Annotated in this window: 215 protein-coding genes and 4 pseudogenes (2 of these 219 cut by a window edge); 112 read left to right on the forward strand and 107 right to left on the reverse strand. The window is 67.2% G+C overall.

All coding sequences use genetic code 11. The features are described from left to right. Positions 1–380: the 5' end (the start) of a hypothetical protein gene (locus ACIA8C_RS18520; protein ID WP_396998645.1), read on the reverse strand. It extends 568 nt beyond the left edge of the window; 380 of the gene's 948 nt are visible here — the first part of the coding sequence; it begins with the start codon at positions 378–380; its stop codon lies off the left edge, out of view. 597 nt (positions 381–977) lie between these two features. Here ACIA8C_RS18520 and ACIA8C_RS18525 point away from each other — a divergent pair. Further along, complete coding sequence (locus ACIA8C_RS18525) at positions 978–2087, forward strand: hypothetical protein (RefSeq protein ID WP_397136091.1); 1110 nt, start codon at positions 978–980, stop codon at positions 2085–2087. On the opposite strand, the gene ACIA8C_RS18530 is transcribed toward ACIA8C_RS18525, so the two are convergent. The 3 genes from ACIA8C_RS18530 to ACIA8C_RS18540 form a co-directional block, all read right to left on the reverse strand. Continuing rightward, entirely contained in the window at positions 2080–3024 is a 945-nt protein-coding gene (locus tag ACIA8C_RS18530) for a LysR family transcriptional regulator (RefSeq protein ID WP_397136093.1), read from the reverse strand. The two genes, ACIA8C_RS18525 and ACIA8C_RS18530, sit on opposite strands and share 8 nt — an antisense overlap. Before the next feature lie 282 nt (positions 3025–3306). Next, positions 3307–5064 carry a flavin-containing monooxygenase gene (locus ACIA8C_RS18535; protein WP_397136095.1) on the reverse strand — a complete coding sequence of 586 codons (1758 nt, stop codon included), beginning with the start codon at positions 5062–5064 and terminating at the stop codon, positions 3307–3309. A 58-nt stretch (positions 5065–5122) separates the two neighbouring features. After that, on the reverse strand, positions 5123–5491 hold the full coding sequence (locus ACIA8C_RS18540) for a cytochrome P450 (protein ID WP_397136566.1): 369 nt from the start codon (positions 5489–5491) through the stop codon (positions 5123–5125). A gap of 44 nt (positions 5492–5535) precedes the next feature. Here ACIA8C_RS18540 and ACIA8C_RS18545 point away from each other — a divergent pair, with 44 nt between their 5' ends. Then, entirely contained in the window at positions 5536–6750 is a 1215-nt protein-coding gene (locus tag ACIA8C_RS18545) for an MFS transporter (protein ID WP_397136097.1), read from the forward strand. Continuing rightward, entirely contained in the window at positions 6747–7286 is a 540-nt protein-coding gene (locus ACIA8C_RS18550) for a GNAT family N-acetyltransferase (protein WP_397136098.1), read from the forward strand. The genes ACIA8C_RS18545 and ACIA8C_RS18550 overlap by 4 nt, the downstream gene beginning before the upstream one ends. 38 nt (positions 7287–7324) lie before the next feature. Here ACIA8C_RS18550 and ACIA8C_RS18555 read toward each other — a convergent pair whose 3' ends face one another. The 3 genes from ACIA8C_RS18555 to zapE all read right to left on the reverse strand — a co-directional run bounded on the left by ACIA8C_RS18555 (position 7325) and on the right by zapE (position 10060). Then, positions 7325–8077, reverse strand: a complete 753-nt coding sequence (locus tag ACIA8C_RS18555) for an alpha/beta fold hydrolase (protein ID WP_397136100.1) — start codon at positions 8075–8077, stop codon at positions 7325–7327. Between the two features lie 101 nt (positions 8078–8178). Next, positions 8179–8967: a tyrosine-protein phosphatase gene (locus ACIA8C_RS18560; protein WP_397136102.1), complete on the reverse strand. Its 789-nt coding sequence runs from the start codon at positions 8965–8967 to the stop codon at positions 8179–8181. 76 nt (positions 8968–9043) lie between these two features. Further along, a complete protein-coding gene (gene zapE / locus ACIA8C_RS18565) occupies positions 9044–10060 on the reverse strand; it encodes a cell division protein ZapE (protein WP_397136104.1) in 1017 nt (338 codons plus the stop codon). Positions 10061–10094: 34 nt separating this feature from the next. On the opposite strand from zapE, the gene ACIA8C_RS18570 reads away from it, so the two are divergent. The 11 genes from ACIA8C_RS18570 (at position 10095) to ACIA8C_RS18620 (ending at position 28700) form a co-directional block, all read left to right on the forward strand. Further along, entirely contained in the window at positions 10095–10856 is a 762-nt protein-coding gene (locus ACIA8C_RS18570; protein WP_397136106.1) for a pyrimidine reductase family protein, read from the forward strand. A gap of 32 nt (positions 10857–10888) precedes the next feature. Then, positions 10889–12445 carry an alpha/beta hydrolase gene (locus ACIA8C_RS18575; protein WP_397136108.1) on the forward strand — a complete coding sequence of 519 codons (1557 nt, stop codon included), beginning with the start codon at positions 10889–10891 and terminating at the stop codon, positions 12443–12445. Between the two features lie 82 nt (positions 12446–12527). Continuing rightward, entirely contained in the window at positions 12528–13826 is a 1299-nt protein-coding gene (locus ACIA8C_RS18580; protein WP_397136110.1) for a glycosyltransferase family 87 protein, read from the forward strand. Further along, entirely contained in the window at positions 13826–14269 is a 444-nt protein-coding gene (gene msrB / locus ACIA8C_RS18585) for a peptide-methionine (R)-S-oxide reductase MsrB (protein WP_397136112.1), read from the forward strand. The genes ACIA8C_RS18580 and msrB overlap by 1 nt, the downstream gene beginning before the upstream one ends. Before the next feature lie 1130 nt (positions 14270–15399). Further along, on the forward strand, positions 15400–18648 hold the full coding sequence (locus tag ACIA8C_RS18590) for an amino acid adenylation domain-containing protein (RefSeq protein WP_397136114.1): 3249 nt from the start codon (positions 15400–15402) through the stop codon (positions 18646–18648). Positions 18649–18690: 42 nt separating this feature from the next. Continuing rightward, entirely contained in the window at positions 18691–21702 is a 3012-nt protein-coding gene (locus ACIA8C_RS18595; RefSeq protein WP_397136116.1) for an amino acid adenylation domain-containing protein, read from the forward strand. A 104-nt stretch (positions 21703–21806) separates the two neighbouring features. Then, positions 21807–23009 carry an MFS transporter gene (locus tag ACIA8C_RS18600; protein WP_397136117.1) on the forward strand — a complete coding sequence of 401 codons (1203 nt, stop codon included), beginning with the start codon at positions 21807–21809 and terminating at the stop codon, positions 23007–23009. 55 nt (positions 23010–23064) lie between these two features. Further along, entirely contained in the window at positions 23065–23565 is a 501-nt protein-coding gene (locus ACIA8C_RS18605; RefSeq protein ID WP_397136118.1) for a YbaK/EbsC family protein, read from the forward strand. Between the two features lie 76 nt (positions 23566–23641). Further along, on the forward strand, positions 23642–23857 hold the full coding sequence (locus tag ACIA8C_RS18610) for an MbtH family protein (RefSeq protein WP_397136120.1): 216 nt from the start codon (positions 23642–23644) through the stop codon (positions 23855–23857). Between the two features lie 136 nt (positions 23858–23993). Continuing rightward, positions 23994–27293: an AfsR/SARP family transcriptional regulator gene (locus tag ACIA8C_RS18615; protein ID WP_397136568.1), complete on the forward strand. Its 3300-nt coding sequence runs from the start codon at positions 23994–23996 to the stop codon at positions 27291–27293. Positions 27294–27506: 213 nt separating this feature from the next. Next, positions 27507–28700 (forward strand): hypothetical protein, encoded by a 1194-nt coding sequence (locus ACIA8C_RS18620; RefSeq protein ID WP_397136121.1) that lies wholly within the window; start codon positions 27507–27509, stop codon positions 28698–28700. 43 nt (positions 28701–28743) lie between these two features. Here the strand turns inward: ACIA8C_RS18620 and ACIA8C_RS18625 are convergent, their stop codons facing one another. Together ACIA8C_RS18625 and ACIA8C_RS18630 are read right to left on the reverse strand one after the other, a co-directional pair. Further along, entirely contained in the window at positions 28744–29124 is a 381-nt protein-coding gene (locus tag ACIA8C_RS18625; RefSeq protein ID WP_397136123.1) for a low affinity iron permease family protein, read from the reverse strand. Positions 29125–29348: 224 nt separating this feature from the next. Further along, complete coding sequence (locus ACIA8C_RS18630) at positions 29349–30179, reverse strand: alpha/beta fold hydrolase (protein WP_397136125.1); 831 nt, start codon at positions 30177–30179, stop codon at positions 29349–29351. Positions 30180–30256: 77 nt separating this feature from the next. Here ACIA8C_RS18630 and ACIA8C_RS18635 point away from each other — a divergent pair, with 77 nt between their 5' ends. Continuing rightward, positions 30257–31171, forward strand: a complete 915-nt coding sequence (locus tag ACIA8C_RS18635; RefSeq protein ID WP_397136127.1) for a helix-turn-helix domain-containing protein — start codon at positions 30257–30259, stop codon at positions 31169–31171. A gap of 34 nt (positions 31172–31205) precedes the next feature. Here the strand turns inward: ACIA8C_RS18635 and ACIA8C_RS18640 are convergent, their stop codons facing one another. Beyond that, positions 31206–31775, reverse strand: coding sequence for a TetR/AcrR family transcriptional regulator (locus ACIA8C_RS18640; RefSeq protein ID WP_397136129.1), 570 nt, complete (start codon positions 31773–31775; stop codon positions 31206–31208). A 59-nt stretch (positions 31776–31834) separates the two neighbouring features. Here ACIA8C_RS18640 and ACIA8C_RS18645 point away from each other — a divergent pair, with 59 nt between their 5' ends. The 4 genes from ACIA8C_RS18645 to ACIA8C_RS18660 all read left to right on the forward strand — a co-directional run bounded on the left by ACIA8C_RS18645 (position 31835) and on the right by ACIA8C_RS18660 (position 34893). Then, positions 31835–32575: an SDR family oxidoreductase gene (locus ACIA8C_RS18645; protein WP_397136131.1), complete on the forward strand. Its 741-nt coding sequence runs from the start codon at positions 31835–31837 to the stop codon at positions 32573–32575. A gap of 124 nt (positions 32576–32699) precedes the next feature. Beyond that, the gene (locus tag ACIA8C_RS18650) at positions 32700–33299 is read left to right on the forward strand and encodes a dihydrofolate reductase family protein (RefSeq protein ID WP_397136133.1); all 600 of its coding nucleotides are present in this window, start codon (positions 32700–32702) and stop codon (positions 33297–33299) included. A gap of 38 nt (positions 33300–33337) precedes the next feature. Beyond that, complete coding sequence (locus ACIA8C_RS18655) at positions 33338–33661, forward strand: YciI family protein (RefSeq protein ID WP_397136135.1); 324 nt, start codon at positions 33338–33340, stop codon at positions 33659–33661. Next, the gene (locus ACIA8C_RS18660) at positions 33658–34893 is read left to right on the forward strand and encodes an RNA polymerase sigma factor (protein ID WP_397136137.1); all 1236 of its coding nucleotides are present in this window, start codon (positions 33658–33660) and stop codon (positions 34891–34893) included. The genes ACIA8C_RS18655 and ACIA8C_RS18660 overlap by 4 nt, the downstream gene beginning before the upstream one ends. Positions 34894–35056: 163 nt before the next feature. On the opposite strand, the gene ACIA8C_RS18665 is transcribed toward ACIA8C_RS18660, so the two are convergent. The 4 genes from ACIA8C_RS18665 to hemE form a co-directional block, all read right to left on the reverse strand. Next, complete coding sequence (locus ACIA8C_RS18665) at positions 35057–35362, reverse strand: putative quinol monooxygenase (protein ID WP_397136139.1); 306 nt, start codon at positions 35360–35362, stop codon at positions 35057–35059. An 11-nt stretch (positions 35363–35373) separates the two neighbouring features. Beyond that, complete coding sequence (hemQ, locus tag ACIA8C_RS18670; RefSeq protein ID WP_397136141.1) at positions 35374–36069, reverse strand: hydrogen peroxide-dependent heme synthase; 696 nt, start codon at positions 36067–36069, stop codon at positions 35374–35376. Between the two features lie 819 nt (positions 36070–36888). Beyond that, positions 36889–38235 carry a protoporphyrinogen oxidase gene (locus tag ACIA8C_RS18675; protein ID WP_397136143.1) on the reverse strand — a complete coding sequence of 449 codons (1347 nt, stop codon included), beginning with the start codon at positions 38233–38235 and terminating at the stop codon, positions 36889–36891. A gap of 278 nt (positions 38236–38513) precedes the next feature. Continuing rightward, positions 38514–39569 carry a uroporphyrinogen decarboxylase gene (gene hemE / locus ACIA8C_RS18680; RefSeq protein ID WP_397136145.1) on the reverse strand — a complete coding sequence of 352 codons (1056 nt, stop codon included), beginning with the start codon at positions 39567–39569 and terminating at the stop codon, positions 38514–38516. A 559-nt stretch (positions 39570–40128) separates the two neighbouring features. Here hemE and ACIA8C_RS18685 point away from each other — a divergent pair. The 3 genes from ACIA8C_RS18685 (at position 40129) to ACIA8C_RS18695 (ending at position 42472) form a co-directional block, all read left to right on the forward strand. Continuing rightward, positions 40129–40767: a DUF3000 domain-containing protein gene (locus ACIA8C_RS18685; RefSeq protein WP_397136147.1), complete on the forward strand. Its 639-nt coding sequence runs from the start codon at positions 40129–40131 to the stop codon at positions 40765–40767. Positions 40768–40871: 104 nt separating this feature from the next. After that, the gene (locus tag ACIA8C_RS18690; protein WP_397136149.1) at positions 40872–42134 is read left to right on the forward strand and encodes an HRDC domain-containing protein; all 1263 of its coding nucleotides are present in this window, start codon (positions 40872–40874) and stop codon (positions 42132–42134) included. Between the two features lie 62 nt (positions 42135–42196). Beyond that, positions 42197–42472 carry a CGNR zinc finger domain-containing protein gene (locus tag ACIA8C_RS18695; RefSeq protein WP_397136151.1) on the forward strand — a complete coding sequence of 92 codons (276 nt, stop codon included), beginning with the start codon at positions 42197–42199 and terminating at the stop codon, positions 42470–42472. A 79-nt stretch (positions 42473–42551) separates the two neighbouring features. Here ACIA8C_RS18695 and ACIA8C_RS18700 read toward each other — a convergent pair whose 3' ends face one another. Then, the gene (locus tag ACIA8C_RS18700) at positions 42552–42932 is read right to left on the reverse strand and encodes a DUF5655 domain-containing protein (protein ID WP_397136153.1); all 381 of its coding nucleotides are present in this window, start codon (positions 42930–42932) and stop codon (positions 42552–42554) included. An 8-nt stretch (positions 42933–42940) separates the two neighbouring features. Next, positions 42941–43174, reverse strand: coding sequence for a MerR family DNA-binding protein (locus ACIA8C_RS18705; RefSeq protein ID WP_397136155.1), 234 nt, complete (start codon positions 43172–43174; stop codon positions 42941–42943). 233 nt (positions 43175–43407) lie between these two features. Here ACIA8C_RS18705 and ACIA8C_RS18710 point away from each other — a divergent pair, with 233 nt between their 5' ends. Beyond that, the gene (locus ACIA8C_RS18710) at positions 43408–44064 is read left to right on the forward strand and encodes a PhzF family phenazine biosynthesis protein (RefSeq protein WP_397136157.1); all 657 of its coding nucleotides are present in this window, start codon (positions 43408–43410) and stop codon (positions 44062–44064) included. Positions 44065–44270: 206 nt separating this feature from the next. On the opposite strand, the gene dxs is transcribed toward ACIA8C_RS18710, so the two are convergent. Next, on the reverse strand, positions 44271–46187 hold the full coding sequence (gene dxs / locus ACIA8C_RS18715; RefSeq protein WP_397136159.1) for a 1-deoxy-D-xylulose-5-phosphate synthase: 1917 nt from the start codon (positions 46185–46187) through the stop codon (positions 44271–44273). Positions 46188–46355: 168 nt separating this feature from the next. On the opposite strand from dxs, the gene glsA reads away from it, so the two are divergent. Both glsA and ACIA8C_RS18725 read left to right on the forward strand, forming a co-directional pair. Continuing rightward, positions 46356–48221, forward strand: a complete 1866-nt coding sequence (gene glsA / locus ACIA8C_RS18720; RefSeq protein ID WP_397136161.1) for a glutaminase A — start codon at positions 46356–46358, stop codon at positions 48219–48221. A gap of 82 nt (positions 48222–48303) precedes the next feature. After that, a complete protein-coding gene (locus tag ACIA8C_RS18725; protein ID WP_397136163.1) occupies positions 48304–48984 on the forward strand; it encodes an SIMPL domain-containing protein in 681 nt (226 codons plus the stop codon). On the opposite strand, the gene ACIA8C_RS18730 is transcribed toward ACIA8C_RS18725, so the two are convergent. Further along, positions 48965–50371 (reverse strand): MFS transporter, encoded by a 1407-nt coding sequence (locus ACIA8C_RS18730; protein WP_397136165.1) that lies wholly within the window; start codon positions 50369–50371, stop codon positions 48965–48967. The genes ACIA8C_RS18725 and ACIA8C_RS18730 overlap by 20 nt on opposite strands. 127 nt (positions 50372–50498) lie before the next feature. Between ACIA8C_RS18730 and ACIA8C_RS18735 the strand changes: the two genes are divergently transcribed. Next, positions 50499–51383, forward strand: a complete 885-nt coding sequence (locus ACIA8C_RS18735) for a lysostaphin resistance A-like protein (protein ID WP_397136167.1) — start codon at positions 50499–50501, stop codon at positions 51381–51383. Between the two features lie 101 nt (positions 51384–51484). Next, positions 51485–52288, forward strand: coding sequence for an enoyl-CoA hydratase (locus tag ACIA8C_RS18740; protein WP_397136169.1), 804 nt, complete (start codon positions 51485–51487; stop codon positions 52286–52288). Positions 52289–52460: 172 nt separating this feature from the next. On the opposite strand, the gene ACIA8C_RS18745 is transcribed toward ACIA8C_RS18740, so the two are convergent. After that, positions 52461–54521, reverse strand: a complete 2061-nt coding sequence (locus ACIA8C_RS18745; protein WP_397136170.1) for a TRAM domain-containing protein — start codon at positions 54519–54521, stop codon at positions 52461–52463. Next, positions 54518–56506: an APC family permease gene (locus tag ACIA8C_RS18750; RefSeq protein WP_397136172.1), complete on the reverse strand. Its 1989-nt coding sequence runs from the start codon at positions 56504–56506 to the stop codon at positions 54518–54520. The genes ACIA8C_RS18745 and ACIA8C_RS18750 overlap by 4 nt, the downstream gene beginning before the upstream one ends. A gap of 257 nt (positions 56507–56763) precedes the next feature. Between ACIA8C_RS18750 and ACIA8C_RS18755 the strand changes: the two genes are divergently transcribed. Continuing rightward, positions 56764–57429, forward strand: coding sequence for a potassium channel family protein (locus ACIA8C_RS18755; protein WP_397136174.1), 666 nt, complete (start codon positions 56764–56766; stop codon positions 57427–57429). A 2-nt stretch (positions 57430–57431) separates the two neighbouring features. After that, on the forward strand, positions 57432–58103 hold the full coding sequence (locus tag ACIA8C_RS18760) for a potassium channel family protein (RefSeq protein ID WP_397136176.1): 672 nt from the start codon (positions 57432–57434) through the stop codon (positions 58101–58103). 39 nt (positions 58104–58142) lie between these two features. Here ACIA8C_RS18760 and ACIA8C_RS18765 read toward each other — a convergent pair whose 3' ends face one another. The 3 genes from ACIA8C_RS18765 to ACIA8C_RS18775 form a co-directional block, all read right to left on the reverse strand. Further along, positions 58143–58766: a sigma-70 family RNA polymerase sigma factor gene (locus ACIA8C_RS18765; protein ID WP_397136178.1), complete on the reverse strand. Its 624-nt coding sequence runs from the start codon at positions 58764–58766 to the stop codon at positions 58143–58145. 164 nt (positions 58767–58930) lie between these two features. Beyond that, positions 58931–59647 carry a DUF3159 domain-containing protein gene (locus tag ACIA8C_RS18770; RefSeq protein ID WP_397136180.1) on the reverse strand — a complete coding sequence of 239 codons (717 nt, stop codon included), beginning with the start codon at positions 59645–59647 and terminating at the stop codon, positions 58931–58933. Positions 59648–59650: 3 nt separating this feature from the next. Then, positions 59651–60028 carry an OB-fold nucleic acid binding domain-containing protein gene (locus tag ACIA8C_RS18775; protein ID WP_040736821.1) on the reverse strand — a complete coding sequence of 126 codons (378 nt, stop codon included), beginning with the start codon at positions 60026–60028 and terminating at the stop codon, positions 59651–59653. 128 nt (positions 60029–60156) lie between these two features. On the opposite strand from ACIA8C_RS18775, the gene ACIA8C_RS18780 reads away from it, so the two are divergent. Beyond that, entirely contained in the window at positions 60157–60870 is a 714-nt protein-coding gene (locus tag ACIA8C_RS18780; protein ID WP_397136182.1) for an alpha/beta fold hydrolase, read from the forward strand. A gap of 219 nt (positions 60871–61089) precedes the next feature. Here the strand turns inward: ACIA8C_RS18780 and ACIA8C_RS18785 are convergent, their stop codons facing one another. After that, complete coding sequence (locus tag ACIA8C_RS18785) at positions 61090–61932, reverse strand: DUF3710 domain-containing protein (protein WP_397136570.1); 843 nt, start codon at positions 61930–61932, stop codon at positions 61090–61092. A 5-nt stretch (positions 61933–61937) separates the two neighbouring features. Beyond that, positions 61938–62426: a dUTP diphosphatase gene (gene dut / locus ACIA8C_RS18790; protein ID WP_396998469.1), complete on the reverse strand. Its 489-nt coding sequence runs from the start codon at positions 62424–62426 to the stop codon at positions 61938–61940. A gap of 156 nt (positions 62427–62582) precedes the next feature. Between dut and ACIA8C_RS18795 the strand changes: the two genes are divergently transcribed. After that, on the forward strand, positions 62583–63068 hold the full coding sequence (locus tag ACIA8C_RS18795; protein ID WP_397136572.1) for a DUF3093 domain-containing protein: 486 nt from the start codon (positions 62583–62585) through the stop codon (positions 63066–63068). Between the two features lie 15 nt (positions 63069–63083). Here ACIA8C_RS18795 and ACIA8C_RS18800 read toward each other — a convergent pair whose 3' ends face one another. After that, on the reverse strand, positions 63084–63386 hold the full coding sequence (locus ACIA8C_RS18800; protein ID WP_364721347.1) for a DUF4193 domain-containing protein: 303 nt from the start codon (positions 63384–63386) through the stop codon (positions 63084–63086). Between the two features lie 418 nt (positions 63387–63804). Here ACIA8C_RS18800 and cei point away from each other — a divergent pair, with 418 nt between their 5' ends. Further along, positions 63805–64482 carry an envelope integrity protein Cei gene (gene cei, locus ACIA8C_RS18805; RefSeq protein WP_397136184.1) on the forward strand — a complete coding sequence of 226 codons (678 nt, stop codon included), beginning with the start codon at positions 63805–63807 and terminating at the stop codon, positions 64480–64482. Between the two features lie 154 nt (positions 64483–64636). Here cei and ACIA8C_RS18810 read toward each other — a convergent pair whose 3' ends face one another. Beyond that, positions 64637–65560 (reverse strand): inositol monophosphatase family protein, encoded by a 924-nt coding sequence (locus ACIA8C_RS18810; RefSeq protein ID WP_397136185.1) that lies wholly within the window; start codon positions 65558–65560, stop codon positions 64637–64639. Between the two features lie 170 nt (positions 65561–65730). On the opposite strand from ACIA8C_RS18810, the gene ppgK reads away from it, so the two are divergent. The 3 genes from ppgK to ACIA8C_RS18825 all read left to right on the forward strand — a co-directional run bounded on the left by ppgK (position 65731) and on the right by ACIA8C_RS18825 (position 68520). Beyond that, positions 65731–66489, forward strand: coding sequence for a polyphosphate--glucose phosphotransferase (ppgK, locus tag ACIA8C_RS18815; protein WP_397136187.1), 759 nt, complete (start codon positions 65731–65733; stop codon positions 66487–66489). Between the two features lie 261 nt (positions 66490–66750). Then, on the forward strand, positions 66751–68115 hold the full coding sequence (locus ACIA8C_RS18820) for an RNA polymerase sigma factor (protein ID WP_397136189.1): 1365 nt from the start codon (positions 66751–66753) through the stop codon (positions 68113–68115). Positions 68116–68307: 192 nt separating this feature from the next. Then, complete coding sequence (locus ACIA8C_RS18825; RefSeq protein WP_397136191.1) at positions 68308–68520, forward strand: hypothetical protein; 213 nt, start codon at positions 68308–68310, stop codon at positions 68518–68520. 14 nt (positions 68521–68534) lie between these two features. Here the strand turns inward: ACIA8C_RS18825 and eutC are convergent, their stop codons facing one another. The 3 genes from eutC to eat form a co-directional block, all read right to left on the reverse strand. Continuing rightward, entirely contained in the window at positions 68535–69353 is an 819-nt protein-coding gene (gene eutC, locus ACIA8C_RS18830) for an ethanolamine ammonia-lyase subunit EutC (RefSeq protein ID WP_397136574.1), read from the reverse strand. A gap of 71 nt (positions 69354–69424) precedes the next feature. Next, positions 69425–70834 carry an ethanolamine ammonia-lyase subunit EutB gene (locus tag ACIA8C_RS18835; RefSeq protein WP_397136193.1) on the reverse strand — a complete coding sequence of 470 codons (1410 nt, stop codon included), beginning with the start codon at positions 70832–70834 and terminating at the stop codon, positions 69425–69427. Further along, positions 70831–72252: an ethanolamine permease gene (eat, locus tag ACIA8C_RS18840; RefSeq protein ID WP_397136195.1), complete on the reverse strand. Its 1422-nt coding sequence runs from the start codon at positions 72250–72252 to the stop codon at positions 70831–70833. Before eat ends, ACIA8C_RS18835 begins: the two co-directional genes overlap by 4 nt. A 265-nt stretch (positions 72253–72517) precedes the next feature. On the opposite strand from eat, the gene ACIA8C_RS18845 reads away from it, so the two are divergent. After that, entirely contained in the window at positions 72518–73354 is an 837-nt protein-coding gene (locus ACIA8C_RS18845) for a rhomboid-like protein (RefSeq protein ID WP_397136197.1), read from the forward strand. Between the two features lie 13 nt (positions 73355–73367). Here the strand turns inward: ACIA8C_RS18845 and ACIA8C_RS18850 are convergent, their stop codons facing one another. Both ACIA8C_RS18850 and ACIA8C_RS18855 read right to left on the reverse strand, forming a co-directional pair. Next, positions 73368–74552, reverse strand: a complete 1185-nt coding sequence (locus ACIA8C_RS18850; RefSeq protein WP_397136199.1) for a cation:proton antiporter — start codon at positions 74550–74552, stop codon at positions 73368–73370. Positions 74553–74557: 5 nt separating this feature from the next. Beyond that, positions 74558–75040 carry a cation:proton antiporter regulatory subunit gene (locus ACIA8C_RS18855; protein WP_397136201.1) on the reverse strand — a complete coding sequence of 161 codons (483 nt, stop codon included), beginning with the start codon at positions 75038–75040 and terminating at the stop codon, positions 74558–74560. A gap of 92 nt (positions 75041–75132) precedes the next feature. Here ACIA8C_RS18855 and ACIA8C_RS18860 point away from each other — a divergent pair, with 92 nt between their 5' ends. Continuing rightward, positions 75133–76326, forward strand: a complete 1194-nt coding sequence (locus ACIA8C_RS18860; RefSeq protein WP_397136203.1) for a sensor histidine kinase — start codon at positions 75133–75135, stop codon at positions 76324–76326. After that, a complete protein-coding gene (locus tag ACIA8C_RS18865; protein ID WP_397136205.1) occupies positions 76323–76970 on the forward strand; it encodes a response regulator in 648 nt (215 codons plus the stop codon). The genes ACIA8C_RS18860 and ACIA8C_RS18865 overlap by 4 nt, the downstream gene beginning before the upstream one ends. Position 76971: 1 nt before the next feature. Here ACIA8C_RS18865 and ACIA8C_RS18870 read toward each other — a convergent pair whose 3' ends face one another. Continuing rightward, positions 76972–77292, reverse strand: a complete 321-nt coding sequence (locus ACIA8C_RS18870; protein WP_397136207.1) for a DUF952 domain-containing protein — start codon at positions 77290–77292, stop codon at positions 76972–76974. Positions 77293–77604: 312 nt separating this feature from the next. Between ACIA8C_RS18870 and ACIA8C_RS18875 the strand changes: the two genes are divergently transcribed. Beyond that, positions 77605–77799 carry a hypothetical protein gene (locus tag ACIA8C_RS18875; RefSeq protein ID WP_150405918.1) on the forward strand — a complete coding sequence of 65 codons (195 nt, stop codon included), beginning with the start codon at positions 77605–77607 and terminating at the stop codon, positions 77797–77799. Positions 77800–77847: 48 nt separating this feature from the next. On the opposite strand, the gene ACIA8C_RS18880 is transcribed toward ACIA8C_RS18875, so the two are convergent. Further along, positions 77848–78642, reverse strand: a complete 795-nt coding sequence (locus ACIA8C_RS18880) for a TetR/AcrR family transcriptional regulator (RefSeq protein ID WP_397136209.1) — start codon at positions 78640–78642, stop codon at positions 77848–77850. A 118-nt stretch (positions 78643–78760) separates the two neighbouring features. Between ACIA8C_RS18880 and ACIA8C_RS18885 the strand changes: the two genes are divergently transcribed. After that, positions 78761–80569 carry a DEAD/DEAH box helicase gene (locus ACIA8C_RS18885; protein WP_397136576.1) on the forward strand — a complete coding sequence of 603 codons (1809 nt, stop codon included), beginning with the start codon at positions 78761–78763 and terminating at the stop codon, positions 80567–80569. Beyond that, the gene (locus tag ACIA8C_RS18890; protein ID WP_397136211.1) at positions 80569–81126 is read left to right on the forward strand and encodes a hypothetical protein; all 558 of its coding nucleotides are present in this window, start codon (positions 80569–80571) and stop codon (positions 81124–81126) included. Before ACIA8C_RS18885 ends, ACIA8C_RS18890 begins: the two co-directional genes overlap by 1 nt. Positions 81127–81201: 75 nt before the next feature. On the opposite strand, the gene ACIA8C_RS18895 is transcribed toward ACIA8C_RS18890, so the two are convergent. Further along, positions 81202–81942, reverse strand: a complete 741-nt coding sequence (locus tag ACIA8C_RS18895) for an SDR family NAD(P)-dependent oxidoreductase (RefSeq protein WP_397136213.1) — start codon at positions 81940–81942, stop codon at positions 81202–81204. 104 nt (positions 81943–82046) lie between these two features. Between ACIA8C_RS18895 and ACIA8C_RS18900 the strand changes: the two genes are divergently transcribed. Next, on the forward strand, positions 82047–82655 hold the full coding sequence (locus ACIA8C_RS18900) for a TetR/AcrR family transcriptional regulator (protein ID WP_397136215.1): 609 nt from the start codon (positions 82047–82049) through the stop codon (positions 82653–82655). A 34-nt stretch (positions 82656–82689) separates the two neighbouring features. Here ACIA8C_RS18900 and ACIA8C_RS18905 read toward each other — a convergent pair whose 3' ends face one another. Beyond that, positions 82690–84543 carry a DEAD/DEAH box helicase gene (locus ACIA8C_RS18905; protein ID WP_397136217.1) on the reverse strand — a complete coding sequence of 618 codons (1854 nt, stop codon included), beginning with the start codon at positions 84541–84543 and terminating at the stop codon, positions 82690–82692. Between the two features lie 171 nt (positions 84544–84714). On the opposite strand from ACIA8C_RS18905, the gene ACIA8C_RS18910 reads away from it, so the two are divergent. Further along, positions 84715–85908 (forward strand): YihY/virulence factor BrkB family protein, encoded by a 1194-nt coding sequence (locus ACIA8C_RS18910; protein ID WP_397136219.1) that lies wholly within the window; start codon positions 84715–84717, stop codon positions 85906–85908. Here ACIA8C_RS18910 and ACIA8C_RS18915 read toward each other — a convergent pair. Further along, complete coding sequence (locus tag ACIA8C_RS18915) at positions 85881–86126, reverse strand: DUF3039 domain-containing protein (RefSeq protein ID WP_397136221.1); 246 nt, start codon at positions 86124–86126, stop codon at positions 85881–85883. The genes ACIA8C_RS18910 and ACIA8C_RS18915 overlap by 28 nt on opposite strands. 96 nt (positions 86127–86222) lie before the next feature. On the opposite strand from ACIA8C_RS18915, the gene ACIA8C_RS18920 reads away from it, so the two are divergent. Beyond that, positions 86223–86642, forward strand: a complete 420-nt coding sequence (locus tag ACIA8C_RS18920; protein WP_397136223.1) for a DUF3099 domain-containing protein — start codon at positions 86223–86225, stop codon at positions 86640–86642. Between the two features lie 35 nt (positions 86643–86677). Here ACIA8C_RS18920 and ACIA8C_RS18925 read toward each other — a convergent pair whose 3' ends face one another. After that, positions 86678–87964, reverse strand: coding sequence for an MFS transporter (locus ACIA8C_RS18925; RefSeq protein ID WP_397136225.1), 1287 nt, complete (start codon positions 87962–87964; stop codon positions 86678–86680). 150 nt (positions 87965–88114) lie between these two features. Between ACIA8C_RS18925 and ACIA8C_RS18930 the strand changes: the two genes are divergently transcribed. From ACIA8C_RS18930 to ACIA8C_RS18940, 3 genes are all read left to right on the forward strand, one after another. Beyond that, positions 88115–88855 (forward strand): VOC family protein, encoded by a 741-nt coding sequence (locus tag ACIA8C_RS18930; RefSeq protein ID WP_397136227.1) that lies wholly within the window; start codon positions 88115–88117, stop codon positions 88853–88855. Between the two features lie 351 nt (positions 88856–89206). Then, positions 89207–90727 carry a methyltransferase gene (locus ACIA8C_RS18935; RefSeq protein WP_397136229.1) on the forward strand — a complete coding sequence of 507 codons (1521 nt, stop codon included), beginning with the start codon at positions 89207–89209 and terminating at the stop codon, positions 90725–90727. A gap of 194 nt (positions 90728–90921) precedes the next feature. Then, the gene (locus ACIA8C_RS18940; RefSeq protein ID WP_357378948.1) at positions 90922–91890 is read left to right on the forward strand and encodes a sigma-70 family RNA polymerase sigma factor; all 969 of its coding nucleotides are present in this window, start codon (positions 90922–90924) and stop codon (positions 91888–91890) included. A 699-nt stretch (positions 91891–92589) separates the two neighbouring features. Here ACIA8C_RS18940 and ACIA8C_RS18945 read toward each other — a convergent pair. Both ACIA8C_RS18945 and ACIA8C_RS18950 read right to left on the reverse strand, forming a co-directional pair. Next, on the reverse strand, positions 92590–95262 hold the full coding sequence (locus tag ACIA8C_RS18945) for a GNAT family N-acetyltransferase (RefSeq protein ID WP_397136231.1): 2673 nt from the start codon (positions 95260–95262) through the stop codon (positions 92590–92592). Continuing rightward, entirely contained in the window at positions 95255–96523 is a 1269-nt protein-coding gene (locus ACIA8C_RS18950) for an acetoin utilization protein AcuC (protein ID WP_397136233.1), read from the reverse strand. The genes ACIA8C_RS18945 and ACIA8C_RS18950 overlap by 8 nt, the downstream gene beginning before the upstream one ends. Positions 96524–96721: 198 nt before the next feature. On the opposite strand from ACIA8C_RS18950, the gene ACIA8C_RS18955 reads away from it, so the two are divergent. Together ACIA8C_RS18955 and galE are read left to right on the forward strand one after the other, a co-directional pair. Then, complete coding sequence (locus tag ACIA8C_RS18955; protein WP_396998514.1) at positions 96722–97408, forward strand: iron dependent repressor, metal binding and dimerization domain protein; 687 nt, start codon at positions 96722–96724, stop codon at positions 97406–97408. Positions 97409–97411: 3 nt separating this feature from the next. Continuing rightward, positions 97412–98392 carry a UDP-glucose 4-epimerase GalE gene (gene galE, locus ACIA8C_RS18960; RefSeq protein WP_397136235.1) on the forward strand — a complete coding sequence of 327 codons (981 nt, stop codon included), beginning with the start codon at positions 97412–97414 and terminating at the stop codon, positions 98390–98392. A gap of 970 nt (positions 98393–99362) precedes the next feature. Here galE and ACIA8C_RS18965 read toward each other — a convergent pair. Both ACIA8C_RS18965 and ACIA8C_RS18970 read right to left on the reverse strand, forming a co-directional pair. Then, a complete protein-coding gene (locus ACIA8C_RS18965) occupies positions 99363–101153 on the reverse strand; it encodes a DUF4192 domain-containing protein (RefSeq protein ID WP_397136237.1) in 1791 nt (596 codons plus the stop codon). Between the two features lie 440 nt (positions 101154–101593). Continuing rightward, positions 101594–102289, reverse strand: a complete 696-nt coding sequence (locus tag ACIA8C_RS18970) for a sensor domain-containing protein (protein ID WP_397136239.1) — start codon at positions 102287–102289, stop codon at positions 101594–101596. A gap of 245 nt (positions 102290–102534) precedes the next feature. Between ACIA8C_RS18970 and ACIA8C_RS18975 the strand changes: the two genes are divergently transcribed. The 4 genes from ACIA8C_RS18975 to speD all read left to right on the forward strand — a co-directional run bounded on the left by ACIA8C_RS18975 (position 102535) and on the right by speD (position 108590). Then, a complete protein-coding gene (locus ACIA8C_RS18975) occupies positions 102535–103488 on the forward strand; it encodes a proteasome assembly chaperone family protein (protein ID WP_397136241.1) in 954 nt (317 codons plus the stop codon). Between the two features lie 35 nt (positions 103489–103523). Continuing rightward, a complete protein-coding gene (locus ACIA8C_RS18980; RefSeq protein ID WP_397136243.1) occupies positions 103524–106022 on the forward strand; it encodes a DEAD/DEAH box helicase in 2499 nt (832 codons plus the stop codon). Positions 106023–106195: 173 nt separating this feature from the next. Next, entirely contained in the window at positions 106196–107338 is a 1143-nt protein-coding gene (locus ACIA8C_RS18985) for a type III PLP-dependent enzyme (RefSeq protein WP_397136245.1), read from the forward strand. 7 nt (positions 107339–107345) lie between these two features. After that, on the forward strand, positions 107346–108590 hold the full coding sequence (speD, locus tag ACIA8C_RS18990; protein ID WP_397136247.1) for an adenosylmethionine decarboxylase: 1245 nt from the start codon (positions 107346–107348) through the stop codon (positions 108588–108590). Positions 108591–108757: 167 nt separating this feature from the next. Here speD and ACIA8C_RS18995 read toward each other — a convergent pair whose 3' ends face one another. From ACIA8C_RS18995 to ACIA8C_RS19005, 3 genes are all read right to left on the reverse strand, one after another. Next, positions 108758–108958 (reverse strand): 4-oxalocrotonate tautomerase family protein, encoded by a 201-nt coding sequence (locus ACIA8C_RS18995; RefSeq protein ID WP_397136249.1) that lies wholly within the window; start codon positions 108956–108958, stop codon positions 108758–108760. Next, positions 108958–109692 (reverse strand): SDR family NAD(P)-dependent oxidoreductase, encoded by a 735-nt coding sequence (locus ACIA8C_RS19000; protein ID WP_397136251.1) that lies wholly within the window; start codon positions 109690–109692, stop codon positions 108958–108960. The genes ACIA8C_RS18995 and ACIA8C_RS19000 overlap by 1 nt, the downstream gene beginning before the upstream one ends. Positions 109693–109770: 78 nt before the next feature. Next, a complete protein-coding gene (locus ACIA8C_RS19005; protein WP_397136253.1) occupies positions 109771–110457 on the reverse strand; it encodes a TetR family transcriptional regulator C-terminal domain-containing protein in 687 nt (228 codons plus the stop codon). 12 nt (positions 110458–110469) lie between these two features. On the opposite strand from ACIA8C_RS19005, the gene ACIA8C_RS19010 reads away from it, so the two are divergent. Both ACIA8C_RS19010 and ACIA8C_RS19015 read left to right on the forward strand, forming a co-directional pair. Continuing rightward, a complete protein-coding gene (locus tag ACIA8C_RS19010; protein WP_397136255.1) occupies positions 110470–110778 on the forward strand; it encodes a hypothetical protein in 309 nt (102 codons plus the stop codon). Between the two features lie 3 nt (positions 110779–110781). Continuing rightward, positions 110782–111099, forward strand: coding sequence for a hypothetical protein (locus ACIA8C_RS19015; protein WP_397136257.1), 318 nt, complete (start codon positions 110782–110784; stop codon positions 111097–111099). Here the strand turns inward: ACIA8C_RS19015 and ACIA8C_RS19020 are convergent. Both ACIA8C_RS19020 and ACIA8C_RS19025 read right to left on the reverse strand, forming a co-directional pair. Next, on the reverse strand, positions 111061–111516 hold the full coding sequence (locus ACIA8C_RS19020; protein WP_397136259.1) for a gamma-glutamylcyclotransferase family protein: 456 nt from the start codon (positions 111514–111516) through the stop codon (positions 111061–111063). The two genes, ACIA8C_RS19015 and ACIA8C_RS19020, sit on opposite strands and share 39 nt — an antisense overlap. Positions 111517–111667: 151 nt before the next feature. Then, positions 111668–112576 (reverse strand): hydrogen peroxide-inducible genes activator, encoded by a 909-nt coding sequence (locus tag ACIA8C_RS19025; protein WP_397136261.1) that lies wholly within the window; start codon positions 112574–112576, stop codon positions 111668–111670. Positions 112577–112699: 123 nt separating this feature from the next. Between ACIA8C_RS19025 and ACIA8C_RS19030 the strand changes: the two genes are divergently transcribed. The 3 genes from ACIA8C_RS19030 (at position 112700) to ACIA8C_RS19040 (ending at position 114723) form a co-directional block, all read left to right on the forward strand. After that, positions 112700–113287: a peroxiredoxin gene (locus ACIA8C_RS19030; protein WP_107658151.1), complete on the forward strand. Its 588-nt coding sequence runs from the start codon at positions 112700–112702 to the stop codon at positions 113285–113287. 84 nt (positions 113288–113371) lie between these two features. After that, positions 113372–113911, forward strand: a complete 540-nt coding sequence (locus tag ACIA8C_RS19035) for a carboxymuconolactone decarboxylase family protein (RefSeq protein ID WP_397136263.1) — start codon at positions 113372–113374, stop codon at positions 113909–113911. 137 nt (positions 113912–114048) lie between these two features. Continuing rightward, complete coding sequence (locus tag ACIA8C_RS19040; RefSeq protein WP_397136265.1) at positions 114049–114723, forward strand: PhzF family phenazine biosynthesis protein; 675 nt, start codon at positions 114049–114051, stop codon at positions 114721–114723. A gap of 111 nt (positions 114724–114834) precedes the next feature. Here ACIA8C_RS19040 and ACIA8C_RS19045 read toward each other — a convergent pair whose 3' ends face one another. The 4 genes from ACIA8C_RS19045 to ACIA8C_RS19060 form a co-directional block, all read right to left on the reverse strand. Beyond that, positions 114835–115563 carry an anti-sigma factor domain-containing protein gene (locus ACIA8C_RS19045; RefSeq protein WP_397136267.1) on the reverse strand — a complete coding sequence of 243 codons (729 nt, stop codon included), beginning with the start codon at positions 115561–115563 and terminating at the stop codon, positions 114835–114837. Next, positions 115556–116215, reverse strand: coding sequence for a sigma-70 family RNA polymerase sigma factor (locus ACIA8C_RS19050; RefSeq protein WP_397136269.1), 660 nt, complete (start codon positions 116213–116215; stop codon positions 115556–115558). The genes ACIA8C_RS19045 and ACIA8C_RS19050 overlap by 8 nt, the downstream gene beginning before the upstream one ends. A gap of 69 nt (positions 116216–116284) precedes the next feature. Further along, positions 116285–116986, reverse strand: coding sequence for a DUF5134 domain-containing protein (locus ACIA8C_RS19055; RefSeq protein ID WP_397136271.1), 702 nt, complete (start codon positions 116984–116986; stop codon positions 116285–116287). A gap of 96 nt (positions 116987–117082) precedes the next feature. Next, a complete protein-coding gene (locus ACIA8C_RS19060) occupies positions 117083–118120 on the reverse strand; it encodes an AraC family transcriptional regulator ligand-binding domain-containing protein (protein ID WP_397136273.1) in 1038 nt (345 codons plus the stop codon). 271 nt (positions 118121–118391) lie between these two features. Here ACIA8C_RS19060 and ACIA8C_RS19065 point away from each other — a divergent pair, with 271 nt between their 5' ends. Next, positions 118392–119120, forward strand: a complete 729-nt coding sequence (locus ACIA8C_RS19065; RefSeq protein ID WP_397136275.1) for an SDR family NAD(P)-dependent oxidoreductase — start codon at positions 118392–118394, stop codon at positions 119118–119120. Here the strand turns inward: ACIA8C_RS19065 and ACIA8C_RS19070 are convergent, their stop codons facing one another. Continuing rightward, positions 119121–120752, reverse strand: coding sequence for an acyl-CoA synthetase (locus ACIA8C_RS19070; RefSeq protein ID WP_397136277.1), 1632 nt, complete (start codon positions 120750–120752; stop codon positions 119121–119123). It abuts the gene before it with no gap. Between the two features lie 128 nt (positions 120753–120880). On the opposite strand from ACIA8C_RS19070, the gene ACIA8C_RS19075 reads away from it, so the two are divergent. Continuing rightward, complete coding sequence (locus tag ACIA8C_RS19075) at positions 120881–121390, forward strand: GNAT family N-acetyltransferase (RefSeq protein WP_397136279.1); 510 nt, start codon at positions 120881–120883, stop codon at positions 121388–121390. Between the two features lie 40 nt (positions 121391–121430). Here ACIA8C_RS19075 and ACIA8C_RS19080 read toward each other — a convergent pair whose 3' ends face one another. Together ACIA8C_RS19080 and ACIA8C_RS19085 are read right to left on the reverse strand one after the other, a co-directional pair. After that, complete coding sequence (locus ACIA8C_RS19080) at positions 121431–122654, reverse strand: aspartate aminotransferase family protein (protein WP_397136281.1); 1224 nt, start codon at positions 122652–122654, stop codon at positions 121431–121433. 199 nt (positions 122655–122853) lie between these two features. Next, complete coding sequence (locus tag ACIA8C_RS19085; RefSeq protein WP_397136283.1) at positions 122854–123480, reverse strand: Pr6Pr family membrane protein; 627 nt, start codon at positions 123478–123480, stop codon at positions 122854–122856. A 127-nt stretch (positions 123481–123607) separates the two neighbouring features. Between ACIA8C_RS19085 and hrpA the strand changes: the two genes are divergently transcribed. Further along, positions 123608–128002 (forward strand): ATP-dependent RNA helicase HrpA, encoded by a 4395-nt coding sequence (gene hrpA / locus ACIA8C_RS19090; RefSeq protein WP_397136285.1) that lies wholly within the window; start codon positions 123608–123610, stop codon positions 128000–128002. A 209-nt stretch (positions 128003–128211) separates the two neighbouring features. Here the strand turns inward: hrpA and nrdR are convergent, their stop codons facing one another. The 3 genes from nrdR to ACIA8C_RS19105 form a co-directional block, all read right to left on the reverse strand. After that, the gene (gene nrdR, locus ACIA8C_RS19095) at positions 128212–128682 is read right to left on the reverse strand and encodes a transcriptional regulator NrdR (RefSeq protein ID WP_135232248.1); all 471 of its coding nucleotides are present in this window, start codon (positions 128680–128682) and stop codon (positions 128212–128214) included. 220 nt (positions 128683–128902) lie between these two features. Beyond that, positions 128903–130159: a hypothetical protein gene (locus ACIA8C_RS19100; RefSeq protein ID WP_397136287.1), complete on the reverse strand. Its 1257-nt coding sequence runs from the start codon at positions 130157–130159 to the stop codon at positions 128903–128905. A gap of 199 nt (positions 130160–130358) precedes the next feature. Beyond that, positions 130359–130898, reverse strand: coding sequence for a hypothetical protein (locus tag ACIA8C_RS19105; RefSeq protein WP_397136289.1), 540 nt, complete (start codon positions 130896–130898; stop codon positions 130359–130361). Between the two features lie 393 nt (positions 130899–131291). On the opposite strand from ACIA8C_RS19105, the gene lexA reads away from it, so the two are divergent. Beyond that, positions 131292–131948 (forward strand): transcriptional repressor LexA, encoded by a 657-nt coding sequence (gene lexA / locus ACIA8C_RS19110; protein WP_397136578.1) that lies wholly within the window; start codon positions 131292–131294, stop codon positions 131946–131948. A 143-nt stretch (positions 131949–132091) separates the two neighbouring features. Continuing rightward, positions 132092–134116, forward strand: coding sequence for an ArnT family glycosyltransferase (locus ACIA8C_RS19115; RefSeq protein WP_397136291.1), 2025 nt, complete (start codon positions 132092–132094; stop codon positions 134114–134116). 111 nt (positions 134117–134227) lie between these two features. On the opposite strand, the gene ACIA8C_RS19120 is transcribed toward ACIA8C_RS19115, so the two are convergent. The 17 genes and pseudogenes from ACIA8C_RS19120 to hypA all read right to left on the reverse strand — a co-directional run bounded on the left by ACIA8C_RS19120 (position 134228) and on the right by hypA (position 148965). Continuing rightward, a complete protein-coding gene (locus tag ACIA8C_RS19120) occupies positions 134228–134971 on the reverse strand; it encodes a DUF6390 family protein (RefSeq protein ID WP_397136580.1) in 744 nt (247 codons plus the stop codon). 30 nt (positions 134972–135001) lie between these two features. After that, positions 135002–136081, reverse strand: coding sequence for a hydrogenase expression/formation protein HypE (hypE, locus tag ACIA8C_RS19125; RefSeq protein WP_397136293.1), 1080 nt, complete (start codon positions 136079–136081; stop codon positions 135002–135004). After that, the gene (hypD, locus tag ACIA8C_RS19130; RefSeq protein ID WP_397136295.1) at positions 136074–137186 is read right to left on the reverse strand and encodes a hydrogenase formation protein HypD; all 1113 of its coding nucleotides are present in this window, start codon (positions 137184–137186) and stop codon (positions 136074–136076) included. The genes hypE and hypD overlap by 8 nt, the downstream gene beginning before the upstream one ends. Continuing rightward, positions 137183–137515 carry a HypC/HybG/HupF family hydrogenase formation chaperone gene (locus tag ACIA8C_RS19135; RefSeq protein ID WP_397136297.1) on the reverse strand — a complete coding sequence of 111 codons (333 nt, stop codon included), beginning with the start codon at positions 137513–137515 and terminating at the stop codon, positions 137183–137185. Before ACIA8C_RS19135 ends, hypD begins: the two co-directional genes overlap by 4 nt. A 16-nt stretch (positions 137516–137531) precedes the next feature. Next, on the reverse strand, positions 137532–139811 hold the full coding sequence (gene hypF / locus ACIA8C_RS19140) for a carbamoyltransferase HypF (protein WP_397136299.1): 2280 nt from the start codon (positions 139809–139811) through the stop codon (positions 137532–137534). Beyond that, the gene (locus ACIA8C_RS19145; protein ID WP_397136301.1) at positions 139808–140050 is read right to left on the reverse strand and encodes a HypC/HybG/HupF family hydrogenase formation chaperone; all 243 of its coding nucleotides are present in this window, start codon (positions 140048–140050) and stop codon (positions 139808–139810) included. The genes hypF and ACIA8C_RS19145 overlap by 4 nt, the downstream gene beginning before the upstream one ends. 234 nt (positions 140051–140284) lie before the next feature. Further along, positions 140285–140773: pseudogene (locus ACIA8C_RS19150) on the reverse strand (hydrogenase maturation protease); the annotation flags it as partial. Between the two features lies 1 nt (position 140774). Continuing rightward, on the reverse strand, positions 140775–141098 hold the full coding sequence (locus ACIA8C_RS19155; RefSeq protein WP_397136303.1) for a hypothetical protein: 324 nt from the start codon (positions 141096–141098) through the stop codon (positions 140775–140777). Between the two features lie 15 nt (positions 141099–141113). Next, on the reverse strand, positions 141114–141233 hold the full coding sequence (locus tag ACIA8C_RS19160) for a DUF6893 family small protein (RefSeq protein ID WP_397136305.1): 120 nt from the start codon (positions 141231–141233) through the stop codon (positions 141114–141116). A 13-nt stretch (positions 141234–141246) separates the two neighbouring features. Next, positions 141247–142572 carry a hypothetical protein gene (locus ACIA8C_RS19165; protein ID WP_397136307.1) on the reverse strand — a complete coding sequence of 442 codons (1326 nt, stop codon included), beginning with the start codon at positions 142570–142572 and terminating at the stop codon, positions 141247–141249. After that, positions 142569–143240, reverse strand: coding sequence for a DUF6084 family protein (locus tag ACIA8C_RS19170; protein ID WP_397136309.1), 672 nt, complete (start codon positions 143238–143240; stop codon positions 142569–142571). Before ACIA8C_RS19170 ends, ACIA8C_RS19165 begins: the two co-directional genes overlap by 4 nt. After that, positions 143240–143881, reverse strand: coding sequence for a DUF5947 family protein (locus tag ACIA8C_RS19175; protein WP_397136311.1), 642 nt, complete (start codon positions 143879–143881; stop codon positions 143240–143242). Before ACIA8C_RS19175 ends, ACIA8C_RS19170 begins: the two co-directional genes overlap by 1 nt. Continuing rightward, positions 143878–144690: a NifU family protein gene (locus ACIA8C_RS19180; RefSeq protein WP_397136582.1), complete on the reverse strand. Its 813-nt coding sequence runs from the start codon at positions 144688–144690 to the stop codon at positions 143878–143880. The genes ACIA8C_RS19175 and ACIA8C_RS19180 overlap by 4 nt, the downstream gene beginning before the upstream one ends. 162 nt (positions 144691–144852) lie before the next feature. Continuing rightward, entirely contained in the window at positions 144853–146649 is a 1797-nt protein-coding gene (locus ACIA8C_RS19185; protein WP_397136313.1) for a nickel-dependent hydrogenase large subunit, read from the reverse strand. A gap of 11 nt (positions 146650–146660) precedes the next feature. Beyond that, a complete protein-coding gene (locus ACIA8C_RS19190; protein ID WP_397136315.1) occupies positions 146661–147716 on the reverse strand; it encodes a hydrogenase expression protein HypE in 1056 nt (351 codons plus the stop codon). A gap of 86 nt (positions 147717–147802) precedes the next feature. Beyond that, complete coding sequence (hypB, locus tag ACIA8C_RS19195) at positions 147803–148633, reverse strand: hydrogenase nickel incorporation protein HypB (protein WP_397136317.1); 831 nt, start codon at positions 148631–148633, stop codon at positions 147803–147805. Beyond that, positions 148591–148965 carry a hydrogenase maturation nickel metallochaperone HypA gene (gene hypA, locus ACIA8C_RS19200; RefSeq protein WP_397136319.1) on the reverse strand — a complete coding sequence of 125 codons (375 nt, stop codon included), beginning with the start codon at positions 148963–148965 and terminating at the stop codon, positions 148591–148593. Before hypA ends, hypB begins: the two co-directional genes overlap by 43 nt. 269 nt (positions 148966–149234) lie before the next feature. On the opposite strand from hypA, the gene ACIA8C_RS19205 reads away from it, so the two are divergent. Then, on the forward strand, positions 149235–149801 hold the full coding sequence (locus tag ACIA8C_RS19205; protein ID WP_397136321.1) for a hypothetical protein: 567 nt from the start codon (positions 149235–149237) through the stop codon (positions 149799–149801). 92 nt (positions 149802–149893) lie between these two features. Here ACIA8C_RS19205 and ACIA8C_RS19210 read toward each other — a convergent pair whose 3' ends face one another. Further along, the gene (locus ACIA8C_RS19210; RefSeq protein ID WP_397136323.1) at positions 149894–150265 is read right to left on the reverse strand and encodes an ArsR/SmtB family transcription factor; all 372 of its coding nucleotides are present in this window, start codon (positions 150263–150265) and stop codon (positions 149894–149896) included. Positions 150266–150386: 121 nt separating this feature from the next. Between ACIA8C_RS19210 and ACIA8C_RS19215 the strand changes: the two are divergent. From ACIA8C_RS19215 to ACIA8C_RS19240, 6 genes and pseudogenes are all read left to right on the forward strand, one after another. Continuing rightward, positions 150387–151049: pseudogene (locus ACIA8C_RS19215) on the forward strand (energy-coupling factor ABC transporter permease); the annotation flags it as partial. Between the two features lie 33 nt (positions 151050–151082). Then, positions 151083–151436 (forward strand): PDGLE domain-containing protein, encoded by a 354-nt coding sequence (locus tag ACIA8C_RS19220; RefSeq protein ID WP_397136584.1) that lies wholly within the window; start codon positions 151083–151085, stop codon positions 151434–151436. Then, positions 151437–152198 (forward strand): cobalt ECF transporter T component CbiQ, encoded by a 762-nt coding sequence (gene cbiQ / locus ACIA8C_RS19225; RefSeq protein ID WP_397136325.1) that lies wholly within the window; start codon positions 151437–151439, stop codon positions 152196–152198. Then, a complete protein-coding gene (locus ACIA8C_RS19230) occupies positions 152195–152914 on the forward strand; it encodes an energy-coupling factor ABC transporter ATP-binding protein (protein ID WP_397136327.1) in 720 nt (239 codons plus the stop codon). The genes cbiQ and ACIA8C_RS19230 overlap by 4 nt, the downstream gene beginning before the upstream one ends. 15 nt (positions 152915–152929) lie before the next feature. Beyond that, positions 152930–153100, forward strand: a pseudogene (locus ACIA8C_RS19235) (GNAT family N-acetyltransferase); the annotation flags it as partial. 258 nt (positions 153101–153358) lie between these two features. Continuing rightward, the gene (locus ACIA8C_RS19240) at positions 153359–154762 is read left to right on the forward strand and encodes a cytochrome P450 (protein ID WP_397136329.1); all 1404 of its coding nucleotides are present in this window, start codon (positions 153359–153361) and stop codon (positions 154760–154762) included. Here the strand turns inward: ACIA8C_RS19240 and ACIA8C_RS19245 are convergent. Beyond that, entirely contained in the window at positions 154711–155088 is a 378-nt protein-coding gene (locus tag ACIA8C_RS19245; protein ID WP_397136331.1) for a hypothetical protein, read from the reverse strand. The two genes, ACIA8C_RS19240 and ACIA8C_RS19245, sit on opposite strands and share 52 nt — an antisense overlap. A 337-nt stretch (positions 155089–155425) precedes the next feature. Here ACIA8C_RS19245 and ACIA8C_RS19250 point away from each other — a divergent pair, with 337 nt between their 5' ends. Genes ACIA8C_RS19250 through ACIA8C_RS19260 form a run of 3 tightly spaced genes read left to right on the forward strand, consistent with a single transcriptional unit; the run spans position 155426 to position 158324 of the window. Further along, positions 155426–156175 (forward strand): GAF and ANTAR domain-containing protein, encoded by a 750-nt coding sequence (locus ACIA8C_RS19250; RefSeq protein WP_397136333.1) that lies wholly within the window; start codon positions 155426–155428, stop codon positions 156173–156175. Positions 156176–156222: 47 nt separating this feature from the next. After that, on the forward strand, positions 156223–157842 hold the full coding sequence (locus ACIA8C_RS19255; protein WP_397136335.1) for a PP2C family protein-serine/threonine phosphatase: 1620 nt from the start codon (positions 156223–156225) through the stop codon (positions 157840–157842). Positions 157843–157889: 47 nt separating this feature from the next. Next, on the forward strand, positions 157890–158324 hold the full coding sequence (locus ACIA8C_RS19260) for a DUF6098 family protein (RefSeq protein WP_397136337.1): 435 nt from the start codon (positions 157890–157892) through the stop codon (positions 158322–158324). 70 nt (positions 158325–158394) lie between these two features. Here the strand turns inward: ACIA8C_RS19260 and ACIA8C_RS19265 are convergent, their stop codons facing one another. Further along, positions 158395–159192 (reverse strand): SDR family NAD(P)-dependent oxidoreductase, encoded by a 798-nt coding sequence (locus tag ACIA8C_RS19265; RefSeq protein ID WP_397136339.1) that lies wholly within the window; start codon positions 159190–159192, stop codon positions 158395–158397. Positions 159193–159969: 777 nt separating this feature from the next. On the opposite strand from ACIA8C_RS19265, the gene ACIA8C_RS19270 reads away from it, so the two are divergent. Continuing rightward, positions 159970–160200 carry a DUF6480 family protein gene (locus tag ACIA8C_RS19270; RefSeq protein WP_397136341.1) on the forward strand — a complete coding sequence of 77 codons (231 nt, stop codon included), beginning with the start codon at positions 159970–159972 and terminating at the stop codon, positions 160198–160200. Between the two features lie 14 nt (positions 160201–160214). Here ACIA8C_RS19270 and ACIA8C_RS19275 read toward each other — a convergent pair whose 3' ends face one another. Beyond that, the gene (locus tag ACIA8C_RS19275) at positions 160215–160586 is read right to left on the reverse strand and encodes a MerR family transcriptional regulator (protein WP_397136343.1); all 372 of its coding nucleotides are present in this window, start codon (positions 160584–160586) and stop codon (positions 160215–160217) included. Positions 160587–161320: 734 nt separating this feature from the next. Here ACIA8C_RS19275 and ACIA8C_RS19280 point away from each other — a divergent pair. Continuing rightward, positions 161321–161713, forward strand: coding sequence for an STAS domain-containing protein (locus ACIA8C_RS19280; protein ID WP_397136345.1), 393 nt, complete (start codon positions 161321–161323; stop codon positions 161711–161713). 145 nt (positions 161714–161858) lie between these two features. Here ACIA8C_RS19280 and ACIA8C_RS19285 read toward each other — a convergent pair whose 3' ends face one another. Continuing rightward, entirely contained in the window at positions 161859–163313 is a 1455-nt protein-coding gene (locus ACIA8C_RS19285) for an aminotransferase class I/II-fold pyridoxal phosphate-dependent enzyme (RefSeq protein ID WP_397136347.1), read from the reverse strand. 271 nt (positions 163314–163584) lie between these two features. On the opposite strand from ACIA8C_RS19285, the gene ACIA8C_RS19290 reads away from it, so the two are divergent. From ACIA8C_RS19290 to ACIA8C_RS19310, 5 genes are all read left to right on the forward strand, one after another. After that, positions 163585–168114, forward strand: coding sequence for an HAD-IC family P-type ATPase (locus tag ACIA8C_RS19290; RefSeq protein ID WP_397136349.1), 4530 nt, complete (start codon positions 163585–163587; stop codon positions 168112–168114). Between the two features lie 28 nt (positions 168115–168142). Further along, positions 168143–168706 carry a nucleotidyltransferase family protein gene (locus tag ACIA8C_RS19295; RefSeq protein ID WP_397136351.1) on the forward strand — a complete coding sequence of 188 codons (564 nt, stop codon included), beginning with the start codon at positions 168143–168145 and terminating at the stop codon, positions 168704–168706. Further along, on the forward strand, positions 168707–168976 hold the full coding sequence (locus ACIA8C_RS19300; protein WP_397136353.1) for a BON domain-containing protein: 270 nt from the start codon (positions 168707–168709) through the stop codon (positions 168974–168976). A gap of 5 nt (positions 168977–168981) precedes the next feature. After that, positions 168982–169701: a metallophosphoesterase gene (locus ACIA8C_RS19305; protein ID WP_397136355.1), complete on the forward strand. Its 720-nt coding sequence runs from the start codon at positions 168982–168984 to the stop codon at positions 169699–169701. 130 nt (positions 169702–169831) lie between these two features. Then, positions 169832–170095 (forward strand): hypothetical protein, encoded by a 264-nt coding sequence (locus ACIA8C_RS19310; protein WP_397136357.1) that lies wholly within the window; start codon positions 169832–169834, stop codon positions 170093–170095. A gap of 99 nt (positions 170096–170194) precedes the next feature. On the opposite strand, the gene ACIA8C_RS19315 is transcribed toward ACIA8C_RS19310, so the two are convergent. Both ACIA8C_RS19315 and ACIA8C_RS19320 read right to left on the reverse strand, forming a co-directional pair. Beyond that, on the reverse strand, positions 170195–171256 hold the full coding sequence (locus ACIA8C_RS19315; protein WP_397136359.1) for an NAD-dependent epimerase/dehydratase family protein: 1062 nt from the start codon (positions 171254–171256) through the stop codon (positions 170195–170197). 144 nt (positions 171257–171400) lie between these two features. After that, positions 171401–171694, reverse strand: coding sequence for a hypothetical protein (locus ACIA8C_RS19320; RefSeq protein ID WP_397136361.1), 294 nt, complete (start codon positions 171692–171694; stop codon positions 171401–171403). A 155-nt stretch (positions 171695–171849) separates the two neighbouring features. On the opposite strand from ACIA8C_RS19320, the gene ACIA8C_RS19325 reads away from it, so the two are divergent. Next, the gene (locus tag ACIA8C_RS19325) at positions 171850–172620 is read left to right on the forward strand and encodes a GAF and ANTAR domain-containing protein (RefSeq protein ID WP_397136363.1); all 771 of its coding nucleotides are present in this window, start codon (positions 171850–171852) and stop codon (positions 172618–172620) included. Between the two features lie 95 nt (positions 172621–172715). Here ACIA8C_RS19325 and ACIA8C_RS19330 read toward each other — a convergent pair whose 3' ends face one another. Beyond that, complete coding sequence (locus tag ACIA8C_RS19330; RefSeq protein ID WP_397136365.1) at positions 172716–173543, reverse strand: SDR family oxidoreductase; 828 nt, start codon at positions 173541–173543, stop codon at positions 172716–172718. 143 nt (positions 173544–173686) lie between these two features. On the opposite strand from ACIA8C_RS19330, the gene ACIA8C_RS19335 reads away from it, so the two are divergent. The 3 genes from ACIA8C_RS19335 (at position 173687) to ACIA8C_RS19345 (ending at position 176901) form a co-directional block, all read left to right on the forward strand. After that, on the forward strand, positions 173687–174877 hold the full coding sequence (locus ACIA8C_RS19335; protein ID WP_397136367.1) for a hypothetical protein: 1191 nt from the start codon (positions 173687–173689) through the stop codon (positions 174875–174877). Between the two features lie 214 nt (positions 174878–175091). Next, positions 175092–175544 (forward strand): CBS domain-containing protein, encoded by a 453-nt coding sequence (locus tag ACIA8C_RS19340; RefSeq protein WP_397136369.1) that lies wholly within the window; start codon positions 175092–175094, stop codon positions 175542–175544. A gap of 67 nt (positions 175545–175611) precedes the next feature. Beyond that, a complete protein-coding gene (locus ACIA8C_RS19345; RefSeq protein ID WP_397136371.1) occupies positions 175612–176901 on the forward strand; it encodes an SLC13 family permease in 1290 nt (429 codons plus the stop codon). A gap of 198 nt (positions 176902–177099) precedes the next feature. Here the strand turns inward: ACIA8C_RS19345 and ACIA8C_RS19350 are convergent, their stop codons facing one another. After that, on the reverse strand, positions 177100–178020 hold the full coding sequence (locus ACIA8C_RS19350; RefSeq protein WP_397136373.1) for a hydroxymethylglutaryl-CoA lyase: 921 nt from the start codon (positions 178018–178020) through the stop codon (positions 177100–177102). 141 nt (positions 178021–178161) lie between these two features. Between ACIA8C_RS19350 and ACIA8C_RS19355 the strand changes: the two genes are divergently transcribed. Both ACIA8C_RS19355 and ACIA8C_RS19360 read left to right on the forward strand, forming a co-directional pair. Next, positions 178162–179376 carry a CaiB/BaiF CoA transferase family protein gene (locus ACIA8C_RS19355; RefSeq protein ID WP_397136375.1) on the forward strand — a complete coding sequence of 405 codons (1215 nt, stop codon included), beginning with the start codon at positions 178162–178164 and terminating at the stop codon, positions 179374–179376. Positions 179377–179385: 9 nt separating this feature from the next. Continuing rightward, positions 179386–180018, forward strand: a complete 633-nt coding sequence (locus ACIA8C_RS19360) for an isochorismatase family protein (RefSeq protein ID WP_397136377.1) — start codon at positions 179386–179388, stop codon at positions 180016–180018. Between the two features lie 46 nt (positions 180019–180064). Here ACIA8C_RS19360 and ACIA8C_RS19365 read toward each other — a convergent pair whose 3' ends face one another. Next, positions 180065–181525 (reverse strand): dihydroorotase family protein, encoded by a 1461-nt coding sequence (locus ACIA8C_RS19365; RefSeq protein WP_397136379.1) that lies wholly within the window; start codon positions 181523–181525, stop codon positions 180065–180067. A 136-nt stretch (positions 181526–181661) separates the two neighbouring features. Between ACIA8C_RS19365 and ACIA8C_RS19370 the strand changes: the two genes are divergently transcribed. From ACIA8C_RS19370 to ACIA8C_RS19380, 3 genes are read left to right on the forward strand one after another with little or no spacing between them, the layout of a single operon-like run. Then, positions 181662–182849, forward strand: a complete 1188-nt coding sequence (locus tag ACIA8C_RS19370; RefSeq protein ID WP_397136381.1) for a CaiB/BaiF CoA transferase family protein — start codon at positions 181662–181664, stop codon at positions 182847–182849. Further along, positions 182846–183667 carry a cyclase family protein gene (locus ACIA8C_RS19375; RefSeq protein ID WP_397136383.1) on the forward strand — a complete coding sequence of 274 codons (822 nt, stop codon included), beginning with the start codon at positions 182846–182848 and terminating at the stop codon, positions 183665–183667. The genes ACIA8C_RS19370 and ACIA8C_RS19375 overlap by 4 nt, the downstream gene beginning before the upstream one ends. After that, the gene (locus ACIA8C_RS19380) at positions 183664–185076 is read left to right on the forward strand and encodes an MmgE/PrpD family protein (RefSeq protein WP_397136385.1); all 1413 of its coding nucleotides are present in this window, start codon (positions 183664–183666) and stop codon (positions 185074–185076) included. The genes ACIA8C_RS19375 and ACIA8C_RS19380 overlap by 4 nt, the downstream gene beginning before the upstream one ends. Positions 185077–185087: 11 nt before the next feature. Here ACIA8C_RS19380 and ACIA8C_RS19385 read toward each other — a convergent pair whose 3' ends face one another. Then, the gene (locus tag ACIA8C_RS19385) at positions 185088–185981 is read right to left on the reverse strand and encodes an alpha/beta hydrolase family protein (protein ID WP_397136387.1); all 894 of its coding nucleotides are present in this window, start codon (positions 185979–185981) and stop codon (positions 185088–185090) included. Positions 185982–186080: 99 nt separating this feature from the next. Here ACIA8C_RS19385 and ACIA8C_RS19390 point away from each other — a divergent pair, with 99 nt between their 5' ends. After that, the gene (locus ACIA8C_RS19390; protein WP_397136389.1) at positions 186081–186788 is read left to right on the forward strand and encodes a hypothetical protein; all 708 of its coding nucleotides are present in this window, start codon (positions 186081–186083) and stop codon (positions 186786–186788) included. 16 nt (positions 186789–186804) lie between these two features. Here ACIA8C_RS19390 and ACIA8C_RS19395 read toward each other — a convergent pair whose 3' ends face one another. After that, complete coding sequence (locus ACIA8C_RS19395; RefSeq protein ID WP_397136391.1) at positions 186805–187590, reverse strand: IclR family transcriptional regulator; 786 nt, start codon at positions 187588–187590, stop codon at positions 186805–186807. A gap of 126 nt (positions 187591–187716) precedes the next feature. On the opposite strand from ACIA8C_RS19395, the gene ACIA8C_RS19400 reads away from it, so the two are divergent. Genes ACIA8C_RS19400 through ACIA8C_RS19420 form a run of 5 tightly spaced genes read left to right on the forward strand, consistent with a single transcriptional unit; the run spans position 187717 to position 193427 of the window. Continuing rightward, complete coding sequence (locus ACIA8C_RS19400; protein WP_397136393.1) at positions 187717–188205, forward strand: flavin reductase family protein; 489 nt, start codon at positions 187717–187719, stop codon at positions 188203–188205. After that, a complete protein-coding gene (locus ACIA8C_RS19405) occupies positions 188202–189476 on the forward strand; it encodes an acyl-CoA dehydrogenase family protein (RefSeq protein ID WP_397136395.1) in 1275 nt (424 codons plus the stop codon). Before ACIA8C_RS19400 ends, ACIA8C_RS19405 begins: the two co-directional genes overlap by 4 nt. Continuing rightward, positions 189473–190861, forward strand: a complete 1389-nt coding sequence (locus ACIA8C_RS19410) for an aldehyde dehydrogenase family protein (RefSeq protein ID WP_397136397.1) — start codon at positions 189473–189475, stop codon at positions 190859–190861. Before ACIA8C_RS19405 ends, ACIA8C_RS19410 begins: the two co-directional genes overlap by 4 nt. Continuing rightward, the gene (locus ACIA8C_RS19415) at positions 190858–192012 is read left to right on the forward strand and encodes an FAD-dependent oxidoreductase (RefSeq protein WP_397136399.1); all 1155 of its coding nucleotides are present in this window, start codon (positions 190858–190860) and stop codon (positions 192010–192012) included. Before ACIA8C_RS19410 ends, ACIA8C_RS19415 begins: the two co-directional genes overlap by 4 nt. Then, complete coding sequence (locus ACIA8C_RS19420) at positions 192009–193427, forward strand: aldehyde dehydrogenase family protein (protein ID WP_397136401.1); 1419 nt, start codon at positions 192009–192011, stop codon at positions 193425–193427. The genes ACIA8C_RS19415 and ACIA8C_RS19420 overlap by 4 nt, the downstream gene beginning before the upstream one ends. Positions 193428–193449: 22 nt before the next feature. Here the strand turns inward: ACIA8C_RS19420 and ACIA8C_RS19425 are convergent, their stop codons facing one another. From ACIA8C_RS19425 to ACIA8C_RS19440, 4 genes are read right to left on the reverse strand one after another with little or no spacing between them, the layout of a single operon-like run. Next, a complete protein-coding gene (locus tag ACIA8C_RS19425) occupies positions 193450–193752 on the reverse strand; it encodes a Dabb family protein (RefSeq protein ID WP_397136402.1) in 303 nt (100 codons plus the stop codon). Continuing rightward, entirely contained in the window at positions 193749–194330 is a 582-nt protein-coding gene (locus ACIA8C_RS19430) for a neocarzinostatin apoprotein domain-containing protein (RefSeq protein WP_397136404.1), read from the reverse strand. Before ACIA8C_RS19430 ends, ACIA8C_RS19425 begins: the two co-directional genes overlap by 4 nt. A 19-nt stretch (positions 194331–194349) precedes the next feature. Continuing rightward, on the reverse strand, positions 194350–194934 hold the full coding sequence (locus tag ACIA8C_RS19435) for a neocarzinostatin apoprotein domain-containing protein (protein ID WP_397136406.1): 585 nt from the start codon (positions 194932–194934) through the stop codon (positions 194350–194352). Continuing rightward, complete coding sequence (locus tag ACIA8C_RS19440; protein ID WP_397136408.1) at positions 194931–196064, reverse strand: hypothetical protein; 1134 nt, start codon at positions 196062–196064, stop codon at positions 194931–194933. Before ACIA8C_RS19440 ends, ACIA8C_RS19435 begins: the two co-directional genes overlap by 4 nt. Positions 196065–196279: 215 nt before the next feature. On the opposite strand from ACIA8C_RS19440, the gene ACIA8C_RS19445 reads away from it, so the two are divergent. Genes ACIA8C_RS19445 through ACIA8C_RS19485 form a run of 9 tightly spaced genes read left to right on the forward strand, consistent with a single transcriptional unit; the run spans position 196280 to position 204588 of the window. Further along, positions 196280–197950 (forward strand): nitrilase-related carbon-nitrogen hydrolase, encoded by a 1671-nt coding sequence (locus ACIA8C_RS19445; protein WP_397136410.1) that lies wholly within the window; start codon positions 196280–196282, stop codon positions 197948–197950. Beyond that, entirely contained in the window at positions 197947–198756 is an 810-nt protein-coding gene (locus ACIA8C_RS19450) for an oxidoreductase (protein ID WP_397136412.1), read from the forward strand. Before ACIA8C_RS19445 ends, ACIA8C_RS19450 begins: the two co-directional genes overlap by 4 nt. Further along, positions 198753–199694 (forward strand): alpha/beta hydrolase family protein, encoded by a 942-nt coding sequence (locus tag ACIA8C_RS19455; RefSeq protein ID WP_397136414.1) that lies wholly within the window; start codon positions 198753–198755, stop codon positions 199692–199694. The genes ACIA8C_RS19450 and ACIA8C_RS19455 overlap by 4 nt, the downstream gene beginning before the upstream one ends. A 9-nt stretch (positions 199695–199703) precedes the next feature. Further along, positions 199704–200828, forward strand: a complete 1125-nt coding sequence (locus ACIA8C_RS19460; protein ID WP_397136416.1) for a Rieske 2Fe-2S domain-containing protein — start codon at positions 199704–199706, stop codon at positions 200826–200828. After that, positions 200825–201514 carry a hypothetical protein gene (locus ACIA8C_RS19465; RefSeq protein ID WP_397136418.1) on the forward strand — a complete coding sequence of 230 codons (690 nt, stop codon included), beginning with the start codon at positions 200825–200827 and terminating at the stop codon, positions 201512–201514. The genes ACIA8C_RS19460 and ACIA8C_RS19465 overlap by 4 nt, the downstream gene beginning before the upstream one ends. Continuing rightward, the gene (locus ACIA8C_RS19470; RefSeq protein WP_397136420.1) at positions 201511–202443 is read left to right on the forward strand and encodes a hypothetical protein; all 933 of its coding nucleotides are present in this window, start codon (positions 201511–201513) and stop codon (positions 202441–202443) included. The genes ACIA8C_RS19465 and ACIA8C_RS19470 overlap by 4 nt, the downstream gene beginning before the upstream one ends. Continuing rightward, on the forward strand, positions 202440–203207 hold the full coding sequence (locus tag ACIA8C_RS19475; protein ID WP_397136422.1) for an SDR family oxidoreductase: 768 nt from the start codon (positions 202440–202442) through the stop codon (positions 203205–203207). The genes ACIA8C_RS19470 and ACIA8C_RS19475 overlap by 4 nt, the downstream gene beginning before the upstream one ends. Then, positions 203204–203848 carry a hypothetical protein gene (locus ACIA8C_RS19480; protein WP_397136424.1) on the forward strand — a complete coding sequence of 215 codons (645 nt, stop codon included), beginning with the start codon at positions 203204–203206 and terminating at the stop codon, positions 203846–203848. Before ACIA8C_RS19475 ends, ACIA8C_RS19480 begins: the two co-directional genes overlap by 4 nt. Continuing rightward, positions 203845–204588 carry an arylmalonate decarboxylase gene (locus ACIA8C_RS19485; protein ID WP_397136426.1) on the forward strand — a complete coding sequence of 248 codons (744 nt, stop codon included), beginning with the start codon at positions 203845–203847 and terminating at the stop codon, positions 204586–204588. Before ACIA8C_RS19480 ends, ACIA8C_RS19485 begins: the two co-directional genes overlap by 4 nt. 17 nt (positions 204589–204605) lie before the next feature. On the opposite strand, the gene ACIA8C_RS19490 is transcribed toward ACIA8C_RS19485, so the two are convergent. Then, entirely contained in the window at positions 204606–205424 is an 819-nt protein-coding gene (locus ACIA8C_RS19490) for an HpcH/HpaI aldolase/citrate lyase family protein (protein ID WP_397136428.1), read from the reverse strand. Positions 205425–205465: 41 nt separating this feature from the next. Next, positions 205466–206359: a DUF4437 domain-containing protein gene (locus tag ACIA8C_RS19495; protein WP_397136430.1), complete on the reverse strand. Its 894-nt coding sequence runs from the start codon at positions 206357–206359 to the stop codon at positions 205466–205468. 79 nt (positions 206360–206438) lie between these two features. Here ACIA8C_RS19495 and ACIA8C_RS19500 point away from each other — a divergent pair, with 79 nt between their 5' ends. From ACIA8C_RS19500 to ACIA8C_RS19510, 3 genes are all read left to right on the forward strand, one after another. After that, positions 206439–207005, forward strand: coding sequence for a TetR family transcriptional regulator (locus ACIA8C_RS19500; RefSeq protein ID WP_397136432.1), 567 nt, complete (start codon positions 206439–206441; stop codon positions 207003–207005). Between the two features lie 24 nt (positions 207006–207029). Further along, positions 207030–207773, forward strand: coding sequence for an arylmalonate decarboxylase (locus tag ACIA8C_RS19505; protein ID WP_397136434.1), 744 nt, complete (start codon positions 207030–207032; stop codon positions 207771–207773). A gap of 114 nt (positions 207774–207887) precedes the next feature. After that, positions 207888–208880, forward strand: coding sequence for an alpha/beta hydrolase (locus tag ACIA8C_RS19510; RefSeq protein WP_397136436.1), 993 nt, complete (start codon positions 207888–207890; stop codon positions 208878–208880). 84 nt (positions 208881–208964) lie between these two features. Here the strand turns inward: ACIA8C_RS19510 and ACIA8C_RS19515 are convergent, their stop codons facing one another. The 5 genes from ACIA8C_RS19515 to ACIA8C_RS19535 all read right to left on the reverse strand — a co-directional run bounded on the left by ACIA8C_RS19515 (position 208965) and on the right by ACIA8C_RS19535 (position 213087). Further along, positions 208965–209624 (reverse strand): TetR/AcrR family transcriptional regulator, encoded by a 660-nt coding sequence (locus ACIA8C_RS19515; RefSeq protein WP_397136438.1) that lies wholly within the window; start codon positions 209622–209624, stop codon positions 208965–208967. A 141-nt stretch (positions 209625–209765) separates the two neighbouring features. Then, positions 209766–210278 carry a cupin domain-containing protein gene (locus ACIA8C_RS19520; RefSeq protein WP_397136440.1) on the reverse strand — a complete coding sequence of 171 codons (513 nt, stop codon included), beginning with the start codon at positions 210276–210278 and terminating at the stop codon, positions 209766–209768. Between the two features lie 138 nt (positions 210279–210416). Next, positions 210417–211214: an alpha/beta fold hydrolase gene (locus ACIA8C_RS19525; RefSeq protein ID WP_397136442.1), complete on the reverse strand. Its 798-nt coding sequence runs from the start codon at positions 211212–211214 to the stop codon at positions 210417–210419. Positions 211215–211390: 176 nt separating this feature from the next. Further along, entirely contained in the window at positions 211391–212638 is a 1248-nt protein-coding gene (locus tag ACIA8C_RS19530; RefSeq protein WP_397136444.1) for a hypothetical protein, read from the reverse strand. Between the two features lie 20 nt (positions 212639–212658). Then, positions 212659–213087: an acyl-CoA thioesterase gene (locus ACIA8C_RS19535; RefSeq protein ID WP_397136446.1), complete on the reverse strand. Its 429-nt coding sequence runs from the start codon at positions 213085–213087 to the stop codon at positions 212659–212661. Positions 213088–213211: 124 nt separating this feature from the next. Between ACIA8C_RS19535 and ACIA8C_RS19540 the strand changes: the two are divergent. Continuing rightward, a pseudogene (locus tag ACIA8C_RS19540) lies at positions 213212–213376 on the forward strand (transcriptional regulator); the annotation flags it as partial. A gap of 448 nt (positions 213377–213824) precedes the next feature. After that, on the forward strand, positions 213825–214007 hold the full coding sequence (locus ACIA8C_RS19545; protein ID WP_397136448.1) for a hypothetical protein: 183 nt from the start codon (positions 213825–213827) through the stop codon (positions 214005–214007). Between the two features lie 350 nt (positions 214008–214357). On the opposite strand, the gene ACIA8C_RS19550 is transcribed toward ACIA8C_RS19545, so the two are convergent. From ACIA8C_RS19550 to ACIA8C_RS19575, 6 genes are all read right to left on the reverse strand, one after another. Continuing rightward, entirely contained in the window at positions 214358–215650 is a 1293-nt protein-coding gene (locus ACIA8C_RS19550; RefSeq protein WP_397136450.1) for a hypothetical protein, read from the reverse strand. Between the two features lie 75 nt (positions 215651–215725). Further along, a complete protein-coding gene (locus ACIA8C_RS19555) occupies positions 215726–216241 on the reverse strand; it encodes a hypothetical protein (RefSeq protein WP_397136452.1) in 516 nt (171 codons plus the stop codon). Positions 216242–216243: 2 nt separating this feature from the next. Continuing rightward, positions 216244–216558, reverse strand: a complete 315-nt coding sequence (locus ACIA8C_RS19560) for a hypothetical protein (protein WP_397136454.1) — start codon at positions 216556–216558, stop codon at positions 216244–216246. After that, positions 216555–216971, reverse strand: a complete 417-nt coding sequence (locus tag ACIA8C_RS19565; protein ID WP_397136456.1) for a hypothetical protein — start codon at positions 216969–216971, stop codon at positions 216555–216557. Before ACIA8C_RS19565 ends, ACIA8C_RS19560 begins: the two co-directional genes overlap by 4 nt. Then, positions 216968–217219 (reverse strand): hypothetical protein, encoded by a 252-nt coding sequence (locus ACIA8C_RS19570; protein WP_397136458.1) that lies wholly within the window; start codon positions 217217–217219, stop codon positions 216968–216970. The genes ACIA8C_RS19565 and ACIA8C_RS19570 overlap by 4 nt, the downstream gene beginning before the upstream one ends. Positions 217220–217264: 45 nt before the next feature. Continuing rightward, entirely contained in the window at positions 217265–217480 is a 216-nt protein-coding gene (locus tag ACIA8C_RS19575) for a hypothetical protein (protein WP_397136460.1), read from the reverse strand. Between the two features lie 448 nt (positions 217481–217928). Between ACIA8C_RS19575 and ACIA8C_RS19580 the strand changes: the two genes are divergently transcribed. Next, complete coding sequence (locus tag ACIA8C_RS19580) at positions 217929–218873, forward strand: helix-turn-helix domain-containing protein (RefSeq protein ID WP_397136462.1); 945 nt, start codon at positions 217929–217931, stop codon at positions 218871–218873. A gap of 176 nt (positions 218874–219049) precedes the next feature. On the opposite strand, the gene mobF is transcribed toward ACIA8C_RS19580, so the two are convergent. Continuing rightward, positions 219050–223189 (reverse strand): MobF family relaxase, encoded by a 4140-nt coding sequence (gene mobF, locus ACIA8C_RS19585; RefSeq protein ID WP_397136464.1) that lies wholly within the window; start codon positions 223187–223189, stop codon positions 219050–219052. A 670-nt stretch (positions 223190–223859) separates the two neighbouring features. Between mobF and ACIA8C_RS19590 the strand changes: the two genes are divergently transcribed. Next, complete coding sequence (locus tag ACIA8C_RS19590) at positions 223860–223994, forward strand: hypothetical protein (RefSeq protein WP_397136466.1); 135 nt, start codon at positions 223860–223862, stop codon at positions 223992–223994. An 8-nt stretch (positions 223995–224002) separates the two neighbouring features. Here ACIA8C_RS19590 and ACIA8C_RS19595 read toward each other — a convergent pair whose 3' ends face one another. Then, a complete protein-coding gene (locus tag ACIA8C_RS19595) occupies positions 224003–225733 on the reverse strand; it encodes a recombinase family protein (RefSeq protein ID WP_397136468.1) in 1731 nt (576 codons plus the stop codon). A 20-nt stretch (positions 225734–225753) separates the two neighbouring features. On the opposite strand from ACIA8C_RS19595, the gene ACIA8C_RS19600 reads away from it, so the two are divergent. Continuing rightward, positions 225754–226482: a helix-turn-helix transcriptional regulator gene (locus ACIA8C_RS19600; RefSeq protein WP_397136470.1), complete on the forward strand. Its 729-nt coding sequence runs from the start codon at positions 225754–225756 to the stop codon at positions 226480–226482. 236 nt (positions 226483–226718) lie between these two features. Here the strand turns inward: ACIA8C_RS19600 and ACIA8C_RS19605 are convergent, their stop codons facing one another. Together ACIA8C_RS19605 and ACIA8C_RS19610 are read right to left on the reverse strand one after the other, a co-directional pair. Continuing rightward, positions 226719–227615 carry a glycosyltransferase family 2 protein gene (locus tag ACIA8C_RS19605; protein ID WP_397136472.1) on the reverse strand — a complete coding sequence of 299 codons (897 nt, stop codon included), beginning with the start codon at positions 227613–227615 and terminating at the stop codon, positions 226719–226721. 4 nt (positions 227616–227619) lie between these two features. Beyond that, positions 227620–228105, reverse strand: partial view of a glycosyltransferase family 2 protein gene (locus tag ACIA8C_RS19610; protein WP_397136474.1) — the 3' portion only. It continues 396 nt past the right edge of the window; the window shows 486 of its 882 coding nt (coding positions 397–882); the start codon falls outside the window, past its right edge — the gene reads right to left on this strand; the stop codon is at positions 227620–227622.

Genomic DNA, 228105 nt, shown 5'->3' on the forward strand with positions numbered 1-228105 from the left:
CCCGGCGGGCACAGCCACAGCACGTCCTCGATGCCCGCCGCGCGCAACCGATCCGTATGTTCCTGCGCGAGAGAGCGTTCCAGCGCACCGCTGCGCACCTCGATGACGAACTCGCGGTCGCCCTTGCGCCAGTAAATGTCGACCGGCAGCCCATCCACCCGTCGATCCACCTCGGCCACGTCGGCGCCATATGCCAGCAACCGGCCGCACACCCAATATTTCAACCGCCGCATATCCCATTGCGCGGCGTCACATTCCGGACACTGACAGCCGTATCCGCCGGACAGCTTGCGGGCTCTGCCCGGACCGCCCGCTATACCCAACTCGGCGAGCATCGCCTGGCGACCGCAGGCGATCTCCGCCCGCTGCTTCGTTCTCACGCGACCACTCCCCTGCCCAAACCACCGCAGGTCTGGCGACCTACGCCATAGATCAAGAGTGCGTCAGACTCGCCGACCTCGCCAGTCCCCTTTACCCCGCGCCCGGGTGCGCCACATTGTCAGATTTCCGGTCGAACGCCTGGTGTAGGCTGCGGCACAAGGAATTTCGCCGTAGCAGGTGGCTCCAACGACACGCATATGTCGGTGGATTGACAGTAACCGCCATCCTGCGACGTCGCCGCGCCACGCGCCCATGCGCGCTGTCGCACGCACTTCGGACTGCCGTCGGAGCGAGAAAGCGCTTAGGCTACGTCGGGGTGCGCCTCGGCTGGTTGCCGATGGGAAGCAGATCTGTTCCGGACAAACCGGATCGCGTCGACCTCCGCCTGCACCGGCGCGGGACGGCCCGCCTACGCTGCTTCGATCAGATCCATGGGGCCGGTGTCAGAGCCGGTCCGCGAACCGACAACAGCGTCGGTACACGACCGAGCCGCGCGCGTGCGCGAGGCACGGTCGCGCACCGCGTATTTCCAACTGGACGGATAGAATCGTCCGGCCGAGTGCGAGCTGGGCCGATACGGGGAAGTGGGTTACTGGATGGAGCACGGCCAAGAGACCGGCGAGTCGATCGGCGCGATGCTGTCGAGCATCGCGGCGGTTCTGCGTGAGGTCAGCGACAAACTGGACGCCGTCGCGGCCCGGGTCGACGGTGTCGATGGGGTCAGCGTTGCCACCGTGGTTCCCGCTGATCGCAGCGTCGAGGCGCGCCTGGCCAAGCTCGAGGCGTGGGCTTTCCGTGCCGGGCAGGACATTTCAGGCATCGACGGGCGACTGGAGAAGGTCGAATCCGGCGGTGGCCCGTCGCATGCCGCGCCGGATGCCGAGCGCGCCGAGCGTCCCCTACCGCGCGCCGCGTCCCGCAGGAACTCCGCGACGGTCGAGCAGAGTGTTGCGCCGCAACGCGAATCCGTCTCCGCCGCGACCACTCCCACCGCGCGGGAAAGCATCGGCAACTCGCACGAGATCGCCAAGACCGTCCGCGACAACACCACGGCGGCCCGCGAGAACGCCGCGGCGACCAGGGAGAGCGTGTCCCGCCGCTACGAGGGCTCCCCCAGCCCACGCGACACGCCACCGGGACGCGACTCCGCGGCGCACGAGGCGAACTCGGTGCCGCAACGCAGTTTCAGCGCACCCGCGGCGCCCGAGCCGAGGCCGGCGCCGTCGCAGAACTTCACCGCACCCACGCCACGCGAACCCAGCCCGGCGCCATCGACGAACTTCACCGCACCCACGCCACGCGAACCGCTGCCCGTCCGTCAGTCCAGCTTCACCGCACCGCGCGAACCGGTCGCCTCGTCGTATCAGAACTTCACCAGCCCGCACGAGAATTCGTACGAGAGCATGATTCCCTCGGCGCCGGACAGCGGCGACTACAGCCGCGGTACGAACGGCACCGCCATCGAGACGAACGGCACCGCGCTGACCGGTGCGCACCGCGCCGACGAAGACCTGATCCCGGTCGACAACTCCCACGTCGACAAGCTGCAGGCGATGCTGGACGAGCTGAAGAAGACCGCGGCCGCCCCGCTCGGCCGCTCCGACGTCTTCGGACCGCCTGCGACAGACCTGAACTCGAACAGCTACCAGCCCGAGCGCAGCACCGAAACGCCGCGCGACTACCGATTGTCGAGTCCGCCTAAGTAGGGTCCACCGACCTGGTCAGGGTCTTCTCGATCAGCTCGCGCAGCCAGCGATGACCGCTGTCGGCGGTGTTGCGCGGATGCCAGGCCATGCCGATCGCGACCTCGGGCAGCGGTAGCGGAATCTCGAACGCGCACAACCCGAGCGGGGGCAGGGCCGAGCGGCTCAGCAACGCCGGTGCCGAGCAGATCAGGTCGCTGCCGGGCACCGCGAACAGCGCGGTGGTCAGATTCGGCACCGTGGCGACTACGCGGCGGGTGCGACCGTGCAATGCCAACCGGTCGTCGATCGGCCCACGCGCGTGGCCGTTGCGCGAAATGCTCAGGTGCGCGGCCGCCGCGAACCGCGCGACCGTCACCCGCTCGGTGACCAGCGGATGATCGGCGGCGGCGATCCCGATGACCCGGTCGCCGTACACTCGGCGCACCGTCGTCTCCGGATCGGCATGGTCGATCACCCCGACCTCGATATCGACCCGGCCGTCGCGCAGTGCCGCGGTGCCTTCGAGGTCCGGCAGGAAGCGCAGCGTCACGCCCGGCGCCTGCGCGCGCACGGCGGCCAGCAGCGGCGCGGCCAACTCGGTGAGCACCGCGTCCCCCGCCTGCACAGCGAAGTTCCGCTTCAGCACACCAGGATCGATCGCGCCCCGCGGCGTCAGCAAGGCCCGCCCCTGCTCGACCAGAGTGCCGACCTCGTAACGCAATTCCAGCGCCCGCGGCGTCGGCACCAGGTGGCGACCGGCCCGCACCAGCAGCGGATCACCGAGCACCCGACGCAGCTTGGCCAGCGTCCGGCTCATCGCCGGAGCCGAGGTACGCAGCCGTTCGGCCGCCCGGGTGACGCTGTTCGTTTCCAACAGCGCATCCAGCGCCACCAGCAGATTCATGTCCAGCGCCTCCACCCCAGGATTATCACCAGCGAAATGCAGCTTTACCAACATTGCGCTATTGATAACCCCCGGCGAGTCTCGATGCCACGCGCCAACCCCGCCGCCCGCACCCCAAACAACCCCATAGCCCGTGCCGATCCAACACGGGCACTCAGCAGGGCACAGACCTCACGACATCGAAATCCGCACCCTGCCTCGGGATCCGCACCCGGAGTAGGGCCCTAAAGCGAGTGCCGATCCCAAGAAAGAATGCGGCTGTTGCCGATAGCGTCCCAGCCGCGCGATCAACGGCACCAGGTGCAGGCGTTACCGATAGCGGTCCGCGCGCGAGGGTTACTTGCCTTGGGAGCCGTGTAGGAGGTCGGTGGGGGCGCCGATGCTCAGATCGTGTGTTCTTGGTACGTCATGTGCGCTCGGGTTGTGCGGCACACCATGTGGTGTGGGTGCGCCGGCGTTCAGGTTGTGGCCCGTTGGCGCACCGTATGACTCGGGCACTTGCGCGTTGAGATCGATTGGCTGCGGCATTCCCAGGTCGGGGGTTCGGGGTGCGCCGAGGCTGGGGCCTGGGGCCGCGACATCGGCGTGCTCGATCGGATGTTCGGGGGGTGCGGAGGGCACGGGCTCGTGCTTGGTGGTCAGGCCGCGGTAGGACTCCGGGCGGACCGTGCGGAACCATTGGGACGCACGGGTTCGCAAGGGGAGACGGAACTTCAGGTCGGCCAGCATTTCGTCGACGTTGCGGATGGAGAAGGGGGTGATCGCGGTGCCGCGCGCGTGGTGGCCGTGGGTGCGTTCCTCCATCCAGCGCAGCCTGGCGTCGATCTGCTCGCTCACTTCGTCGCGCGGCGGCAGGTCGAGCTGGTTGGTGAGCAGTGCGGCCGTCCAGTGCGCGCCGACCTCGGCGTTGAGGGTGCTGATCACCGACGAGTTGTAGCCGGCGAAGGTCAGGTTCGGCACGTCGAGCGGCAGGATCTGGCGGTGCAGGCGGAAGTTGCCGTGCTCGTCGGTGAGCCTGCGCTGGACATACGGCGTGAGGAACGGCACGCACTGCTGGAATCCGGTGGCGCAGACGACGATATCGGCAGGGACGAGGTGCCCGTTGGACAGCTGCACCGCGGGCGTTTCGCCGCCGCCACCGCGCATTTCGGTGATAGTGGTGTCGCGCTGCACCACGATGCGGCCGTTCGCGACCTGCTCGTAGAAGTTCTCGGTGGCGAGGCTGACGGTGCTCTCGGCGATCTGCTCGAACCGGCCCTCCGGCAGCAGACCGAGCTCGCGCAGGTTCATGTGCTTGGTGGCGAGTTCCTGGATCAGGTCGAGATTGGCGGTCCGGAACGAAACGCCGGGGCCGTCCAGGTAGCGGTCCATCCGGCCGGGTTCCAGGTGATGGAAGTGTGCCTCGCCGAAGCGGGTCAGCATCAGTCGCTCGTAGTCGAGCACCCGAGCCAGCTTGCGCGGCATCTTCCACAGCAGTCGCCGCGCCACCACGGTGGTCGAAGCGGCGACGTCGCTCACCGCCTCGGCGATGTCGCAGGCCGACTTGCCGTAGCCGACGACAACGACGGACTTGCCGCGCACCGCCTCGACATCCAGGAATTCCGACACGTGACCCATCTGGCCGCCCGCGGCACGGAACAGCTCGATACCGCGGAAGTCCGGGACGGCGGGCTCGCTGAACACCCCGTTGGCGATTACCAGATGATCGCAGGAGGTCCGATGTATACCGCCCTGGTCACGAATCTCCAGCAGCCAGCCGCTGTCCACCGGATCAGCGGCGACGACCTCGGTGTTGAGCCGCAGGTGCTCACGCAGACCGAAGTGGTCGGCATAGGCGGCCAGATACGCCTGCATCTGCTCGCCGTCGAGCACCTTCGGGTAATCCGAGGGCATCGGGAAGTCGGAGAAGTGATAGGTGTTCTTGGAATTCTGGGTTCGCAGCCCCGGGTACCTGCGGGTCGCACTCCACACGCCACCGACATCGGGTGCCCGGTCGAAAATCTCGACCGGAAAACCCTTCTGGATCAGCACTTTCGCGCAGGCAAGACCTGCGATACCCGCACCAACGATCGCGATGCGGTTTCCGCTCGTCATGCGCAGGAGATTACGTCGCTTACGGCGCGCAGCAAAGTCGGTTGCCCTAATCGGCGATTCAAGGCAGCGCCGGGGCACCGGCCAGATCCACCGGCAAATCCTGGACGCCGCGGATCAGAATGCTCTCACGCCAGCGCAGTTCGTCGTCATCGACGGCCAGGTGCAGCTCGGGGAAGCGGGTGACCAGGTGGGTGACGGCGATGCGAGCCTCCATGCGGGCCAGGCCGGCGCCGAGGCAGTAGTGGATGCCGTAACCGAAGGCGATGTGATTGCTGGCGCGGTCCGGATCGAAGGCCGTCGGGTCCGCGAGATGACGTTCGTCACGATTGGCCGAACCAACCGCGACCAAGACGAGTTCGCCTGCGCGGATTTCGGTCTCGCCGAGGGTGATCGGGGCGGTGGTGTAGCGCAGCCTCGCGCGCCCGATTCATTCCGCGCGCGCGACCCCGGTTGCCCCGCTACCCTGCGCAGATGAGTTCGATCGCGCCCATCCTGCGGGGCGCCCGGATCGCGAACTCGTTCGCGTTCGGGCTGCAGGGTTTCTTCTTTGCCGTGGTGCTGACGCAGTTGCCGCAGCAGAAGGACAAGTTCGGGCTGTCCGATGGGTTGATTGTCGGCTCGGTGGTGTTGGTGTCGCTGCTCGCGGGTGGCGGGAGTGTGGCGGCGGAGCGGTTGGCGCTGCGGTGGTCGAGCCGGGCGACGGTGCGGATCGGGCTGCTGCTCATCACGATCACCGGGGTCGGGGTGGCGTTCGCGCCGAACACGGCGGTGCTGCTGAGCACGCTGAGCTGCTACGGGATCGCGGTCGGCATCGTCGACGCGAGCACCAATATGCAGGCGGTGTTCATCCAGCACGGGTATGGGAAGTTCGTGTTGTCGTCGTTTTACGCGGCGTGGAGTGCGGGGTCGATTACCGGCGCGTTGTTCGTGTCCGGGTGTGAGGCGCTGGCGGTGACGCTGCGCGAGTCACTGCTCGGCGCGGCGGGCATCGTGCTCGTCATCGGGCTGGTGCTCGGACCGCGGCTGCTCGGAACGCAGGAGGCGGAGGCGGGCCCGGCCGAGGAGGTGGTGGAACCCGCGCCGGTCGCTTTCCGTGCGTATCTGGTGTTCGGTATCGCGATGGCGTTGGTGTTTGCCATCGATTTGGCCGTTGGTAACTGGTCGGCGCTGTATCTGACCGACGACCTGCTCGCCAGTTCGGCGACCGCGGCCTTGGGGCTGGCCGCGTACCAAGGCACGTCGCTGGTCGCGCGGCTCACCGGTGACCTGTTCGTGCGCCGATTCGGACCGCGCCGCGTGGTGCGGACGGCGGCCGCCATCGGCGTGGTCGGCTTGGCGATCGTGATCGCCGCGCCCGGGCCGATCGTCGCGATCGCAGGATTCCTGATCGCGGGCGTCGGCATGCCGGTGATCGCGCCGCTGTGCTTCAGCGAGGCCGGGCAGTTGACCAGTGGTCGTGGCCTGGACGCGCTCATCGCGCGGCTGAATCTGTTCAATTACGCAGGCACTTTGGTGGGTGGCGGGGTGGTCGGCGCGGTCGCGGCGGGCTTCGGGCATCGGATCGGATTCGTGATCCCGCTGGTCTTCGCGGCGGCGCTGATCGGGCTGGCGCGGGTGTTCCACTCGCGACCTGAAGCAGACAAACATCCCACCTCTTCGGGTGGTCATGCTCTACTGGAGTCATGAGCAACATCCCAGTCACTGTCGACCGGGCTGGTCTGTGGGACGCCGAAGAACTCAGTGACGTTGCGGCCGCGACCTTTCCCCTCGCCTGCCCACCCGAGGCGAGCACCGACGATATCGACATCTTCATCACCGAGGCGCTGTCCGGCGAACGGTTCGGCGAGTACCTGAGCGATCCGGACCGGACCGTGCTCAAGGCCGTCGCGGGCGACGAGATCGTCGGCTACGCGATGCTCATCGCGGGCGACCCGACGGATCCGGCGGTGGCCGAGGCGGTGGATCTGCGGCCGGTGGTGGAGATCAACAAGATGTATGTGGTGCCCGGTCATCACGGCAGCGGGGTGTCGACGGCGCTGATGCACGCGTGTCTGGAGCGGGCGCGCGAGGGTCAGTTTGCCGGGGTGTGGCTCGGTGTCAGCCAGGAGAATGCGCGGGCTCGGCGGTTCTACGAGAAGCACGGATTCCAGTCGGTCGGCACCAAGACCAACACCGTCGGCAATCAACGGCACGATGACTTCGTGATGCGGTTGGCCTTCTAAGTCAATTCATCTCACGCTGAAGTCATTTCACGCTGTGGTTATTTCACGAAATCGACCAAAGCACTGTGGAACCCCGGCGCCACCACGGCCATCAGGTGATCGCCGGGCACCACGTGCAACGTCCCGTTGGGCAGCGCGTCGGCGAGGCGTTCGGGCTCGGCGGCGAACGGATCGTTGTCGCCCGCGAGCACCAGCGTCGGCACGGTGATGTCGGACAGTCCGTTGATCGGCCGGGAATCGAGGCCGGTCGCGACCGCCTGGATGGCGTGCCGGTCGGCATGCACCGCGTCCGCGAGAATCCGGAACATCATCGCGGTCGGCGGCGCTCCCGCGTTGTCGTCACCCATCGCGACCTGGAGATCGGTCAGCTCGACAACCCGGCGATCGACGCCACCACAATCGAGCACCCCCGAACCGACACCGCCGATGGCCAGCCGCTCGACCCGCTCATCGGCGGCGGTGACCAGCAGCGAGATGATCGCGCCCATCGAATATCCCACCTGCACAACACGATCGAAGCCGAGTTCGTCGTACAGCGCGCGCACATCCTTGGCCATGAACTCCCACGAGTACTGCGCCGGATCGTGCGGTTTGTCCGAGCGCCCATGCCCACGCGCGTCCAGCGAAACCACCGTGCGCCCAGCCGCCTGCAGCGCCCCGACCACCCCGGTGCTCATCCAGTTCGCGTTGGTATCCGCGACCACGCCGTGCTGCAAAACGACGGGAACACCCTCGCCCTCCCACACCCGATAGTTGAGTTCCAGGCCGTCCCACGTCTTGAACTTCGTCATGCCCGGATCGTAGCGGCGGGCCATTCGATACCGTTCGGTCCTTTTTCCGCCGTCCACAAGATCCCCGACCGAAGGCGCCGGGTGTGGGCGGACATCGAAAGTCAGGCGAGCAGCTTGGTCTTCAGTGCGGCGATGTCGGCGTCGGAGAGCTTCAGACCCGCGCGGACGTAGTTGTCGAAGCTGCCGTAGGTCTGGTTCGCCTGGTCGAAAGCGGCGTCGAGCCAGGGCTGTTGGACGCCGTTGATCGGGTCGTTCGGGTTGGCGTTGCGGTACTGGTTGGACAGCAGGTAGTCCTGGTTGACGGTGTCGCGGTCGACGCCGAGGACGGTGAGCAGGACGGCGGCGGTCCAGCCGGTGCGGTCTTTGCCCGCGGTGCAGTGGAACAGCACCGAGCCGTCGGTGTCGATGATGTCGCGCAGCACCGAGGCGAAGGCCTCATTGGCACCGGGCGCGGTGATGAACGCGCGGTAGAGGCTGTCGCCGCCGGTGAGGGTGCTGGCCATGACCTCGGGCGGGGCCTGGCCGATAACGTCGTCCCAGTTTGCGGTCGCGCCCGCGGGCACCTTGTCGGGGCCGATCGCGCGTTCGTAGACGGTGCGCAGATCGTCGACGACGCGGACCTGACGACTGGACAGCTCGGTGAGGTCGGCCGGGGTGGCGTTGTTCAGTTGACCGGTGCGGTAGACGAGGCCGGTGCGGACGGTCTTGCCGGTGGCGGTCCGGTATCCGCCGATGTCCCGAGCGTTCTGCACACCCTGCAGGTTCAGCGAACGGTCGAACGCGACCGCCGACGCGACGGGCGGCTCGGCGAGTGCGGCACCGGTCACCGGCCCGAAGGCGACGGCCAGTCCGGCCGCCAGCGCGATCGGGGTACGAAGCGAACGGGTCATGCGGGTGCTCCAATCATCGGTTCCCCCGAGACGCCAGCAAACCAAATGAAACATTGGTTGTTCAAATCAGGGGGGTTTACGCCGGAACCTCGAACCGCGACAGCGCGAGCAACCGCGACACCGCGCGCAGATACTTCTTGCGGTACCCGCCGTCGAGCATCTCCTGCGAGAAGATCTGGTCCAGCTTGGCACCGGAAACGGTGACCGGAATGCTCGCGTCGTAGAGCCGGTCGGCCAGCACCACGATGCGCAACGCCACGGCCTGGTCGGTGACCGGGTGCACGTTCGCGATGAACACCGACGACACCCCGGCGATCAGCGCGCCGAACTTCGACGGATGCAACGTGCTCAGATGCCGCAGCAGCTCGTCGAAGTCGTCGAGCGTGGAACCCGTTGTGGCAGCGGCCCGTTCGGTGAGCAACGCCGACGAGGTCGGCTCCGGCGCCGGCGGCAGATCGCGATGCCGGTAGTCCGGGCCGTCGACCCGGACAGGCTGGAAGATCGAGCCGAGCTTCTTGATCTCCCGCAGGAAATCCTGTGCGGCGAAACGACCTTCGCCCAGCTGGCCCGGCAGCGTGTTGGAGGTGGCCGCGATCGAAACACCCTTCGCGGACAGCTCGGTCAGCAGCCGCGAGACCAGCATGGTGTCGCCGGGATCGTCGAGCTCGAATTCGTCGATGCACAGCACACTGTTCGCCGACAACCGCTCCACCGCATTGGTGAAGCCAAGGGCACCAACGAGATTGGTGAGCTCACCGAAGGTGCCGAACGATTTCGGCGCAGGCGCGCTGTGGAAGATGGAGGCGAGCAGGTGGGTCTTGCCGACACCGAAGCCACCGTCCAGATACAGCCCGGCCCCGGACACCTGCTTCTTCTTGCCGAACAGGCTCTTCTTGTTCACCGCCTGATGGATCTTGGCGACCTCGCCGGCAAACTCCTCGGCCTTGCGCACCGCCGCCGCCTGGCTCGGCTCCTTGGGGTCGGGAATGTAGGAGCCGAAGCTGACCTCGTCGAACATCGGCGGGGGCACCATCTGGGCGACGAGCTGGTCGGCCGGAACCTCTGGGTGGCGGTCGACGAGGCGTTCTTGCATGTGTAGAGCGTAATGACGTGGTGAGATCACCTTCATGCAGCGTATCCACAATGCGATCCAGCTCACAGACCTGACACCGGACGATCTCGCGCAGTTGTACGCGTACCCCGCCGACCTTCGCGAGCCGTTCGTCCGCGCGAATTTCGTGGCAAGCATCGACGGCGGCGCGACCAGCGACGGTCAATCCGCGGGCCTCGGCACGCCCGCCGACAAAGCGGTGTTCCTGATGCTGCGAGAACTGGCCGACGTGGTGCTCGTCGGCGCGGGCACCGTCCGCTCGGAGAATTACGGTGGCGCCAGGACCGATCCGCGGCGCCGGCGCGCGCTGCACGAGCGCGGTATGGGCGGTCATCCGGACGGTGCGGCGCCGCCGATCGCGGTGGTCACCGCGAGCGCGGCGATCGACCTCGGCGCCCGGTTGCTCACCGACACGACCGTCGCGCCGTTGATCATCACCACGACCACCGCCCCCGCCGACCGCAAACAGCAACTGACCGACGCGGGCGCGGACGTCATCGAGGCGGGCGACCTCGCGGTGACCCCGAAGGCGCTGCTGCGGGTGCTCGCCGAGCGCCGACTACATCGCGTGCTGTGTGAGGGCGGACCCCACCTGTTCGGCGAGCTGCTGGCCGCCGACGCGGTCGACGAGCTCTGCCTGACCACCGCACCCGTGCTGGTCGGCGGCACGGCCCGGCGAATTTCGCTGTCCGCGCACGAGTTCCACCGCCCCATGGCGCGCGCGCATATCTTGCTCGACAACGACGGCACGATGCTGACCCGATGGGCCCGTGCATGAAACAACTGCCCGAACCTGGCAGGCTGTAGCGCATGCGCTGGACTCGGGCCGTCGTGCTGGCCGCGACACTCTCGATCATGATCGCCGGATGCGGGGCGGGACCCTCTGACCGTCCCGGCGTCGCCGTCGAGCGCCAACGGGTCGGCGGCGTCGCCCCGACCTCGGTCGCCCCGGCCCCGCCGCCGAACGCTGAGCTGCCGAAGACCGACCTGGCGTGGAAGGACTGCACCGCGCCGACGCTCGATCTGCTCGGCCTCGGTCCCGCGCCCGCCGGGCTGGTGCTCGACTGCGCGGAGTACACGACGCCCATCGACGGGGGCGGCGCCGTGCTCGGCAACTTCCGCACCGCGGCGATCCGGGCCCGGCTGCACCAAACCCCGGCCGACGCCGCCCCGCTGCTGCTCACCTCCGGCGCGGACCGCTCCTCCACCGCCACCCTCGCGGGCCTGGCCGTCGGTCCGGCGAGCGCGCTGCTGGCCGCGCGCCCGATCGTCGCGGTGGACCGGCGCGGCATCGGCAGCTCGCAGCCGATCGACTGCCTGCCGCCCGAGGTTCGCAAGGGACTGCTCGACAACGCCCAATTCGGGCCTGACGCAAACGATCCCGTCGAGGCGATGACCACGTTCAGCCAGGACGGCACCATCGCCTGCCGCGACTTCCTGCAGCCCTACGAGGGCGCCTTCGACGCACAGCACGCCGCCGACGACATCGAGCAGCTGCGCAAGCAGTGGCAGGTCGACCACATCGCGCTGCTCGGCTCGGGCAACGGCGCGAAGGTCGCGCTCAGCTACGCCCGCAAGTACGGCGATCACCTGGCCAGGCTCGTCGTCGACTCCCCAGAGGCGGTCGGTGCGGACGCGATCACCCGGGCCGAGCAGCAACTGGAAGGCGCAGAGGCGGCGTTGACCGCCTTCGCTCAGCGCTGCACCGGGCTCAGCTGTTCACTGGGCGCGGATCCGCGGGCCGCGATCACCGATCTGGTGCACCGCGCCGGTTCCGGTGGCCTCGGCGACATCTCGGCCAACGCGCTGCTCACCGCGGTCTCCGGTTTCCTCGGCAGCCCGCGCGCCGACCAGGCCACCCGGGTCCGCGAACTCGCCGACGCGCTGTCGGCGGCGGGGCGCGGCGACCGCGGCGCGCTCGGCAATCTGATCCAGCGCGAGTCCGCGGCCATCAGCGGCGACGGCCAATTCGTGAACCGCTGCACCGACACTCAGCAGCCGCCGACGCCGACCAAGGCCAAGGAACTGATGGGTACGTGGGGCGCCAAGTACCCGGTGTTCGGCAAGAACATGGCGATCGGGCTGATGGAATGCGCGGCGTGGCCGGTGTCCACCGCGCCCGCGATGCCGGACAAGCTCAACATCCCGGTGCTGGTGCTCGGCGGCGTCGCCGACCCGGTAGTCGGCAATGCGGGGCAGGCGTCGGTCGCGGGAGCCCTCGGTGCGGCCGGTGCGCGGAAGGCGGGCGTCACCTGGCAGGGCTGGGGTCACCCGGTGTCCACGCATTCGAGTTGCGCGCAGCGCATCATGGTCGACTATTTGAAGGACACGAAACTGCCCTCCGACGGAACCGCCTGCCCGGCCTGACCGGCTGCCGAATAGCGCTTCTAGCGGCGCGTCGAAGAGGTCCGGACAACCGCCGGAAGCTGATCCGGTGTACCGTGCCCCAGTGTTACTTCGACAGCTCGAGCCCCGCAGTGCTCGCACCACCGCCGAGGTGATCAAGTTCGCGCTCTGGCCGTTCGCGGTCATGACTGTGCTGAACCGGGTTTTCATCAAGGCTGTCAACGGTTTCATCACCGACGACTTCCGGCCGGTTTACCAGGCGTCGCTAGATTTTCTCAACGGGCGACCGGTGTACACGGCCAACTTCGACTCGGTCGATCCGCATTACCTGTACTACCCGAGCGGCACGCTGCTCATCGCGCCGGTGGCCTGGGTGCACGACTACGAAAAGGCGCGCTGGCTGTTCATCCTGCTGAACGCGGCCGCGATCATTCTCGCCTGGTATCTGATGCTTCGGCTGTTCCGTTTTACGGTGAATTCCGTTGTCGCGCCGGTGCTGCTGCTCGCGATGTTCATGTCGGAGACGGTCACCAATACGCTGGTCTTCACCAACGTCAACGGCTGTATTCTGCTGGCCGAGCTGCTCTTCCTGCATCTGCTGCTCAAGCGACGAGACCTGTGGGCCGGTGTCGCGCTCGGCCTCAGTATCGCGGTGAAACCGACGCTGGCACCGCTGCTTTTGATCGCGCTGGTCCGCGGGCAGTGGAAGGTATTCATCACCGCGCTCGGCGTGCCGATTGTGCTCACCGCGATCGCCTGGCCGATGTCGAAGGACCCGGAGAAGTTCTTCAGCCACACCGCGCCGTACCTCTTCGAGACCCGTGACTACTTCAACAGCTCGATCCCTGGCAACGGTGAGTATTACGGGCTGTCGCCGTGGCTGATCTGGTTCATCCGGCTCGGGATGGGTGTGCTCGTCGCCATCTCGCTGTGGTTGCTGTGGCGCTACTACCGCCAGGACGAGCTGTTCTTCGTGTGCACCTCGTCCGGCGTGCTGCTCACCGCGTATTTCCTGCTGCCGTCGCTTGGGCAGATGTATTACTCGATGATGCTGTTCCCGTTCCTGTTGACAGTGGTGCTGCGCAATTCGGTGCTGCGCAATTGGCCCGCGTGGCTGGCGATCTTCGGGTTCATGAGTTACGACAAGTGGCTGTCGGACCGACCCGGCTGGCAGCATTTCGGCCGCGATCTCGATTATCTGCGGGTCACCTTCGGCTGGGGGTTACTGCTGGTCGTGGTGTTCTGTGTACTCGGTGATCGGTATCTGGCCGCGAAACGCGAGGGCCGGCTGCAGTTCGGCATCGACCCCACCTGGCTCGAGCCGCTGCCTGCCGCGCCCGATTCGCCCAGGCCGGCCGATGGTTCCGCGACGGCGGTGGCGAAACCTATTAGCGTGGAGTGATGAGTTCCGAAGCCGATACCTCCCTGCCCGCGCCGCGGATCCAGCTGACGCCCCAGGAATGGCGCGCCAAGCTGAACCCCGAGGAGTACGCGGTGCTGCGCGAGGCCGCCACCGAACGTCCCTTCGTCGGTGAATACACCGACACCAAGACCGACGGCGTCTACGAATGCCGGGCCTGCGGCGCCGAATTGTTCCGCAGCACCGAAAAATTCGACTCACACTGCGGCTGGCCGTCGTTCTTCGACCCGACCAAGTCCGACGCGGTAATCCTCAAAACCGACGACACCCTCGGCATGCACCGGGTCGAAGTACTGTGCGCGAATTGCCACAGCCACCTCGGCCACGTGTTCGAGGGCGAGGGATACAACACGCCCACCGACAAGCGCTACTGCATCAACTCCATCTCGCTGAAGTTGCAGCCCGCGGAGGGTTCTAGCAGCTAGAACACCGGGGGTCGGTCGCTCGCAGGGGCCGAGTGAACGTTTTTCGAACGTTTTCACCGGGCGTCCGCGAAGTCGACCACCGGCCGTTCCAGGTTCACGTACGCCTGCGTGGTGACAGCGGAGTTCTCCTCGTGGCTCAGGATCAGCCGTGCGGCCCCGATCCCGTGGACCTCCGCGACACGGGTCGCGCGGGCGCTGCCCCACAGGCGACATCTTGTTCGTGCGCAGAATCCCGCCGACCCGGCTCGGAGAGACCAACGCTTGGCCCGGCGCCGCTGCCAGCTTCCGCCTTCGCAACATCGCGAGACAATCCGCATCGACCTTGATCGTCCGCATCGAGCGACGCGTCTTGGCTGATGGTTGGCGAAAGGCCATCGTCACCACGGCCTCATCGTCAGGCTCAGGCCAGCCGCCACGCACAATGGATCTCGTGTTTTGCGAGCTCGTAGTCGTCGATGACCTTACGAACCTGACAGACCCGCAGCGAGCAATCAACGATCGTTCCGGATGGGTGGGGTAAGTCGGGACGGGAACATCCGTGTGCTGCAGTTGTGCAATTTTTGAAGCTCGCCCATGACACCTGGCCGTCAGGTGCGGCTTGCTGCGTCCGCGACTGCGAAACCCGCCCCGACCACCACAAAGCCATGGTCTACATCGCCACCATCATGACCATGTCACGGCGACTGGCACGCCCGACAACCCGATAGCCGAGATTTCAGACGCTCACTGAAACGGTAGTCAGCTTTCGTCGCTGTGGGCGGTGTCAGCAGCCCGTGTAGGGCTGCCAGCGGTGAATCACCGTGCGTCGCAGCCTCGTCGGCCTCCGTACCACATCGCCGGCGGTGCATGTGGCGGACGCGGCGTTCGACGAGTTCCGTCAACACGTGCACGCGCCACGAAACACGATGCGCCGCTTCGGGCACGGAAGGGGACCGCTTTGGGAACGGATAGGGATTGGTAGCGCGCAGTCTGGGTCTGTGGCCGGGGCGCGGAAGCAATACTACCTGATTTACGCTCTACCGAGGTGAATCTGCCACCCGCCATTTCTCCGAGAAATGCCAAGAAGCCAACGCCAAAAACGATCAGCCTTCTGTCGCATTTCGATATCGCACACAAAGAGATAGAGAACAATGAGCGAATCGCAAGAATGTCGAAACTCGATGCCGCATGAAGTGTCCGCGACGCATGCGACAACCCGCCCTCATTGCGCACATATGAGCTTTGAGCAACAAGTACTCCGATCGCCCAATTCTATTGCCATCAGGACCTACGACGCTGACGTCACGTATGCCGAACTGGATGCATACGCCAATCAATTTGCGCACTACTTCAAATCTGTTGGAGTCGGACCCGAGACTGTGGTCGCAGTCCTTTTGGACCGAAGCATCACCATGATCGCCGCCTTCCTCGGCGTCTGGAAATCCGGCGGCGCCTACTTGCCTATCGATCCGACGAGCCCCCCTGCCAGGGTAGCCAACCTCGTCGACAACGCAAGAGCTCAGTTGATTCTTACTGAAAAGAACTATCTGAATGCCATGCCCGCCGGGGTCAGCACAGTAGTCATGGGTCAGGACGATGAATCGATTTCTTCTCAACCGGTAGAACCTCTCGTTTCGGAAGTAAATCTGAATGGGCTCGCGTACATCATCTTCACGTCAGGATCTACGGGAGTTCCCAAGGGCGTGCAGATCACCCATGCTGGGTTGGCGAACTATCTATCGATGGCTACCGCCAGCTATCCTTCTGAAGGTTTGGGGGCACCGCTGTTCTCATCGGTAGCCTTCGATATGGTCGTGCCGACGCTCTATGTCCCCCTGCTGATGGGGCATCCCGTGCACGTGGCTCCGTCCGGCCTCCAGCCCGACAAACTTGGGCAATGGCTATTGGATCATGGGCCTTTCGACTTCATCAAACTGACGCCAAGTCATCTCGAAATGCTCACTTCCCAGATAAGCCGAACCGCGATCAGCGGTTTGGCGTCGACACTGGTGGTCGGCGGAGAGGCACTGCGAACAGAAATCGCCGAGCGCTGGAGCAAGGTGGCCAGGGTATTCAATGAGTACGGCCCAACGGAGGTCACCGTAGGAAACGCCGTTTTTCAGGTCGCAGACCACCACGGAGCGAGCGCGGGCACCACGGTCCCGATTGGCCGCCCGATCGCCGGCACCAGCGCGTACATCTTGGACTCTGATTTGCGATCCGTACCCGAAGGAGCGTTTGGTGAGCTCTACATCGGAGGAGTAGGGCTGGCGCGAGGATATGCGCACCGCTCGGCATTGACGGCCGAACGATTTGTCGCTGACCCCTACGCTCAGCCAGGTGCCCGCATGTACCGAACGGGTGATGTGGCTCGAGCACTACCGAGTGGTGACCTAGAGTTCTGCGGACGCGCTGATAACCAGGTCAAGATTCGCGGCTATCGGGTGGAGCCTGGCGATATTCAGGCCGCGCTACTCGCTCATCCCGAGGTGCGAGGCGCCGCAGTGGCTGTCCGAGGCGACGCCATGATGTCACAGGTCCTGATTGCCTGGGTCGGCCTCGCGCCGCAATCGCAATGCACTGCAGCGGAATTGCGTGAGCACCTGTTCAGCACGATACCTCCGTACATGGTCCCTGGCCGCATTGTTGTGGTAGATCAGATTCCATTGACTACAAATGGCAAGATCGACTATGCGGCATTGCCTGAGCCCGGGAGGGGAAATCGGGACCTGGATAGTGCGTTTGCGGCTCCTATTACTGCCCTTCAGGGGACGCTCGCTGCGCTGTGCTCAGAAATTCTCAACGTCGATCCGATAGGGCTATACGACAATATTTTCGAGCTCGGGGGTCATTCTCTTTTGGCGACAAGAATAATAGCAAATATAAACAGCATGCTGGATATCGACGTGCCGGTGGCGGCGATATTCGAACAACCCACTATCGCGGGCCTCACGACCTGGATCGAAAATTACAACCACCATGAGCATTCACCAGACGACCGAGGCCCGGTGTGCGAGAAACGAAATCGGCACGAGCGAATTCCACTGTCTACCGCACAGGAGCAGACGTGGATACTCAGCAAGATCCAGCCATCGAGTATCGCTTATCAGACTCAGGCATATCTCGAGGTGAACGGGCAGCTGTCACCCGCGGTACTCGAAGACTCGCTCACGGAGATCGTGCGGCGTCACGAGCACCTGCGGACGGCATTCTTGGAGATCGATGGCAAACCGAGTCATGTCGTTCGACCGCCTTTTCAAGTCACTGTCCCGGTGGTGGATCTCGCAGGCGAGCCCGAGCTCATCCGCGAGTCGCTCGCATTGAGTCTCATGGAGGATTACATCACCCAGAGCATCGACGTGACGTCGCCGCCGCTGTTTCGCTGGGTGTTGTTCACGCTGGCACCCGCTCGCCACTTGCTCCTGCTCATCGAGCATCATTTCATTCACGACGGGTGGTCCTTTGGCAGGCTGCTCGGTGAGCTCCAAGACATCTATAGCGCCTTCGCCAAAGGTGAGCGCCACGCACTACCGGAGCTCCCTATTCAGTTCGCCGACTATGCGCTCTGGCAGCGCCGCTGGTTGCAGGGCGACGAGCAGCGCAGACAACTGGCGTACTGGCAAGATACTCTGCGTGGTGCGCCGGAACTGCTTCCGTTGCCCACCGATCAGCCCCGTCCTGGTCGGCAAACATCTCATGGCGACACTGTCCGCATACACATTGCTGGCGATACGTACAGAAGACTCCGTAAGATCGGCGCCGAGGAGCAGTCGACCGGATTCATGACAATGCTCGCAGTCTTCTTCGCGCTCATGCATACCTGGTCAGGCAGTGAAGATATCTGTGTGGCGTCGTCGATCGCCAACCGTCGGTACCGCACCACCGAACCACTCCTCGGTATGTTGATAAATAATGTAGTGATGCGGGTCAAGATTGAGGACGGATATACCTTCAGGGACTTACTGCAACAGACAGCTAAAACAGCCATTGGTGCGTATCGCAATCAGGATCTGCCATTTCCGAAACTGGTTGAGCAGCTGAACCCCAAACGGGATCTTTCGTATAATCCGCTATACCAAGTGGCCTTCTCCTATCACGATGCGCGCGTGCCGCAGATGTCGCTCGGCGATGCCACAGCCGAAGTTCACTACCTGACGAACGGTACGGCGAAGCATGATCTGGACGTCATCGTTATCCCACGCAGCGAACAGCTTTCTGTGGAGTCGGGAGGTGACCAGAATGCAGACGTCCTCATGCTGTGGACGTACTCGACCGACCTTTTCGAGCGCGCAAGCATTGTCCGCATGGCCTCGGACTTCACCGCGATTGTGGAACAGGCCATCCTCAACCCTGACCTGTCCATTCCTGCCCTGGTGCGGGAAATAGCCCGGTCCCAGTAGTCGACATGCGTAGCACGGATCCGAACGTAAATGAGGAAAGTAATGATGATGTCCTTTGATTTCGATAAAACCCAGGGAATCGTTCCCCTCTTCGCCGCACAGGCAGATGTCGCCCCGGACCGCATCGCTGTCAGCTTCGGCGAGCGGCACCTGACGTATGGGGAACTGGCTCGACGGTCCGATTCTCTAGCACGGCAACTGCGTCGACTGGGGGTGTTGCCGGGATCGGCCGTTGCCATCCTGGCTCGACCAGGTCTGGAGATTATCGTCGGAATCCTTGGCATCATGAAGTGTGGCGCTGCCTATGTCCCCTTGGATCATACGTATCCGCAGGATCGGCTCGACTATCTCGTGAACGACTCGGCGGCGACTTTGGTCTTGGCGGAAAAAGAGTCAGTGCACCGTTTCGTGGGCTGTACAGCGCCCGCGGTAACCCTGAGAGCTATCGGTGAAGATTCTCCAGCGGTAGAGCCGGAGTGGCAATTCATGCCAGAACTCGACACTCTCGCCTACGTCATTTACACGTCCGGCACCACCGGCAGGCCAAAAGGCGTCGAGGTTACTCACAAAAATATCGCGTCGACTCTGCGGGTGATCCATGCAAGCAGTGACTGGCAGGCGAACGATGTCGGCCTGTTGAAATATTCGCTCGGCTTCGATTCTTCCGTTGTCGAGATGTTTGCCCCGCTCACAGTGGGCGCTCGACTGATCGTCGCTGCAGAAAATCAACGACGGGACCCTGCTGAGCTTGCCCGGCTGGTCCGAACTCACCGTGTCACGCAACTGGACATCGTGCCTGCCCTTTTGGCCGAATTGCTGAGACAGCCGAATACTGCGCGGGAACTCCTGTCGTTGCGGCTGGTCATTTCAGGTGGTGATGTTCTGTCAACCGAACTCGCCAACTTGTTCTACGACGTACTGCCGAACGCGGTTTTGGAGAACCACTACGGGCCGACCGAGACCACGAATGATAATACTATCTGGCGGTGCGTGCCCGGTTGGGCTGAGGCCATCGTGCCGATCGGGCACCCGGTCCAGGGCACTGAAATACACATCTTGGGTCCCGATGGAAAGACGATCCTGGACGGCACGGTGGGTGAGATATACATAACTGGTGCGGCGGTGTCACGTGGCTATCGAGGTCAACCTGACACGACCCGGCAACGTTTCCTTCAGGATCCGAATTCCGATAACCCAGCAGACCGAATGTATCGCACCGGCGACCTGGGCCGCCGCCGATCAGATGGCGCGATCGAGTTCCATGGGCGCGCTGACCGCCAGCTCAGTATCGGAGGTTTCCGGGTCGAGCCCGAGGAGATCGAAGCCGCACTCACGAAGCACCCGACTGTTCGATCATCTGCGGTCCGCATGGCGGCTGCCGGGGAAGGCCCGCAATTACTGGTCGCCTACCTTACGGGCTTCGCCGACCAGCCGATCGACGTCCCAAGTCTGCGTGATCATCTCACCGTCCGGCTCCCCGGCCACATGATGCCAGGGCGCTTTATCACCTTGGACGAGCTGCCGCTCAATGGGAACGGCAAGGTCGACTACCGGCTGCTGCCGTCGCCTGACGCGGCTCGGCCAGACCTCGCCGTCTCATATCGACCGCCGCAGACAGCGGTACAGCACGAAATCGTCCGCCTGTGGAGTGAGATTCTCGGGATCGGATCGATGGGAATCGACGATGATTTCTTCCACCTTGGTGGCACTTCACTACTCGCAATCCAAGTCGTCGGTCGTATCAATGCACAGTTCGCGGTAGAGCTTGCTCTCCCCGTCGTCTTCGAGCACCCGACCATTGCCACCCTATCGTCGGTCATCGAGCGCTCCGAGACCGACAGGGGCAACGATGAATTGGAGCGCGGTCTCCATGATCTACTGCTCGCGGAGGCGGTGGCTGAACCTGTACAGGAAGGCGTGGCGCACACCTCGGAACTGCGCCTGTGTCGACCAGAGCACATCCTGATCACGGGGGCCACCGATTTCATCGGCATCAACCTGTTGCAGCGGCTGTCGAACTGCGCGATATCCCGCATAACTTGCTTGGTGCATGCCGAGAATCAAGCAATCGCTTGGACCAAGCTGCATCAAGCGTTGCATACCTATGAGATAAAGCTCGCTGAGGGTGTCGATGTACGAGTGGTGCCAGGAGATCTACGACTCCCTCATCTGGGACTAAGTGCTGACGCCTATAATGCGCTGGCAAGCTCGGTTGATGTCGTGTTTCATAATGGAGCACAAAATAATCTCGCCCGACCTTACTCGGCGTTGCGCGCTACCAACGTAACCGGAACTCGGGAGGTGCTTCGCTTCGCCACGCAGGGACGCGTAAAGTCGGTCCATTTCAGCTCTACTATCTCCGTTATGCCGTGGAAAACGCAGACAGGTGACGATGTTTGGCGAGAGAAGGATGTGGCTTCGCCACAAGGCCTGACCTACGGCTATGCGCAGAGCAAATGGGTCGGCGAGTCGCTCGTCAGAGCAGCCCGTCATTACGGCATTCCTGCCACTGTACTTCGATTCGGGCGAATTGTCGGCAATAAAGAAACTGGCATGTGGCCGCGCGAAGATTTCATCAGCCGACTGATTCGAGGCGGGATTGCAGTCGGTAAACTGCCGGAACGCAATATCGCCGAGCCCTGGGTTCCTGTCGACCAGGCGGTGGCGAACGTGCTCGAAATAGCGTCGAAGCCCGATGCCTTCGGTCAAATATTCCACCTGACCGATGGCCCGATGGTAGATTTCAACCACGTCACGACCTGGCTGCGCCACTACGGGTACGCGATGGAGATCGAGCCGGTCGCCACGTGGACTTCCCGCATAGCGAACCAGGTAGCCAACCCTGCGTATCCGGTTATCAGTGTGCTGTCCTCATCGTCCGGGGACGGGAAGTCCCCGTATCGCAGCCAGCATAATCCATTTGATCACCGAAATGTGACTGCCCTTCTCGGTCCCCGACTCGATAGCGATTCTGCCGCAATGGGTTCGTTGCTGCATCGGTTTCTCGACCGATGTGTGCTCGACGGCCAGGTCCCGCCGCCGACCTGTGTTTGAGAAGACTTCCTTAAGGAGTTCAGATGACCAATGGCGGGCACCGGGGGACGGACTCATCGGTCCAGAACAATACGATTGGGAGCGCGCGGCCCGACCGCAGCAGGATGAATCCGATCGTCCGATATGCGGAGTTGTTCGGCAACCCCGGCGCCCGACGCTTTGTTACGGCAGGGTTCATCGCGAGGCTAACCGTTTCCATGGCTAGTCTAGGATTGGTGTTGGCCCTGTCCTCGGAGACAGGGGGATATGCGGCGGCAGGCGCCGTTGCCGGCGCCTTCTCGCTTACCGCAGCGATCGTTGCTCCTCGAATAGGTCGGCTACACGATCGATACGGGCAGGCGCGAGTGCTGCCGCCACTTGCCTTGACCTTCGGCGGCACCATGTTTCTCATTGCCATTGCGATTCGTGAGGTCTGGTCTGTATGGATACTCGTACCCATGGCGATGCTGGGAGGCGCGACATTGCCGTTGGCTGGGCCGCTTATCCGTGCGCGATGGACAAATTTGTATCGGGGTACGCCACAATTGCGTACTTGCTATGCTTTCGAAGGGGCGACGGATGAGATGGTTTATATCATCGGTCCGCTGCTGGTGACGGTGCTTGCCACCGGAATAGGACCAATTGCCGGACTGATCGCCGTCATCAGCTGTGCAGTCGTCGGCGCCCTTTCTCTCGCCCTGCAGAAGAGTACACAGCCGCCCAGCGGCCTCGCCGCTGGGCGGCGCACCACGAATGCGATACAGCTCCCTGCCATGCGCGTGCTATTCGTCATTGCATTGGGCATCGGAGGCGTCTTCGGCTCAATGGATATCGTGACCATCGGGTTCGTGACCGCTGCGGGCAACCGTACCGCGGGCGGAGTTCTACTTGGCATCTGGAGCGCAGCCAGCCTTATCGCAGGATTGATGTATGGAGCACGGGCAGTTCAATGGACCCTACATCGCAGGTACGCGTGGTCGGTGGCAGCCTTTGCGATAGGACTCTTGCCTCTGATGCTTGCGCACAGCCTACTGAGTTTGGCATTCCTGCTCATTATCGCGGGCCTGGCGATGTCGCTTGTGCTTGTCATCGGCGTCGAGATCATTGAGCGTGTGATTCCCGCTGCTTCTATCACCGAAGGATTGGCGTTGAACTCAGGGGGTATCGGACTCGGCATCACCCTCGGTAGTGTGGTGGGCGGCTGGACCCTGGACAATATTGGCACAAGGTTCGGTTACACCGTCCCGAGTGCGTTCGGACTCCTTTCTCTCATTGCGCTTACCGTCGGTTATCGCGTGGTACGAGGCGGCTGCGAATCTCGTCAATGACAGGCGCGATGCGGAAACGTTTCCTTGCCAAATTCACCTCAAAGTGGAGAAGAAGATGGAAGAATTGACTGAATGTATCGGTGCACATCAAAAACTCATGGATCTGCTGAACCAGCAGAACGCGCGATATAGGATCATCAATCACCGGCCCGAGGGTGTGACCGCGGTTGCCAGCGAATACCGCGGTCACACGCTGAGTGAAGCTGCCAAGAGTATCGTGCTCGTGGTCAAGCGCAGAGGGCAAACGCCAGCACACGTGCTGGCTGTTGTCTCGGGCGAGCACAGGGTGAATCTCGACATCATCCGACGTCTATATGATGGAATTCGAACGTACTTCGCCCCGGTAACCGTTGCGGAAAACCTGGCAGGCAGCGTGAGCGGCACCGTTGTACCGTTTGCCTTTGCGGATGAACTCGACCTGATTGTCGATCGAAATCTCCTCTCACACAAAGAGATCTACTTCAATGCCGCGCGATTGGACCAATCGGTGGCGCTCAACAGTACTGACTATCGGAGGATCGCCAACCCCCGGGTCGAGTCGATCGCACAAGTCTGAGCCGCGGTCGCTCGTGGCAGGCCGAAGTCGTGAGCGACGTGCTTCACATCATTTGAGATCAGCTGGGAGAAATGAAATGAATATCAACCCGTTCGATGACGAAATGGGAACGTTTTGCGTCCTGGTCAACGCGGAAGGGCAGCATTCTCTCTGGCCTTCGTTCGCGGGTGTTCCGGAGGGATGGCGAGCTATCGTCGATAAGGCGTCGCGACATGATTGCTTAACGTTCATCGAAGCAGCCTGGGCAGATATGCGGCCGCGGAGCCTCCGCGAGGCTATGTGCACGGATTGAGCCTGCGCCACCGGGCCGGTTGGCACGGTGGGCAGTGTGTCGGGTGGAGTCGCCGCAGTCGTGGCGATCGGTGTGATCCGCCATCGATATCCGCCTACTCCTATCCGACAGACCCGGAGGTGGGCGCGGCACAGTGATGATGACCGACGGCAGGCCCGTTCACGCGGACCTGCCGTTCGGTGCGGTGGCGGCACATCCGCGCCGGCGTTTATGTGGTTGTAGATCTAAATCTGTTGCATTGCAAGCTATCTGGGATGTATCCGACGGGCGTCGGCGAACATCCAGAGGTCTCGATCATGGTTCCAAAACCATCCGTTCTTTGCGCGGTGCTGGTTACGATCATGTGAAGGCTGTATGGCCTGGCTTTGAGCAAGGGGGGAAAGTGACGGCACGAGAGGCTGATCGACAGCTACGCTTCAACATTCTTGGTTCGCTGGAAGGGTGGAGCGCTGGGGCCAGACTTCGGCTCGGCGGCGCGATCCGCGAGCGGGTCCTGGTCATGTTGCTGTTGGAGACCGGCAAGGTGCTACCGGTTAACCGACTGGTCACCGCAGCGTGGGGTGAGGAGCCGCCGTCGAGCGCATCTCACCAGGTGCGCAAAGCGATTGCTGATCTCCGTCAGCGTATTCCGAACGGCAACGAGGTAATCGTTACCGACGGCCATGGGTATCGGGCCCAGATCGCCGACACGGAATTGGACCTGTCTGAGTTCGAGGCGCTCATTCAACAGGCCAAGCTCCGTACCGAGGCAGGAAATCTAGCAGGAGCCGCCCAGTCGCTACGCACGGCGCTGATGCTCTGGCGCGGCCCGATCCTCAGCGGCGAAGGCGGAGCGGTGATCGAGGCGGCGGTGACCGCACTCGATGAGCGCTATTTGATGGCGGCCGAGCAGTTATTCGAACTGCGAATGAGTTTCGGCGAAGCGACCGAGGTTGTCGGTGAACTGCGAAAGCTGGTCGATCAGCATCCGTTACGGGAAACCCTGCGGTGCCAGTTGATGCTGGCGCTATACCACTCTGGGCGTCAGGCAGAGGCGCTGGAAGAATATATTCGAGCCCGTGACCTCCTGGTCGATGAACTCGGCATCAATCCGACCCTCCAACTCACCCAGGTATACGAGGGAATCCTCAGAGAAAGTCCTGAACTCGCCTCGTTTGGAATGCGTTCGTCGCCCGGCCTCCTGGTGAGCGTTGTCCCACCGTCTCCCGATCATCGGCTGGTGACCACAAATCCGCCCTGCACTTTGCCTTACGATCTCGCGGACTTCACCGGCCGCGACAAAGAACTCCGAGAACTGCTTGTCCACAGTCAGGGGTCAGGCGAAGGTCACACCCGGACAGTCGTGATCGACGGCATGGGTGGCTGTGGCAAGACTGCGTTAGCTGTGCGGGCGGCACACCTGTTATCCGATGACTATCCGGACGGACAGCTCTATATCAATCTGCACGGCTTCACAGTCGGCGAGCAGCCGATCACCGTCGGGACCGCGCTCGATAGTTTGCTGAGGGCGCTCGGTCTGCCTGGCGATGCAATACCCGAAGACATGGCCGGCCGTATCGCTATGTGGAGAGCCGCCGTAACCGGCAAACGACTGCTGCTCGTTTTGGACAACACTGTGGACGCTGTCGGCGTCAGTGCGCTCCTGCCGACCACACCTGGCTGCCTGGTGTTGATCACTAGCCGGGCGCGGCTGGTCGATCTCGATGGCGCAGAGTGGATCTCGATGGATGTGATGTCACCAGAAGAGAGTTCGTGCCTGTTGGCGGAAACTCTGGGCGCGGCGCGCATCGCGGCCGAGCCCGAGGCAGCTGTCGAGCTTGCGAGCCTATGTGGTCAGCTCCCCCTCGCGATACGAATCGCTACCGCACGACTGCGCAACCGCCCGCGGTGGACTCTGCAATATCTGGTCGGCCGGCTTCGCGATGAGACACGAAGATTAGGCGAACTCGAGATCGGCGAGCGAAGCGTCGCCATGACCCTACGCCTCACTTACCAAACACTGGATGAAGACTGCCGCCTCGGGTTCCGGCTCCTCGCCTTGCACCCCGGTCGGACAATCGACGTACATTCGACCGCCGCCCTGTTGGGTATTGGCACCCGAGAGGCGGAGAAAGTCCTTGAACTGCTACTGGATGTCCACTTTGTCCAGCAGCCGGAGGTAGGTCTTTACGTCTTCCATGATCTGGTTCTCAGTTTCGCGCAGAGTTTGCACAATCGATCGACCCGACAAACCGACGAAGCGGCAGTGGTGCGCCTGCTGGACTACTATCTCAGCGCAACCGAAACGGCCTGCGAGATACTTTTTCCCGGTCGGCGTCAGCCCACCCCGAGCATCCTGAAATCGAAAGCTGAGCTGCCGGATCTACAGGACGTGAATCGAGTACGAGAGTGGTTTACCTGTGAGCATACTGCGCTGCTGTCGGCCGTCACTATCGCGGAGCGGTCCGGATACCAACGTCATGCGGTGTGCTTGGGACGCAACGTCGTATTCCATCTCTATACACACGGATACCTAGAGGAATTCGCCGGCATCGGCCGTGTCATGGTTACCGCCGCCCGGCAACTCGGCGAGCCCTACCTGCTTGGGATAAGTTTGTCGAATCTGGGCGTGGCGTGCTGGTCACTCGGTCTCTTTGCCGAAGGCATCGAGGTTGTCACGGAGGGGCGCACGGTGGCAGTGCGGATCGGCGACCGCTACACCGAGGCTCACTGCGAAAGCACTCTAGGGCTTTTCAACAGCGTTCTCGGCCGTTTTCCGGAGGCGTTGGCGTACCTCGAACGTGCGATCACCCACGAACGAGAAATCGGTGCGGTCCGCGCCGAGGCGGAAAGTCTCACTGTCCTGAGCACATTGTACGAGCAGTGGGGGCACTATCAAGAAGCAAAGCAGGCGGCGCTCAGGGCGCTGGCGCTTGGGCGTCAGCTCGGTCAGCACGACAACGAGTTGGTTGCACTCACCGATTTGTTATTCGCGTACCTGGGATTGGGCGAACATGCGGTCGCTGCCGAGCATCTGGTCCAGGTGCGAGAGTTGTGTGCGGAGAGCAAGGAACCCGGCCAAGCGGCGATTGCGATGGCCGCCGCCGCTGACGTCGCATACTGCGTGGGGTGCCACGAACAAGCATCGGCGTTCCTCGAACGCTCGCTGTCGCTCATTCACTCGACGTCGTCACCACTTCGTAGAGCAAAGGTTGAGAACATCGCCGGACGCGTCCTCCGAAAGACTGGGCAACACACCTCGGCTCTGAAAATGCATACGAGTGCCTACCAGCTTGCCAAGGCGGTCAACTACCGGCCGGAGGAAGCGTATGCCCTGGCCGGGATGGCCGAGACCATGGAGGCTCTCGGCGACGACAACACTGCCTCCCGGTATAGAGCCGACGCAGAGACCTTGTTCGCAAGCATGGGAGTAGACCGAGAGCATCGCCGAAGTTGACTCCTGACTGGTGTCGGGTGCGCCGCTTCCAACCCGGCATCGATCTGGACAAGGATGGCGGGTGGGGCGTGTAGCCAAAAGACGTCCGCGACTCCAACTGGGTGAGCCGATATTGATTGCTGGGATGATCTCGGACGTGGCGGGACGTGTCCATTGCCGTACACGCGCAAACCCCCCTGGGTCCATTCCGCCACACGCCGAAGGAGAGTGACCTTGCTTCGGCCGTCCGTACCCGCCCTCGCGGCGTTGACGGCGATCGTGCTCGCCGCGTCGGCCTGCGGGCAAGATCCTGTTCCGATCACTGCGGCCGAGATGGCGACTGTGCCGAGCCAGGCGATCGCTGTGGTCACGGTCGGTCCGTCGCAACCTCCGATCATGACCAAGGCCGATCACACCTCAGCCTTCGCCATCGACGCAGATGGCAACGTCGTCGGCAAGCTCCAGGGCGGCGCGATCGACTCGGCGAGCATTGTGGGCTGGAATCGCGGATTCACCCTAGCCACAGCTGATTCCGTGACAACCGTCAGCCAATCCGGCCGCAACGTGCTCGCGAACGACGAGGACGGGGTCGAAGGCATCGCACAAGATTTCACGTCTGGCCGAAGCCTGGTCTGGTTCAACACCGGCACCGGCGGCGGACCAGCGGCACAGTACCGGCATGACTACGTCCTGACCTCCCCGGACACAGCACCACTGCGGGGTTCGGTCCCCGGGCTCATGCTCTCGGCAGCGCACTGCGGCAAGCGCGCGTTCGGGGTCGTCGTCACGTTCGACGACCTCACCGCACCCCAACCGATGATCAAACACCGACTGTTCGAACTCCCCATCGACGGTGGCGAACCCGTCCTGCGCGGTGAATGGGAGTGGCCCAACGGGTTCCGCAGCGAGTCACGGGCCTCGGCATGCTCGGCGGACGGCTCGGCACTGTTCAACCTCTACGGCTCGGTCGAGGCGCGCCGCAACGAGACCAGCGCGCTCGGACTCGAGTTGGTACAACTCGATACCGCTACCGGTGCGCGCACCCCGTCGCACGTGGGTATGGCCGGGCATACCGCATGGGCCCGGCCGAACACACTGACCCGGATCGGGGATCGGCTGTACTGGATCAACGGCGACGACGGGGCAGTACTTTCCATACCGCTGAATCAGCCATCCGAAGTCCGCAAAGAGTGGGACCTCGCCGCGACAGGATTCGGGCATCAAGCCACGGTGACCGGCACCACGGTCGCACACATCGACACCCACAACACACCGACATACGACGAGTACGACCTCATCACCGGCCAAAAGATTCGCGGCACGATCGAACTGCCATGGCTGAAATCGATCGTCCACTCGCAGACCGAAAGCGGCAAAACTACCTACGCGGTGGCCGGCGTTGCCTGCCTTCCTGCGTCATCAACGTAAGGTCCTACCCAAGCCAGGTGACGCGCGAGCTATGCGGTCACAATTAAGCTGACTCGCGTCGTTCAAGGCCGACCGCGTCGGCTAGTTCCTGGCGGTGGCGCAGGAGTTCTGGGTGATCGACGCTGAGTTCGCCCATGAAGTCGGCCAGTGCGTCGGCGATGGCGTTGAGTTTCTGCTGGACCGCCTCGTCGGAGCGGGACTGCGTGTTCTGCAGCAACGCCACCAGCAAGAAGGTGATGATCGTGGTCGCGGTGTTGATCACCAGCTGCCAGGTGTCGACGCTGGGTAAGACCAGGAACGTCGGCGCCCACACCACGACCAGGAGCACGCAGAATACGAAAAACCCGGCTTTGGCGGTGAGTGCGGCCGCACCGGTGGCAAAGCGGTCGAAGATCGTCAGCTTGCCGCTCACCTGCGAAGGCATCGTGTTTGCTCCAGTGCCGGAGCGTGGCGCGTTGTCGTGCATGAACCGTCCCTTTCTGGAACCGGCAGCCGAGGTATCGGTGGCGGTCGGAGTTGGGTTAGCCAAGCGACGGACGCGCAAACGGCCCGGACGGTTGCGGTATCGGGGTCGCTCCGATTCGGAGCTGCGGCCGCCCCCGTCCAGGGCTATCGCACCGGAGCTCGAACGGAGGATGATCGCTCGCTTCAGTTGCGCTCTGCGGCAGCGCATTTCGCGGCGAATGCCAGCAGCGATTCGGCGGTCCTCGGCGGATCCTCGAGGTTGGGCGAGTGCCCGACCCCGGGCAACAGCACCACTGTCGCGCCGGGCACGGCGCGGTACTCCGCCGCGGCCGAGGGACGCCACCTGCTGTCGTTCGCACCGAAGATGACCAGCAGCGGTTTACCAAGGGGCGCAAGCCGTTCCGGAAGCGACCGCTCGTCAAGGTAGCCGCAATTCGCCTGCGAGGCAGCGACGAAGACGGCGGGGTCGATGGCGCGGAACTGGTCCACATACTCCTGGGGAATCGTATAGTCCGCGCTGAACCCGGAGCGCATCATCTCGCGGAACTGCTCATCGGTCAGATCCGCCCACTTCACCGGCGGCCGGGCGGAGCTCTCCTGCGCTATATAGGCGCCCATATGGGGTCCGAAATCGATGATGACGACCGCGGTCACGAGGTCAGGGCGTTGCTCGGCGAGCGCGGTGGCGACCGCCCCGCCGCTGGAATGGCCGACCGCGATGACGCGTTCGACGCCGAGCGGATCCAGCGCGGCACCGACTCGGCGCGCTTGGTCGGAAACCGTGTAGTTCGCGTCCCCCAGTCCGGCCGACTGGCCGCACCCGAGCAGGTCGACCCGGATGACGCGATGGGATCCGGTCAGCAGCGGGACCATCGGATCCCACGACCGCCCCGACGCGGCGGTGCCGTGGATGAGCAGCAGTGCCGGGGCGTCGCGCGGGCCGTCTTGCCTCACGTAGATCTCACTACCGATCGACTTGTCGACGCCGCGTAACTCGTTGTTGGAAATAGTCATACCTGCACTATCGCTGCCGCTGGTTGCCGGTGGATTGGATAAATGTTCCGGCTCGTCGGCGTGCGTAGCATGACGGCATGAGGTCCGATGTTGCCGGGCGCGGCGTGCTGTGGGACATCGCCTGCCCGAGGCAGTCGAGTCGCGTGCCCGGCGTCACCATGGCCGGGTTCGGCGACCGCGGTATCACCCCGCCCGATCTCCGGCTGATCCCGCACCCGGCCGTGACGCTGGTGCTCGTGTTCGGCGGCACCATCGCCCTGCAAGATCCGGCCGGACGGCAGCGCCGGGGCAGCTTGGCCATCGCGCCTGGTTTCGGCGAGGTGTTGCACGCGCTGCGGGTGGAGGCCTTCGACTGCCTGCAGGTGCGCCTGTCGCCGGTGGTCGCGCACGCGGTGCTGGGTCCAGCGGCGGCTGAACTGGGCAATTCGGTGGTGGCCCTCGACGATCTGCTGGGCCGTGCGGCGACCCGACTCTGCGAGCAATTGGACGAGCTCCCGTCCTGGAGCGATCGTTTCGCGTGGACCGACGCGTGGCTCGCCCGGCAATACGCGACGGCGGCGCCCGTGTACCCCGAGGTGGCGTGGGCCTGGCATCGAATGGTCGCCGGTCGCGGAATGGATCGGATCGAGGAGTTGGCGGCCGAGCTCGGCTGGAGCCGCAAACGCCTGTGGTCCCGATTCCAGTCCCAGCTGGGCCTGCCACCCAAGCGCGCGGCGAAGCTGATCCGCTTCGACCATGCCGTGCACAGTTTGGTCGCGGGTCGGCTCCCGGCCGCGGTTGCCGCCGAGGGCGGCTACACCGACCAGTCCCACCTCCATCGTGATGTCATGGCGTACACGGGATTGACTCCGGCGACCGTGGTCAACGAGCCCTTCCTCGCCGTCGACGACATCGCCTGGGGCTGGCCCAGATCATCCCATCGTCCCGATCGATCACCGAGAGTTGTTCAGAGAAGAGCGTTTTCGGGTACATCGCCGAAGATTGTCGGCTGATCGGGTCGCACACACCTCGGCGCGTGCATCCGCCTCAGCGACGGCATGCGCGCAGGCCGTCGACGAGGATCGACAGCAACCGCGGCCCTCGTACGTCGAGTTCGGTGTCGTCCAGCCGCGACAACCAGCTGATGAGCACGATGATGTCGCGGGCTTCTGCGTCGGCGCGGATGCTGCCGTCCGAGCGGCCGGCCGCCAGCAATAATTCCACCACCCCGCCGATCGGGCCGAGGCTGTGCGCGGTGAGGTCACGCCACGTCGCCGCCTCGACGGCGGCGAACACGTCACGCTTGACCCGGGCGTAGGCGGCGACACGGTCGAACCACGCGGCCAGCGCGTCCAGCGGCCGGTGCGTCGCCAGCAGGCGCGGAGCAGCGGCAACCAGCTCTTCCACCTCATGGCGATACACCTCGGCGAGCAGGTCCTCGCGGGTCGGAAAGTGCCGGTAGAGCGTGCCCTGCCCGATACCGCAGGCCTTCGCGACCGCGTTGAGTTTCAGCTCTCCCGGCTCGCGCACGAGATCGCGGGCCGCTCGCAGGATCAGTTCGCGGTTGCGTTGCGCGTCCGCACGCCGCGTGCCACGACTCTTGACAGAAGCGGACACCTGTCCGCTAAGGTCTTCTGGGTAACCGGACATATGTCCACTCTAGACGGAGGATCCTTGTGACCATTCACGGCAAGGTCGTCGCCATCACCGGCGCCAGCAGCGGAATCGGCGAAGCGACCGCCCGCCACCTCGCCGCACTCGGCGCGGCCGTCGTACTCGGCGCCCGCCGCACCGACCGGCTCGACCAGCTGGTCGCCGAAATCGAAGCCGCCGGTGGGCGAGCGGCCGCCACGCGCGTCGACGTCACCGATCCCGAAGACCTCCGGTCGCTCGTTACCGTCGCCGTCGACCGTTTCGGACGTCTGGACGTCCTGGTTGGCAACGCCGGGATCAGCAAAATCAGCCCCGTCGCCGACTTGGACGTCGAGGGCTGGTCGGCGATGGTCGACGTGAACGTCAAGGGCATCCTGCACGGGATCGCCGCTGCCCTGCCGGTATTCCGTCGCCAGGGCAGCGGACACCTCGTCACCGTCGTCTCGACCGCCGGCCTGAAGATCGTCCCCACCCAAGCGGTGTACGCGGGCACGAAAAACGCGGTGCGCACCCTCCTCGAGGGCCTGCGACAGGAAAGCACCGACGGGGTGCTGCGCACGACCTCGATCTCGCCGGGTTATGTCCGCACCGAACTCGTCGACAACGCCATCGACGACCCGGCCGTGCGCGAGCAGGTCAAGCAGAACATGGCCGATCTCGGTATCGATCCCACGGCGGTGGCTCGGGCGATCGCCTTCGCCATCGACCAACCCGACGACGTGGAAATCGGCGACCTGACGATTCGGCCGACTCGCCAGGGCTGAGCCGCCCGCTCCTCGGCAGGAAAAGTCTTCGAAGAAATCTGCGAGGGGGTGTCGGATCGGGGTGATGGTGTTCGTAGCAATGGTGAGGCCGCCCAATGGGGCGGCGCGAGCAAGGGATAACACCATGAGCACCACCTTCACCGTCGACTTCTTCTGCAGCCTCGACGGTTACGGCATGGCCAATGGCTGGCCCGGATACTGGGGTAAGGAAGGCCCCGAGATCATCGCGGACCGGGTGCGCACCTTCGCGCAGGACCAGGTGCTCGTCTTCGGCGCGACGACGTTCCGGCAGTTCCGGCACTTCGTAACCGCGTTCGACGAGCCCTACTACGAAAGCCTGAACAAGCTGCCGAAGCTCGTGTTCTCCAGCACGCTCGAAGAGGCGCTCGGGTGGCAGAACTCGACGGTTCTCAACGAGGACGCGGTGACGGCGATCGAGCGCCTGAAGCGCACGACGGACGTGCCGATGCGTTCGCACGGCAGCATCTCGCTGAACCGGGCGCTGCTCGCCGCCGGCCTCGTCGACCGGCTCGAGGTCATCATGTTCCCCGCGATCTCCGGCCGCGCAGGCGATTCGGCTCTTTTGCACGGCGGGGCGGAGTTCGACCTGGAACTCGTCGAGTCGACCGTGCTCGACGGTCAGACGCACAAGCTCGTGTACATCCCGCACCTGCACGGCGACATTCCCGAGGGCGCCGGGCCGCGGCGCCGGAACGCGGACTAGGGCCATTGCACTTCGACACCACAGGAGATGATCTTCAAATGCAGTATCTGGTTTCCGTAATCGATGACAAGAGCACTCCCGGCAGCACCGACAGGCAGCCTGCCATCAGCGCGTTCAACGAACGACTGATCGCCGACGGCTACTGGGTTTTCGCGGGCGGACTCGCCGACACCGACACGGCCACGGTCATCGACAACCGGGGCGAGCAGGCGGTATTCACCGACGGGCCGTTCATCGAGTCGAAGGAGTACCTGGCCGGTGTCTGGGTGTGGGAGGCGCCCGATCTGGACGTGGCGCTCGCGCTTGCCGCTGAGGCGTCCAAGGTCTGCGATCGCAAGATCGAGGTGCGGCCGTTCCGGTGAGCGACGTCGACGCATCGATCACCCGGGCCCACCACGACGAGTGGGCCCGGATAGTCGCCAGCCTGACCAGGCGTTTCGGCGACCTAGACATCGCAGAGGAGGCGGCGGCCGAGGCGTTCGCGACCGCCGTCGAGCGGTGGCCTGCCGACGGCGTGCCGCCCAACCCCGGCGCCTGGCTGACCACCACCGCCAACCGCAAGGCCATCGACCGGATCCGGCGCGAGAACAAGCGCGACGACAAACACAAGGAGGCTCAGATGGTGTACGACGACGACCCGCCCGAGCCTCTCGGCGTCATCGACGACGACCGGCTGCGGCTGATCTTCACCTGCTGTCACCCGGCGCTGGCGATGGAAACTCGCCTGGCGCTGACGCTGCGCATGGTCGCCGGTTTGACCGTGCCCGAGATCGCTCGCGCCTTCCTGGCGACCGAAAGTGCCATGGGGCAACGGATTACGCGTGCAAAAGCCAAGATCAAAGCGGCAGGCATCCCCTATCGAATGCCGTCCGCCGCGGATCTGCCTGCCCGTGTCGCAGGCGTGCTCGTCGTGCTCTATCTCGTCTTCAACGAGGGCTATCTGGCGACCGGCTCCGACACCGACCCCGTACGGCACGACCTGACCGCCGAGGCGATCCGGCTCACCCGCCTGATCCGTGCCCTCCTACCGGAGGACGGCGAGGTGGCCGGGCTGCTCGCACTGATGCTCCTGATCGAGGCCCGCCGCCCCGCCCGGGTCTCGGCCAGCGGCGAACTCGTCGCCCTCGACGAGCAGGACCGCGGGGCCTGGGATCAGGCACTGATCGCGGAGGGCCACCGGCTGGTGCGCGAGCGCCTGGCCGCTGCCGCCACCGGAGTGCCGCCGGGTCGCTACCAGATCCTCGCCGCGATCAACGCCGTGCACACCTCCGCCCGCGACATGCGCGACACCGACTGGTCCCAGGTCCTCGCCCTCTACGACCAGCTCGTCCGGCTCGACCCGTCGCCGATCATCGCCCTCAACCGGGCTATCGCCCTCGCCGAACTCGACGGCCCCGAGGTGGCACTCGCGACCGTCGACCGCCTCGAAAACAAACTGGCCGACTATCACGCCTACCACGCCACCCGCGCCGACCTGCTGCGCAGGCTCGGCCGCAGTCAGCAGTCGCGGGCGGCGTACGACAAAGCGATCGAGCTGGCGGGCAACACCGCCGAGACCGCGTACCTGACCCGCCGCCGCGGCCAACTGGGGTGACGCCCGCGGGATTCCGATCACAGCGTTGAACGACGCCGCACTGTCCAGCTGTTACTGCACCCCTCGGACAGTCCAGCGGAGTGATCCGCGTTCAGCACTGGACCGGAGGGTACGTTTCCCGCAATCGGCTGGCAAGTCCCGAAACCCCGGGGCGTGCCAATTGCTAGCTGGTGATGCGGGCGTCGGCGGGATACACCTGAATGTCGCGGCTTGCCAGCATCGGGACCACCTGGGCGACACCGATGCTCTGAAAGTGTTCGGCCGCGCGGTGGGCGGCGAAAGCGTCTGCGTCGGCATACTTTTCGATGCTGACGAATTGCTCGGGGCGCTCCGATGAACGGAACACCTCGTATTCGAGACAGCCCGGTTCGGTTTTGCTGGCGTCGGAGAGCAGGCGCAAGCGGCGCTCCAGTTCGTCGGCGTCCTCGGGGGCCGCCGATACGCGCGCGACAATGATGAGTTCAGTCATGGTGTGCTCGCTCAGGGCAGGGCGTTGATGAGCTTGTCGAGCTTTACACGGGGGCCGGTGAAGAAGGGGACCTCTTCGCGGACGTGCAGGCGGGCCTCGGTGGCGCGCAGGTCGCGCATCAAGTCGACGATGCGGTGCAGTTCGGGAGCCTCGAAGGCCAGGATCCATTCGTAGTCGCCGAGAGCGAAGGAGCTGACCGTGTTGGCGCGCACGTCCGGATAGCCGCGGGCCTCCTTGCCGTGATCGGCGAGCATCTTGCGGCGCTCCTCGTCGGGCAGCAGGTACCACTCGTAGGACCGAACGAACGGGTACACGCAGATGTAATTGCCCGGCTCCTCACCGGTCAAGAACGCAGGCAGATGGCTCTTGTTGAATTCCGCGGGCCGATGCAGCGCGGCGTTGCTCCACACCGGAGCGCTCGCGCGACCCAACTCCGTGGTGCGACGGAAATCCGCGTAGGCGGCCTGCAGGTCCTCGATGCGTTCAGCGTGCGTCCAGATCATGAAATCGGCGTCCGCGCGCATCCCCGCGACGTCGTACACACCACGAACCACCACGTCACGATCCGCCAGCCCCTCGAAGAACGCCCGCGCCTCCTTGATCGCCGCCGCCCGATCCTCACCGAGCACCCCCGGCTGCACCTGAAACACGGAGAACATCAGGTAGCGAATAGTCGAGTTGAGTTCCTGATAATCGAGTCGCGCCATACCGCCTATCGTGCCACTCGCCGGGTGAGCGACGTTTCTCGGTCCGGGTCGAGCACACGCGGGGCGGAGGGCTCGCGAATCATCGGCCCACCGGCAATGCGACAGCGACTGATCCGGCACAGCGCCACCTGCCTGCCAACAACCTCAACGGCGGTTCGACTTATCACTAACGTGCTTGCGGTGGCCGGGGCGCGGCGCCGACGAAACGGTGTCGCGACACCTCCCGACGCCAGACGTCGACGAGCCTTCCTGCGCAACGTGGTAACGGCCGATAGGCGGCGATGAGTCCGAATCAGCTTGCGGCAGTGGCGATGCGGCGAGCGGAGGTGACTCAGGCGGGGACGCCGACACCGCGGAGGTCGGCGTCGCGGGGGAGCTACTGCAGATTCGATTGCGGCGACGCGGCCGGTGTGACCGGGGAGGCGTACTGGGCGCGCCCGCCACACCAGCGTTGGACCATGACCGAATCAGCTTGCAGCCAGCGGCGAAACGATGTGCCGACGCCGCCCAGGCAACACATCGACAGCCAGATAGCCGCCAGAAAGGCCGAATCAGTTTGCGACAGAGGCGATGCGGTGAGCGAAGGCGACGCAGGCGCGGACGCGACGTCGTGGAGGTAGGAAGCCCGCGAGGGCGAGGCCAGCGAGAGGGCGACTGCCGAATCGCCGGCGGCGATGCGGTCATATGGCCGGGCGCGAGCGGGGGCGGACACCGCGCCAGCGTTGGACCGCGACCGAATCAGCTTGCAGCCGTGACGGAACGATATGGTGCCCACCCGATGTGACACCGTGACGACCAGATCGGCCTGGACAGTCCCAATTAGCTTGCGGCAGTGGCGATGCGGTGGGCGGCGGTGTTGCCGGAGGCGACGCAGGCGGGGACGCCGACGCCATGCAGGTAGGCGCCCGCGAGGGCGAGGCCGTCCACGGGGGCGACTGCTGATTCGATGGCGGCGATGCGGTCGGTGTGGCCGGGGGCGTATTGGGCGAGGCCGCCGCGCCAGCGTTGGACCACGGCGGAGAGGGGGTTGATGGGGACGCCGGTGACGGTGGACAAGTCCTCGGTGGCGGCGGTGATCAGGTCGGCGTCGGACCAGGACAGGGTGGAGTCGTCGCCGAATTTGCCGAATGAGACTCGGACCAAAGCCGTTTCGCGCTCGGCGAGGTGGGTCCATTTGCGGCTGGACAGGGTGAATGCCTTGGCGCGCAACGGTTCGCCGGTGGCTACCAGGATGCCGGAGTTCTGGGGAAGTGCGGTGTCGCGTGGAAGGGCAAGGGCGACAACGATCGACGAGGAAAGCTCGATACCAGCCAGCGGTGCGGCGACGTCGGGCGCGACCGTGCCGAGCAGGCGGGCGGTCACCGGGGCAGGCGTGGCGAGCACCACCGCGTCGACGGCGCCGATCGGGTCGACGACCCAGCCGCGCAACCCACGAGCAAGTCGGGTGGCCGGTGTCGCGGTGACGAACTTCGCACCGGAGCGCGCCGCCAACGCTTCCAACAGCACTCGATATCCGTCACGGAGGCCTCCGAACACCGGGGCATTCGACGGCGGCGGCAGCGCGACGGACACCGCATGGGTGAGGCTGGGCGCACCGTCGTCCAACGCGGCGGCCAGGGTCGGCAGCGACGCACGCACCCCGATCGAGCGGGAACTTCCCGCATACACCCCACCGAGCAACGGATCCACACTCCGCTCAGCCACTTGCGTACCGAACCGGTCGGCGACCAACGAGTACACGTCGATATCCGAGCCGGGCTCCCAGGCCAGCGGCTGCCGTGATTCCCCCGCGATCCGCTGCACCGTCTCCGCGTCGACCAACCCGCGCATCGACTCGGCATCCGTCGGAATCCCCATCAACGTCCGCTCCGGCAATGCGTGCGCAACCCCACCCGACCACACCAGCGGCCGCAACCCAGCAGGCGTCACCAACTGCGTCTCGAGCCCCACCTCCCGCAGCAATTCCGGCACCTCGGGCCGCCGCCCGACAAACGCCTCCGCCCCGAGATCCAAAGGCCCCCCGGCCACTTCACCGGTATAAAGAATCCCCCCCACCCGCTCAGCCCGATCCAACACCAGAATCTCCGCCTTGCCCCCGAGCAACACTCGCAACCGATAAGCAGCAACCAACCCGCTGATCCCACCACCGACCACCGCGATCCTCATGCCATCGACGGTATCCCCCGCCCCCTCCCCACCCTCCACCGGTCCAACCCCCAGGTTCCGCGACCAACGGGACATGATGGCGGCGAAACGCGAGAAACCCCGCCACCGTGTCCCGTTGATCATGAACGAGGGACCCTGTGGGGTGCGGGATCAAGATCAAGGGGAGCTGGTGCAGGTATCGGCAAGTGGGTCCGCGAGGTGCACAGTCGGCGGGCGGGGGTCAGGCTGTTCCGTTGTCGAACCGAGCCGCGGTTCGCTCGCGACTATCTCCGCGAGCACTACAGTGCGTGCACCAATTCGACCAATGCCGTGAGTACGCCGGGGTCGGTGTCGGGCAGCACGCCGTGGCCGAGGTTGAAGATGTGTCCCTTGGCGCCCAACGTGATCGCCTCGTCCGCTTCGGCCGCGATGCGGCGCGCTTCGGTGTCGACCGCGGCCGAGCCCGCGAAGAGCACGGCGGGATCGAGGTTGCCCTGCAACGCTTTTCCGGGTCCGACGCGGCGCACGGCGTCGGTGAGCGGCACCCGCCAGTCGACGCCGACCACATCGGCGCCCGCCTCACCCATCGCACCGAGCAGCTCGCCGGTGCCGACACCGAAATGGATGCGCGGCACACCCGCGTCGGCAACCTCGGCGAAGACACGTTCGGAGTGCGGCAGCACGAAGCGCCGGTAGTCGGCGAGGGAAAGCGCGCCGGCCCAAGAGTCGAACAACTGGACGGCGTCGACGCCGGCGTCGAGTTGGGCCCGCAAAAAGGCGATGGTGATGTCGGTGAGCGCACCGAGCAACGCGTGCCAGGTCTGCGGGTCGGCGTACATCATCGCCTTGGTGCGCTCGTGGTTCTTGCTCGGGCCGCCCTCGACCAGGTACGACGCGAGCGTGAACGGCGCGCCCGCGAATCCGATCAGCGGCGTCTCGCCGAGCGCGTCGACCAGCAGCCGCACGCCGTCGGCGACCGCGCCAACTTCCTCCGGCCGCAGCCGCGGCAACGCGCGCACATCGTCGACGGTGCGCACCGGCGACGCGATGACCGGCCCGACGCCGGGCACGATATCGAGATCGATCCCGGCGGCCTTCAGCGGAACGACGATGTCGGAGAACAGGATCGCCGCGTCCACACCGTGCCTGCGAACCGGCTGCAGCGTGATCTCGCACACCAGCTCCGGATCGAAGCAGGACTCGAGCATGCCGACGCCCTTGCGCAGCTCGCGGTACTCGGGCAACGACCGTCCGGCTTGCCGCATGAACCACACCGGACGCCTGCTCGGCGTCGCCCCGGTAGCGGCGGCAAGGAACGGGGCATCGGTCAGGCGGCGGCGAGTATGAGTGCTCATCAATGTTCATCGTAAAGGGCCGCGCCCCCGCCCCTGCCGTGCCATGCGTGGACGTGAAATGGACTACGTCGAGCCACCCCACACCGCCGCCTGACTCAGCCGAACTCCCCCACCAGTTCCCGGCTCAGCCGAGCTCCCAGATCGGGCGGCCCGCACCCAGCCGACCAACGACGCGACCGAACCGCTTAATCGTGACCGCTGCATCCACCTGCCTCGACGGCTCTCCAGTCGGCAGATCGACGGAAGTGACGCTCGCCGCTGAGACCGTTATACGGCGTGACACGAACTGACCGCACCTGTTCATCGACCCGCACCCGACTCCGCCGAGCCACCTCCCCGGAAGACCACTTTCCGCAGTACCCGATGCACAATCGCCGCATCCCATCCATCAAGCGAAAGCCCGCAGGTGCACCGCCACCGCCCGCGTCCGCCCGCACCGACCGAACGCGACACGCCGAAGGGCGCAACGCGCGGAAGCACGGAATGGCCCGCGGACGCGGCGTCGATACAGCGGCGCGCCTCCGACTGTGCCGGGTGCACAAGGTCTACCGTCCCCTTCGTGACACCGCTCGACTTCCGCGACGGCGCCGCAGCGACCGAGGGACCCCATGGCGAGCCAGCTCAATTTCGCGCCGCGGTCGATGCGATGGGCACCGCTACCGTGCACCCTCGGATCGAGCTGGCGCCGATCCGCCCGCCGCAACGTCTGGCGCCCTATTCTTACGCACTCGGTGCTGAGGTAAAACACCCCGAAACCGGTGTGGTGCCGGTCGATTCGGAAGGCGACGCGTTCGGCAGGTTGATCCTGTTGCACGATCCGGACGGTGACGACGCCTGGCATGGCACGCTGCGGCTGGTCGCCTATATCCAGGCCGACATCGATGCCGCGCTCGCCAACGATCCACTGTTACCGGAGGTGGCGTGGAGCTGGCTGGTCGACGCGCTGGAGTCGCGCTCGGAACCGTTCACCGCACTGGGCGGGACTGTGACCTCGACCAGTTCGGTGCGCTACGGCGATATCGCAGGTCCGCCGCGGGCCCACCAGCTCGAGTTGCGCGCCTCCTGGACCGCGATCAGCAACGACATGCGCCCGCACGTGGAAGGTTTCTGCGAGGTACTCGCCTACGCGGCCGGCCTACCGCCGGCCGGTATCACCGAGTTGCAGATGCGACCGGACCTCTCGAACGATCACCGGTAGCCGGGAAGACCAGCGGCCGACGCGGCGTTGAAGTAAACGCTCCCGACACACGGAAGCCCGATAGGACGACGACCGCTGCGGCACTGCACGTAAAGTTCAACAACATGTCCGTACCCGACGAATCCGAACCCACCGGCGCGCCACCCCTGCTTGCGCCGGTGGATGGCGTGCCTCCGGTACTGGACACCGCCGCTCAAATCACCGCGGCCGCCGCTCGTCTCGCCGCGGGCACCGGCCCGCTCGCCGTCGACGCCGAACGTGCTTCTGGTTTCCGATATTCGGCACGCGCCTACCTGATTCAGCTCCGCCGCAACGGCGCGGGCACCTTCCTGATCGATCCGATCCCGGTCGCCGACGCGCTCGCGCCGCTGGCCGACGCGATCAACGATCTCGAATGGGTATTGCATTCGGCGGACCAGGATCTGCCGGGTCTCGCCGAGCTCGGCCTGCGTCCCAAGCGCCTCTTCGATACCGAATTGGGCGGGCGGCTGGCCGGTTTCGAACGCGTCGGCCTGGCCGCGATGGTCGAGAACCTGCTCGGCCACGCGCTACGCAAGGGGCACGGCGCGGCCGACTGGTCGACCCGACCGCTGCCCGACGAATGGCTCAATTACGCGGCGCTCGACGTCGAACTACTCCTCGAGTTGCGCGACGCGGTCGCCGCCGACCTCGAGGCGCAAGGCAAAACCGACTGGGCGGCACAGGAATTCGAGCACGTCAGGACCGCGGAGCCTGCCCCGCCGAAGGCCGACCGGTGGCGGCGCACCTCAGGCATCCACAACCTGCGCCGGACCAGGCAACTGGCCGTTGTCCGCGAACTGTGGACCACCCGGGACAGCCTGGCTCGCGCCCGCGACGTCGCGCCCGCGCGCATCCTGCCGGACGCCGCGATCGTCGCGGCGGTGACCGCCGACCCGAAGACCATCGCGCAACTGCGCGCGCTGCCGATATTCGGCGGACCGCGCCAGCGCCGGTACTCCCGGGAGTGGCTGGCCGCCGTCGATCGCGGCAGGACCCTGGCGGACAGCGACCTACCCCCGCTGACCCAACCGTTCGACGGCCCGCCCCCGGTGAACCGCTGGGAGCGCCGCGACCCGGCCGCTGCGGCCCGGTTGACCCGCGCGCGCACCGCGATGGGTGAGCTGTCCACCGAGCATTCGATCCCCGTCGAGAACCTGCTCTCGCCCGACCTGGTCCGCCGCCTGTGCTGGGACGGACTGCCCGATTACGACCGCGTCCCCGACTCACCCGACGACCTGGCCGCCGCCATCGACGGCTTCCTGAAGTCGGGCGGCGCGAGGCCTTGGCAGCGCGAGCTGGCCGTGCCGCACCTGACGGCGGCGCTGACCCCGAAACCGGCCGAGTAGCTCAGGACGGGCTCGTCACCGCGTCTTCCTGTACCTGCTCGAAGATGCGCAGCCGCTCGTCCATGCCGCCGCTGAAGGCGTCCGCGACAGCACGTCGTGAATCCAGACGAAGCGACTGTGCCCGTCGCCGTGCGGGAAGACCTGCATGGTCGCGTTGTCGTGCCGTCGCCGCAGGCACTTGGCCGCGCCTCAAAGCCTGCCGAGAGCCGAGCTGCCGCTGGGCTTTCTACGATCACTCCCGCAATCACGGTCGCACCTGGTGCTCGATGAACGTGTGTGGCAATCGCGTGAAAGTCCGTGCCTCGCAACGGCGGCGGGCCTCATCGCCGCACCGTTGAACCACAATCGGCAGCAGCCACTTCCGCCGACGTCAAGTCGCACGCGCCGAAACACGCTTGGCGGCAGCGACTCCCGACTCTATCCCGGGTCCTTGATACCGAAGTCGTGGGCGGCCTCGAGCCAACCCTGGTTTACTACGTGCTCGATGACCGCATCGTCGAGGATCCGAATCTGATGGGTCCACTTGCCCGGATAGGTCTCCTGCACACCGAGGATCAGTGGATCCGATACCGGCTTATGCAGGTCGAGGGTGAGCATGAGGACATCCTCGGGCACCTGTTCGGCGCGCGGAGTCGGCCACAGCCACGCGAACTTTCGGTCCGCGCCGAAGGAGACCTGGCTCTTGGTGACCGCCGTGGTGACCGCACCGAGCGCTTCGATCCGCGGCGCCAGACTGCGGAACAGGCGCAGCGCGTCGGGGCGTTCGGCGAACAGATTCTCGACCGTATGCTCGTCCATCCTTGGCATTATTGCCGAAGCAGGCGCCCGGACATGGCCGCTTGGAAGTGTGGGCAGATGGTGAAGTCGGCGTGCTCGCAGGCCGTAGCGTGCTCGATCATGTCCAGCGAAGCTTGTGCGGTGGCGATGCCTGCCCGCAATTCGTCCCGCTGCCTGCTGAGCACCGTCGAGCGGTTGAGCGTGGTGAACATCGTGCGGATGTCATCGAGGGCGAAACCGGCTTCCTTGGCGCGCAGGATCACCGCGACACGGAAAACATCGTCCTCGCCGTAACGTAGCCGACCGGCCGAATCCCGTTACGGCGTTATCAGATCTGAATCCACATTCAGTGGCACACCACGGCAGACCCTTCTCGGGCGTTTGCCGCCACTATGTGCCACTGAATGTGGATTCGCCAGGTTTGGCGTAACGAGGGATGCCTCCTCGTCAGGGGAGGCTCGAGCTTGGTGGGTGATGGAAATGGTTGACTACGGGGGTGACTGAGTACGACGTGTTGTGTGTCTTCTGCGGGGCTGACGGCCGGTACGGCAATGAGCTCGGGGTCGTGCGTGATGGTGTTGCCGTCGCTACGGAAGGCGAGCGGCAAGCCTTTGCCGGGCAGCTGGGGTTCAGCGAGACCGTGTTCGTCGATGATGTTGAGCGTGGCGTTATCGATATCTACACGCCGACACTTCGGCTTCCTTTCGCCGGGCACCCGTGCGTCGGCACGGCCTGGCTGCTCGGCGTCCCCGCTCTGGTCACGCCAGCAGGCGTGGTGAGCACTCGGGTCGATGGCGAGTTCACTTGGATTGCGGCGCAAGCCGACTGGGCACCGCCGCGCACCCTGCGCCAGTACGACTCCGCGGCAGCGGTGGACGCACTGGTGGTGCCGGAGCCTGGCGAGTGGATCTACGCCTGGGCCTGGCAGGACGAGCAGGCCGGTCGGATCAGAGCCCGCGCCTTCCCCGGCCGGGGCGACGGCATCGATGAGGACGAGGCGACGGGCGCCGCTGCGCTGCTCCTCACCGCCAGTCTCGGTCGCCCCCTGCACATTTCGCAGGGCCGCGGCTCGCAGATCGAGACTTCCCCGCGATCGGACGGCCTGATCGAAGTAGGGGGACGTGTAAGGAAAAAGGCGAAGGCCGAGTACTAACTCGCGCCAACGAACGCGATGGCGGCGCGGCGGATCCGCTTGACGACAGCCGCGAAGGCTCACGATGATCGAACGATAGCCGAGCCTGCCGCGCATGAATTGTGCAGCCGCGCATCGAATTGCTAGCGATTCCGTGCGCGGCAGGCGCCACGGACGCAACCGTGCGCGACGGACGAGTGATTCGATCTACCGCGACCGAGCCTGACTCACCGTGAGGCGAGCCACCCACCGATCCGTCGGGCGATGTCCGGCGCGGTCAATCCGAGCTCCGCGTGCACCGCACCGCGCGACGCGTGATCCAGGAACTGCTGTGGCACACCGAGATCGCGGGTCGGGATGTCCAGTCCGGAGTTCCGCAACCGCGCCGACAGGGTCGAGCCGATGCCGCCGTGTAGCCCGCCGTCTTCCACGGTCACGACGAGCCGGTAGTTCTCGGCAAGTTTGACCAGGGTGTCGGAGACCGGAAGTACCCAGCGCGGATCGATCACGGTGACCGAAACACCTTCGGCCTCCAGCAGATCCGCGGCTTGCAGGGCGGTCTCGGCGAAGGAGCCGACGGCCACCAGCAGCACATCACCACGGACCGCCTGGACCGATCCGCCGCCGTCCAGCGCGGTGCGGTCGCCGGCGGCAAGCCGGAGCACATCGACCCCGTCGAGCCGCTCGACCGCCGAAATATCGTCAGCGACACTGCCTTTGGGGAAGCGGATCGCGGTAGGTCCGTCGTTGACGGCGAGCGCCTCCGCCAATTCCTCGCGCAGGGTCGCCGCATCGCGCGGCGCCGCCACCCGGATCCCCGGGACGATGCCGAGCACGGACAGATCCCACATGCCGTTGTGGCTGGCACCGTCGGGTCCGGTGATGCCGGAGCGATCCAGCACCACGGTGACCGGCTGCTTCAACAGCGCGACGTCCATCAGCAACTGATCGAACGCACGGTTGAGGAAGGTCGAATAGATCGCCACCACCGGATGCATGCCGCCGAGCGCGAGCCCGGCCGCCGACGCCATCGCGTGCTGTTCGGCGATGCCGACATCGAACATCCGCTCCGGAAACCGCTCACCGAACGCCGCGAGGCCGGTCGGACCTGGCATGGCCGCGGTGATCGCGACGATGTCGTCGCGCCGCTCGGCGTGCGCGACGAGCTCCTCGGAGAACACCGACGTCCAGCCGAGCGCCTTCGGGCCGCCCACCGGCACGCCGGTGAGCGGATCGATCGGATCGCAGGCGTGCATCTGGTCGGCGATGTGGTTCTCGGCGGGCGCGTACCCGTGCCCCTTCTGCGTCACCGCGTGCACCACGACCGGGCCGCCGAAGTCCTTGGCCCGGCGCAGCGCCGATTCCAGCGCGACGATGTCGTGCCCGTCGACCGGGCCGACGTACTTCATCCCGAGGTCGCTGAACAGCTCCTGCGGGCTCACCGCGTCTTTTATCCCGGCCTTCACCGCGTGCATCATCGAGTACGCGGACTCGCCGACCCGCGGGATGCTCTTCAGGATCCGCTTCCCGGCGTCGAGGGCGTGCTCGTAGGCGGGCTGGGTGCGCAGCGCGGTGAGCCGGTCGGCCAGGCCGCCGATGGTTGGCGCGTAGGAGCGGCCGTTGTCGTTGACCACGATCACCACCGGCCGGTCCGGCGCGCCCGCGATGTTGTTGAGCGCCTCCCAGCACATGCCGCCGGTGAGCGCGCCGTCGCCGACCACGGCGACCACGTGCCGGTCCTGCCCGGTCAGCGCGAACGCCTTGGCCAGGCCGTCGGCGTAGGACAGCGACGCGGAGGCGTGCGAGGACTCCACCCAGTCGTGCGCGCTCTCGGCGCGGCTCGGGTAGCCGGACAGGCCGCCCTGCTTGCGCAGCGTGTCGAAATCGCCCTTGCGGCCGGTCAGGATCTTGTGCACGTAGGCCTGGTGCCCGGTGTCGAAGATCAACGGGTCGGCCGGCGAGTCGAAGATCCGGTGTAGCGCGATGGTCAGCTCGACCACGCCTAGGTTCGGGCCGAGATGCCCACCGGTCGCGGCAACCTTCTGCACGAGGAAATCGCGGATCTCGTCCGCCAGCTCACGCAATTGCGGTGCGGTGAGCGGACGAAGATCTTCGGGCGTGTCGACCCGGGAAAGCACTCCCACCTGAACTCGCTCCCTCCGGATAGCGCTTCTGATCCGATCAGTCTACGGAGCGGCGGGCAGTGCTTCCGAACGAGAACCCAACTGCCACACCTGGCAACGACCCCCACCTGCCGACATCAGGGGTGAAATGTGAGCCTCGGCATACCGTACTCGGCATACAGTGTTCGTGTGGCCCAGCCCGAAGAGGCGATCCAGCGGACAATCGAACCGGGCGTGGTGTCCAGGATCGTCACCGACGTCTTTCACCTCTGCCGCCCCGACGATTCCGGTACACTGGCCGACTACATTCCGGAACTCGCTGCGGCGCAGCCGGATTCGTTCGCGTTGTGCCTGGCCACCGCCGACGGACGGGTCTACGGCACCGGCGACCTGGACACCTCGTTCACCATCCAGTCCATCTCCAAGCCGTTCACCTACGCGCTCGCGCTTGCCGATCGCGGCACCGAGTTCGTGGACGAGCGCATCGACGTCGAGCCCTCCGGGGAGGCGTTCAACGAGATCAGCTTGGATCCGGTGACCGAGCGACCGCGCAATCCGATGATCAACGCGGGCGCGATCACCGCCGCGTCGCTGATCACCGGCTCGGATCCGGTCGAGCGATTCGAGCGCATCCGGCGCTGCTATTCGCGCTTCGCCGGGCGCGAACTGAGCATGAACGAGGCGGTGTACGCGTCCGAAGCGCGCACCGGTTTCCGTAATCGCGCGATCGGCTACATGCTGCGCTCGTTCGGCATCATCGACTCCGATCCGGACGAGGCGGTTGACCGCTACTTCCGGCAGTGCTCGCTCGACGTGACCTGCCGCGACCTCGCGCAGATGGCGGCGACGCTGGCCAACAACGGGCGCAACCCGGTGACCGGCGAACGCGCACTGTCGACGGCGCTGAGCGAGCGGGTGCTCAGCGTGATGACCACCTGCGGCATGTACAACGCGGCGGGCGACTGGGTGACCAGCGTCGGGCTGCCCGCGAAGAGCGGGGTCGGCGGTGGCATCGTCGCGGTGCTGCCGGGGCAGATCGGCATCGCGGTCTACTCCCCCCGGCTGGACAAGCACGGCAACAGCGTGCGCGGTGTCGCGGCCTGCCGTGAGCTGTCGCAGCGGCTGGAGCTGCACTTTCTGCACGTCACGCGGGCGGCGCGGACGGCGATCCGGGCCGGATACTCGGTGGCCGAGGTGCCGTCGCGGCTGCGCAGGACGACCGAGGAGATCGCGGTGCTCGCCGAACACGGGCATCGGGCGCGGGTGTACGAGTTGCACGGCGATCTGTTGTTCGCGGGCGCGGAGAGTGCGGTGCGGACCATCGAGACGCAGGCGGGTGAGCTCGAAGCGCTGGTGGTCGATCTGCGCCGGGTCGGTGAGGTGAGCGAGATCGCGGTGCGGATGATCGATGATCTGCAGACCGAGCTCGCGGCGATCGGCGTGCGGGTGGCGCTGGTCGATCCCGACGCCAAGCTCGGGCACCTGGTGTCCAGCCTGGATCCAAACGATCCGCGCGGCCGGGTGTTCATCGATCGCGACACGGCGACCGAATGGTGTGAGGACATCGTGCTCGAGCGGCATCGGCCCGGCGACGAGCCGGTGTGCACGTCGATCTCGATCGAGGATCATCAGGCGCTCGCGGCGCTCGAGTCCGATGATCGGGTGCAGCTGGCCAAGGAGTTCGAGGTGCGCACTTTCGCGCGCGGCGAGGTGATCGCGCGGCGCGGGAGTGCGCGGTCCGGGCTGTATCTGATCCTCGAGGGCCGGGTGCGCATCACCTTCGAAGGCAGCGACAATCGGACACACCGGCTGGTGAGTTTGTCGGCCGGGATGTCGTTCGGGGAGATTCCGATGCTGGTGGGGACGCCGTTCGTGAACGAGGCGCGGGCCGAGACCGGAGTGCGGGTTGCGGTGTTGAGTCCTGCGCGATTCGATCAACTCGCCTCGCGCGCGCCGCAGTTGAAGCTGGCATTGCTCGAGCGATTGGCGGCGGGGGCGTATGCGCAAATGGACGCGGCGGTGCGCGCGATCGCGGTGCGCGGCGGCGATTATTGAGCACCTCCGCGAACGATTGTGTTGTCTCCGCCGTTGACCACATGAAGTGAGACTGATCCGCCGACCGATCGAGGAGTATGCCGTGAGCGAGAAGTCCGATTCCGCCGGTGCGGGCACCGTCACGATTTTCGGTAGCGGCACCGCGCGTGCCACACCGGATTTGATGCGCGTCACGATTTCCGTCGAATGCCGGGCGGGCAAGGTAGCGCTCGCCTACAGCAAGGCCGGCGAGCGGGTCGCCGGGGTCACCCGGTCGCTGCGGTCCGATGGTGTCGAGGGCAAGGACATCGCGACCAGTGGCTTGTCGGTGCACACCGAGACGGTGTGGACCGAGGGCCAGGGCAATCGGATCACCGGCTATCTCGCGAGCACATCGCTGACCATCGCGTTGCGCAACCTCGGCGACGACGCCGATCCGGGTCCCGCGACGATCATCGCCAACGCCGTCGACGCGGGCGGCGATGACGTTCGGCTCGGTGGGCTGACCCTCACCTTCGCCGACCAGGAGTCGCTGCTCGTCCAAGCACGGGACGCGGCGTGGGAGAACGCGGTCGCCAAGGCTGAACAGTTCGCGGCGCGGGCGGGCCGGGCGCTCGGCGCGGTGCTCGAGATCACCGAGAACACTTCCGCCGCACCGCCTTCCATCCCGCGGGTGAAGGCGATGTCGATCGCGATGGACGCTTACGGTGCCGCGCCGGTTCCGGTCGAGCTCGGCGAGAGCGAGATCTCGGCGGGGATCCGGGTCACCTGGCAGCTGGACTAGGTCGGTGTGTCGCGACGACCACTGCGCTGACGGCCAGCGGCGGTAGCGCCCACAGCGCCGCGGTGAGGTACCCGTTTTGGGTGGGCAGCAGCGCGCCGTTCGGGGTGCTGGCGGCGAGCAGGAACCCCGCGAACGCACTGCCGATGCTCATGCCAATGCTGCGGGCGATCTGGTTGATCGAGAGCACGCTGGCTGTCTCCGCTTGGGGCACGCCGACGAGCACCAGCTTGGGCATCACCGCGAAGACGCCGCCGACGGCGAAGCCGAGCAGCGCGATCGCGGCGAGGACCGCGAGCAGTGACTGGACCGCGGCGGCGAACAGCAGTGCGCTGGCAACGGCGATCCCGGCCGAGAGCGCGTACGTCCACCGTTCGGTGATGCGCGCGACGAGACGCGGCACCGCCTTTCCGGCGACGAACCCGAGCAGCGAGAACGGGATCAGTGCCGCACCCGCGGCGACGCCGGGCAGCGCGAATCCGTAGCGGGCGGCGGTGGGCGTCTGCACATAGCGGGTGAATAGGCTGAACAGCAGGTACAGACCTGTCCCGGCCACGAGTACCGCCAGGTTCGCGCGCAGGACGGGCCGGTGACCGAGTAGCCGCAGGTCCACCAACGGTGTGTCGGTGCGCAGTTCGAGCAACGCCCACCCGGCCAAGACCGCGACAGCACCGGCGAGGATGCCACCTGCCAGCCACGCGGTCGCCCATGTCGCGGGTTCGGCGACGACGAGCAGCAGCCCGAGCGTGCCGAGCGCGAGCAGCAGCGCGCCGGTGACGTCGATCCGGGGCAACTCCCCCGGCGCCTCGACGGGCAGTGTCCGCCAGGCGATGACCAGCGCGGCTACCGAGAGGACGAGCCCGAGTCCGTACGCGGCGCGCAGGCCCGCGAGTTGGTCGAGCAGGCTGATCGCCGGATAGCCGACCCCGATACCCACCGTCGAGGCGACCGACAACGCGGCGATCGTCGACGCGGCGCGCTCCGGCGGCAGGTGTGCGCGGGCGACACTCATCAACAACGCCCCGACCGCGACCGCGAGCCCCTGAAATCCGCGACCGATCAGCAACGCCGCGAACGGAAGTGGCAGCACCGTCAGCAACCCACCCACGGTGACCAGGGCGAGGGTGGCCAGGATCGTGCCGCGGCGGTACGGGCCGCTGCCGAGCCTGCCGAGCACCGGGCCCGCGATCGCGCCGCTGAACAGGGTCACCGTCAAGGTCCACTGCGCGGCGGCCATGGACACGTGCATTCCCGTGGCGACCGGCGTGATGAGGGGCGCGCCGACGCTGCCGACCACCGCCCCCGCCAACGCCGTGCAGACGAGTGCGCCGCTCAGCCGTCCGCTCTGCTGGGCGGCGACGGCGGTGCGGCTGTTCGTCCGGATGTTCATCGGTTCGTCTCGGTGGTGATGTGCGCGAACAGATCCGGCTGGATGCGAACTTTCGACATCGATGGAACCGAATGTGTTCGCGCTGCGTCAGAGTAGGTAAGGCAGCACGCCGTCCTAAGGATGTCGGATGATCGCTCGTCGCAAGGATTTCGCTCTGTTCCTGCTCGTCGCGTTCGGTGCGGCCTGGGTGCTCGCCTGCGGACCATGGCTCGACGGTCAGGGCCTGCAATCCGGTTTGTGGCTGCACACGGGTGCCGCGATGATGATGTTCGCACCCGCGCTCGGCGTGCTCGCGGTGTGGCGCTACCGGCGGCTGCCCTGGTCCGCGCTGTTCTCGCAGAACGGGTTACGGCTCGGCGCGCGACCACGGCGGACAGCCTGGCTGACGGTGATCGCCTGGCTCGGCGCGCCACTGTTCCTCTGGGCGGCGTTCGGACTGAGCGTGCTGTTCGGCGTGTACGTCTTCGACTTCCCGAGCCCCGCGATCGTGGCGGCCGTCGTCGTCGACGCGGTCACCGTGTCGACCCTCGGCACCGTGCCGTTCGCGCTCGGCGAGGAACTCGGCTGGCGCGGCTGGCTGATGCCGCAGCTCACCGGCCGCCTCGGCAGCACCGGCGGAATCATTGCCACCGGGGTGATCTGGGCGCTGTGGCACGCGCCGCTCACGCTGCTCGGCTACAACTATCCGAACCTCGGCGCCTGGGCCGTCGTCGCGTTCATCGGATTCTGCGTGCCGCTCGGCGCCATCCTCGGCTGGCTCCGGATGTACACCGGCAGCATCTGGCCGTGCGTCGTCGCGCACGCCGCGATCAACGGCAGCGCAATGCTGTTCGGCCTGTTCAACTCCTCCGCACACCAGGCGAATCCGCTGTACGCCGGGTGCGGGTTCGTCGGCTGGGGCGTGCTCACCGTCATCGCGGCGGTGCTGTTCACCTGGTTCCCGGTGCACCGGGTCGCCGTCCGATCGGAAACCTTTGTGGCACCGGCAAACTCCTGGCCGTCATTCGGCTGACACCAAGTGCGTCGCCGTCTTGATCACGATCGGACGAGTGTGGTTCGCGGACCACCTATATTGAGAAGTCGGTGACAGGCCGTCGCTGGTTAGGGGTTCGTATGTCGTTCGTGCTCATCGACACACCGCGACCGCACGTCGCCCTGGTCACGCTCAACCGCCCCGATCGGATGAACGCCATGGCGTTCGACGTGATGATCCCGCTGCGCGAGGCGCTGGAAGAAGTCAGCGCCGACAACGACATTCGGGTCGTCGTGCTCACCGGCGCGGGGCAGGGCTTCTGCTCCGGCGCCGACCTGCAGAGCGCGGGCAAGGTGCCCAATGTCGAAGGACTCACCCTCACCAGCGTCGCGCGCCGGTCGATGGACCTGCTCAACGATGTGATGATCACGCTGCGGCGGATGAACCAGCCGGTGATCGGCGCGATCAACGGTGCCGCCATCGGCGGCGGATTCTGCCTCAGCGTCGCCACCGACATCCGAATCGCGGCCGAGGAAGCCTACTTTCGCGCCGCAGGCATCAACAACGGCCTCACGTCCACCGAACTCGGCATCAGCTACCTGCTGCCGCGCGCCATCGGCGCCTCCCGCGCCTTCGAGATCATGCTGTCCGGCCGCGACGTCGACGCCACCGAGGCCGAACGCATCGGCCTCGTCTCGCGCACCGTGCCCGCCGCCAAACTCCTCGAAACCTGCTACGACCTGGCCGACCGCATCATCAGCTTCAGCCGGGTCGGCACCGAACTCACCAAACGCATGCTGTGGAGCGGCATGGAAGCGGGCGGCTTCGAATCCCACATGCAACACGAGGGCATGGCCCAACTCTACGTCCGCCTCACCACCGACAACTTCGACGAAGCCATCCGCGCCCGCCGCGACCGCCGCCCCCCGGTCTACGACGACTGACCGCGACCCGAGTGTGAGTGCGGATTCTGTAGTCCGCGTGGCAGGTTGGAGAATGCTCACCGTTTGTGCGAACCGCACACCACGTGTACTTAGTGTGCGGCTGACACAACCAGTGAGCGGCTGACACAACCGGTGTGCGGCCGAGGTCTGGCGTGGCGCTGGGCGTGCGTTGCTAGGTCTCCGAGGGTGCGGGTTCGAGCAGGGCGATGCATTCGACGTGGTGGGTGCCGGGGAAGGCGTCGAAGGCGCGCAGGTTGGTCAGGCGGTAACCGGCGGCTTGGTAGAGGCCTAGGTCGCGGGCGAAAGCGGCTGGGTCGCAGCCGATGTGGATGATGCGGAGGGGGCCGGTGGTGGTGATCGCGGCGATCACGTCCTTGCCCGCGCCCGCGCGGGGCGGGTCGAGGACGATGACGTCGGGGGATGCACCGCCTACGCGTTCGGTGACCCAGCGCTCTACTCGCTGGGCGTGCAGATCGAGCCATGGCAGGTCGCGCAGGGCCGCGGTGCCGTCGGCGACCGCCGGGCGGGCGGACTCTATCGCGAGTACCGCGCCGGTCTGGCCGACCTGGTCGGCCAGGCGGGCGGCGAAAACGCCTGCGCCGCTGTACAAATCCCAGGCCAGGGCGCCGGGGTGCAGCCCAGACCATTCCGCTACCAGGTCCGAATAGCATTGCGCGGCACCCTGATGCGCCTGCCAGAAGCCGGTCGCGGAAACCTCCCAGCGACGACCAGCGACATACTCGACCGCACGCCCGGTCCCAGCGATCACCCACTCATCGCGCGCCGCATGCGTAGCCGCCCGCCGAGCAGAAGCATTGCGCCGTTCCCCAGCCTGCGGTGCCTCCAGCCGACCGTCATCGTCGTACCGCGCCTCGGCGCGATCGTCGGTACCACGCGGCCCGTCCCGACCATTCCTGTCGGCACCGTCATCGCGCGGGGCGCGACTTCCGTGCCGACCGCGGCGCTCATCAGTACCGCGCGACTCATCGCGACCGCGCGAGCTGCCCTGCGTATCATCCACGCCACCAGACTCATCGAGGTCGCGACGATCGTCCCGACCGGTGCGCCCATCAGCGTCCAGGCCGTCACGACCAGGCGACTTGCTGCGATCATCGTCACCGCGCCGACCAGCGTCCTCACCGCGGCGTCCATCGACCCCGCGCAACTCGTCGCGGCCGTCGACGGCTCGGTCATCGCCGGCCGGGCGATCGAGCCCGCCGTGTCGGTTGCGGTTGTGTTTGGCGGAGCCGCGGCGACCGGCGGCGTGCTCATCGTTCTCGATATCGGGTCGAATGGTGCCCCCGCTCCAGACGCCGCCGATCTCACCAGGTCGGCGACGATGTCCGCGCCCGGTGCCGCCCGGCGCATCGTCGCCGCGCAGTTCGCTGCCCGGTTTACCGGTCGGACGGCGACGGTTGTCGCGCTCGGTTCCGCCGCCGCGCCCCGCACCGGCACGGTCGTCGCGCCCACGCCCGCCCTGGTCGTCGGCCCGCTCGGCACCGGAACGACGGCGATCAGTGCGCTCGGCGCGCCCACGGCGGTCACGGCCGCGCTGATCCGCCCGACGCTCACCGGGCTCGGCTCGCTGCCACTCGCCGCCGCGTGATTTCCGTCGATCCCCGTCGGCGGCCGGGGCGAGCTCGATGAGGTGGCGCACGCCGTCACCGTCGACGGCGATCACCAAATCCGCTCCCGGCGTCCACAATCGATCCGCGATCCCGTCCAGCGCACCCGGAACCGGTTGGGGACAGCGCAGATCCGTGATCACCTCGGTGCTGCGGTAGCCGTGCACGCCCGCTCGCCCTTCGGCGTCGACGGCCAGCCGTATGCGGGTGCGCCAGCCGCCGGTGCTGTCGCCGGAGCCGGTGATCGGTTCGACGACGATCTCACGATCGATGCCGGCGAGCCGGCGCAACTGTTCGGCGACCACCGAAGCCTTCAGCGCCCGTTGGGCTTTCGGCGTGGCGTAGGAGAAATCGCAGCAACCCGCGCCACCGGGGCCGGAGACCGGGCAGGTGGCGGGGACGCGGTCCGGGGATGCCTCGAGGATCTGCACCGCGTCCGCGCGGCAAAAGGACCCGCCGCGATCCTCGGTGACCCGCACCCGCACCAGTTCACCTGGCAGCCCGTGCCGCACGAACACCACGCGGCCCTCGTGCCTGCCGACGCAGAACCCACCGTGTCCCGGCGGGCCGAGGCGCACCTCGAAAGTCGTGTCGCGCCAATCGGTCATGAGCGATCGTCGTAACCGCGGCGCACCGCTCCCGGCGCGTTCACCATGCCGGGCGTGCGGGCCCGGGTGGACGAACTCAACTGCCACGGCACGCTGGTGACCATCACACCCGGCTCGAAGAGCAGTCGCCCCTTGAGCCGCAACGCACTCTGGTTGTGCAGCACCTGTTCCCACCAGTGCCCGACCACGTACTCGGGGATGAACACGGTCACCACATCGCGCGGCGAATCCTTGCGCACCCGCTTCACGTAATCGAGGACGGGCTTGGTGATTTCGCGGTAGGGCGATTCGATCACCTTGAGCGGCACGGTGACATCGCTCTGCTCCCACTCGCGCACCAGCGCCCTGGTGTCGGCCTCGTCGACGTTCACGGTGATCGCCTCCAGGGTGTCCGGCCGGGTGGCGCGGGCATAGGCCAGCGCGCGCCGGGTGGGCAGATGCAGCTTGGACACCAGCACGATCGAGTGTGAGCGGCTGGGCAGCACGCCGTCCCACTCCTGCTCTTCCAGCTCGCGCGACACCGAATCGTAGTGCCTGCGAATCATTTTCATCACGATGAAGATCGCAACCATGGTGCAGATGGCGATGTAGGCGCCCGCGAAGAACTTGGTGATGAGCACGATGATCAGCACCGCGCCGGTCGCGGTGAGGCCGACCGCGTTGATCACCCTGGACCGCATCATCCGCGACCGCTGCGCCGGATCGGTTTCGGTGCGCAGCAATCGGGTCCAGTGCCGCAGCATGCCGGTCTGGCTGAGCACGAAGGATACGAACACGCCGACGATGTAGAGCTGGATGAGCTTGGTGACCTCGGCGCCGAACAGCACAACGAACGCGATCGCCGCACCGGACAGGAACAGAATGCCGTTGCTGAACGCCAGCCGGTCGCCGCGGGTGTGCAGCTGCCGGGGCAGGTAACGGTCCTGCGCCAGAATCGAACCGAGCACCGGGAATCCGTTGAACGCGGTGTTCGCGGCGAGCACGAGGATCAGCGCGGTCACCGTCGTGATGAAGAAGAACCCGACCGGGAACCCGTGGAACACCGTCTCGGCGAGCTGCGCGATCAGCGTCTTCTGGTGGTATCCGGGCGGCGCGCCGATCAGATCGGCGTCGTTGTGCGCGTACACGATCCCGATCTTCTGGGCCAGGATGATGATGCCGAGCAGCAGCACGATCGCGATGGTGCCGAGCATCAGCAGGGTGGTCGCGGCATTGCGCGACTTCGGTTTCCGGAACGCGGGCACCCCGTTGCTGATCGCCTCGACACCGGTCAGCGCGGCGCAACCGGAGGAGAACGAGCGGGCGATCAAAAAGGCGAAGGCGACCCCGTATAGGTGCTCGTCCTCCGCCTTCAAGCCGAAACCGGCCGATTCCGCCTGCAGGTTGTCGCCGAGAATGAAGATCCGGAACAGTCCCCAGCCGAGCATGATGAACATGCCGACGATGAACGCGTAGGTGGGGATGGCGAAGGTGGTGCCCGACTCGCGGATGCCGCGCAGGTTGATCGCGGTCAGGATGGCGATCGCGACCACCGCGAACAACACCTTGTGCGTGGCGACGAACGGAATCGCCGAGCCGATGTTGGAGGCGGCCGAGGAAATCGAGACGGCCACCGTGAGCACATAGTCGACCAGCAGCGCGCTGCCGACGGTCAGACCGGCGTTCGGCCCGAGGTTCGTCGTCGCGACCTCGTAGTCGCCGCCGCCGGACGGGTAGGCGTGCACGTTTTGCCGATAGCTTGCTACGACCACCGCCATCACCAAGGCGACGGCAAGACCGACCCAGGGGGCATAGACATAGGCCGAGATCCCGGCGGCGGATAACACCAGAAAAATTTCTTCCGGCGCGTAGGCGACCGAGGACATGGCATCGGAGGCGAACACCGGGAGGGCGATGCGCTTCGGCAGCAGGGTATGGCCAAGCGAATCACTACGGAAAGGCCTGCCCAGCAGCATTCGTTTCGCTGCCGTCGTCAACTTGGACACTGGAGGGAGCATAGCGGCACGAGCGTCAGGCCAGGAGGCGGCGGCGCCGCGCAAGCACGCGGGGCCCGCGAATGCCGCAGGTCGGACCCAGCGCATGCGAGGGTGGTCGCGCGCGTGGCACGCGGGTTCGGCCACGCGGCGGACAGGTTTGGCCACGCGGCGGAGGGGGAACGTGGCCGATGGAATGATTCGACAGGTACCGTTCGACCACATAATTAGCAGACCGAACGCTTGGTTCCAGGAACGAGGGTGCACGGGTGTACGTAGTGATCATGGGTTGCGGGCGCGTCGGATCGGCGCTGGCCCGTGCCCTGGTCCGGGTCGGCCACGAGGTCACCGTGATCGATCGGGACCCGGCCGCCTTCCTTCGCCTGGGCCAGGACTTCACCGGTGAGCGGGTGACCGGCGTCGGTTTCGATCGAGATGTGCTGGTACGGGCCGGAATCGAGCGGGCCGACGCGTTCGCCGCGGTCTCCTCGGGCGACAATTCCAACATCATCTCCGCGCGGGTGGCCCGCGAGATGTTCGGCGTCGAGCGCGTGGTCGCGCGCATCTATGACGCCAAGCGCGCCGCGGTCTACGAGCGGCTCGGCATCCCGACTATCGCCACCGTGCCGTGGACCACCGACCGGTTCCTGCGCGCCCTCATCGGCGACAGCAGCACCACCACCTGGCGCGACCCGACCGGAACGGTAGCTGTGACGCAGCTGACGTTGCACGAGAATTGGTATGGCCGGACGGTGCGCGACCTGGAACGCGATGTGAACGTGCGCGTCGCGTTCATCATCCGATTCGGTCAGGGCCTGCTGCCCGACAGCAAGACCATCGTGCAGGCCGATGATGTCGTCTATGTCGCCGCCACCTCCGGTTCTGTGGGTGAGGCCATCGCGTTGGCAGGCAAGCCCCCCGTGAGCGAGGACTGAACATGAAAGTGGCCATCGCCGGGGCAGGCGCCGTCGGCCGATCCATCGCCAGGGAATTGCTGCGCGGCGGGCACAACGTCATGTTGCTCGAGCGGCAACTCGACCACATCGAGCCGGAGGCGATCCCGGACGCGGTCTGGGTGCACGCCGACGCCTGCGAGCTCGCGCTGCTCGAGGACGCGGGACTGGAAACCTATGAGGTGGTCATCGCGGCCACCGGCGACGACAAAGCCAACCTGGTACACAGCCTGCTCGCCAAGACCGAGTTCGGCGTGCGCCGGGTGGTGGCGCGGGTGAACGATCCGCGCAACGAGTGGCTGTTCGATTCGTCATGGGGTGTGGACGTCGCGGTGTCGACGCCGCGCCTGCTCGCCTCGCTCGTCGAAGAGGCGGTCACGGTCGGCGATCTGGTGCGCCTGATGACGCTGCGGCAGGGTCAGGCCAACCTGGTCGAGATCACGCTGCCCGCCGACACCGGGCTGGCGGGCAAGCCGGTGCGCACGCTCACCCTGCCGCGTGACGCCGCCCTGGTGACGATTCTGCGCGGCGGCCGGGTGATCGTGCCGCAACCCGATGATCCGTTCGAGGGCGACGACGAACTGCTGTTCGTGACCTCGGTGGAGGCCGAAGAGGACCTCAGGGTCGAACTCGCCAACCATGGCATCAAGCCTTGACTCCCCGACAGGGCTGATGCGCGGCGGTCGCGACTTCGATCAGGCGACCTTCAGTTCCGCGCGCAGCTTGTTCAGCGCGCGGTGCTGCATCACCCGGACCACGCCGGGGCTGGTGCCGATGGCCTCGGCGGTCTGCGCCGCCGACCAGCCGAGCACGATGCGCATCACCAGCACCTCGCGATGCGCGGGCGCCAGGATCTTCATGAGTTCCTTGGTGGCCGCGCGCCGTTCGAGCGCGAGCGCCCACTCCTCGGGCCCGGCCTCGGTGGACGCGGTGTCCGGCATCTCGGCCATCGGGTAGGTGGGGTGCTGCTGGGACCGGCGGAACGCGTCGGCGACCTTGTTCGCGGCGATGCCGTAGACGAAGGCGAGGAAGGACTTGCCCTGATCGCGGTAGCGCGGGATCGCCTTGACGGTGGCGATCAGGATCTCCTGCACCACGTCGTCGGCGGTGACCTGCAGGTGCGCCGTATTACCAAGGCGGGCACCGCAATACCGGCGGACCAGCGGATGCACGATGCGGACGATCTCGGTGACGGCGTTGCGGTCGCCCGCTGCCGCGGGGCCGATCAACTTGTCAAGTTCGGCCGCCACCCGGCGACTCTCCGACAGGGCCGGATTGTGGTTCTTCGACAATGCCGCGGTGTTGTGCTCGGTAGCCACGTCCGAGTCCTTCCTTCGATCGTGCGTTGTTTTCTGTACGCAACGATCGTCTGATGAACTCGGGCTTGCCTCCAGGCACCCCAGGGTGGGTAACCCCCCACCTCTGCGGTGGGACTACACCACCCCGGAGGGTTTTCGCGGCGAAGGGCCGTCGAGTTAACGTCCTACGCGGGCTCGGCTACCGCCGTCTTGGTGGGCATATGCCCCGCGCGGCGCACCGCCCAGACCGTGACCGCCAGCGCGACCGCGGTGAGCGGCCAGCCCATGGCGATGCGGGTGAACGCGAGCCAGCCGGTGCGGTCGGTGTCGTAGAGCTGTGACTGCACCAGATAGCGGGCGCCGAAGACCAGCACCCAGGTGGTGGTCGCGAGGTAGTAGAGCCGCTGCACCCGCTGATCGCCGCGCCACTCGGTGCCGTGGCCGTTCAGCACGCCCCAGATCACGCCGACCAGTGGCCAGCGCACCAGCATCGAGATCAGGAAGACGCCCGCGTAGACCAGGCTCGTGTAGATGCCGAAAAGGAAGAAGCCCTTGGCCTCACCCATCCGGTAGGCGATGAACGCGCAGATGCCGACGCCGAGGAAGCCGGAGATGGCGGGCTGGATGGGGCTGCGCCGGATCAGGCGCCAGACCAGGATGAGCGCGGCAACGCCGAGTGCGGCCCAGATCGCCCAGGTCAGTCCGGCGAAGCTGTTCACAGGAACGAACACGACTACGGGGACGGTCGAATAGATCAGGCCGCTGAAGCCGCCCAACTGCTCGAGCAACGTCTGTTCGGCCGCTTCCTCTTCCTCGTCAAGGTCGAGAGCCGGGTTCGGCTCGAGCTGTTCGGTCGAGGGGGTCTGTTCGCCCGAGGGGGCGTTGTCGTTGCTCGATGGCATACGTCAGCTGTTCCCGCGCAGTTCGTAGTAGGGGTTGTAGATCACCTTGCGGCCGTCTCGATCACCGACGCGGCCGCGAACCAAGATACGCCGCCCCGGCTCGATACCGGGAATGCGCCGACGGCCGATCCAGACCAGGGTGATGGCATCGGTTCCGTCGAAGAATTCCGCCTGCACAGTAGCGCCCGCGGACTTCGAACACGCTTCGACACTGCGCAGCTTACCGAGCATCGTGGCCTCGTCGCCGCGGCGACACTCCGACGCACGGCACGCTCCAGAAGCCTCCGATTTCTCGGCAAGCTCCTCGGCGTCCAACTGGTCGAGATCCTCGGTCAGTCTGCGGCCCAGACGTCGAAAATACCCTGAGGCAGCGGATGACATTTCGCACGCTCTCCTGCATAGAGCAGACAGTGTGGATCGCACACCATCGTGGATTCTCAGCACGACCGGCGGTGGACGTACACCCGCCACTGTAGATGCACCAGCACACCCCCGCTACGCTCGGACCGGTGTTCGACTCCCCACACTCCGCGTCGGCCGCCCACGTCGTCGTGGCGCTGCCAGGAACCGGATCCGACGCGGATTTCGCGCGTCGCGCGTTCGAACCCGCCTGCACAGCGCGCCGTCTCGACGTGGTCGCGGTGGAGCCGGATCCGAGGGCGGTGGTCGCGAGTTACCGGGCCGCGCTCGACGCGGCGGCCGCGGCGGGACCGATTGTTGTGGCGGGAATCTCGTTGGGCGCCGCGGTGGCGATCGAGTGGGCGGCCGAGCATCCGGAACGGACGGTCGGGGTGGTCGCGGCGCTGCCGGGCTGGACCGGACCGGACACCGCCGCCTGCCCCGCCGCGTTGAGCGCGTCGGCGACGGCGGCACAGTTGCGGGCCGACGGATTGGACGCGGTGGTGGAGCGGATGCAGGCAAGCAGCCCGCAGTGGCTCGCCGACGCGCTGACGCGATCGTGGCGGTCACAGTGGCCGAATCTGCCTGCGGCACTTGAGGAAGCGGCCGATTACAAGTGGCCGGGGACCGAACGGCTCGGCACCATCGAGGTGCCGGTCGCGGTGGTGACGGCCGTGGACGATCCGGTGCATCCGTTCGCGATCGCCGAGGAGTGGGCGGCGCTCATCCCTCGGTCGACGATTCACCGGATCACGCTCGCCGAGCTCGGCGCGGATCCAGCGATCCTGGGGCACAAGGGATTTGCCGCGCTGGCACTCGACTGAGTCGGCCGCTGCGCCCGGATGGGCTGCCGGGGATCGCACAGGTGAGTGGATCATTGTCGCAACTGAGCCAACTGTCGATGCATGGCCGAGCTGATCGCCGACGAGCGGCTGGCCAGCTGCTGCCCCTGGCTGGGCTGACTACGATCGCGCCAGCTGAGCCGACGCGCGGCCGAGCTGATCGCTGACATACAGCCGACTCAGCTCAGGCCGAGCGACTCGTTAATTCAGGCCCAGCTGCTGCATGGCCGAACCGTCCGCACCACGGCGCGGCCCCTCCGGCATCCGTGGCGGCACCACGCCCTGCGGGCCCGCCTGCGCGGCCGCGGCCTGCGCCGCCGCCTGCTGTTGCTGGGCGTCGGCCTGTGCTTGGTGCGCCGCGGCCAGTTGTTCGGCCAGTTCCTGCGGCAGCACCACGGGTAGTGGCTCGCGCACCGGCAGCGGATCGTCGCCGCGCCGAATCACGGTCTCGCGCAAGATCGCCCGGGCCGCCGCGACCAGCGGACTGCCGTCGTTGGACGCACCCGACGGTCCCGCCGCGACCAGCCGAACCATCCAGCGTGGCCCGTCGACACCGATGAATCGCAGGTCCGCGCCCTCGGTGATGGCGAGCAGCTCGCGACCCCACGGGCCGGTCTCCACCGCGACCCGCGCGCCGTCGTTGCGCAGCGAATCGGCGAGATCGGCGGCCACCGTGCGCCATTGGCCCGCCGACTTCGGCGCGGCGTACGCGGCGACGGTGAGCCTGCCGTGCTCGGTGGCCAGGTGCACGGCCTGCGGCGTGCCGTCGGGAGTCATCTCGACCTGCAGTTGGCCGCCCTGCGGCACCGGCAGGATCACCGAGCCGAGGTCGAGCCGCTGATCGGTGACCTTCTCCAGCAGGTCGGAAACCTCGGTGAAGTCGTACGGACCCGAACCCGCAGCCCCAGCGGCGCCGTAGTTTCCGGCGACCACCGGGTGTTCGTCGGTGTCGTACTGGTCTTCGTCGTCGAACTCGTCGATCTCGTCGTAGTCGTCGGCCGGATACCGGTCGTCGTCCGAGGATCTCTTCTTCTTGCCGAACATGCCCATCACGCCTCCTTGACGGTGGCCTGGCCCGCACCGGTCAGACTCGCGTGACCGCCGCTCGAGCCGTAACCGCCCGCACCGCGCGCAGTTTCGTCGAGCGTGTCGACCTCAACGAAGTCGACCAATTCCACCCGCTGCACCAGCAGCTGCGCGATCCGGTCGCCCCGGCGCAATTCGATGGGCGTGCGCAGATCGTGGTTGATCAGGCACACCTTGATCTCGCCGCGATATCCGGCATCGACCGTGCCGGGGGTGTTCACCACCGACAGACCGGTCTTGGCGGCCAGCCCCGATCGGGGATGGATCAGGCCGACCGTGCCGACGGGTAGCGCGACCGCGACGCCGGTGCCGACCAGCACTCGCTCCCCCGGTTCCAGGATGACGTCTTCCGTGGTGCACAGGTCCACGCCTGCGTCGCCCTGATGGGCGCGCGCGGGCATGGGGATGCCGGGATCCAGCCGCAGCAAGGGTATGGGTGAAAGTGCGCTCACGACTCCACCTCGCTAGCGCTCGGCTCCGTCATGAGCGTGGCTGCTGTGTCCATGGTTCGCTCGCTTCGCTCCCTCACGTTGGTCGAGCCTACGCGTTGACCAGCCGCAGTCGTGAATTAGTGTTGACTCGTGTCGGACCAGCCAACCCCAGTGACGATGGACCAGAAACAGCAAACCCCCAAGCCCTACCGCGAGCGCCTCTGGGTGCCGCTGTGGTGGTGGCCGGTGGCGTTCGCCATCACGGGGCTGCTGGCGGCCGAAATCCACATGGGCGCACCGGGATTGCGGGCGTGGCTGCCCTACGTGCTGCTGTTCCCGATTCCGGTGTGGGTGCTGGTGTGGCTGAGCAGGCACCGGGTGGAGGTCTCGCCGGACGCGTCGGGCACGTCGGAGCTGCGCGCCGACCGCGCCCACCTGCCGGTGAATTTCGTCGCCCGCGCGGCCGTCGTCGCCCGCACGGCGAAGAGCGCGGCGCTGGGTCGACAGCTCGACCCCGCCGCCTATGTGCAGCATCGGCCGTGGATCGGGCCGATGGTGCTTCTCGTACTCGACGACCCGGACGATCCGACACCGTACTGGTTGGTCAGCACGCGTCATCCCGATCGGGTCCTAGCCGCGCTGGGGCTGCCCAGCGCGGGCTGATCACCTCGAGCTAACTCAAGCGCCGCAGTCCATGCAGATCAGCTGTCCACCCTTCTCGCTGGCCAGCCTGCTCCGGTGGTGCACCAGAAAGCAGCTGGAACAGGTGAACTCGTCGGCCTGCTTCGGGATCACCCGAACGCTCAGCACCTCGTCGGACAGGTCCGCGCCGGGAAGCTCGAACGACTCCGCGGTATCGGATTCGTCGATATCCACGACGGCGGACTGTGCCTCGTTACGACGAGCCTTCAGCTCCTCCAGCGAATCTTCCGACACATCGTCGGTTTCGGTACGCCTCGGTGCGTCATAGTCGGTTGCCATGTCGTCTTCCCCTCGTCCTTACTTCATATATCCCGGACCGGATTGCTCACACCGATTCCTGCTGGAACCGCCGCGACTCGCACCGCCCCGCCGGTGGTGCACGTCACACGTACACCGGTCACCCATCAGGTCGGATCGGGCTGATCCACTCCGGATAGCGCTCGGTAAACGCAGGACATGCCCTACTTGTTCCCGCGACCGACCACCAATTTCGCCACCGGCGATTCGATCTGGGCCGCCAGACAATAGCGGACCCCAGCACAAAAGTCGCAATCAAAACACAGACGATTCGAAACCGACGGGTAATCGACACCGTCCGTCGAACTTCCCGAGACCTTGCGGGGATATTTCCGCACCCCGGCCGTCTCCCGTCGGCCTGCCGTGCCCGGCAGGCGTGACACTTTCGTAGAGTGTGCTGGTGGTTTCACTGATCACCGAAGGCCGCCCCGTGGATTCCCAGGGCAGGCCCTTCCTCCGACGGCGCCCGCAGCCCTGGCTCATCATGCTCGGCATCGTCACGCTGATCTGCACGATTGTGTGGGTCAAGGCGTTGACGACGACCGAGCACGACACCAGCGCGATGGCGTGCAATTCGCCGAGCCCGGCCACCGAGCCGGGCGCTCAACCAGCGGCGACGCTCGGCCAGCGGGTCGGCTCGAGCCGGCTGCAGGACGTGGAACCGGCGCCGCTGGCGGCAAGCCGGGTGCGCGTGCTCAACGCGAACAACCAGCGTGGCCAGGCCGCGCACGTCGCGGCGCAGTTCGGTGACCTCGGGTTCGCCAGCGCGCCGGGAACGCAATATGGCAACGATTCGGTATACGTCAACGGCGACCTGGAATGCACCGGCCAGATCCGGTTCGGCGTCAACGGCCGACCGGCCGCCGCGTCGGTCCAGCTGGTGGTGCCGTGCGCCGAGCTGATCGAGGACCAGCGGTCCGACGAGACGGTCGACATGGTGCTCGGGTCGCTGTTCCGCGACATCCGGCCCAGCAACGACGCCGAGGAGGTGCTGCGGTCGCTGAAGAACCCGGCGCCGGGCAACAGCACCTCGATCGACATCAAGCTCTTGGAAGCCGCCAGACAGGCCCGCTGCTGACCCGCCTCTCCGCGAATTCAGGCCAGATTCAGGCGTCTATGCGGTGACATCGGCGACCGGCGGTCAGGTCGGCGGCAGCGTCGGCCCGTACCCGGTGAGTTACCCATGTGCCCACGAAATCAGCTGTCCCCTGGGCACATGGGTCTGGCGCAAGTCAGCGGTCCAGGATCGCCTCAGTGGCACCCACGCGGTCGAGCAGCTCGAACAGCTCGTCGGCGATGCCGGGCGCCGCGGCGATCACCAGATCGCCCGCCTCGCCCGGATTGGTGGCGGGCGGCAGGGTGAGCCGGGCGCCCGCCTCGGCCGCGATCAGCGCGCCCGCACCCCAGTCCCAGGCGTTGAGGCCGTGCTCGAAGTAGGCGTCCACCCGGCCCGCCGCGACGTGGCACAGGTCGAGCGCGGCCGAGCCGAAGCGACGAATGTCACGCACCCGCGGCAGGATCTCGGCGATGAGTTGAGCCTGTCTGGTCCGCCGGTGCTTGCCGTAGGCGAAACCGGTGGCCACCAACGACATCGACACCGTCTCGACCGGCGTGCAGCGCAGATGTTCCACCGCGCCCTCGGCGTCCACCCGGATCGCGCCGAGCCCGAGACCGGCGCTGTAGGTGGCCCGCCTGGCGACGTCCACCACCGCGCCGGCGACTGGCCTGCCGCCGCGCATCGCGGCCACCGAGACCGCGTAGCTGGGGATGCCATACAGGAAATTCACCGTGCCGTCGATTGGGTCTACTACCCAGTGCACGACGTCGGCGGCGGAGTCGGCGAGGCTGCCGCCGCCCTCCTCGCCGAGGATGGGGTCGCCGGGGCGTTGCTCGGCGAGCAGGCCGCGGATGAGTTCTTCGGTTTCGGTGTCCACGATGGTCACCGGATCGGTCGGATGGCTTTTGGACTGCACCGCGTCTTGGGCGGGTCCACCCGCCAGACCGAAGACCTCGGGGCGGCGGGCGCGGACGTGCGCCGCGGCGGTTTCGGCGAGGTCGACCGCGACTCTGCGCAGTTCAGCCTCGTCGCCGCGGGCGACGATGATCTCGGAGGTGTAGTCGGACACGGGCGATGAGGTTTCCGGCACGCTCCCCATCGCATCACAGATCCTCGGGCACGCGCAGCATCGATCGCGCATTACTCTTGTCGTGCACGACACAACGCCGTCGTCGGGCACACCACCGCAGCGCCGCTCACGGCCGGGGTGCAGCCTTGTGCATCGGTGTTGTGCTCCACACCGGCCAGCACAGGAACGAGGGCTCAGTCATGTCCGCTCGGGGGCACGCATTCGGCATCGATATCGGCGGCAGCGGCGTCAAGGGTGGCGCGGTGGATCTGGCGACCGGTGAGCTGGTCCACGAACGCATCAAGATCGCGACACCGCATCCGTCCACCCCGCAGGCCGTCGCCGACGCGGTGGCAAAGCTGGTCGCACAAGCCGATTGGGACGGGCCGGTCGGCATCACCCTGCCCTCGGTCATCCTCGACGGCGTCGCGCGCACCGCGGCCAATATCGACAAGGCCTGGGTCGGCACCGACGCACGGGCACTGTTCTCGGACACGCTGGACGGGCGCGAGGTGACCGTGCTCAACGACGCGGACGCGGCGGGCCTGGCCGAGGACCGCTACGGCGCGGCAAAGGATTTCGCCGGGCTGGTACTGCTGCTGACCTTCGGCACCGGCATCGGCTCGGCCCTGCTGTACCACGGCACCCTGGTGGCCAACAGCGAACTCGGCCATCTCGAGATCGGCGGCATGGAGACCGAGCATCGCGCCGCCGCCTCGATCAAGGATCGCGACGGGTTGAGCTTCGAGCAGTGGGCCGCCGAGGTGAGCACCGTACTGAGCGGTCTGGAGAACCTTTTCTGGCCGAAGGTGTTCGTCGCGGGCGGCGGCATCAGCCGCGACGCCGATCAATGGATTCCGTTGCTCACCAACCGAACTCAGGTGATTCCCGCGCATCTGCGGAACACCGCGGGCATCGTCGGCGCTGCGATGGCGATCGACGCGGGCATCGCGCCGTAGACCGGGTGTGGCAACCCCGCGACGTGGCGTCTTCGGACGGTATACCGTGGGTGTAGCGCAGCGAACCAAGGCTTTACCGTTGCTGACATCGAGTGAAGCTGAGCTTGCGAAGCGCCGCCTCATGCATGGTGGCCATAGGTACCCTGGTTAGATCGTTACAATGGAACGTGCCCGGTGTTCCGCCGGTGAAACCCGACAGACCGCTCCGCCGGAAGACCACTCTGGCGTGACGCCGCACGAGACCGTCACGAAAGGGCGTACGTGGTAGCCACGAATACCCGTCAGACCGCCGATTCGGCCGAGGCCGATTCCGCAGATGTAACCGAAGCACGGCCGGTCCGTAAGGCGGCTGCCGCGAAGAAGGCTCCGGCGAAGAAGGCCGCTGCCAAGAAGGCGCCTGCGAAGAAAGCCGGTGCCAAGGCGCCCGCCAAGAAGGCTGCCACCAAGAAGGTGGGAGCCGACGGCGAGCCAGGCCCCGAGGACGCAGGCGACGACGAGTCGCTCGACGTCGCCGATCTCGGCGATCTCGAGGTCTCCGAGGACGACCTGACCGAAGAGGCCGAGGACCTGGTCGTCGAGGAGGTCGCCGAGGCCGCGGAGGAGGAGGTCGAGCCGACCGCCGCCGACAAGGCATCGGGCGACTTCGTCTGGGACGAAGAGGAATCCGAGGCGCTACGACAGGCCCGCAAGGACGCCGAGCTCACCGCGTCGGCCGACTCGGTGCGCGCCTACCTCAAGCAGATCGGCAAGGTCGCGCTCCTCAACGCCGAAGAGGAGGTCGAACTCGCCAAGCGGATCGAGGCCGGCCTCTACGCGGCGGAGAAGGTGCGTGAGTTCACCGAGCAGGGCGAGAAGCTGCCGGTCGCGATGCGTCGCGATTACACCTGGATCGTCCGCGACGGCAACCGCGCCAAGAACCATCTGCTGGAAGCCAACCTGCGACTGGTCGTCTCGCTGGCCAAGCGCTACACCGGCCGCGGCATGGCGTTCCTCGATCTGATCCAGGAGGGCAACCTGGGTCTGATCCGCGCCGTCGAGAAGTTCGATTACACCAAGGGCTACAAGTTCTCCACGTACGCCACCTGGTGGATCCGGCAGGCCATCACCCGCGCCATGGCCGACCAGGCCCGCACCATCCGTATCCCGGTGCACATGGTCGAGGTCATCAACAAGCTCGGTCGCATCCAGCGCGAACTGCTCCAGGACCTGGGCCGCGAGCCCACCCCGGAGGAGCTCGCCAAGGAAATGGACATCACGCCGGAAAAGGTGCTGGAAATCCAGCAGTACGCGCGTGAGCCCATCTCGCTGGACCAGACCATCGGCGACGAGGGCGACAGCCAGCTCGGTGACTTCATCGAGGACTCCGAAGCCGTTGTCGCCGTGGACGCGGTGAGCTTCACGCTGCTGCAGGATCAGCTGCAGTCGGTACTGGAGACGCTGTCCGAGCGCGAGGCGGGCGTGGTCCGGCTGCGTTTCGGCCTCACCGACGGCCAGCCGCGCACCCTCGACGAGATCGGTCAGGTGTACGGGGTCACCCGTGAGCGCATCCGGCAGATCGAGTCCAAGACCATGAGCAAGCTGCGCCACCCCAGCCGCTCGCAGGTCCTGCGCGACTACCTGGATTAGTCCGTTTCGACGCCCGCATTCGTTGTGCCGCTTTTCTTTTCAGCGGTCCGGCGGATGCGGGCTTTGTCGTTCCCGTGATGATCTCCGGCGGGCCTGAGCAAACGAGCAGCACAACGGCCGCTATGGTGGCTGTGCCACATCGTCTCGTCTCTCGCTTGGTCCGGCTCCACCCTGATCATTCTTGGAGGACAAGTGCGTGTTCTGCGTTCCCTGTTCGTCGCCGTCGCGATCACTGCCGTGCTGGCCGTGGTCGGTTTTGTCGTTCGTGCCCAGGCCGCGCCCGCGCCGACACCCGGCGTCAGCCAGGTCGAGGTCACCGATACCGAGCACAAGCTCGTCAAGCAGGCCGCCGCGCGCGCGAAAAGCGCTGCCGCACGGGCCGACGCCGCCATTAAAGGGTTGTGACCCTGCCGAGCGGGTCAGTCGCGATCGCTCGCGATCGAGATGATCTCGCCGGCGCCGAGCGCGTCGGCGCGTGAGGTGTCCTTGAGGTCGACACCGGAGCGGCCGAGGACGCGCGCGCCGGAGACCAAGCCCGCGACCACCTTTGCCGCCTGCCGGTAGCCGAGGCCTTCCGGCGGGTGAATGTTGGAAACGCAGTTGCGGTCGGCGTCCGTGCGACCTGGGTGGGGCAAATGGGTCAGGTAGATGCCGAGGCTGTCGGCTACCGAGAGGCCAGGGCGCTCCCCGATCAGCACCACGACCGTCGCCACGCCCATCGCCTCGGCGATATGGTCGCCGAGGGCGACGCGGGCCTGGGTGGCGAGCACGGGCGCGGCGATCGAGTAGTGCGGTGCCAGTCCTTCGATCAGCGCGGCAACAGTCGCGGGGCCGTGGTCGGTCAGCGCGCGCGGTGACAATCCATCGGCCAGGACGAATCCGATGTCGGCGTTGCCGCGCGGCACGCCGGACAAATCAGACCCGATTGCGGGATCGGGAGATCCGGCGGGTAACCGGCCGAGGTCCGGTCTGCGCAGGTACTCCGCGCGGTCGCCCGCTCGGCTGCGCACGTGCACGGGTTCGCCGATGCCGAGCGCGGCGATCCGCTCCCCCAGCGCGGCCACGTCCAATGGCATGTGCACCGCGTCGCGCGCCGCCGCATGCGCCGCGCGGAATTCCAGCACCCGTGCGGTGGGCAGTGCGTCACCGGTGCGACCCAGGCCGATCCTGGATTGGGTACTGCGCCGGAGGTCCTGCCAGAAAAGTTGTGCCGCAACGCTTTCCGATTTTGACGACATGCGCTCGGCGTCGGTCCACGCCCCGTCATACAGCGGCGCAACAACTTCCAGCCTTGGGTTCCGGCGTTTCATCAGGCACCCGCCAACGCGCGCAATGGCGAGGCGAGCGGCTCCACCGGGAGTACCCGGCCCGCGCCGTCGATCATGCCGAGCCCGGACAGCCACGCCTCGAATTCCGGTGCGGGACGCAGGTTCAGCACGCGCCGGGCATACAGGGCATCGTGGAAGCTGAGGCTCTGATAGCCGAGCATGACGTCGTCGGCGCCGGGGACGGCGATGACGAAGGCGCAGCCCGCCGCACCCAACAGGGTCAGCAGTGTGTCCATGTCGTCCTGGTCGGCTTCGGCGTGGTTGGTGTAGCAGACGTCCACGCCCATCGGCAGGCCGAGCAACTTGCCGCAGAAGTGGTCTTCCAGTCCGGCGCGGATGATCTGTTTGCCGTCGTAGAGGTATTCCGGGCCGATGAAGCCGACGACGGTGTTGACCAGCAGCGGGTCCAGGTCGCGGGCCACCGCGTAGGCCCTGGCCTCCAGGGTCTGCTGATCGACGGGCTTGCCGCCGGTGCCGAGGTGCGCGCCCGCCGACAGCGCCGAGCCCTGACCGGTTTCCAGGTACATCACGTTGTCGCCGACGGTGCCACGGCGCAGCGACCTGCCCGCCTCGTTGCCCTCCCGCAGCAGCGAAATATCAACGCCGAAACCGGCATTGGCGCCCTCGGTGCCCGCGACCGACTGGAACACCAGATCGACCGGAGCGCCCGCCTCGATCAGGCCGATGGTCGTGGTGACGTGCGAGAGCACACAGGACTGCGTCGGGATGTCGAAGCGGACCCGCACCTCGTCGAGCAGGCTCAGCAGGTCGGCGGTCGCCCGCGGCGAATCGGTCGCCGGATTGATCCCGATCACCGCGTCGCCGCAGCCGAGCAGCAGCCCGTCGAGCGTGGCGGCGGCGATGCCGCGCGGGTCATCGGTGGGGTGGTTCGGCTGTAACCGGGTGGCCAGCGTGCCAGGTAGGCCGACGGTGGTCCGAAATCCGGCGGTGACCACGGTGGCACGGGCGACCGCGATCAGGTCTTGGTTGCGCATGATCTTGCTGACCGCGGCCGCCATCTCCGGCGTGAGACCGGCCGCCACCGCGCCCAGGATCGCCGCGGCATCGGCACCGGCCGCGACAGCCAGCAGCCAGTCCCGCAGACCGCCAACGGTGAGCTGCGAAATCGGTTGGAACGCAGCGCGATCGTGGGTATCGATGATCAGCCGGGTGACCTCGTCGGTCTCGTACGGCACCACCGGCTCGTCGAGGAACCGGGTCAGCGGCACCTCGGCCAGCGCCCACTGGGCGGCGGCTCGCTCGGCGTCCGAATGCGCGGCGCAGCCCGCCAGTTCGTCGCCGCTGCGCAGCGGGGTGGCCTTGGCGAGCAACTCGACGAGGCCGTCGAATTGATAGGTAGTGCCGCCGAGTCGCTGTGTGTAGCAGGTCATTCCAGGCCCCGCTCGGCCTCGGCCAGCATCGCGAATTCCTCGTCCGGCGAGTTGGCCACCAGCCGATGCCTGCTGTACAGACCGAAGTAGGCCATGAAGGCGCAGAACGCGACGAGCGTCCAGGTCGCCGCCGCCGGATCGACAAGGAACGTGGCAATCACTGCGGCACAGGCGATCACGAGCGCGAACGCGGTGGTCGCGATGCCGCCGGGCGTGCGGTACGGGCGCGGCATATTCGGTTCACGCACCCGGAGCGCGATGTGGCTGACCATCATCAGCACATAGCTGAGCGCCGCGCCGAACACCGCCATGTTCAGCAGCATCGCGCCCTTGCCGGTGAGTGACAGCGCGAAACCGACTGCGCCGGGCACGATCAGGGCGAGGACCGGCGCCTTGCGTGCGTTGGTCACCGACAGGCTCGTCGGCAGATAACCCGCCCGCGACAGCGCGAACGTCTGCCGGGAGTAGGCGTAGACGATGGAGAAGAAGCTGGCGACCAGGCCGGCCAGTCCGATGTAGTTCACCAGTTTCGCGGACCCACTGTCACCGAGCGCCTCGACCAGCGGATTGCCCGAGGTCGAAATGGCTTGCGCGCCAAGTGCTCCGGTGGCCAGGAACAGCACTGCGGCACCGGTGACGATCAGCACGAGCATCGCGCTGATGATCCCCTTCGGCACGTTCTTCGCCGGCTCCCGCGCCTCCTCGGCGGCCAGTGGCACCCCCTCGACGGCCAGGAAGAACCAGATCGCGAACGGCACCGCCGCCCAGATCCCGAACACGCCGAACGGCAGGAACGATGAACTACCAACAGCATTCGGGTCGGCGGGGATATCGGTGAGATTGCCCGCCTCGAACAGTCCCCAACCCGAAACCGCGAACACCGCGAGGCCGACGAGCGCGATCGCGGTGATCACGAACATCGCCTTGAGCGCCTCCCCCGCCCCGGTCAGATGCACCCCGATGAACAGCGCGTACACGACGAGATACACCCACCAGCCGTCGGTGATCCCGAACAGGTTCAACGATTCGACATACCCGCCGATGAACGTGGCGATGGCTGCGGGCGCGATCGCGTATTCCAGCAATATCGCTGTGCCGGTGGCGAATCCACCCCACGGTCCGAGTGCCCGCCTGGCAAAGGTGTAGCCGCCGCCTGCCGCGGGCAGTGCCGCCGACAACTCGGCCATGCCGAGAACCATCGCCAGGTACATGCCCGCGATCACCACCGTCGCGATGAGCAGGCCACCGAAGCCGCCCTGGGCGATGCCGCTGTTCCAGCCCGCGTAGTCACCGGATATCACATAGCTGACACCCAGTCCGGCGAGCAGCACCCACCCCGCGGAGCCGGAGCGCAACGTCCGCTTGGCCAGATAGTCCGCGGTCGCGGTATCGGTCACCTGCACGTCCTCGATAGTCATAGGCGCTACGCACTCCTCATCCACATACCGTTTGGTCGGTGGACCAATTCTTGGGAGCGTTTGTTGCCCGGGTGTGAAACGACGTTACGGACGCGGTGCCGGCTCGGGTGACCCGGAACACAGCAGACCGGGCCGGGTTTCCGTAACCGACGCTTGCACCAGCGCGGCGAAGGCTCCGATGGCCCGGGCCGCACGTCGGGTAACAGCCAGGAGTCATCCGCCAGCCGGTCGGCGCTTCCCGATCCGGACACGGCAGACTAGGTGAGTGGTTGCCTCTCCCTCGAGCAGGCTCGAGACACCCTGGACGCAGACCGTCGATCTAGTCGCGGAGCTGCGAGCGGCCTGGGCGTGGTTACGCCGCCCGCGGCTGTGGCGTCGGGTGCTGCCGGCGATTCGCGCGCATCTGTCGGCCGCACCGGCCAGCACCGCCTATGCCTTCACCCTGTTCGTCACCTGGTGGACGCTGCGCGGGCTCGGTGACTCGACCGAACATCGGCTGATCCTGTCCGCGTCCACCAATCTGATCAACATGCGACACAATCCCGTTCAGGTGCTGGTCGCCTCCGCCTTCTGGACCGACGGCGGCTTCCCGTGGACCACCATCGGCTGCTTCCTGATCGTCATGGCCGCCGCCGAACGCTGGCTCGGCACCAGCCGCTGGATCCTGCTGTTCGCCGCCGGGCACATCGGCGCCACGTTGCTCACGGTCACCGGCATCTCGCACGCCATCGACCACGGTCTGATCCCGTACCGGGTCGCCCACGCCACCGACGTCGGTACCAGCTACGGCTTCTCCGCGGTGCTCGCCGCGATGGCCTTCCGATTCCGCGGGCTGACGCGGCTGGTCTGGGCCGGAACGCTGATCGCGGTGATGGTCGCCGCGGCATGTACCGGGCCGACGTTCACCGACTACGGGCACCTGTGTGCGACCCTGATCGGCTTCGTGGTCGCCATCATGGCGACCACCTTTTGGCGCTGGATCGATCGCACCACGGCGCGACGCCGGGCGCGTGAATCGGCAGACCCCACGCCCGCCACGACGGGCACCACGGTGATCGCGGAGGCACCCGCGGGCGCGGCGGCTCCCTCCGCGAGCGGGTGAGCGCCGTAAACGGTTACGGGGTAATGGCGGCCGGCTTCACGCGCCGCTGCACCAGCCCGACGACCGGCTCGACGACGCGCGCCGCGATCGGGCCAACGATCGCCATCAGCAGCACGTAGGCCGAGGCGAGCGCGGCCAGTTGACCGTCGACGCCGCCCATGGTCACCGCCAATCCCGCGATGACGATGGAGAATTCGCCGCGCGCGACCAGCGCCGCGCCCGCCCGCGCGCGACCCATCGGCCGGATGCCCTGCCTGCTCGCCGCCCACCAGCCGGTGGCGATCTTGGTCAGCGTGGTCACCACCGCCAAGGCGATCGCCCAGCCGAGCACCGGCGGAATGGCCTGTGGGTCGGTGGTGAGCCCGAAGGCCACGAAGAAGATCGCCGCGAACAGATCACGCAGCGGTTCCAGGAGTTTCGCCGCCTCGTGTGCGGTCGAGCCGGAGATGGCGATGCCGAGCAGGAACGCCCCGACCGCCGCGGACACGTTCAACGCCGAGGCCACACCGGCCACCAGCAGTGCCGCGCCGAGCAGCTTCAGCAGGAAGACTTCGTTGTCCGAGCTGTCCACGATGGCCGAGACGTAGCGGCCGTAGCGCAGCGCGACCACCAGCACCACCGTGATCGCGGTGAGGGCGATAGCAAGGGATTTCGCGCCGCTGGCGAAACTCAGCCCCGCCAAAATAGTGGTCAGGATCGGCAGATATACCGCCATCGCCAGATCCTCGAACACCAGGATGGACAGGATCACCGGCGTCTCGCGGTTACCGAGCCGCCCGAGGTCGTTGAGCACCTTCGCGACGATGCCCGAGGACGAGATGTAGGTGACACCGCCCATGGTGACCGCGCCGACCGCACCCCAGCCGAGGACCAGCGCCACGATCACACCTGGCGTCGCGTTCGCCACGATATCGACCAGGCCGGCCGCCCAGGACCGACGCAGGCCGGTCATCAGTTCCGGCGCGGTGTACTCGAGGCCGAGCAGCAACAACAGCAGCACGACCCCGATTTCGCCTGCCACATGGCCGAATTCGTTGGCGGCGGTGAGTTGGACGAAGCCACCCTGGCCGAAGGCGAGGCCACCGATCAGGTAGAGCGGAATGGGAGACATGCCGAAGCGACCAGCCACTCGCCCGAAGGTGCCGAGGACAAACAGAATCGCTCCGAGCTCGACCAAGGCGAGCGCGGTTCCAGTCACTGATTTCAGCCGTGCGTGAGGATCTTGGCGGCGCTGTCCAGGCCGTCCGGGGTACCGACGACGACGAGCACATCGCCTGAGGTGAAGGTGAAGTCAGGACCGGGTGAGGGATGCAACTGGCCGGCCCGCATCACCGCGACGATCGACACCTTGGTGCGGGTGCGCATCGCGGTCTCGCCGAGAGTTCGTCCCTCGTAGGGCGATTCGTCGGCGATCGGCAGCTGCCGGGTGGTGATGCCGGGCAGGTCGCTGTGTTCGTCGTTCAGCTTCGCGACCAGCTGCGGCGCGCCGAGCAGGTTGGCGAGCACGGCGGCTTCGTCGGTGCTCAGCGGGATCTGCGCGGCGCAGGCGTCGGGATCGTCCGTCTTGGAGATGATGAGATCGATATCGCCGTCGCGATGCGCGACCACGCCGATCCGGCGGCCGGAGCGCACCTCGAAGTCTTTGCGGACTCCAATCCCGGGGAGGGCAGTCACGTCGACATTCACGTGTCCAGATTAGACGGATGTCCGATTCACTCCTCGGTGCGGTCCTCACTTCGGCCGATGGCGCCTGGTCAGGCTTGTGCTGAGATGGTGGGGTGAGGCAGTGGTCGGACGTCCCCGGTACGGCGCGCGACGCGCTTGGCGCGGTGCTCTCGTTCGCCGGCGGCGCCGGGCTCTATGCCGCGAATCTGTACGCCCTGATCGAACGCGGCATCGACGTGCCGCTGACGACGCGGCTCGCGGTGTTCGCGCCGCTGTGCCTGTTGACGATGTGCCGTCGTCGAATGCCGGTGCTGGCCATGATCGTCGGGCTGGTGCCGCTGCTGGTGGACATGCATCTCGGCCCGTCGGTGCCGGTGTGGATCCTGTACGGCGACCTGATCTACGCGTCGGTGCTGTATTCGAAGCGGCAGGCGTCGCGGATCACGATGATGGCCTGGTCGGTGTTCTCGGGACTGGTGGTGATCCTGACGCTGGTCCGCACCGGCGACCTGCGCGCCGTCTCGATCGCCCTGGTCGTCGTGGTCGCGTTCATCGCAACGCCGCTGTGGTGGGCGAATTCGGTGCGCACCCACAAGGAGATCGCCGGTGCCGAACGGGCCAGGGCACAGGCGCTCACCCTGGTCGCCGAGCTCGACCGGCGCGCCGCCATCGCGGATGAGCGCACCACCATGGCGCGCGATCTGCACGACGTGATCGCCGGACACCTGTCGGCCATCGCGATCCAGTCCGAGGCCGCGCTCGGGGTGATGGGCCGCAAGGAGGTCGACCCGGCGGTCACCGGGATCATGCGGTCGATCCGGACCAACAGCGTCAGCGCGCTGCAGGAGATGCGCACCATGATCGGGCTGCTGCGCAGCGACGGCGGCGCCGACGAGGTGGCCGCGCCACGCAGGCTGGCGCAGCTGTCCATGCTGGTCGATGCCGCCCGCGCGGCCGGGATCACCGTGCGGGTGCGCGAAACCCTCGACGGGACCGAACTTCCCAGCGCGGTCGATCAGGCCGCGTACCGCATCGTTCAGGAGGCATTGACCAACGCCATGAAACACGCACCGGGACAAGAGGTCGAGATCGAGGTTGGCCCGCGCGACGGCGAGCTACGGGTGCTGGTACGCAACCCCCTGTCCGCGGTCGCGCTGCGGCGCACCGAGAACGGCGACCCGCACCGCGGTCTGATCAACATGCGCGAGCGGACCGCCGCGCTCGGCGGAAACTTCACCGCCGGACCGGATTCCGGACGCTGGGAAGTGCTCGCCCACCTGCCGCTGTCCACGGCGAGCGCGTCATGACGATCCGGGTATTGATCGCCGACGACCATGCCGCGATCCGCGCGGGATTGCGGATGATCCTGGACGCCGAGGACGACATCGAGGTGGTCGGCGAGGCGGCCGACGGCGATGTCGCGGTCGCCCAGGCCAAGGCGTTGCGGCCGCACGTGGTGCTGATGGACGTACGGATGCCCGGCGTGGACGGGATCACCGCGACCGAACGGGTCACCGCCGACGGGCCGGCCAAGGTGCTGATCCTGACGACGTTCGATCTGGACGAGTACGTCTTCCGGACGTTGCGCGCCGGCGCGTCGGGTTTCGTGCTGAAGTCGGCGTCGGGGCAGTCGCTGATCGATGCGGTCCGCGCGGTGGCGGCGGGCGACGGCGTGCTCGCCCCGGAGGTGACCAGGGCCGTGATCACCGCCTTCGCCGCGACGAATACCGATGCGGCCGAACCGGAGCCGAGCGGATTCGGCGACCTCACCGAGCGCGAACGCGAGGTGCTCGACTGTCTCGGCGACGGGCTGTCCAACGCCCAAATCGCCGGTCGCCTGTTCATCGGCGAAACCACGGTGAAGACCCACGTGTCCCGGGTGCTGACGAAACTCGGTGTGCGGTCGCGGGTTCAGGCCGCCATCGTGGCGCGCGAGGTCCGCGACCGCTAGCTCAGGTGGCCAGTGGCGCGAACACGCCGTCCGGACCGGGCTGAAACTCCTCGACGGCGATCACCGCGCCCGTCGGCAGCGGCCCGTACAGGTGCGGGAACAGCATCGACGCCGGGTCGGTCGGCACGCCGGGCTCCCACTTCACCGGCGAGCCGAGACGGGCCGGATCGAGGCGGAGCAGCACCAGGTCGCGGCGACCGGCGAAGAGCCGGTTGGCGGGCAGGTGGGCCTGCTGCGGCGCGGACAGATGGATGAACCCCACCTCGTCGAGCGACGGCGCGCGATACTCGCCGGTTTGCCGGGCGGAAAGCCACTCGCTCAAAGTGCATATGTGAACAAGCGTGTGAGTGTCATGGGTCACGGGTAATCTCCCGGTAGACAACTGGATCGGCCTGTTCGAGGTGGTGACCAAACGTAGTTCGTAGCGTGACCTGGGATGTTCGCCAGTAGCGAAATCCCTGGTCGTGTTATCGAAAACACACAGAATCACTCACGGGAACAAAGCCCCCGTCCCGAACGTCTGACAGAGTAGTCATACCACTGCTGGGAAGTAGCGGTTGCGAGCCCGCGGAGTGACCACGGGCCCCACACCAGGCGAACGGTCTCTGAAACCGGGAGCCAGGACGGAGGAGTCATGCCAGGAACCCTGACTAGCACCCCACTGACCGCGGTCGATCGTTGCGACCGCTGCGGGGCGGCAGCACGAGTGCGTGCCGTTCTGCCCGCAGGTGGAGAGTTGCTCTTCTGCCAGCACCACGCGAACGAACACATGGATCGACTGCGTGAGCTGGAAGCCGTGATCGACACGGAATCCGCTCCCGCTATCTGACCAACTCCTCGCGTCCTGAGATAACAACATCCGACAACAGAAAACCGTTTACCGCAGCGGGCGATCCTCGGATCGCCCGCTGTCGGTGTGTTCGGGGGGATTTCGGTCGAGGATCCCGTCCAGGAGTCGGTTCAGGCCGTAGTCGAAGGCGCCGTCCGGGTCTGCGGGGGCCTGATAGAGCTCGCCGACCGTCGCACCGACGCGAGCCGACAACGGAAACAGACTGGACGGCATGGCCTGAGCGAGCAAGGGGCCGTGCACCTCCCACCACTCGACGTCGGTCATTTCCCGCGCGTCGCGCTGCGCCCCTACCGCGACACGCGCGTTGCCGGTGGCGAATTCGGACAAAACGGCGATCACCCGATCCAGCTCGACATCCGAAAGGCCGATGCCGTCGATCGCGGCAAGCTGCCGTTCGTAGCGGCGCATTCGACCGGGGCCGATCACCAGCCGCCACGGCGATACTTCCAGCAGCCACGGATGGGCGATCAGCTCAGCGCGCGTCTGGCGGGCAATGGCGGCCATCCGCGCGCGCACCGGCAGCGTCGCGGGGATCGGCGCGTCCTCGCAGGCAACGGCGTCGGCCATCAGCACGGTCAACGCGTCCTTGCTCGGCACGTAGGTGTACAGGCTCATCGGGCGCAAGCCCAGTTCGGCGGCCACCGCGCGAATGGACACCTTCGCGTAGCCGTCCCGATCGGCGAGCGCCACCGCGGCGTCGATCACGGCGTCCACACTGACCGCCGGCTTCGGTCCGCGCCCACCCTGGCGCGGCGGCAGCTCGTGCCGCCACAGCAGGTTCACCAGCTGTTTGGCCTGCTCGGCGGCGGATTCGTCGGCCACGGGACTCCTCGGAACAAACTCGGTACTCTGTACGTTATTCAGATACTTCGTACACCATACGCCGATGAAGGGGTTCGCTCTGCCCAGCACACAGGCCACTTATCTGCCCGACCGGCACATGTTCGCGCTGTGGACATGGACCGGGCAGCACACCGGGTCGGCACCCGCCGAACTCGGTGATCGGGAGACCCTCGCCCTCGCCGTGCCGACCGGCTTCGACGGGGCGATCGAGGTCGGCGAGGTCGACTGCGCAATGATCGACCCCGCGGCGTTCGCCGCGCTCGAGCTCGCGGACGCGGGGGCGTCCGTGCGCGTCTGGCAGACCACGCTCCATGACGAATCCCCCACCCCACAGGGAGATCCCGCGGACGTGCCACTGCCGATCGCGGCGCACGCGGTGCCCAACGCGGCGGGCACCTCGATCGTGTCCGCCGCACGCGCGGTCCGGGTGCTGCGCGAGACCCAGGCCGTGACCACGGAATTGCGGTCGGCGCTGCAGGCCGAGCTGCGGCCCTATCAGGTGCGTGGGGTCAGTTGGCTGCGGGAGACGACCGCGGCGCATGGCGGGGCCGTGCTCGCCGACGAGATGGGGCTCGGAAAGACGGTGCAGACCATCGGTTTTCTGCTCGCACGGGCTCCTGGCGGTCCGCAGCTCGTCGTATGCCCGACGTCGCTGGTGGGCAACTGGGCCCATGAGATCGATCGGTTCGCGCCGGGACTGCGGGTAGTCGTGTGGCGCGGGGGTGCGATCGACGCGGGCGCGGGAACTGTCGTCGTCGCCGGATATCCCACGGTGCGACTGCACAAGCAGCACCTGGACGAACGGCGCTGGGCGACAGCGGTTTTCGATGAGGCGCAGGCGTTGAAGAATCCGAGCACGCAGCTGGCCAAGGCCGCGCGGGCGCTCGACGCCGAGGTGCGCGTCGCGCTGACCGGCACGCCGGTGGAGAACCACCTCGAGGAACTGTGGGCGCTGCTGAACCTGGTGACGCCCAAGCTGTTCGGGCACAAGACGCAGTTCCGGCGGCGCTTCGTCCGGCCGATCCAGGAGGGTTCCTCGGCCGCGGCGGCACGGCTGCGGGACGCCATCGAGCCCGTCGTGCTCGCCCGCAAGAAGGCGCAGGTCGCCGCGTCGCTGCCGGCGAAGATCCACACCGACCTGCTGTGCGACCTCACCGACGAACAGGAACAGCTGTACGACAAGCTGCTCGATCGCGCCGTCGACGACGGATTCGGCACCGGCTTCGACCGCCAGAGCCGGGTGCTCGCGGCGCTGACCGCGCTCAAACAGGTCTGCAACCATCCCGGGCTGGTCACCGGCGACCTCACCGAGCTCGCGGGCCGCTCCGGCAAGCTGGACCTGTGCACCGACATCCTGGCCAACAACCTCGAAACGCACTCGCCCACCCTGATTTTCACCCAGTACCGGCAGACCGGTGAGCTGCTGGTCCGGCATCTCGCCGAGCAGTTCGGGGTCACCGCGCCGTTCTTCCACGGCGGGTTGAACCAGGCCGAACGCGCCGCGATCGTGACCGGATTTCAAGCCGAGGACGGACCGCCCGTGCTCATTCTGAGCCTGCGCGCCGCGGGCACCGGCCTCACCCTGACCCGCGCCGCGGACGTGATCCACTTCGACCGCTGGTGGAACCCCGCGGTAGAGGCGCAGGCCTCGGATCGGGCCCACCGCATCGGCCAAACCCGCACGGTCACCGTCACCACCCTCACCTCGACCACCTCCGTCGAAGAGCACATCGCGCGCATGCACGACCGCAAGTCCGCGCTCTCCGACCTCGGCGACTCGGCGGGCATCGCCGCACTCGCCCGCCTCGACGACGACCAACTCGTCGAGGTCCTGCGCCGCCGCAGAAGCTGCAGCGCGCAGCGATTCGGTGCGGGGTGGCGGTTGGGCGACGGGAGGGCGAACTGATGCCGGACAACGAATTCGGATACAGCAAGTGGGGCAGGGACTGGGTTCGCCTCGCCGAACCGCTCCGGCAGACGCGGCCCGAGCCGCTGCTCCCCCGCGCGCGCTCGATCGCGCGCAACTACGGGGTGCAGGCCACGATCGACGGACGGGTCGTGCGGGCCACCATCCACCGAGGCAGCGAGGCGTCGGTGATTCATCTGGAGGTGGCGCCGCTGAGCCGCGCCGCGATCACCGCGATCGGCGAGATCATCCCGGATACCACCGTGCTCACCGACGATATGCATCAAGCCGTGGTCGCGGCCGGTCTCACCATCGCACCGGTACTCGCAGGCACAGACTGCTCGTGCAAGGCGCGCACAGCGCGATGCCTGCATGTGCTGGCGACCTTCTACGACCTGGCGCAGCGAGTGGACGCGAATCCCCGTCTCGCCCTGGAAGTGCAGGGCTATTTCCAAGCAGCACAGGATGATTCGCCAACCCCCGTGAAGGTACCGCGCTGGGTGCCGCTCAATACCTTCGATCCGGCCAACTACTTCGAAGACCTGGCACCGGCCTGACCCACCCGTTCATGGCGAGTTCCACAGAGCCCGTAAACCTTCCACAGGAGCAACACGCCCTGTGGGACGTGCGGACTAAGCGTTCGTGCCGCCGTCGACGGTGAAGATCGCGCCGGTGATGTTGCGGCCGGTCTCGCCGGCGAGGAAGGCGACCATCGCGGCCATGTCCTCGGGCTTCGCGAAGTGGCCGAGTGCGGTCAGGCCGACCTGGAGGTCGTAGTGGCCGCCGTCGAGCGGGTTCATGTCTGTCACCGTGGATCCCGGCTGCAGCAGGTTCACGGTGATCTCGCGGGCGCCGAGTTCGCGGGCCAGGGCCTTGGTGAATCCGTTCAGCGCCGACTTGCTCAGGTTGTAGAGCGAGAGACCACCGAAGGAGGCGTGCTCGGACAGATTGCTGCCGACGCTGACGATCCGGCCGCCGCCGGTCATGTGCGCCACGGCCGCCTGCGCACCGACGAACGCGGCCCGCGCGTGGATGTTCAGCGCGCGGTCGATCTCCTCGACGGTGAACTCTTCGAACGGCTTCGCCGGGAAGATGCCCGCGTTGTTGACCAGGATGTCCAGTCGGCCGAGGTCGGCCGCGGCTTGGTTCACCGCGCGCACCACGGCCGCCGCGTCGGCGCTGTCCGCCTGGATCGCCACCGCTCGGCGCCCGAGCGATTCGATCTCCGCGACAACGGATTTCGCCGGTACCTCGGCGCTCTGATAGGTGATCGCGACGTCCGCGCCGTCGGCGGCCAGCTTCCTGGCGATCGCCGCGCCGATCCCTCGACTGCCGCCGGTTACCAGTGCCACCTTGCCCGTGAGATCCGACATGGGTCCTCCTCAAAATTCTGTGTCGATCAATACATAAATAGCTAAGCGCAGAACACCGCACGCGTCAAGGGGTATATTTAACGATCGACACAGAAAGGACCGGCATGGCTGAACGGGGACGACCGCGTGCCTTCGATCGCACCGACGCGTTGCGCCGCGCCATGGAGGTGTTCTGGGAGCACGGCTACGAGGGCTCCTCGATGAGCGACCTCACCACCGCGATGGGCATCAACTCCCCCAGCCTGTACGCCGCGTTCGGCGGCAAAGAGGCATTGTTCCGGGCGGCCGTCAGCCTGTACGGGCAGACCGACGGCGGGCACACCGCGCGGGCGTTGCGCGAGGAGCCGACGGCGCGCGCCGCGATCGATGCGATGTTGCGCGACAACGCGATCGCCTACACCGTCGAGGACAAGCCACACGGCTGCATGGTCGTCCTGGCAGGCTCGACCTACACAACACGCAGCGCGAGCATCCGCGATTTCCTGGCCGAAAGACGCAGGGAGACAACAGAAAACATCCGCCGCCGATTAGATCGCGGTGTCGCGGAAGGCGATCTACCCGCAACGACCAACACCCGGGGACTGGCTCACTTCTACACCACGGTGCTGTACGGGTTGTCGATCCAAGCTCGCGACGGAGCCTCGCTGGCAGATCTGACGCAGTCGATCGACTGCGCGATGGCGGCCTGGCCGACGGCAGCCGCCCCAGCCTGATGTGCGCGTGGCACACCGTCTTGCTGGGGGCGACCTACATCCGGCGCAGCGCCGCGATCCGCTCCACCAGTTGATCGGCCGACGCCAACGCCGTTGGCGGCCCACCGCATTCGCGGCGCAGCTCGCCGTGAATCACACCGTGCGGCTTACTGGTTCGATGATGGTGCATGGCGACCAAGCTGTTGAGCTCGCGCCGCAACTCACCCAATCGGTCAGCGGTGGCGACCCTTTCGGCCGCGCTCGCGACCTGCGGACCTGGATCGGGCGCGTCGGCCGCGTCGCCACGGTCGGCGATCTGCTTGGTCTGGCGCTCGCGCAGCAGCGCCCGCATCTGGTCGGCGTCGAGCAGGCCGGGGATGCCGAGATAGTCGGCCTCCTCGTCGCTGCCCGCGAAAGTGGCTGTGCCGAAGGAGGATCCGTCGTAGATCACCTGGTCGAGCTCGGCGTCGGCGGCCAGCGCGACGAAGGACTTCTCTTCCTCGCCCGGCTCGTCCTGCTGCTTGTTCGCGTCGATCAGCAGCTCGTCGTCGAGCCCGTCCTTCTCTCGGTGCGGCTTGCCGATCACGTGGTCGCGCTGCAGTTCCAGCTGCGCGGCCAGATCAAGCAGCACCGGCACCGAGGGTAGGAACACGCTCGCGGTCTCGCCAGGTTTGCGGGCACGCACGAACCGGCCGATCGCCTGCGCGAAGTACAGCGGCGTCGAAGCACTGGTCGCGTACACGCCGACCGCGAGGCGCGGCACGTCGACGCCCTCGGACACCATGCGCACCGCGACCATCCACGGCTCGGTGCTCGCGCCGAACTGCGCGATCCGATCCGAGGAGGTCGGTTCGTCGGACAGCACCAGGGCGGGCTTCGTGCCCGAAATGTGTTCCAGCAGTTCGGCGTAGTCGCGGGCACGGTCCTGGTCGGTGGCGATCACCAGACCGCCCGCGTCGGGCATGCCAGTGCTGCGCAACTGACGCAACCGCATGTCGGCGGCGCGCAGCACGGCCGAGATCCAGTCACCCGCCGGGTCGAGCGCGGTGCGCCAGGCGCGAGCGGTCTGTTCGGGGTTGAGCGGCTCGCCGAGGCGCGCGGTGTGCTCGTCGCCCGCGCTGTCGCGCCAGTGCGCCTCGCCGGAGTACGCGAGGAACACCACGGGCCGGACCACGCCGTCGGCGAGGGCCTCGGAGTAGCCGTAGGCATGGTCGGCGCGCGAGCGCGGGAAACCCGACTCGTCGGGTTCGTAGGTGATGAACGGGATCTGACTGTCGTCGCTGCGGAAGGGAGTTCCGGTGAGCGCGAGCCTGCGGGTCGCGTCGCCGAACGCCTCGGCGGTCGCCTCACCCCAGCTCTTCGCGTCGCCCGCGTGGTGGATCTCGTCGAGAATCACCAGGGTCCTGCGGTTTTCGGTGCGCACCCGGTGCCGGGACGGATGCGAGGCGACCTGGGCATAGGTGACAACGACACCGTGATAGTCACCGGAGGTGCCGCCGGTCGCGTTGGAGAACCGCGAATCCAGCTGGATCCCGGCGCGGGCCGCGGACTGCGCCCACTGATGCTTGAGGTGTTCGGTCGGCGCGACGACGGTGATCTGATCGACGGTCCGATCGGCCAGCAGTTCGGCGGCTACCCGCAGCGCGAACGTGGTCTTTCCGGCCCCCGGCGTCGCGACCGCGAGAAAATCGCGTGGCTTGGACGCCAGGTACTTGGTCAACGCCCGGCGCTGCCAGGCACGCAGCGAACCGCCGCTCGATGTACCGGAGCTGTTCGGCGTCCCCGACGCATCGGGTCTAACCGAATCGCCCGGTGTCTCCGCTTTTCCCGCCACAGCGGCGCCACCCGACCCAGTCACGCACTCGACCCTACTGGCCCGGTACGGCGTGTTGCCAAACCGACGCGGCATCGGCGATAGGCATCACATGTTCAACTACCGACACGCCGGAGTTCACCGATTGCCCGACGACACGTCGCCCCTGGAATCCGGTGCGGGGAGGCACGTGAACGAGCGCCAGCGAGCGAACCAAAGGCACAGCCGCCTCGCGTATGTCGGAGATGAGCGTAGCGAGGCGGAGACATGCGCGATGCTGTAGTGACGATGACCGACGAAAACGCCACGCCGAGCGAGCCGCTGCGGACCGACATACCCTCGCTCAGCGGCGGTATCGCCGCGCGTGAGCTCACCGTCGGTCAGCGATGGACCATCCGGCTGCGGCGGGCCCGCAGAAACACCACCAAGCTCGTGGTGCGGGTCGCGGTGAAGGCCTGGAACGACTCGATCTTCGCCAAGTCGGCGGCCGCCGCGTTCTGGCAGACGCTGTCGCTGGCGCCGCTGCTGCTCGGGGTGCTCGGCAGCCTCGGTTATGTGGGCACCTGGTTCGGGCCGGACACCGTGCAGATCGTGGAATCCAAGATCATTTCGTTCAGCCGGGATCTGTTCAGCTCCAGTGTGGTGACGGATCTGATCGAGCCGACCGTCAAGGACGTGCTCGGGAAGGGCCGCGGCGCGGTCGTTTCGGTGGGTTTCGTGCTTTCGCTGTGGGCCGGGTCGTCGGCGATGGCGACGTTCGTCGACTCGATCGTCGAGGCACACGATCAGCAGGACCTGCGACATCCGGTGTGGCAGCGCATTTTCGCGCTGCTGCTTTACGTGGCGTTCCTGGTGGCCTCGGTGTTCATCCTGCCGCTGGTGGCGCTCGGGCCCACGCTGATCGGCCGGGTGCTGCCCGAGCCATGGCGGGTGACCGGGCTGCAGCTGCTGGACTTCTTCTACTACCCCGGTGTCGGGTTGCTGCTGATCATCGTGCTGACCACGCTGTACAAGCTGGCGCTGCACACATCGCTGCCCTGGCATCGACTGTTCGGCGGGGCGTTGGTCGCGGCGGTCTTCTTCATCACTGCCAGCGAAGTGCTGCGGCGGTATCTGGCGTGGGTGACCAAGACCGGTGTCAGTTACGGCGCGCTGGCGACACCGATCGCGTTTCTGCTTTTCACGTACTTCCTCGGGTTCGCGGTGATCCTCGGCGCGGAGTTCAACGCCGCCGTGCAGGAGTTCTGGCCTGCCCGGGCGACCCGGATGGAACAGATGAAGGAGTGGCTCACCAATCAGCTGACCGGGGACTCGTCGGACAAGGACGATTCGACGACAGAAACCACCGAGACGGCGGAGAAATCCCCGCCGTCACCTGTCGACGCACCCGATCAGCCGCACGCGGCGCCATCTCAGCCGCCGCCCGCACAGCCTCAGTCGCCCTTTTTCAGCCCGTCGTAGACCTTCTTGCAGTCCGGGCAGACCGGCGAACCGGGCTTGGCCGACCGCGTCACCGGAAAGACCTCACCGCACAAAGCGACGACATGGGTGCCCATGACGGCGCTCTCCGCGATCCGGTCCTTCTTGACGTAGTGGAAGACTTTGGGGGTGTCGTCGCTCGTCGACTCGTCGGTGGTCGAATCGGGGCGAACCATGGTGTCGGTGTTCACGGATTCCATGATGCCGCATTCCAAGATGGGATGACTGATCACGGTCCGGTGTCCGCCTGACCACGCTGTGTGCGCTGGTGCTCCGACAGTGGAAGACTCAGAGTTATGCAGCAGCACGGCGACTCTCCCAACGCCGACGACATCGGCCGTGGTGAGCGCCCGGACGTGACGATGCCGACAGCTTCCCCTGGCTCCGCCGGGTACTTTCCCGGCACCGACGACAAGCATCCGGTCCTGATCACCGAGGCCCAGCCGTCGCTGGAAGATCAACACCGCTCCCGGGTCCGCCGGTACACCATCATCATGGCGTTCCGCATCCCGTGCCTGGTGCTGGCCGCCATCGCCTATAGCACCTTCAACAGCGCCCTGCTGGCCATCCTCATCATCGCGGCCTCGATCCCGCTGCCCTGGATCGCCGTCCTCATCGCCAACGATCGGCCACCGCGCCGCAAAGACGAACCGAGTCGCTGGGACGAACGCCGCACGGCCATCGAGGCTCGTTCGCACAAATCCATCGACGGCTGACGGTTCCCTCGGCCCGGAGGTGGTCCGCTCGAGCGTCAGGCCTTGCGACGGATGAAGGCGGACATGGCGGCGGCGGCAGCGCAAAGGCCCCCGGCCATATACCAAGCCAGGTTGTAGCTGCCCTGGACGTCGCGGATGACGCCGGCGCCGGTGGCGGCGACGGCGGAGCCGATCTGGTGGGAGGCGAATACCCAGCCGAACGCGACGGGGCCGTCGTTGCCGAACAGTTCGCGGCAGAGCGTGACGGTGGGTGGCACGGTCGCGACCCAGTCCAGGCCGTAGAAGATGATGAACACCCACAGGCTGGGCTGGGTGTGCGGGCCGAGCAGCGACGGCAGAATCAGCAGTGACAGGCCGCGCAGCACGTAGTAGCCGACCAGCAGGTAGCGCGGGTCGACGCGATCGGTCAGCCAGCCGGACGCGATGGTGCCCGCCACATCGAAGATGCCGACAACGGCCAGCAGGCTCGCGGCGGCGGTCGGCGGCATGCCGTGATCGTGCGCGGCGCTGACGAAGTGGGTGCCGACCAGACCGTTGGTCGACGCGCCGCACACCGCGAATCCGCCTGCCAGCAGCCAGAATCCGGGCGTGCGCGCGATCTTGGCCAGTACGGTGAGCGCACGCGTCGCGCCGACCGTCGCGGGTGTCCGGACCCCGACCATGCTGCCCGGCTCCGCACCGTAGGCGGTGACACCGACATCGCTCGGAAAATCCCTGATGAACAGCAGCACCAACGGCACAACGACAAGCGCGGTCCCGGCGACGATCAGTGACGGCAGCCGCCAGCCGTGCTCGTGCGCCAGCATCGATACCAACGGCAAGAAGACCAGCTGACCGGTCGCACCCGCCGCCGTGAGCACTCCGGTGACCAGTCCGCGCTGCCGCACGAACCAGCGGCCGGTGATGGTCGCCACGAACGGCATCGACATCGACCCCACCCCGACGCCGACCAGCAGCCCCCAGGTCAGCATCAGCTGCCACGGCTGAGTCATGAACACCGTCAGCCCGGCCCCCGCCGCGACGAGCACCAGCGCACCCGACACCACCTTGCGGATGCCGAATCGATCCATCAGCGCCGCGGCGAACGGCGAAATCAGTCCGTACAGCAGCAAATTCAGCGATACGGCCGCACCGATCGTGCCGTGCGACCAGCCGAATTCCTCGTGCAACGGATCCATCAGCACGCTCGGCACCGACCGGAACGCGGCGGCACCGAGCAATGCGATGAATCCGACGCCCGCGACGATCCACGCGGGATGCAGACGAGGCCGGTGGACGGTGTCGTTCGCCGGCACGGTCGGCGGCGTCTGCAGTTCGGTCACCGGCTGAGCGTGCCGGAAAACCACCCACCCAACGAGTGGCCGGAATGCCACAAAGCACCAAGATCGTGCCAGTGCGGGCGACACGCCAATGTGCTCGACACCGCGCGCGCCGTTCCCTATCGTGTCCCGAGGCACTAGACAGGAGTGAACATGATTCGGTGGATCTGGGCCTTCCTGGACCGCCCCGCGCAGCGATTCGACGACTGCGCGAAGTTCTGGTCCACGGTCACCGGCACCGAGCTCTCGGCACGCCGAGGCGAACACGACGAATTCCTCACGCTGCTCCCCGATCCCGCGCTCTTCGCGGCGGCCAGCGTGAAGATGCAGGCGGTCACCGGCCTCAGCGGCGTGCATCTAGACCTCGACGTCGACCACATCCCCTCCGCCGTGCGTACCGCGCTCGACCTCGGCGCCGAACTCGTCGCGAACCATCCCGACTACGCGGTCCTACGCTCCCCCGGCGGCCAAACCTTCTGTCTCACACCGAGCGGCCGCGCCACCAGCACCCCCGCCCCCGCCGTGACCGCCCCCGACGGCACCCTCAGCCGTCTCGATCAGGTGTGCCTCGACATCGGCCCCGCCGACCACGCCGCCGAGACCGAGTTCTGGAAGTCGTTGACCGGCTGGAACTTCCAGCAAGGCAGGCTGCCCGAATTCGCCCGCCTACGCGCCACCGACCCGCTACCCATCCACTTCCTGCTGCAGCGCCTCAACGAAGACCGCCCCACCAGCGCCCACATCGACCTGGCGTCCTCCGACATCGAGGCCACCGCCGCGTGGCACGAAACCCTAGGCGCCACAGTGCTCGAACGCTTCGACCACTGGATCGTAATGACCGACCCCGCCGACGCCCTCTACTGCATCACAGCCCGCGACCCCCAAGGCGTCTGACAGCGAGTCATCTCATCGAGGCGAGTCATATGGTCGCGAAAAGATCTCCAACAGCAACCTTTTGACTCGCCTCGACATGGCAACGATCGTGTGGCTGGCTCCCAGAGCTCTCTCGCGCGGACCAATCCTGGGAGGTTTCGCCACAAATCCGCACCCTTACTCGGGATCCGCACTCGAAATAGGGCCCGAGAGTCGGTAGGGATCCCGAGAGTCAGTGCGGATTTCTGGTGTGGGCGTGCGACTGGTTGCTAATTAATCTTCGGCAGCAGCTCGCCGGGGCGGCTGGAGTCCGGGCGGCTCAATGGCCTTGCCAAGACATGCGGGCGCGGCGGGCGGTGGCAAAGTACCGGTGTGCCTACTCACCGATCGACGACTGCCGGATCTCTGCTCACCGCGCTGTGCCCGGATCTGCGGGCGGCGCTGACTCGGGTCGGGTATGACGCCGACACGCTGCTGGAGGTGCTCGGGGAAGACGTGCACGCGGCGTTGGGGCGGTCGGAGCCGGTGCCGGTGCGGCGGGCCGCGCGGGACGCGGGCGAACTGGGCACGCTGATTCGGTTGCTGCTGCTCGGCGATCCGCTGCCGGAGTGCGACGTCGCCGCCGCGCTCGTGCCGGTGGATGTCGAGCGGGCGATCGCGGCGGGGCTGCTCGTCCGGGAGGGTGACGCCGTCCGTGCGGCCCTCGATCTCCGTCCCCTCGATGCCGGAGCGGGCACTCGCTGGATCCTGTCCGATCTGGACGACTCGATGCGCCGGCGCACCCTCACCGAAGAACACGTGCTCGGCGTCGGCCATGCCTCCCTGTCGCTGCTGCGCGCCACACCGACCCGCGAGGTCGGGTCGGTGCTCGATCTGGGCACCGGCTGCGGTGTGCAAGCCGTCCACGCGGCTTCCTACGCCGACCGGGTCACCGCTACCGACGTCAACCCACGCGCGCTGTGGCTGGCCGAAGCGACCGCCGCACTCAACGGACTCGAGATCGAACTCGTTGAAGGCTCCTGGTTCGAGCCGGTCGCGGGACGCCGGTTCGATCAGGTGGTGGCCAATCCGCCGTTCGTCGTCGGCCCGGCCAGGATCGAACACACCTATCGCGATTCCGGGCTGGCCCTCGACGGCGCCAGCGAATTGGTCATCGGGCAGGCAGCGGATCTGCTGGCCCCGGGTGGCACCGCCGCGATGCTGGCGGCTTGGGTGCACCTCGACGGCGAAGACTGGCGGCATCGGGTGTCGTCCTGGCTGCCCGCCCATGGTGTCGACGCCTGGGTCGTGCAGCGCGATGTCGCCGGCCCTGCCCTCTACGTCGGAACCTGGTTGCGTGACGCGGGTCTCGACCCGCGCGATCCGGCCGCACAGGCGCGCGCCGAACAGTGGCTCGACGCTTTCACCGCGGCCGACGTCGAGGGCATCGGCTTCGGCTTCGTCTATCTGCGCGCCATCGACGGCCCGACCGAACTGCTCGCCGAGGACCTCACCCACGGTTTCGAGGATCCGCTCGGCGACGAGGCCACCCGCTATTTCGAGCGTTCGGCCTGGTTGCGCGCCGCCGCGGGCGACGAAAAACTCGCCTGGACTTCACGTTTCGTAGTAGACCCGGCCACCGCACTGGAACGCGTCGCGCTGCCGGGACCGGACGGCTGGGCACCGCAGGTAGCGCGCGTGCACCGCGGCGACGGACCCCGCTGGCAGCACGAGGTGGACGAGACAACCATCTCCCTGCTCGCGGGAATGCGCGCCGACGGCCTCCCGTTATACGAACTGATCGAACTGCTGGCGGTTGCCCACGGATCTGACGAGGTGACCACGGAGTTCGCGGCCGACGCGTTGTCCGTGGTGGCCGGATTGGTCCGCCACGGACTGGTGCGGCCCGTGTAATTCCGGCAATCGCGGGTAGGTCGGTGCAGGCACCGGACAACAGGGGCGTTCCACGGCTGAGACCTTCTCAGGAACTTCTCAGACGAGAGTGATGAAAACCGCACGTCAGAGCGGTTTATCTGAGCCGAGACGGGGAACTTTCTCTCTGTCGGGTCCGTTGTTCGGAGTGAGACACCACCGACAGGAGGCAAGTCATGACAAGCCCCGCCACCACTCGTGTGCGCATCAGCGATCAGGACCTCGACGCCCAGAGCCCCGCAGCCGATTTGGTACGTGTGTACCTGAACGGAATCGGCCGTACCGCGCTGCTCACGGCCGCCGACGAGGTCGAGCTGGCCAAGCGTATCGAGGCGGGCCTCTACGCCCAGAACCTGTTGGAGACCGGCAAACGCTTGTCGGCCACCCGCAAGCGCGATCTGGCGCAAATCGTCCGCGAGGGCCAAGCCGCGCGGTCGCACCTGCTGGAAGCCAACCTCCGCCTCGTTGTCTCGCTCGCCAAGCGCTACACCGGCCGCGGCATGCCGCTGCTCGACCTCATCCAGGAGGGCAACCTGGGTCTGATCCGCGCGATGGAGAAGTTCGACTACGCCAAGGGCTTCAAGTTCTCCACCTACGCCACCTGGTGGATTCGTCAGGCCATCACGCGCGGCATGGCGGATCAGAGTCGCACCATCCGGCTGCCCGTCCACCTGGTCGAACAGGTGAACAAGCTGGCCAGGATCAAGCGTGAACTGCACCAGCAGCTCGGCCGCGAAGCCACCGACGCGGAACTGGCCAACGAGTCCGGTATCCCGGTCGAGAAGATCTCTGATCTGCTCGATCACAGCCGCGACCCGGTAAGCCTGGACATGCCGGTCGGCAACGACGAAGAGGCCCCGCTCGGCGACTTCATCGAAGACTCCGAGGCCACCTCCGCCGAGTCCGCGGTGATCGCCGGACTGCTGCACCACGACGTCCGCAGCGTCCTCGCGACCCTCGACGAGCGCGAACAGCAGGTCATCCGCCTGCGCTTCGGTCTCGACGACGGCCAGCCCCGCACCCTCGACCAGATCGGCAAGCTCTTCGGGCTCTCCCGCGAGCGCGTCCGTCAGATCGAGCGCGAGGTCATGGCAAAGCTGCGCAAGGGCGAGCGCGCCGATCGCCTGCGCGCCTACGCCAGCTGATCCAAAAAGCCCGTGGCGAACCCGGCACACCCCACGACGCCGGACTGCTCCCGAGGCTGGCGTCCGACCTGGTGACCCTCGGGGTCACCTGCCAACGCCGGCCGGTGCCGCACTCCACCCCCTCCTGGAGTCGCGAGCCGGTCGGCGTGAATCCGCCCTCACCGAAGGGCGCTTCCTTGTAGGCGTCAGCTCATCGAGCCACCCGAGTGAGCCAACACCTTCGGCACCGCTGATCGATCGCGATGCACGACACCAGCCTTCGGTAGACCACCACGCTGAACTCGACATCGACCTCCCCAGCTCCGCCCAGGCTTGACCGGTGTCGAAGCGACTGGTTCGGGCCGATTCGTTTGCGGGCGTACGGAATTCCCGTCGAGCTGGTCGACGCCACCGCAGATCGACATCAACCTCCCGCCCTCCGAGCTAAAACTCCGGAGATGCAGTCGGCCTGGCGCCGCCTTCCGTTCAGCGGCGCAGGGCGGTGAACTCTCCTCTCGATACGCCGCCGCTCCGTGCTACAGACCACGGGGCTGGAACCCCTGACCAAGCTTTTCCGAGGCCGCACCCTCCCATACGTCAGCCGAATCGGCGCGGGCCGCCGTCGAAGCGACACGGTTCGAGCCGATTCGACACACGATCCCCGCTAAATCGGTGGACGCGGGCACCGGGGCATGACTGAGCTCGTGCACCTCCCGCAGGTCAGCCGAGTCGGCGTGGGCCGGTGTCGAAGCGGCTCGGTTCGGGGCCTATTCGTCCTCGTGCGTACAGGATTTCGGCCGAGTTGGTGGAGGCTAGTACTGGGTCGAAGGCGAGTTCGCGCATTTCTGGGAGGTCGTCGAAGAGAGCCGAGATGCGTTGGGCCAGTTCGGCTAGGGCCGCTTTGTCCACGCGTGGGCTGGCGGGGGCACCGGAAAGCAGTGGGGCAGCGCGGGGGGCGTCGATGAGGGCGGTCGCTTCGTCGGCGGTGAGGGGTAGGGCTCGGTAGGCGCGGTCGCCGAGGAGCTCGATGATCAGGCCGGAGAGGCCGAATTCGATGACCGAGCCGAATGATGGGTCGTCTTGGACGCGCAGGACGCAGCCGACGCCCTTGGTGGCCATCTTCTGGATGTGCAGGACCGGATCGCCACACAGCTCGGCGAGGTCCGCGTAACCCTGGCGGACCGCTTCGGGGCGCCACAGGTCCAGGCGAACGCCGGTGAGATCCGGTCGGCGACGCCACATTTCGCCGGTCGCCTTCGCCGCCACCGGGTAGCCGAGTTCCTCGGCCGCGGCGACCGCCTCGTCGGCGTTGCGTACCGCGCGGAACTCGACCACCGAAATGCCGTAGCAGTCGAGCAGTTCGACGGTTTCCAGGTCGGTCAGCCGACGCCCGCCCGAGTCGGCCATCCACTTGCCCACCAACTTCCTCGCGCGTTCGGTATTGATCCCCTTGGGGCGCAACACCTGTGACACCGGCTTGGTCCGCCATTCCGCGTAGCGACGGACCCGCGCCAGCGCTCGCGCGGCCCGCTCCGGGTCGGGATACGAGGGAATCGAGCCGCGCACCGCCGACGCGCCGACACCGCGAACCGACAGCAGATTCGGAATGCCTTGTTCAGCAACGAATGTGGTCAGGATCGGTTTGCCAGAGTTGGGGACCTCGGTCGCGGCGGCGCGAATGGCGTCGGCGAAACCGGCCATCGGCAGCGGCACCGGTGGCGCGAAAACCACCAGCACCGAGTCGATGTCGTCCGAACGCAGCGCCGCGACCGTGGCGTCGAGGTACGCGCCAGGGGTCGCCTGCGGACCCAGATTTACCGGATCACCGACCTCGAGCCCCTCACTCTGTGCCGCATCAATGGCCAACCAGTTCAGGGCAGCGCTGTTGCCGACCACCGCCAACCGGGAACCGCCGGGCAACGGCTGATACCCGAGCAGCGCGGCGCAGTCGAACAGCTCCGAGATCGAGTCGACCTGCACAATTCCCGCCTGCGCGAAGAGGTCTCGGACGATCGAGCGATCCATATCACCCGCGGGCTTGGCCGCGTGGCGGCCGCTGCTCACCGCGACGATCGGCTTGGTCCTGGCCACCCGGCGCGCGATCCGGGAGAACTTGCGCGGGTTACCGAAGCTCTCCAGATAGAGCAGCACGACGTCGGTGTCCGGGTCGGTATCCCAGTACTGGAGCAGGTCGTTGCCGGACACGTCGGCCCGGTCACCCGCCGAGACGAATGTCGACAGCCCCAGATTCCGTGCCGCGGCCTCCCCGAGGATCGCCGCACCCAGCGGTCCGGACTGGCAGAAAAAGCCGATCCGTCCGCGTCCGGGCAGCACCGACGCCAGCGTCGCGTTGAGCGCTATCGCCGGATCGGTGTTCGCGATACCGAGCGCGCTTGGCCCGACCACCCGCATTCCGTGCCCCCGTGCGGCCGCGACCAATTCGCGTTCGGCCGTCCCGCCGCCGACACCGGTCGTGTCGAATCCGGCGGTGAGCACGACAAGTCCCTTGACGCCCTTGGCCATACAGTCGTCGAGCACCGAACCGATCGCCTCCGGCGGCACCGCGACCACCGCGAGGTCGACCTCGTCCGGGATCTCGCGCACCGTCGCATAGGCGCGCACCCCGCGCACCGAGTGCCGATTCGGATTCACCGGGAACACTGGCCCCTGGAACACCCCCGACAGCAGGTTGTTCAGCACCGCGCCACCCACCCGGCCCGCGCTGGGTGTCGCACCGATCACCGCCACCGATCGCGGCGTGAGCAGATTGCCCACGCTGCGCGCCTCGGAGGCACGCTCACGGGAATCCCGTACGGAGAGCAGCGCTTCGGATGGGTCGATGGCGAATTCCAGGTGCAGCACCGACCCGTCGCGGCTGCGCTCGACCTGGTAGCCCGCGTCCCGGAAGACCGTCACCATGGTGGTGTTCTCGGCGAGTACCTCGGCGACGAAGGTCTCGATCTTGTTCTCGGCGGCGGCGCCGGCCAAGTGTTCCAGCAGAATCGAGCCGAGCCCGCGCCCCTGGTGCCCGTCGGCCACCACGAACGCGACCTCCGCGGACCGTCGGCCGACCCGGTCGAGCCCCTCATAGCGGCCCACCGCGATGATCGCCGTACCGAGCACCAGCACCAGGCCGACCCGGTCGTGATAGTCGACGTGGGTGGTCCGATACAGGTCCTTCGGCGAAATCCGCGGGTACGGACCGAAATAGCGCAGATATCTGGTTCGGTCCGACAGCGCCGCGTGGAACTCTTGCAGCGCCTCCGCGTCGTCGGGGGTGATCGGCCGCAGCCGGACCACGCCTCCGTCGGAGGCCAGGATGTCGGCGAACCAGTGTTGCGGCGGGGGCGGCGGAACGGCAGGCGTGTCCGGAGTGTCTACGGGGTCAGTCACGAGGGTCCTCCGGGTCCAGGCCGAGCAATCCGAAAGTCGCTCGGCGGGTGGCCAGCACAGCTGTGTCTACGGCGCGTTGGGCGCGGTCTACGCGCGGGTCCCCAGTCTCCCCCGTGCCACCCGGCCCATCCCACGGGCGGTAGGCGATGTCACCGCCGTCACCCATGGTGCGCGGCGGATCCACCCGCGGCGCCTCCGCGCGGACCCGATCGATCCACTCCTGCGGGATCGCGGTCTCCGGCGCGATGGTGCGGTCCAGTGCGGTAGCGAGCAGGTGCGTCCAAGCGCGCGGCACCACCCGGACCAGCCCGTACCCGCCGCCGCCGACGGCGAGCCAGCGACCATCGGCGTGTTCGTCGGCCAAATCGCGCATCGCGCGGAACGCGGCGCGCTGGCCGTCCACCGTGAGTTCCAGATCGGCTAACGGATCCTCGCGATGGGTATCCACCCCACACTGGCTGACCACGATCTGCGGGCGGAAGGCCGCAAGCGCACCGGGCACCACCGCGTGAAAACCGCGCAGCCACTGCGCGTCTCGGGTGCCGGGCAGCAAAGGCAGGTTGATCGCGGTGCCCTCGGCGGCACCCAAGCCCGTCTCCTCCGGCCAGCCGGTGTTCGGCCAGAGCGTCGCCGGATGCTGATGCAGCGAGACGGTGAGCACGCGCGGGTCGGCGTAGAACGCCCGCTGCACACCGTCACCGTGGTGCACGTCGACGTCGAGATAGGCGATGCGGTCGAAGCCGTTGTCCAACAGCCAGGAGATGGCCACGGCCGCATCGTTGTACACACAGAACCCGGCCGCCGAGTCCGCCATCGCGTGATGCATGCCACCGCCGATACTCACCGCCCGCCGGGTCCGGCCCTCGGCGATCTCCCTGGCCGCGGCCAAGGTGCCGCCGACGATTACCGACGCCGCCTGATGCATCCCCGGAAACACCGGATTGTCCGGCGACCCCAGCCCGTACGGCGGCGTCTGCGGCGATCCGGCCGGTGACTCGGCGCGCTCGACGGCGTCGATGTAGGCGGCGGTGTGTATGCGCAACAGGTCGGCCCGATCGGCCGTTGCGGGCGCCAATAGTTCGACACCGTCGAGTAATCCGAGACTTTCGGCCAGCGCCATGGTGAACTTCAGGCGCGCCGGTTTCATCGGGTGCTCCGGGGTCCAGGCGTAGTCGAGAAAACGGTCGGTCCAAACGACGGTTCCTCGGCTGCGTTGTTCGCCTGGTGGCGCAGGGCGTTCGCGGCGCGGTGCAGTGGCCATGGCCGCAACGCTACGCGGGAAGGTACGGACCCCGTCGAACGTTGCTATGCAGTAGAAATACAGATAAGTGCGATCGCGGCGGCTGGCCGTGCGCCGACCGGAATCCCGCATTGCCGCGTGTTGTGCGGCGCGACACCGTCCGGCGCAGGGCCGTGTCGGTGTGCGTAGGTAGAATTCGTGCCGACGAAGGGGTAACTGGTGAAAGATCTGGTCGACACCACGGAGATGTATCTCCGTACCATCTACGACCTCGAGGAAGAGGGCGTGGTGCCGCTGCGTGCCCGCATCGCCGAGCGCCTCGAGCAGAGTGGACCGACGGTGAGCCAAACTGTCGCGCGAATGGAGCGCGACGGTCTGCTGCTGGTCGCCGGAGACCGGCATCTCGAGCTGACCGAGAAGGGCCGCGGCATGGCGGTCGCGGTGATGCGCAAGCACCGCCTCGCCGAACGACTCCTCGTCGACATCATCGGTCTCGACTGGCAGAACGTGCACGCCGAGGCCTGCCGCTGGGAACACGTGATGAGCGAGGACGTCGAGCGGCGCCTGGTCGAGGTGCTCAACCACCCGACCACCTCGCCCTACGGCAACCCGATCCCCGGCTTGGACGAGTTGGGCATCGTGCCGTCGACCGCCGCCGAGGAGACCCTGGTCCGGCTGTCGGACCTGCCGCACGGTCAGGTGCACGCCGTCGTCGTGCGCAGGCTGGCCGAGCACATCCAGACCGACCCGGAAGTCATCGGTCAGCTGCGTGAAGCGGGCGTGGTGCCCGACGCGCGGGTGACGGTCGAGAACAAGCCGGGTTCGGTGGTCATCACCGTGCCGGGTCACGGCGGCTTCGAGCTGTCCGACGAGATGGCGCACGCCGTCCAGGTGAAGCTGGTCTGACGGGTGAAACTTCTGGTCACCGGTGGCGCCGGCTACGTCGGCGGCGTCTGCGCGCAAGTGCTGCTCGAAGAGGGTCATGAGGTCGTTGTCGTCGACGATCTGTCCACCGGCAACGCGGACGGTGTCCCGTCCGCGGCCCGCTTCGTCGAGGGCGACATCGCGCAGGCCGCGACGGCGTTGCTGGCGGCCGAAACCTTCGACGGTGTCCTGCATTTCGCCGCCCAGTCGCTGGTCGGCGAGTCGGTGCAGCAGCCGGAGAAGTACTGGCACGGCAATGTGGTGAAGACCTTCGAGCTGCTCGAGGCGATGCGCCACGCTGGCACGCCACGGCTGGTGTTCTCCTCCACCGCCGCCGTTTACGGCGAGCCGGAACAGGTGCCGATCACCGAGGACGCGCCGACCCGGCCGACCAACCCGTACGGTGCGTCGAAACTCGCGATAGATCACGCCATCACCTCCTACTCGATCGCGCACGGGCTGGCGGCGACCAGCCTGCGCTACTTCAACGTCGCCGGCGCCTACGGTGGCCTCGGCGAAAACCGGGTGGTGGAAACACATCTCATCCCGCTCGTGCTGCAGGTCGCGCTCGGGCACCGCAAGGCGATCTCGGTGTTCGGCACCGACTGGCCGACGCCCGACGGCACCGCGGTCCGCGACTACATCCACATCCGCGACCTCGCTCAGGCCCACCTGCTGGCCCTGTCCACCTCCGAGGCGGGCACGCACCGCGTCTACAACCTCGGCAGCGGCACCGGATTCTCGGTCCGCGAAGTGATTTCGGCCTGCGAACGTGTCACCGGCCTCCCCATCACCGCCCAAGACGCCCCGCGCCGCCCCGGCGACCCAGCCACCCTCATCGCCTCCAGCGCCCGAGCCATCGCCGACCTGGGCTGGCACCCGGAACACAACGACCTCGACGAAACAGTCTCCGACGCCTGGGATTTCCTCCAATCCCTTGGCCCCCGCGCCCACAGCACCCGCTGAGATCCTTCCCTTCGTGTTGACCGGGGCGGCACAGGCTTCCACGTGCCGCCCCTGCCAGACTTCGTTGGCGCCAACCGGATTCGCAGCCTGGATTTCCTGCAGTCCCTGGCCCCTCGCGTCCACAGCTCCCGCTGACGTGCCCTCCCTTCGTATCCACCGGGCGGCACAGCTTCCACCGCCGTACCGCCTCAGCCAGACTTCGTTGGCACCAACCGGGATTCGCACCCTGGATTGCCTGCAGTCCAGGCACCCGCAGCGCCCCCTGACGTGCCTCCCCTTCGTGTTGACCGGACCGACACAGGCTTTCCACCTGCCGTGCCGTCCCGGCGAGACTCGTTGGTCACAAACACGATTCGCCGCCACCATGCCCAACACTGGTTGCCTTCGTGTTCACCGGGCGGCATGCAGCTTCCACCTGCCGTGCCTCCGCTGCCAGCTGCGTCGGCATCGACCGGGATTCGCCGCCCTCATGCTGAGCCGGCGGCAAGTGCGTCGACCCAGTTACTTCCCGGGCCGACACAACAGGACTTGCCGATCGTTCAGCGAGGCTTCCCCGTCCACGAGCCGGTAGGCTGCGGGGCCGCCCGGCACATCGCCCTGCGCACCGCCCCTCGGCACGCGCATCGTGGCCTGTAGGACGTCAATGCGCGATGCGGCGGGATATTCGCGTGCCGAATGGGTGGTCGAGACCCGCTGACCTAGGCCGGGCGTCTTTCTCACGTCCCTGCGCTAGCCTGCCGTCTCCTTCAATACTATTGGCACCAAGCAGGATTCGGCCCAACGAGTACTGGCCCCGTTGAATAAACGGCCGCCGCGGCTCCGGTAGGAACTTCGCTAACCTTTTGGCGCGCAACACGATTGCGCACCTTCCGAGTGCCGTATCACGTTGCCGAAACGGAACCGGCTCACTCTGTGCGTAGGGCTCGGTGACGGTCGGAAGTCGACTCCAGATCTGTTCTCGGACTGGATTTCACGGGGTGGGTGAGTCCAGGTCGACGCCCAGGTCCGCGGCGGTGTCGTAGCCGCTGCGGGCCAGGCGGCGCAGTTTTTCGGGGCGCATGCCGATCATCAACGATGTTTCCAGCAGTGCCGCCATCGGGTGGTCCGGGTCGGCGTCCATCGCGGCTTCGAGTGCGATGCCCGCGAGGGGTCCGTCGCCGCGGACGTAGGCGCTGTAGCCGAGCAGCGCCGCGGCCTCGGCCCGATCGCGACCGGTCAGGGCTCGGGTGAGGGCGGCCCACAGTCCTTCCGCCGCCACGGCGTGGTCGCCGACGGCGAGGGCGAACATGGCGTCGCGGACGGCCCGGTCACGGAGCGCGGCAGCGAGTTCCGCGAGTTCGGGGACCATGAGTTGCACGCCGGATTCGGTGTTCGAGATCTGCCACAGCACATAGTCGAGGGCCTGCCTGCTGTAGTCGCTCGGATCACCGCGTCGCACCGCCCGCGCATACCGATCGCGGGCGACCGACAGCGCACTGTCGAGTACCGCCGCCACCTGATCGCGTACCTCGATGTCCACCGCCACCAGCGCCGTCAGCTCCGCGCGGGAGCCGCGAATCTGCCGACCGTCGAGCACATTAGACAGTGCCACCGCCGAGGTAGCTGGATCCGGCAGTGCCCCACGCCGATCCGGGCCTACCAAACTCCACCAGTTCCGCTCCGGCTCGATCGCCGTCACCGCCCAAGCCCCGGCCAGATCGATATCGTGCGCCGCAAGCCGCCGATCCAGCACGTCGATCAGCACCTCGAATCGCCCGGCGCCGCACCATTCGTCGGTCTCCGAGCCGCGCCGCTCCGGCTCCACGGCCCGATCATCCACCACGACCGCAAGCACCTCGGCCACGTCGTCATGCGCACAGATCTGCATGATGCACTGCGCGACCATCCCCGCCCGCAACCTGCGCCGCCCGCCGTCCTGGTCCAAATCGAACCGCACCACCGCATCGATGATCGCCCCGTCACCGCGCCCCGGCGCCGACCGCAGCACCAGCACAACCAGCGACCGTTCCGGCGGAAACCCGATCATCGCCGGTACCGCCGAGATGATCTCCCCCGGCTCCTCCACGCACACAGCACAATCCGGCGCATCCGCATCGAACGGCGGCGCCTGATCGGCAAAGACAAGGGTCCGCCCGTTGTCAGCAGTACTGAACTCACCCCGCTCATCAGCTGCGCTGAAACCGGTCCGCGACGAATCGCCGAATCGCTCGGTGTCGTCGCCGAACCCCGCCGCACCGGACTGGTCGATGTCAGCAGTCGGCACTGTGTCGCGCCTCCGCACCGCGTCATCGGGGCCTGCACCTGTCCGAGCCATGTCATCCAGCCGGGCCAAGTCATCAGGCCGGGCCAAGTCATCAGGCCGTGCCGTTACGCCCATCAGCATCCCGTCGTCCTGCCTGGCGCCATCCGATTGGGCCACATCACCCAGTTGTCCCTCACCGTTCAGTCGCGCCGTATCGTCCAGCCGCGCACCGTGGTCGGGCCGCACCTCACTATCCGGCTGCGCGGCACCACCTCGCCCGGCGCCGTTCGGCTGCGCCATCTCATCCAGCCGCATCGCCTGGTCCAGAGCTGTGTCGTCCGTCAACGCACCGTGGTTGGGCCGCACCTCACTATCCGGCTGCGCCGCACCGCCTCGCCCCGCGCCGTTCGACCGCACCGCGTCGCCCAGCTGCCATGCACGGTCCGGCAGAGCCGCATGGTCCCCAGCCGCGTCCGGCCGCTTTGTCTCGCTCGGTCCAGCCGACTCTTCAAGCTGCATTGCGCCATCCGAAACCGTCTCCTCCGATGGCGCCTTGCGTACCACCCGCTCTGTATCTTCCTGCGGCGCAGCACCATCGGGCCGAGAGCGATCACCCGATTGCAGGAACTCACACGATCGCATCGCGGCGGCGAGGCTCACCGGAGCGCGGGAGGGGCTCTTGCCCCTGAGCAGAGACGGGCGGGCACAGAAGAGTTCGTCCTGAGCACGGACGTCGCCGACGGGCGCGGAATCGGCCTGTGCGTCAGGACGACCGGAGGGCTGAGGGTTCGCGGGAGTGGTCATGGCGTCGAGACTGCCCGCAGGCACCGCCGGACCTTCCGCGCTGACCAGGCGATTCAGCCGCCCTGGGGAATTCTGCGGCCCTGTGGACAACTCCGCCGCATCCCGCCGTCGCCACCGCCCGGCTGTCGGCGCGACCTGCTAGCGTGCCGCGGCCACTATCCCTTCTCGACCCGCTGCACCGCCGTCGTGAACAGCTCATCCACCGCCGTCATATCCGGCTTGGCATCAGTAAAAGACATATACGTCACAGTGATTCGCACATCCCCGACCTGCCCGGCCAACGTCCGCATCGTCTGCGTCAGCCCGGCCCCGCCGACATCCGGCGTCACCGTCCGCCGCAACGCCAACGTGTCGTCCGCATCGATCGGTGACGCCGGTTCGAGTTCGGTCGTCACGGTGGTCATCGCAGGCCCCTTGCTCACCCGCACCGACCCGCACTGTTTCAGCTGGCTACGCAGCACGCCGAGCGGTTGCTCGGTCCGCGTCAATTCCACCGTGATCGTCGCCCGCGCGGCGTCATCGGTCCCGACCGCGATCGCGGTCTTATCCGCCCCGAACTGCTGCGCCGGCGGCAGACAACTCTCGGGCTGCACCCGCGCACCCCGCCCCACCCCGGTCAAATCCCCCGCCGCCTGGGACGCCGCCTCGGCGGGCAACACCACCGCCGGATACTTCGCCGGAAACTGCCCGGGTTCCACCAGCAATGCCGACAACGCCGCACCCACATGCCGCGTGACCACTGTCTGCTCCCCCGCGACCGGATGACCGACCACGGTCGACCCGCACCCGGCGAGCAGCACCGCGGACATGGCGAAAACCGCCCCCTTGCCCGCCGAATCCGCCACAGTCATCCACCCCACTGTGCCAAACTCCCCCTGCGCACCCGCGATGCCACGCCGCCGCACCGGGAATGCGCGGGGCGCTGACGCTGTTGCCTGGTCGTATGGGTCGGCGTCCGGCCGCGCGCGGTGGCTGTCACCCACATGGGGGACAATGGACATGGTTCCCGTCTCGGACGCTGCTCGTCTCGAATGACTTCGGTGTCGAAGACCGAGAGTCACCCGTGCCGGCGGAACCGCGCAGGAAGGAGCACGCGATGGACCACGAGTCGCGAATGTACGAACTGGAGTTTCCCGCTCCACAGCTGTCGTCCGACGACGGCGCGGGTCCGGTCCTGGTGCACGGACTGGAGGGCTTCACCGATGCGGGGCATGCGGTGCGGCTGGCCACGACGCACCTGCGCGAGAGCCTGGAAAGCGAACTGGTCGCCTCGTTCGACGTCGACGAGCTACTCGACTACCGCTCGCGCCGCCCGCTCATGACGTTCAAGACCGACCACTTCTCCGAGTACGCCGAGCCCGAGCTCAACCTTTGGGCACTGCGCGATACGGCGGGCACCCCGTTCCTGCTGCTCGCCGGCATCGAGCCGGACCTGCGCTGGGAGAAGTTCACCACCGCGGTGCGCTTGCTCGCCGAACAGCTCGGCGTGCGCCGCAGCATCGGTCTCAGCGCCATCCCGATGGCGATCCCGCACACCCGTCCGCTCGGCGTCACGGCACATTCTTCGGATCGCGACCTCATCGCCGAACATCAGCGCTGGCCCGGCGAACTCCAGGTGCCCGGCAGCGCGTCGTCGCTGCTGGAATACCGGATGGCCCAACACGGTCAGGAGTCGGTCGGCTTCTCGGTGCACGTGCCGCACTACCTGGCGCAAACCGCGTACCCCGAGGCCGCGCAGACCCTGCTGGAAAACGTCGCCGATAACGCGGGCCTGGATCTCCCGCTCGCCGCGCTCGGCGAGGCGGCGGCCAGGGTTCGTGAACAGGTCAACGAGCACATCGCCGGAAACTCCGAGGTGGAGACCGTCGTGCATGCGCTGGAACGCCAGTACGACAGCTTCGTCAGCGCCCAGGAACGCCAGTCGAGCCTGCTCGTCGGCGACGGCGAACTGCCGAGTGGCGACGAGCTCGGCGCCGAATTCGAACGCTTCCTTGCCGAGCAGGGTGGCTACGAGGGTGAGACCGGTCCCGAGCCGGGCGAGCAGCGGTAACAACCCTGCGGGCGTCAGCCCGTAGGGTGTTCGGGGTGGATCTGACCGAGCTGCTGGAGATACCGGGAACCGACGCCGACGCCCTGTACGAGTCCTTCGGGGCGTGGGCCGCGGAGCAGGGCACCCCGCTGTATCCGGCGCAGGACGAGGCGCTACTCGAATTAGCGTCCGGATCCAACGTCATCCTCGCCACGCCGACAGGTTCGGGTAAGTCCCTGGTCGCGGTAGGCGCGCATCTCATCGCGCTCGCCCAGGGAAAACGCACTTACTACACCGCCCCGATCAAGGCGCTGGTCAGCGAGAAGTTCTTCGCCCTGTGCGAGGTGTTCGGCGCGGACAAGGTCGGCATGGTCACCGGCGACGCCGCGGTCAACGCGGACGCGCCGATCATCTGCGCCACCGCGGAAATCCTGGCGAACCTCGCCCTGCGCGAGGGCTCGGCCGCCGACGTCGGCCAGGTCGTGATGGACGAATTCCATTTCTACGCCGACCCCGATCGCGGCTGGGCCTGGCAGGTCCCGCTGCTGGAACTGCCCCGCGTCCAGTTCCTGCTCATGTCCGCCACGCTCGGCGAGGTCGACTTCTTCGCCGAGGACATGCAGCGTCGCACCGGCCGCCCGTCGGCCATCGTCGCGGGCACCGAACGCCCGGTCCCGCTGACCTTCTCCTATGCGCGCACCCCCATCACCGAAACCCTGGAAGAACTCGTCACCACCCACCAGGCCCCGGTCTACGTGGTGCATTTCACCCAGGCCGCCGCGCTCGAACGCGCCCAGGCGCTGACCAGCGTGAACTTCGCCACGCGCGCCGAAAAGGACGCCCTCGCCACGGCATTGGGCGAATTCCGCTTCGCCTCCGGCTTCGGCAAGACGCTGTCCCGGCTGATCCGGCACGGCATCGGCGTGCATCACGCGGGCATGCTGCCGAAGTACCGGCGCTTGGTCGAACGCCTGGCGCAGGAGGGTCTGCTGAAGGTGGTTTGCGGCACCGACACCCTCGGCGTCGGCATCAACGTCCCGATCCGCACCGTGCTGCTGACCGGCCTGACCAAGTACGACGGCGTGCGCACCCGCAGGCTGAAAGCCCGTGAATTCCACCAGATTTCGGGTCGAGCCGGGCGCGCGGGCTACGACACCATGGGCACGGTCGTCGTCCAGGCCCCCGAACATGAAGTGGAGAACACCCGCCTGCTCGCCAAGGCGGGCGACGACCCGAAGAAACAGCGAAAGGTGGTGCGCCGCAAGCCACCCGAGGGTTTCGTCTCGTGGAGCGAGGAGACCTTCGACCGCCTCGTCGCCGCCCAGCCGGAGCCGATGGTATCGCGGTTCAGTGTGACGAACTCCATGCTGCTCAACGTGATTGCCCGCCCGGGCAACTGCTTCGACGCCATGCGCCACCTGCTCGAGGACAACCACGAACCGCGCCCCGCCCAGCGCAAACACATCCTGCGCGCGATCCGTCTCTACCGCGCGCTGCGCGACGCAGGCGTGGTCCAGCAGCTCGACGAACCCGACGCGCAGGGCCGCCGCGCCCGCCTCACCGTCGACCTGCAACGCGACTTCGCGCTCGACCAGCCGCTGTCGCCGTTCGCACTCGCCGCCTTCGACCTACTCGACAAAGACGCGCCCGGCTATACCCTCGATGTGGTGTCCCTCATCGAATCGACCCTGGAGGATCCGCGCCAGCTGCTGATGGCTCAGCAGCACAAGGCGCGCGGCGTGGCGATCAATGAGATGAAGGCCGACGGCATCGAGTACGACGAGCGGATGGAGCTGCTCGAAGAGGTCACCTGGCCCAAGCCCCTGGCAGAGCTGATCGAGCCCGCCTTCGAGACCTATCGCGCCGGGCACCCGTGGGTGTCGGAATTCGCGCCGTCACCCAAGTCGGTGGTGCGCGACATGATCGACCGGTCGATGACCTTCGCCGAGCTGATCTCGTTCTATGAGCTGGCCCGCTCCGAGGGTGTCGTGCTGCGCTATCTCGCCGACGCCTACCGCGCGCTGCGGCGAACCGTGCCGGACGCCGCGCGCACCGAAGAGCTCGACGACATCACCGAGTGGCTCGGCGAGCTGGTCCGTCAGGTCGACTCGAGCCTGCTCGACGAATGGGAGCAGCTCACCAACCCCGGCGCGGAGATCGACGCCGACCAGCTGGCCTTCGGGGCCGAGACGGTGCGCCCCATCTCCGCCAACGAGCGCGCGTTCCGGGTGATGATCCGCAACACCATGTTCCGCCGGGTCGAGCTCGCCTCGCTGCGCCGCTGGGATGTGCTGGCCGACATGGGCATCGGGCCGGACTGGGAGGCCGACCTGGCCCCATATTTCGAGGAGTACGGGCGCATCGGCATCGGCCAGGACGCGCGCGGACCGCAACTGTTCCAGATCGAACGAAGACCCGGTTTCTGGCAGGTGCGTCAGGTCCTCGACGACCCGGCGGGCGACCACGGCTGGTCGATCGTCGGTGTGGTGGATCTGGCCGAGTCCGATGCCGCCGGTGAGGTCGTCTTCGACGAAATCACGGTGTCCGCGGGCTGACCGCACCGCCCGCCCCCACCCGAATCACTACAGAATCCATACAGGTCAGTGGCTATCTGACGCCCGTTTACGGGTGCTTCGCTGAGGTGCCACCGGCACGAGGTTTGACGGATTCGGTTCTGGGTAGGAGCCGCTGATACTCTCTCCGCTGCTGCCAAAGCGAAAGATCAACTATGCTTACCCACCCCGTCGGCTCCGCCTCCTGCCATCCCCTGGCGCCCGAATCACCGTTTCTTGTCATCTATCCCGAGCGAGTGCGTGCGAACTTCCACGCGCTCCATGCCGCCATGCCCGCGGCAAGGATTCGCTTCGCGGTCAAGGCAAGTCCGGTACCGGAGCTCATCCAGGCGCTCGACGAGGAAGGCGCCGAGTTCGATGTCGCCAGCATCGGCGAGATCGAGCTGTGCCTCGCGCTCGGCGTCGAACCGGACACGCTCTGCTACGGCAACCCGATCAAGAAGGCCGCCGACATCGCCCGCGCGTATGCGCTGGGCGTGCGCCGGTTCGCCTTCGACACCGAGGACGATCTGCTGCGCATCGTGGAGCACGCGCCGGGCTCGGAGGTCGAATGCCGGTTCCTCGCTTCGGCTCCCGAGTCGCGCACGCCGTTCGGCGCCAAGTTCGGCTGCACGCCGGGCGAGGCGTTCCGGCTGCTGGTGCGGGCCCGTGATCTCGGGTTGATCGTCGCGGGGCCGTACTTCCACGTCGGGTCCCAGCAGCTCGATCCGGACGCGTGGCGGATCGGCATCGAGCAGGCGGGGCGTATCACGGAAGCATTGGCCGACAAGGATATTCACGTTCGATCGGTGAATATCGGTGGCGGCCTGCCGATCGCGTACGCCGATCCCGCGCCCGCACTCGCCGAGATCGCCGCGGTGGTCAACGCCGCCGCAGCCGAATTCCTGCCCGAGACCGCCGGATTGGTGGTCGAACCCGGCCGCGCGCTGGTCGGTTCCGCGGGCATCATCCACGCCGAAGTTGTCGGCGTGCGCATTGCGCCGGACGCCCGGCGCTGGGTGTATCTCGACGTCGGCCGCTACAACGGAATGGCCGAGACCGAGAACGAGTACATCGCCTATCGATTCGTCACGGATCGGGACGGTGACCCTGTCGACGAGGCAGTGGTGGCTGGTCCGACCTGCGACGGAGACGATGTACTGTATCAACGCACGCGGGTCCTCCTACCGACCACGTTGCGAGCCGGTGATCGCATCCAGATCCTCGACACCGGCGCCTATACCGCGAGCTATTCGTCGGTGTCCTTCAATGGTTTTCCGCCCTTGACCGTTCATGTCTCGGGCGCTGAGCGAGAGTGAGTTTGCCATGACGGCGGATTTCACCGGCTGGCACGTGCTGGCCGAGTTCGGTGGTGTCGACGCGACCCTTTGCGACGACCTCGAACGACTCGAATCGGCGTTGCGTGAGTCTTTGATCGCGGCGGGCGTCACCATCTGCGATGTCGTACACAAGAAGTTCGATCCGCAGGGGGTGACTGTCCTCGCGCTGTTGTCGGAGTCTCACGCCTCGATTCACACTTATCCGGAGTCCGGCGACATCTTTGTCGACGTCTTCACCTGCGGCAGTATCGGCGCCGGTGCGTCGAAGGCTGTCGAGCTGCTCCGGGATAGATTGTCTCCCAAGGACGTTCGAATGCAGGTCATCCGCCGCGGGCACGGCTCGCGGTATTCACCCACCCCGTCGGCTCCGCCGACTGCCGACCCTCAGTGGATCGAGGAGCCGGTGGGCGCGGGCCTGACCCGCATCTGGGACCTGCACGAGGTCATCGTGGACACCAATACGCCGTTCCAGCACATGGTGATCGCGCGCACCGAGCAGGGCATCAGCCTGTTCTCCGACGACGATCGCCAGTCCACGGAGTTCTCCCAGGTGACCTACCACGAGGCGATGATGGTCCCCGCCTTCGCGCTGGCCGAGAAGCTGGACAAGGTGCTCATCATCGGTTCCGGTGAGGGCGTGGCCAGCCAGATGTCGGTCGCCGCGGGCGCGACGCTGGTGGATCACGTCGACATCGATCAGCTCGAGGTCGAGCTGTGCGCCGAGCACCTGCCCTACGGCTACACCAGCGACGAGCTGGCCGCCGCCGTGCGCGGCGAGGGCCCGGTCAAGGTGCACTACGCCGACGGCTGGGACTTCCTGGCCAAGGCCGCCGAGGCGGGCACCCGCTACGACGTCATCGTGATCGACCTGCCCGACGAGCGAGTCGAAGACGCCCAGCACAACCGCCTCTACGAGTCGGAGTTCCTGTCCCGATGTCGGGCCTTGCTCGCCCCCGGCGGTGTACTGAGCGCCCAAGCAGGCTGCGCAACCATGTGGCGCAACGAGACGCTGAAGCGCTCCTGGAACCGCTTCCACGAACAGTTCGGCACCGTCGTGCAATACGGCAGCGACGAACATGAATGGACGTTCCTGTTCGGCACGAACGAGCGGATCGCCGACCCGGTGCAGGACATGACCGATCGCCTGGCCACCCTGCCCTTCCGGCCGGAAACCGTCGACGCACGGGCCCTCGTGCGCGGCGCGATCGAACCGTACGCACTGCGGGTATAGAACACCCGAACGGCACCGGCTCCCAAGTGATTTCGCTTGGGAGCCGGTGCCGTTTCGACGTGACGCACGTTGCACCCTCTTGACGCAGGCCGCATCCTCCGCCAGGAGGACGTTCCGTATGTCAAGTCATCGGGGCCGCGCCGAGCGTTTGGCGCGTGGGTGTTCGGCTAGGTGCGGTTGCGGTGGTCCTCGACGTTCAGGCCGCCGACACCCCAGTTGGTGAGTTCGACCTCGTCGATTACTACGAAAGTGGTTGCCGGGTCCTTGTCGAGAACCTCCTGGAGTAGGTCGGTGACGCCTTTGATCAAGCGCGCCTTTTGTTCTCGGGTGACACCTTCGTCGGTGACCTTGATGTTGACGTAGGGCATCAGGCGGCCCGCCCGGAGATGAATCCGCCGTCTACGGGCAAGATGTGGCCGGTGGTGAATTCGGCGTCCGCGAGATACAGCACCGCGGCGGTGGTTTCGGCGACCTCACCGATCCGATTCAGCAAAGCCAGTCGGCCGGAAGCGGTTTCGTCGCCGTCGCCGAACAGTGGGGTGCGGATGATGCCGGGTGCGACGGCGTTGACCCTGATCGCGTCGGCCGCGAGTTCCGCGGCGAGGCTGGTGGTGAGCGCGTGCACGCCGCCCTTGCTGACCAACGCCGCGGAGGCAGGCAGCCCGGCGAGCGCGTGATTCACGAGCACCGTGCCGATATTGACGATGCTGCCGCCGGATCCCTGCCGCTTCAACTGCCGCACCACCGCTTGCGTGGTGAAGTACGTGCCCTTCAGGTTGCCGTTCACGTACCTGTCGAGGTCCTCCTCGGTGACGTCGACGAACGGCTTGGCGCCGAAGATGCCTGCGTTGTTGACCAGCACATCCACCCCGCCGAACCGCTCGACCGCCGCCCGCACCAGCTCAGAACCCGTTGCGGGAGAGCCGATATCGCCCGCGAAGGTGGCCACCCGCGCCGGCGCGCCGAGCTCCGCGGCCACCTCGGCGAGCTTGCCCGAGTCGCGCCCGTTGAGCACCACGTTGTCCCCGCGCGTCACAAACGCTCGAGCAATATCACGCCCGATCCCGCTGGAGGATCCGGTCACGATCACCGTCTTCGTCATCTGCTCTCCTTCTCACATTTGATACGACCGGTCGTCTTGGAATGGACATAAAAAGACGACCGTTTAGGAATGCCCAGTTCAGGGCAGGAAGTAGTCCCCCAGCAAACGGTCCAAACACTTGTTCAGCGGCGCCAACGTCCGATCGATCTTCATCCGGATCACCGCCCCCTCCCACGATTCCAGCAACAGATCCGCCAAATCGGTCGCGTCGATATCCCCCCGAATCATCCCCAGCCCCTGTGCTTCCCGCAGTTGCTCAGCCACCCGATCCCGCCACATCCCCCACGCACTCGACAACGACTCCCGAAGCAGCTCACTACCTTCGAGCTCCCCACCAAGATTCGCGATCAAGCACCCCCCGGTGAACTCCGCCTCGACGAACTCCTCCATCAGCCGCCCGAAAAACGCCCGCAACCCACTCACCGGATCCGCCGCCGCCCCGAACGCCTCGCTCAAATTCCGCTGCACACACAGCGAATGATGCTCGATCACCGCCCGCCCAAAACTCTCCTTGCTATCAAAGTAGTTATAAAACGACCCCTTAGGCACCCCCACCTTGTCCAAAACCTGCTTGATCCCAGTCCCGTGATACCCCTGCGCCAAAAACCCAGCAGCCCCCTCCTCCACCAAAAGCTGCCGAGTATCCCCACTCCGCCTAGGTCGCGCCATACCTTCAATATACGACCGGTCGTCTACAAACGCCAACCGCGGCGACCGCATCAAGTGGGTATTGCCCATATGCACACTTGGTGCGATGATGAACACGGAGGTAATGCGATGACGATGTCCAGCTTGGATTTGAGCCGCTTCGAGACCGTCGGCGAAAGTGAAGCCGATTCCCGCGGGCGCGTCGCATTGGGACGCGCGGGCGCGCGCCCGGGCCGCCGATACCAGGTCCGCATCGACAGCGACGGGGTGGTGGTTTTAGTGCCAGTGGTCTCGATTCTGGAACGCGAAATGATGGTGTGGGAAAACCCGCACCTGGCCGAGGAGATCCGACAGGGCGTGAAAGACGCCGAGTCCGGCGACACGGTCGACCTCGGTGATTTCACACAGTTCGCCACCGACCCCGAGGACAAGGCCTGACCGGTGGCATATGAACTGCGCTTCGCGCACGCCGCCGCCGATGCCTTACACGCACTGACCAAAAGGCCCAACACGGCAACCAAACTCAAAAAAGTTCGCAAAGCGCTGGGCCTACTGCAATCAGATCCGCTCTACCCCGGTCTGAATTCCCATCGCTACCAGAACTTTCCAGGCCTGGAGAAGGAACGGATCTGGGACTCCTACGTCGAGAACCACACGCCGGGCGCATGGCGCATCTACTGGATGTATGGGCCGGACTTCGAACGCGACGGCGAATCGGTGTCAGTGATCACCGTTCTCGCGATCGGACCACATCTTTAACCCGCGTCGCCATTGGGCGGAGTGGGTGACGAAGTGCGGGAGGTGGTCGGTGACGAAGTGGGCTGGGTGCCAATCATCTTGTGCGACAGTGGCAGTCCATTCGTAGGTCCAGGATCGTTGTGCGGGACGGGCCAAGTCGATTGGGCGGAGGTCGTATTCGTCGTCTTCGAAGGCGTCGAGGACCGCCCACTCCGTTGAGGTGAGGCCGGCGAGGACGATGCCGTGGGCCAGGGCGTTCGGCTCAGGGACCAGGCCGGGGTACACCCGGCCGGGCAGAGCCGCTACCCGCCAGCCTGGCGCGGCGGCCGTTGTTCGCTGCGGCACGCGGCCGATCAGAATCTCCAGTACCTCAGGGAACTGCAACGTCCCGTAGACGAACAACGAATGCCCCTGTGTAGCAATCGCTTCCCATCGCATGCCGCTCGATGGTGACCGGTCCATCCGCCGCTCCTCTCGCATTCTCGATCCGCACGCCGCGCAAGTGGACGCCGATCTCCGACGACACAGGCGAGGCCAACATGATCGCAAGTCTGACGCGGAAATCGACTGGCGGCGAACATCTTCAGCCCTACTCCGGCCGTATGGTGCGAATGATCGCGGCGAGGTACTCGTAATCCTCCGCGCGAGCAGTGGACGTCCGATAGGCGAGCCCGATGGTGCGACCAGGTGCGGGGGTGGCGAAATGGGCGGTATCGAGTGTGCCGCGGGCGGCTTCGGAGGCGACGGCCATTTGCGGGATGAGGGTGACGCCGAGACCGCCTGCGACACACTGCACTACGGTCGCCAGCGAGGCAGCGCGGGTGTCGCCGACCGCGGCCGGGTGGATCTCGGCGGAGCGGCACAGGTCCAGGGTTTGGTCGCGCAGGCAGTGGCCCTCGTCGAGCAGCAGCAGGGGCAGCGAGTCGAGGACGGACGGGGCGAGGTCGGTGCGGCCGGCCAGTTCGTGGCCGCGCGGTGTCACCAACACGAATTCCTCGGTATAGAGCGGGATCTCGACCAGGCCGGGAATGTCGGTCGGCAACGCGAGCAGTGCGACGTCGAGCACGCCGGTGCGCAGGCCGTCCAGCAGTCGCACGGTCTGATCCTCGATCACCTGCGGGTGGAGCGTGGGTAACTTCTTCTGCAACTCCGGAAGAAGACCTGGTAGCACATACGGAGCAACCGTCGGAATGATGCCCATCCGCAAGGTGCCCCCGAGACCGTCCCCGGTCGCCGACGCCACGAAACGATCGGCCGCCTCGAGCGTCGCCATCGCCTTGGGCAGCAACCGCATCCCCGCGGCGGTGACCAGAACCCGTCGCGTGCTTCGCTCGATCAGTTGTAGCCCGAGCCCGTGTTCAAGTGCCGCGAGCGCCTGCGATAGCGTGGGCTGGCTCACACTGAGCCGCGCTGCGGCAGTGCCGAAGTGGCGATATTCCGCGACCGCCACGAACGCACGCAGCTGTGACAGGGTCGGCTGATAAGTCTGATCGGTCACGGCTATCAGTGTAGTGCGACTGATCACCTTTACCTTTCACCAGCCCTTCGGCAAGATCGCAAGGGAGCTTTTCTGCTTTTCCGCACAGTGCTAGCAAACCCACCAAGAACGAGGAGATTAGGTATGGCATTGCTGACCATCGGCGACCAATTCCCGGCATACAACCTCACCGCTGTCATCGGTGGTGATCTGTCCAAGGTCGACGCTCAGCAGCCTGACGATTACTTCACCCAGATCACCAGCGACGATCACGCGGGCAAGTGGCGGATCGTCTTCTTCTGGCCCAAGGACTTCACCTTCGTGTGCCCGACGGAGATCGCCGCGTTCGGCAAGCTCAACGAGGAATTCGCGGACCGGGACGCGCAGGTGCTCGGCGCCTCGGTCGACAACGAGTTCGTGCACTTCCAGTGGCGTGCACAGCACGAGGACCTGAAGACCCTGCCGTTCCCGATCCTGTCCGACCTCAAGCGCGAATTGGCCGCAGCCACCGGCGTTCTCAACGCCGACGGGGTCGCCGACCGGGCGACTTTCATCGTCGACCCGAACAACGAGGTCCAGTTCGTCTCGGTCACCGCGGGTTCGGTCGGCCGCAACGTCGACGAGGTGCTGCGGGTGCTCGACGCGCTGCAGTCCGACGAGCTGTGCGCCTGCAACTGGAAGAAGGGCGACCCGACCATCAACGCGGGCGAACTGCTCGCCGCGAGCGTCTGAGTCCAAAACCGCTGCGTCAGTACATGAATGACTCCCATTTCACCGCTCCCCGCGCAGGCGAGGATGATCCGAGGATAGAGATACATGAGTGTTGAGAACCTGAAGAACTCCCTCCCCGAGTACGCCAAGGACCTCAAGCTCAATCTGTCATCGCTCGCGCGCACCACCGTGCTGAACGAACAGCAGCTGTGGGGCACCCTGCTGGCGTCGGCGGCGGCGACCCGGTCGGCGACCACGCTGCGCGAGATCGCCGAGGAAGCCGCGGACGTGCTGTCCGAGCAGGCGTACAACGCCGCGCTCGGCGCAGCCTCGATCATGGGCATGAACAATGTGTTCTATCGGGGCAAGGCGTTCCTCGGCGGGCGCTACGACGACCTGCGGGCCGGTCTGCGCATGCAGATCATCGGTACCCCGGGGGTCGACAAGGCCGATTTCGAGCTGTGGTCGTTCGCGGTGTCCTCGATCAACGGCTGCGGGCATTGCCTGGAGGCGCACGAGCACACGCTGCGTGAGGCGGGCGTGTCCCGTGAGGTGATCTTCGAGTCGCTGCGCGCGGCCGCGATCGTCGCCGGTGTCGGCCAGGCAGTGGAGTCGACCGAGACACTGGCCGCCGCCACGGTCTGAGCAATCGAATCGAGGCCGTCGACGGGTCCGCACAGCGGACCGTCGGCGGCCTCTTTCATCCCGCTGACCAGCGATAACGTGCCGGTGTGTGCTACGCGACAGCTCGGTGTCGGGACCGGATAGTAGGCTCGGCAACCATGGGCACACAGCTTGACGTGGTGCGAGTTTTCACCGATTCCGCCGGGCGATTCGGCAACGAACTGGGGATCGCACGGGCCGCGGACGTGGCCGAAGCCGACCGGCAGGCGCTCGCGGCGAAGGCCGGATACAGCGAGACCGTCGTCGTCGAAGACCCGGTCGACAAGATCGCGCGGGTGCGGATTTATACCCCCGCCGTGGAACTGCCGTTCGCAGGCCACCCGTCGGTGGGCACCGCCTGGTGGTTCGCCGCGCAGGGCACGCCGGTACACCGACTGACCGTCCCGGCGGGCCCGATCGCGGTCGAGCTGTCCGAGGGCCTCACCTGGATCACCGCGCGCGGCGAATGGGCGCCCGACTTCACCTTCCACCAGCTCGCCGACCTCGACGAACTGACCGCCCTGCGCCCCGACGACTTCACCGGCGGCCCACACTACTTCTGGGCATGGACCGACGAGAACCGCGGCGCCCTGCGCTCCCGAATGTTCGCGCCCACCTTGGGAATCGCCGAGGACGAGGCCACCGGCGCCGCGGCCGTCGCCATCACCGCACTGCTGCGCCGCGGCTTGGTCATCACCCAGGGCAAGGGATCCCAGCTCTTCACCGCCTGGGATTCCGACGGCTGGGTTCGCCTCGGCGGCCGCGTCGTCGCCGACCAATCAGTGGAGATCTGAGCGCCGCATAGGCACCCGATCGGCGGCGGGGTGATCGTCGCACTTCGCCGCCGAATCGTCTGTCGCACAGGGCGGTACAGCGCGGGAACATCGAACACGAAGCAATCGAGCTCAGGGCAGCGGCACCCCGGTAATCGGGGCCGTCGTGGGAGCCGGAGACCCACCAGGTGGTTCGACGGTCACCGCCAACGTCTCGCCGGAGTCGAAGGCCGTGACGAAAGGCGTTGCAGCCGAAGGCAACCCGTCGAGCACACCCGCCGACCGCGCCTTCGCCGCCGCGCCCGGCGGCACGAGCCACACCTGATACACCCGTCCGGACGGCGGTTCGGCCACTCCATCGAACGCGATCACCGCGAGCCGTTGCTGGGGCGAGATTTCCACCACGAGGGTGCCGCCACCGGTGACCGGCTTGGTCACCGTGCGCGCGTCCGGCTGCCGGTGCACCTGCTCCGCGCCAGGCACTCCGGGCGGCGGCGCACCGATCCGGTCCGCGATCACGCTGCCACCGATAACCAGGCACGCCGCGGCGGCCACCGGCACCGCCCAGCGCATCCGCCGCTGCCATCCCGAGGGAAGTTCGGCGCGCCCGTCATCGGGCAGCGCCGCCAGAATCCGCGACTCCAACTCCGGCGGCGGCGCCTGTGAGTCGAGTTCGGCGACCCGCGCCATCACCTCGTGCATCCGCTGCACGGTCTCGGAGAACGCTTGCCGCACAGCGGGATCAGCCTTCGCCAGCCGCTCCTCGATGTGTCTGCGTTCGATATCGCCGACCGCGTCCAACGCGCACGGGTACGCCAGGTCGAGCAGTTCCGCGTCGGACCGCGGGGGGTTCTCAGCCATCGGCGCCTTCTCCGGACAAGCATTTCTCCAGTCTGTTCAGCCCATCACGGATGCGCGTCTTGATGGTGGGTAACGGCACCGATAGCTGGTCTGCGACTTCACGGTACGTCCGTCCGGTGTAGTAGGCGAGGGTGATCGCCGCACGCTGCGTCGTGGTCAGCACGCCGAGGTAATCGAGGCCCGCCTGCTCCGCCACCGATTCGGCGACGACGTCGTGATCGCGGCCCGCTTGTGCGAAGGTCTGGTCGCGGACCGCGGCGGCGGCTTCCGCGCGCACTCGGTCGACGGCGCGGCGGTGCGCGAGCGTCATGAGCCAGCCGACCGGGCTCGACAGCGCGGTGTCGTACTGGTCGGCGGTCGACCACACCTGGAGATACACCTCTTGGGTGACTTCCTCGGCGGTGGCATGACTGTGCAGGATGCGCACGGCGAGTCCGAAGACCCGCGAGCTGGTGAGTCGATAGAACTCGGTGAACGCAGCGCGGTCCCCCGTTCCGGTTGCCACGAGCAGTGCGCCGAGTCGGCCGGCCAGTGCGGATCGGTGTCGGTCGAGCTCGCTGGGCAGCACACACAGGCGTAACGGCTCATCCCGTGCGGCACCCGGCGCCGGGTCGACACATCGATGGGCTGAAGCAAGAACGTGCTCCGTCATCGCCGAATCGCTGCCTGCATAGACAGGGGTTCGGTATGAGCTGGCGCGCGGATTGGTCCGCGACGCCGGTCAACTCGAAACGGCCGCGATCAACATGTAGGCGGTGCCGAGATCCATGACCACATGCGGCACCATCGCGGACCGCCGTTTCGGACCGGTCAGTGCCGCGACACACCCACCGGAGCGCAACAGAATGCCCAGGTAGCCCGGCGTGTCAGCGAGTGGACGGCCGACCGCTAGCGCTACCAGCAGCGCGTCCGCGGCGAACACCGCGGCGAGACCGAGCGCCGGAATCGTGCCGGGGCCGCCGGTATGACCCGACATCGCGTGCCCGGACATGGCGTACAGCATGGCCGCGGCCGTTACCGTGTGGTAGCCCAGCGGCACGAGCCGCTCTACCGGCGTGGCGTCAGGCGCGCTGTGCCACGCCGAGATTCGACTCACCAACAAGGCCGCGAAGACCACGATCATCGCGGTGAGCACCCCACGCACCGCCGACGGGCTCGCCCCGGTCGGAAACATCAGCATCGCGAGCATCACCAGGCACATGATCAGGTGCGCGGCATCGGACTCGTGATACCCGGCGGTAGTCGGGCCGACCGGCGTCGAATCTCCTTGCCGCCAACCGTGATCCACCGCGCCGGATGGTTCGGCTTCGGCGACGAGCCGAACGGGCGCGGCCAGCCTCCCGAGCACGATCGCACCCGCGATCAGAAACGCCGCCACCACCGACCACCGCAATGCGGCGTGCTCCTGCACGAACTGCGCCACACCCCACCACCTCTCGTCGCGGCGACCGTGGACCTGCCTGTTCTATGCTCGCACCCGATAACGGCAGGGGTGCACTTTTCGCCCGGCCCCGCACTTTCAGTGCGGCACCGTCTGCCGGTATCGATCAACGGCCGAGCGCGCGAATCGCCCCGGCGACACACCACGCCACTGCTTGAACGCGTTCGAAAAGCTCGGCGCGCCCGAATATCCCATCCGGTAGGCGACGTCCTCTACGGTCAGACCGGTCGCGAGCAGTTCCTCGGCGAGCGTGCCGAAGGTTTCGGCGCATAGCTGACGGTAGGACGTCCCTTCGTCGGCCAACCGCCTGCGCATCGTGCGCAGGCTCATGTGCAGCCCGGCCGCGATGTCCTCCTGACTGAGCCTGCCGTTCATCTGATGCATCAGCATCGATCGCACCGAACCGGCCACGCCTTGGCGCAGGCCGCGACGCTGCAGCAGGTCGTCACATTGCTCCTCGAACAGTTGCGCGGTGAGCGGACTGGCCTGCGGCATCGGCTCGTCGATGCCGGTGGCGTCGAAGACCGCGGTCTGCAGTTCTGGCGAGTCGCTGCTGGGGATCTCGAACTGGTCGAAGATCGGCGCCAGCCGCGGCCGCAGCCCGCCCGCGACCTCGACGCGCAGCACCGGCGGCGGCACGCCGAACACCAGAAACCAGTTCGTCAGCAGCGCGGACACGTCGCGTTCGGCCAGGAAGCCGCGCAGTTCCGCAGGCAGCTCACGGTCGTCGCCGTAGAGCCAGATCTCCTCGCCCCGGTAGACGTGCCAGGCGCGGGAGAACGAGGTCATCAGGCTGAAGTACCGCATGGCGACGTCGATGGCCTGTCGCATCGTCGGGCTGCTGAGCACCGCGAGGGCGAACACGCCGAGGGTGGTGATGTGGGTGCGGGTGCCCGCTTCGAGGCCGAGGCCAGGCTTGTCGTCGAGCAGCGTGACGATGTTGCGGACGATACCGAGTTCTTGCGCGGCCGTGATTTCCGCACCGGGTGTCTTCAGCACCCGAGGATCCAGATCAGTGCCACGCAGGCACTGATTCTGGGTGAGACCGTGATCTTCCCCGAGCTCGACGAGGATCACCGCGTGTGTCACCGACCGCCGCCACTCCCATGAGGCCACTCATCCATCGTTGCTTGCTATGGCCGATATGCGCAAGGTTTTTGGCCGGAGATCGTATGTTCCGCTCTCCCAACGGGGTTCGGACCGATAAATAAAACCGTCCGACCGGTTCGACGTGGCCGCTCTCCGCAACCTTCTCGGCCGAAGTCCGGATGGACAGCACGAAACCGACCGTCCTGGCCGGATTGCGCAAAGTGCTGACCCGATATCGCATGGAGCGCCCGCCAGCGACCATCTAGCGTTGGAAAGAGACTAAGGCAGGCGAAATCATATGTCTCGGAAGACACTCGCTGGCAAACGGATCGCGATCACCGGGGGCGCGCACGGCATCGGACGCGAAACCGCGTTGGCGTTCCTGACGGAGGGGGCCGATGTCGTCATCGGCGACGTGGATGTGGGGGCGGTGCGCGCGGTCGCCGATCAACTCACCCGGACGCACGCGGGCACGGCGATCGGGCTGGCGCTCGACGTCACCGACAGCGCCCGTTTCGGGAGCTTCCTCACCTTCGCCGAACGCAAACTCGGCGGCCTCGATGTGGTGGTGAACGCCGCCGACGTGATGCCGTCCGGACCGTTCCTCGCGGAATCGGAGGCCGAGTCGGACCTGCAGATCGATATCAATCTGCGCGCGGTGATCATCGGAACCCGGCTGGCCGCAGAACGATTCGTCAGCCAGGGATACGGCCAGATCGTGAACATCGGCACGGCGGCCGGGGTGCCTGCGGCGCTCGGCGTCGCGGTGTATTGCGCGACCAAGCACGGCGTGGTCGGTCTCGGCGCGGCACTCGACCTGGAACTCGCGGACAAGGGCGTGACCGTCAGCACCGTGTCCTCGGGGTCGCTCGCGGACCCGGAGGCCGTCGCCGACGCCGTGGTCGATTGCGTCCTGCACCAGCGCGGCGGCCTGATCAGCGTGCCACCTGCCAGCGCCCTGCGTGCCGCGCTGCGCCCGCCTGGCGGAATGCTGCGCCGCATGTTCACCCGCGATGGGCAGCACTGATCAGAGTTCGCGCAGTACGCGTTTGAGCACCTTCCCGGTCGGGTTGCGCGGCAGTTCATCGATGAACACAACATCGCGCGGCACCTTGAAACGAGCCAGATGCGCCTTGACGTGCTCGCGCACCTCGTCCTCGGCGAGCGAATGCCCTTCCCGCACAACGATCACCGCGCGCAACCGCTGCCCATATCGGTCGTCGTGCACGCCGAAGGCGCTCACCTCCGCGACCGCGGGATGCGCGGAAAGCAACTCCTCGACCTCGCTGGGGAAGACGTTCTCACCACCGGAAACGATCATGTCGTCGTCCCTTCCGTCGATGAAAAGCCTTCCCGCGCTGTCGAAATGGCCGACGTCCCCGGATGACATCAGCTTGCCGACGCGCACTTTGTCGCCGCCGCCGGTGTAGCCGTCGAACTGAAAGTTGTTGCCGACGAAGATACGACCGGTCTGGCCCGCGGGCAGCTCCGCGCCGTGCTCGTCGAGAATCTTCACAATCGCGCTCGATACCGTGCCACCCACGCACCCCGGTTCGACCGCCAGATCGGCCGGGGTGGCGATGGTCGCGTAGGCCACCTCGGTGGACCCGTACAGGTTGTAGACCACCGGACCGAAGGCCTCGGTCACCTTGACGCACAGGTCGGCACCCAGCTGCGAGCCGGCGACGAAGATGATCCGCAGCGCGGAGAAATCATGTCCCGCAAAGGCTTCCGGGCCGAGTTCGACCATCCGCCGCAGCATCACCGGCACCACAACCAGGGCGGTGGCGCGATGCCGGTGCAGGCCGTCGAGCACCGCCCTCGGATCGAAGCGGCGCCGGATCACCAGCGTCGAACCGAAGCCGAGCGCGATGAACATGTGCGCGAAGCCGAGCGTATGGAACAGCGGGGCCGGGCATTCGGTGATCTCCCTGGCCCGGAATGGCACCTTGTCGAGAATCGCGCCGAGCGGTGCCAGCGAGGTCGGGTCGCTGCGCGGCGCGCCCTTCGGGGTGCCGGTCGTCCCGCTGGTCAGCAGGATGACCTTCGCGCTGGTGGTGGCCCGCCGCGGGGTCGAGCGGGCCGCGCCCGCGATCAGGTTCGCCAGGGTGTCGACGCCGGGCTGCTCGGCCCAGGCGCGGTAGCGGCCGCGCGGCGGGGCGAGGTCGCCGAGCATCTCCCGGTACTCCTCATCGAACACCAGCAGATCGGCACCCTCCCTGGCCACCACCTCACGCAGCTGCGGACCCGCGAAATCGGTGTTCAGCAACACGATTCGCGCGCCACACTTCGCCGCGGCGAACACCGCGTAGTGGAAGCCGCGATGGTTGCGGGCAAGGATCGCCACCACCTCGCCGTCGCGCAGGCCGCGCGCCCGCCAGGCGTTGGCCAACGCGCTGGTGTGGTCGTCGAGTTCGCGAAAGGTGAGCGAACCCAGTTCGTCGATGAGCGCCGTGCGGTCCCGATAGCGCTGCGCGGCGACCGACGGGATCGCGCCGAGCATCCCGAATCGGTATACCGCCGCGCCCATCTTGACGAGCCGATCGGGCCGTTCCGGAGTCACCAAGCCGGCGCGAACGGCCAGTGTGGCGTAATAGGTTTCGTCGGCGGCGCGGCGAGCGGCGCCCGCCGCCAGCGTTGCGACCTTGGCGAGCTTCATGATTCAGACCCCCTGGGCCGGACAGCGACGTCCACCGAGCAAGTGCGGGCAAGTGCCCTCTCAGTAAAGCGCGTCGATCCGGGTCCGTCGAGTGATCATGACGCCGCGACGCGGTGCACTATGGACAAATGTCTAGCAACACCGACCAGTCTGCTACCGCAGGCGTCTCCGGCTCGACCGTGCTGCGCATCGTCGTGGACGACCTCGCCGGACCGGAGATCGCCGCCCTGCTCACCGAGCACCTGTCCGATATGGCCGCGCACTCCCCCGCTGAGAGCAGGCACGCCCTCGACCTCGACGCGCTGCGCGGTCCGGAGATCACGTTCTGGAGCGGGTGGGACGACGGCAACCTGGCCGGCTGCGCCGCGCTCAAGGAACTCGACGAGACGCACGCCGAGATCAAGTCCATGCGCACCGCCGCAACGCACAAACGCCGCGGCATCGCCTCGATCCTGTTGCGCCACTTGCTCGCCGAGGCCACGGCTCGCGGGTATCGGCGGGTGAGCCTGGAGACGGGCTCGCCCGACTTCTTCATCCCGGCCCAAAAGCTTTACGCCGCACACGGTTTCGAGTTCTGCGAACCCTTCGGCAACTACGTCCTCGACCCGTACAGCCACTTCATGACGCGCACGCTCTGAGCACAACCGGCGGCCCCGCAACGCAGCGGCGTGCGGACGCTCAGCCGAGGGCGCGGGTGAAGCCTTCGACCATCTCGTCGACCTGCTCATCGGTCATCACGAACGACGGCGAGATCTGCATGGCGCCCTGGCCTGCGGCACGGCTCGAAATACCGTGGGCACGTAAGGTTTTCACCATCGGCAGGCCTTCGGCGGGATCGACCAGCTGGACCGCGGCGACGGCACCGAGCCCGCTGCGCACCTCGGCGACGCGCGGGTGTTCGGCCAGCGGGGCAAGCTTTTCGTGCAATGTCGCTTCCAGCCGGGCCGACTCGTCGAGCAGATTCTCCCGCTCGACGATGTCCAGGTTGGCCAGCGCGGCCGCGGCGGCACCCGCGTGCCCGCCGTAGGTGTACCCGTGCCGCCACCAGACGCCACCCGCGAAGAACGGCTCGGCGATGTGCGGCGCGATGAAGACCGCACCCATCGGGACGTAGCCGGAGGTGAGCCCCTTTGCGGTGGTCATCAGGTCCGGCTGCAGGTCGAAGCGGGAGGAGGCGAACCACGATCCGCCGATCCGGCCGAAGCCGGTGACGACCTCGTCGACGACGAACAGGATGTCGTGCTCGCGGCAGATGCGGCGCACCTCGGCGAGGTAGCCGTCGGGCGGCAGGTAGATGCCGCCCGCGCCGATGATCGGCTCGCAGAAGAACGCGGCGATGCGGTCGGCGCCGATCTCCTCGATCAACGCGAGCAACGACTTCGGGTCGTCCCATTCGATGGTGCGCGCGTCGGCCATGAGCTCGCCGTAGCCCTCGCGGTTGACCGGGATGCCCGCCAGCGCGGTGCCGGCGACGTGCATGCCGTGGTAGGCCTTCTGCCGCCCGACCACGATGGTCTTGTCCGGCTTGCCGAGCTCATGCCAGTAGCGGCGGGCGAGCTTGGCGGCGGTGTCCACCGAGTCCGAGCCGCCGGAGGTGAAGAAGATCTTGCTGCCCGGCACCGGTGCCAGCGCGGACAACCGCTCGGCGAGCTGTTGGGTGGCCGGTTCGGTGAAATCGCCGAAGTTGGAGTAGTGCGCGATTTGGCGCAGCTGCGCGGCGACCGCGTCGGCGATCTCGCCGCGGCCGTGGCCGACGTTGGTGAACCAGAGCCCCGCCGTCGCGTCCAGGTAGCGGTTGTCGTCGGCGTCGTAGATATAGGCGCCCTCGCCACGGGCGACGACGAACGCGCCGTCCCGCTCGACCGCGCCCATGTCGGCAAATCCATGCCATAGCGAGTTCATGTGTCCACCTTTACCGGAGGAAGGTGTCGCCCTCCGAATCGCGCCGACGGATTACCTGTTCAGCTATCCCCGCAAAACCTGCCCCACCAGGCCGAATACCATCCTGCCCGATGACCCGTATGGCCATCAACACGTCTGCGCGGGCCGCGGCCGGGACATGGTCGCGGCACACTTCGAGACGCGCCGCCGTGTGGTGAGCTCACGGCGTTCGGCGGCGGGCCAGTCCGCCGACGGCCGCTATGGCCACGGCCAGGAGGGTGAAGACGCCGGTGAGCACGATCAAACCGATCGCCAGCGAGACGTAGCCCTGTTGCCGAGGGTCGATGAAGGGGTACGGATACCAATCGACGATCGGGCAGCGAATCAGGGTGTAGATGCCGTAGATGAGCGGATAGATCAGCCAGAGACAGACCAGGCGCGGCGAGAGGGTGAGCCGCTGGCGAGCCGGAACCAGCACCCAGTCCGCAACCATCACGATCGGCATGACCCGATGCATGATGTCATTGATCCAGCGATCGGTGAGCATCACATCGATATTGGCCAGCAGCACCGCGTAGATCACGCCGGTGATGAGCAGATACAGCGCGCTCGCGCCGCGCACTATCTCCCAGCGGCGGCCGTGCGGATCGAGTAGACCGCCGATCAGCAACACCAGCACACCGAGCACATTCGATTGAATGGTGAAGAAGCTGAAGTAGTTTCCCGGGGAGAACGTCGCCTCGTGCAGATTGCGCAGCGGGATCCAGGCCAGCGCCACGGCGCCGAGCACACCGAAGGCGATCCGTAGACCGCGATACACCCAAGCCGTGCCCGAATCGGCGTCCATCGCCCGATCCTCGCATATCAACCACCGTTGACCCGGGAGATCCAGACGGTCCGCACACTGCGGGCAACCCGGTCGTGCCGCCTGACGGAAATACCACTTGCCGCCCTTCGCTACGCTTATCACTGTAATGACCAGGACAGCTGACACCGGACCCCGCGAGCTCCGCACCCGCCTGGCGAATCTCTCCCTCCGCGACGAATACCGGCTGCGCCGCCAGCTCGACCGGGCGCGCGGTGCCGACCTCGGCAAGGTCGAGGCCGAGATCGCCGCGGCCGAGCTCCGCATCGACGCGCGCCGTGCCGCCGTACCGGAGATCCGCTATCCCGAGCAGCTGCCGGTCACCCAGCGCCGCGAAGACATCGCCGCCGCCATCGCCGCGCATCAGGTGGTGATCGTGGCCGGCGAGACCGGCTCCGGCAAGACCACCCAGATTCCGAAGATCTGCCTGGAACTCGGGCGCGGTATTCGCGGCACCATCGGTCACACCCAGCCGCGCAGGCTGGCCGCGCGCACCGTCGCCGAGCGCATCGCCGAGGAGCTCGGCACCGAACTCGGCGACACCGTCGGCTACACGGTCCGCTTCACCGACCACGCGTCCGACCGCACGCTGATCAAGCTGATGACCGACGGCATCCTGCTCGCCGAGATCCAGCGTGACCGGCTGCTGCGCCGCTACGACACGATCATCATCGACGAGGCGCACGAACGCAGCCTCAATATCGACTTCCTGCTCGGTTACCTCAAACAGCTGCTGCCGCGCAGGCCCGACCTCAAGCTGATCATCACCTCGGCGACCATCGATCCGGAATTGTTCGCCCGGCACTTCGCGACGCCAACCGACGACGGCGAGAAGGGCACTCCCGCACCGATTGTCGAGGTGTCCGGCCGGTCCTATCCGGTAGAGCTGCGCTACCGGCCGCTGTCGCTGGAACTGCCCGGCGCCGACGACGAAGACGACGAGGACACCCGGGTGGTGGACCGCGACCCGGTGGACGCCATCGGCGACGCGGTCACCGAACTGTTCGCCGAGGGCGACGGAGATGTGCTCGTGTTTCTTTCCGGTGAACGCGAAATCCGGGACGCCGCCGACGCTTTGCGCGATCTGAAGCTGCCGCGCACCGAGATCCTGCCGCTGTACGCGCGGCTGTCCACCGCCGAACAGCACCGGGTGTTCGCGCCGCATCCCGGCCGTCGCGTGGTGCTGGCCACCAATGTCGCGGAGACCTCGCTGACCGTGCCCGGCATCCGGTACGTGGTCGACCCTGGGACAGCACGCATTTCGCGTTATTCGATGCGAACCAAGGTGCAGCGGCTGCCGATCGAACCGGTCTCCCAGGCGTCGGCGCGGCAGCGCGCCGGTCGTTGTGGTCGCGTCGCCGACGGCATCTGCATCCGGCTGTACTCCGAGGACGATTTCGAGTCGCGGCCCGCGTTCACCGAACCGGAGATCCTGCGCACCAATCTGGCCGCCGTCATCCTGCAGATGACCGCGCTCGGGCTCGGCGATATCGAGAACTTCCCGTTCGTTGAGGCGCCGGACAAGCGGGCGATCCGCGACGGCATCGCGCTGTTGGAAGAGCTCGGCGCGTTGGGGCGGCGGACGGGCGGCGACACCGAATCCGATGCCGGGCTCACGCTGACCCCGATCGGGCGCGACATGGCGCAGCTGCCGGTCGATCCGCGGATGGCGCGAATGCTGGTGGAGGCGCACAGCAGCGGGAATCTGGCGGAGGTGTTGATCATCGTCGCGGCACTGTCGATTCAGGACGTGCGCGAGCGACCCGCCGACAACCAGCAGGCCGCCGATACCAAACACGCGCGGTTCATCGTCGAAGGTTCGGATTTCCTTGCCTACCTTCGGCTTTGGGACTACCTAACCGAGCAGCGAAAGTCGTTGTCGTCCAACCAGTTCCGGCGGATGTGCCGGGAAGAGTTCCTGCACTACCTGCGAATTCGCGAGTGGCAGGACCTGCACGGGCAGTTGCGCACCATCACGCGCGGGCTCGGGTGGTCGGCGGACGGCACGTCGGATCGATCCGAGGACGCGGGCGACGAAGACGCACAGGGCGGCAATTCGCGCCGAGGACGATCCCGCCGTAAGGGCGGCCGGGAAGCAGCGGGCGGTCAGTCTGATTCGCGGCAAGGCACCGAAAGTGGTTCGCGCCGTGGGCAGTCGAGCGACAACGGCGCATCGAGCGGACAGCCCGACTCGCCGGAAGGCGCCGAAAGCGGGTCGCGCCGCAACCAGGGCGGCGACGGCGCACCCGGCAGACAGCCCGACTCGCGTCAGGACGACGAGAACGGGCGGCGCCGCGGAAGGTCCGGCAGGGCCAACGTGCAATCCGCCGAAAATCCACCGTCCGGGACATCGAACCGGCAGGATGCCAACGCATCTCGTGGTGGCCGCTCGAAGCGCGGTGGCGCGCCGCAGGCCGCCACCAACTCGACGCTCGAATCCGATGACATGCCTTGGGATTCCACCGGGATCCAGCAAGCCTTGCTGGCGGGCATGCTGTCCCATATCGGGCTGCGCGAAGCGGAGTCGCGAGAGTTCCTCGGCGCGCGCAACGCGAAGTTCATGATCTTCCCCGGCTCGTCACTGGCGAAGAAGCCGCCCCGCTGGGTGATGGCCGCTGAACTGGTCGAGACGTCGCGGCTGTGGGGCCGGATGGCGGCCAAGATTGAGCCGGAGTGGGCGGAACGGCTCGCCGGCGATCTGGTGAAACGCACCTACTCCGAGCCACATTGGTCAGCCAAACGGGGTGCTGCCAGCGCCTACGAGCGCGTCACTCTGTACGGCATCCCACTGGTGACCGGCAGGCAAGTGGACTACGGCCGCATCGATCCCGAACTGTCGCGCGAACTGTTCATCAGACACGCACTGGTGCAGGGCGAATGGCAGACCCGCCACGACTTCTTCCACCGCAACCGCGAATTGATCGACGACGTCGCCGATCTGGAGCACCGCGCCCGCCGCCGCGACATCCTGGTCGACGACGAGGTGCTGTTCGAGTTCTACGACAAGCGCCTGCCCGCCGACATCGTTTCGGTGCGGCATTTCGACAGCTGGTGGAAGTCCGCGCGCCGGAAAGACCCGGCCATGCTGGACTTCTCGACCTCGACCGTCGTCAACGCGGGCACCGCCGCGCTGGATCCGGCCGCCTTCCCCGACGCCTGGCGACAGGGCGAGCTCAGCTTCCCGCTCACCTACCAATTCGAGCCGGGCAACGAGGAAGACGGTGTCACCGTCCGCATTCCGGTCGAGCAGCTGGCCCATGTGCGTGCCGTCGGCTTCGACTGGCTGGTGCCAGGCATGCGCGACGAGCTGGCCGCGGCACTGATCAAGACGCTGCCGAAGGCGTTGCGGCGCAGCGTCGTTCCGGCGCCGGATTTCGCGGCGGCGGCACTGGCCGCGCTCACCCCGCGAGCCGAGCCGCTGCGCATCGGGCTGGCGCGGGAACTGTCGCGCCTCGGCTCGATCACGATCGACCCGACCGACCTCGACACCGCTGCGCTGCCGGATCATCTGCGGATGACGTTCGCGGCCGTCGACACCAACGGCCGAGTGCTGGCCCGCGACAAGAGCCTGCCGACGCTGAAAACCCGGCTGGCCGAGCAGGTTGCCGCTTCAGTCGCGCGCGCGACAGCGGGCGCGGAACGGGCACCAGCGGCAGCGTGGACATCGGAATCGCTCGGCACCGTGGAGCCGACTGTCCGCCGCGAGGTCGCCGGGCAGACGGTCACCGGCTATCCGGCACTGGTCCCAGAGGGCGACGGTGTGGCGGTTCGCGTGCTCAGTTCCCCTGCCGCACAGGCCACCGCGATGCGGGCAGGCACCCGCGCCCTCGTCCTGAAGGCGCTGCCGACCTCGGTCCGCGCGGTCACGTCGAGCCTGCGTCCCACGGATCGTCTTGCGCTGAGCCAGAATCCGTCCGGATCACTGGACGCGCTGATCGAGGACTGCCGCGCCGCGGCCGCCGACGAGCTCATCGCCGCCGCGGGCGGGCCGGTGCACAACCCGGACGACTTCGCCGCACTGGTCGCCAAGATCCGCCCCGACTTCGTCTCCGCTGTCGCCCAACTGGTCCGCCTGGTGGTGCCGATTCTGGCCGAGGCACACCGGGTTTCGGCCGCGCTGGCGGAAACCTCCGAACGCGACATCGCCGACGACGTCCGCGACCAACTCGACAACCTCGTCTTCCCCGGCTTCGTCTCCGAATGGGGCAGCACCCGGCTGCGCGAACTCCCCCGCTACCTCCAGGCCGCCGTCGCCCGCCTGCAGTCGCTGCCCGCCTCCGCGGTCCGCGACCGCCAGGGCATGATCGAATTCGACCGCGCCCTCGCCGCCTACGACCGCCTGATCAACTCCCTGCCGGAAACCCGCCGCCACGCACCGGCCGTGGTCGAAATCTGGTGGATGCTAGAAGAATTCCGAATCAGCCTCTTCGCCCAAAAACTCGGCACCCCATACCCGGTGTCCGCCAAGCGCATCGAACGCGCCATAGCCGCCATCCGCCGCTAACCCAGCCGCACACCCCCTGATCCCCGCGCAGGCAATCGCATGCGAATCGGTACGCGGCGAATCAAAGGAACTGCGGCCGTTGCTATTCAACCGCAGCAGCCGTGCAATCGACGCATCCGCCGCCGAAGCAGCCGCACACCTCCCGATTCGCCGCACAGGCAATCGCGTGCGAATCGGTCTGCGGCAAATCAAAGCATCTGCGGCTGTTGCTATTCGGCCGGGACGGCCGCCGCCTCGCGGGCGGTACGCATCTCCTGGATCTCGCGTTCGAAATCCGCTGCGGAGGTGAAGGAACGGTAGACCGAGGCGAAGCGGAGGTAGGCGACCTCGTCCAGGTCGCGCAGCGGGCCGAGGATGGCCAAGCCGACCTCGTGGCTGGGCACCTCGGGAGATCCCTTGGCGCGCACCGCGTCTTCCACCTTCTGGGCGAGCAGGTTCAGCGCGTCGTCGTCGACCTCACGACCCTGGCAGGCGCGGCGCACGCCGCGGATGACTTTCTCCCTGCTGAACGGCTCGGTGACGCCGCTGCGTTTGACCACGGACAGGATCGCGGTTTCTACCGTGCTGAACCGCCGCCCACAGTGCGGGCACGCGCGGCGGCGGCGGATGGCCGCGCCTTCGTCGGCCTCGCGCGAGTCCACCACCCGGGAGTCGGGGTGTCGGCAGTACGGGCAATGCATCCGAGAGATCCTTCGTCGATGCGCGCGCTCGCGGCCGGCCCGGCAACCGATCGGGGTGACCGTCCCGGCGAGCACGTGTACAGGGGCCTGGACCCCGGCACCAGGTAAACCTCAGGCGATATGCGGAATACCTGCATAGCTCTTCGAGGATACCTGTCCGGGTACGCGGGATGTCCCACTCGCCCTGCGTTGCCCCGCGTAATCGCCACCTACGGCCGGACTATTCGACGATCTGCCACTGTGAGGTCAGGTCGGCGATGAGTTCGGGCAGGCGCGGAACGAGGCGGCCACGGGCGAGTTTGTTCCAGAACGACTCGCCGAGCACAGCGGGGCCGAGCGCGGGATTCAGTTCCATATCGATATGGCGCGGGACGAGGTCGCCGGTGATGTAGGTCCAGCGGGTGTCGCGGTCGGCCCAGTTGAAGTCGGGCAGCGGGGTGCGCAGGGCCAGGGTACGGCCGCCGAGGTCGGCGCGGACGGTGGCCGGTGCGAACACGCCCGGAGCACGGACTCCGGGCACGGCGGGTTTGCCCGCGATGGTGCTGACGTAGGTCAGCACGCGGCCGATCGGAGCGCGGCCCGCCGAGGTCGCATCCCACTGGTCGGCTATCACCCGATTCTGTTCACGATCGGTCATGCGGATCAGCGCGTCGATATAGCCCTCGCGGGTGCCCGCGGCGATCGACTGCCACGCGGTGTGGATGTCGGCGTCGAGCACGCCCGCGTCGTACATCTCGTCGATGCCGCGCATACCCAGCGCGACATACGCCTCGTGCATCGGGACCAGGTCGGTGAAGATGTGCTTCTGCATGATCATCAGCCGGGTCTGGTACCAGGCGACATCCTCGGCGCTGAGCCGCGATCCCTGCTCGGCGAGCAGGCGGATGTCGGCGGGCAACTCGCGCACCAGTTCCGGTGGCGTGTTGCGCAACAGGTCGGCGACGGCATCGCCGAGTTGATGGATGCCGGGCACGTCGAGCACCACACCGACATCGCTCATGTCGAAGAATCCGGAGGCGAACGAACCGCCCGCGATGCCGGCCAGCCCGGCCCAGTAGAACTCCGGGTGCTGCGTGGTGAGCCGCAGGTAGTTGACGTACACCTGGTTGAACGTGCGCTCGTTGGCGTGTACACCGCGCACCGGATCCCAGGCCGCGAGATCGATCCCGGCGGTGCGGGTCGCGACGACCAGCCAGTACTGGTGCAGCAAGGTGGCGTATCGGCGTGGCGACACACCGTCGGCGCGGGCTTCGTCGACCGCCCCGGACAACACCGACTCGTCCAGCGGGAGCGCGGGATTCAGCCCGCCGCCGCCCGCGCCATCACCGTTGACGGAGGGTAGATCCAGGTACTCCGCATAGGCAGGCGCCGCCTGAGCGGCCGGGACAGACCCGAACCCGAATACGAGACATAGAGCGAGCCCGACGATTCGGGCGAGAAGCCGGGCAGGTCGTCCGGCGGTGGCGAGGTGCGTCATTGCTAGTCCCGAACTCGTTCGAAGGCCAAGGCCATGTCTGGCAAAGACCTTTGCCAGATCACGTGTTCAGCACACTAGCAACATGCTCTAGTCGGCGATCAACAAATTCGGTCACTTCGCGATCGGCCAGCAAGTCGAAGGCCAAACCCCTACTCGACAAGATTCGCGCGGAGGATGGGGGTGCGGGCAGACCTGACGATCAGCGCGCCGCGATATCGCCTTGGGGCAGCGCACTTCCGGGCACGACGTCGACGGGCGCCGACCGTCCGTCGACCACCGCGGGCACAGTGCTCGTCGAGGTGTCGGTACCCCAGTCCCCTGCCCGCAGGTGCGCCAGTGTGATGAGCGCGGCCACCACTAGCGCACTGAGCAGCGCGGCCACCGCGAGGACGGCGAAACCGACCTGCGCCTGCTCGACCAGCTCGCCCGGATGGGCGCCGCTCGGGCGGCGCACGGTCGAAGTCCGTGTGCCACGGTCGTATACAGCGACCCCGCCGGGCCGTGCGCCACGCGGGCGTCGGTCGACGGTGGACCGGTGTGTCGAATCCAGTGTCCGCGTACGCAAAGTGCCTCGATGCACGCGCGGGACGGTGTCGAAGGCCAGATCTATCTCGGCCGAGTCGATGTCGCGCGGGTCGACCTCGCGAGTATCGATGACACGGACCTCGTCGACGCGCGGCACGAGGGCCGCTCCGGTCGTGCCGACCTCCGTGTTGATGTCGCTGATCGCAGTGCTCATCGGACAAACCTCCGTGGTGGGTGCTCCGTCTGTGTTCGAGCTGGGTCGTTCGAGCTGGGCGGACCGGTCGGGCTGGTCGGTACCGCTGTTCAGTGCCGCTTTTCGATGCATTGTTCGCTCAGGTGTTCGAAGAACTGATGTTCGATTTCTACCACGTGCCACCGACAATGTCAGCAGGAAACGCCCGACACTCTCGAACAGATGTTTGAAACATCGGCTCGACCGGACTAGATTCGAAAGACGAAATTCAAGACAGGCCATGCACAGATATGCCGGGGCAACGGATCAGCCCGGACACAGCAAGGAAGGGCGGTTGCGGTGAGGCACACAGACGACACGGGCGTAGAGAGCGAAGGCGGCGCCGACACGGCGGTTACCGGGGCGGATCTCACCGTGCGTCAGCGCAAAGTGCTGGATGTGATCCGGTCTTCAGTGAGCGAGCGCGGCTACCCGCCGAGCATCCGGGAGATCGGCGATGCCGTCGGGCTCACGTCGACCTCCTCGGTGGCGCATCAGCTGCGCGCGTTGGAGCGCAAGGGCTTTCTGCGACGCGATCCGAATCGTCCACGCGCCGTTGATGTTCGCGGTCTCGACGAGGTCGGCCGCGCGGTCACCAGCCTGCACGCCGCCCCGGTGGACGAATCCGACAGCGCCGCAGTCGATCCGAGCAGGCCGACGCCGACGTTCGTGCCGGTCCTCGGCCGGATCGCCGCCGGTGGCCCGATCCTGGCCGAGCAGGCGGTAGAGGACGTGTTCCCGCTGCCCCGCGAACTGGTCGGCGAGGGTTCGCTGTTCCTGCTGAAGGTCGTCGGGCAGTCGATGATCGACGCGGCGATCTGCGACGGCGACTGGGTCGTGGTTCGGCAGCAGAACGTCGCCGACAACGGCGACATCGTCGCCGCCATGATCGACGGCGAAGCCACGGTGAAGACGTTCAAACGCACCGGCAAGGATGTCTGGCTGATGCCGCACAACCCGGTATTCGAACCGATCCCCGGCAACGACGCACAGGTGCTCGGCAAGGTCGTCACGGTCATCCGCAAGATCTAGCCGAGCTCGATACTCGAACGGCCGCACGGTGATCCGTGCGGCCGTTCGCGGTCTAACCCTCATTCGCCCAGGCCACGGGCGTTCACAGCACATTGCCAGCGAGCGCCCAGCGCCTTCACCGCTGCGCCGGTCATGCTCCTGCAGTGACCACGATCAGCGCCGAACCGGCCCTGCCCGATGCGACCGACACCGCCGACACGCCCGAACCGGACGGCCTGCCACCGGCCGGCCGCTGGGAACGAGTGGGCCTGGTCGCGCTCCTGATCGGGACGGCTGCCGCGTACCTATGGCACATCACCGTCAACGGCATGGGCAACAACTTCTACGCCGCCGCCACCTGGGCGGGCTCCCGGAACTGGAAAGCGCTACTGTTCGGCTCGCTCGATCCCGGCAACTTCATCACCGTCGACAAACCACCCGTCTCCCAGTGGGTGATGGGACTGTCCGGCCAGCTGTTCGGCTTCAGCAGCGCGAGCATGCTGATCCCGCAGGCGCTGATGGCGGTCGCCGCGGTCGGTCTGACCTACGCCGCGGTCACCCGCGCGACCGACAGCCGCGGCGCCGGGCTGCTCGCCGGGGCGGTGCTGGCGGCTACCCCGGTGGTGGCGTTGATGTTCCGGTTCAACAACCCCGACGCTGTGATGGTGCTCCTGATGACCGCGGGCGCGTACTGCACCATCCGAGCGCTGCGCCACGCGAGCCCGCGCTGGCTGCTGCTGGCCGGTGTCGCGCTCGGGTTCGCGTTCCTGGCCAAGATGCTCGAAGGGTTGATGGTGCTGCCCGCCTTGGGCATCGCCTACCTCATCGTCGCCCCGACCACGCTGCGGAATCGGTTGTGGCACTTGACCGGTGCCGCTGCCGCGTTGATCATCTCGTCCGGTTGGTATGTGCTGCTGACCATTCTGTGGCCCGCCTCATCGCGTCCTTACTTGGCCGGGTCGACGAACAACACCTTCATGGATCTGGTCCTCGGCTACAACGGATTCGCGCGATTCCTCGGCCAGAATCACCGGGGTGGCGGCAACCGCTTCGAGCTGCCGCCCGGGTACGAGATGCCGCGCGATCTCGGTGGTGGCGGCTTCGGCGGTTTCGGTGGCTTCGGCGGATCGGGTCACTGGAAGCTGTTCACCGGTGAGATCGGGTTCGAGATCTCCTGGCTGCTGCCCGCCGCGCTGCTGGCGTTCGCCGTGGTGCTGGTGTCCCGCTGGCGCGCGCCGCGTACCGACCAACTGCGTGGTGCCGCTCTGGTTTTCGGGCTGTGGCTAGCGATCGACGGCATCGCGTTCACCACCATGAAGGGTGGCATGCACGCGTATTACACGCTGGCGATCGGGCCCGCGGTGGCGGGAATGTTCGCCATCGGCGTGCACGAAGTGTGGCGGCGGCGCGACGAGGTGTTCGGCCGAATCGGTTCCGCCGCACTGATTCTCGCGACCGGCGGGTGGGCGTTCGTGTTGTTGAGTCGCAATGCCGATTGGCTGCCGTGGCTGCGCTGGACCCTGCTCACGGTGTCGCTGCTCGCCGCACTGGGCCTGCTGGCCACCGCCTTCCCCGCGGTGTCGAGCCGACTGCGCACTCGGGCCATCTCGGTGCTGGTGATCGCGGGCGTGCTGGCCGGACTCGGCGGCACCTGCGCCTACGCGGCCGCCACCTTGCCGCAGGAACACGTCGGCGGCGGCCCTTCCGTCGGCCCCGCCAAGCCCGAGAAACCCGGCCCCGCCAACCAAATCCGCCGCGCCGTCACCGCGTTCCTCGACGGCACGACCGAACCTCAGGTCGTCGAGATGCTGCGCAACACGACGACCACGTGGTCGGCCGCGGTCGACCGCTCCTCGACTGCGGCGAGCCTGGAACTCGACAGTCGCACGCCCGTGATCGCCATCGGCGGCTTCACCTCCGACGACCCCGTGCCGACCCTCCCCGACTTCGAACACCTCGTCAGCACCCACCAGGTGACCTACTACCTGGCCCAAGAGGTACAACTACCCGACTCCTGGAAGGTCGCCGACCAGCCAGGCGTCCTCTCGGAACCCGCCCAGGCACCGAAGAGCAACGGCCTGTGGCGCCCGTCCGGAAATAAGGAAATCGCCGATTGGGTTGCCGCCCACTACAACTCGGCCCACATAGGCAACGTCGCGGTCTACGACCTCACAACGCCGACACACTAAACCCCCACGCTCTCGTCGAAATCCGCACTCTCTCTTGGGATCCGCTCTCGGAATAGGGTGAACTGAGTGCCGATCCCGAGAGAGGGTGCGGATTTCGATGTAGCGGGGCGGTCAGTGCGGGCCGGCTAGGCGTTGGTTGGTGACGCGTAGTTGGCGGGTGGTGCTGGTTTCGAGGTTGTGGACTTGGCTGGGGTTCAGGCGGTCGCACAGGCGGCCCCAGTGCACGGCTACTTGGTCGCCGGGGGTCACGTCGGGGACGGCTGAGTAGCCGTCGGTCCAGATCTCCGCGTGCTGGGGCGCCGGGTCCGACAAGCTCAATTCGCGCCCGTCCCAGACCAGTTCGCGGCGGCTCAGCGTGATATCGGTTCCCGTGCAGTCGATTACGGTGCCCCAAGAGATGCGGCAGCCGTCGAGGACCTGCACCGGGTGGTTGCTCTTCGCTGTGCCGAGCAGGCGAGTCCATGGGTATACGCCGAGTACGTGGAAGCCGTGGTTGGCGGCTGCTTCGGTGGCGAGATCGGCGGTCAGATGGGTCCAGTAGTGGCCTGCCAGTGGGCCGATGACGGCGAGCAGTTCGGCCGCGAACGCCTCGGGGTCGAGGTCGGCGCCGATACCGCCACCCAACCAATACGATTCGACGAGACGATGGTCCAGCGGGTCGGCGATCCCGGTCAATCTGGACATCACCCGCAGGTAGGGCCACGCGCCGGAGAACTGCCTGGCTACCGCGCGCACGCCGGCTTCGGAGCCGCCGCGCAACGCGACGGCTTCCGGTGGCCCGCAGTAGCCGAGCCGATTCGGCGCGTAGGCGTACCTGGCGAAGAACTCGGTGCCGCTGATGACCTGCTCGATAATGAACTCCGCACTCTCTCGACAACCTGCGGCTCAACAGATGCGGGGCAACTGCTCCCCCGCCGGGAGATCGACCACCCGGGTGCCACCCAGCGCGGTCCGCGCGACCACCATGCCCGGATGCTCCTCGACGCAGACGCCGATGGCCGCGGCACGGGAGCCGAGCGGATGCTCGCGCATCGCGGCCAGCACCATGTCCGCGTCCTGCGGCGCGACGAAGGCGACCAACTTGCCCTCGTTGGCGACATACATCGGGTCGAGCCCGAGCAGACCGCACGCGTCGCGCACGGCGGCGGGCACCGGTAGCTTCCGTTCGTCCAGTGACACACCGACTTTCGCGGCCCTGGCGATCTCGTTGAGGGTGGCCGACACCCCGCCACGAGTGGGGTCGCGCAAGACGTGCAGGTCCGCGCCCGTGGCCAGCATCGCGGCGACCAGGCCGTTGAGCGGCGCGGTGTCGCTGCACACGGTGGTGCCGAATTCGAGTCCTTCGCGGCAGCTCATCACCGCGACACCGTGCACCCCGATATCGCCGCTGACGATCACGACATCGCCGGGTCGCGCCCGCTGCGGCCGGATGTCGACGCCGTCATCGACGATGCCGATGCCCGCGGTGTTGATGAAGATGCCGTCGCCGTGCCCGGAATCGACCACTTTGGTGTCGCCGGTGACCAGGGTGACGCCCGCCGCGAGCGCCGCCGTGCCCACCGCCTTGGCGACCTGGGCGATCTCGGCCAGCGCGGTGCCCTCCTCCAGGATGAACGCGGTGGACAGCACCATCGGCCGCGCGCCCGACATCGCGAGGTCGTTGACGGTGCCGTTGACCGCGAGATCACCGATCGAGCCGCCGGGGAACATCAGCGGCTTCACCACGAACGAGTCGGTGGAGAACGCCAGCCGGACGCCGCCGAGGGTGACCACCGCGGAATCGCCGAGGCCCGCGTCCGCGGCCGCCCCGAAGGCGGGCAGGAAAAGGTGCTCGATCAGCTCGCCGGACATCGCGCCGCCACCGCCGTGGCCCATCACAATGTTGGGTGAGTCCCGCAACGGCATCGGGCAGACCCAGCTCTCCATGTCGATGGTCGCCCCAGCGACGACCGTTTCGTCAGGCATGAGCCACCTCCGCGGGCAGATCCAGCCGCCGGTACAGGTAGTAGGCCGCGCACGCGCCCTCGGAGGACACCATGGTGGCGCCCAACGGGTTTCGCGGCGTGCACTCCTTGCCGAACGCGGCGCATTCGTGCGGTTTGATCAGACCTTGCAACACCTCGCCGGAGCGGCAGATCGACGACTCGTCGGTATGCATATCGCTGACGGAGTACCGGAGCTCGGCGTCGTAGTCCTGATAGCGCTCGGACAGCTTCCACCCGCTCTGCGGGATCATGCCGATCCCGCGCCAGGCCCGGTCGGTGACGTCGAAGACATCACGCAGCATCGCCCGCGCGGCCGGGTTGCCTGCCGCCTGCACCGCGCGCGGATAGGCGTTCTCCAGTTCGTATTTGCCCGCCTCCAGCTGAATAACCGTGCGGCGGATGCCTTCGAGGATGTCGAGCGGCTCGAAGCCGGTAACCACCATCGGCACCTTGTACTTCGCGGCGAGCGGCGGATACTCCTCGGTGCCCATCACACTGCAGACGTGCCCGGCGGCGAGGAAAGCCTGCACTCGGCAGCTCGGCGACTCCATGATCGCCGCGATGGCGGGCGGCACGAGCACATGCGAAACGAGCAGCGAGAAGTTCTCGATACCAAGGCGTTTCGCCTGGTACACGGTCATCGCGTTGGCCGGGGCGGTGGTTTCGAAGCCGATGCCGAAGAACACCACCTGACGGTCGGGGTTCTCGCGGGCGATGTTCAGCGCGTCCAGCGGCGAGTAGACGACGCGTACGTCCCCACCCTCGCTCTTCACGTGAAAGAGATCCTTCTGGCTGCCGGGCACGCGCAGCATGTCGCCGAAGGAGCAGAAGATCACGCCGGGTCGCGCGGCGATCGCCAACGCCTTGTCGATCACCTCCAGCGGGGTGACACACACCGGACAGCCGGGGCCGTGGATCATCTCGATCTCGTTGGGCAGCAGCTGATCGATGCCGTGCCGAATGATCGAATGCGTCTGTCCACCACAGACTTCCATGATGGCCCAGCGTTGCGTGGTCACGCTGCGGATCTTGTCGAGCAGCTTCGCGGCCAGTTCCGGATTGCTGAACTCGTCGAGATACTTCATGGTGTTACCTCTGTATCTGGTTGTGGCGGGGCTGTTTCGGCGGTGGGGTCGGCTAGCCCGGCTTGTTTGGCGGCGAGCGCGAAGCCGTCGCCGAATTCCTCGTTGAGCACGCCGAGGCGCTCGAATTCGGCGAGGGTCCTGAGCGCCGATTTCTCGTCCAGCCGCTGGATCGCGAATCCGACGTGCACAACCACGTAATCGCCGACCGCCGCGTCCGGGATGTATTCCAGGCACACGTCTTTGTGCACGCCGCCGAAGTCGACGACCGACATCAGGGTGCCGTCCCGCTCCTGCAGGTCGAGCACCTTTCCTGGTACTGCCAGGCACATGGCCGCTCTCCTTTCCTCATCCCGCGCTGACGGCGAGTAGTTGCCCGAACGCGAGGCCGCCGTCGTTGGGCGGCAGCCTGCGATGGGAGATGACGTGAAAGCCGTTGTCCTGCAATAGGGCGCGGGATCGCGCCAGCAGGAGGGCGTTCTGGAAGACGCCGCCGGACAGGGCGACAGGGATCTCCGGCGCCGAATAGGCAACCGCCAGTTGGAGAATCAGGTGCGCCACGGCATCGTGGAAACGCGCGCCGATCGCGGCGGCCGAGACACCGTTTGCCGCGTCCGCCACTACCGCGGCGAGGACGGGAGCCGGATCGAGCGGCGCGGGGGCGTTTTCGTCGGTGTGCTCGGTGTCCACCGCGAACCGGTATCCCGCGTCGGCCGGAACGCCGCGAGCCAGTCCTTCGAGCTCGATGGCCGCCTGCGCCTCGTAGTCCACCACGTGCCGGACGCCGGCCAGCGACGACACCGCGTCGAACAGTCTGCCCATGCTGGAGGTCGGCACGCAGCCCAGACCGGTCTCGAATTGATGTGCCAGCACGGCACGTTCGTCGACAGGGCAGGCCCGCACCGACGGGATCGACTCCGACCATTCGATGCCCGCCGCCCACAGATGCGCCAGCGCCATCCGATACGGCCGTTGCACGCTCACGTCGCCGCCCGCCAACGGCGCGTATTTCAGGTGAGCCAATCGCCGGAATCCCTTGTAGCCCGCAGCAAGCACCTCACCACCCCATACCGCACCATCCGGGCCGAACCCGGTGCCGTCGAATGCGATGCCCAGAACCGTTGCCGCCGCACTCAATCCGTGCTCCCCCATGACCGACGCGATGTGCGCGTGATGGTGCTGCACCAGGCGCACCGGGCGGTCGCCCGCATTGCGCTGCGCCCAGGCGGTGGAGCGATAACGCGGGTGCCCGTCGGCGACGATTTGGACCGGCCGCACACCGGTGAGCTGCTCGAGGTGGTGCACGGCGTCGTCGAAGGCACGCAGCGTGGCGAGATCGTCCATGTCGCCGATGTGCTGACTGAGCCACGCGTACCGGCCGTCGGCCACCGCGCAGGTGTTCTTGAGATCCGCGCCCACCGCCAGCGTCGGGGGCATCGGGGTGGGCAGTGCCAGCGGCAGCGGTGCGTACCCACGAGAGCGGCGCACGGGCAATTCGATGCCATCGACAAGCCGGACTACCGAGTCATCACACGGGACGAGGATGCGCCGGTTGTGCGACAGCCAGCCGTCCGCGAGCCCGGTGAGGCGACTGCGGGCATCGTTGTCGTCGTAGCAGATCGGCTCGCCGCCGAGGTTCCCCGACGTCATCACCAATACCTGTGGGCCGGGCGGATCACCGGGCAGCCCGAACAGCAGCAGGTGCAACGGGGCATAGGCGACCATGACGCCCAAGTCCGGATTGCGGGGAGCCACCGAGGCCGCGGGCACGGCGGTATCAAGGCGGGTCAGTAGCACGATCGGCCGTGCGGGGCTGGTCAATAACGCGGCAGCCGCGGGATCGACCTCGACAATCGAACGGGCAGAGTCCAAGTCGGGCACCATGACCGCGAAAGGCTTGTCGCCGCGGCGCTTTCGCTTACGGAGTTCGGCTACGGCGGATTCGTTGGTGGCGTCGCAGGCGAGGTGGTAGCCGCCGATGCCTTTGACGGCGAGGATGCCGCCGTCGCGCAACAGGTTTCGGGCGGCGGTGAGTGGGTCGCCGGGGCCCGTGTAGGCGAGGGTGGGTCCGCAGTGGGGGCAGGCGATCGGTTGAGCGTGGAAGCGGCGGTCGGTGGGGTCGGCGTATTCGCGGGCGCATTCGGCGCACATCGGGAAGTCGGCCATCGAGGTCTGGGGGCGGTCGTAGGGCAGGGTCGCGATGATGGTGAAGCGGGGGCCGCAGTTGGTGCAGTTGATGAAGGGGTGGCGGTGGCGGCGGTTCGCGGGGTCGGCCAGTTCGCGGGCGCAGTCCGCGCAGAGTGCGACGTCGGGCGAGGCCAGGGTGCGGCCCGCGCCGTCGCGGGTGGTGTCGGCGATGTGGAAGCCGGTGCCGCCGCGCGGTGGGATGTCCGCTTGCTCGATCGATTCGACCACCGCGAGCGGCGGCGGACTCGCCCCGACGCGGCGCACGAACTCGTCCAGAGCGGCTGGTGCGCCTTCGATCTCGACGATCACCCCGGAGCTGTCGTTCGACACGCGCCCGGACAGTGCCAGTTCCGCGGCGGTGGTGTAGACGAAGGGCCGGAAACCGACCCCCTGCACCACGCCACGCACCACCACTCTGCGCCGCGACCGGTGCACGGTCATGGTTCTTCACCACTCCCGAGCATCCGCAACCCGGCCAGCGCCGATGCCGCGCCTGCCTCGTCGGTCTTTTCCACCACGAAGCCCATGTGGATGATCACCCAGTCCCCGGGTCGCGCCGGATCATCCTCCAGCAGCCCGATATTCACCTTCCGCTTCTCGCCCTGGACATCGACCAGCGCGATCTGATTGTGGTAGCCGTCGAGGATTTCGACGACGCGGCCGGGAATGCCAAGGCACATCGGTCATTCCTCCTGTCGAGCTGCGGTGGACCTGGGCACGCGCTGGGGCGATAACGCCGTGGAGTCGGCATCCGGCGCGGACGTGGTACCCGGCGCAGACGTGGCGACCCCGCCGGGCGCGGCAACCGGTCCGAACGTGGCAGGTGAAGCGCGTGTGGCCGACTCGGGCATGGCAACCGGCGCGAGTGCGGCAACCGGCCCTGGAGTGGCGGCTGGCGCGGACGTGCCGGCCGGCTCGTGGTTGGGGGATTCGACGATCGGCGCCAGCGACAAATCGGCGAGAACTTCGACGACCACTGCCACCGCCTTATCCACTGCGGCGGCGACGGGTTCGGATAGGCCAATGCCCTCGTCCACTGATCCGATCTGGCAGCCGACCACATAGGTCGGCGGTAGGGTGCCGCCGAGCGCGCGAACGCCGGCGAACACGGCTTCCGGATTCATCGCGTGCGCATCGAGATTCGCGGCGCCGTCGTTGTCCGGCTCGGCCTGGAACACCTGGACACAGCCCGGCGCACCGCGATTCGGCACCGCGTCGATCAGTACCAGCGCGTCCCACCCGTCGAGTAGGTCGTAGGCCAGGTGCATGCCGCGGATGCCGTAGTCGACCACCCGCACGGCGGGGTCGGCGTGCGGCGGCAGGCGCCGCACCACCTCTGGCCCGAATCCGTCGTCGCCGAGGAAGATGTTGCCGATCCCCGCGACCAGCACTGTGGTCGTCAGATCACCCCTGATCCTCGGTCGGCACGGTGGCCCCGCCGACTTCCGCGCCGCCGACTTCGCCGGTGGCGGTCTCGTTCGGGTCGTGTGCTTCCGTGGCGTGTCCCGCATAGGGCGGCACCTCGGGCTCGGCGTCGGAACCGGCGGTCTCGTTGGTGAACTCGGCGGTCCGCTCGGTCTCCGTCCCCTCGGCAGAGGTCGTCTCTTCGTCTCCGATGTCGCCCGCCGGACGATCCGGGTGCCCGGCCACCGTATCGGCACCGGTATCTCGCGAGCCCGGTTCGCCCCGTTCCGACTGGGGTTCCTCGCGCTGATCAGGGTCGGTCATGACATCTCCTCCGTGCTACATGTGCCGAATCTTCAAGTACCGCCGCAAATCCGGGATCGATCGCACGCCGAGATAGGCGGCTGCGAGGACGATCACCGCGACGACCGCGGTCGCAATAATTCCGACGATCTCCATATCGGACCTTCCTTTACTTTTCGGGGCTGGTGAGTGGTTCGATTTCGTCCGGCGCGAAATACAGGTAGCGGCCGTACCATTCGTGCAGATCCGCCGCCGGGTCGTCGTCGATGACGACGCCGACGTGGGCGTGGCCATCGACGTCTTCGTGCACCGAGGTGACGCGGGCGATCTTGCCGTCGAAGAACAGGTCTTGCGCATCGGCCCGCCGAGCGGGGTGCAGTCGGACCCTGCTGCCCTTGCGCACCCGCACGCCCGCGATCGATACCGCGTCGGATTCGGGTTGGACGGCGTTGTCGGCCAGCGGATCCCACCAGTCGACGCCCTCGGGGATTTCCGGAATCAGTTGCCCCTGGCCTAGGTGTGGGTCGCGCAGGACCCCGTGTAGCCGCTGCATCGACTCCGGCGTCATGGCGTCGCACCGGTCGATGATCTGGGCCGCACGCGGATCGGTGGCGCGGGCCTGCGCCTTCTCGTCGTCGGTCATCGTCATGACGCGCAGCGTGAGGATCTCGTCGATCTCGGTGGAGTCGAACAGCGGACCGTCGCTCTGTTCGGCGATCTCCGGATGGTCGTAGAGGATGATCGGCGAGATCAGCAGCAGGCTCTGGTCACCGGGTGGTCCGGCGAGCACCGGGAACCAGCGGTCCCGCACACAGCGGGCGGCGGCGTCGGCCGCGTCGTCCGGCGGTTCGAGCAGCGAAAGAAACTGTCCGTCAGTGACTTCGGCGATGACGTGCGCGCCGATCAGCGAGCGGGCGATGGCGTCTCGCTGATCCGTCGCGGCCGCGCCGATATTGCGGACCACCACCGAGAGCCGGACGTAGCCCGCGGCCTTGTCGACGGAGAGCTCGAGTTCCGCGTCCAACGCGAGGCGGGTGCGCACCAACCGCCCCGCGGCCTTGCCCGTCGCGTTGGTGATGTCTTCGACATCGGACCCGCCCGGCACCTGCACCGGCCAGGTCCCCACAGCGAGCGGGATTGGGCCGAACACGAATTCGTGTTCGACGGCCTCGTCCCAGGTGATCCACGAATGTGCACCGACGGTCAGTTCCGCGAGCCGCGCCCCGTCCCGATCCTCGACCGCTCGGCGCTGCAACTGCAGGAACCGGACCGTGAGGGTGATCGCCGTGTCGGCAGTGGCGTCGACCAGGCATTGCGCCGACATACTCGACTCTTCGCCGAGCCCCGCCGCGGCAGCACCCGAAGGACCGAGCACGCCGAACTGCCAGCGCGACTGGTTCTTTCGGGAACTCGCCCGATAGGGATACAGCAGATACCCTTCGTACAGCACCGCATCGGCGACAGCACGCGCTCTGGCCCTGGTCTCGGCGGTCATGGCTGCGCCTCGCCGGTCGACGGGGTGTCTTCCGGACAACACGCCAACAACTGGGTCACCGCGTCGTCGAAGCCGAGCATTCCGTGGTCGGACTTGTAGGTCGCAAGCGCGTCCAGAGTCGGTCTGCTCAGTCGCAGCCAGCCGGAGTTCGGGTAGTGCGCGGACATTACGTCGCGCCACACCGAAACCGGCATGTCGAACTTGTCCTCGCGATCCCACGGGATCTGCTGAACACCGAAACCGGTTGTCCCTTTGAGGAATACCGTGCCACTGAACAGGAAGATCAACGGCACACTGCCGTCGCGCAGCGCGTGCAGGTACTTGGACCCGGTCACCTCGAAGTCGTAGGTGACCGGCATCGGCAGGTCCACCTCGGACCCGCCGTGGAATCCCCGAATCATGGTGGCGCAGTGCATCCAGAGAAAGGTGCGCTGGGTGTCACGCCAGCGTTCCCGCGGACCGAACAGGTCGGCCAGTCCCGCGCCCTCCTCCTCGGAGTAGCGGCGGCGGTGCGGTTCGATGCGCACCTGCGCGCGCAACGCGATCGCGTGCACGGGCTCGTCGGCCAGCGAGGCGATCCCGATGCGCGCGGTCAGTATCGGCGCGACGGCAAAGGGTTCCGGCTGCACGTCGAGTACCGCGAAGGTCATCGAGTTGACCGGGCTCATCACGCACCGCCCGGCCGGGCGGGTTTCGCGCGAGCGGACACGGCGGCAAAGAACTCGTCGAGGTAGTCGTGCACATCCTGGCCGCCGTCGAAGCCACGCCACAGCGTGCGCATTCGGCCGACGAACTCGTAGCAGGTGTCGATCGGCAACAGCAGGCACACGGCCTCGCCGGTGCCGCGTTCGGGAACCCGGATGAGCAGTGCCTCGACATCCGGTGCCAGCACCGTCAATTCGGGATGGCGGTCCAGCACCGCCTGCCATTCGGCAAGCGGCAGTTCGGATTCGGTAGCGCCGGCGGGCCCTGGATAGAACGCGACGGTCCGGTCGAGGGCGGAGTTGTGGAAAAAGAACGCAAGCCCCACCGGGATTTCCAGCCCATCCCACTCCCCCTGACTGATGCTGAACTCCGGGAAGTGCAGATACCGGTCCGGCACCGCGCGGTAGCGCAACCGCGCGCCCTGATCGGTGAACAGCAGATAACACCCGCGACAGGTGCACATCAACTGTCTGCCTTCGACATTCACCACATGCTGGTGATCGCCGGAGATCGGCTCAGCGCACATCTCGCATCGCTCGCCGACCGGCGCCGCGGGTGGGCGGTCGGCGGTGATCCGCTGCAGTGCGCGAAACGGTGAGCTCACCCGCTCACCTCCACCGGTACGGCCACCGACAGTTCACCGGAGCGGACCAGCACGGGCAGCGGCTCGAGGTGACCCTCGCCGTCCACCCGCGCGCCGGCCCGCACCGCATCGAAATGCGCACGGCAGTTCGGACAGCGCAGCACCGCGTCGCCGACCGGATAGCCGACCCGTCGATGCAGCGCGGCACCGGCCAGCGAGCTGTCGCAGGCCGGGCAGTGATCCCGATAGGCGAACAGGGTGTCGCCCACCCGGCAGGCCAGCACGATCAGCCCGGCGATGGCGAACCCGCCCACCTCGCCGGGCTTCAGTTCCGCGAGTTCCGGTACCGCGACCCAGTTTCCGGCGGGCTGCTGACCGTTGGCGTGCACCCGGGAGAACAGCGAGTCGGCGGCAATCAGACCTGCCGACACCGCCTGCGCCTCGGCTACTTGGATGGACACGATCTCGGGCGCGGCGGCCCGCACCGCGTCCTCGACCGCCAGCTCCAACGTCACCGACGACGACGGACAGGTCTTGCAACTGCCCGACAGTTCCAACCGCACCACACCGTCGGCGACGCCGAGCAGTGCCACGTCCCCACCGTGCGACCCGAGGTAGGGCCGCACGGTGTCGAGTGCCGTCCGCACCCTGGTGTACACATCGTGCGGGTGCAGTCCGTGCACCAGCAGCAAACTGGCCACCAGATCGTCCCGGACGAGCCGATCGATGGTGTCGGTGTCGTTGCCGAGCAGCCGCAGCACCCGCTGCAATCCCGCACCGTACAGATCCGCGATTTCCCGCACCAGATTCTCGGCGCGCTCACGGGCCATGGCCCCGCCCGCCGAACTCGCGTCCAGCAAGGTCTCGATCCGTTCGCCCGCTGTGCGCCAACGGGTTTCGTTATCAAGCGCAGTGTCATCGAGCGCGGTGTCTGGCTGGTCTCCCGGGCGATCGTCCACTGTCATCTCTGCGACCTTCCGCTCGACCGGGCCTCACTCCGCGGTCAGCGTTTGCGTCGGTGAGTGCAGTTTCTCCAGCGTCTTGCCGTTGCCGAGATACATGTGCACGCCGCAGGGCAGGCAGGGATCGAAGCTGCGCACGGTACGCATGATGTCAATGCCCTTGAAGTGCTCGCGGTCGTTCTCCTCGAAGATCGGCTGACCCTGCACCGCGTCCTCGTACGGGCCCGGCGTGCCGTAGCTGTCGCGTGGGTTGGCGTTCCACGGCGTCGGCGGGTACGGGTGATAGTTCGCGATCTTGCCGTCCCGGATCACCATGTGATGCGACAGCACGCCGCGCACCGCCTCGGTGAAGCCGCAGCCGATGCCCTCGTCGGGCACCTCGAACTTCTCCCAGGTCTTGGTGTGGCCTGCCCGGATCTCTTCGAGGGCCTTTTCCGCGAAGTGCAGCGCACACGCGGCGGCGTAGGCCTGGAAGTAGGTGCGCGCCCGGTTGCGTTCGATTGTGTTGCTGCCGTGCACCGGAACCTGCCATTCCAGGCTGACCGGGCCCTTCAGCGCGGTCTTCGGCAGGTTGATCTGCACGCTGTGCCCGGTCGACTTCACATAGCCGATGTCGACCAGCCGGGCCAGCGCCGTCGACCACAGGCGGGCGAGCGGGCCGCCGCCGGTGTCCAACGCGAGATGGTCCTTGCCGTTGTACCAGCGGGGTGACATGACCCAGCTGTACTTATCGTCCATGTCACGCTTCTGCGGCCGGGGATTGGTGTGCTGGTTCCATGGGTGGCGCCGGTCCACCGGGTTGCCGAGCGGATCGGCCTCGACGAACATCTCCTGATCGGTCCAGTCGTCGTAATACGAACTGCCCAAAAGGATTCGGATACCGAGGTTGATATCGACCAGCGAGGTGGTGACCAGCTTGCCGTCGACGACGATACCGGGGGTCACGAACATCTTGCGGCCCCACTCCTCCATATCCTGATAGTTGAAGTTGCAGACGTCGGGGTCTTGGAACGATCCCCAGCAGCCGAGCAGGGTGCGGCGCAGGCCGACCTGTTCGTAGCCGGGCAGCGCCTCGTAGAAGAAGTCGAACAGGTCGTCGTGCATCGGCACGACCTTCTTCATGAACTCGACGTAGCGCATCAACCGGGACATGTAGTCGGTCATCAGCTGAATGGTCGCGACGGTGCCGACGCCACCGGGATACAGCGTCGACGGATGCACATGCCTGCCTTCCATCAGGCAGAACATCTCACGCGTGACCCGGCTGACCTGCAGTGCCTCCCGATAGAACTCGCCGGTGAACGGGTTGAGCGCCCGCATGATGTCGGCGATGGTCCGGTAGCCGTGCTCGTTGGAGTGCGGCGAGAGCGTCTTCTCCGCCATGGCCAGCACGCCGGGATTGGTCTCGGCGATCATCTTTTCGCAGTAATCGACGCCGACCAGATTCTCCTGGAAGATGTTGTGGTCGAACATGTACTCGGCGGCCTCGCCGAGATTGACGATCCACTCACCGAGGGCCGGCGGCTTCACCCCGTACGCCATGTTCTGGCAGTAGCACGAGCACGTGGCGTGATTGTCGCCGCAGATGCCACAGATGCGGCTGGTGATGAAATGCGCGTCGCGCGGATCCTTGCCCTTCATGAAGATGGAATAGCCGCGGAAGATGGACGAAGTGCTATGGCACTCAACCACTTCCCGGTTCTCGAAGTCGATCTTTGTATAGATACCCAGGCTGCCGACAATGCGCGTGATCGGATCCCAGGCCATCTCGACGAGGCTGTTGGGTTCGATCTTCTTATGCGACGGCTCGGGGACGATGGCAGTCATCGAAGATCCTCCTACCAGGTGCGAGTCGCGCCAGTTGTCAGCTTCTCGCCCTTGTGCCGCCAGCGCGGCTCTTTGTCGACCGTGCGGCCGGTGATGTGTCGGAGGCTGCGGATCATTGATCCGTAGAGCCCGGAGGCGGCGGAGGAGAGCTTCCCGCCGGGTGGTTCGTCCATGAACGGCATGAATTTGTCAGGGAAGCCGGGCATGGTGCAGCCGATGCAGATGCCGCCCACGTTCGGGCAACCACCGACGCCGTTGATCCAACCGCGTTTGGGCACATTGCATTTGACGACCGGGCCCCAACAGCCGAGTTTGACAATGCATTTCGGCGAGCCGTACTCGGTCGCGAAATCGCCCTGCTCGTAATAGCCTGCGCGATCGCATCCTTCGTGCACGGTCGCACCGAACAACCACTTGGGCCGCAACGCCTCGTCGAGCGGGATCATCGGCGCCTGACCGGTGGCCATATAGAGCAGATAAGTGAGCGTCTCCGAAAGATTGTCCGGCTGAATCGGACAGCCTGGCACGCAGACGATCGGAATGCCCGCCTTGCTCTGCCAATCCCAGCCGAGGTAGTCGGGCACGCCCATGGCTCCGGTCGGGTTGCCTGCCATCGCGTGGATGCCGCCATAGGTGGCGCAGGTACCGGCCGCGACTATCGCGGTCGCTTTCGGCGCCAGCCGGTCCAGCCACTCACTGGTGGTCATCGGCTGGCCCGTCGCGGGGTTATTGCCGAAACCACACCAATAGCCTTCGTCGTGCAGATTTTCGTTAGGTATCGAACCCTCTACGACCAGCACAAAGGGTTCTAACTCGCCTCTATCGGCTTTGAAAAACCACTCCAGGAAGTCGTCGGCCCCGCCGTTCGGGCCGCACTCGAAATCGATCAGCGGCCAATGCACCGCAATTTTGGGAAGTCCGGGAAGGGCTCCCAGGGCGATCTCTTCGATACTTGGCTGGGTGGCGGCGGTCAGCGCTACCGAGTCACCATCGCAACTGAGGCCCGCGTTGATCCAGAGCACATGGATCAGAGTCTCTTCGGCTCGCACTGCTTCCTGAGTTGGCATCTAGCTGCCACCTTCCACAGCGGATCATCGGGTTTGCGGTCTCGCTGGGCTTGAAGACACATCAACCGAATGTGATCCTGATCACGTTAGTCTAGGCCCTGCTCGACGGCATCCTCAAGGGCGACCGAATTCAGAGGACGCCGTTGCTCGAAAAGCCATGAGTACCAACGATCTATCCCTTCACCTGCGGTTACCGACAGCGGGAGGAGTTGGACGCCGGGGTTCACCGCACTGGCAAATTCGCCGCACTTGTCCAGATCGAAGTCGACATAGGGCAGCAGATCGATCTTGTTGATCAGCACCAACTCTGCGGCGGCGAACATGTGCGGATACTTCAGCGGTTTGTCGGTGCCCTCGGTCACCGAGATAACCACGACCTTGCTGCGCTCGCCGAGATCAAACAGTGCCGGGCAGACGAGATTTCCGACATTCTCGATGAACAACAAGGTGCCCGGCGCGGGATTCAGGGTCTCCAGCGCGCGGTGCAGCATCTCGGCATCCAAATGGCAACCGGCGCCGGTGTTGATCTGCACCACCTTGCATCCGGTCGCCTGGATGCGCTCGGCGTCGAGCAGGGTGGCCTGGTCGCCCTCGATCACCGCGACCGGCAGCTCGCCGAGCTCACGGATGGTCCGCTCCAGCAGCGTGGTCTTGCCGGCGCCCGGTGAGCTCATCATGTTGACCGCGAGGATGTCGCGTTCGGCCAGCCACTCCCGATTGCGTTGCGCCAGTTCGTCGTTCTTGGCGAGGACCTTCATTTCCAGGCTGACCGTTTCGGTGCGCGGCAGGTGCACATGGTCGGCGCCCGGACCGTGCTGATGATCATGGCCGTGCTCATGGTCGTCGTGCTGGTGGTGTTCGTGCGGCACGCGGATCACGGCTGCCGCGTCGTCACCACATCCACAGGTTGCGCACATGCTTCGCTCACTTCCATCGACCGGATGCGTAGGTCGCGTCCGGAAAGGATCTCGACGTCAGCGCTCCCGCAACGACACAGCACAATCGGATCGGCCAGGCCGAATTCGGCGCCGCAAGAACGACATTCGGCGGTGCCGGGTATTTGCTGAATCACGAGTCGCGCGCCTTCCGCGACCGTCCCCTCGGCGGCGAGTTCGAAACAGAATTGCATCGCGTCGGGCACCACCGCACATAACGCGCCGACCTCGACGGTGACGCTGTGTACGGTCCGGCCTGCCGCGTGCTCACACACAGCATCGATGACGCTCTGGGTGATGGCCATTTCGTGCATCGCGGTTCTCGGATCATCGAGTAGGAACCCCGTTCGAGGCTACCTCCGTGCGCGACACCGTCGTGGCCGAATCAGTTCGCTTGTCCCGTTCGGGTGGCGACGATTCCGGCGAGAACGACGCGCAAGCCGTAGTCGAACTCGGCGTCGAAGTCCGCAGTGAAGAGGTTGGGATCGGCAGGAATTGGGTTGGTATCTCACGGATGGCGGGCTGGCGGCGTCTTCAAGGTGTGAGCATGCAACGGAGGTTGTCCGGGATTTACGCTTCTCGAATGGGTGAGCCCGGTCGGCGATCCGCTGGGCCGGGGCGCGGTGGGGATGGGCTTTCTTCGCCGCGGTTGCGAAATCTGGCGCTGTCGACTCCGTGCCCGGCTCCCCCGCCGCACACCGATGCGGAACTCGAGCGTCTGCTGGTGATGGTGCAGCAACAACATCGAAATGGGACGACCGTCAGCATTGGACACAGCCGAGATGCGAACTCGGCCGCCGCGGCGAACGCTTTTGCTTCGGCGTGGCGCGAACGCGGGTACCGCGTGTCGGCGGTGGTGGATTGGCCCGAGGACGCCGCGTCTTGGCTGCGGCAGGCGCGACGCCTCACCGCCGGCGAGCCAGACGCGTGGGTAATCGCCGCCGCGGTCAAGGGTTTCGTGCAGTTGAGCCGACGGCTGGTGCACTCGACCCGGTGGACCGCGCGGCGCACCTTCGCGTTCGCGGCGCTGGCCGATCCCAGATGTGGCGCGCTCGCGGGGCCCGAAGTCCTGCACGGCCTGCGTGGCGCGACCAGCGACGGTGCGAGCTGGGCAATCTCGGGCAACGAGGTGATCCGCGCCGCCGACTGACTGTCCGGCCTGGTCGTCGAGCATGACGACGGAGGAATTCTTTCGTACACACCGGACAGCGCGGGGCAGCGACCAATCGGTAATTCCGAATCTCAGGTGCTGCTGACCGCCTCGTGCTCGGCCGATTCCTCGGCGTGTGTGGCACCGATCCAGTGCAGCAGGTCGTGGATCGTGTCGTCGGCGAGTCGATACCGGACGATGCGGCCGTGCTTCGAGCTGGCCACCCACCCCTGGTGGCGGAGCAGGCGCAAAGCGTGTGAGACGGCGGTGCCGGACATGCCGACCGCGGCGGCCAGATCGCTGACGCTGATGTCGGGCGCGTGGTGTAAGCACACCAGGAGCCGGAGGCGGTTGGCGTCGGAGAGCAGCTCGAATCGGCCGGCCCAGTGCTCGATGCCGGCGATAGCCAAACCCGATGCGGCGCGGCCGGCGTGATCGGGATCCAGCGGAATGCTCACTGCCACACGTCTACTCTGCCGTTCCCGCGCGGATAGGACCAGTCATTGCCGATATCAGAACATCTGTTCAACTGATCAGGTATGGCGCGTATCGTCTTCAGGGGTGAGCAGCAGCACCACCCAGGCCATGCACATGAGCGACGGCATCGTGAACGCGCCGACCTCGTTGATCTTCGCGGTGATCGCGGTCGCGGGCCTGGGCTTCGCGGGCTGGCGGGCGCGCGCCGAACTGGACGAGCGGGCCGCGCCGATGGCCGGGCTGGTAGCAGCGTTCATCTTCGCGGTGCAGATGGTGAACTTTCCGATCATGCCGGGGGTGAGCGGGCACCTGCTGGGCGGTGCGCTCGCCGCGGTCCTGGTCGGGCCCTATGTCGGCGCGTTGTGTGTGGCGATTGTGCTTGTCGTTCAAGCGCTTTTGTTCGCGGACGGCGGCTTGACGGCGCTCGGGACGAACATCACGAACATGTCGTTGATCGGGGTGACGGTTGGCTATACGGTCGCCCGTCTCGTCCTGCCGGTGCTGTCGCGACGACGGGCCGATGCGGGGATCGGGATCGTCGGTTTCGTCGCGGCATTCGTCGGAACTGTCGGCGCCTCATCGGGTTTCGTGCTCGAGTACGCGATCGGCGGGGCGGCGGGTTCGACAGTCGGGGCGGTCGCGGGGTACATGCTGGTCACGCACGCGTTGATCGGGGTCGGCGAAGGGATCATCACCGTGATCACGCTGATCGCCGTGGTCAACGCACGACCCGATCTCGTCTATCTACTGCGGGCCACCGGTCAGCGCCGCACGGCCGCGTCGCCGCTGCGACCCAGGTTGTCGATGACCGGGTTCTTGTTCGCGTTCGCCGCGGTGGCCGTGCTCGTCGCGGGACTGCTGTCCTACGTGGCGAGTTCGCAGCCGGACGGGCTCGACGCCACCACGCAGCGTGGCTGCACCGCGGTTCAGGTCGACGGCGCCGAACAGCTCCAGGGCGCCTGCATCGCCAAGAACGCCACGGAGCACCCGCTCGCGAAATCGCCGCTGGCCGGGTACACGGTCGATGGCGACAACAAACTCACCGGCGTGGCAGGAATTCTCGGGGTGGTCGCCGCGTTCGCGCTGTTGTTCGCGGTGGTGAACCTGATTCGAACGGGGCGGCGCAAGCAGCCGACCGCTGCGCCGGAGTCGACGTAAGTGACCGTGACCAGCCATCGCCTGTATCTGCCGGGAAATTCACCGGCGCATCGGGTTCCGGCCGAGGTGAAGATCGTCTGTGCGGTGCTCACGGTCTTCGCCGTGGTGGCGACGCCACGAGAGTTGTTCTGGCCGTTCGGTTGTTACGCGCTCGGGTTGGTCGCGTTGTGGCGATGGGCAGGCCTCCCGCTGCGCTGGATCGGGCCGCGACTGCTCATCGAGCTGCCCTTCGTTGTGCTGGCGGTCCTGCTGCCGTTCGCGGCGGGCGAACCGAGGACCACGGTTCTCGGGCTGTCATTGTCGACGACCGGGCTGTCCGCGGCGTGCGGGATTGTCGCGAAAGGGACCATCGGCGTGGGGGTTTCGTTGACGCTGGCCGCCACGACGAACGTGCGCGCATTGCCCGGCGGACTGACCAGGCTGCGCGTTCCCGCCATGATCGTCACGATTGTGGTGCTGATGCTCCGTTACGTCGACGTGCTGCTCGCGGAGGCGGCCCGGATGCGGCTGGCGCGGATCTCCCGCGGCGACGATCCGCGAACCCTGCGTCAAGCAGGCGCGACCGCACGCGGAGCAGGCGCGCTGTTCCTGCGTTCCTACGAACGCGGTGAGCGAGTTCATCTTGCGATGCTGTCGCGCGGGTTCGACGGTTCCGTACCGGATTTCGGCACACTGCCCGCGACCCGAACGCAATGGCTGCTCGGCTGTCTACCCGCTGCCGCCGCGATCTGCGTCTGCCTGGCCGCATGGACGTTCCGATGACCGATCTCGCAACGCCCGCAGTACGTTTGGTCGATCTGACCTTCGCCTACCCCGACGGGACCGGCGCACTGCACGGCGTGACTCTCGACATCCACCCCGGCGAACGCGTCGCCGTCCTCGGCCCCAACGGCGCCGGAAAATCCACCTTGATGCTGCACTTGAACGGCGTGCTCACCGCAGCATCGGGCGAGGTGTACATCGGCGGAATATTGGTGGACCGCAATACCGTCCGTACCATCCGTCAACGTGTCGGCCTGGTCTTCCAAGACCCCGACGATCAACTGTTCATGCCGACCGTCGAACAGGACGTCGCCTTCGGACCGACCAATTTCGGCGTCCGCGGCGACCAACTCACCGAGCACGTTCGCGACGCCCTCGCCGCCGTCGGCATGGCCGATCGGGCCGACCGTTCCCCCACTCAACTCTCTATCGGCGAACGCCGCCGCGCCGCCCTCGCCACCGTGCTGGCCTGCCGCCCAGAGGTACTCGTGCTGGACGAGCCTGCCGCCAATCTCGATCCCGTAGCCCGCCGCGAACTCGCCGACGTTCTCACCGCCATGCCCACCACCATCCTGATGGTCACGCACGACCTCCCCTATGCCGAGCGCATCTGTGACCGAGTCGTGATCCTGGACGCGGGCCGCATAGTCGCCAACGGACCGACCAACGAAATCCTCGGCAACGCAGCACTTCTCGCCAAACATCGGCTGAGCTGACCGCGTGGCAAGGGCGTCGCCTTCGCACTCACCAACACCGCGGTCGAGCTCGCCCGCGAAGCCGGATCCCGCACCGTCGACCTGACCTCGCGACCGTCTCGCGAGTCCGCGAACCGGCTCTACCGGCGAGCCGGCTTCACGCCTCGAGACTCCCGCACTTACCGCCGCACCCTCGAGCAGAGCTAGCACCCGTTACCGCGGTTTACCCGGCAGCGATAGCCTTCTCAGGACGGCCGGAAGACCGCGCGGACACACCCTTCCTGCTTGTTCTTGAACAGGTCGTAACCACGCACCGCGTCCTCGAGGGGGACCCACCCGGGCCGCACCCAGCCAAACTTCGCGCTCGGCCTGGTTCGGCTCGGCGGCGGGCGCGCGGCCGTTTGTCGCCGATGCCGGCGGGTAGAGCCTCAGCAGTTCGGCAATCCAGCACGTAGAGGAGGGTGCATGTCCGGCAGGCATGATCATCGACTGGTGGGGCCACGAGCGGTGTCGACGCTCATCGATCTGGGATTCGCGCCGATAGCGGCGGGGGTGATCGCCCGGCGGCGACCGATGATGGCAGTGCTCGAACGCGTGCAGGCCGACGCCCGCGCGGTGCGCCGGATGCGGCAGCTGCGCCGCGCCCACGGTCGCGGTCCGGTCGAACTGGTCCTTCCTGGCCGTCGCATCATCGTCGTCATCGACCCGGACGATGTCGGCGCCGTCCTCGAACAGTCTCCGTTTCCGTTCCATCCGGCCAACCGGGAGAAGCGGGCCGCGCTGCGCCATTTCCAGCCGCACGCGGTCCTGGCATCGGAGGGTTCGATCCGCGCCGAGCGCCGGACGCTGAACGAAACGGCCTTGGCGACCGGCCAACCGCTGCATCACCTCGCCGAACCGTTCACCGCGGTGATCGCCGAAGAGGCACGGGCGTTGACCACGACGGCGCTACGGCACGGCAGGCTGGACGCCGCACAGTTCACCATCGAATGGTGGCGCCTGGTCCGGCGGCTCGTCCTCGGCGACCAGGCCCGCTTCGACGACACGATCACCGACCAACTCTGGAAGTTGCGTTCAGCGGCCAACTGGTCGTTCCTCGGGTTCCCGCACCCACGGCTCCGCGAAAAGTTCACCGAACGCCTGTACGACTACGCCGAAACGGCAAGCCCCGAAACGCTTCTCGGCGCGCTGACCAAGACGCCGGCCACCGGGGCGGCCGACCCCATCGGTCAGGTGCCGCATTGGCTGTTCGCCTTCGACGCCGCGGGCATCGCGTTGACCAGAACACTCGCGCTGCTGGCGACCCATCCGGAACAGCGCGCCCGCGCACTCGCCGAGGCCGGCGATCTCGGCAATCCGGCGCTGCGTCCCTACCTGCGTGCCTGCATGCTCGAATCGGTGCGCCTCTGGCCGACCACCCCCACCATCCTGCGCGACACCACCGAGGACACCCAATGGCGTTGCGGGGAAGAACGATTCACGATCGACGGCGGCGCGGCCGTGCTGATCGCGGTGCCCGCCTTCCACCGCGACGAACAGTTGCTGCCCTTCGCCCACGACTTCACCCCGGATATCTGGCTGGACGGGCGAGCTGAGCAGTACCCGCAGCTTGTGCCGTTCAGCGCGGGCCCGGCCGAATGCCCGGGCCGCAACCTTGTCCTGTTCGTCACCAGCACCCTGCTGGCCCAGCTGATCGGCAACGCCGATTTCACGCTGCGCTCCACCCCCGCGCCGACACCGGGCAGGCCATTGCCGGTGACGTTCAACAACTTCGGCCTGGACTTCGGTGTCGCCGCGCCGCGCTCGACGGTAGGCCCTCAGTCCGCCGGTGGCGGGCCGTCGGCGGAGATGCCGAGGTCTTCCGCGTAGTGCGGTGTCCCTGAACCGACGGCCCCGTCCGCATCAGCTGCCGGATCATCTTGCCGCGGTGCGGATTCGGGGGCCGTCACGTCGGGCACCTCCTCATCGAGACGCTCGCCCAAGGGGCGCGGATGAGCCTGCTCCCATGGCGTCATGCCGTACTTGTCCGCTCCGGACCAGCTTTCGGGCGGGTCCATGCCCGCTTCCAGTGGGTCCGCACGGAGTCGGTCCTCGTCGAGATCCTCGGCGCTGTTGAGGGCGGCGGGATCGGTTTCCACGGCGTCCGGCGGGCCGCTGTCCTGCGGCGGATCATATGTTTCGCTGGGGCCGGTCATCGTGACTCCTTCGCTATCGGTCGTTACTCGCAGGTCAGCGGCGGACTGCTCGTGGGCTCGCGGTGCCGCGGTGCGCCCGGCCATCCGCACCCGACGACATACCCTCGGCGTTTGCGGGCAAACGCCGAGTTGTGGGTGGGCGATGCGGTAGTCGAGCGTCGCGGGGCAGTCTCTCCGCAAAGCCTGGGTATACCGGCGGGCCCGGTGCCGGTCTGAAATGAAAAACCCGGCGTGGCAACAAGTTTTCTGGAGATGGCTTCAACTCGGGGTGGACGGGTAAGCGGAAGGTGACAGGTCGGGGCTATCGAGGAGCTTGCGGAGTAAGTGGGTGATGGCGATGGGTTCTAAGCCTGAAATGCGGGCCGAGGCGAGCGCGTGGTCGGCTGCTGAGCAGGTCGCGGCGGCGTTCGCGCGGATGTCGGGATTGTTTCTCTCCGCTGAGACGGTCAGCACGGCGTTACAGGTGATCACCGCGTTGGCGGTGGAAATGGTGCCCTACCCCGCCGTCGCCGGGATCACGCTGCTCGATGCCGAAGGCGCGCGGATCAGTGCCGCGGCGACGGATGTGGTGGCCGAGCAGGCCGACCGGTTGCAGTATGAGCTCGGGTCGGGTCCGTGTCTGAGCGCGTGGGCTGATCGGGTGGTAGTCGCTATCGACGATCTGGCCGCTGATGAGCGGTGGCCGCAGTGGTCGGCTGAGGTCGCTCGGCGGGGGTTGTGCTCGTCGCTGAGTGTGCCCATGGTCGCCGGGGAGCAATGTCTGGGCGCGATCAAGATCTACACCCGCCAACCCGCGACTTGGGGACCGCGTGAAGAACGCTTGCTCACTATGTTCGCCGCGCAAGCCGCGATGCTGCTGGCCAACACGCTGGCTGCGCGTGACGCAGAACGAGTCAGCGCGATAGTCGCCCAGAGCTTGCAAAGCCGCGAACTCTTGGCGGTCGCCAAGGGCATCGTGATGGCCCGAGACGGGGTCGATGAACACACCGCGTTCCTGTCGATGGCCGACACCGCACGCCGTCAACGCACGACCGTGGCCCGGGTCGCGGAAAAGCTGACCCGCTCCACGGTCCGGCCGCCGCGGTGATGAAACCCGATGGCCAGCATCGGATGTGAGGAATGGTGGTTGTGGGAATGAATGACGAACCCTCCCGAGCGGGTGGTGAACGTGTCGCGGTGCGTGCGCGTGATCAGCAGCGCAGTCTGGAAGCGGCGTTCGCCGGCAGCGAGTTGACCGTCGAGCAACTATGGATGCGCTACTTCGGACTCGGGGGCGGCGCCGGCCACCTGGAGATCGACGCCTACCTGCACGGGCTCGGGCAGTTACCCGACTGCGAACGTGATGTCTTGGCTCACGCGGTCAATGAACGCCTCGACGAACTGGCCTGGAGCAAACGGGCCCTCTACAGCCGCGTCCTTGGTGACCCGCGCGCCCGCAACGCGCCACTGTCCGCGCTGCTCGCCCTACTCGAAGGCGCTCAGCTCGCCCCACCGCAACGCCTGCACACCATTCTCACCACCGCAGGCGACGCTCTCGGCGTCCGCATCACCGCCTATCTCATCGACTACGACCAACGCTTCCTACACCCTGTGCCCCCCAGCGACCTCCCCCATCAACACCCCGGCAGCCAGCGCGCTCCCAGCGAACGACCCGGCATCGAGCAGGCTGACATCGAAAGCGCCGGCATCGGGCAGGGCCGCATCGAGGACGGCGGTATCGAGCAGGACAGTATCGAGGCGGGCCGGTCCTTCGACGTCGATACCACCTTGCCCGGACGCGCCTACCGCCTCGTGCAGCAACTCCCCTCCCACCACCCCGACCATCCCCGCCTCTGGGTACCACTGCTGGACGGCAGCGAACGCCTCGGTGTCCTCGATGTCCAAGTCCAAGATCCCGCCGACCTGCACGACCCTGCCCTGGCAGCCCAATGCCGATGGCTCTCGCACCTCGCCGGACACCTCATCACCGTCATGAACGACTACGGCGACTTCTTCGACCGTATTCGCTTGCGTACCCCGCGCACTCCCAACGCCGAGCTCATCTGGTCCCTGCTGCCGCCCCTGACCGCCGGAGTCGACAACTTCACCGTCGCCGGCGTCCTGGAACCGCGCCACGACCTCAACGGCGACGCCTTCGACTACGCGCTCTCCGAACACACGGCCCAACTGCTCGTCCTCGACGCCGTCGGCCACGAACCCCGCAGCGGACTCATCGCCGCCACCGCCCTGGCCGCCTACCGCAGCGCCCGCCACCGCGGCCACGGCCTCTACGAACAAGCCCGCACCATCGACGAAACGCTCACCGCCGAATTCGGCAACGCCACCTTCGCCACCGCCGTGCTCGCCGAGCTCGACCTGCATACCGGCCGACTGCGCTACATCAACGCAGGCCACCCCGAACCCCTCATCATGCGCGCGGGCAAAATCGTCAAACCGCTCAACGCCGGGCACCGCCTTCCCCTCGGGCTCGGTACCGGCGAACTCGTCATCGCCGAAGAAACCCTGCAGCCGGAAGACTGGCTCATCCTCTACACCGACGGCGTCACCGAAGCCCGCGACGACGCCGGCGAATTCTTCGGCACCGACCGCCTCATCGACCTCCTGCGCCGCGAAGCCGCCGCCGGACATCCCCCGCCGGAAACCAGCAGACGGCTCATCAACGCCATCCTCACCCACCAGCACAACAATCTCCAAGACGACGCGACCGTCCTCCTCGCCCGCTGGACCCACCCCCAACCACACTCACTGTGCTGACGATCGCACCGTGCCGGGGTCACCAAGCAAGCAGATAAGAGGTCACTATGTTCGAGCAGCAATCGAAACGAGGTCACTCCCGGGAACTGCCGACAATCGATACCGTCGACGAACTGACCGCACTGGTCGTCGGGCAAGACGACACCTACGTGCGCATCTCCCACGGACCAGATATCGATGTGATGTCCGGCCACAGCCGCGATTTCGAGGCGGAGGTCGATCTACCCGGTTTGTCCGTGACTGCCGTAGCCCCGGAGCCCTGGTGGCCGCGCCCGGCGCGGGACTGGGTCGCTCGCAGTTTGTGCAAGTATGCGGAGCTGGCCGAACAGGGCGACGACCGGATCATCTGGTTGCTCACCGGACGCGTAGTAGGCCACGGCCCCGATCACGAGCCGCTGGTCGCCGACGCGGAACCGCGTGGCGGACTCCGTCCTCACCCAGGCGAGGTCCATCTACCACCACGAGTTTCGGGTCGGCCGTGATTCCACCGATGACGATCGCGCACGGTGAACCGGCGTGCACCCGGTTTCGAGCAGCGCGCCCACCGGGTGCTCATCCGATGCCTTTACCGGTCGGCATCGCCATCACTCGATGCAACTTCGCTTTGATCGGGTCCGGCACCGCGCTGTTGACCAATCCGGCCGCTTTCACCGCGAGTGACGCCGCGAAAACCTTGCGGTCGCCGTTCAGCATGGCTTCGACCCCTTGGCGGGCGACGTCGGCGGGATCGTCCTTGGGCCCCTGACCCATTCGCGTGGCCACCATCTTCGCGCGGCGGAAGAAGTCCGTATCGGTGGGTCCTGGCAGCAGCGCGGTAACGGTGATCCCGTTGTCGCGCAGCTCTTCTCGCAGCGCTTCGGCGAAGGACTGCACGAACGACTTCGAAGCGTTGTAGACGGCCTGCCGCGGGCCGGGCATGGTGGCGGCCAGGGACGAGGTGAACAGCAGTCTGCCCGAACCGCGTTCGGCCATGTCGCGGGTGATCAGCTTGGTCAAATGGACGGTGGAGCGCACGTTGAGGTCGACGATGTCGAGTTCGTCGGCCAGTTCGGTTTCGGTGAACAATCCGCCGCGGCCGACGCCGGCGTTCAGCGCGGCGACCTCCGGACGGCGTCCGTCTTCGGTGGCGCTCGCGTACAGTCGTTCGACTCCCGCCGCGGTACGCAGATCTACTTGTACGGCACGCACCTCGGTGCCGGTGTGCCGGAGGGAGTCGGCGGCGGCGGTGATCGTCGCATCTTCGGCGGCGATGACAAGGTCGTAGTCTCGGGACCGGAGTTGCTTGGCGATTTCGAGGCCGATACCGCTGGAGGCTCCGGTGACGAGCGCGAGTGGTCGGGATTCAGTCATGCTCCGGGCCTACCCAGCCCCTCTTGTTTCACGCCACGAACGTACGCCGAAATCGTTGGCCCTCGCGAGCTTTGACTGTTCCGCACGCCGGAATCGGATCGCGGTACGGCTCGACCGCGACCACAGCGCCACGTGTTCGGCCGACGCGTCCATCAGGGGGTCGATCGGGAACCAATGCACCGAGACACAGTGCGGCAGGCTGGACTCGGCCTAACGCGGCGCGCAGCACTTCCACCGTTCCACACAAACAGGCCCCGGCGCGATCGCGCCGGGGCCTTTGACGAAAGGGCCGAGTATTAATTCTGTACACCGGCCGCGTCGGCCGATGTCACGCATCGCGCCCGATACTTTCCGGGACGCGGAACTGATAAATAACTACTCAGTGAGCACCCACCTCCCGGTTGCCGGTTCTTTCGCGCACTTCTCGGTATTGCCGCTTCGCCCACTCCGGCGGTCCGGCCAACAGCACCGGATTCTCGTCTCCGCCGGAGGGGACGGTGGAACCTCACGTTCCGGGCAGTTCGCCTGCCCGGCCAATGGACTCGTCAATTCGAACAACAGCGACTCTATATCAGCACTCGCGGAATGTCTACATTCGTCACAACAGATTTTCACCGTTGGGCATGAGCGCTTATTTCAGCTGGTAACGGGAACGATACCGGCGGTGTTTGCTTCGCGGCACCTCGGGTAGATCGCAGTCGTGCCTATCTCTCGGCCCGAACGGACTCCCAGACCAGCGCGCCACCGATGGATAACCGTGACGACGCTAGGAGAGCGATGACCTCGATGGATCCCGACCCCGGCAAGACCCCCGACCTCGAGCCGGGCGGCGGCGTAGCGCCGGGCTCCACACCACCGGACACCGCACAGACTTCCGGCCTGTCGGCACCCGAACCGTCCACCCGGCATCGGTTCCCGATCACCGGCATCGCGGCGATCGCGGTGACCGTCGTTCTGGTGGCGATCTTCGCCGCCGTCGCGATCTCCATCATCGCGTCTATCGGGTAGCCGGGTCTTTGTCGTCAGTCGCCGGGCTGATCGTCTCGAATTGTCTGGTGCAGTTCGTCGTTGATGCGCAGGGCTTCGGCGAGTTGATCTTCGAGGATGACAATGCGGCAGGCCGCCTCGAGCGGGTTCCCTTGGTCGACGAGTTGCCGGACGCGCGCGGCGATGCGCAGTTGGTAGCGGGAGTAGCGGCGGTGCCCGCCCTCGGAACGTTGCGGGGTAAGCAGTTCGGCGGCGTCGAGGCCGCGCAGGAAGGCCTGGGTGACTCCGACGATCTCCGCGGCTCTGCCCATGCTGTAGGCCGGGTAGTCGTCGTCGTCGAGCCGGTCGGCGGGTGTGCTGTCCGGGTTCGCGTGCGGATCTTCCACTACACCTCTCGAGGATTGCATGCCCACAGGCCCCGGCGCGTGGAGCGACGGGGCCTGCGATGGTTCTTTGGTTTGTCTCAATACTGACTTTCGGCCGGTAGGGCCGGTGTCGCACACTGCGTCCGGACGTCTTCACCAGGACGCGAAGTGCGTGCCTTTTTGCTCGTAGACCACCTCCCGGCTCGTAGGGTGCGCGTCCCGTGCCGCAGCAGCGGCACGGTCCCGCTCGGAAGCTCGACGTGACGCTTCCGGCGCTCTTCTCGCGGTGTTCTTCGTCCCCTCCGGCGGTACAACCGAACATCAACACCGCAGCCGGAGGGGACGGCCGAACCTGACAACTTCCGGGCAGTTCATCTCTGCCACGGCCATCGGACTTACTTCGTTCTCAACGACAGCGACACTATCGCAGTCCGTAGCGGTTGTCTACATCCGTGAATACAGACTTTTTCCGTCGCTATCGCGTGCCGCCGAACTCGCGACGTCGGACTATCCGGCGGACACCGCAGTAATGAGCTGCCAGGTTCGCGCGATCATCGCCCTCCGCATACTCCGCGGTGGCAACGCCCATCAGCGATTCGATGTCGACGGTGGCCGGTTTCGTGTCGTCGTACCCCGGGTAGGTCAAGAGCATGCGGCAGCGACGCAGAACGATCCGTACCGGCATGCGGCATAGCCAGCGCTCGAATCGGCGACTCGGCTGCCCGGCGGGGTGCTGGCAACCAGGCTGAATATGCCCCTGTCACAGAGGAGTTCAGATGATCCATAGCGCAGGCCAGATCGAAATCACGATCGAGAATCAGCACGAACACGGTCCGATCGTGGTGGTAGCCGGAGAAGTGGACATACGAACCGCAGCCAGGCTCGGCGCGGTACTCGAACCGCTCGTGCGGGATCGCCCGCCGCGGGTCCTGGTCGACCTCAGCGACGTCTCGTTCCTGGATTCCTCCGGGCTACTGCCGCTGCTACACGCCAACACCATCGCCTGGCCCGACACCGTCTTCGCGGTGATCGCCATCGGCGCCGCGGCCCGGCCGCTACAGCTGACCGGCTTGGACTCGACCGTCGCGGTGTACTCGAATCGAGCGATGGCGCTGGCGGGCACGGATCCCGCCCTCAGGGAGCTCGGAACAACAGTCCGCGGGAAATAAGGCGATCGGGCCGATCCGGGCCAAGGACGACAGGCAGCGCTTCAAGAAGTTCATCGAGGAACGCTTTCAGTAAACCCGGGCCTGGCGTGGCGAGGTGCCTCGGCCGGACGCTCGCTGACCGCGTTTCGCCAGTGGCGCCTAGTGGTCACTCGGCGACGACGCGCAGCGTGTTCAGGTCGGGATCGGCGGGGTCGGGCACGTTCATTCCCGCGGCGTGGCCGGTGCGAAGGTATTCGACGACGGCCTCGTTGATCCGTTCGCCGGGCACCAGCACCGGGATGCCGGGTGGATAAGGGGTGACCTGTTCGGCCGCTATCCGTCCGGCGGCTTGCCGCAGCGGGACATCCTCGACCGTGGCGAAGAACGCGTCGCGGGGCAGCATCGCGGATTCGAGTGCCAGTTCATCCGGTGCGGGGAGCCGAATGCCGGGCGGTTCAGGGTCTTTCAGCTGAGCCCGCCAAGCGGACATCGCTTCGACGAGGGTGTCGATGGTGGTGTCGTCGTCGGCAATGGACAGAGTGGCCAGGACGCGGCGGTGGTCGTTGAGGCCGACGTCGATGTGGCGATGTTCGCGCAGCCAGTCGGCGGCCGCGTATCCGGTTGTGCCGGTGGCCGATACGTCCATCAGCACCTGCATCCGATCGAGATCGTGGGATGCTTCCACACCGAGCAGTTCATCGTCCATCACCGCGATATCGGGAATCCGCGCGAGGTCCGAACGCGCCCGGTCCGCCAGTTTCAACGCCGCCGACAGCAGCTCGTGTCCGTGCTCGACCATCTGCCTGCGCCACCCATCGATGGCGGCGTAGAGCAGCACATTGGGGCTGGTGGTCATGAGCAGATCGGCGCAGGCACTCAACCGGGCGACGTCGACCAGGTCGCCTTGGGCATGGAACACCGAGCCCTGCTCGAATCCGGCGCCCATCTTGTGCACGCTGACCACACACACGTCCGCCCCGGCGTCCATGGCCCAGGTCGGTAGTTGGTCATGGAACGGCAGATGCGCGCCCCAGGCTTCATCGACCACGAGTGGTTTGCCGCGTCGGTGGCATTCCTCGGCGATGCCGGCGATGTCGGCACAGGTGCCATAGGGACTCGGACTGACGATCAGCGCACCCGCCGCATCCGGGTGCCGTTCCCATGTCTCGCGTACTTGATCGACCGACGGCGGGTGCGACATGTGCCGTTCGGCATCCCAGCGCGGGGTGATCCAGCGAGGCTGGACACCGGAGAAGATCAACCCCGCGACCACGGATTTGTGGCTGTCCCGCCCGACGAGCAGTCCGTTGCCGCCGCCGGCCACCGCCATCATGGCCGCTTTGACCGAAAGCGAGCTACCGCAGGTAGAGAAGAACGCCTTTTCGGCGCCGACCGCGTCGGCCATCAGTTCTTCGGCGTCGGTCAAATAGTTGCCGCGGGCCAACCGGTCGTCGAGCCCACCGGAGGCGAGCACATCCATGCGCAGCGCCTCGCCGAGCACGGCGCGCACGCGTGGGTCAGCGCCGCGACCTTGGCGGTGGCCGGGCGGGGAGAACCCGTAGCGGCCGAGCCGGTGGTACTCCGCGAGCGCTTCCAGAATCGGTGCTTTCGAATGTTCCACACCGGGCGAATACCCACCACCACGGCGGCCAAGCAACATCCGCGCAACAGTTCACCTGGTTCAGCGATTGCGTCGCCATATCCCGAGCGACAGCGCGGTGACGAAGGCGCACCAGAGCGGATAGGACGCCAAGGCGAGGCCGGCCGACCGCGCCGTGGTATCACCAAACTTGGCCCGCGACACCGGAACTGCGCCGCTGTTTACCCGGCGACGTGCCGGGTAGCTGCCCGTTATGGGGTTCTCGACGCGTCAGGTGCGACCGAGCTGGTGGATGGAAGAATCCGTGGGCGTGGTGACCGGCGCGGTGCGACGCGGCGGGCTGCTGGCGATCGGCCGTGTTGGCCGGCTGGCCGTCGCGCCGTGGCAAGCGCTGGAAACGGTGACCGGTAAGGCCGCCGAGGCCGGCCGGCTGCTCGATTCGCCCACCGCGAGCCGGTTACGCGATGATCTCGCGACGTTGATCGACCCGCATCTGAAACGCGCCGAGCGGCATGTGGCGCTCGACGGCAAGCACGCGGCCGTCGAGGTCAGGGGGTTGGACAAGGACGGTGGCGCGGCCGTCGCCGAGGCATTGGGGCGGCAACTGGACCGCCTGTCCGGCGTGCGCTGGTGGCAGGTGAACGCGGTGACCGGACGGGTGGTCGCCGCCCTCGCCCGGGGCGCGGCGGATCTGCCGGAACTGCTCGCGGCGGTGGATCGGCTGGAACGCGAGACCGACGTCGCCGATCGGGACCTGCCGCTGCTGGCCGACTACCCGGCGGACCGAGAACCTTTGCTGGCGGCGGGCATTCAGGTGGCCGGCGAGCTGTGCGCTATCGCGTGCTCGCTGGCGCGGGTCGCGCCGCCGCTGCGTCCCCCGTTGCGCGCGGCCAAGGCGTTGGCCTCGATCGCCGAAACCCAGCCCCGGCTGCGCGACCAGCTCGAGCAACGGCTCGGGCGGTCGCGGACCGATCTCGCGCTGACGCTGGTCTCGGCCGTCGGCACCGCGCTCGGCGAGAACACGACCGACGCCGTCCCGCTGCTGCTGCTCGACGCCGCGCAACGATCCTTGCTGTTGACCGAGGCCGTCGCCCGCTGGGTCACCTGGCGTAGCTGGGAAGCCCAGCTCGTCCGCCGCACGCATCCCGGAGTCGCCGATCCGCTGCCGCCCTACACCCGGCCGGCGGAACTGCCGCCCGGCCCGGTCGAGCGGGTGGCCGACGAGACCGGTTCGGCCATGGTGGTCGGCGCCACCGCCATTGCCGCGCTGGGTGATTCCGGCGATGCCGTCGGTGCGCTCGGGCTCGGCGCGCCCAAGGCCGCGCGGGCCTGCCGGGAGGCCTTCGCCGCGACCCTCACCACGCTGCTGGCCAGCGCGGGCGTGCTGACGCTGCACCCGGCCGCGTGGCGGCGACTGGACCGACTCACCGCGCTCGTCGTCGACGGCGACACCTTGCTCACGTCGCGCCGGGTAGTGCTCGACGCCGAATCGATGGACCCGCAATGGCCGACCGCACGCGTCTGGAGTGCCGCGCAACGGGTCCTGTGGTCGACGCCGACCGACACCGCGAGACCGAAATCTGTTGCGGCAGCACAGGCTGACCAGCCGGATCCGGTATTGCGCCTGGTGCACCCGGAAAGTGGACGCCCGGATCGCGAGGCCACCCACCGACCGGCCCGGCGAGCGCTGCGCGTCGGCGACCGCACGGTCGGCCAGGTGCTCATCGGCCGCGAACTCGATTCCCGCGCTTATTCGCTGCTGAAGACGGCCCGCGCCGCCGGGCTTCGGATCACGCTGGCGGCGAGCGCGGATGCGGCGGAATTGCGTTCGCTGGTCGACGAATTCGTCTCCGCCGCGACCTCACTGAGCAAGCGTGTGCGCGACTTGCAGGAGGACGGCCAGGTGGTCGCGGTCGTCAGTGCCCGTGCGTACAAGGCGCTCGACTGGTCCGATGTGGCCATCGGGCTGGTGGCCGAGGACGAGCAGGCGCCGTGGTCCGCGGACGCGCTGTGCCGCGAGCTGAGCCAGGTCGAACGCGTGCTCGCCACGATCGAACCCGCGCGCGAGGTCAGTGCGCGCGGCCGGTCGCTCGCGTTGTCGGCGGCCGCCCTCGGCGGTTTACTGCTCGCGGTGTCGTCGTCCCAGCGCGCCAGGAGCGCACCGCTGACGGCGGCCCACCTCACCGGCCTGCTGAACGGCTCGTTCGCCGGTTTCCGCGCGATCCGCACGCCGTCACCACCGCCGCCTTCAGCGCTATTGCCTTGGCACGCACTGCAACCCGAGGAGGTGCTGGCGCGACTGCCGCAGCCGCCGCGACTGCCGCAGCGGGCGCCGTCCGCGCCGCCCGAGCACGGCGCGCTGGCCGAGGGGCTGGCCAGGACCGCCACGTTCGCCCGCCACCTGCGCACCGAGCTAGCCGATCCGCTGACGCCGATTCTCGGCGTCGGCGCCGTCGCCACCGCGATCCTCGGCGCACCCTCCGATGCCATCCTGCTGTCCTCGGTGCTCACCGTGAACGCCGTGGTCTCTGCCCGGCAGCGGCAACGCGCGGAAACGGCGCTGCACACCCTGCTCGATCGCGAGTCGCTCACCGCGACGGTGATCGAACGGGCGCAGGCGCACGCCGCCGACGCGACCGAAAAGACCATTCCGGCTGGTCTGCTCGAAGTCGGCGAGGTAATCGCGGTCCGCGCGGGCGAGGTGGTGCCCGCGGATGCGCGACTGCTCGCGGTCGACGATCTGGAGCTGGACGAGTCCGGCCTGACCGGCGAATCGGTCACGGTGCACAAGCAGGTGGCGGCCACGCCGGGCGCGGGCCCCAACGACCGGGCCTGCATGATCTACGAGAGCAGCACCGTGGTGAACGGCGCCGGGCGGGCGATCGTGGTGGCGGTCGGCGCCGATACGCAGGTGGGGCGCGCGACCGCGGGTGCGCAACCGCCGGAAAAGGGTGGCGTACAGGCACAATTGCGGCAATTGACCGATCGTGCGCTGCCGCTGACGCTGACCGGCGGCGCGGTGGTCAGCGTCTTGGGCGGGGTGCGCGGCCGGGCATTGCGCGCGGCCATCGCGGACGGCGTCGCCGTCGCGGTCGCGGCCGTGCCCGAGGGGCTTCCGCTGGTCGCGACGGTCGCGCAACTGGCGGCGGCGCGGCGGCTGTCCCGCTACGGGGTGCTGGTCCGGGCGAGTCGCGCCGTGGAAGCGCTCGGCCGGGTCGACACCCTGTGTTTCGACAAGACCGGGACGCTGACCGAAGGGCGGCTGCGGCTGACCAAACTCGCCGACCTCGACCGGCAGTGGGATCCGCGATCCACCGACGCGGCGGCGCGCAGGCTGTTGCGCGCCGCCGCGCGGGCCTGTCCCGATCCGGCGGCCGGACCGGTGACCCATGCGACGGACCGCGCGGTGCTCGAAGCCGCCGAGGTCATCGACGACCCGCGCTGGCATCCGATCGGCGACATCCCCTTCGACTCCAACCGCGGGTACGCCGCGGCGCTGGGCAACACCACGCACACGGTGCGGTTGGTGGTCAAAGGCGCACCCGAGATCGTGCTCGCCCGCTGCACCAGGGTGCATATGGGCGAGACCGAGCCGCTTTCCGAGGCCGCGCGGGAGCGGGCGAAGGCGACCGTGCGCGACCTCGCCGAACAGGGCCTGCGGGTGCTGGCGGTGGCCCGGCGCGATCTGCCCGCCGAACCCGACGACGTCGAAGACGCGGTCGGCGAACTCACGCTGCTCGGCTTCCTCGGCATCACCGACGCGCCGCGCGCTCAGACGCTCCCGCTGATCACCGCGTTGCGGGACAACGAGATCAGCGTCCGGATGATCACCGGCGATCATCCGGTGACCGCGGCGGCCGCGGCCGAGCAGCTCGGCCTCACCGTCGGCACCGTAGTCACCGGCGCCGAGCTGGATCGCTGCGATGACCGCGAGCAAGCGAAGCTGATCGAGGGGGCCACAGTCTTCGCGCGGGTCAGCCCGGAGCACAAGGTCCGCATCGTCACCGCGTTGCGCCGCAACGGTCATGTGGTCGGGATGACCGGCGACGGCAGCAACGATGCCGCCGCGATCCGCAGCGCCGACATCGGAATCGGGCTGGCCGCACAGGGATCCGTCGCCGCCCGCAACGCGGCCGACCTGGTGCTGACCGACCCCGACCCGGTCGCGATATTGCACGCGCTAGTCGAGGGCCGCGGTATGTGGCGGCGGGTCAACGATGCCGTCGGCGTGCTGGTCGGCGGGAATGCGGGCGAGGTCGCGTTCACCGTTTTCGGCACCGCCGTCAGCGGGCGGGGTCCCCTCGGCACTCGCCAATTCCTGCTGGTCAACCTGCTCACCGATATGTTCCCGGCGCTCGCGCTGGCCTTGTCGCCGGATCACCGCGGCATCGATCCGGCGAATGTGCAGGCCGCGGTGCGCGAGCGGTCCGCGCAACTGGCCGAGATACCCCGAGCCGACCTCGGCGGCGACCTGACCAGAACCGTCGTCACCCGGGGCATCGCCACCGCCACCGGTGCGTCCACCGCCTGGCTGATCGGGCGATACACCGGCACCCGGCGCAGGGCCGCGACCATCGGCCTGGTGGCGCTCATCGGCGCCCAGCTTGGTCAAACGCTGCTCTCCGGATACCACAGCCCCATGGTCTGGGTGACCACTGCCGCGAGCGCGGGCGTGCTCGGCGCCGTGGTCATGACGCCCGGCTTGTGCACCTACTTCGGCTGCACGCCGCTCGGGCCGTTCGGCTGGACCGTCGCGCTGGGTTCGGCGGCGGCGGCCACCGCGGGGGCGGCGCTGGCGCCCCGCCTGCTGCTCGCCGAATAGCCTGCCGCCAACCGGGTATTGCCCGATCATGGTCGCCACCATCGATCAATTGCTGCACGCGTTGACCCGCGCGGTTAGCGCGCTGGCCGACACCGACATCAAGTTCGCCGTCGCGGGCGGCTGCGCGGTGTACGCGCGCGGCGGCCCCGCGTCGCAGCACGATGTCGATATTTTCGTCAAACCGCAGGACTGCGCGAAGGCGGTGCACGCGCTGGCGCAAACAGGTTTGCGGGTGTGTAACCCTCCCGAGGATTGGCTGCGCAAGGTCTACGACGGTGATGTCTTGATCGACCTGATCTACCGGCCGAACATGCGCGAGGTCACCGACGAACTGCTCGACCGGGCCACCCCGATGCGGATCGGGCCGACCTGCGCGCCGGTGGTCAGCGGCACCGATCTCCTGGTGGACAAGTTGCTGGTCTTCGACGCGCATCGGCTGGATTTCGCTCCGCTGCTGCACATCGCGCGCGATCTGCGGGAGCAGGTCGACTGGGCGGCGGTGCGGCGGCAGACCGAGCAGTCGCCGTACGCGCGGGCGTTTCTCGGCCTGCTCGACGACCTCGGCATCACCGATACCGGAAAGGTGGAATGAATGGAGCAGCCGCAATACCTGGTGGCCCATCTGCGCCGCGCCCTCGCCGAGGATCCGCGCACCGCGGAACTCGGCATCCACGTCACCATTCGTGGCGACACCGTGGTACTGGACGGCGAAGTGGGCACCGAGGAACGCAAACAAGTGCTGGAAACCATTGTGCGGGAGCAGCTTCCGCACGCACAGCTGCACAACGACGTGCACGTCGCCCGGCCAGGCGCCCCCGCGCCCAGCGAGGCGCTCGGCCGAGCCAGCCGCGAAAGGAGTTGAACCACATGCGGATAGCCGCCGTCGGAGATGTCCATCTCGGCGTCGACTCGCACGGCCTGTGGCGTCCCGCGCTGCTGGAATTGCCCGAGCGCGCCGACATCCTGCTGCTGGCAGGTGATTTGACCCGGCACGGGACCGTGGAGGAGGCGAAGGTGGTGGCGACCGAGTTCGCCGACCTCGGCGTGCCGGTGGTCGCGGTACTCGGCAATCACGACTATCACAGCGATGCCGAACAGGACGTGACCAAGCTACTGATCGATCAGGGGATCACCGTCCTCGAGGGCACCGCCGCCACCTTCTCGGTGGGCGGCACGACCCTTGGCGTCGCCGGGACCAAGGGCTTCGGCGGCGGGTTCGCCGGGAAATGCGCGAGCGTCTTCGGTGAGCGCCAGATGCGCAATTTCTCTTGCCACACAGTGGCACTGGCCGATTCGCTCGACGCGACGCTGGCGAGCTTGGACACCGAGGTAACCATCGCGCTCACCCACTACTCCCCCATCAGCGACACTTTGCACGGCGAGCCGCGCGAGATCTATCCGTTCCTCGGCTCCTACCTGCTCGGCGAGGCGATCGACAAGAACGGCGCCGACCTGGCGCTGCACGGCCACGCGCACGCGGGCTGTGAACGCGGCACGACACCCGCAGGCATCCGGGTGCGCAACGTCGCCCAGCCGGTGCTGCGCGCTGCCTACGCCATCTATGAACTGAACCCCGAACCGGCGTAAGCGATCCGGCTCGGTACCGGCGCACCGGCACGGTGGGTGCCGCATGCGCGGCGCTCGGCCGGATTGGCAGCGCGGACGGCGGGTATGGCGACAGTACCAACCCCTGAACCGGACGAAAGGAAACATAGTCATGAGCAGTGCGACCGAGACCGGCAAGTACACCGGCACGAAAGACAAGGATTACAACCTGATTTGGTTCGTCGAGGCCTGCCTGAGCAACGCGCTGCGCATGGAGGAATACTGCGCCGACGCGGAGCGCGCCGGCGACAGCGAACTCGTCGAATTCTTCCAGCGCGCGCAGGCCGAAAGCCGCAAAGGTGCCGAGCAGGGCAAGGCGCTGCTGGCACGTCGGCTGGTCGGCGACGCGGGCAACACCACACCGGAAAATCAGTAACCGAGCACGCCAGGCTCGCCACTGCGGATTCCGATCCGTGCGGTGGCGAGCCATTGGCGCCGACTCGTGACCTGTCCACACTCCGGCTGCGTGTCCGCCTCAGCGGTCGACCGGGTCCGAACCGCCGACGCCGGAGGCGAATTCGTGGACACGCAGCGGGCCGCCCGCGTGCCGGGCCAGCGGAGGCGTGTCGATGGCCCCGCCGGTGCGCAGGCCGTCGAGCAGTTCCCGCACGGCTTCCAGCGCGCTGTAGCGCGGCTGCCAACCGAGTTCGGTGCGGGCCCGGGTGGTGTCGAGCAGCGGTATCCGCAGGAACGCGTCGAACAGCTGCGGCGGCACCGGAATCAGACGCAGGAACCAGGCGGCCGCGAGCCCGGACCGCAGCAGCCGGGTCGGCACTCGGACCCGGCGCGCGCCGAGCAGCGCACTCAGGCGCGTGGTATCGAGCACCGGGTCGGCGGCGATGTTGAACGGCCCGGCCACCTCCCTGGTGACGGCGAGACGGAAGGCTTCGCCCACGTCGGCGGCGTGCACGGCCTGGAACAACAGCTCCGGCAAGTCCGGCAGCACCGGAATCAGTTCCGGACGCACCAGCCGGTCGGGCAGCAACGGACCGGCGAACATCCGCCGCTGCGCGCTCGCCGCGCCGCGCTGGAAGATGAACGCGGGCCGCAGGCGCACCACCCGGCAGTGCGGGTGCCGCTGCTCGAAGGTGTCCAGCAGTCGCTCGACATAGGCCTTCTCCCGCGTGTAACCGGCCAGCGGCCAGCCATCGGTCGGCCACGTCTCGGTCACCGGCCGGTCGTCGCGCCGCGGCGAATACGCGCCCACCGACGACGCGTAGACCAGAGCCGGAACCCCTGCGGCCGCAACGGCTTCCAGGACCCGGGAGCTGCCGATGGCGTTGGTCTCCCAGGTCGTCGTCGGCTGATGCGTCGGCTGGAACTGCCACGCCAGGTGGACCACCGCGTCCGCACCATGGAACAGCACGGCAAGGTCGTCGGTCCGGACGTCGGCCGCCGCCCATTCCGTCTTGGCCACCGCGCGATCCGCCAAGCGCCGCGCGAGTCCGAGGATCGACGTGACCGCCGGATCCGCGGCCAATGCGTCGACCACTCCGGTTCCGACGTTTCCGGTGGCGCCCACCACGACGACCCGCATCCGAACTCCTCGGTCGGCAACATCTTCCGCTCGCCGCATACCCGCTCCTGGCGAAGGAAACCCTCGACGGGGCGCCGCGTACCGCACCACCGTTTCGCGCGGAACCCGGACGACCTCGGGTCCCGGGTGACCATTCCGGATCGGTCAGGCGCCTTGAAGCCGGACCTCGGTATTGAGCAGGGCGGCTTGCTCGGACAATGCGGTGGCGCCAGGGTTCGTTCCGATGCGGTCCCGCAGTTCCGTTCGGCTGATGAGAACCAGCCCGCGCGCCTGGTCTTCGGCGCCGGAGTCCACCTCTACCCGGCCCGCTTCGAGTACCAGGCAGGCGTTCGGGGCGTCGGTGTCGAGCAGCCAGCGCAGCATTTCGACGGTGATCGGATCCCCGGCCGCGCCACCCGTTTCGGAGCGCGCATCGTGCGCGTTGTCTTCGGCGTTCATGCCGGCCGGTTGCCCATCGGGAACCGACCGAAACAAGCAGGCAATCGACGGACGTCGGGGCGCGGCCATGTTCGGACGCGGCCAACTCGGGTAGTCGCGAAGCAGCACCGGATATCCGGTGCGGCGCTGAGTTGGCTCGACAAAGGAGCGGCACCGTGGGAGCTGGTTCGGACGAACCCGTAGCCGAATTTCCCGGACAGCACAGCGGGACGGCCGGTGGGTTTCTCACCGGCGTGCGCGATATCTGCGCGAGCGTGGTGCGGTTGACCAACGTCGACGGCGCCGCGGTCGCCGTCTTTCGTGGCACGTCCGCGGACCGGGAGCTGGTGTATGCCACCGATGCCGTCGCCCGCGACATCGATGAGTTGCAGTTCGTCGTCGGCGAAGGCCCCTGTTTGGAGGCCTACCGGCACAACCGACGCCAGATATGGGGAGACTTGCAGATTTCCGACGCGCGCACGCGCTGGCCCGCGTTCACCGCCGAGGCGCTCACGCTGGGTGCGCGCGCCGCGTTCGCCTTCCCGATAACCGCGGCAACGCGGCCGATCGGGGTGCTCGAGCTCTACCGGGCCAGCGTGGGCCCGCTCACCGAGGACGCGCAGGAAGCCGCCGCTGCCTGTGCGGTTGCCGTCGGGAGGATGGTGTACCTCAGCGAGAAGAGGCGCGGCCGCAGCCCGCGTCGCGGGGAAAACGACTTCGGCACAGACGCATTCGACCACCACAGCCCGCCCTTGCCGTTCTCTCGCGCCGCGGTGTACGTCGCCGCCGACCTGGCCGCGGTCCAGCTCGCGGTGTCGGTCGCGGAAGCCCTGGATCGGCTGCGGGCCTACGCCTACGCCAACGGCCGCTCGATCATCGACGTCGCCGCCGACATCCTGACCCACCGGCTGTCGCTGCGAAATCAACGTGACCGCAAGAACTTCTAGGTCGCGCTCAGCCCGCGCTTTCCCGGTCCTCCAGGCCGACCGCGTCGGTGAGTTCCTGGCAGCGCTTGCGCAGTTCCGGGCGCTCGTCGGCGAACTCATGGCTCCCGCCAGGAGTCATCGCTGAGCATCCCGCCGGCCTGCGGACCCATCAGCAACAGTCCGCCGTCGACCACGTAGGACGACCCGGTGACATATCCGGCCGCCGGAGTGGCGAGGAACGCCACCACCGCCGCGACCTCCTTCGCGTGACCCGGACGTCCCAGCGGAACGCCGGGGCGCGACTCGGTTCGCGGATCGACGTCCTCCTGCCCGGTCATCGGCGTCGAAATCTCCCCGGGCGCCACCGAATTCACCGTGATGTCGTACTGCGCGAGCTCCATGGCCAGCACCTTCGTCAGGGCGCCGAGGCCTGCCTTCGCCGCGCAGTACGGCGCCGCGCCGACGCGCGGGGCGTGCTCGTGCACGCTGGTGATATTGATGATCCGGCCGCCCTTGCCCGCCTCGATCATGTGCGCGGCCGCGCGCTGCGAGCACAGAAACGCCCCGTCCAGATCGACCGAGAGCACCTGCCGCCAGGTATCGAAATCCATGTCCATCACCCGTTGGGCGGTGCCGGTGCCCGCGCAATTGACCAGCACGTCGATACCGCCGAGTTCCGCGGCCAGCTCATCGATCACCGATGCCGCGGTGGGTAGGTCGGTGAGGTCGAGCTGCCGGACAGCGGCCGTCACGCCACGCTCACGCACCTGCTGCGCCGTTCGCTCGGCGCCCTGCTCGTCGCGGTGGAACGTGATGCCCACGTCGCAGCCACCGCCGGCCAGCGCGACGGCCGTCGCCGCACCGATACCCGAATCCGAACCGGTGACCACGGCCCGCATCGGCGCACCGCGCCGGTCCTCCGGGAGGGGAGCAATCGTCGCCATGTCTGTGCCGCCTTCCACTAGATGGTTTTGTGCCCGCGTACCCGCCGCATACCGGCTCACACCCGTAGGCGGTGTGGTCGAGTGCGCCGGTGAGGTTGGCGTACGCGACGTGCGAACCGGGCCAGACGGCGAAGACGCGGCCCATGTTTACCCGGCCCGCGGTGCGGGCACTGCCCGAGAAGATCATCCGCGACCGGGCCGCACCCATGTCCGTTTCGAATCTGTTCTCCTACCCGGAAGAGTCCGCAGTGGCCGACAGCAATCGCGTCCTGATCGGTCTACTGGCCGATCCGGATCTCCCGAGCCGACTCGCGCAGCATCTCGGCGATGACCTGCCCGCGGCGTTGGCCCGCACCCTCGGCCCGGAAACCACCTGGGAGACCGAGGTGCTCGCCGACCCGTTCGAGGCCATGTACCCCGATCACGACCAGCTGATCGACAAGGCCCGCGAACGGGTGCACCGCACCCCGTGGGACCTCGCGTTGTGCGTAACCGACCTGCCCATGCAGGACGAGCGCGGTGTGCTGGTGGCGAATGTCGATGTGGCACGGCGCGTGGTGGTGATCTCGCTGCCCGCGCTGGGCGGGTTGCGGCTGCGCCGCCGCGTCGCCGATCTTGCCCTGGCCATCACCATCGCACTGTGGTCCGGACCGGCATCGGGTCCGTCCATCGCCGCGCAGTTGGCGCGACGGCTACCCGCCGGCATGCGGGTCCACCAGCAACCCCCCGGCACGGACGTACACATTTTCCGTGGCGGGCGCTGGGGGGTACCCACCCTGCTCGCGGGCATGGTGCGGGCGAATCGGCCGTGGCAGTTGATCATCGGACTGTCCACCGCACTGGCCGGGGCCATGGCGGGCACCGCGTTCGGCGTGCTCTACTCCACGGTCTGGCAGCTGGCCACCTCCCTCAGTGGGGTGCGGCTCGCCGGGATCTCGCTCGCCGCGCTCACCACCCTGACGATCTGGATCATCGCCGGACACGGTCTGTGGGAGCCGCGTCCACTGAAACGTGGCGCCCCCGATTCGGACCGTAAGCTGCGCAACGCCGGAACGGTGACCACCATCGCGGTCGGCACCACCGCCTTCTTCGGCACGCTGTACGTACTCGCCCTCGCCGCGGTGGCCCTCGTCGTGCCGCCCGACTACCTCGCCGCAATCCTGCACCGCCCGGCCCAGGTGCCCGACTATCTCGCGATGGCACTGCTGGCGACCGTCCTCGGCACCGTCGCCGGTGCGGTCGGATCCGGTCTGGAGAACGACCTCACCGTGCGCAAGGCCGCATACAACCATCGCGAGCGAGAACGACGACGACGAGCCGAACAGCAACGCTGAACCCAACCCACCCAGCGCCCCGACAGGTTTGCCTCCACGCCGTTTTTACGGCATCTTTACGGGAGGTGCGCCGGGAAGTCTGGTCGGCAATCCCGGCTCGTGCTCGCGGACCGGGCGGCCGGTCATGGGAGATTTCTGGTGCAGCGATTCGCTTTCGGCGTGACCGTGTCCCATCCGGCGGCGGCCGACGTCGGTCACGCCGTATCGTGCAGAGATGCTGGCAAGTCAGATCGCCGAGGACTACCCGTCGGTGCGGATGGATTCCGATGCGCTGGCGGCGGCGAAGCTGCTGGCCGAGCACCGGCTCCCCGGAATCGTGGTGACCGGCGGAGACCACCTGCCGCAGGCGGTGCTGCCCGCCTCACAGGTCGTGCGATTCTTGGTGCCCGGCTATATCCAGGACGACCCGGCACTGGCCGGAGTGCTGTCCGAATCGGTGGCCGATCGAGTCGCGGAAGCGTTGCGCGGCAAGACCGTCGGCCAGCTGCTGCCGGACTCGGCGACGAAATCGGTGGTGCCGGTGGTGCGCGCCGACGACACGGTGATCGAGGTAGCCGCGTTGATGGCACGGTGCCGGTCCCCGCTGGTCGCGGTGGTCGAGGGACGGCGGATGGTCGGGGTGATCACCGCGTCGCGGTTGCTGCAGGTCACCCTCGCTGCCACCTAGGCCGACCGGCGACGAACGGCTCGGTGCGGCAGCGCGCACGCGGTGACAGTCGGGTAGGTGATCCGCGGTGACCGCGATCGCGATCGTCGTCTTCGTAGCGGCCTATTCGCTGATCGCCACCGAACGCATCCACAAGACCAAGGCCGCGCTGGGCGGCGCCGCCATCGTGCTCGCGGCGGGTGTGCTCGATTCCGGGGACGCGTTCTTCTCCCACGACACCGGCGTCGACTGGGACGTCATCCTGCTGCTGTTCGGGATGATGGTCATCGTCGGGGTGCTGCGCCAAACCGGCGCGTTCGAATACACGGCGATCTGGGCTGCCAAGCGCGCCAAAGGATCTCCGGTGCGGGTAATGATCCTGCTGACCTTGATCACCGCGGTGGCCTCGGCATTCCTCGACAACGTCACCACTGTGCTGCTGATCGCCCCGGTCACCTTGCTGGTGTGCGACCGGCTCGATATCCGGCCTGCACCGTTCCTGATCGCCGAGGTGCTGGCCTCCAATATCGGCGGCGCCGCCACGTTGATCGGCGATCCGCCCAACATCATCATCGGCAGCCGAAGTGGGTTGACGTTCAACGACTTCCTCGTGCACATGACACCGATCGTGGTGATCGAGCTGATCGTGTTCACCCTCATCCTGCCGATCCTGTTCCGCGGTTCCTTCGACGCCACTCCGGAACGGATCGCGGACGTGATGAATCTCGATGAACGCGAAGCTATTCGGAATCCGCGACTGCTGGCCAAATGCGGTGTCGTGCTGCTGGCCGTGTTCATCGGATTCGTCGGACACTCCTGGCTCCATGTCGATCCCGCGATCGTGGCGCTGCTCGGCGCCGGTGTGCTGGTACTGATCTCGGGCACCGAACCGGAGGACTACCTGTCCGGCGTCGAATGGGAGACCCTGCTGTTCTTCGCCGGGTTGTTCGTCATGGTCGGCGCGCTGGTGAAAACCGGGGTGGTGGAAACGATGGCGCGCTGGGCGGCCGACGCGACCGGCGGCAACGCAGTGGTCGCTGTCATGTTGATCCTCGGAGTGTCCGCGCTGTTGTCCGGGGTCATCGACAACATTCCGTATGTGGCCACGATGAGCCCGCTGGTCGCCGACCTCGCCGGCGGCATCGACCACCCGGTGCACGCGGACGCACTGTGGTGGTCGCTGACCTTGGGCTCGGACTTCGGCGGAAACCTCACCGCGGTGGGGGCCAGCGCCAACGTGGTCATGCTCGGTATCGCGGCCAAAGCCGGTGCGCCGATCTCCTTCTGGGAGTTCACCCGCAAGGGCGCGATCATCACCGCGATCACCATCGTGGTGGCCGCGCCCTATCTGTGGCTGCGCTACTTCGCGTTCAGCTGATCCAGTCAAGCATCCAGCCAGGAAACCGGGGAAACCTGATGATCATTACGCTGCACGGCGATAGCGGGACGACGCTCGACTACCTCACGAGACGCAACGGTCCGCCGGAACCACTCAAACCCGTTCCTGACCAACCGATGCCGTGTGGTGGTCAACGGAGTCCCGTTGACCACCACATCCATGCCCGGCCCACGTACCTCACGCACCGCCGGTCGCGGACGAAATCGGTTCGCCGGGAAAGAGTCCGGCGCGACCGAGCAATCCCGGCACCGGTCTACCGAGCACGCCGCCGAGCCAGGCGGCCGTCTCGAGCACCGACGACACCGCCACCCCGGTCCGCACACCCATCCGGTCCAACGCGTACAGCAGGTCCTCGGTCGCGATATTGCCGGTGGCCGCCGGCGCGAACGGGCAGCCGCCGATCCCGCCGGTGCTCGCGTCCAGCGCGGAGGCGCCCGCGTCGATCGCGGTGAGGGCGTTGGCATACCCGGTATTGCGAGTGTTGTGGAAGTGGCACCGCAGCGCGACGTCCGGCGCTATTTTCGCTGCGCCGGTGAGCAATTCGCGCACCCGGTCCGGGGTGCCGACGCCGATGGTGTCGGCAAGCGCGATCTCGTCCGGCCCCGATTCGGCGACCTGCCCGAGTAATTCGAGCACCGTTGCCGCCGATACCTCCCCCTCGAACGGGCAACCGAACGCCGCCGCGATCGTCACCGTCCGCCGCAGCCCCGCCGCGGCCGCCGAGTCCGCGAGCCGCCGCCACCGTTCGACGCCTTGCCGCACTGAGCAACCCTGATTCCGTTGGCTGAACGTATCGGTCGCCACCACCACGACATTGATCTCGTCGACCCCCGCCGCGAGCGCCCGGTCGAGTCCGCGCTCGTTGAATACCAACCCGGAGTACGAGACTCCCGCCTGCCGAGGCACTCCCGCCAGCACCGCCTCGGCGTCGGCCAGCTGCGGCACCCGCTTCGGGTTCACGAAGCTCACGGCCTCGATGCGGCGCAGCCCGGCCGCGACGGAGGCTTCGATCAGGCGCAGCTTGTTCTCGGTGCTGACGAGTTCCGGCTCGTTCTGTAAGCCGTCGCGAGGACCGACCTCCACCACGGTGATGTCCATCGTTGCCTCTCGTTCATCGAGGGTGTGGGCACGCCACACCTTGCCGGAGCGTTCCGCTAGAGGATACCGTGTATCCATTCTTACCGGGCGGTCGAGCACCGTACCGGCGCACACGCGGGCAGTGGACGGAACGGAGCAGCAATGACGGTCGACACCACGAAACCTACTGGCCCACTTGCGGATTTGCGGGTGATAGAGATGGGGCAGCTGCTCGCCGGGCCGTTCTGCGGCCAGTTGCTGGGCGACCTCGGCGCCGAGGTGATCAAACTCGAATCGCCCGGCACCGGCGATCCGATGCGTCAGTGGGGACGCGAGCAAGCTCAGGGCCGTTCGCTGTGGTGGCCGGTGGTGGCCAGGAACAAGAAATCGGTGACCTGCAATCTGCGCGAGGCCGAGGGACAGCGGCTGGCGCGCGAACTCATCGAGGGCGCGGACATCGTGATCGAGAACTTCCGCCCCGGCACGATGGAACGCTGGGGTCTGGACTTCGAGCGGCTGCGCGCGACGAATCCGGGTCTGATCATGGTGCGAGTCACCGGATACGGTCAGACCGGCCCCTACGCCCCGCGCGCCGGATACGGCTCCATCGGCGAGGCCATGGGCGGAATCCGTTACATCACCGGCGATCCCGGGCATCCGCCCGCGCGCACCGGCATCTCGCTCGGCGACTCCCTTGCCGCGGTCTTCGCGACCATCGGCACGCTCGCGGCGGTGCATCACCGGCACCGGACCGGGCGCGGTCAGCTGGTCGACGCCGCCATCTACGAGGCGGTGCTGGCCATGATGGAATCGTTGCTGCCGGAATGGGCGATCACCGGCTATCAACGCGAGCGCACCGGCCCGGTGCTGCCCAATGTCGCGCCGAGCAACGTCTATCCGACCGCGGACGACGACATGATCCTGATCGCGGCGAACCAGGACACCGTGTTCGGCCGCCTCACCAAGGCGATGGGCAGGCCCGAACTCGCCACCGACGAACGGTATGCCACGCACACCGCCCGCGGCGCCCGGATGGCCGAGCTCGACGCGCTCATCGCCGAGTGGACCGCGGGTCTGAGTACCGAGGCGCTGCTCGAGCAACTGCACGCCGCCGGTGTTCCGGGGGGTCGTATCTACACCGCCCGCGATATGTTCGCCGACCCGCATTTCGCGGCGCGCGAGGCCATCGTGCGCCTTACGCACCCCGAATTCGGTGAACTGCCGATGCATAACGTGTTTCCGAAACTCAGCGAAACCCCCGGGGCCGTAAGACATGTCGGTCCCGAACTCGGCGGGCACAACGCGGAGGTCTATGGCGACCTGCTCGGGCTGACGCCGGAGCAACAGAGCGAACTCGCCGCACGCGGCATCATCTAGGAGTCCGGTATGACCGACCTGATCGACGACTACCGCCGCTCCGGTTTCGCCGTCCGCCTCGGCGCGGGCGTGCGACCCGCGGTCCTCGTGGTCGACATCTGTGCCGCCTATCTCACCGACGGCTCGCCGCTGCGCGCCCCGGTGGAGGACGCGGTCGCCGCGGCCGCACGGGTGGTCGCGCTGGCGCGGGAAACCCGGAATCCGGTGCTGTTCACCCGGATCGTGCATCAGCCCGGCGGCGCGGATGGCGGCCTGTTCCGGGCGAAAGTGCCCGCGCTGCACGTCATCGAAGCGGGCAGCCCGCTCGGCGACTTCCTCGCTGATCCGGCGCCGCTGCCCGGCGAGATCGTGGTCACCAAGCAGTACGCCAGCGCTTTCCACGGCACCTCGCTGGCCAGCACGCTGACCACGCTGGGTATCGACACACTGCTGATCGTTGGCCTGACCACCAGCGGCTGCGTGCGGGCCAGCGCCACCGATGCTTTGCAGCACGGTTTCCGCCCACTGGTGGTCGCCGAGGCGTGCGGTGACCGCGATCCCCGGCTCCAGCAGGCGAACCTGCTCGACCTCGACGCCAAGTACGCCGACGTGATCACCATGGCCGAAGCGTCGGACACGCTGCGGCGGCTGCCTCCTTCGTGACATCGCCTGCCGCCGAGGCGCGCGGCCGATCGCCGCGCGCCGGCGCTCAATCCTTGTCGCGGCGCAGATACCTGCCACGTGGTTCGCCGACGACCTCGCCCTGGTAGCAGATCCGCTGACCGCGCAGGAACACATCGGTGACCTGAGCCGACATCGTGAACCCCTCGAACGGGGTGTACTCCTGCGCGGACGCCGAATCCGCGGCGCGCACCGTCCACTGGGCATCGGGGTCGACCAGAACGATGTCGGCATCGAAACCTGGTGCCAGATCGCCCTTTCCGGCCAGGGCATACCGCCGCGCGGGTGCCCAGGCGGTGAGCCAGGCGATCCGCTGCGGCGGCAACCCGCGCGAGCGGCCCGCACCGACCAGGCCGGGCAGCAGATACTCGGCGCCACCGAAACCGGACTTGGCGACGAACACATCGCCTGGGTCGTCGCCGAACTTCTGCTCGGCCCGGCAGCACGCGTGATCGCTGACCACCCAGTCGATGTCGCCCGCCAGCAGGTGGCGCCACAGCGCCTCGACATCGGCGCGTTCGCGCAGCGGCGGGTTCACCTTACCGCCGATGCCGTGCGCGGTGTCCACGTCGGCGAGCAGATGCCCGATGGTGACTTCCCGGCGAAAGTCGATGTGCGGGAACGCGTCCCGCATCGTCAGCGCGGCTTCGACCGCCTTGGCCGAAGACAGATGCAGCAGGTTGATATTGGCAAGCCCGGTCTCGTGCGCGAGATAGGCGGCCATGGTGATGGCCAGGCCCTCCGAGTGCGGTGGGCGCGACGCGCTGTACGCGCGGAGACCGGTGAGCGTGCTGTCCTGTTCCACCAGCGCGGTGTAGGCCGCCATGATCTCGGCCGTCTCGCAGTGCAGCGACAGCGATATCCGATCGCCGAAACGCACTCGGGCGCTTTGGATTCCCCGCATGACGAACTCGAAGTGGGCGAGGTCGTAGCGCTCGTCCGGCGGAATCATCAGGAACTCGGCCTGGTCCGACGATCGCCCGTGCAGGCCGTGACCACCGTAGAACATGAAGATCTTGAACGAGGTGATGCCGAAATCCTCGACCAGACGCGGGATTTCGGCGATGTGCTGGCGCGTCATCGGCGCCAGGTGCAAGCCGTGGTCGACGTAGGAGCGGCCGACCATGCGGCCGAGCACCTCCGGCACGAAATCCAGGTAGGAGCCGCCGCGGTTCAGGTAATAGCGGCCGGTGCGCAGGTAACTCAGCGACGTGGTGACGCCGCCTTGGGCACACGCCCGGCTTTCGCTGGTGGTGTCGTCGGACACGTCCCGGTAGATGCCCCAGTGCTGATGCGCGTCGATGACGCCGGGAAAAGCCAGCAGGCCGTCGGCGTTCACCACCCGCGCGCCCGCGGCGGTCAGGCCAGGCCCGATCTCGGTGATGCGGCCGTTCACCACGGCGATGTCCCGCGGCTCCGGACGTTGCGACGGGGGGTCGTTCGGCCGCACCACGCGGGCGTTGCGAATCAGCAGATCGGTCGACGGCACGGCGCCCTCCGGGTTTCCTCATACGAAACAGCGTTACACTTTCGACGATCATCGCAGTACGATGCGCTGGTAGTCAACGTCGTTGCCGCATTTGACGTTTCGCACAGAGAAACATGACGGCAGAAGGAGCTCACCTATGGACGATTCCCTGGCCGGCCTGCGGGTGCTGGACGTCGCGACGCTGTTCGCCGGTCCGCTGGCGGCGACCATGCTGGCCGACTTCGGCGCCGACGTGGTCAAGATCGAACATCCGGACGGCGATCCGGTGCGTACCCACGGCGCCCAGCGCGACGGTGTCGGCCTGTGGTGGAAGATGCTGGGCCGCGGCAAAAAATCGGTGACGCTCTACCTCGGCGCACCCGAGGGGCAGGACATCTTCCGCCGCATGGTCGCGGACGCGGACGTGGTGATCGAGAATTTCCGGCCGGGCACCCTGGAACGCTGGGGCCTCGGCTATCCCGCACTGCGCGAGATCAATCCGCGCCTGGTACTCGCCAGGGTCACCGGCTTCGGGCAGCTCGGCCCGTACGCGCGGCGACCGGGTTTCGGCACCCTCGCCGAGGCGATGAGCGGGTTCGCGGCGATGACCGGCGAGCCCGACGGACCGCCCACCCTGCCACCGTTCGGGCTGGCCGATGGGATCGCGGCACTGGCAACGGCTTTCGCCATTATGACCGCCTTACGTGCCAGAGACCGTGACGGGCACGGCCAGCAGATCGACCTGGCCATCATCGAACCCATCCTGACCCTGCTCGGCCCGCACATCATCGCCTACGACCAACTCGGCGAGCTGCCGCCGCGGACCGGCAATCGTTCGTCGAACAACGCCCCGCGCAACATCTATCGCACCGCCGACGGCGGCTGGGTCGCGGTGTCGACCAGCGCGCAGTCCATCGCCGAGCGGGTGCTGCGGCTGGTGGGCCGACCCGATCTCACCGAGCAACCGTGGTTCGCCACCGGTGCCGAACGTGCCAGGCACGCCGACGAACTCGACGCCGCCCTCGGCGGGTGGATCGCCGCGCGCGAAACCGACGAGGTCATCCGGGAATTCGAGCAGGCGCAGGCGGCGATCGCGCCCATCTACACCGCCGCCGACATCCTCGACGATCCGCAGTATCGCGCGCTCGAGTCGATCATCACGCTGCTCGATGACGAACTCGGCCCGATTCGGATGCAGAATGTGCTCTTTCGCCTGTCCGGGACGCCGGGGCGGATCCGCTGGACCGGACCACCGCTCGGCGCGCACACCGCGGAGGTACTCGCCGGCTACGGCGTCGACGCGGGCAGGCTGGCCGCACTGCGCGGCACGGGGGTGATCCGGTGACCGACCGGCGTGATCCGTTGCTCACCGCGATCGCGGGTGGCGTCCGGCTGATCGAGCTGGGCCAGCCGTTCTTCACCGGCATGCCGTGCTCACCCAACCATCCCGGCTTCCGCATGACGCTGGCGCGCAGGCACGGCGATATGATCAGGCCCGACGGCGGATCGGCCGCCAACGAGATCATCGTGACCGGTGGACATGTCGGCACCCACATCGATGCGTTGAGCCATGTGAGTCAGCACGGCGAACTGCACTGCGGTGTGGACGCCTACGCCGCCCAGCGGGGCGGCGCGTTCACCAGCCACGGCGCCGAACAGCTGCCCGGTCTGCTCTGCCGCGCGGTACTGCTCGACGTGGCGCGGGTGCACGGCGCCGACATCCTGCCCGGCGGCTACGAGATCACCGCCGACGACCTGGAATCCGCGGCGGCCGCGGCGCGCGCGTGGCCGGCGCCCGGCGACGTCGCGCTGATCCGCACCGGCTGGTCGCGGCTATTCCCCGACGCCACCGCCTATCTCGGCGCGGCGAGCGGCGTACCCGGCGTCGGCGTCGCGGCGGCCCGTTGGCTCGCCGACCGGGACGTGGTGGCCACCGGCGCGGATACCACTGCCTACGAGTGCATCCCGCCGGGCGCGGGTCACCGCTGTCTGCCGGTCCATCGGGTGCTACTCGTCGAATCCGGCATCTACATCCTGGAGCATCTCGCGCTGGAGGACCTTGCCGCGGCCGGCTGCGCCGAATTCACCTTCCTGCTCGCGCCATTGCGGATCGTCGGTGGCACCGGTTCTCCGGTGCGGCCGTTGGCGGCGGTGACCGCATGACGAAGCCAACCCTGGTGCGGCAATTAGCCGGATTCGCCGCGCGAGCCCGGCAGGAAGGCGTCGGGCCGGAACTGCGGGCGGACGCGACCCGACGGGTACTCGACCTGCTGGGCAACAGCGTCGCCGCACTGCATACGCCTGCCGCGGTCGCGGTGCGGAACCTGGTGCGCGAGTGGGGTGGTCATCCGCACGCGACGGCTCTCGGTCTGCCCGAACGCTGTCCGGCGCTCAGCGCGGCCTTGGTGAACGGAACCCTCGCGCACGCTTTGGATTTCGACGACACGCACTTGCCGTCCGTACTACATCCGTCGGCATCGGTGGTGCCTGCCGCGCTGGCGGCGGCTCAGTCCTATGGCCGCGACGGCGCTGCACTGCTGGACGCCGTCGCCGTCGGCATCGAACTGACGGTGCGGGTCGGCCTGGGCGGTTACGACGCGGAACTCGGCAACTCCGTGTTCTTCGAGCGCGGCCTGCACGCCACCGCCATCTGCGGCGCGCTCGGCGGCGCGGCGGCCGCGGCCATGCTGGCTGGGCTCGACGAAGCCGGGATCGCGCATGCGATGGGTATCGCGGCGAGCATGGGTTCCGGTCTGCTGGAAGCCAATCGGACCGGCGGCACGGTGAAACGGGTGCACTGCGGCTGGGCGGCGCACGCCGCGGTGGCCGCCGCGGGTTTGGCCCGCGCCGGGCTGACCGGGCCGCCGACCGTCCTGGAAGGCAGATTCGGTCTGCTGCAAGCGTATTGCGGCGAACGCGCCCGGCCCGAGGCCATCGTCGAGGAGCTCGGGGTGCGCTGGGAGCTGCCGCGGGTGTTCATCAAGCCCTACCCCTGCAATCATTTCACCCACGCGGGAATCGACGCGGCGCTACGGCTGCGGGCGCACGGAATCCGAGCCGCCGATATCGTCCGGCTCGAACTCGGCGCACCCACCGCGGCGCTGCGCACCATCGGCGAACCCGCCGAGGCCAAGGCCCGGCCCGAATCCGGTTATCACGCCGCGTTTTCCGGGCCGTATACGGTGGCCGCGGCCCTGCTCGGCGGCGGCGGTCTCGGCGTGTTCCACGAGGACTTCACCGACCGGGCGGCCCGTGATCCCGCCCGCCTGGCGCTGGCCGCCCTCGTCACCTGCGTACCGGACCGGCGCTGCGACGAGATATTTCCCCGGCAGTTCCCCGCGGTACTCACCGCTCACCTGCGAGACGGCACGTCGGTGACCGAACGCGTGGATGCCAACCGCGGTGGCCCCGAAAACCCTTTGTCGGCAGCGGAATTGGCCACGAAATTCCGGCTCAATACCGCGCGGCTGCTAGGCGGTCGCGCCGACCAGGTCAGCGACGCGATCCACCACCTCGCCGAGCTCGACACCCTCGACCCGCTGCTCGAGCTTTTCGAAGCGGCCGAAGACTGAATCGCCGCAGCTCACCGTATCTGCACTGTCACACCGCTATCCGGTTCGTCGGCGCCGTGCCGGAGGTAGTTCATCGCCGCTTCGTCGCCGAGATTGGCACGGAACCACATCGCGGTCCAACGGGCGGCGATCGCCACGGATCGCTGCCTGGACAACACGGCCTCGTGCGCGTCGGGCACCGCACCGGGCGGGTTGTCCTCGTCGGCGAGCCCGAAGTGGTTGGCGCCGAGCACATCGACGAAGGCCGTCACCGGTGAACCGGTCAACTTGGTGAAGGTCTCGTGCGCTTCGGCCAGGTCGGAGACACCGTCGTCACTGCCGTTGACGAGCATGGTGGGCACCGCGTCGACCGTGACCGCGTCGACGTTGCCGAGAAATGTCGAGTTGGTGCCGTGGCCGACGATCGCACGCAGTTCCGCCGGTCGCCGGTAGGCCAAACCCAGGCAGAACGGCGGCTGACATCGGTTGGCCGCCGCGTACAGTGCGGTCGCGCCGCCGTACGAATGTCCGGCCACAACAAGGTTTTCCGGGTCGACGACCGAGCGTACCGGCGAATCCTGGCCGCGGGCCTGCGCGCGAGCCCAGGTGACGACGTCGTTCAGGCTCTGCTCGCTCGGCACGTTGTAGTCGGCGAAGAACAGCGGATAGTGCGTCGGCACCACCACGACGAAGCCGTACCGCACCAGTTCGGTGGCGAATCCGGCGTAGTACTCGCGCCGCACGTTGGCGCCGGGCAGCACCAGCGCCACCGGCAGCCGGTGCGCCGCGGACGCCGGATACCAGACCGTCGCGGCATCGGCGGCGATGCGGGTGTCGTAGTGCAGGACTTCGGTATCGGCCCGGGCAGGTGCCGTGACAACGGTGCCGAGCAGCAGCAGGAGGAGGGCGGCCACAAAGGTGCGCATGGGACCCCGTTTCGTTTGTGGAAACAGTGTTTCGATGTGAAACTATGCCGAAACGATACTGGGAAACGCCGTTTCCCGCAGCGGGTGAAAGGATTCCGAATGGGCGCACACCCTTACGGCTGGTGGATCGTGTTGCACCTGGTGGTGTTCGTGTTCTGGCTCGGCGGCGATCTCGGCGTGTTCTACTCCAGCCGATCGGTGATCAATCCCGAGCTCAGTCCGCAGGCCCGCGCGACGGCGCTGACCATCATGAGCGGACTCGATCTGGCGCCGAAAATCTGCCTGGTGCTGTTCCTGCCGAGCGGGGTCACCTTGATGGCGCTGTCACCACACGGCGCGTCCATCTTCGGTATCGCGTTGTTTCCCTGGTGGTCACTGGCGCTGGTGTGGCTGATGGCCGCGGTGTGGCTGGCGGTCATGGTGATCACCCACCGCAGCCATGGCGGCGTACCCGCGGCGCGCCGGATCGACCTGACGATTCGCGGACTGGTGATCACGGGGATGGCCAGCGCGGGCGGCTACGCGTTGTTCGCGCACGAGCCTTTCGGCGTCGACACGAACCCGCGGTGGCTCGGCGCGAAAATTCTGCTGTACGCCACGGCCGTCGCGGCAGGACTCGGCATTCGAATGACGCTGCGCCCCTTCGGGCCAGCGTTCGCCACGCTACTCACCGAAGGGTCCACTCCGCCGGTCGAGCGCACGCTGCGCGCCAGTGTGAACGGCTGCCTGCCCTACGTCTGGCTGATCTGGGGCAGCGTCCTCACCGCCGCGATCCTCGGCGTGCTCAAACCCGGTGCGCAGCTGTGAGTTCCGACCGCGCCGTTCAGTCGGTGTAGCCGAGCTGGGCGGAGATCGCGCCCGCCGCCTTCAACAGGGTCGGCACGAATTCCGCCAGCCGCGGCTCGAACCGCGACAGCGGGCCGCACACGCTGATCGCGGCCACCACTCCCCCGTCGTGATCGAGCACCGGCGCCGCCACCGAGGCGGCGCCGATCTGGCGCTCGCCCAGCGACACCGCGTAGCCGCGCTTCTTGATCGCGTTCAGTTCGGTCCGCAGCTTGCGCACGCTGGTGATGGTCGCGTCGGTGAACGGGGTCAACTCGTGGCGGGACAAATAGCCGTCGATCTCCTCCTTGCGCAGGAAGGCGAGAATGACTTTCGAGGAACTGCCCGCGTACAGCGGATAGGGCACCCCGGCCGCCACTTCCATCCGCAGTTCCTGGTCCGGCACCACCTGGTCGACGTACATGCGGGTGTCCCCGCGCCGGATCGACAGGGTCGCGGTTTCCCGCGTCGCGCCGGCCAGCCTGCGCAGTTCCGGTGCGGCCATCACCCGCAGATCGGTGCGCGCCAGGTAGGCCCGCCCGAGCCCGATGGCCGCGTGCCCGAGCGCGTATCGCCGCGTGCTCGGGTCGAGCGCGATCAGGTCCCGGTTGCGCAGGGCGGTGAGGATGCGGTGCACCGCGGCCTTGGTGATGCCGAGCTCGGTGGCGATCTCGGTCACGCCGAGGTCCGCGCGGCCGCTGCGGCCGAACAACAGCAGCACATCCATCGCCCGCTCGACGGCGGCGATCGAGCGGCTCTGGTTCTCGGGTTCGGTGTCGGACACGCGGCCAGTGTAGGCCCTGGATTTCCCAAGGGGAAACACCCGCGCGGCGCACTCCCCTTGCGCTCGCCGATGATTCGGCGTTACCTTGTGCGTAACAGCGTTTCCGTCACCGAAACGGAGGAGTAGGTGGATCCGGCACATCTCCGTACGGTGCTGGCCCAGTGGGCCAGCGGGGTCGTCGTCGTCACCACCATTCGCCCGGATGGCGGCAGGCACGGCATGACGGCGAGTTCGTTCACCAGTGTCGCGCTGGACCCGCCGCTGGTCTCGGTGTGCCTGGCCGGGCGCGGCGCGACCTGCCGAATGATCCGGCGCAGTGGCGTTTTCGCTGTCAATGTACTCGGCCACGACCACCAGGACATCGGCCGCCGGTTCGCCGCCGCGGCCGCACCGGAACACGCCGACCGTTTCGCTTCGGGAAACTGGGACACCGCCGTCACCGGCGCGGCGGTGCTCACCGAGGCCGCGGCCTGGCTGGACTGCACCGTCACCGCCTGCCACACCGCGGGCGATCACGTCATCGTGCTCGGCCTGGTGCGGGACGCGGCGGTGCCGCGGCAGGCCGCACCGCTCATCTATCACGACCGCACCTACTACGAGGGGATAGCCCGATGATCGGGGAACGACTCGTCGAAGACATGACCGACGCCGAACGGGCCCGCGCCGAACGCGTGGACGCCGTACTGCCCGCGCTGCGCGACGCCGCCGAGGAGGCCGACCGACGAGCCGAATTCCCGGCCGCACACCTCGCGCTGCTGCGCGAGGCGGGTCTGCTCGGGCTGGTGGTGCCGGAGAAATTCGGCGGCCTCGGCGGCACGTTGCGCGATCTGGCCGCGGCCACCTACGCGATGGGCACCGCGTGCCCGTCCACCGCGCTCGCCTACTTCTTCCACAACACCAGCGCCTCCCGCGGCCTGCTGCCGCTCGAAGCCATCGATGCCGGATTGTTCGCCGACGACGAGATCCCGGTGGTCCGCGCCTTCGCCGAGAAGGTGCTCACCCGGATGGCCGAGGGCCACTGGCTGGCCAACTTCGCCTCCGAAGCGGTGAAGACCGCGGCCGCCAACATCACCATCGCCACCACGGCGACCAAAACCGAGGGCGGCTGGATCCTTAAGGGCGAGAAGTCTTTCGGCTGCGCTACCGGTGTCGCGGACTACTACCTCACCTCGGCCAAACTGGCGGGCTACGACACCGCCGAAGGTCTCGCCACCTTCTTCGTGCCGCGCGACGCGCCCGGTGTCAGCGTGCGCGCGCCCTGGGACGGGCTCGGCATGCGCGCCACCGCCAACAACGGCATCCGGCTCGACGAGGTGTTCATCCCCGACGACGAAGCCCTGGCCGTGCCCGGCGCGTTCACCAAGATGCTCACCATGAGCAGAGGCAGTTTCGTCGGTAATCAACTCGCCATCGCGGCCGTCTACACCGGCTGCGCCCAGCGCGTCTACGACGAAACCCTCACCGCCACCACCAAGAAGACCTTCGCCGACACCGGCGAACCGATCGCCTCCGCACCCGTCCATCAGGTATTGATCGCGGAGATGACCCGCGAGCTGCACACCGCGTACCTGTGGCTGCGCTATCAGCTCGACATCGAGACCGCCGAGCCGCCACGTAAACCCAAGCAGGAGGTGTTCACTCAGTGGCGCCTCGGCAAGGGCGCGGTCACCGAGGCCTGCTTCCGGGTCGCGCTCACCGCGTTCAAGGCGGGCGGCACCTCGGCGGCGGCCATGAACGGCATCGCCGGGCGCGCACTGCGCGATCTGGCGATGGGTTTGGTGATGACCTTCCCCGCGGAACGCGGCATGCTCGAGGTGGCGCGCATCGTCACCGACGCCAAGGCGAACGAACTGTTCGCCACCGCACCCGCGAAAGCCGGCCGATGACCGCAGCACTCCCCGCCCTGGCCGACCTCGTCGACGACCGATGGGCAACGCCCACTACGGATTTGGGCATCACCCTGGAAGATCCGGCGACCGGCGAGCCGGTCGCCCGTGCCCTGGCCACCGCGTCCCATCGAGTCGAGCGGGCACTGGCGGTGGCCGACGCGGCGACCGGGCCGGCCTCCCCCGACCTGCTCGACCGCATCGCCGCCGCACTGGACGAGCGGTTGCCGCAACTGACCGAACTCGACGCGCGCGCGACCGGTGTGCCGATCACCCAGACCCGGCCGCTCGGCGCCATTGTCGCCGGTGCGTTCCGGCTCGCCGCCGATCAGGTCAGGAACGGGGCCCTGCGCCAGCGCGTCGACGACGTCGAGGTGCACCGGCTGCCACTCGGGCCCGCCCTGTGCCTGGTGCCGTGGAACGCGCCCGCGCCGATGGCGGCGCACAAGGTGGCCAACGCCCTAGCAGCGGGCTGCCCGGTCATCCTCAAGCCGAGCGAGCTCGCGCCGTACAGCGCGATCGTGCTCGCCGAGGTGCTCGCCGAACACCTGCCGCCGGGCATGTTCCAGCTCGTGCTCGGCGGTGCGGAGGTCGGCGCACAGCTTGTCGCCGACCCGCGGATCAAAGCCGTGTCCTTCACCGGCGGGCCGTCGGGCGGACGGTCGGTCGCGACGGCCTCGGCGCCGCTCTTGCGTCCCTGCCAACTCGAATTGGGCGGTCACAACCCGCTGCTGGTGCTGCCCGACGCCGATCCGGACACCGCGGCTCGGATGGCGGCCGAGTTGCTCACCACACTCAACGGGCAATGGTGCCGCGCGCTCGGCAGATTGATCGTGCCCGCCGATCGCCGCGACGAACTGATCGAGGCCATCGGTAAGCGGCTGGACGGGTTGCGGGCCGGGCCGCCGCTGGACCCGCGCACCGAATTCGGGCCGCTCGTGCATTCCGGCCACGTGCGGAAACTGCATACCGCGATCGCCGGCCGAGACCACCGATCGTGGTGCGCCGTACCGGAATCCGGCAACTACTTCGCGCCGACCCTGCTCGCCGGCGACACGCCCGACGAGCTGTTCGGGCCGGTGGCGGCGGTCGTCGACTACGAGACGGTCGAGCAGGCCGTACAGCTGGCGAACGCCGTCCCCTACGGCCTGGAGGGCTATGTCTGCGGCGCCGACGAGGAGCGGGCGCTGGCCGTCGCGCGCGGCATCCGGGCCGGTGAGGTGAAGGTGAACGGCTCGTCCGTGCTGAGCCTGCATCTGCTGACCCCGCGCCCGGCGTGGGGCGGGTCCGGGCTCGGCGAGGAAGGCACCTCGGAAACCCTGCGGTTCTTCACCGGTGCCCGCGTGGTCGGCGTCGAAGGGCGTTTCGCCCTGCACACCTCATGAGCCCCCGTACACCGGCCGTCGTGGTCGTCGGCGCGGGGCCCGTCGGGCTCACTGCGGCACTGACTTTGGCGCAGCGCGGAATCCACGTCACCGTGCTCGAACAGGGGGCCGCGCTGGCCACCGAATCACGGGCATCGACCTTCCATCCACCCACGCTGGAGATGCTGGAAAAACTCGGTGTACTGGAGCCGCTGCTCGAAAAAGGCATCGTGGCCGAGACTTTCCAGTATCGGGCCCGTGGCGGCGGCGAGATCGCGACCCTAGACCTGGGTGTGCTCGCCGCGGACACCGCGTACCCGTTCCGGGTGCAGTGCGAGCAGAGCAAGCTCACCCCTATCCTGCGCGCCGCACTACCCGCGACCGCCGAAGTACTTTTCGGCCACCAGGTTCGGTCGTTGCGCGCGGACACCGGCCGAGTCGTGCTCGACACCGCATCCGGCCCGATCGAGGCCGACTGGGTGATCGGCGCGGACGGTGCGCATTCGGCGGTCCGGCAGGCCCTCGGCGTGGACTTCCATGGCAGCACCTATCCGGAGCGATTCCTGGTCGCCTCGGTCGACGAGGACCTGGCTGATGTACTGCCCGGCATTGCGCCGATCAACTACGTCTTCGACCCGGACGAATGGCTGGTGCTTTTGCGCACCCCCGAGCACTGGCGGGTGCTGCTTCCTACCCCGGACGGTACCGACGATGCCGCCGAATTACGCAGGCTGCCAGCTCGTTTGACCGCGGTCGCCGATCTCGGCCGGCCATGGCGGCTACTGCACGCCTCGCTCTACCGGGTGCACCAGCGGGTGACCGAGCGGTTCCGGCACGGTCGAGTACTGCTGATGGGCGACGCGGCGCACGTCAACAATCCGCTCGGCGGGCTGGGTATGAACAGCGGCATCCATGACGCCGTCGTGCTGGCGGGCGCGCTGGCCGACGTGCTCGGCGGCGCACCGGACGTCGTGCTCGACCGAGCCGCCGCATACCGCCGCACGGTCGCCATCGACCACGTGCAGCGGACCAGCCACGACAACTGGACGCGACTTCGCGCGCGGGACAACAGCGGTCACGCCCGGCTGCGCGCACTCGCCGACGACCCGGTCGCGGCCCGCGCCTACCTGCGCCGCGCCTGCCTGCTCGACGTACTGGCGCAGCGGCCATGAGCATCGACCGCGAAAACCCCGCCCGCCCAGCCGAACTCGTCGGCACGGTGCGCGCCACCGCGCCGGACGCGGTCGCCCCCGTGGTCCGCGACCTGCACCGCCGCTTCCACGACTGGTCGCGACAACCCCTGACCGAACGACTCGCCGCGCTAGGCGCGGTGGCCGACGCGCTCGACCGGCGCACCCCCGAGCTGGCCACGCTGCTGGCCAGGGAAACCGGCAAGCCGATCAACGACTGCCGGGGCGAGATCGGATTCAGCGCCGCGTATCTGCGCTGGATCCGCGACAACGCCGAACAGGTGCTGAACGGGTCTGCCGCCGACGATGCGCAAGGCCGGATGACGCTGACGCCCAAGCCTTTCGGTGTGGTCGCGGCGATCACGCCGTGGAACGCCCCGATCATCCTCGCCGCACTCAAATTCGGTCCCGCCCTGGCGGCGGGTAATGCCGTGGTGCTCAAGCCGTCACCGTTGGCGCCGCTGACCATCACCGCCGTGGCCGAGCTGCTGCCGTGCGCGGCGGTGGTGCACGGTGGGCCCGATACCGTGCTCGCGCTGGTCGGCCATCCGCTGGTCGCCAAGGTCGCCTTCACCGGCGGCGAGCAGGCCGGGCGGAGTATCGCGGCCGCCGCGGGCCGAGCGCTCACGCCGCTGGTGCTCGAGCTCGGCGGCAACGACCCGGCGGTCCTGCTCGACGACTTCCACCTCACCGACGCCGACTACGAGCGGCTGGTGCTCGCCTCGTTCGCGACCGCCGGGCAGGTGTGCATGGCGGCCAAGCGGATCTATCTGCCGGAAGCCCGGCTCGACGAGTTCGTCGATGCGTATACCGCTGCGGCCCAGCGGGTCCTGGTAGTCGGCGATCCGCTCGACGCGGCAGTCACCATGGGGCCGGTCGCCACCTACGCCGCCGCCGAGCGGGTGGCCCGGCTGGTCGCCGACGCGCGCGCCGCAGGCGCGGTGATCATCCCGCTGGCCGACGCACCCACCGACACCGACGGCTACTTCCTCGACCCGATCCTCGCCCTGCACGCACCCGACCACACCGACCTGGTGCGCACGGAACAATTCGGTCCCGCCGTCCCGGTGCTCACCTACCGCACCGAGCAGGAGGTCCTGGCCCGCGCCAACGACTCCGACCTCGGGCTGGCCGCCTCGGTCTGGTCCGCCGACGAGGACCGCGCCTTCGCCTTCGCCGCGCACATCGAGGCAGGCTTCACCTTCGTCAACACCCACAACCGCACCGGCATGTCCCTGCGCGCCCCGTTCGGCGGCACCAAACGCAGCGGCTACGGCCGCGAATACGCCGAGGAGGGTTTGCGCGAGTACGTGCAGACCGCGGTCACTCACGCGCCGAGCGCTTTTCGGGCGGGCGGTACCGGAACGCCCGCCGGCGCTTATCCTTCGATACGCTGACGTCGGGCGTCCGGCCCGGACACTAACGCTGGTCGCGGTAGTCAACGACGGCGCGGGCAGCCAGTCGCGGGGCAAGCCATTCGCCGACCGCGCGATGGGCGGGATGCTGTTGGTAGGCAACCAGTTCCGCAGAGCTACTGTGCGTGGTGGTCAGCACCAGATCGTAAGACACGGGCGTGGCGAGTTCGTCGAGCGCGACGGTGAGCGACTCGATGCCGGGTACCGAATCCGCGAGCGGGGTGAGTCGCGCCGCCGCCTCGGCCGCGTCACCACGGTTGTGGAATTTCATCAGCACCACATGGGTCAGCGGGTCCGTCGCGGTCATCGGCGGCCTCGGCGGCGCAGCAGCACCGCGGCGCCGGCCGCGACGGCGATCACCAACACCGCGACGATGCCGCCCACGATCAACGGCGTATGGTCCGCGTCGTCCTCGACCGTCGAACTCTGCGCCGCCGCATCCGGTTTCGGTTGTTCGGCCGGGCCACCGAAGGTCAGCGGCGTCGAGGCGATGATGGCGGCGGGATTGCTGAGGCTGGTGACGCTGATCGCGCAGGCGCCCGCGGCAGCCATGCAGTCCGTCACGCCGATCGAGGACAGGACCGCGATCGAGCGCTTGTCCCCGTTGGGCTGCCAGACGCCGTTGGCGTCCGCGTTTCCCATCAGCGCGCCGGGCAGATTGCAGTCCATCGGGCTGGTCACCGTCGATTTACATTGCGCGACAGCGACACTGGTGAGGTTCGCGGGCAGACCGGTGAGGGTCACCGTGACGGTCTGGCCGTCGCGCAGTCCGGCGGACTGGCTCACCTGCAAAGCCGCCTCGGCCGCCGCGGGGGACGCGGCGCCGAGCGCCCCGGCCAGTACCGCGACCGCGGCGATGGCAAGGCGAAAAACGCTGTATCTCATCTCGTACTCTCCTGATTGATCACAACCGCCGCCGATCGGCGAGGGCGAGCGCGGCGACCAGTGCGAGCAGCCCCGCGGTCACCGCCCACAGCAGTGCGGACGGCCCCGCGGTGTCCGCGTCGGCGGCCGCCACCGCGGGCGCGGCAGCCGTCGCGACCGAGGCCGGTGGTGACGCGCCCGCGAAACTCACCGGCACGGCGGCCGAGTTGTCCGCGATGACGGCGGCAGGCTCGCTGCCAGGCAACGGCGCCGCCGCGATAACGCAGCGCTGCTCGGCACAGTTGATGCCTTTGAACGCGGGCCGCACGGTGAGGGTGACGGTGCCGAAGCCGCCGTCCGCGCCGATGTTGACGAAGGTGGCGCCGCCGTCGAGATCGCAGTCGCGCAGCCCGTTGGTGAAGCCCGCTTTGCACAGCCCGACCGCGACCGCCGCTAGACCGGGCCGGAAACCAGTGCCTTCCACGGTGATTCGCTGGCCGTCGGTCAGCTCGGTGTGCGCGCTGACCCGCAACTGCGCGGGCCCGGCATCGGCGCGGGCGGACACCGGCAGCGCGCACAGCGGCACGGCAAACGCGACGGCCAGGTATCGGATCCGAATCATCATGCGCCCCTTTCGAAAACCGTGCCGAGCACCGGCGACATCCCGAGATCCGCCGCCGCCCGCTGCCGGGTCAGCAGCACCGTCGCCAGCGCGCAGGCCGCCGCGACCGTCAGCCCCGAGCCGGTGCCGGTGTAACGCCCGACCGCGGCGACCACGCCGAGCCCGGCGATACCGCCCGCGGTCACCGCGGCGGTGGTGCGCGCGCCGACCGCCACCCGCGCGACATGTGGCGCGCTCGCGATGGTGATCTGGTCGAGCCCCGATGTCGCTCGGGCGGCGGCGGCCAGGGTCACGGCCAGCCCGGCCGACAAGGTCACCGGGCCGGGCGCGGTGGCTACCAGCACTGGCCCCCCTGCGGCCAGCGTCAGCAGCACCGGGGTGGCGGCGGCGTCCGGGTCGGGTACCGAGACCGCGAGTGCGGCAGGCAGCGCAGCGAGCAACAGCCACCCGGCTTGTCCGGCGTCGAGCACGTTCCACCGGAACAGCATCAGGTGCAGACCAGGCAGCACGGCCGCACCGACCGCCCAGCCCGCCGCCGCATACGCGATAAGCACCCGCCACTCGACATGCCCTGCGCCCGAGGTGGATTCGCCCGCCAACGCACGCGGCACCGACGTCAGCACCGCCGCACCGGATGCCGCGGTCGCGACGCCGGTGAGCAGCAGACCGAGACCTGGCTGCGCGGCCCACCGAGCCGCCGCCGCAGCAGCCGGCACGACGCCCGCGACCATGACCGCGCACCAATACGCGCCGCCACGACGGCCGAGCATGGGTGCCGCGGCGCGACCGAGCACCAGCAGCGGCCCCGTCGCGGCTGCCGCGATGAGCACCGCGGCGACGAAGATCGCGCGGGTTTCCACCGAGCCCGCCGTGATCAGCGCCGCCCCCGCGCAGAGCGCGCAGACCCCGGCCATTCGGGCACGGCTGATCCTGCGCAGCAGCCACACCGCGAGCGGAACCAGCAGCCAGGCCAGCGCGAGACCGGTCACGGCGACATAGCCGATGACCGCGCCCGGCACCCCGATCAGGCCGCCGAATGGCTTGGCCTGCAACACCAACTGGCCACCCGCCACCGGCCCGGACAGCACCCCGCCGAGCACGATCGACCACCCGTGCGTGCGCTGTTTCGTCATTGCCACCTCCGGCGATCGTTTCGCAGAATGAAACGCAGTTTCGCAGTGGCCATATTGAACCCGTGCCACCTGCGGGTGTCAAGACGGGAGCCGCGACACCCGGCCGGGCAATGAAATCCATGCTCCCCCTGGACAGAACGCGCGGCCGGGTACAGAATCAGCGATAAGGAAACACTGTTTCGCAACACGAAACGCACGAGGCATGGAGGTGCTCGTTGACCCGAGTCGCGGCCGCACAACTCGCCACCGGAACCGATGTCGCGGCCAATCTGGACGCCTGCCTGCGCATGATCGACCAGGCCGCGGCGGCGACGGCCGAACTCGTCGTGCTGCCCGAGTTCTGTAACCACCTATCCTGGTACGACGATCGAGCGCACGCGCGCCGAATGGCCTGCGAACTCGATGATTCCTTTCTGACCGCGATCGCGCGGCGGGCCGCCCGGCACCGCATGTACCTCAAAATCGGGGTCACCCTGGCCAGGCCGGACGGGCGAACCACCGGCACCGGCCTGCTGTTCGGGCCGGACGGCGGTTTGCTCGGCGAATCCGACAAGCAGATCCTGATGGGCGCCGAAAACGACTACCTGGACCCGGGTTCGGCCGATTCGCCGGTGCTGGACACGCCGATCGGGCGGATCGGCATGTACGCCTGCATGGAGGGCGTGATCAACGAGGTCACCCGCTCCCTGGCGCTGCGCGGCGCCCAGCTCCTGCTGAACAGTCTCAATTCCTTCGCCATCGACGAAGCGAGCCTGCATGTACCGGTCCGAGCAGCCGAGAACAAGGTGTGGGTAGTCGCGGCGAACAAGGTCGGGCCGCTACTGCCGCACGCTCAATTGCCAGCCATCGCAGCACGTTTGGGCGTCCCGCCGGACCGCCTGCATGGCGCGGGCGAGAGCCGGATCGTGGCGCCCGACGGCACCACGGTCGCCCTCGCCCCACCGACCGGCGAGGCGATCGTGCTCGCCGACATCGATCTGGCACTGGCCGACGACAAACGCAGGCCCGACGGCACCGACCTCCTCGCGGCGCGGCGACCCGAGCTCTACGCACCGCTGGCCGCGGCCCCGAATCCGCGACGCCACCCGCCCGGCGCAGCGGAGCTTCCTGTCGCACTGGTGGCTCCCGATGCGAGCGCGATCAAGGCGGGTGCCGCCGACGGCGTCGCGCTGATGGTGCTGCCCGAACTCGCCGACATCGCGGTGGCCGAGGTCATCGGCGTGCTCGCGGGCTCAGACGCGTATGCCGTACTGAGCGTCCGCGCAGGCGGCGCGCATTACGGCGTCCTGGTCGACGCGACCGGTGTCGTCGGCCGACAGCCGCAACTGCATCCCACCCGGCGCCATCCCTGGCTGACCGAACCGGGCGACACACTCGAAGTATTCGACCTGCCCTGGGGCCGGCTGGCCATCGTGGTCGGCGACGACGCACTGTTTCCGGAGACGTTCCGGTTGGCCGCCATTCAGGACGCCGACGTCGTCGCGGTCCCGTTCAGTCCGGTCGAGTCCTGGGAACTACGCCTCGGTCTGCCCGAACGCGCCGCCGAGAACCGGCTCAACGTCGTCGCCGCGGGCGAGGCCGACGGCGAACTGGCCGGGGCGATTTTCGGCCTCAGTCCGGACTTCACCCTCTGGACGACGTGGACCGGGCCCTTCACCGGTGTCATCAGTCAGCCGATCAGCACCGCCGCGACGCCCGGCGCGCGGTACGTACCCGCCGTCGTGCGGCCCGCGCAAGCGGTGAACCGCGCCGTCTCGCGGGGCACCGACCTGGTGGATGGCCGCCCACGCCAGCCGATCCGCCAGCCGTCCGACAACGAAAGTAGCTCCGTGACAACAGAACCGACGAACCCGAGCGGGCAGCCGAGTAGTGAGGTGCGACGATGACCGAAACCGTGCGGCATGTCGAGCAGATGGTCGACGACAACCCGCGAACCGATGTGACCGAGACTTTCGCCGAGTGGCGCGCGCTGCTCGGCGAGCTCAAGGATCGAATCGCCGGACGCTTCGAGCTGACCAGGGATCCCTCGACGGCCGACCTGGAGTCCTACGGTGACGCCGACACCGGCCCCGCGGGCAGCCTCGCCGCCTTCACCGGGCCGGAGATCGACTGGCTGGTGTACTCCTGGATCGGTGACCCGCGAACGGGTTTCGTCAACTTGCACCTGACCGCCTGGCTCGGCCCGCAGGTCCGGGAGCCGCATCTGGGCTCGGCGCTGCTGCTGTGGCCGCAGGGCTGGTTCTACGTCGATGCCGTGCCGCGCGGCGACATCGTCGGTGACGGAACGTATTTCGACAGTTACTACGCGCCGAACGACGAATCCTGGCTCGCTTTCAAGGAGCAGCATCCGGACTTCACCTGGTTCACCAGCCGCACCGGTTTCATCCGGGCCAGCCTCTCCCCCACCGCCTACTGCTATTCGTTTCCGCCCACCCGCCCGAACCTCGACACCGTCGCGGCGATCCTCACCGAGCGAGTCGAGCAGTGGTTGTCCTGGGTGGCCGCCGCCGAGCCGGTGCCCGCCGCGGAGCGGGCCGCGCTGGCCGACCGGGATCTCGCGGTGCGGCGCAATATCGCCGAACGCGATCCCGCGAATGTGATGGGCGAGCGCATGTTCGGACCGGAACTGACCCAGCGCCTGGTCCGGGCGCTCTGGGGCGGCGACCGGGTCTTGCCGAGGCCGGGCTTATGAGCGTCGTCCGATCCCTGTGGTGGGCCGCGCGCACGGACGGTCAGCCGCCGTTCGACACCGCGCATCTGAAGGTCTATTACCCTGCCGCCGTTGCCGATACCGACGCCGAACGGCTGACCGGGGTGTTCGAGGCCGACCCCGCGGGCGCACCGTACCCGGTCCTGCTGTTCCTGTCCGGGGTCAATGTCGCCCAGGAAAGCTACCGGCGCTTCGCCATCGAGATCACGGCCGCGGGCTTCGCCGTCGTCACCGTCGATCGGGTCGGCGAATTGTTCGGCGGTCAGCGCGGCCTCACCCCCGGCGTCGAGCTCGACGCCGCACGGCCCGCCTACTACGGCTCGCGGCCGACCTGTCCGGTCATCGCGCCGATCCTCGAGTCCCTGGCCGAGCTCAATACCCAGGCGCCGTTGCGTGGTGCGCTCGACCTGGACCGCATCGCGCTTGGCGGGCATTCGGCGGGCGGCACGGTGGCATTGCAGTCGGCGCGGTTCTTTCCCTCGGTGGCCGCGGTGGTCGCCTGGGGCGCGCACACCATGGTGGCGACGATGCTCGGCTGGGCGCCGGGCACGGTGCTGCAGGCCCAGGTCGACAGTCCCGTACTGCTCGGCGTCGGCACCAACGACGGGGTGATCAACGGCAGTGCCGATCGCTACGGGCAAGACGACACCGAGCGCCACGACCCGGTCACCCGCACCTTCTTCGATGCGCTGCCCGATGGCGAGCATCTGCTCGCGGTGATCGACGGCGCCAACCACTTCGGCATCGCCGACCCGGATCCCACGGCGGCGCGCGCTTTTCTCGACGGCCACGGGCAGACCTCTGCGATCGCCCCGTTCGCCCGATTGACCGCGCTGTTCCTCGACGCGCACCTGCGCGGTTCCGCGGACGCCGCGGCTCGGCTCGCGGTGTTCGACGCCGTGCCGGTCAAGCGCAGATAGGAGTCAGCCATGCTCAAAAACTTCTGGTACGCACTGGAATTCGCCGACCGGGTCGGGCGAGAACCGGCCAAGGTGACCTGTCTCGGCCAGGATTTTGTGCTGTATCGGACCGCGGCGGGCGCGCCGGTCTGCCTGTCGGATCTGTGTGTGCATCGCGGCGGCGCGCTGTCCATGGGCACGGTCGTCGGCGACTGCATCGCGTGCCCGTACCACGGCTGGCAGTACGACGCCGACGGCGCGTGCGTGCGGATTCCGGCGAATCCGGCGGAACGGCTCATCCCGCGCAAGGCGCGGGTCGACGCCTACCCGACCGTCGAACGCTACGGCATGGTGTGGGCGTTCCTCGGCGATCTGCCCGAACCACAGCGACCACCGATACCGGTCATCCCCGAACACGACGATCCCGTGTTCCGGATGGTGCAGTTCGAGATGGAGGTCGCGGCGAACTACGAACGCACCTTCGAGAATGTGGTCGACGCCGCGCACACACCGTTCGTGCACGGCACCGCGTTCGGCAACCCGGACAAGCCCGAGATCCCGGAATTCGAGGTGCGCAAGGACGATTGGTCGGCGACCGCGGACATCAAGCTGAGCCCGCCGCCGCCGAAGGGGCTGTGGGGGCTGCTCGCCAAACGCAAGCCCTACCGCCACGAATACGTCACCGTCACCAACGCCTGGTACCTGCCCAACATCGTGAAACTGCATGTCCGGCTGCCGATCGGCGACCTGCTGCTCTACGACTTCAATATTCCGCTGTCGCAGGACCGCACGCTGATCAAGATCCTCGGCTACCGCAACTTTTTCACCGGCGCGTGGGCCGACGCCAACGCCCGCAAACGGATCGGCAAGATTCTGCTGCAAGACCAGCCGGTGGTGGAAAACCAACGGCCCGAGCTGCTTCCGTTCGACCTCGCCGACGAACTGCACACCCGCAGCGACGCGTTGCAAATCGCCTATCGGCGTCGCCGGGCGCAGCTGATCAAGGACGGATGGTGGCTCGGCGACGACGACATCATCACCGGTGACGGTCCGCGCCGCACCGCCACCGTGATCGCCTCCCCCGCCCGCACCGACAACCCCGAACTGGCCAGTGCCTGGGTGCACAAGGCCCGCGCCGGAAAGGAGCAGGCATGAGTTTGCCTGCCGCACTGAGCGAACGCACCCTGCACAGCATCAGCACCGCACTTGGTCTCACAGTCGCCGACGACGTGGCGCTGACCAGCCCGATGGCGCCGGATCCGGTCGGCAGGCTGCGGGTGCTGCGCGGACGGCCCCTCGACAAGGCCGTGGTCGTCGACCTGGTGGTGCCCGCCATCAGCCTGGACAGTCACATGATCTTCGCGTTCACCGACGCCGACTCCGCCACACCGCATTTCACCCTCGACTCGGTCGCCTCGGCCGAATATCACGCGCTGCACCTCGATCTCATCCCGCGCGCCGACCTCGCCGTCGAATTGCCTTACCTGGACGCCGCTTTCCTGCCGCTGACCCCGCTGCTCGACGGCGCCTGGCAGCTCGACGGAGTGTCACCGGCCGCGATTGGGCCACGTCAGCGCGCCATGATGTCGCCGTGGATGGTGGTGTGCCGGGCCACCGAACCCGCCTTCCGCGCGTTGGACAACACCGTGGACGGCTATCTGGCGCACTGGTTCACCCTGCTGGACAAGGGCGTTCCGCCGGTGTCCGGCGATCCGGCGGTGCGCGACCGCGCAAATCGGGCCAACCTGTTCAGCCCCGCGGTCGATCCGGTGTGGGCGCAGGTGATCAGGTTGCTCGGCGCGGAACAGGCCGAGCGGGTGCGCGAGGAGCTGGTCGCGTGAGCGCGGGCAGCAGCACCGCGGCCACGGGTCCGAGCCGGTGGCAGCAACGCATCGACGGCGAATGGGTCGGTCGCCCTTCGCTGTTCGACGCCGAAGGGACCTGGCGCGGCTTCGAGGACATCCGCCGCTCCTCGGTCTTCGCCGACGGCGCGACGACCTACTACATGTCCGGCGGGCTGACCGGCGGCGCCGAATTCGCGGGCAGGTTCGCACTCGGTGCGCCCTTCGCGTTCGGTGTCCGTGACTCCGACGCCGACCGCATCTACACCGGGCCCGATTTCTACGGCTCCGGGCAGCCCTATGGCGGCTTCGTCGACGCGAACTACTACGGTCCCGGTTGGCAGGTCGCGCTCAACACCTGGAACCAGACCATCGATGACACGCAGGTGTATTCGTCGGTGCTCTATCAGGGTCCCGCCGTGGTCGGCGTCTTCAACGGCGTCTACACCCGTGATCCTGACCTGGCCGAGGAGCGGCGTGCGCGCGAAACTCGCTGTGGCGCGGTGCCGTTCGTGCTGCCGACCAAGGACAGTTGCCGATACGCCGGTGACTGCGAACTGTGGGACGCCGATCAGCGGCCGCTCGGCACGGTGCGGATCGAGGTGCACGTCGAGCCGATCACCCTGCTCACCGCGCGCCACCAGGTCTCCTGGACCGGGCCGATCGAACGCGGCTACACCGCGACGGTCCGGCGCGACGGCGCCCGCTCGTTCCACGAGGGGCCCGGCGCCTGGGGTAATGCAACCGCCTACGGTCGCGCCAACTATCCGGTGCTGCACCTCGACGACGGATCCCGGTTGCACGGAAGGGAATTCATGATCGATGCCGAACCGGGCATGGGCGCCGGTAACACCCTCGCCGTGGTCTATCAGCTCTTCGAGCACAACCGGCTCAGCGCGATCGCGCACGGCGTGCTGGAGCGCGGATGAAGACCGTCGTGATCACCGGCGGCACCCGCGGCATCGGCCTCGGCATGGCGCGGGCCCTGCTCGATCGCGGCCACCGAGTCGCGGTGTGCGGCACCGACCAGGAACGGGTGGCGGCCGTGCGGGCGAGCCTGCCCGACCATGCCATCGCCGTGACCGCCGACGTCGCGGATCGCACTGCCCTGCAACAACTCTGGGACGAAGCGAACGCGCACTTCGGCCGGATCGACATCTGGATCAACAACGCGGGCATCTCGCACGACCGCATGCCGCTGTGGCAACTGCCGGAAGACACCGCCCGCGCGGTGATCGGCACCAACCTGCTCGGCGCCCTGAACGGCGCCGCGGTCGCGATCGCGGGCATGGCCGGTCTCGGTGGACACGTATGGAACATGGAGGGGCTCGGCAGCGACGGCCGGACCGTCGCGGGCCTGGCCACCTACGGCGCGAGCAAGCGCGCACTGACCTATCTCACCAAGGCACTGGCCGCGGAGGTGCCCGCCGGCGTCTCGGTCGGCCTGCTCAGTCCCGGCATGGTGGTCACCGACCTGCTCACCCACGGCTACCGCGACCCCGCCGAATTGGCCAAGGCGCGCAGGGTATTCAACATCCTGGCCGACCCGGTCGAGACGGTCGCGCCCTGGTTGGCCTCGCGCGCCCTCTCGCACACCCGCAACGGTGCCCACGTGCGGTGGCTCACCACACCAAAGGTACTGGGCCGCTTTGTCACCGCGCCGCTGCGCCGCCGCGATCTGTTCGCCGAATGACCGCGATGGACTACCCGATCGCGCTGGCCGCCGAGGATTTCGTTCCGGTGCTGCTGATCACCGCCGGCGTCGTGCTGCTCCGTCGCCTCGCCCGCGCACCCGCGACCACGTTGCTGACCGTCGCGGCCGCACTGATCTGCGCGGGCGGGCTGGCGAAATCGACGTGGAAACTGATCGTCGCGGCGGGCGGCGCCGATCTGACCTGGCTCGAGGCACTGCTATTCCCCTGTCAGACAGCGGGTTTCGGGGTACTGAGCCTGGCGCTGGCCGCGCACCGCGGCGGCACGCGACCGCCGCGCTGGCTCTCGGCGCTGGTGCCCGGCCTGGCCGCGGCGTGCGGGGCGGGCGCGATGCTGGCGGGCGGGATGCGGCCGTTGGTGCTGAGCACGGCGGTGTTCGCCACCGTGGCCGCGGTCTATCTGATCGTGCTCGCCCGCGATCGGGGCGACACCGTCGCCGCCGGGTTGTTCGGCATCCAACTGCTCGGCATGTTCGGCCTCAGCCAGCTGTCCGGCGTGCCGGAACAGACTGTCGCACTGCAATGGATCGAGCAGTCGATCAACACCGCGGCCCAGGCCGCCTTCCTGCTCGCCGCATGGCGAGTGTCGCGAACGCACCGAACCATGGAGGCAATACGATGACCGACGCGCTCGGCTGGCGCCGTAAATTCGGGGTGCTGGCGCCGTCCACCAACACCATTGTCGAACCCGACTTCTACCGGATGGGCGTGCCCGGCGTCACCGCACACTTCGGCCGCATCCATATTCACGACCAGGACATGAGTGACGACGCGGGCATGGGCCGGCTGCTCGATCAGATCCGCGCGGAAATGGACGCCACCTGCGCGCGGGTAATGACCTGCGAACCGGACTACATGGTGATGGGCATGTCCGCCGAAACCTTCTGGGGCGGTGTCGAAGGCAACCAGCGCTTCGTCAAGCAGATCAAGGACGCGACCGGACTCGAGGTCGCCACCGGCGCGCAAGCCTGCCAGCGCGCGCTGGAGCTGTACGGGGCGCGGCGGATCGGTGTGGTGACCCCGTATCAGCCGATCGGGGACGCGAACGTCGTGCGCTTCTTCGGCGAACTCGGCTTCGAAGTGGGCGCGATCATGGGGTTGCGCTGCCCCACCGCCGTGTCCATCGCGCACGTCACCGACAACGAATTGCGCGACGCCCTGCGCGAAGTGGACGGCGACGATATCGACGCGCTCGTGCAGTGCGGCACCAACCTGTCCATGGTCCGGCTCGCCGACGAGGCGGAACGGTGGCTCGGCAAGCCGGTGCTGGCCATCAACGCCGCCACCTGGTGGATGGCATTGCGCGACAACGGAATCCAGGATCAACTGGAAGGTGCGGGCGGCCTGCTGCGCGATCACTGACCGCCGGTCGTCGCTTTTCAGCGCTCGAGCACTCGCCGAGCCTGCCGTACCACCGCAAGGTCCACCATGCGGCCCGCCTCGTCCAGCACGACGCCGCCGCCCGCGGCATCGAACGAGTCCACCACCGCGCGAGCCCGTTCCAGCTGCGCCAAGGTCGGGGTGAACACGGCATTGACCACCGGAAGTTGAGCCGGGTGAATACAGGCGCGCCCGCGGAAACCCATGCGCGCCAACGCCATAGTAGAAGTGCGCAATGCGTCGAGGTCCCGCAGGTCGGTGCGGACGGGACCGAGCGGGGGCGCGATGCCCGCCGCCGCGCTGGCCAGCACGATCTGTGCGCGGGCGTACAGCAGCTCGCGGTCGTCCGGGCTCGGGTCGATGCCGAGGTCGGCGCACAGGTCGGCCTCGCCGAGTTGCAGCCGATCGACGCGGGGGGCGGCGGCGATCTCGCGCGCGGCCAGCACCGCGGCCGCGCTTTCCAGCAGCGGGCACACCCGGATCGTGCCGGGTCGCGGCTCGAATTCGCGCAGGATCGCCCCCGCCGCCCGAACCTGTTCGGCAGCTTCGGTTTTGGCCAGGCAGACGGCGGTGACGGCGGGCACCGCCACCGCCGCGAGATCGGCCTCACCGATCGCGCCCGGATTCACCCGAACCCAAATCCGTTGCGGGCCAGTGGTAACAGCGCGAAGCCAGGCCGCGACCGCAGCGCGGGCACTGGCTTTCGCGTCGAACGGCACCGCGTCCTCCAGATCGAGGAGCAGCACGTCCGCCGGGCTCGCGCGGGCCTTCTCGAACAGCTCGGGCCGGTTGCCCGGCACATACAGCGCCGATCTCACGAGCCGATCTCCCGGCTATCCACCGTGCGCACGTCGATCCGCTACTGGTGGGTGGGATCGGGCCACGCGCCCACCGAGCGGGAGCGGACCGGTTCGACGAACCGCGGTGCCAGGGACTGGGGATATTCCGGACCCCAGTTCGTCGGGTCGCCGGACATCACGACGGTCGCGTTGTCGGTGTACCAGTCCACCAGGTCGGCATCGGAGCGGACCAGCCAGGTGCAGCCGTGTTCGGCGTCGGCGGTGAAGTCGCCGTGCCGGATCAGCGCCGGGCGCCAGAAATAGGTACCGGGCCACATGGTGCCGTAGTTGTATTCGAACCCGCCGTCGAGGCAGTACGCCTCCTCCGAGCAGGGATGGTGGGCAAGGGGCTCTTCCCGCCAGCCCGGTTTGGCTTTGATCAGGCGGCTGTAGAAACCGGTCTGCTCGTCGCGGTGCAACAGCTTGATGTACAGCCCGGGCACCGGCGACCCACCCAGGTCGAAACGCATGGGGCTGCCGTCCTTTACGTCGATCCACGGCATCCGCGCCGTGTCGTGCACGACGAGCTTCTGGTCCGGGCGGACGAATGCGCGGTCACCGTCGGCCGGATCGAATCGCCAACCGCCGCGCTCGCGGAACAGCAGGATCCGCGTTCCCTCGGTCACCGAGATCGGCGGCGTCCACACACCGGTCGGCGCCATCCAAAAGCCTTCGGGCCCAAGGACTGTGTCACCGATGGTCACCTCCCCGAACAGCACGAACCACTCGGTATCGGCCTGGTGCACACCGGCCGGCCGGGACCAGTCCGTGGTGAAGCGGACTTGCAGCGACGCCGAGCCGTCCTCCTCGTCGTAGCTGAGATTGCGCTGCACCGCGCCGCCGGTGGCGTGCTCGAATTCGGCGACATGGTCGATGAGATCGCGCTGGTCGATGAGCTCTACATGTGGACGCATCGGTCCTCCTCTGAGCGGTGAATAACGATACAAAATGTACTGGTTACTAATAACCAAAACAAGATGTATCGTAAATTTCATGACGAAACCCGGACGTCCGGCCGGTCCGGCCGCCGACACCGAAGCCGTCGTGCTGACCGCAGCGCTCGAGCTGCTGCTGGCCGAGGGTGCCGCCGCGCTGACCCCGCAGCGGCTGCACACCGTCACCGGGGTCGCGCGCACCACCATTTACCGGCACTGGCCCACGCCGCGCGAATTCCTCGCCGCCCTGATCGCGGTCGCACCGCACGAGCCGGCCCGGCCGAGCGGCGACCCCGCCGACGATCTGCACGCCGAAGTGGATCTGCTGTGTGATCGCCTGCGGGACAAGCCCGTTGCCGCGTTTCTGCGCGCACTGGTCACCGCCTCGACCGGCGACGCGTCGTATACCTCGCTGCGCCACCGCTACGTGATGGACCTGCTCGAACCATTGCGCCGGGCTATTCGCGCGCTCGGCGTCGCGGACCGGGACCGGATCGAGGATGCCGCGATGACCGTGGTCGCACCGTTGCTCGTCGGGGTACTGCTGCTCGACCGCCGGGTCGACCGCGACCGCGCCCATCGCGCCGCCGCCGACCTGCTCGCCGGTATCGGGGCTCGAACGTAAACCCCAGCGTCACAAGGGAATAGCATGACCAATATCGTCGGCCCGCGCGCCGTCTTCGGCGTCATCGTGCCGAGCACCAATACCGTTGTCGAACACGACTATTGGCGGGTGGGGCTGCCCGGTGTCGCCTATCGCGCCGGCTCGATGTACATCCCGGATCCGGCGATGGGCGACGACGACGACTTCCAGCGCCTACTCGGTCAGATCCGCGCGTCCATCGAGACCGCGGTGCGCGACGTGCTCACCGCCGAGCCGGACCGGATGGTCATGGGCATGTCCGCCGAAACCTTCTGGGGCGGCGTCGCGGGCAACGCGGCCTTCGAACAGCGGCTGCGCGATCGCACCGGACTCCCGGTCACCACCGGCGCCAGCGCGTGCCGAGCGGCACTGCGTGAACTCGGCTGCCGCACTATCGCGGTCTTCTCCCCGTACCAGCCGATCGCCGACCGAGAGGTCGGCCGGTTCTTCACCGAGGCGGGTTTCGAGGTCGCCACGATCACCGGGCTGCGCTGCCCGGACGCCATGGCGATCGCCCGGGTGGCACCGGACCGGCTCCGGCAGGTGGTGGCCGACCTGGACGGGACTGCCGTCGATGCGATCGTCCAAGTCGGCACCAACCTGTCGTTCGTCGCCCTCGCCGATCAGTGGGAAGCCGAACTCGGCAAACCCGTCCTCGCGATCAACGCCGCCACCCTCTGGCACGCGCTGCGCGAGCACGGCATCGCCGATCGCGTCGACGGTGCCGGGCAGTTGCTGCGCGAGCACTGAATGACGTTGGGCCGGAAGGGTTGACAGCGCCGGTGATTCGAGCGCTAATGGACACGCACAATAAGAAACGCTATTTCGCACAAGGAAACAGCGCGCCTCGTCGTTGGAGTCACCATGAAACTCCGAGGTGCGGCAACCGCCGCCATCGCCCTCTGTCTCACCCTCACCGCCGGACCGGCCGCTCGCGCCGAACCGGCCACCATGCCCGAACTCCTCTCGATCCCGTGCGCAGGCAGCATGCTGCCGATCCCGGTGGACTGGCATCTGCCAGTCGGTGAACCGAAGGGCTTGGTCTGGCTGCAGCACGGTTTCGCCCGCAGCAATGCCAACATCGCCGGGCTCGCCGCCGCGTACGCCGAAGCGGGCTACCTGGTCTTCGCGCCGAGCCTGCCGTTCATCGATCTTGCGGGCTGCACCTTGCAGAATCTCACCGGCAACACCGCGTTCCTCGGTGCTATCGCGGCCCTCCTCGCCAGCGCGGATCGGCCGAACAACCCACTCGCCCAAAGCTTTTCCGCTGCAACCGGGAGCGCGGGCCGACCCGGCCTCCGACTACCGGCACAGTATGTCTTCGTCGGTCACTCGGCGGGCGCGGAAGCCGTCGAATACGTCGCGCACCGGTTGCACACCGATGCGCCCGACGGGTGGGCGCGGCTGCGCGGCCTCGTACTGCTCGACCCGGTCAAGTCCTTCGTCGGGGACAACACCGATCGAGCGCTCGCCGACCTGGACACCACACCCCTGCCGATCCTCACCATCTCCGGCCCGCCCTCGCTGTGCAACGCCTTCGGTGGCGGCACCGGCGCGGTGCAATCCACCCTGCATCGCGCCTACGTCGGCATCCGGATCAACACCGGCGTGCACACCGACGCCGAAGGCCCGGACGTCGACACCATGGGCAGGCTGCTGTGCGGCACACCGGAATCGGTGAACATCACCACCCTGCGCAGCCTCGCCATCGGCTGGACCGGAGATTTCCTCGCAGGCAACCGCACCGCCGACTACTACCCGCCCACCGCACCGGCAGCCGACGCTCGCACCGCCGAAAACGCGGTCGCCCGAGTAGCGGCCGCGCCGGACGCCCAAATCCTTTCCGGCGCTTCCTGATCAGCTCAGCGTCTCCGCCCTGACCAGTCCGTCGGGTGCCACTGGGCAGCGCTCGATCGGACCACTCAGCGTCCTCGCCGAGCGCTATCCCGGACCGGTGTCGGCGGTGATGGCGGGCCACAGCGTGGCGGTGAGTTTGTCGGCCAGGCCGCCGCGGGTGGTGGCGTCGTCACCACGCAGGAAAGCGCCGAAGTAGGCGCCGAAAACCATCGTCGCGACGGTGCGCGTGTCCGTGTCGGCCCGCACCGCGCCGCGCTCGATCAAGTGGCGCAGCACCTGTTCGACCTGAGAGACCCTGGGTTCGACGGCGCGTTCGACCACGTGCGCGAGCAGTTCGGGGACGCGCTCGGCTTCGCTGATGAATCCGCCCTGCAGGACGATGGCGTCGGGGTTGTAGTAGCAAGGGTCGACCCGGCGGATGGCCTCGGTGAACGCTTCCTTCGGCGCCAGATCTTCGAGCGGAAACGGTGGGGTGGCCGCGGTTTGGGCGCGAAATCCGTAGTCGAGCGCGTCGATGACGAGTTCGAGTTTGCTGGACCAGCGGCGGTAAAGGGTGGGTCGGGTGACTCCGGCGTCGGCGGCGATATCGCCGAGCGCCATCTGCGAGTAGCCGTTGGTGACCAGGCGTCGGCGGGTCGCGACGATGATCGCCTCGTCAACGGCCGGGTCGCGTGGGCGGCCGCCGCGCGGACCGGATTTGCGCGCCTGCGGCTGTTCGGCGGATTCGGTGCGCTGCGGTGTCATGGCCTCCCCGTTCGCGGTTGCGTTACACCACAGGACTGTAACCCGCGGCGTTTGTCCGATGTGGCCAGGCGCCGGGATGATCGCCGCGCCGCGCCGGAACAAGTTGCGGCACAGCCATTCCGGTCGCCGGGCCGGTTATCGCTAGGCGGTGGTGCCGTGTGTCGGCGGGTCGAGGTGGTAGCGGGCGATGACCTCGTCGAGCCAGTCCGGGTACTCGTAGGTCAATCCGTAGCGGGCGGCCAGGTCGTCGAACTCGGCGGGCGTGGTGGTGTCGGTGGCCGTCAACTGCCCGAGTTCGGCGAAGTACTCCTCGAACCCGCCGGGGATGATGATCTCGATGATCCGGCCCGGCACCTGTCCGGCATTCCACATGGCGTGCAGCTGACCGCGCGGCTTGATCACATAGCCGCCGGGCCCGACCACCGCCTCGGCGTCATCGGAACGGAACCCGATGTCGCCTTCCAGGACGATGGAGTACTCGTCCTCGCGGGTGTGCCGGTGCGGCGGGGTGATCATGCCGACGGCGAAGGGATGCTCGACGATCGCCACCGCGGCACCGGTGATCTTGAAATCGGCGCCGAACCCGGGAATGGTCACGTGCCGCCCCTCGCCGGGTCGCACGACGGTGAACGGCGGAACGATGCGGTGATCCATGCGTGAATGTCCTTGTCTCGGGCTCGATCAGGCGCTGCGGGCGGGCACGCCCAGGCCTGCCAGATCTACCAGACCGCGTAACGTCCTGCGCAGCAAGATCTGGGTGAACTTCTCCCGGTCACCGGCGGGGCGGTTGGGTCAGCGGGTGCCCTGGTAGGCCTTTTCGATCACCTCGGTGACCGTGTCGGGGTGGCTGACCATGACCGCGTGCGAGGAGTCGACCTCGGTGATGTCGGCGCCGGCCCGCTCGGCCATGAACCGTTCCAGGCTCGGCGCGATGGCGTGATCCTTGGTCGCGATCAGCGCCCACGACGGCAGGGTCCGCCAGCCGGCCGCCGTGGCCTGCTCGCCGAACGCCTCGGCGGCGACCGGCCGCTGTGAGATCGCCAGGAACGCGGCGGTGGACGCGTCGGCGTCGGCGGCGAACGCGGTCGCGAATCGGGTCTGATCCAGCCACACCTCGGTGCCGGTCGAGCCATCCGGGCGGGTGTACTGGAAGACCTGCTGCGGCAGCGGCGGCACCGACGCGTCGGCGTGCGTCTCGAGCAGACCACCCAGCGCCTCACCCGCGTCGGGGGCGAACGCCGCTACGTAGACAAGAGCTTTCACGTCGGCGACGGCGGGCGCGGCGTTCGTGATCACCGCGCCGGCGTAGGAGTGCCCGACCAGGATCTTCGGTCCCTCGATGCCCGCGAGCAGGCCCTGCAGGTACGCGGTGTCGTAGGCCAGGCCGCGTAGCGGGTTGGGCACCGCGACGACCGGGAAACCCCGGCGGTGCAGCCGCGCCGCGACCGCCGACCAGCCCGATGCGTCGGCGAAGGCGCCGTGCACCAGCACCACCGTCGGCTTCGGCTGCCCGTCATCGGCCTGATCGTGGGTGCCCGACACCAGGGCCGCCAGCGCCGACGTGATCGAGGTGGCGATGTGCTTGCTCATGGCTTTCTACTCCTTCTCTACGGGGCGTTCCGGTCCCCGCTGTATGGACATTTCGTTACAGTGAGTGACTGTAACGTAACTGCTGGATTCTGCCAACTCGGCCTTTGCCGACGGCAGCTTTTACACTGGGCGCCCAGCGTTTCGATTCAGCGAAATAGGCAGCGCTACAAGAGGTCTCAGGTAATCAACAGTGACGTTCGTAGCGGGATCAGGTGCGCGAGGTCGACGACGATGGACCTGCGCAGTTCGGCGATCTGCGCGGGCGGGTGGAAGCGCGGCGAGAACCCCAGCTCGATGCTCAGTCGCCCGGTGAACGTGGAGACGAAATAGCCGACCATGGTCACCGGCTCGGAGGTGGCGAAGCCGCGGAAATCGACGATCTCGACCCCGGTCGGCGCGGCAAGGCCGGGGACCACTCCCCAATTGGTGATGAAGTTCCCGGCATGGCGGCCCACACCCTGTGCGGCCGCCGACGCCGCGGCCAGCATCACCGTGAGCGCGGCCCCGCTGTCGATGCCATCGACGATCTGCGCCTTGGCCTGGTCGGCCAGCAGGCCGAGGTCCGCGCCGGGCTCGCACGGAGTCACGGTGGGCGCGTAGGCCAGGGCATTGGTGATCTCGTCCGGCCGGGCCGGTGGCCGCAGATGCGGACGCAGATCGACGAGGTGGAACATGATCATCGGGAGTTCGGTTGTCGTGCTGACTGTTTCGGTGATCGTCGCGCGTTCGGCGCGGATGATCGCGGCACTGAGCATGGCGTGCAGCGTCGTCCCGGACGCGCGCGCATGCTCGAGCAGCGCGCCGGTGTCGCGCTCGGAAAGGATGATCCGCTCCCCCGGCACCGGACGGAAGCACGTGTCGTCGGCGGTTTCGGTGCGTGGAACGCTGTGCACCGAACCGACGCCCGGCAGGGTGAATTGCGGCAGGTCCATGTCCCGCGCGCGGTAGGCCCCTTCGAGACTGCCCGGGTGGACCGGAGTCGGGTCGGGCAGCGGCGCGGCTCCGGCCAGCGCGGCCGTGATCCGCCAAAAGTGTTCCAGCAGCGCGAAACCCATCGTTGCGTCGTTGATGGCGTGGCTGACTCGCAGGGCGACCGCGGTCGTCGCACCCTCGCGCACAATCGTGAGTCCGGCGAGGGCGCGCGCGGGATCGAGGGGCGTGCTGCCATGTTCGAGCCAGTCGGCGATGTGTCCCTCGCCGACGTCGGTTACCGCCGCACCGGTGTCGCCGTCCGGGATCCGCAGCCAGCACTCGTCGCCGGTGACCTCGATTGTTCCGCGCAGCATCGGATACTTCCGGCACAGCAACTCGAAAGCCCTGCGCAGCAACGCGCTATCGATCTCGCCGACGCAGACTGCCACATAACTGACGGTGAGTTTGCGCGGCACAAAGCCGTGATCGATCTGTCCTAGAAGACATTTCACGGCGCTGTCCGCGGGCTGGATCACGCGAGACCCAGCAGCGCAGGCTCAATCGCGCGCGCCCGCAGCTCCTGCCCGGGGCCGGCGACCAGGCGCCGGGTCCGCAAATCCAGCAGCCCGCTCACGCTGCTCACCTCGGCCACCAGCGTGCCGTCCGGCTTGCGCAGCACATGCTCCACCCGATGGGTCTTGCCTGCGCCCCAGACGAACGCGCACGACACATCGACCGCGTCGTCGGCGCGCAGTTCCGCGTGGTGGCGCAGGGTGGTCTCGAGGTTGATCGGCCCGAACCCGTCGGCGAGCAGCCGTTCCGGCGACAGCCCGGCCGCCTGCCCGCACGCGAACCTGGAATGCTCGGCGTACTGGAGATACACCGTGCTCGCGAGATGGTGATTGGTGTCGAGTTCGTAACTGCGGACGGTGAATCGCATGGTGAACGGCGTGTCGCTCATCGGGCTCCTGACATTCGAGGGTTGCTGCCGGATCGCCAGCCTGCCGTCGTCGCGGCGCCGATACCTAGACAGTGGCGACACTGGTATCGGCAGCACCTGGCATCGCGTCCCGGAATGCCCGATCATGGACGGCGTGCCAGCTACCCTCTCCACCCGACGGACCGAGCTCGCGTCCTTCCTGCGCAGCCGACGGGATCGCATCACCCCCGCCGAGGTCGGCATGCCGCCCGGGTTGCGCCGCCGCACGCCTGGCCTGCGGCGAGAGGAGGTCGCCCAGCTGGCCGGGGTCACATCTCAGTTACGGACTACATAATCGCAGTTGGACGGGGTTGCGTGGCAAACCCCGAAGGGGTGCGGCAGCCCGTGACCGGGCGGCTGGATTGGCGGCGACCTCGCGGGATGACCGGCCCGTACCGGGCCAGCGTTCCGTCACCCGTTCCAGGGGCTGCTAACTGCGCTTAGCGTTAGCGTTTGGGCTTAGTGCTCAGGGATAGCGTTGCGCTCAGCGTTAAGCGTTAGCGTTGCGCTCAGCGTTAGAGAAGTTCTATACATGCACTACACTAATCGCAGCGGCGTTGACACTTACGTGTCAATCGCGCCGCTGAACGCCCAGGTCAGAGAGGTTCGGGTGACCGACACCGGGGACAACCGGTGCCGGGCCCGTGTAGCTCGATGATCAGCTACTCAACAGCAGAACCAACAAAATCAGGCTGTAGAGCAGCTCCTGGGGGCAAGCGATGAAGACCCTGGCCTCGCGAACTGGGGTCTTCTTCGCTCTTTTTGGACGTTTCATCGAGTCACCTTCTCCTTCCTTCGATGGCGACGCCAGCATCTGGTGTCTGGTGTCGCTGCGGAAGGAAGGAGCGGTGATGACTTTACCCGAGATGGCCCCGACGGCCGTTTTTGCGGCGGGTGAATGACTCGGCCGTGCAGAAGTTTTGGAACTTCACAAATCCGTGGCTGCTGCTGGCTAGAGTAACGGTCGTTCTCACTTCCGGGACTGCCTGCTCTCTTCATCTGTGCTGCATGGTTCATAGAATGCTGCGGCACAACGCTTTTCGCAATCTGACCATGCGCCCGCCCGGTCGCGACGCGACGGGCGCGCGCTGGCGCGTGGCCCGAGTATCGGGTGACCCGAAACCGACATCCGGCCCAGCCGTCGATCGTTGCGCTTGCGATGTGCGTTTGCGGTGCCCTGTTATGTCTGTTCAGGCTGGATAACGGGCGGTGAACGATCGCGAATCGAGATCGTTGTTTCGCTGCTGAACGGTCAACGGTCGCGGGACTGTCCTCGGTCACGGCCTTGTGCCTGTCCGGTCCCGCCACGTTCGACACCCGGTGCGTGACCAGGCGGTTCCCGCACTGCCCCACGGGGATCGGTGGCTTGCCCTAACCAGTGCAGCCGTTCCACTTCCGTAAGCCGACCCTGTTCCTGTAGTCGCTCGAACGCTGCGTTGCGAGCCGCGTCTTGCTCTCTCGCCACGTCACGAGCCTGTTGCTCTTTCTCGGCTGCACGCGCCTTATCTGCCGCTTCACGTTCCACGCTGGCAGCGTCGGCAAGCTCCGGGCTAGGCCGCTCCCCGATCTCGACGGCTTCTCGCTCCTGGGACTGTTTAGGCACCGGGAATGGGAATTCGCGCAATACCTGTTCACGGGCTTCACGCTCGACTCTGGCGCGGGCGGCTTCGGGCGATTCACGTTCCGGGGTGGTCTTCTCCGGCGCCTTACCTGCCGAGGTTGACCCGGCCGCAAGTCGGGCCTGAAATTCCCGTACGGCTTTCTCGGCAGCCTCACGGGTGACCCGATCGCGCTCGGTCTCCGGTGTTTTTCCTTCTTTGGCGCGGTCGGCTGTCGGCGCTTCAATTCGCCGGAGCTGAGCGGGAGCCGGGAATTCCAGTGCCACGCGTCTAGCGGCCAGCTCGCTTGCGGCTCTGGCACGGTCCTTATCCTCCCGCGCCTTCACGATTTCCCGGATATTCGCGAGCCGTTCTCGAGCGCGTTCTTTACGATCGCGCACCTTGACGATCTCTGCGATCTTCTCCCGACGATTTTCTAGCGCTTTCGCCTTGGCCTCTCGCGCTTTTTCTCGGACACCGACTATTTCGAGCTGCTGCCCTTTCCCTCTCTCCGTTGCGAGACCGAGGGTCCAGATTTCACGGGCATCGGCTCGTGCGATTTCTAGATGAGTGAACCTGTCCGGAAATTTTTCCTTCAATCGATCTATGAGCATCTGCGCTTTACTCGAAACTCTTTCACCTTCGACAGAACGCAGCACATGTTCCTGGATCTGTCCCGTTTCGAGGAGCTTATAGATTGCCTTGAGCTGGTTTTCGTCCTTGTCCCCTCCGATCACGCCGGACTTTTCCTCAACGCTGGAGACCTTGCCCTGGTCGTCCCTGACCTTGTCGAATCGGATCTTTCCGACACCTTCGACGCGATACAGTCGAGAGCCCGAGACATAGCCGTTCTCGCGGTCGCGAAAGAACCTGTCGCTCCCCTTCTCGAATATCCTCCCACGCTGGTTATTGTCGAAGCCGTCGCGGTCTTTGTCGTATTCGTCCATTGCTCGGAGAGCCCCCCGGTGGGCGGATCTTTCTACTGACGTACGCCGGAAGGCGAACAATCACGTGACAGGTGATTACCCTTGGAGCTTCTCTTCGTGATATCCGGCATATTCGCGTACTGCTGCCGCGAAGTAGGAGAACATGCCATCGTGGTCTTCTGGGTGATAGTCGATCATGTCATCAAGCAGTCGCCATATGACGATTTCATCCTCATCGACGGTATCGCATTCCAACGCAGGATTTATGTCTGCGTAAAACGAGCACTCACTACCGAACCAATCGCAGTCGAACCAATGGGCGCCCGCGAACTGGATAAAACACTCTCCAGCGAAACATACGAATGCGTCGGTCATATCGGAATTCTCGGAGGCCATCGCGGTAGTCATATTCGGGAACAACTCCGCTATGACCGGGTCGAGCCGTTTCACCTCTACTGAGCCCTCCGGCCACGGCTCAGAAGGGATTTCACGGATTCCCACGTAGTCCATGAACTTCCGGACCTGCGCCGCACGCCGTTCCGGGGCGACCCATTTACCCCACTCGGTTCGCTCGACGCCGAGATCCATCGTCAGTTGTTCGTCGTCACTCACGTCTACCCCTGTCTCATTGTGGTGTGAACCGTTGAGTGTTCCACGCCTATCGCCTCGTTCCGGGCGACGATACGGAACAGGAACCGGCCATCGGGAAGTTCGACAACGAACGTGTGATCGTCGAACCAGGTCATCGGATACTTGCCGTTCTTGAAGATGTCGGCTGAGGTCTCCAGATGCTCGGCACAGTGGTCCAGCGTGCCCGTGGTGAGCGCGGGATAACCCACTGGTTCCTCCTCGACCTGCGGCACCATCTCAAGGGCGTATACGCCGCTCATGGCGGGTTGCCCTGCGGGGCAGAGGTTCCCGTCGCTCACGGCTGGTCCTTGCCGTTGACAGGCGCGCAGCGCTGCGCGCTCAGGAACCGCTCACGCGCGGCACCGAGCCGTTCCAGGATCGGACCTGATTGCGGTTCTCCCGCTTCCTCCCACGCCGTGACCGCACACCGAAACTCGGTTCCGGCCTCCTTGTCCTCGTCCGATCCCGCATACGGCCGCTCGGTAGGGGCCAACCGCAAAACCGTTGCACCGCTGCGCCTGTCGGTGCTGATGTTCATGCGCTGGCCTGCCAGCCAGGTTTCAAGTTCATCGAGTGACCCCGACACCACCGCGTCGTGTCCACTCGCGCCGAACAACGCCCACTCGTGCGACAGCCGGTTCTTACGCCGCAACCCGTACCCGGCGCGGCCAGCTTTGGCGGTTATGCGCTGCACATGGTCTTCGAAGGTCATCGCGCCTCCTGCTTCGGCTTCGCCTCGATCGTCGTGACGTCTCGGGACGCGAAGTCGCCGCGGTCGTCCACGACCCGTGTTCCGATCCACGGGCAACGGCCCGGTACCACCCCGTCGTGCTGGCCGATCTTTCCCTCGACTACCGGCACGAGAACGCGGTCCGAACAGTACATCGAAGGGCAATACACCTTGAGCACTTCACCGGTGGACTGGTCGAACATCGCGCCGCCGTGTTTGCACTGAGACACCTTTATCCACGGGCCGGACCCGCATTCACATTTCGTCGTCATTGTCTACGCTCCCAACGGGTTTGGTTGATCGGTCGAATCCAGCAGTGCGGCCCAGTAGTCATGGCGGACCGCGTCGAACAGGTCGTGTAGGTCGTAGAACGCCTCGCGGACCTCCCACAGGTCCGGAAGGCCGTCGAGTATCACTAGTCCCGGTATCTCGCAAGGGAGTTCAGTTCCGCTGGGCCATCGGTAGGCCGGTGTGGAATCTGCTCGGTTCACGATGTGAAGCACCTGGCATTCGCGGTGTACCAGTCGCCATGTAGCGGTTGTGCAGCCATCCGGGGATGTGGTGGTACGGAATCGGTCTCGCCGCATTACACCCCCTCGGTGTGGTGCCTCCCGGTGCTGGGGGTTGGTGCGGCACCCCAGCACCGGGCGGATTTGGTGGGCGCGGTTTGGTCGGCCCATGCGCGGATCGCGTCCGCGAACACCGCGAACGTCTCGATCGAGGGCGTACGCCACCAGCCACACACTTCGGGCCGAGGAGGGCCGCTGAAGGGCTCGCGTTGTGGAAGCTCGTTGTTCGGCATCTGCCGATCTCCCCTGCATCGACTATGGGTTAGGTGACCCGGCTCTTGGAAGCTTCGGTGTGTTACGCCCAGAGCCGGGGCCATGAAATAACCCTGACCTCGATGCATCCTGAATAGAACAGGGTTAGTGTTCGCATGTGTTCGCAGAATCGGACGTGACCGGCCATCTGCTTCGGGAGTTGCGGGTGGTGGCTGGCGTCGGCCTGCGTCAGATGTCTGGGAAGACTCACTACAGCCCCAGCTACCTCTCCGAGATCGAGAACGGCAAGCGTCCTGTTCCTGTGGCAGTGATCGCCGCGTACCGCGAAGTGCTCGGTAGCGATCCGATGTTGGATGTGGACCGACTGACGGCGACGATGGCCGATCCGTCATCAGTGGGAGGCTCAGCGCTAGAAGATATCTCGGTGATCCTTGAACGGACCCGGCGTCTCGAAGACCAGATCGGGACGGCTCTGGTCATCCCAGCGATTCGGGGAATAGACGGCGCAGCAAGGGCTTTGGTTCCTGCCGGGGGTGCATCTTTAGCGTCTGAGGTTGCCACCTATCGAGGGTGGCTCGAACACGTCGCTGGCAACTTCGTGCTTGCCGACAAGGCGCTCACCGACGCGGTACAACTCGCCGAAGAATCCGGAGATGCCTCCCTGATTGAACACGCCCTGTCCTTCCTCGCGTATACGGCTTGGCATCGCGGGGACATGGCACGGGCGCTCGACGTGACCGACGCCGCGATTCGGGTACCGAGAGCGCACCCCGTGCTAGGTGCCTATGACCGCTATCAGCAAGCCGAATTGCTTGCAGCGGAGGGTGATCACGCCAGGGCCGTCCGGGCGCTCCACCGGGCCGACAAGGCGGCCGAATCCACCGACAGTCGCGACCTGCCTAGGCATGGGTATTGGTATGTAGAGGGGTTCTGGGGCGTGCAACGCGGTGTAGTGCTGTCATTGCTCGGCCGCGAGTCCGAAGCCGTACGGGAGGCCACAGCCGGGGTCGTTGCCCTACCTCCGGAATTCCAGCATTCCGAATGGCTTGGCATCATGCTCCGCCGGATCAACCCGGAGATGCACTGTTCGAATGGGAAGTAAAACTCGACATTCGAGTACTCCGCGGTGCCCACCCTGGTAGTTAGTGGGCGGTGGTGCAGGCGGGCAATGTGCTCGCTGGCTCTGCATTGTCAGGGGTTTGTGCGAGTGTCGTCATCGCGACGGGACTTGCACAATGGGTCACCCGCGCGGCGGGTGTGCAATCGGTGGCCAGGGCGTTACCAGTCGATGTCATAGCCTGTGCCGGGTTGCGACTGGTAGGGGTCGTTCTGGTTGGCGCTGTAGTCGCCGGTGTGCTCGGCGTATTGGGTGCGGTAGCCGATGTCGGCGGCGTCGATGGCGTCGGCGATTGCTTGCCCGGCCGGGTCGGGGCTGTGGGGTTGTTCGGTGGGTTCGGGTTGCTGGTTGTCCGGGTGTGGGGTGGGGTCGGGTTGGTGGGTGGTGATGTCGTTGTCGTCGATTTCCAGGCGTGCCCAGAGTGCGGCGGCGGGCATTTCGTCGGGCAGCGGTCGATGTTGTGCGGCTTGAGTGAGCTGGTGTTCGATATCGATTCCGGCTCGGGCGGCGGCGTCGACGTGGCTGGCGATGATCGGCCATGTCGGGTCGGTGCTGATGCGGGGGTCGATTCGGTTGACCGTTGCGGCCCAATGATGTTGGGGCAGTCGTGTATTGCCGTCGTTGTCGAGGATGCGGCGTTGGAGTTGTTGCTGGTGGGCGCGTTCGATGGCGGTGTGGCGGATCGGTCCGGTAGGCCGGTGCTCGGTGTCGGGGATGTGGAGTCCGGCACGCCAAATAGCAAGGTCGACAGCGAGTTCGGTATCTGGGAGGAGGTTTCGCGCCCATCGGGGCGCGGTGGCCGGGGTCCACGCTTGGGCAGTGTCGCTGATCTGGGTGGCGAGTTCGGTCACGATCTGCTGGCGGGCTCGCACAGGTGCAAGGACGTCGAGGTCAAGGGTGTCGGCGGTGTTGGCGGGCAGTCCGGGTGTCCATGAAAGTGGGCCTGGTCCGGCGGAGTGCTGGCCGGTGGGGTCGATTCGCCAGTCCAGCACGGCGGCGGGGTCGGTGGCGGTGTCGAGTTCGCGGCCAGTGATCGCGGTGCGTAAGGCGGTGATCGGGTCGCCTCCGGCGAGGGCGAGCATCGCCAGGTGTTGACGTAGGACCGGGTAGGCGGGACTGTCGGTCAACCCCGGAACGGCTTGTTCGGCGATACGGTCGATGGTGTCGAGTCGTTGTGCGCCGCAGACGTTTTCGGCGGTCATGGCGAGGGTGTCGAGGTAAATGTCGATGGCGCGGCCGATGCGGCGTGCGGGGTCGAGGGCATCGCGCAGTTCGGTGTGGGCTGATCTGGCTGTCCCGTCGCGGTCGAGGATGTATTGCAGGTGTTCGCTAGCGGTGCGGGGGTAGTGGGCGGGCATTGTGTAGATGTCGCCTTCCTCGCCTCCCATCGCGGTGGCGAGGTAGGCGTGATTGGCGTCGCGTCCGCGTGTCATCGCTACATAGAACTGCTGGCGGGACTCGCGCCCGGACAGGGCGACGTGGCAAGTGTCGGCGGTGATGCCTTGAGCGGAGTCGATAGTGGCGGCGTAACCCAAGTGCAGGTGTTCGCTCACATAGTCCGCAGGCAGGCGCACGACGGCGGCGGTGTCTCGGCCGTGGACGCACCGCGCGAGGGTGAGTGCGCCGTCGGGGTGGACTTGGCGGATGGTCCAGATGTAGCCGTTGCGGACCCAGTCGTGTTCGCCGACGCGCAGGCGAGGGTCGTTGCGGCGGGTGCGCACGGTGTCCCCGGCCGAGGCGAGTAGCCCGTCCGCGAGGAGGACATCCGGCTCGGTGGGTGTGGGTGTGCGGGCGAGCCGCTCGGCGCGGGCACGCATGTTCAGGGCGGTCACGATGTCGCGGGTCGGTGCCAGCATCACCGCGTGCGCGCCCGCGGCGGTGTCGGCGGCCCAGCCTCGGTAAGTGTCGTCGTAGACGCTGCCCAAATGTCCGGCGTGGATGCGGCCGTGGTCGAGATACCAGGCCAGGGCCAGGGGATCACCCGCGCGTATTCCCTTGGACGCCAATGCTTCCCCGCGACTGGCGAAGCGCACGACCTCGGTGAGGGTGACTGGCTGGGCGGGTGCGGCGTGGGCCATGTCGGCTGCGGCTCCACCGGCATCGATAGCCGGGAGCTGATGGTCATCGCCCAGGCATCGCACGGTCGCATCCCGGCTGCTCAGATACCGCAACAGGCGCAGACGTTTGGAGGTCGGCACGGTGATGTGTTCATCGATGATGACCAGGGTGGTGTCGTCGATGTCGAGGACCCATTGCGGCAGGTGCGGCGGATACTCACCGGTGAGCGCGGCGGGGTGATGAGCGTCGAGGACGTGGAGGAGTTTGTCGACAGTTTCGGCGCGGGTACTGATCGCGTGGCCTAGTTCTGAGGCGGCGTTGGCGGTGGGGGCCAAGCCCAGTACGGTCCCGCCGGCCGATTCCCAGGCGGTGGCCAGTACTGCCATGGCGGTGGTCTTGCCGGTTCCGGCTGGTGCGTTGGCGGTGTGCACGCACATCCCGGCAGTGGCGAAGGATTCGATGACGCGGATCTGACCGAGGTTCAGCGGCTCGTCGGGGTGGGCGGTGTTGTAGTCGTGGACCGCGAGGGCGACGTGTCCGGCAGGCAGGATGCGTCCGCCGGGTTCGACTGCGAGGGCGATGAGTTCGGCTTCGGCGGCGAGCGTGGATGCGGTGGTGTAGATCTGGGAGTTCGCGCGGGTGTGTATCGGGGTGCCGTCGTCGCGGCGCAACCATGCCGGGACCGCACTCAGTTCAGGTTGCTCGGTCAGGTCCGGATCACCGCGCGCGACCGCAGCGCTCGGTGCGAGCGCGTGCGCGCACGCTTCCGCGGTGACGCGCGACCAATCTGCGGGAACCACCTCGCCGCGGAGTTGGCGTTCGACTTCGGCCCGGAGATTGAACTCACGCCAGGTCGCGCGTTTGTCCGAGACCGCCGCCACCGCCTGGCCGCTGATGCGGGCCACGAACGCGTCATCGGGTGCCGGACGCGGGACCGGTTGGACGGACAGGACACGGCTGATGACAGCGTCCACAGCCTCGGAGCCGCCGAGTAGTTCGGCGGCTTCCTCGCGCCAGTTCGCGCGTTGTTGTGCGCGGGACCCCGGAACATGTTTGCGGGGTCGGGTTTCCAGGGTCGCGCGTTGGGCGAGTCGGTGTACTTCGCCAGGTTCGGGTTCGCGCCCGAATGCGGCTTGCCATGCGGCGGTGAGGGTATCCAGGCGATTTGTGATCGCGGTCCCGCGCCGCGACCACAGGTGGATCAGCGGCAGTGGAACACCGACGATCTCACGGACACGAACCTGGTTGGGGTCGCGGTCGAGGCGGTCGGCGAACCGCAGGCCGAGCGCGGTTTCGAGGTGGTGTTCCAGGCGGGTGTCATAGATTTCGGAGACCGTGACCACTGCTTCGTGGATGGTGGTGCCGTCGATGGTGCGCCACTTGCCGTCGGTGGTGCGTACGCGGTTGGCGATCAGCACGTGGGTGTGCAGGTCAGGATCGGCCGCGCGGGAGTCGCGGTGGGTGAACGTCGCGGTGATCGCGCCTTGGACCTGGACTTGGCGAATACCGTTGCGACCCAACCGGGTGAACAACGCCTCAGATTCCAGCCAGGCCAGCGCGTCGGTGACCGCGTGCCGGTGCGCGGTGGCGATCATGTCCGCCAGCGGTGGTGAGGCGATCGCCCACAACACAGACACACTCTTGACGGGACTGAACGTGAAGTCGTATCCCGCGACCGCTGTGCGGTCGGGGCGGGAGTTCTTGACCACCCACCCCGACAACTCACGGGCATCGAGCGGGGCGCGCCCGTACTCGAGCGTGAACATGTCGGTGGCGACTGCGGTGCTGATCCGAGCGCGGACATCCTCGGGGATGGGCGCGGTGGCGCACGCGCCGACGCTGGTGTTGTAGTCGCGGTATGCCTGGGCCTTGGCGGCGCGGTAGCCCGAGGTAGAGGCGTAGACCGGGTAGCGGTTACCGAGTCTGGTTGCCTTCTCCGCCATCCGGGCAGCCTGCGCGCGCGGCACACCGGCAGCATGGTGGCGGGCGAGGGCGCGTGCGCGGGCCTGCTCGGCGTCCGGGTGGATCCCTTCCCCGAACAGATTGCGCATCTGCTCCTCGGTCACCTCTGAACCAGGGGCGATACCGAGTGCGGAAAGTCCGGTGCCGCGCCAGGTTCCGGGGGCTTCACCGTGTTCGTCGTAGTACTCGGCCAGCGAGGCGCGGCCGCGCGCGCTGGTGTCGTTGGCGGCGGTGTTTCGCAGGTAGTACTGATAGCCGTTGCCTGCGGCGACTTTGTGCATCGTCGCGACCATGCCTCCATGAAGCGCCTACTACACTTCGTAATTCAAGAGGGCAACTCTTAAAAATAGCTGAGAACAACGAATTTCGAGGCGATATGACCCCGAGATGCAAGATGTCTGGTTGTTGAGTAGTGAGTGGGTACGGGGTGGGGTATGAGGTGAGGGGGTGAGAAGGGGTGCGTGAGTGAGGTATAGGGGGCGGTGGGGGTGAGGGCGGGTGTAGGGGGTCTGTAGCGGATGTGTGTGGGTATTGGCTGGCGGGGTGGTGAGCTGAGTCCGGTGGAACCGGCGCGCGCCGGACGCGCGGGCACGCGACCGACGGGCGCGGCCCGCACGACGAGCGGGAACCTCGAGCGCAGATCCGGGGCGCTCGGGCACTGTCGATCTTCAGGCATACTGGAATCGGTGCCGTGGGGAGACAGGCGAGTCGAAGAAACGGAGAACACTCATGCCACCCCACAGGAGCCCTCGCACGCACACCAGCGGGACCGGTGTAGCTCGCTCGAGCGGACCCGACAGCCCGGCCGACGACGGCAAAGCCTCGGCACCGCCGGACGGTCCGACAACCCAGGACGCGGCAACCGGCGGGGGCGAGGAGCAAGCGCCCCGGCAGCGACCAGACACTCGAGGGCTGGCCTTGATCGGCCCGACGAGTGAGGCCACACGCCGGATGGTCGCTGAAAGCCGTGCACGGCAAGGGCTCGGCCCCTACATCAACGATCCGTACGTGATCGAATCACTGGCGCTGTTCCTGCGTCACGCACTCGACACCCTCGAGCGCGATAACGGGCGCGAGGACCGCTGACACAGCGGTCAGAACTCCCGCCACACGATCTCGACCGAGGATTTGTCGAAACGCCACGTCTTGCCGGTCTGATCTTCCCACGTGGCGGCGTAGACGCGGGCGGGCCGCACGATCACCTTCTCGATCAGGCGTGCGGCCGCCTCGTGCTGCCACCGCGATCCCTTGCTCTTCCATGCCTTACGCAACTCGCCTGTTTCGCCGATGTCGGCCAACACCGCCAGCGCTTGCACGCTGCGCAGCGAATTCTGTTCAGCACGAAGGTCTTTCAACGTCTGTTTCAGGTTGGCTATCGTGCGTTCGATCACGCGCAAGTCGTAGTCGTCCCCGGCACCGGACAGAACGGCGGCGCGCTGGTCGGTCTCGGCGTCGAGATTGCCCGCGGTGACCTCGATCCGTTTCTCGAGCTCGGCGATGCGTTGGGCGTTGTCGTTGCCGCAATCCAACCGGGCGATGATCTGCGGGTCCTCATACACCGCGATCACCGCCTGTGCGACATAGGTTTCCAGCGCGCCCGCGTCCCGGTACACCCGCCCGCACCCGCTCACCTGACGCGCGGAGTCCTTGTGCTGGCAGCCATAGCGGCGCTGGATCGTCTTGCCGCCGTTCTTGAGCTTGCGCTCCAGGATCGAACCGACCATCCACGAACCGCAGTTCTCGCCCGCGCGGTCGCTAGTCTCGGCCCACTTCCCGTTGCATTCGGCCAACCCGGTCAGCCAGTATTCGCCGTTGCGCTGACGGGGCCGGTCCTTGTCCGTGGCGCGGCGGTGAGCCCGCAAACCGGCTCGCATCGCGTCATGCTCGGCGCGGGTGAAGATCGCGGGCCACTGCGCGCGATGGCGGGTGCCGGTGCGCGCGTGCACGCGAATGCCGTTGCCCTCCGGGTTCTTCAAGCACTCGCAGCGTCGGCCGTGGGCGTCGGTGTGCTCACCCAGGTCGTAGGACACATACGCTTCCAGCAACAATTGGTCGGCCAGCTTGCCTACCCGCCACGGCCCGCCTGCGGCTGTGGTGATCCCACGACGGTTCCAGTCGGTGATGATCGTCGTCTGCGATTCGCCGTTGATTACTCGGTCGCGTCCCTCGTGCAGTACCGCGACCTCGGACTCACGCAATGCGTTGCGGTCCAAGACATCGGCACCGGTCAGCGGATGCGCTCCGACCACACGCCCATAACCGAACCGGCGCGAACCACCCTGCATCACCCCCTTGGCGGCCTCCTCGCTCATCCGGTCGAGGAGGTTTTCAGTGTTCACCTCGCGGTACTCGGCGGCCTCGGCGACCTTCACCATGAAATTCTTACGCCCTGCTCCGGTGGTGAGGTCGTATTCGCCGTCCTTGACGAACAAATACCGCACACCCTCATCGCGGCCCAGTTTCATCAACTCGTTGCCCAGGTCATAGTCACGGCTCAACCGCGCCACATCGCGAGCGAGCGTCCGCTTCGATGGACCCGCCGTCACCAACCGCAGCAACTCACGCAATCCCGGACGGTCCGCATCCGCGCCCGACAGATCGTTGTCGCACACGATCCGCGCCAACGCCAACCCCTTGCGCTCGGCGTGAGCGACCTGGCTTTTGGCCTGCAACTGCACACCCTCGGCACGATCCTTCTCGTCCCGCGAGATCCGAACATAGCCATACACCCACTCGGAGGGGTCGACATTTGCCACCGAAACAGCAAGGGCCGCATTGATTTCCGTCAACCAGCCAGGCTCGGTAAGGGTCTTTGTTCGCGTCATAACTCCAGCGTACGGACGTAGTGTATAGCTGTCAGCTCGCTGGGGTCAGCATCACCTGGTACACGTGGCTCGAACAGGGACGCCCGATCAACGTCAGTAGTCAGGTTCTGGACGCGATCGCCCGCACGCTCCGGCTCGACACCGCCGAACGGGACCACCTGTACCGCCTGGCCGAGGTGCCGGTGCCCGAGGTGACCGTCACCGCCGATCGGATCACGCCCACCATGCAGTCGATTCTGGACAGCATCACCGGTTTTCCGGCCGCGGCCCTCAACAGCCGCTGGGATCTGCTCGGCTGGAACGCCGCCTGCGCCGCGGTATGGCCGCGGCTCACCGCACCCGACAGCTCCCGCAACGTGCTGTGGGAGATGTTCACCACCCCCGAATGCTGCCGCTCCTTCGTGAACCGGGACACCGGCCTACCGCACATGGTCGCATCGTTCCGGGCCGCCTTCGCCCAACACCTCGACGACCCGGCCTGGACCACCCTGATCCGCGGGCTCTGCACCGCCAGCACCGAATTCACCCACCTCTGGGCCAACCACGACGTAGCCGCCCCGCCCAGCCAAACCATGACCTACCACCACGCCGCGACCGGCGACCTCTCCTTCACCCTGACCCGACTAGACCTCACCGCCACCCCCGAAACCTTCCTCACCATCTGGACCCCCGTCGACAACCGAACCCGCGACCGCACAACCTGGCTACTCGCCCACCCCACCGCCCCGTCCCTAGATCACACCCACTGACAACCTTCAGCGATCGATCGCCCCGGGTCCCCGTCGCATCAGGCTGCTGGGGTCGAAAGCGAACGGCGACGCCGTCCTCCAGATACGTTGCTGCGGAGCCACACCGCAGCCGCACACCTTCTGACACACGCACGCGTGTCAGTGCGGCGAGCCGGTGTGCGGGAAATCAAAGCGTGTGCGGCTGTTACTGCCGACGACGCCACCTGAGCCGCGACCCGCTCCGAAAACCGTTGATATCAGCCCACATAGCGGCGAGCGGGCGAATTCCGCTGGGATTCCTCCAGCAGGACCAAACCCTCCTCGACTCGTGGCGGCAACACTTTGCGTTCGCGTAGTACCCAAGGCAGTCCGCGTAGTGATTCGAGGACGGCGGCGGCGGTGGTGCGGTCGGCGGGGGCCGATCGGAGGATGGCGGCGCTGCGGCGGGCGGCGCTGCGGATCGGGCGGCGTAACCATAAGGTCCACAGGGTGTTTCGGATGCCGAGTCGGCGGCGGTGGGTGGAATCCCGGGAGCGGGACGGTTGGTGGTGGATCACCATGTCTTCGGCCCAGCACATCCACCAGCCCGCGGCGGCCAGGTCGAGGGCGAGGAGTTCCTCTTCGCCGCCGAACCATAGGCGTTCGGAGAAGCCGCCGACCTCGTTGAACGCGGTGACGCGGAAGGCGGACAGGCCGGCCATCACGCCGAGCAACGCGGGGCCGGGCAGCCAGCCGGGGCCGGAGATCGGTGAGTCGCGGAATTCCGGCGTGATCGGGTCCTCGCGCAGGTCGGGCGCGACCAGGCAGCGTCCGGTGACCGAGGCCAGGCCGGGATACTGGTCGAGCAGGTCGGCGGCGCGGGTCAGTGCACCGGGTTGCCACGTCGTGTCGTCGTCACAGAAGGCCACGTAGGGTGTTTTCGCCTGCCGCACCGCGATGTTCCTGGCGATCGCGCCGAGGTTTTCCGGCGAGCGGATGAGTTCGACGGAGGGAAACGCAGCGGCGACCGCGTCGGCGGTTCCGTCCGCGGAACCGTTGTCCACCAGGATGATCGGGGCCGCGTCCGGCAGCCCGGTCATGTGCGCGAGGGTTTCCAGCAGTTGTTCGCGCCGGTCCCGGGTGATGATGACGACAGTCATGCGCTGGCTGACCATGCGGTCACTTCCTTTCGGCGAGTTCCAAGGTGCGGGCTCGGCGTTCCACTTCCGGCGGCAGCGGGCGCCGCTGCGCCAACGCCTGGGGCAGGCGGCGAATGATTCCCGCGACCGTCAGCAACGTCTCGGGGTCGCGGGCCGCCGCGCGCAGCAGGCCCAGTGTTTCTGCCGCGCAGCGCCGCAACGGCCAGCGCAGCCAGCTGATCAAGGCGTTGTTGCGCTGTTCGACCCGCCTGCGCCACGCTCGGGGCGGTCGGTGGGTGGACGGATGATGATGTGCGCGAACGTCTTCGACGTAACAGAGCTGCCAGCCGCCGGCCGCGAGGTCCAGCGCGAGCAACCGTTCTTCGGCGCCGAAGTGCAGCAGCGGATTGAAGCCGGTGGCCTGCTGATACGCCTCCTTCCGGACGATCGCCGCGCAGGCAAGGAAGCCGAGGATCAGCGGGCCTGGCAGCTCCGGTGGATGCCCGAGCGGGCTGGTCGCCATCAG

This window comes from Nocardia sp. NPDC051321 (genome assembly GCF_044455225.1).
Taxonomy (GTDB): domain Bacteria; phylum Actinomycetota; class Actinomycetes; order Mycobacteriales; family Mycobacteriaceae; genus Nocardia.

Bases quoted from the DNA above. Each gene is read 5' to 3' on its own strand.
- ACIA8C_RS18570 (WP_397136106.1), top strand. From the start codon at position 10,095: ATGCAGCGTATCCACAATGCGATCCAGCTCACAGACCTGACACCGGAC.
- ACIA8C_RS18590 (WP_397136114.1), top strand. From the start codon at position 15,400: ATGAGCGAATCGCAAGAATGTCGAAACTCGATGCCGCATGAAGTGTCC.
- ACIA8C_RS19360 (WP_397136377.1), top strand. From the start codon at position 179,386: ATGACCGACCTGATCGACGACTACCGCCGCTCCGGTTTCGCCGTCCGC.
- ACIA8C_RS18600 (WP_397136117.1), top strand. From the start codon at position 21,807: ATGAATCCGATCGTCCGATATGCGGAGTTGTTCGGCAACCCCGGCGCC.
- ACIA8C_RS19565 (WP_397136456.1), bottom strand. From the start codon at position 216,971: ATGACCTTCGAAGACCATGTGCAGCGCATAACCGCCAAAGCTGGCCGC.
- ACIA8C_RS18555 (WP_397136100.1), bottom strand. From the start codon at position 8,077: ATGACGAAGTTCAAGACGTGGGACGGCCTGGAACTCAACTATCGGGTG.
- ACIA8C_RS19290 (WP_397136349.1), top strand. From the start codon at position 163,585: ATGGAAGAATCCGTGGGCGTGGTGACCGGCGCGGTGCGACGCGGCGGG.
- ACIA8C_RS19430 (WP_397136404.1), bottom strand. From the start codon at position 194,330: ATGAGATACAGCGTTTTTCGCCTTGCCATCGCCGCGGTCGCGGTACTG.
- ACIA8C_RS18985 (WP_397136245.1), top strand. From the start codon at position 106,196: ATGCTTACCCACCCCGTCGGCTCCGCCTCCTGCCATCCCCTGGCGCCC.
- ACIA8C_RS19170 (WP_397136309.1), bottom strand. From the start codon at position 143,240: ATGAGCCCGGTCAACTCGATGACCTTCGCGGTACTCGACGTGCAGCCG.
- ACIA8C_RS18615 (WP_397136568.1), top strand. From the start codon at position 23,994: ATGATGACCGACGGCAGGCCCGTTCACGCGGACCTGCCGTTCGGTGCG.
- ACIA8C_RS19495 (WP_397136430.1), bottom strand. From the start codon at position 206,359: ATGCGTCCACATGTAGAGCTCATCGACCAGCGCGATCTCATCGACCAT.
- ACIA8C_RS19370 (WP_397136381.1), top strand. From the start codon at position 181,662: ATGGACGATTCCCTGGCCGGCCTGCGGGTGCTGGACGTCGCGACGCTG.
- ACIA8C_RS18875 (WP_150405918.1), top strand. From the start codon at position 77,605: ATGCCAGGAACCCTGACTAGCACCCCACTGACCGCGGTCGATCGTTGC.
- ACIA8C_RS19135 (WP_397136297.1), bottom strand. From the start codon at position 137,515: ATGTGCCTGGCAGTACCAGGAAAGGTGCTCGACCTGCAGGAGCGGGAC.
- hemQ (WP_397136141.1), bottom strand. From the start codon at position 36,069: ATGGCGCGACTCGATTATCAGGAACTCAACTCGACTATTCGCTACCTG.
- ACIA8C_RS18665 (WP_397136139.1), bottom strand. From the start codon at position 35,362: ATGACTGAACTCATCATTGTCGCGCGCGTATCGGCGGCCCCCGAGGAC.
- zapE (WP_397136104.1), bottom strand. From the start codon at position 10,060: ATGCAAGAACGCCTCGTCGACCGCCACCCAGAGGTTCCGGCCGACCAG.
- ACIA8C_RS19100 (WP_397136287.1), bottom strand. From the start codon at position 130,159: ATGACGCACCTCGCCACCGCCGGACGACCTGCCCGGCTTCTCGCCCGA.
- ACIA8C_RS18595 (WP_397136116.1), top strand. From the start codon at position 18,691: ATGATGATGTCCTTTGATTTCGATAAAACCCAGGGAATCGTTCCCCTC.
- ACIA8C_RS19085 (WP_397136283.1), bottom strand. From the start codon at position 123,480: ATGGACGCCGATTCGGGCACGGCTTGGGTGTATCGCGGTCTACGGATC.
- ACIA8C_RS18835 (WP_397136193.1), bottom strand. From the start codon at position 70,834: ATGACCTGCTACACACAGCGACTCGGCGGCACTACCTATCAATTCGAC.
- ACIA8C_RS19385 (WP_397136387.1), bottom strand. From the start codon at position 185,981: ATGCGCACCTTTGTGGCCGCCCTCCTCCTGCTGCTGCTCGGCACCGTT.
- mobF (WP_397136464.1), bottom strand. From the start codon at position 223,189: ATGCACAAAGTCGCCGCAGGCAACGGCTATCAGTACTACCTGCGAAAC.
- ACIA8C_RS19105 (WP_397136289.1), bottom strand. From the start codon at position 130,898: ATGAGCACTGCGATCAGCGACATCAACACGGAGGTCGGCACGACCGGA.
- ACIA8C_RS18745 (WP_397136170.1), bottom strand. From the start codon at position 54,521: ATGACCGATTGGCGCGACACGACTTTCGAGGTGCGCCTCGGCCCGCCG.
- ACIA8C_RS18760 (WP_397136176.1), top strand. From the start codon at position 57,432: ATGAAAGTGGCCATCGCCGGGGCAGGCGCCGTCGGCCGATCCATCGCC.
- ACIA8C_RS19240 (WP_397136329.1), top strand. From the start codon at position 153,359: ATGTCCGGCAGGCATGATCATCGACTGGTGGGGCCACGAGCGGTGTCG.
- ACIA8C_RS19155 (WP_397136303.1), bottom strand. From the start codon at position 141,098: ATGACCGACCCTGATCAGCGCGAGGAACCCCAGTCGGAACGGGGCGAA.
- ACIA8C_RS18735 (WP_397136167.1), top strand. From the start codon at position 50,499: ATGATCGCTCGTCGCAAGGATTTCGCTCTGTTCCTGCTCGTCGCGTTC.
- ACIA8C_RS19545 (WP_397136448.1), top strand. From the start codon at position 213,825: ATGAAGACCCTGGCCTCGCGAACTGGGGTCTTCTTCGCTCTTTTTGGA.
- ACIA8C_RS19335 (WP_397136367.1), top strand. From the start codon at position 173,687: ATGTTTACCCGGCCCGCGGTGCGGGCACTGCCCGAGAAGATCATCCGC.
- ACIA8C_RS19535 (WP_397136446.1), bottom strand. From the start codon at position 213,087: ATGAGCGACACGCCGTTCACCATGCGATTCACCGTCCGCAGTTACGAA.
- ACIA8C_RS19520 (WP_397136440.1), bottom strand. From the start codon at position 210,278: ATGGATCACCGCATCGTTCCGCCGTTCACCGTCGTGCGACCCGGCGAG.
- ACIA8C_RS19260 (WP_397136337.1), top strand. From the start codon at position 157,890: ATGTTCGAGCAGCAATCGAAACGAGGTCACTCCCGGGAACTGCCGACA.
- ACIA8C_RS18940 (WP_357378948.1), top strand. From the start codon at position 90,922: ATGACAAGCCCCGCCACCACTCGTGTGCGCATCAGCGATCAGGACCTC.
- hrpA (WP_397136285.1), top strand. From the start codon at position 123,608: ATGACCAGGACAGCTGACACCGGACCCCGCGAGCTCCGCACCCGCCTG.
- ACIA8C_RS19550 (WP_397136450.1), bottom strand. From the start codon at position 215,650: ATGGACGAATACGACAAAGACCGCGACGGCTTCGACAATAACCAGCGT.
- ACIA8C_RS19605 (WP_397136472.1), bottom strand. From the start codon at position 227,615: ATGGTCAGCCAGCGCATGACTGTCGTCATCATCACCCGGGACCGGCGC.
- ACIA8C_RS18900 (WP_397136215.1), top strand. From the start codon at position 82,047: ATGGCTGAACGGGGACGACCGCGTGCCTTCGATCGCACCGACGCGTTG.
- ACIA8C_RS18655 (WP_397136135.1), top strand. From the start codon at position 33,338: ATGCAGTATCTGGTTTCCGTAATCGATGACAAGAGCACTCCCGGCAGC.
- ACIA8C_RS18915 (WP_397136221.1), bottom strand. From the start codon at position 86,126: ATGGAATCCGTGAACACCGACACCATGGTTCGCCCCGATTCGACCACC.
- nrdR (WP_135232248.1), bottom strand. From the start codon at position 128,682: ATGCATTGCCCGTACTGCCGACACCCCGACTCCCGGGTGGTGGACTCG.
- ACIA8C_RS18770 (WP_397136180.1), bottom strand. From the start codon at position 59,647: ATGCCATCGAGCAACGACAACGCCCCCTCGGGCGAACAGACCCCCTCG.
- ACIA8C_RS18560 (WP_397136102.1), bottom strand. From the start codon at position 8,967: ATGACCCGTTCGCTTCGTACCCCGATCGCGCTGGCGGCCGGACTGGCC.
- ACIA8C_RS19255 (WP_397136335.1), top strand. From the start codon at position 156,223: ATGAATGACGAACCCTCCCGAGCGGGTGGTGAACGTGTCGCGGTGCGT.
- ACIA8C_RS18610 (WP_397136120.1), top strand. From the start codon at position 23,642: ATGAATATCAACCCGTTCGATGACGAAATGGGAACGTTTTGCGTCCTG.
- ACIA8C_RS19590 (WP_397136466.1), top strand. From the start codon at position 223,860: ATGGTCGCTGAAAGCCGTGCACGGCAAGGGCTCGGCCCCTACATCAAC.
- ACIA8C_RS18970 (WP_397136239.1), bottom strand. From the start codon at position 102,289: ATGACTGTGGCGGATTCGGCGGGCAAGGGGGCGGTTTTCGCCATGTCC.
- ACIA8C_RS18675 (WP_397136143.1), bottom strand. From the start codon at position 38,235: ATGAGGATCGCGGTGGTCGGTGGTGGGATCAGCGGGTTGGTTGCTGCT.
- msrB (WP_397136112.1), top strand. From the start codon at position 13,826: ATGAGTTCCGAAGCCGATACCTCCCTGCCCGCGCCGCGGATCCAGCTG.
- ACIA8C_RS19295 (WP_397136351.1), top strand. From the start codon at position 168,143: ATGGTCGCCACCATCGATCAATTGCTGCACGCGTTGACCCGCGCGGTT.
- ACIA8C_RS19270 (WP_397136341.1), top strand. From the start codon at position 159,970: ATGACCTCGATGGATCCCGACCCCGGCAAGACCCCCGACCTCGAGCCG.
- ACIA8C_RS19065 (WP_397136275.1), top strand. From the start codon at position 118,392: ATGTCTCGGAAGACACTCGCTGGCAAACGGATCGCGATCACCGGGGGC.
- ACIA8C_RS18810 (WP_397136185.1), bottom strand. From the start codon at position 65,560: ATGGGGAGCGTGCCGGAAACCTCATCGCCCGTGTCCGACTACACCTCC.
- ACIA8C_RS19485 (WP_397136426.1), top strand. From the start codon at position 203,845: ATGACCGACGCGCTCGGCTGGCGCCGTAAATTCGGGGTGCTGGCGCCG.
- ACIA8C_RS19320 (WP_397136361.1), bottom strand. From the start codon at position 171,694: ATGAACGCCGAAGACAACGCGCACGATGCGCGCTCCGAAACGGGTGGC.
- ACIA8C_RS19250 (WP_397136333.1), top strand. From the start codon at position 155,426: ATGGGTTCTAAGCCTGAAATGCGGGCCGAGGCGAGCGCGTGGTCGGCT.
- ACIA8C_RS19280 (WP_397136345.1), top strand. From the start codon at position 161,321: ATGATCCATAGCGCAGGCCAGATCGAAATCACGATCGAGAATCAGCAC.
- ACIA8C_RS19220 (WP_397136584.1), top strand. From the start codon at position 151,083: ATGACCGGGTTCTTGTTCGCGTTCGCCGCGGTGGCCGTGCTCGTCGCG.
- ACIA8C_RS18700 (WP_397136153.1), bottom strand. From the start codon at position 42,932: ATGGACGAGCATACGGTCGAGAATCTGTTCGCCGAACGCCCCGACGCG.
- ACIA8C_RS18550 (WP_397136098.1), top strand. From the start codon at position 6,747: ATGAGCAACATCCCAGTCACTGTCGACCGGGCTGGTCTGTGGGACGCC.
- ppgK (WP_397136187.1), top strand. From the start codon at position 65,731: ATGTCCGCTCGGGGGCACGCATTCGGCATCGATATCGGCGGCAGCGGC.
- ACIA8C_RS19480 (WP_397136424.1), top strand. From the start codon at position 203,204: ATGACCGCGATGGACTACCCGATCGCGCTGGCCGCCGAGGATTTCGTT.
- ACIA8C_RS18885 (WP_397136576.1), top strand. From the start codon at position 78,761: ATGTTCGCGCTGTGGACATGGACCGGGCAGCACACCGGGTCGGCACCC.
- ACIA8C_RS19205 (WP_397136321.1), top strand. From the start codon at position 149,235: ATGGGTGAGCCCGGTCGGCGATCCGCTGGGCCGGGGCGCGGTGGGGAT.
- hypB (WP_397136317.1), bottom strand. From the start codon at position 148,633: ATGTGCGCAACCTGTGGATGTGGTGACGACGCGGCAGCCGTGATCCGC.
- ACIA8C_RS19040 (WP_397136265.1), top strand. From the start codon at position 114,049: ATGGGCACACAGCTTGACGTGGTGCGAGTTTTCACCGATTCCGCCGGG.
- ACIA8C_RS19505 (WP_397136434.1), top strand. From the start codon at position 207,030: ATGACCAATATCGTCGGCCCGCGCGCCGTCTTCGGCGTCATCGTGCCG.
- ACIA8C_RS18530 (WP_397136093.1), bottom strand. From the start codon at position 3,024: ATGTTGGTAAAGCTGCATTTCGCTGGTGATAATCCTGGGGTGGAGGCG.
- ACIA8C_RS18995 (WP_397136249.1), bottom strand. From the start codon at position 108,958: ATGCCCTACGTCAACATCAAGGTCACCGACGAAGGTGTCACCCGAGAA.
- hypF (WP_397136299.1), bottom strand. From the start codon at position 139,811: ATGACCGTGCACCGGTCGCGGCGCAGAGTGGTGGTGCGTGGCGTGGTG.
- speD (WP_397136247.1), top strand. From the start codon at position 107,346: ATGACGGCGGATTTCACCGGCTGGCACGTGCTGGCCGAGTTCGGTGGT.
- ACIA8C_RS18625 (WP_397136123.1), bottom strand. From the start codon at position 29,124: ATGCCTTCGCAGGTGAGCGGCAAGCTGACGATCTTCGACCGCTTTGCC.
- ACIA8C_RS18795 (WP_397136572.1), top strand. From the start codon at position 62,583: ATGGACCAGAAACAGCAAACCCCCAAGCCCTACCGCGAGCGCCTCTGG.
- ACIA8C_RS19435 (WP_397136406.1), bottom strand. From the start codon at position 194,934: ATGATGATTCGGATCCGATACCTGGCCGTCGCGTTTGCCGTGCCGCTG.
- ACIA8C_RS19500 (WP_397136432.1), top strand. From the start codon at position 206,439: ATGACGAAACCCGGACGTCCGGCCGGTCCGGCCGCCGACACCGAAGCC.
- ACIA8C_RS19310 (WP_397136357.1), top strand. From the start codon at position 169,832: ATGAGCAGTGCGACCGAGACCGGCAAGTACACCGGCACGAAAGACAAG.
- ACIA8C_RS19035 (WP_397136263.1), top strand. From the start codon at position 113,372: ATGAGTGTTGAGAACCTGAAGAACTCCCTCCCCGAGTACGCCAAGGAC.
- ACIA8C_RS19515 (WP_397136438.1), bottom strand. From the start codon at position 209,624: ATGACACCGCAGCGCACCGAATCCGCCGAACAGCCGCAGGCGCGCAAA.
- ACIA8C_RS18635 (WP_397136127.1), top strand. From the start codon at position 30,257: ATGAGGTCCGATGTTGCCGGGCGCGGCGTGCTGTGGGACATCGCCTGC.
- ACIA8C_RS19000 (WP_397136251.1), bottom strand. From the start codon at position 109,692: ATGACGAAGACGGTGATCGTGACCGGATCCTCCAGCGGGATCGGGCGT.
- ACIA8C_RS19265 (WP_397136339.1), bottom strand. From the start codon at position 159,192: ATGACTGAATCCCGACCACTCGCGCTCGTCACCGGAGCCTCCAGCGGT.
- ACIA8C_RS19455 (WP_397136414.1), top strand. From the start codon at position 198,753: ATGAGCGTCGTCCGATCCCTGTGGTGGGCCGCGCGCACGGACGGTCAG.
- ACIA8C_RS19045 (WP_397136267.1), bottom strand. From the start codon at position 115,563: ATGGCTGAGAACCCCCCGCGGTCCGACGCGGAACTGCTCGACCTGGCG.
- hypE (WP_397136293.1), bottom strand. From the start codon at position 136,081: ATGCCTGACGAAACGGTCGTCGCTGGGGCGACCATCGACATGGAGAGC.
- ACIA8C_RS19145 (WP_397136301.1), bottom strand. From the start codon at position 140,050: ATGTGCCTTGGCATTCCCGGCCGCGTCGTCGAAATCCTCGACGGCTAC.
- ACIA8C_RS18730 (WP_397136165.1), bottom strand. From the start codon at position 50,371: ATGAACATCCGGACGAACAGCCGCACCGCCGTCGCCGCCCAGCAGAGC.
- eutC (WP_397136574.1), bottom strand. From the start codon at position 69,353: ATGTCGTCAAAATCGGAAAGCGTTGCGGCACAACTTTTCTGGCAGGAC.
- ACIA8C_RS19070 (WP_397136277.1), bottom strand. From the start codon at position 120,752: ATGAAGCTCGCCAAGGTCGCAACGCTGGCGGCGGGCGCCGCTCGCCGC.
- ACIA8C_RS19415 (WP_397136399.1), top strand. From the start codon at position 190,858: ATGAGCCCCCGTACACCGGCCGTCGTGGTCGTCGGCGCGGGGCCCGTC.
- ACIA8C_RS18950 (WP_397136233.1), bottom strand. From the start codon at position 96,523: ATGGCCACTGCACCGCGCCGCGAACGCCCTGCGCCACCAGGCGAACAA.
- ACIA8C_RS19440 (WP_397136408.1), bottom strand. From the start codon at position 196,064: ATGACGAAACAGCGCACGCACGGGTGGTCGATCGTGCTCGGCGGGGTG.
- ACIA8C_RS18545 (WP_397136097.1), top strand. From the start codon at position 5,536: ATGAGTTCGATCGCGCCCATCCTGCGGGGCGCCCGGATCGCGAACTCG.
- ACIA8C_RS18895 (WP_397136213.1), bottom strand. From the start codon at position 81,942: ATGTCGGATCTCACGGGCAAGGTGGCACTGGTAACCGGCGGCAGTCGA.
- ACIA8C_RS19315 (WP_397136359.1), bottom strand. From the start codon at position 171,256: ATGCGGGTCGTCGTGGTGGGCGCCACCGGAAACGTCGGAACCGGAGTG.
- ACIA8C_RS18525 (WP_397136091.1), top strand. From the start codon at position 978: ATGGAGCACGGCCAAGAGACCGGCGAGTCGATCGGCGCGATGCTGTCG.
- ACIA8C_RS18740 (WP_397136169.1), top strand. From the start codon at position 51,485: ATGTCGTTCGTGCTCATCGACACACCGCGACCGCACGTCGCCCTGGTC.
- ACIA8C_RS18800 (WP_364721347.1), bottom strand. From the start codon at position 63,386: ATGGCAACCGACTATGACGCACCGAGGCGTACCGAAACCGACGATGTG.
- ACIA8C_RS18965 (WP_397136237.1), bottom strand. From the start codon at position 101,153: ATGCAGCTTGAAGAGTCGGCTGGACCGAGCGAGACAAAGCGGCCGGAC.
- ACIA8C_RS19190 (WP_397136315.1), bottom strand. From the start codon at position 147,716: ATGCCAACTCAGGAAGCAGTGCGAGCCGAAGAGACTCTGATCCATGTG.
- ACIA8C_RS18630 (WP_397136125.1), bottom strand. From the start codon at position 30,179: ATGACTATTTCCAACAACGAGTTACGCGGCGTCGACAAGTCGATCGGT.
- ACIA8C_RS19330 (WP_397136365.1), bottom strand. From the start codon at position 173,543: ATGGCGACGATTGCTCCCCTCCCGGAGGACCGGCGCGGTGCGCCGATG.
- ACIA8C_RS19380 (WP_397136385.1), top strand. From the start codon at position 183,664: ATGACGAAGCCAACCCTGGTGCGGCAATTAGCCGGATTCGCCGCGCGA.
- ACIA8C_RS18890 (WP_397136211.1), top strand. From the start codon at position 80,569: ATGCCGGACAACGAATTCGGATACAGCAAGTGGGGCAGGGACTGGGTT.
- ACIA8C_RS19475 (WP_397136422.1), top strand. From the start codon at position 202,440: ATGAAGACCGTCGTGATCACCGGCGGCACCCGCGGCATCGGCCTCGGC.
- ACIA8C_RS19180 (WP_397136582.1), bottom strand. From the start codon at position 144,690: ATGGCCCGTGAGCGCGCCGAGAATCTGGTGCGGGAAATCGCGGATCTG.
- ACIA8C_RS18920 (WP_397136223.1), top strand. From the start codon at position 86,223: ATGCAGCAGCACGGCGACTCTCCCAACGCCGACGACATCGGCCGTGGT.
- ACIA8C_RS18975 (WP_397136241.1), top strand. From the start codon at position 102,535: ATGGACCACGAGTCGCGAATGTACGAACTGGAGTTTCCCGCTCCACAG.
- ACIA8C_RS18535 (WP_397136095.1), bottom strand. From the start codon at position 5,064: ATGACGAGCGGAAACCGCATCGCGATCGTTGGTGCGGGTATCGCAGGT.
- ACIA8C_RS19465 (WP_397136418.1), top strand. From the start codon at position 200,825: ATGAGTTTGCCTGCCGCACTGAGCGAACGCACCCTGCACAGCATCAGC.
- ACIA8C_RS19160 (WP_397136305.1), bottom strand. From the start codon at position 141,233: ATGGAGATCGTCGGAATTATTGCGACCGCGGTCGTCGCGGTGATCGTC.
- ACIA8C_RS18605 (WP_397136118.1), top strand. From the start codon at position 23,065: ATGGAAGAATTGACTGAATGTATCGGTGCACATCAAAAACTCATGGAT.
- ACIA8C_RS19450 (WP_397136412.1), top strand. From the start codon at position 197,947: ATGACCGAAACCGTGCGGCATGTCGAGCAGATGGTCGACGACAACCCG.
- ACIA8C_RS19230 (WP_397136327.1), top strand. From the start codon at position 152,195: ATGACCGATCTCGCAACGCCCGCAGTACGTTTGGTCGATCTGACCTTC.
- ACIA8C_RS19050 (WP_397136269.1), bottom strand. From the start codon at position 116,215: ATGACGGAGCACGTTCTTGCTTCAGCCCATCGATGTGTCGACCCGGCG.
- ACIA8C_RS19080 (WP_397136281.1), bottom strand. From the start codon at position 122,654: ATGAACTCGCTATGGCATGGATTTGCCGACATGGGCGCGGTCGAGCGG.
- ACIA8C_RS18690 (WP_397136149.1), top strand. From the start codon at position 40,872: ATGTCCGTACCCGACGAATCCGAACCCACCGGCGCGCCACCCCTGCTT.
- ACIA8C_RS19460 (WP_397136416.1), top strand. From the start codon at position 199,704: ATGCTCAAAAACTTCTGGTACGCACTGGAATTCGCCGACCGGGTCGGG.
- ACIA8C_RS18575 (WP_397136108.1), top strand. From the start codon at position 10,889: ATGCGCTGGACTCGGGCCGTCGTGCTGGCCGCGACACTCTCGATCATG.
- ACIA8C_RS19275 (WP_397136343.1), bottom strand. From the start codon at position 160,586: ATGCAATCCTCGAGAGGTGTAGTGGAAGATCCGCACGCGAACCCGGAC.
- ACIA8C_RS19075 (WP_397136279.1), top strand. From the start codon at position 120,881: ATGTCTAGCAACACCGACCAGTCTGCTACCGCAGGCGTCTCCGGCTCG.
- ACIA8C_RS18910 (WP_397136219.1), top strand. From the start codon at position 84,715: ATGCGCGATGCTGTAGTGACGATGACCGACGAAAACGCCACGCCGAGC.
- ACIA8C_RS18775 (WP_040736821.1), bottom strand. From the start codon at position 60,028: ATGTCATCCGCTGCCTCAGGGTATTTTCGACGTCTGGGCCGCAGACTG.
- hypD (WP_397136295.1), bottom strand. From the start codon at position 137,186: ATGAAGTATCTCGACGAGTTCAGCAATCCGGAACTGGCCGCGAAGCTG.
- ACIA8C_RS19425 (WP_397136402.1), bottom strand. From the start codon at position 193,752: ATGACCGCGACGGACCCGCTGACCCATGTGGTGCTGATGAAATTCCAC.
- ACIA8C_RS19420 (WP_397136401.1), top strand. From the start codon at position 192,009: ATGAGCATCGACCGCGAAAACCCCGCCCGCCCAGCCGAACTCGTCGGC.
- ACIA8C_RS18785 (WP_397136570.1), bottom strand. From the start codon at position 61,932: ATGTTCGGCAAGAAGAAGAGATCCTCGGACGACGACCGGTATCCGGCC.
- ACIA8C_RS18905 (WP_397136217.1), bottom strand. From the start codon at position 84,543: ATGCCGCGTCGGTTTGGCAACACGCCGTACCGGGCCAGTAGGGTCGAG.
- ACIA8C_RS19300 (WP_397136353.1), top strand. From the start codon at position 168,707: ATGGAGCAGCCGCAATACCTGGTGGCCCATCTGCGCCGCGCCCTCGCC.
- ACIA8C_RS18930 (WP_397136227.1), top strand. From the start codon at position 88,115: ATGATTCGGTGGATCTGGGCCTTCCTGGACCGCCCCGCGCAGCGATTC.
- ACIA8C_RS19165 (WP_397136307.1), bottom strand. From the start codon at position 142,572: ATGACCGCCGAGACCAGGGCCAGAGCGCGTGCTGTCGCCGATGCGGTG.
- ACIA8C_RS19010 (WP_397136255.1), top strand. From the start codon at position 110,470: ATGACGATGTCCAGCTTGGATTTGAGCCGCTTCGAGACCGTCGGCGAA.
- ACIA8C_RS18650 (WP_397136133.1), top strand. From the start codon at position 32,700: ATGAGCACCACCTTCACCGTCGACTTCTTCTGCAGCCTCGACGGTTAC.
- ACIA8C_RS19245 (WP_397136331.1), bottom strand. From the start codon at position 155,088: ATGACCGGCCCCAGCGAAACATATGATCCGCCGCAGGACAGCGGCCCG.
- ACIA8C_RS19595 (WP_397136468.1), bottom strand. From the start codon at position 225,733: ATGACGCGAACAAAGACCCTTACCGAGCCTGGCTGGTTGACGGAAATC.
- hemE (WP_397136145.1), bottom strand. From the start codon at position 39,569: ATGAGCACTCATACTCGCCGCCGCCTGACCGATGCCCCGTTCCTTGCC.
- eat (WP_397136195.1), bottom strand. From the start codon at position 72,252: ATGACTATCGAGGACGTGCAGGTGACCGATACCGCGACCGCGGACTAT.
- ACIA8C_RS19030 (WP_107658151.1), top strand. From the start codon at position 112,700: ATGGCATTGCTGACCATCGGCGACCAATTCCCGGCATACAACCTCACC.
- ACIA8C_RS19355 (WP_397136375.1), top strand. From the start codon at position 178,162: ATGACGGTCGACACCACGAAACCTACTGGCCCACTTGCGGATTTGCGG.
- ACIA8C_RS19390 (WP_397136389.1), top strand. From the start codon at position 186,081: ATGGGCGCACACCCTTACGGCTGGTGGATCGTGTTGCACCTGGTGGTG.
- ACIA8C_RS19340 (WP_397136369.1), top strand. From the start codon at position 175,092: ATGCTGGCAAGTCAGATCGCCGAGGACTACCCGTCGGTGCGGATGGAT.
- ACIA8C_RS18865 (WP_397136205.1), top strand. From the start codon at position 76,323: ATGACGATCCGGGTATTGATCGCCGACGACCATGCCGCGATCCGCGCG.
- ACIA8C_RS19410 (WP_397136397.1), top strand. From the start codon at position 189,473: ATGACCGCAGCACTCCCCGCCCTGGCCGACCTCGTCGACGACCGATGG.
- ACIA8C_RS18695 (WP_397136151.1), top strand. From the start codon at position 42,197: ATGCCGCCGCTGAAGGCGTCCGCGACAGCACGTCGTGAATCCAGACGA.
- ACIA8C_RS19350 (WP_397136373.1), bottom strand. From the start codon at position 178,020: ATGGACATCACCGTGGTGGAGGTCGGTCCTCGCGACGGCTTACAGAAC.
- ACIA8C_RS19185 (WP_397136313.1), bottom strand. From the start codon at position 146,649: ATGACTGCCATCGTCCCCGAGCCGTCGCATAAGAAGATCGAACCCAAC.
- ACIA8C_RS19525 (WP_397136442.1), bottom strand. From the start codon at position 211,214: ATGAGCAAGCACATCGCCACCTCGATCACGTCGGCGCTGGCGGCCCTG.
- ACIA8C_RS19510 (WP_397136436.1), top strand. From the start codon at position 207,888: ATGAAACTCCGAGGTGCGGCAACCGCCGCCATCGCCCTCTGTCTCACC.
- ACIA8C_RS19405 (WP_397136395.1), top strand. From the start codon at position 188,202: ATGATCGGGGAACGACTCGTCGAAGACATGACCGACGCCGAACGGGCC.
- ACIA8C_RS19020 (WP_397136259.1), bottom strand. From the start codon at position 111,516: ATGCGATGGGAAGCGATTGCTACACAGGGGCATTCGTTGTTCGTCTAC.
- hypA (WP_397136319.1), bottom strand. From the start codon at position 148,965: ATGCACGAAATGGCCATCACCCAGAGCGTCATCGATGCTGTGTGTGAG.
- ACIA8C_RS19305 (WP_397136355.1), top strand. From the start codon at position 168,982: ATGCGGATAGCCGCCGTCGGAGATGTCCATCTCGGCGTCGACTCGCAC.